Origin of the sequence: Rhizobacter sp. Root1221 (genome assembly GCF_001425785.1) — a bacterium.
In the GTDB taxonomy this organism is placed as follows: domain Bacteria; phylum Pseudomonadota; class Gammaproteobacteria; order Burkholderiales; family Burkholderiaceae_C; genus Rhizobacter.
Map to the genome: position 1 here is coordinate 1 of NZ_LMDI01000045.1, position 224413 is coordinate 224413.

The window sequence follows — 224413 nt, forward strand, 5'->3', positions numbered from 1 at the left end:
CGTAAGCTCCCCCGTCAAGTAGACAGCCCATTCCTGGAGTCTGCGACGGTGGTCAGCCTGGGCAGGAACTTGCGCGGTGGCAGCCCGCCCAGTGCGTCGTGAGGTCGGTGCTCGTTGTAGTCGAGCAGCCATTCCTCGGTGATGTGTTGAACCTGCTGGATCGAGTGGAACAGGTACGTGTCGAGCACTTCGGTCCGGTACGTGCGGTTGAATCGCTCGATATAGGCGTTCTGGTTCGGCTCGCCCGGTTCGATGAAGCGCAACGCGATGCCCTTGGCCGCGGCCCACTCGGTGAACTCATGCGAGGTCATCTCCGGCCCGTTGTCCAGGCGGATTGAATCGGGCCTGCCGTACCAGTCGATCAGGCGGCTGATCGTGCGGATCAAGCGCCGTGCTGGGATCGACGTGCCGACCTCGATGGCAAGGGCCTCGCGGTTCGCCTCGTCGATCACGTTGAGCGTGCGGAACCGGCGGCCGTCGTAGAGCGCGTCGTGCATGAAGTCCAGGGCCCAGCCCTGATTGACGAACTCGCCGGCCTGCAACGGCACCGGGTCGCGTTGAGGCACACGCTTCTTCGTTCGCCTCGGCAGGTTCAATCCCATTTCGCAGTACACGCGCCAGACCCTCTTGTGGTTCCACTGCCGCCCGTCCAGGCGCAGCCGATCAAAGCACTTCCAGAAGCCCCAACGGCTGCGTCGTTCGACCATCGCGTTCAGGGCCTCGATCACCTCGGCATCTCGCACCAGGCCATCCACTGGCCCGCGGTAGTACGCCGCCCGCGACAGGCCTGCAGCTGCGCAGGCCCGCTTGACTGGCACACGGTGCTCCTCGACCATGAGTTGCACCGCCTGCCGCCTCGCAGACGGCGTCACCACTTTCGGGAGACAACGTCCTTCAGCGCGGTGTTCTCCAGCGCCAGATCGGCGTACATGCGCTTGAGCTTGGCGTTCTCAGCCTCCAATTCGCGCATGCGCGTCAGGTCGCTCACCGAGACGCCCGCGTACTTGCTCTTCCACGCGTAGTACGTCGCCGCGCTGATGCCGTGCTTGCGGCACACCTCGGCAACGGCCAGCCCCGACTCGCCTTCCTTCAAGATCGCCACGATCTGGCTCTCGCTGAACTTGCTCTTTCTCATCGCGTCCTCGTCTTCCTTGTGAGGCCGCATTCTCCAGATTCAGGTGTCTACTGGTTGGGGGAGCTTACGNCTGGCTCTCGCTGAACTTGCTCTTTCTCATCGCGTCCTCGTCTTCCTTGTGAGGCCGCATTCTCCAGATTCAGGTGTCTACTGGTTGGGGGAGCTTACGCAACCACGTAGCAGTGCCCTGGTTTCTCAGCGGGGAATCCATATCGTCAACGTCCAGCTCATCGAACTGCGCCACTGGGACGTTGTCCACGCCGAACTTGGCCCCCTCCTCGCGCCATGAGGCTTCGATCCATCGCCTGGCATGCTCGATCAAGGTCTGCGTCATGGGCAGATGATAGGAGGAGTTGCGCACGGAATGACCGCCTAGGCTGCAAAGCGGACTTTTCAGGTCCCCGACCACACAGCGAGGTGAGCAGATGAACGCCGCGATCACACTTCCGGCGGCTCGTCCGATCGCCGGTCAAGGAGTTCCGTGAGCCGGTTTTTCACCGCGCGACAGTTGACCCTGCGCGCCCGACCATCGGGGCCACGCTCCAACGAACACACCGACACCTCGAGGTGCTGGTTCGCAAGGTGGTCCGCGAACGATTCGATGAACTCAGCATCTGGCTGGACCTCGCACAGGGTAATGAGTTCGACCCCAAGCGGTGACAGTTGAAACCCGTTCAAATCCACGGACTGTGTGCTCAGCGAGTCTCGTGCCCACCTCACCACGACGACATGTCCGCAGACACGAAATTCCACCTCTCGCTGCGCCCCCGGCGAGTATCGTCTGCCCATGCCGAGTCCCCCGACGCCAGACAAGAGTCCGAGGACTTGAAGGCGCATCAGTAAAGCGGCACTGATACCTCGCTTGTTGAGTAGCGTTCCGAAACCGCTTGGTACTGTGTCCTCCACGACGAATGGCGCAACCTTCGCGATTTCGTCCGCCTCGGATTTTGAAAGGGTTCGCAGAAAGTCGAGCGTTCGCAGTGAATAGGTGTTCGGGGCGGCGACCTCCCCGGCAAGGACGCGGCCCCATAGCCGTTGCATTTGCTCAGCCGAAGTTCGGCCAGCATTCGCGCGCCAAGCCGCGAGCCAATCGTCATCCACGGACGCGTCCGGAACTGGTGACACCTGTGTTTCGAGCCACGACTCCGCGTGAAATATCGCCTTCGTCTGGTTCACCTCCGCAGCGAGATAGTCGGCCGCGGCGAGGCCGAGCGCTCGCTCGGCAGCCCTTGGCAGGCTGAAGCTCGGCTCGATGCGACCTGTCGGTTCCGAGCGCTCACTTGTGTAGCAGACACGTAGGGTCGGGCCGGAATAATCCAGTCGCGCCTGTCCGGATTTCAATGCGGACGCTTCGGCCTCCGCTTGAGCTACAAAAAGAACTTCCTCTCGCCGGGCCATGGCAATCGCCCGACCCATCCTGCGCGCCTGCCACGGGCCGAGCAGCCCGCCCCCGCCCTTCTCGACTGTCTCCCACAGCTTGATCGATAGCGCTTCGCCGGGCGATTTCATGAAAGCTCCCTAAGAGCCCGAATTCTGCCGGATAGCGGAAAGCAAAACGCCCCCTGCAGGAGGGGGCGTTTTGCGGTGTGCGCGGCGAAAAAATTCGCCTGATTTGTTTGTAGTTTGTCTGCAGGCCCGGGGTGAATTCCGAAAGAACCTTTAGAAATCAACTACTTAAATGGCGGAGTCGGAGGGATTCGAACCCTCGATGCAGGTTTTGCCCACATACTCCCTTAGCAGGGGAGCACCTTCGGCCACTCGGTCACGACTCCAGCACAGCGCGCATTCTAACCCGGAAAACTCCGGTTCAGCCAGTGGGTTGGTCCAAATCGAACGCCTTGTGCAGTGCGCGCACCGCGAGTTCCATGTACTTCTCGTCGATCACGACGCTGGTCTTGATTTCGCTCGTGGTGATCATCTGGATGTTGATGCCCTCGTCGGCGAGCACGCGGAACATCTTGCTCGCCACGCCCACGTGCGACCGCATGCCGATGCCCACGATGCTGACCTTGCAGATCTTCGGGTCGCCCACCACGTTCGTGGCAGCCGTTTGGGGCACCACCTTCGTGTTCAGCAGCTCGATGGTGCGCGCGTAGTCGTTTCGGTGCACCGTGAACGAGAAGTCGGTCTTGCCGTCGTGCGAGACGTTCTGGATGATGACGTCGATGTCGATGTTGGCTTCGGCCACCGGACCCAGGATCTGGAACGCGATGCCGGGTTTGTCGGGCACGCCCAGCACGGTGATCTTCGCTTCATCGCGGTTGAAGGCGATGCCAGCCACAACTGCTTGTTCCATTTTTTCGTCTTCCTCAAAAGTGATCAGGGTGCCGGAACGTGCCTCTTCGGCGATGTCGATGTCCCAGGGGGTGAAGCTCGAGAGCACGCGCAGGGGCACGCGGTACTTGCCGGCGAATTCGACGGAACGGATCTGCAGCACCTTGGAACCCAGGCTCGCCATCTCGAGCATTTCCTCGAAGCTGACGGTGGCCAGGCGGCGCGCCTCGGGCACGATGCGCGGGTCGGTGGTGTAGACACCATCCACGTCGGTGTAGATGAGGCACTCGTGGGCCTTCATCGCGGCCGCCACGGCCACGGCCGAGGTGTCGGAACCACCACGTCCGAGCGTGGTGATGTTGTCGTTCTCGTCCAGGCCCTGGAAGCCCGCGATGATGACCACGCGGCCGGCGGCCAGGTCGGCGCGCACGCGGGCATCGTCGATGCTCTGGATGCGGGCCTTCGTGAACGAGCTGTCGGTGCGCACGGGCACTTGCCAGCCGGTGTAGCTCACGGCCTCCAGGCCTTCGGCCTGCAGCGCAATGGCCAGCAGGCCCACGGACACCTGTTCGCCGGTGGAGGCGATCATGTCGAGCTCGCGCAGCAGCGCCGGGGTGGTGGACGCCGGGGAGAGTTCCTTGGCCAGGCCGAGCAGGCGGTTGGTCTCGCCGCTCATGGCCGAGGGAACGACCACCATCTGGTGCCCGGCACGGGCCCATTTGGCGACCCGTTTGGCGACGTTGCGAATGCGCTCCGTGGAGCCCATGGAGGTGCCGCCGTATTTGTGAACGATGAGTGCCATGAAAAGGGTTCGCAGAGATGAAGGGATGCGCTGCGAAGCGCAACCTGGGATTTTAGCGGTTGCGGCGGGCGTTGGTCACGCTTCCGTCACGGGCAGGCGGTGCCAATGCAGCGCCAATTGGGCCTGACCGGGCAATCCGACCACCCTGGCGTCGATGCCGAGCCCCGGCACGAACAGCAATTGCCCGCCACTGAACACCAGCGGGCCATCGCGCTCCCATTCGGGCACGCCCGCCGCCTGGTACTGCTTCTTGAGGCTGCGCGCCGGCCGCTGGAGCCCCGCCTGGAACTGTTCACCCCCCCCGCGGGCGCGCAGGTCCAGGTGTGCGAGCCACGCGATCGGAACCCCCCCTTCGGCCACACGCGAGGCCACGAGCTCCCCGCCCCAGCCCGGCAAGCGGTACCGCCCTCCCCGCGTGATGCGCAGCCCCGTCTCGCGACGCAGAGACTCAACGTCGGCACGCGCGTGGTGGCAGGTCAGCCGGCCCCGGTACCGCCGCAGCGTGGCCTGGCCGAGTGGCCACTGCCCAGGGCCGGTACCGGCGAGTTCACCTTGGAGCCGCGCCACCAACGACGCCGGTGCTGCCGCCCCCACCTGGCCACGCAACCACAGGCGCAGCGCGTTGGCGCCGCGGTCCGGTCCCAGTGCCTGCCAGGCGGCCACCCGGAGCCCGCCCGCATCGGCGCACGACAGCAGGTCGGCCGCGGCCACGTCGTCAAGCACACGGCTCGCCTGCTGGGCCCAGCGCGCGGCCGCCCCGAGCGACACCTCGGCGTCGGGGAACGCACGGGTCAACGCCGGCCAGACGGCCAGGCGCAACCGGTTGCGGGCGAAACGCGGGTCGGTGTTGCTGCCGTCGTCGATGAAGCCGAGTCGGTGCTGCGCGAGGTACGCCTCGATGCTGTCGCGCGACCGGTCAAGCCACGGCCGCAGCCACACCAGCCCGTCGCGTTCGACACGGGCGGGCATGGCGGAGAGCCCGGCCACGCCAGCGCCCCGCAGGGCCTGCAACAGGAAGGTCTCGGCCTGGTCGCGGCGATGGTGGGCAAGGAGCACGGCGGTGGCGCCGCCGGCGCGGGCCAGGGCCGCGAGTGCCGTGTAGCGGGCCTCGCGGGCCCAGGCCTCGATGCTGTCGCCGCGGGCGGGCCGCCCGGTCAGCCGGTGGCCGGCAAACCGCACCGGCAAGCCGGCCACGGCCCAGCGTTCGCACTGCGTGCGCACGTGGTCGAACCACGCGTCGGCGTCGGGCTGCAGGCCATGATGGATGTGCAATGCCAGGACCTGGAGGTCCTGTGCCTGCGCCGCCACGGCGGTGGCGTGCAGGAGTGCGGTGGAGTCGCGGCCTCCACTGGTGGCGACCGCGACGATGCCCCGCACGGCGCGGATCAGCGCTCTTTGGTGTCGGAGAAACGACCGTAGGACTGCAGGCGCTCGTAGCGGCGGTCCAGCAGCTCCTTCGGCTTCAGGTCGTGGACCTGGCGCAGTGCGTCGTTGAGCGCGCGCTTGAGGTACGCCGCCATCTGCTTCGGATCGCGGTGGGCGCCACCGACCGGTTCGTTGACGATCTTGTCGACGAGGCCCAGGGCCTTCAGGCGGTGGGCCGTGATGCCCATGGCCTCGGCGGCCTCGGGTGCACGCTCCGACGTCTTCCAGAGGATGGACGCACAGCCTTCCGGCGAGATGACCGAATACACCGAATACTGCAGCATGAGCACCTGGTCGCCCACGCTGATGGCGAGCGCACCACCCGAGCCGCCTTCACCGATGATGGTGACGATGATGGGCACCTCGAGCTGCGCCATCTCGAAGATGTTGCGGCCGATGGCTTCCGACTGGCCGCGCTCTTCCGCGCCGATGCCGGGGTAGGCCCCGGGGGTGTCGACGAGCGTGAACACCGGCAGGCCGAACTTCTCGGCGAGTTTCATCAGGCGCAAGGCCTTGCGGTAGCCCTCGGGGCGCGACATGCCGAAGTTGCGCGCGGCGCGTTCCTTCGTGTCGCGGCCCTTCTGGTGGCCGATGACCATGCAGGCCTGGCCATTGAACCGCGCGAGACCGCCGACGATGGACTGGTCGTCCGCGAAGGAGCGGTCGCCCTTGAGTTCCTGGAAGTCGGTGAAGATCTCGTTGATGTAGTCAAGCGAGTACGGGCGCTGCGCATGGCGGGCGATCTGCGCCACTTGCCACGGGGTCAGCTGGGAATAGATGTCCTTCGTGAGCTGCTGGCTCTTCTGGCCGAGGCGGTCGATCTCGTCGGAGATGTCGACCGCGGATTCGCTCTGGACGTAACGCAGCTCTTCGATCTTCGTTTCGAGTTCGGCGATGGGCTGCTCGAATTCAAGGAAGTGACGTTTGCTCATCGGATGGGGGTCCTGCTGGTCTGGGAGCACCGCTGGTTGCGGGGCTCGACGTTGTTGCAACGCGACATTCGCGCTCGGCGCCAGATGCCGCGGCGCCTCGCTCAGTTTGGGACAGGCAGAGGTTCAAGGCTCCGCCAAATGTACCATGTGGCCACCGACCGGAATGGTGCCCAGGCGTCGCCCACTTCCCGGGCTTCGGCACGCGACACCGGCTCGCCGCTGAAGTAGTTCTGGCTGATGCCTTTCATGAGGCCCAGGTCGTCCAGGGGCAGCACGTTCGGGCGCAGCAGGTGGAAGATCAGGAACATCTCGGCGGTCCAGCGTCCGATCCCGCGGATGGCCACCAGTTCCTCGATGATGGCCTCGTCGTCCATCTGCTGCCACTGCTTCACGTGCACCATGCCGCTCTCGAAGTGGCGGGCCAGGTCGAGCACGTAGTCCACCTTGCGGGCCGACAGGCCCGCCTCGCGGATCTGCGCCGGCGCCAGGGCCAGCACGGCCGTGGGCTTGACCCGCTCGGCAGCGCCATCCACCGTGGCGGTGAACCGCTCCCACACCGACTGCGCGGCCTTCACGGAAATCTGCTGGCCCACGATGGACCGGGCGAGCGTGGTGAAGGCATCGCCCCGGCTCTGCAGCCGGGCGTCGCCGAACACGGGGATCAGCTTGCGCATGACGCGGTCGCGCTTCGACAGGTGCCGGCACGCCTCGTCCCAGAAATCAGGGGTGACTGTTCGGACCACGTCAGGCCTTCGTCCAGGTGGTGCCTTGCGGGGAATCCTGCAACACGATGCCGTCGGCCAGGAGTTCCTGGCGGATGCGGTCGGCGAGCGCGAAGTCACGGGCCTTCTTCGCCACGTTGCGCGCGTCGATCTTCGCCTGGATGGCAGGCTCGTCCGCGGCCGCCCCGCCCTGCAGGTAGGCCCGCGGGCTCTGCTGCAGCACGCCGAGCGCGCCGGCCAGGCCCTTCAGCAGCGCAGCCTGCGCCGTGGAGCCGGTGCGGTTGATGTCGCTGGCCAACTCGAACAGCACGGCCAGGGCCTCTGGCGTGTTGAAGTCCTCGTTCATCGCGTCGCGGAACCGCGCGGCCGGGCCGGTGGTCCAGTCGATCGGGGTGTCGGCCACGGGACCCACGGCGTCGAGTGCCGTGTAGAGGCGGCGCAGGCCGCTGCGGGCGTCGTCGACGTGGGCGTCGCTGAAGTTGAACGGGCTGCGGTAGTGCGTGCGCAGCATCAGGAAGCGGACGGTTTCCCCGTCGTAGCGCTTCAGCACGTCGCGGATCGTGAAGAAGTTGCCCAGGGACTTGGACATCTTCACGTTGTCGACGTTGACGAAGCCGTTGTGCATCCACACGTTCGCAAACGGTTTGCCGGAGGCGCCTTCGCTCTGGGCGATCTCGTTCTCGTGGTGCGGAAACTGCAGGTCGGCGCCACCGCAATGGATGTCGAAGTGTTCACCCAGCAGCGCGCAACCCATGGCCGAGCACTCGATATGCCAGCCCGGGCGGCCCGGGCCATACACGCTGTCCCACTTGGCGTCGGCCGGTTCGGTGGGCTTGGCGGCCTTCCACAGCACGAAGTCGAGGGGGTCTTCCTTGTCGCCCGCCACGGCCACGCGTTCGCCGGCCCGGAGCTGGTCGAGCGACTTGCCTGAGAGCTTGCCGTAGCCCGGAAACTTGCGCACGGCGTAGTTCACGTCGCCCGCCGCAGTGCGGTAGGCGAGGCCCTTGGCTTCGAGCGTGCCGATCATCTGGAGCATCTGCGGCACGTAGTCGGTGGCGCGGGGCTCGGCGTCGGGCGGCAACACACCGAGCGCGGCCGTGTCGTCGTGCATGGCCTGCGTCATCTCGCGCGTGAGGTCGCGGATGGAGATGTTGCGCTCGACCGCACGCTTGATGATCTTGTCTTCGATGTCCGTGACATTGCGCACGTACGTGACGCGGTACCCGGTTGCGCGCAACCAGCGTGCCACCACGTCGAACGCCACCATCATGCGGGCATGGCCCACGTGGCAGAGGTCGTACACCGTCATGCCGCACACGTACATGCGGACATGGTTGGGCTCGATGGGTGAAAAGGCCTCGGTCTGGCGGCTCAGGGTGTTGAAGATGCGCAGGCTCATCGGCAATACGAAAAATGGCAGGCGCGCGAACTGCCGGCACGCCCGCGGGGGGCACCGGCCGAACACAGCTGGGGACAGGGATGATCGGGATGCGAGCCGCGGCAGGGGCTGCGATACAATTTTCAGAGTATACCGGCTGCCCCGCTGCGGCCGTCCGAGCCCCCGGGCCTCCCGCTCCAAGGGCCATCCCTACCCGCCATCAGGATGTCGATGAATCGTCTACGCACGCGATGCCTGGGTCTGGCCGCCGCCGGTTTGCTGTTGACCCCAACCGCGGCGTTCGCCGACGACTTTGCCGATGTCGACCGGCTCTTTGCCGCGGGCCAGTTCGCCGATGCCGCGCATCGCGCGGATCAATCGCTCGCGGCACGCCCCCAGGACGCGCGCATGCGCTTCCTGAAGGGCCTGATCCTGTCCGAGCAAGGCAAGAACACCGAGGCCATCGAGGTGTTCAACAAGCTCGCCGCCGACCACCCGGATCTGCCGGAGCCTCAGAACAACCTCGCCGTGCTGTACAGCAAGCAGGGCCAGTACGACCAGGCCCGCCGCGCCCTCGAGGCCGCCATCCGCACCAACCCGAGCTATGCCACGGCCTACGAGAACCTCGGCGACGTGTACGCGAAGCTCGCGAGCCAGGCCTATTCGAAGGCCCTGCAGATCGACGGCACCAACAACACCAAGGTGGCACCCAAGCTGTCGATGATCCGCGGGCTGTTCTCGCCCCAGGCCACGGCCGGCCGCACCGTGGCGTCCGCCGCGCCCGCGCCTCGTCCACCGGCTGCTGCGCCCGCAACCGCGCCCGCACCCACACCTGCCCCGGCCCCGGTGCCGCCAGCCCCGCCCGCCGCCAAGCCCGCGCCCAAGCCGGTGGAGCCCCCGGCCCCAGCGCCTACGCCGAAGCCCGCCGCCACCGACACCCAGGGCCCGCAGGCCGCCGCCATCGCCTGGGCCAGCGCCTGGAGCCGCAAGGACCTCGACAGCTACTTCGCCGCCTACACCCGCGACTTCTCCGGCGGCAAGACGCGCAAGGCCTGGGAAGAGGAACGACGCGCCCGCATCCTCGGCAAGCGCAGCATCTCGGTGGCATTGACCAACTTCGACATCGAGGTCAAGGGCGAGCGGGCCACCGTCGAGTTCCACCAGGCCTACCGCGCCGACGCGCTCAAGGTGGCCAGCCGCAAGCGGCTCGACATGGTCCTCGTGTCCGGCCACTGGTTGATCCAGAAGGAAAGCAGCGGTTCGTGATCCGATCCTGGAATGTGCCGAGCCGCGGCTGGCTGGCCGCGGTCCTGCTGCTGCCGTTGCTGGCCTTTGCCGCGGCGCCGGCGCAGTCACCCGAAGCCCGGTTGATCGACGTGTACCGCCTGATCCAGGCGGGCCAGTCGCGCGTGGCGCTCGAGCGCGCCGAAGCGCTGGCCCGCGACGTGCCCAACTTCCAGCTCGCACAACTCCTCTACGCCGACCTGCTGCTCGTGCGCCAGGGCGCGTTCGCCGGCCTCGGTGGCCTGCCGGCATCGCTCCCGGCCGACGCCAAGGAACCACTCGCGCAGTTGCGGCGCGAAGCCTCGCTGCGGCTCGCCGCGCTGACCGAACGGCCGCCCACCGGCGCCCTGCCCCGCGAATTCATCGAACTGCCGGCCAGCAGCCGCCACGCCATCGCGGTGGACGCGAGCCGCTCGCGGCTCTACCTGTTCGAGAACACGCAACAAGGGTTCCGGCTCGTGGCGGATCACTACGTGTCGGTGGGACGCCTCGGCGTGGGCAAGCAGTCCCAGGGTGACCAGCGCACGCCGCTCGGTGTGTACTTCATCACCAGCCGGCTCGACCCGGGCCAGCTGCAGGACTTCTACGGCGCCGGCGCCTTGCCGCTCAACTACCCGAACGAGTACGACCGCCGCCAGGGCAAGACCGGCCATGGCATCTGGCTGCACGGGGTGCCGCAGCAGAACTTCGCGCGCACCCCGCAGAGCACCGACGGGTGCGTGGTGCTGGCCAACGACGACATGCAGCGCCTGCTGCACGACGTGGCCCCGCGCAGCACGCCGGTGCTCATCTCCCAGGCCATCCAGTGGGTCACGCCGGTGCAGGCCGGCGTGGCCCGCCAGGATGCCCGGCGGCTGCTGGAGAAGTGGCGCACGGCGCGGTCGTCGGGCAAGACAGAACTGCTGATGCCGTTCTATTCGGCCCGGTTCTCGAACGGCACGCCCGCCTGGGACCTGGCGCTCGCCAAGGAACTGCGTGCGGCCCAGGGCCGTGCCGCGGAACTCAAGGACGTGTCGATCCTCTCATGGCGGGACCAGAGCGATGTGCTGGTGGTGACGTTCGGGCTCGTCAACAAAGGTCAGCGCACCGGACAGGTCAAGCGCCAGTACTGGGGCAAGGAAGGTGGACAATGGAAGATATTCTTCGAAGGAGTGATTGGATGAACCTCAAGAAGTTCGTGGTCGTGGCCTGCATCGGCCTGGGTGCGGTCGCCTCGGCGCATGCACAAAAAGTGAAGTTCTCGACGAGCGCCGGCGACTTCGTCGTGCAACTCGATGCCGAAAAGGCGCCGAAGACGGTGGCCAACTTCGTGCAGTACGTGAAGGATGGCCAGTACACCGACACCATCTTCCACCGCGTGATCGGCAGCTTCATGATCCAGGGCGGCGGCTTCACGGCCGACATGAAGGAGAAACCCACCCGCGCGCCCATCCCGCTCGAAGCGCGCAACGGCCTGAAGAACGGCCGCGGCACCATCGCGATGGCCCGCACGCAAGACCCCAACTCCGCCACGGCGCAGTTTTTCATCAACGTCGTCGACAACAACATGCTCAACGCCGAAAACTCGCCCGACGGAAACGGCTATGCCGTGTTCGGCAAGGTCGTCGAGGGCATGGACGTCGTCGACAAGATCCGCGCGGTGAAGACCACCCGCAAATCCCCTCACTCGGACGTACCGGCCGAGCCCATCACCATCAAGAAGGCCACGCTGGAGAAATGACATGACCCAACACGTTGAACTGCAAACCAACCACGGCACCATCCGCATCGAGCTCGATGACGAGAAGGCCCCCAACACCGTGCGCAACTTCATCTCGTACGTCGAGAAGGGGCACTACGACGGCACCATCTTCCACCGTGTCATCAAGGGTTTCATGATCCAGGGCGGCGGCTTCGCCCCGGGCCTGAGCCAGAAGCCCACCGACGCCACCATCCAGAACGAGGCCAACAACGGCCTGAAGAACAACCACTACACGCTGGCGATGGCGCGCACGAGCGCACCGCACTCGGCCACGGCGCAGTTCTTCATCAACACCGCCAACAACGACTTCCTGAACTTCACGGCCGAAAGCGCGTCCGGCTGGGGTTATGCCGTGTTCGGCAAGGTCGTTGCCGGCACCGAGGTGGTCGATGCCATCGAAGGTGTCAAGGTGAGCAACAAGGGTGGTCACGAAAAGGTGCCCGTCGAGGACGTGGTGATCCAGAGCGCCAAGGTGGCCTGACCAGGTGACGCCCCGCCGTGAACACTGATCCCCGGCCGACCCCGGCCTTGACCATCCCCGCGGCGGCGGCCACCGAATGGGCCGTGCCGGCGCACTGGAAAGCGGTCGACTTCATCTCCGACCTGCACCTGGGCGACGACACGCCCCACACCTTCGAGGCGTGGAAGTCCCACCTGCAACACACCCCGGCCGATGCCGTCGTGATCCTCGGCGACTGGTTCGAGATGTGGGTCGGCGACGACCTGCGCACGCAAGGCCTTGCGGCGCAATGCGTCGAGGTGCTCGCCCAGGTGTCGCAGCAACGCACCGTGGCCTTCATGATCGGCAACCGTGATTTCCTGATCGGCGCCGACATGCTGGCCGCGTGCCACCTGAAGGGGCTCGACGATCCCACCGTGATGGTGGGGTTCGGCGAGCGGGTGCTCATCACCCACGGCGATGCGCTGTGCCTGTCCGACACCGCGTACCAGCAGTTCCGCGCCATGGTGCGCAACCCGGCCTGGCAGAAGCAGGCGCTGTCGCTGCCGCAAGCCGAACGGGTGCGCATCGGTGCGCAAATGCGCCACCAGAGCGAACAGAAGAAGGACGGCCGCTCGGCCCCCGCCGACTGGGCCGACGTGGACTTCCCCGCAGCCGTGGCCTGGCTCGAGGCCGCCCGGTCGGCCACGATGATCCACGGCCACACCCACCGGCCCGGCACGGAAACCATGGCACCCGGTTACGTGCGCCACGTGCTGTCCGACTGGGACCTGGACCACCCGCCCTACCGCGCCGAGGTGCTGCGGTGGTCCGCGGCCGGGCTGCACCGCGTGGCAGCGGCCGTTTCGCGCGCCTGATCCGATGACAAAGTGGTGGGCCAGCCTGCAGCGCTGGCGTGACCAGCGCACGCTGAACCGGCGCCCGATCCCCGACGCGCTGTGGGCCCTGACCCTGGCGCGCTTCCCGTTCCTCGCGCTGCCCGACACCGCCGACGCCGCGCGCCTGCGGGACCTCACCACGCTGTTCCTCGCCCGCAAGGAGTTCCACGGGGCCGAGGGCCTGGCCGTGACCGACCTGATGGCCGTGGCCATCGGCGCGCAAGCCTGCCTGCCCATCTTGAACCTGGGCCTCGACCACTACGACCGGTTTGTCGGCATCGTGGTCCATGCCGGCGAGGTGGTGGCGCGCCGTGAGGTGGTGGACGACGACGGCGTCGTGCACCACTACGACGAGCCGCTGAGCGGCGAGGCGATGGAAGGCGGCCCGGTGATGCTGTCGTGGCAGGACGTCGAGGAAGCGGGCGACACCGCGGAATGGGGCTACAACGTCGTGGTGCATGAGTTCGCCCACGTGCTCGACATGAACGACGGCCAGTCCGACGGCATCCCGCCGCTGCCGAACCGCGCGTTGCACGACACATGGCAACGGGTTTTCGCGGCCGAGTACGAGGCCTTCAGCGCCGACGTGGAGGCCGGCGTGGAAACCATGCTCGACCCCTACGCCGCCGAGGCCCCGGCAGAATTCTTCGCGGTGGCGTGCGAGGTGTTTTTCGTGGCACCGCACGACCTGCGCCACGTGCATCCGGATGTCTACGGGCTGCTGCGCGACTACTTCAAGCAGGATCCGGCCGAACGCCAGTGAAGGCAGCGAGAGCGGAGCGCGGGCCGAATCAAAAACGCCCGCACAAGGCGGGCGTCAAGCAAGCGAAGCGAAGCGAAGCGAAGCGCCAGATCAAGCCACCCGCGAGGACCGGCTTTGCCGGCCGACCCGGGGTCGCCCCCTGGGGGCAGGAGGCGCCAGCCGACTGGGGTTGTCGCTTTTTCGCGGCGGCTGGATGTCGAGCACCGTCTTGCCGTCGGCATCGACGTCCACCGTCAGGCGGCCGCCATCGACCAGGCTGCCGAACAGCAGTTCGTCGGCCAGCGCGCGCCGGATGGTGTCCTGGATCAGGCGCTGCATGGGGCGAGCGCCCATCAGCGGGTCGAACCCGTTCTTGGCGAGCAGCTTGCGCAGCGCGTCGGTGAACGTGACCTCGACCTTCTTCTCCGACAACTGGCTTTCGAGCTGCAGCAGGAACTTGTCGACCACGCGCATGATGATTTCCTGGTCAAGCGCACGGAAGCTGACGATGGCATCCAGGCGGTTGCGGAACTCCGGCGTGAACAGGCGCTTGATGTCGGCCATCTCGTCGCCCGACTCGCGGGCGTTCGTGAAGCCGATGGTGGCCTTGTTCATGGTCTCGGCGCCCGCGTTCGTCGTCATGATGATGATGACGTTGCGGAAGTCGGCCTTGCGCCCGTTGTTGTCGGTCAGCGAGCCGTGGTCCATGACCTGCAGCAGCACGTTGAAGACGTCCGGATGGGCCTTCTCGATTTCGTCGAGCAGCAGCACCGAATGCGGCTTCTTCGTGATGGCTTCGGTCAGCAGCCCACCCTGGTCGAACCCGACGTAGCCCGGAGGCGCACCGATCAGGCGGCTGACCGCGTGGCGCTCCATGTACTCGCTCATGTCGAAGCGGATCAGGTCGATGCCGAGGATGAAGGCCAGCTGCTTCGCGACTTCGGTCTTGCCAACGCCCGTGGGGCCGCTGAACAGGAACGAGCCGATCGGCTTGTCGGGCTTGCCCAGGCCGGACCGCGCCATCTTGATGGCAGCGGCCAGCGCGTCGATGGCCGGCTCCTGGCCGAACACGACACTCTTGAGGTCGCGGTCGAGCGTCTTGAGCTTGGAGCGGTCGTCGCTGGACACGCTCGCGGGCGGGATGCGGGCGATCTTCGCCACGATGTCCTCGACCTCGTTGCGCGTGATGGTCTTCTTCTGCTTGCTCTTGGGCAGGATACGCTGCGCGGCACCGGCCTCGTCGATCACGTCGATGGCCTTGTCGGGCAGATGGCGGTCGTTGATGAACTTGGCCGACAGCTCGGCTGCAGCCTGCAGCGCGCCCAGCGCGTACTTCACGCTGTGGTGTTCCTCGAAGCGCGACTTGAGGCCCTTCAGGATCTCGACGGTCTGCTCCACGGACGGCTCGACCACGTCGACCTTCTGGAAGCGCCGCGACAGGGCCGCGTCCTTCTCGAAGATGCCACGGTATTCGGTGAACGTGGTGGCGCCGATGCACTTCATGGCACCCGAACTCAGCGCGGGCTTCAGCAGGTTGCTGGCATCGAGCGTGCCGCCGGACGCCGCACCGGCGCCGATCAGCGTGTGGATCTCATCGATGAACAGCACCGCGTTGGGCTGGTCCTTCAGGTGCTTGAGCACGCTCTTGAGCCGTTGCTCGAAGTCGCCGCGGTACTTGGTGCCGGCCAGCAGCGCGCCCATGTCGAGTGAGTACACCTGCGCGTCGGCCAGGATTTCCGGCACGTCGTTCTGCGTGATGCGCCACGCGAGGCCCTCGGCGATGGCGGTCTTGCCCACGCCGGCTTCACCGACGAGCAGCGGGTTGTTCTTGCGGCGGCGGCACAGGATCTGGATCACACGCTCGACCTCGTGCTCGCGGCCGATCAACGGATCGATCTTGCCTTCGCGGGCGAGCTGGTTCAGGTTCTGCGTGAACTGGTCGAGCGGCGAACCCTTGGCTTCGCCCTCCTCCTTCTCGCCCTCCTGGCTGGCGCCATCGTTGGCCTTCGGCGTTTCCGGCGGATCGGACTTCTTGATGCCGTGGGCGATGAAGTTGACGACGTCCAGGCGCGTGACCCCCTGCTGGTGCAGGTAGTACACGGCATGCGAGTCCTTCTCGCCGAAGATGGCCACGAGCACGTTGGCCCCCGTCACTTCCTTCTTGCCACTGCCCGTGGACTGCACGTGCATGATGGCGCGCTGGATGACGCGCTGGAAACCGAGCGTGGGCTGGGTGTCCACCTCTTCGGCCCCCCCCACCGTAGGCGTGTTTTCCTTGATGAACTGGGCCAGGCTCTTGCGCAGTTCGTCGATGCTCGCAGAGCACGCGCGCAGCACTTCAGCGGCCGACGGGTTGTCCAACAGCGCCATCAGCAGGTGTTCCACCGTGATGAATTCGTGGCGCTGCTGGCGCGCCTCGACGAACGCCATGTGCAGACTGACTTCAAGCTCTTGCGCAATCATGCGGCCTCCATAATGCATTGCAAAGGGTGCCCGCCGCGGCGTGCGGCGGTTGCCACCAGTTCGACCTTCGTTGCTGCCACGTCCTTCGTGTACACACCGCACACGCCCCGGCCCTCCTTGTGGACCTTGAGCATGATCTGTGTGGCCGTCTCCAGATCTCGTTTGAAGTATTCCTGCAGGACCATCACGACGAACTCCATCGGCGTGTAGTCATCGTTGAGCAGCACCACCTGGTACATGCGAGGCGGCTCCGTCTTGGCGGCCTGACGCTCGGCGACGACAGCTCCCTGCCCTTCATCGGGCAATGCGGGCTTCGGCGTCTGTGGGGGGATCGGCTTTTCCTCTGGCATGGAATGATTCTATCGAGTCGGCACGCTATCGGTCACACGGATGGATATTGCGCCGATCTGCGCCTCGTCAAGCCCGGAAATGGGACTCCCCTGACATTTATTTTGGGGCACCCCGTTTCACCCTCCCACCCCCTACCGTGGTATTGACAAGTTGGCCTTTGCAAACCGAGAATTTGTGCACAACAAGGGATCGGGAGAACCCAGAATGACTGTAGGTACGGTGAAGTGGTTCAATGACGCCAAGGGATTTGGTTTCATCGAGCCCCAAGGTGGTGGCGACGACGTGTTCGCCCATTTTTCTGCCATCCAGATGGAAGGGTTTCGCACCCTCCAGCAAGGCGAGCAGGTGTCGTATGAGCTGGTCCAGGGCCCCAAGGGCCGCCTGGCACAGAACATCCGCCCACTGCGCACGCCCGCAGGTGTCTCGGACGACAGCGAATCCATCCCCCTCGACGACACGGCCGACGAGGCCCTGAACTCGGTATCGGGTGCGTTGGCCGCGTCGCCCTGACCTTCCTGCGCTGATCTGCCACACGGCTGAGGCCCGGCGCCACCCGGGCCGGCTTGAACACGCCCGTCGTTCGCGGTGGGCGGTTTCATGTCGTTTGGTCAGGCGGTTGGGGGCGCCGTGGCGAGCGCCCCATCCACCAGCCCGCCGGCCAAGTCGGCGGCGCGCCGGATGCTGCCGAACAGCCGGCCCTGTACTTCCACGCACTCCTCGCTGCTGAGCAGGTCGAGTTGCCGTTGCACGTCCACGCCCGACGCGGCGCTGGCAATGCCAAGCGTGTCGCACAGCGTCGTCAGCGCACGCACCATGGCGTCGCCCTCTTTGTCCAGGCCCACCTGGCGCACGAACGATTCCTCGATCTTGACCTTGTCGAACGGGAACCGGCCCAGCAGGCCAAGGGCCGAACGGCTCGAGCCGAAATGGTCGATCGCGATGCGCACCCCGAGGTCCTTCAGCCGGTGCAGCGCGGCCAGCAGCCGCTCGCCACCGCCCGACAACACGTGTTCACCCACCTCGAGCTCCAGCCGCCCCGCACCGAGCCCCGACCGCTGCAAGGCCTCGGCCACGACGCCAGGGAACGCGGGGTCCTCGAGCTGGCCCGCGTTGATGTCGACCGACAACCGCAGGTCATCGGACCAGCGTGCGGCGTCCTGGCAGGCCTGGCGCAGGATCCAGTCGCCAAGCGGACGCAGGACACCGATCTCGTCGGCCAGGCAATGCACCTCCTGCAGCTCGACCAGGCCGCGCCGGGGATGCCGCCAGTGCACCTTGGCCTCGTAGCCGCAGACCGTGCCGAACCGCACGTTGACCACCGGCTCGTAGCTGACCTCGAACTCGTGGCGCGCCAGCGCCTGCCCCAACTCGCGTTCGAGCTCGCGCCGCGCCTGCAGGCGCGCCTCCATGTCCGGTTCGAAAAACCGGTAGCGCCCGCGCCCGGCCTGCTTCGCGCCGTACAACGCCATGTCGGCACACGCGAGCAGGCGGTCCGGGTCGGCATCGCGGGACGCCGCCACCATGATGCCCACGCTCGCACCGATCCCCACCTGGTGCCCCTTCAACTCGTACGGGGCGCCGAGCGCCGACACGATGCGGCCGGCCAGGTGTTCCGCATCACGCGGGCTCGCCAGGCCCGACTGCACGATGGCGAACTCGTCGCCCCCGAGCCGCGCCACGAGGTCGCCCTCGCGCACCACGTGGGCCAGGCGCTGTGTCACCGCGAGCAGCAAGGCATCGCCCGCCGGATGGCCGAGCGTGTCGTTCACTTCCTTGAAGCGGTCGAGGTCGACATACAACACGGCCACGCCATCGCCATCGGTGACCCGCGTGAGCGCCTCGGCCAGCCGCGCGCGGAAACGGGTGCGGTTGGGCAAGGCCGTCAACGGGTCGTGCTGGGCCAGGTGGGCGACGTGGGCCTGCGCCCGGCGCCGTTCATCGATGTCCTCCAGCACACCCACCCATTCCGACCCGGACCGGCCGGGTTCATCGACCTGCACCCCGCGCACCCGCACCCAGCGCCAACTGCCGTCGCGCACCTTCAGGCGGAACTCCACATCCATCTCGCGCCGGCCGGCCGCGATTTCGCCGAGCATGGCGTTGACGGACGGCCGCTCGGCGTCGTGCACCTGCTCGATCCAGCCGAACCCGAGGGCTCGCGCTTCCGGCTGGCCGGTCACCGCCTCCCAGCCCGCCGCGGCGAACAGAAGGCCATCGGTGGTGCCGCGCCACAGCACGAGCGCCCCGGCCTGCGCCAGCGTCCGGTAGCGCCGCTCGCTGACGGCCAGCGCCTCGGCATTGCGGCGGGCGTCCTCGGCCCGCTGGTGCAGGGCGGCCTGCGAGCCCTCGATGCGCTCACGGAGTGCCTCGAATTCCTGGATCGCGATCGTGGTGGCCTCGTCCGGCGAGGCCGCGCTGCGCCGGCCCTCGGCAGCATGTTCCGCGTCGCGGGCCAGGCGCGCCACGGGGTGAAGCACCTGGCGCGCGAGCCACACCGCCATCAGCAACGCGAGCGACACCGCGACGGCCCCGCCCAGCAGCAGCTGGCGCCGCAGGTCCTGCCAGCCCGCATTGAAGGTATCGAGCGGTTCCCCCGCCACCACCACCCACCCCGGCGTGCCTGCCAGGCGCTGGAACGCGAACTTGATGGGCAGGCCCTCCGCGGTGCGCGCCTCGAACAGCCCGTGGGTTTCGGCGTGCGAACTCACCTTCACCCAGTCGGGCACCATCCGGCCGACCATGCTTGCGGCATCGCGTGAGCGCGCGAGGAGGCGCCCGTTGCCATCGGTCACCGCAACCAGCATGCTGGCCTGGGTGGCGCCGTCCTGCGGCGCAAGATCGACGAGTTGGTGCGGAGGCACCAGCACACCGACCAGCACCGGTTCCCCCCGGCGCACCTGGCGCGTGACGATGGCCAGCCGAGGCGGATCGACCAGCAGGTTGGACACGGCCGGGCGGCCGCTGACCGTCACGGCAGAGGCGGTGTCGGCCGGCAGGCCGGCCGCGGTGAGCAGCCCGGCGCCGTCACGCCCCGTGAGCGCCGAGGCCGGCTCGGACACCACGAGCGCCCCTGGCAACAGCCCGGCGCCATCCAGCCATTCCTGCAACCCGGCGATGCCGGCCGCACCGCCGGACGGTGCCGCCAGCGCTTGCACGAGCGCTGTCTTGCTGCCGAGGTTGCGCTCGATGGCGTGGGCCAACGTGCGGGCCGTGTCGGCGAGCCGGTTGCCCGAAGCCTCGCGGTAGGAATCGGCGGTGCGCCACAGCGCAAACGCACCGGCCACCAGCGTGGGCACGAGCGTGGCCAGCACGAGCGCCACCAGGTAGGTGCGCAGTCGGCGGCGGCCTCGGCCGCGAAGTCGGTACTGCAGGTCCTGCCAGTTCATGTTCCGTGGATCGCAGACATTCGGGCCAGGGGACGGCACCAGGCGCGGCATCGGGAAACCCGGCGCGCGAGGGCGTTGCGGTGCGAACCGCGAATCGTACACGGGTCGGTGCCGATTGCGTCACCGCGGAAACAAACCGGCCACATGATCGATACACGCGCCGGTCAGCATGTGGATTTTGTTGCACTGCGCTGCCGTGACCCGCTGCCTTCTCATCGACGACGACGAACAGATCCGCACCACCCTCTCCGATTACCTTCGGGGCTTCGGCATGGTGGTCGACGCCGCGCCGGACGGGGCCGGACTGCGCGAAGCGCTCCGGGCCCACACCTTCCAGCTCATCATCCTCGACGTGAGGCTGCCCGGCGAAAGCGGCCTCGACCTGTGCCGGTGGCTGCGCCAGCAGCAGCACACCACGCCCGTGATCATGCTCACCGCGCAGGGTGACCCGATCAGCCGCGTGCTCGGCCTGGAAATGGGCGCCGACGACTACCTGGGCAAGCCGTTCGAGCCACGCGAGCTGGTGGCCCGCATCCATGCCGTGCTGCGGCGAGTGCCCCGCGCCGGCCCGCCCCTACCCGAAGGCGGCCGGTACATCCACTTCGACGGCTGGGCGCTCGACAGCCTGCAGCGGTTGCTGACGTCCCCGTCGCACGTGATCGTGGCGCTGTCGAACGCCGAGTACCGCCTGCTGACTGCCTTCGTGTCGCGGCCGGGATGCGTGCTGACACGCGAACAGCTGGTCGACGCCACGGCGTCCGCCGGCGCCGAGGTGCAGGGCCGCAGCGTGGACCTCGCGGTGTCTCGCCTGCGTCAGAAACTCGGCAACAACCAGTCCGCGCAGGCGCTGATCCGCACCGTTCGCGGTGAAGGTTACTTGTTTGCCGGGAAGGTCACGCCATGAAGGGCTGGTGGACCGACACCCTCTTTCAATCGTCGCAATCCACCGGCGCCCGACCGGACCCCAACGCTTTCCACTCCCCCGATTCAGGGCGATAGAACTCCCGCCGCACATCATTTGGGCGCAGAATCGGTGTCGTGCTGAACGACGGCATATGGCCAGGCCGCGCAAGCACGTCGCCGTCGCCGTCCGCGAGCCGGGAGCTAGTCTATGTCCAAGCGCCTCGTGTCCATGATTGCCATCGGCGCCACCGCTCTGGCGGCTGCCACCCTGTTCTTCTTCAAATCGTACAAGCCGCAGCCCGACCTGCCGCCGGCCGCGCCCGTGGCCGCGGGCTTCCTGCACGGGCAGACGGTTCGCATGCTGATCGTCGGCGACCCGTTCTCCATCGCGCTGCGCGCGGGCGCGCGCGAGTTGGGCCGCCGCGCCGGGGGCAGCATCGAGATCGAAGTGGTCGGCTACAACGACGTGCGCCGGCTCACGCTGCTCAATGCGCAGGACCAGCACTCGGCCTACGACATCGTCAGCTTCGACAGCGTGTGGGCCGGCGAGTACGGCGCCGCGGGCGTGTTGCTGCCGCTGAACGACTGGATCAAGGCGTCGGCGGCGACGATCCGCCCCGACGACTTCCTCGAGATCGGCTACCGGCAGGGGCAGTTCAAGGGCCGACAGCTCGGCCTGCCGATCCAGCCCCACCCCGAGTTGCTGTGGATCCGCCGCGACCTGTTCGAGAAGGCCGGCCTTGCCGCGCCGCGAACCACGGACGAGTTGCTGGCGGTGGCGAAGCGCTTTACGCAACCGGCGCAGGGTCAGTTCGGGATTTGCTGGAACGGCCAACGCGGCCAGGCGCTCGGCCAGCAGATGGCGCATTTCTACGCGGCCTTCGGCCAGCCCTTGCTCGACGCCGGCGGGCGGCCGACCCTGAACACCGAGCGCGGCATCGCCGCGGCGCGCTTCGCGCAGAGCCTGTTGCCGTTTTCGCCACCCGACGTGCTGAACATGGCCTGGGACCAGCGGCCGGTGCGCTTCGCCAAGGGCGGCTGCGTGATGACCTACGAATGGGCGGCACGCAGCTACTTGGTCGAGGAAGACCCCGGCTCGCAGGTCGCCGGGCGGGTCGGCTACGAGGCAGCGCCGCACGCGCCGGGCGCCAAGCCGGTCACGTCGATCGGCACCTGGAGCCTGGGCATCCCCGCCAACATCGGCGCGCGGCGTGACATCGCCTGGCCGTTCCTCGCCTGGCTGACGGGCAGCGAGATCGAGCGCTGGCTGGCGCAGCAAGGCAACGGTGGCATGCCCCGCTACTCGGTGATGCGCGACCCCGCGCTTGCGCAGCGCTACCCGGCCTTCCAGGCCGTCGCGCGGCTGGGCAGCGCCGGCCAGCTCGACGACTGGATGCGCCCGGCGGTGCCGCAGTGGCCGGCGTTGGCCGACGTTCTGGGCAGCGTGTACCACGACATGCTGCGCGGAGAGTCGACGCCTGAGCAGGCTGCCGCACGCGCCCAGCAGCAGGCCGATGCGCTTTTCACGGCCCCGGCCAAGTGAGGGCTTGGCACGCATGAATGCGCCGCAGCGGGAGCCCGCGTGATGCCGCGTTGGTCGGGCCTGGGTCTGCGGCACCAGTTGATCGCCGCGTTCGTCGCCGTGATCCTGCTGCCCACCGCGATCATCTCCATCTACAGCCTCAGCCGCAGCAGCGAGCTGATCATCCAGATCGCCCGCGACGAGGGTCTGCGCGGCGCCGGCGTGCGCGCGGCGGCGGCCAATCGTCAGTTCACTGACATCGGCACCGATCTGCAAGTCATCGCCCAGGCGTCCGTCTTGCGCCGCTACCTGAATGCGGCACCGGGCGCCGAGCGCGCGAGCGTCGCGCGGGAGGTGGAGCGCTACTTCACCGCCTTGCTCAAGCGCTGGGGCGAGCGCTACAGCCGCCTGTGCCTGCTCGACAGCAGCGGCCACGAGGCGAGTTGCGCGCGCGTCGGGGCCGGCGCGCCGGCTGTGCTGCCGCCCAGCGAGTTGGCGGATCGCTCGTCCGAGCTTTATTTCGCGGGCGCGCTGCAGCTGCGAGCGATTCCCGGCCAAGAATCGACCTTCATCTCGGAGCTCGCGCTGCAGGCGCCGGGCGCCCACGATCCCGCCATGCCAGTGCTGCGCTATGCGACGGCGCTGCAGAGCGACAGCGGCCTGCTCGATGGCGTGGTCGTGCTGGACGCGCTGGTGGCGCCGGTTCTGGGCGCGCTCGAGGCGTCCGCCGCCCCCGCGGGCACCACGTACGTCGTCGACCGGCAGGGGCACTACCTGTTGCACCCCGATCCGGCACGCCGCTTCGCCCACCTGCGCGGCGACGGCGTGTCGCTGCGCAGCGAGCGTCCGCACGATGCGGCGGTGATCCTGGCCCAATCGGCCGGCACGCTGTACGCGTCCGCCGATCGGCCCGAGACCTTGCAGGTGTTCGCGCGCATCCGGCCGCCCGGGCAGAGCAGCGTGCTGTGGACACTGATCGACGAGCAGTCGCTCGATGCGATCCTCGTCGAGGTCGGCCACACGCGCAACGTCATCGTGATGGTGGCCGCGGTCGCCTTGCTGCTGGCAATCGCCGTCGCGCTGCGCGTGACGCACGGTATCGTGCGGCCGATCAGTGCCCTGGCGCGGGCGGCGGATGAGATCCGCCAAGGCGATCTCGACACGCCCCTGCCCGCGGCGGCGCGGCCCGACGAGGTCGGTGTGCTCACGCGCGCCTTCGCGCAGATGGCTGCACGGGTGCGCGAGCTAGTCGGCACCCTGCAGCAGCGCGTCGCCGATCTCGAACGCAGCGACGCGGCGCTGCGTTCGGGCCAGACGCGCCTGCAGCAGATGATCGATTCCAACCTCGCCGGCATCGTCTTTTTCGACCTGGAGGGCCGTGTCATCGAGGCCAATGATGCCTACCTGCGCATCGTCGGCTACGACCGCAACGATTTGCGCGAGGGGCGCATCCATCGCGCGACGCTGACACCGCCGGAATACCGTGACGCGACCGACCGGGCCATGGCGGAAGTTCGCGCGCTGGGTGCCTGCAGGCCCTACGAGAAGGAATACATTCGCAAGGACGGCAGCCGGGTGCCGGTCCTGGTCGGCGTTGCATCGCCCGAGCCCGGGTCGGAGCACGCCGTGGGCTTTGTGCTCGATCAGACCGCGAGCAAACAAGCCCGGATCGAGCGCGATGCGCGCGCGGCGGCGGAGCTTGCAAGCCTCGCCAAGAGCGAGTTCCTGACGCAAATGAGTCATGAGCTGCGCACGCCGCTGAACGGCATCCTGGGCTTCGCGCAGATCCTGCAACGTGACAAGACCTTGACCGAGCGGCAAGCCAGGGGGCTGAAGATCATCGACGAGAGCGGGCAGCACCTGCTCACGCTCATCAACGACATCCTCGATCTGTCGCGCATCGACGCGGCCAAGCTCGACCTGTACCCCACCGAGGTCAACCTCCCGGTGTTTCTGCAGGTGGTGGGCGACATCATCCGCGTCAAGGCGGAGGAGAAGAGTTTGCTATTCGTCTACCAGGCGACGCCGGATCTGCCAGCCACGATACGTGTCGACGAGAAGCGACTGCGCCAGGTGCTGCTCAACCTGCTCTCGAATGCGATCAAGTTCACCGACACCGGGCAGGTGACGCTGCGCGCAACGCGCTTGCAGTCACCGGGGACCGGCGCCGAGGCCGATGCGACGGCACGCCTGCGCTTCGAAGTGGAAGACGAAGGCATCGGCATGAGCGAGGCGCAACTGGCGCGCTTGTTCCGGCCCTTCGAGCAGGTGGCCGACGTCAAGCGACGCGAGGGCGGCGCCGGCCTGGGCCTGGCGATCAGCCGACAGCTGGTTCGCCTGATGGGCGGCGACATCCAGGTCCGCAGCCGGCCGAGCGAGGGCAGCGTCTTCGCGTTCGAGATCGAGGTACCGGCGATGCAGACCCAGGGTCAGGCGCTGACTGCGCGCGGCGTGCCGATCGGCTACGAAGGGGCGCGCCGCAAGATTCTCGTGGTCGACGACGTGCCGCAGGGGCGCGCGCTGCTGCTCGATGCCTTGGCCACGCTGGGCTTCGAGATGGCCGAGGCCGGCAATGGCGAAGAGGCGCTCGCCGCGGTGGCCAGGTTCCGGCCCGACCTCATCGTGATGAACCTCGTGATGCCGATGATGGACGGCTTCGAGGCGACCCGGAGGCTGCGGCTCTTGCCGGAAGGCGCCAAGCTGCCTGTCATTGCCGCGTCGGCCAACGCGAGTGCACAAACGCAGGCGCGCTGCCGCGCGGTGGGCGCGAATGCCTTCATCAGCAAACCCATCGAACTGAAGGCCCTTCTGGACGCGATCGCCGCCACGCTGGACCTGACGTGGCTCCGTGAGGAGCCGGCCGCCCCGACCGAAAGGGCGCCGCTGTCCGGTGCCCCCCGCGCGGCGCCCGGCCAGGCAGCGCGGCACGCCACGCGCAGCGCGCGGTCCGAGGAAGATCTTGCCGATCATTGGCCCAGCCTGCGCGGTGCGCGCATCCTGCTGGTCGAAGACAACGCCTTCAACAAGGAACTCGCGTTGGAGATACTGAGCCGCGCCGGCATCGTCGTCAGCGTCGCCTGCGATGGCCAGGTGGCGCTCGAGATGCTGCGCCGCGAGCGTTTCGACGGCGTGCTGATGGACTGCCAGATGCCGGTGATGGATGGCTATACCGCGACGCGCGCGCTGCGCCAGCAGGTGCAGTGGCGCGATCTGCCGGTCATCGCGATGACCGCCAACGCAATGGTCGGGGACCGCGACAAGGTGCTCGCGGCGGGAATGAACGACCAGATCACGAAGCCGATCAGGCTTGAGGAGATGTTCGCGACACTGGCCCGCTGGGTGCACCCTGCCGTGGCCGAATCGCGCGGCACCGCGAAGCCCATGTGACCTGCTGCGACTGCGCAAGACGGCCAACGTCAAGCGGCTGATCGAGCGGCTCTTCAAGCGCGAAGGCTGGACGCAGGCGAGCGAGGCGAGCGAGGCCAGCCAGGACGGCTTCGACGAACTGAGGCGACATGCACCGCAGCCAGAAGGGGGGTTGCGGGCCACGGTGTTCCTGCCAATGCGCAGGCAACGCGTTTAGACTCCCGGATCACGAACGGGAAGCGTTCGTGTTGTCCAGCCCGCCGCCCTTCCCCCGCCGCCAGGCGCCGGATGGGCGCAGGCACCTTCCGGAGATCCTCGATGACGTCACTTGCGTTCGCCCGCCCCACCCTCGTTGCCATCGCCGCCGCGATGTCCTGCTTCGCCGCGCAGGCGCAGGACAAGGTGCTGAACCTGTACAGCGCCCGCCACTACCAGACCGACGAGGCGCTTTACGCGAACTTCACCAAGGCCACCGGCATCAAGGTCAACCGCATCGATGCGGACGATGCCGGCATCCTGACCCGCCTGAAGTCGGAGGGCACCTCCAGCCCGGCGGATGTGGTGCTGCTGGTCGATGCCGCACGCTTGTGGAAGGCGGAAGAGGAAGGCCTGTTCCAGCCGGTGAAGTCCGGCGTGCTGCAGTCCCGCATTCCGGCCACGCTGCGCGGCCGCGACATGGGCCAGGGCTCGGCCTGGTTCGGCTTTTCCACCCGCGCCCGCGTCGTGGTCTACAACAAGGCCTCGGTGAACAAGGACGACGTCGACACCTACGCCGAACTGGGCGACCCCAAGAACAAGGGCCGGCTGTGCACCCGCTCCGGTTCGCACCCCTACAACCTGTCGCTGTTCGGGTCCATGCTGGAGCGCCAAGGCGCCGAGAAGACCGAAGCCTGGCTGCAAGGGCTGTCGAACAACATGGCCCGCGCGCCCAAGGGCGGCGACACCGACCAGATCAAGGCCGTGGCCACCGGTGAATGCCAGGTCGCGCTCACCAACAGCTACTACCTGGCGCGCCTGATGCGCAGCGACAAGGCGGAGGACCGCGCCGTGATGGACAAGGTGGCCATCGTCTTCCCCGACCAGCAAGGGGCAGGCACCCATGTCAACGTGGCCGGCGGCGCCGTGGCGGCACACGCCAAGAACCGCGCCGCGGCCGTGCAGTTCCTCGAGTATCTCGCGGGCGACGAGGCCCAGGCCTACTTCGCCAATGGCAACAACGAATGGCCCGCGGTGGCCGGCGTGAAGCCTGCCAACCCGGCCCTCGATGCCATGGGCACCTTCAAGCAGGAGGCGGTGCCGGTGGCCGCCGTGGGGGCCAACCAGGCCAAGGTGCAGCAGATGCTGGACCGGGTGGGCTACAAGTAACCGCCCCTCGTCAAGCCGTGGCGTTCGCCGCGCGCACCATCGTGCGCGCGAGCAGCACCACCGGCACCAACCCCACCGCGACGATGGCGAGCGACGGCAGCGACGCCTCGGCGAGCCGTTCGTCGCGGGCCAGGTTGTAGGCCACCACTGCCAGCGTGTCGCTGCCGAACGGTCGAAGCACAAGCGTGGCCGGAAGCTCCTTCATCGTGTCGACGAACACGAGCAGCACCGCCGCCAGCGCCGAACGATGCAGCAGCGGCAGGTGCACCCGACCGAACAGCCGCCACCGGCCCGCGCCGAGCATGCGCGACGTTTCGTCGATCGACAGCGGCACACGGGTGTACCCCGCCTCCACCGTTTGCAAGGCTACCGCGGAGAAACGCACCAGGTAGGCGAACAACACGCCGGCCACCGTGCCGGTGAACAAGGCCGACGCGCCCAGGCTGGGCCATCGGGCCTGCACCCACGCCACCGGCAGCAGGATGCCCACCGCCACCACGGCGCCGGGCAGCGCGTACCCGAGGGACAGCGTGCGGGCCCCCAGGGCCAGCACCGCGTCAAGGCGCGAGCCACGCTGGCGCAGTGCAAAGCCCAGCGCCAGGGCCAGCAGCGTGGCGGCCACGGCCGCCAGGCCCGCGAGCCGGAAGCTCGACCATGCCCACGCGCCAAAGCGCGCGAGTGGCAGGCCCATCTCGCTGGTGGTGGCTTCGCGCCACAGCATCACCCCGAGCCACCCCGCAGGCAACAGGAAACCCAGCAAGACTGGCACGGCGCACACCAGGGTGGCCACCGCGGCGGAAGCACCACGCAGCGCGACAGGTTGAGCCTCGCCCGCATGCAAGGCGCCGCTGCGCGTGGCGGCATACCGCATGCGGTTCTGCGCACGCCGCTCGAACGCGAGCAACACGGCCACCACCACCAGGAGGATCGAAGCCAGCTGGGCCGCGGCGTTGCTGTCGTTCATCGACAACCAGGCACGGTAGATGCCGGTGGTGAACGTGCCGAGCCCGAAGTAGGACCCGACGCCGTAGTCGGCCAGCGTCTCCATCAGCGCGAGCGCGACACCGGCCATCACCGCGGGGCGCGCCAGCGGCAGCGCCACAGTGCGCACGCGCCGCGGCAGGCTCGCTCCGAGCAGCCGTGCCGCCTCCATCATGTGCACGGCCCGCTCGCCGAGGGCTGCGCGGGTCAGCAGGTAGACGTACGGGTACAGGCACAGCACGAACAGCGCGATCGCACCCTGCAGGCTGCGCACGTCCGGCCACAGCGCCCCTTGCCAGCCGAAGGCCGCCCGCAATCCCACCTGCACCGGGCCACTGAATTGCAGCGCATCGGTGTACGCGTACGCGAGCACGTAGGCCGGCATGGCCAACGGCAGCAACAGCGCCCACTCCCACACGGTGCGCCCCGGGAACTGGAACAGCGCCACGGCAACCGCCGTGGCGACACCCAGCACCCCGACCCCCGCCGCCACCCCCAGCATCAGCCAGAGCGACTGGAGCGCGTAACCGGGCAGCACCGTCGCAGCCAGGTGCTGCAGCACCTGCAGCGCGGCGGCATCCATCACCAGCCAGGACCCGAGCACGCCGGCCACCGGCAGCGCGACCACGGCGCAACAGAGGATCAGCAGCCAGCGCATGGGACGCCGGGCTGCTCGGGTGCTCCAGGGGGAACGCGAATCATGGGAGTTCGTAAAGCCATCGGTATGATTGAACCATGTTTCTGCAACTTGACAGGGTGGGCGTGCGCTACGCCCGCAGCACGGCGACGCACCCGGCGGTAGAGGGCGTATCGCTCGAGATGGCCGCGGGCCAGGTAGGTGTGCTGGTAGGCCCGTCGGGCTGTGGCAAGACCTCGCTGCTGCGCGCCGTGGCTGGCCTGGAAAGCGTGGCCGCTGGCCGCATCACGATCGACGGACAGGTGTTGAGCGATGCCGCCGCCGGAACCCGGGTGCCGGCCGAGCACCGCCGCATCGGCATGGTCTTCCAGGACTACGCCCTGTTTCCGCACCTGAGCGTGGCCGACAACGTCGCCTACGGCTTGCATGGCCGGCCGCGCACCGAACAGCTGCAACGCGTGCAGGACATGCTGGTGCTGGTGGGCCTCGCGCACATGGGCGCCCGCGCGCCGCACGAACTCTCCGGCGGCCAGCAGCAGCGCATCGCGCTGGCCCGTGCGCTCGCGCCGGCACCTCGCCTGCTGCTGCTGGATGAACCCTTCTCGAGCCTCGACGTGGACCTGCGCGAACGCCTGGCCCACGACGTGCGCCAGATCCTGAAGGACAGCGGCACCACGGCGCTGGTGGTGACCCACGACCAGCTGGAAGCCTTTGCACTGGGCGACATGATCGGCGTGATGAACCAGGGCCGGCTCGAACAGTGGGACGACGCGTACTCGCTGTACCACCGGCCGGCGAGCCGGTTCGTCGCGCAGTTCATCGGCCACGGCGTGTTCGCGCCGGCGCGCATCGTCAGCCACGGTGACGGGGCCCGCGTGCATACCCCCCTCGGCCAGCTCGCCGACGCCACCGAGTGCCCGCTGCCCGGCGCGTACCCCGAAGGCGAATGTGACGTGCTGCTTCGCGCCGACGACGTGATCCACGACGACGACAGCCCGGTCAAGGCCCGCATCGAACGCAAGGCATTCCGCGGATCGGAGTTCCTCTACACCCTGCGCCTCGCCACCGGCGAACAGCTGCTGGCCCTCGTGCCGTCGCACCACGACCACCAGCTGGGCGAATGGATCGGCATCCGTCCGGCGGTCGACCATGTGGTGACCTTCGCTCGCACCGCGCACTGACCTGCCGGACATGAAAGAACCCGCGATGAACGGATTCATCCCACGGACAAGGAATGGGTCGAAGCAGTCTCGCTGCGCCAAAGCCTGAGCCCGCAGGTGGCGAACAGGGTTCGCATCCTCATGCGCTGATCATCAACAGGGACGCGGCCAACGCGTTTCTGCAAAGCAAGCAGTGGCCTGTGGTCGGCCATGGGTTGTTGAAATATCTGTCAGAGAACAGGGATTCCTTGAACCTGCGAGACGAGAAACTGGCGGTCCAGGATCCCAGCGTTGCCTATTACTCCCGCGACGAGCCGGCAGGCGAGACCATGGACAACATCGCCGCTGAAACCGTGGACAAGCAACGAAGGGCCCATGCGGCCATGGACCGGTTCAACAGCCGCTGAGTCAACGAGCGATGGCTCCAGCAGTCAGGCGAGGCTTCCGCCAGGCAACACCCTGCGACACGAACCAACAAAAAAGCCCCGCTCCTCATAGGCAGCGGGGCTTCGGATCAGATTCCGGGCAACGCCCGGAAACACGATCACATGTGGTCGATCATGACCTACCTCTTCCTATGACCACTACCTCATGACTAATGCTTGTGGCCCCATCTGTGGCCCCATAACGCTGCTGTTCATTCGCACAGCCCCTGATCGAATTTGTACAGGCGTGGTTCCCGGGACGGGTACCCGATTGTGAGCATTTACGCAGCCCTCCGGCCATCGCGCGGAATCCACGCAGAGAAGGTTGTGAGACCTCTCCCTCACTTTCGCTACTTGGTCGCGCGCATGGCGTTAGGTGGCTGCTCGTCTTGGGCGTGGCTCAGGGCGCGACCGGTAGCCGCGCCCTGGCACCAACAAAGTAAGCGCCACCCGCACACCAGCTGCAATGAAATCGACGGTATTGCGGTGCAACGCCAATTAGTAGGTCAAGCACCCGTGGCAACTTGGACCATCTCGTCATAGTGCTTCTTATCAACCTCTTCCATCCACTGAAAGATGCTGCCCACCACACTGTGACTTTCTCCCGCCAGATTCTCAGCAGACTCTTCAGTAATTTCAATTACGTCGCTGTGAGAATACTTGTTGATGAAACGATAAATTTTCTCTTTCAACTCAGGTGTCGTGATGACACATCCTTTCAAACCCACGTCCATAAGTTGACTTATGTCACTTCTACGCTTGGGAAATTTGAAAGAGAAAAATGACTCCATAAGCTTTCGCGCGAGATTGGCAGTCAGGAAGGCCTCATCACGATTCAGAGTGGTACGCGTCTTGTACTCGTAGAGCATCTTGAAGATGTAATGATACTCAGATCCGTAATTTTTTAGCGAATCGTCGGCGTCGACGAGCAGGGAATGTCGGGGCGAACCCGGCGGGGCATCCAGTCGGTAAAAGAAGCAATTCTCCGGCTTCTTGTCCGCCCTTCGATTCCTGTTCGTTCCGCTGAACCAATCGCGGACCAGTTTGAAGTAAGTGAAATTATGGGTGAGCACGAACAACTGCAACGCTTCCGAGCACTGAGTCCTCAAGAATGAGTAGGCGTGAAACAGGTGATTCGAATCAAAGCTTGAAACCGGATCGTCCACAACAACAATCGTATCTTTGATGTTGTTTCCATTTTCTTTCAGCTTTGTGATGAAGTAGACGAATGCAATGGCCGTCTTTTCGCCTTCGCTCAAGTTTCCATCATGCTCGCCCACCCCATTCCTGATGATCTCGTAACCTTTTTTATTCTGGTTAAAGCTAAGGCACAACTCGGAGCGACCGATGAAACGGTGCAAGACATCATTAAACTCCTTTGCGCCTACTGTTTCATTTGAAAGAAGCGCCTCTAGGCTCGAAACCTGTTGGTCAAGTTTCTCAATTTCCTTGTACTCATTCTTTGCCTCTAACTCAATGTCATTGCATCTCTTCTCACAACCCGAATAATCAAACTCCTGCATCTCGGCAGCTGCAAAGTGAAGCTCTAATGCAGCCTTGTTCTTCGAAGTTTCCGCCTTAAAGTTCGTAGTCTTATTGTTGTGTCGACCGACAACTTCAATCATGGCCTTCAATACTGCATTGAAGTCAGTCACGTTTTCCTCAGCGACATCCACGATCTGGATGTCCGTCCTTGCAGGGTCGGTGATCTTTGCCTTGAGAGCCTCGCGCCACCCTTCAATCGGCTGGTTAATTTTCTCCGCAATTGAAGAGTATTGCTTTTGCAATCGCTCGCAATCGGCGGAGTATTCTTTATAAAAACTTGTTGCAGCCGGCAAGTTATTTACCGGAGCGCCCTGTGTTTCAATCCAGCTCGCAGCATTTTGCAGCCGAGTTTGAAAGTCAGTGAACTCTCTGCTGAAATGGGCAGCCAGTGCTTCAGCCCGAAGCTGCGTGAACGTTGAACCGCAGAACTCGCAAGACCGGGAATCGTGTGTCTTGTGAATTTCCAAACCTGTTTGGACCCAAGCCCGGATATCAGGGTTATCGGCCAATCGCTGAACGGCCTGATTCACCGCTGTAGTACCAATAAGATCCCTGATGCGAGCCGCCGCCTTCTTATAGTAATCAGTCTCAATCGCCGTCGAAGTGAACACAAGACTTGGGAGCTGGTCGGGCTTCGCTGCGTTAGTTAAATCTATGACTTTGGCATCGGAAAGTACGGAGTCAGCATTCAACAGCGCTTCAGCGTTACTCTGAATAAAACCAGACAACTTGCGACGATCATAGTTCAAATAGTAACTATCGCTTGTATCAACCGCTTGAAGCCCGAGTTTCATTTTTTTTGCGGCGCCTGTCAGAAACTTATCGAGTGCTTCGCGTTGTTTCTTGGCATCATCGATCTTATCGCTGTAGGACTTCTTCTTTACAGAAACGTCCAGCTTGACTTTTTCTAGCTTCTGCAGGTCGGCAATCTTTTCTTTGGCTATAAGAAGAATGCTTTTAACCGACTTGTCCCAATTAATGTTTTCGTGAATGAAACGCTGATTGAAGACGTGAATCTTCAACGGAGACGTGGCAAGAGTGGCTTCCGTAATGGTGGAGCCGTTCTCCAAGGCGATGGAAAACTGTGCTGCGCTGAAGCGAGGAATCAGCGAGCGATGCTCCAAACAATAAAACACATTGGACAGCGTCGACTTCCCTGTCCCGTTCCAACCATAGACAAGGTTGTTCTTGCCAAACTTCTGAATCTTCGTCCCATTGAAGTCGGTGAAGATTCCGAATTGACGAAGACGATTGATGCACGTGATCATGACGATCCTCCTTGGCAGCCCATTCGACGTGGGCTTCACCGACTGTTATGGATGTTGCAGGTATACGCCACGTGCGATCAAACGTGTTGATTTTGCCACTAGCGTAAACCCTCGTCATACCCAAAGAATGCCGGCATTGCCCCGTCGCCCTGGGCCAAGGTGTCTGCTGAGAAAGCGGGCCTATGGATGCAAGCAGCGGAGCGCATCCGCGCCCGCCATGAGGCTGTACAAAATAACAGCATGCTCATTGAAGTTATCCACGGACTATGGCCTTGTCAGAAGCTCCCGCGTACGGACAACTTCAAACACCCGGTCGTCCAGCGCGACAACGAGATCGCCATCTTCCAGTTGGTGAACGGCCTTGCTTGTCGGCTCGACTTTGATGCGCTTCGCGGACACGATCTCTTCGAACTGCTGCAGCAAGCGCACTGTGTGTTTGCCGCCATCGCAATCGAAAACAACGAACCTCCCAGTCTCGCGCATGACCCTACGGCGCATCCGTGCTCTCCCCTGATAGATCGGGAAAATACTACCTCGTCCCGATTTCGGACTCTACGGCGTAGTCAGCGCGTCACGCTCTCGCTCGCAGGTTTCGCCGGCAAGCCCGCGGCGTCCAGCAAGGTCAGCCAGGTCTGCACCTCGCGCTTCCATCCGGCTGAGCACGTCGGCAAGCACCATTCCGGTGTCGAAGGTTGGCGCGCCGCCGCCGGCATCGGTGGAATCTGCGGCTCCGGCACAACGACGGGCGGCGCGGGTGGCAGCGGCGCGCAGCTGCTCACCAGCGCCGACAGCAGCAGCGTGGTCGGCAGCCAGGTTCTCCCTCTTCGTTCGTTCATCATCGAGTGCCTCTTGTGTAAGCCGGGCGCGGCGCTCGCCCTCCAGTAGTCGCGCCTTCAGAACGGAAATCGCCGCAGTCACAGCGGCCTCGCGTTGCCGAGCGGTCGTCGAGCGCAGCTCGGACAACTCGGTTTTGAGGTTGCCGATCCGCACCTCCTGGGCGGTGACAGTCGCAACAACAATCGCGGCAATGGCCCCGGCCAGCATCAGCCTTGGCGAGATGATCATGGTGAACCCAGCTCGAAGTGCGGACTGTCGCCCTCGCCTCGCTCACGCGGCTTGCCATCGGCATCCCAGTCGGCACCCCAACGGATCCGCACCGCCAACTCCGAAGCTGCATCGAACATCGCACGCGCGATCGCGTCGAAGTCTTTCGGGTCCGACCAGTCGACTCCACCGTTGCGGAGCGGCGCCAGGTCAACCGCGCGCCCGTCGATATGCTTCGATGCCAGGGTCCAGGTGACCACCTTTCCGGGCGCCGTCCTACCCTGCGCGTACAGCTGCGCCTGGCGCGCTGCCGTGCGGAGTCCCTCGACAACGAAGAGCTGGAACGGGACGCGCTCAGCAGCACGACGAACGACATCTACGAGCAGAGGGCTCACGCCGACCAGGCGCATCTCGCTGGTCGGATCAAGCCTTGGGGTGGCGGTCATCGCTGAGCCCCCCGTGCAGGCGTCTGCACGGCGCAGACGCTGATGGAAGCAGACGCCGTGGACAGTGCCACGACGCTGCCAAGATGTGATTTCATGAATGACCTTTCGTCGTTGAAGATTAGGGAGGCCCCAGCGGGGCCGCATCTGTGCGGGCGTATTCAGGAAGCCCCACTCGCCACTCGCGCGCACCGGAGACGAGGACCGCGAGGGTCCCTACGGCCAGGCCTACCTGCGTGTATCCCGGCCACTCACGGAACAGCAATGGGGCAAAGCCACTGGCGGTGGCCGCGGCGAACAACAGCGCGAAGTTCAGACGGACGTCCCATCGCGTGGTGGCGCTGCTCATGACTGCGAATCGGCAGACGCAGCACCACCCGAGCCCCGAGCACGCTGCGAAGTTCGCCAAGGACAGGAGGTACTGCTGTTCGAGGTAGTTCATCGATCACTCCCCGGAGGCGGTGGATTGGGTGGATCAAGCGGTGGAACGTCGGGCAGGCGCTTCAGGCGCAGCAGCCAACGGCCACACTTGCGCAGGCCGTCGGGGCCAAGCGCGCTGATCAGCACGGCCACGGGACCGAGCACGTAGTTGAACGGCAGGCCCTCCGAGTACCGCGTAGCAAGCTCAGCAGCCGGAACCGTGAGGAGCAATGCGAGGATCACGATGCCCGCCAGATACTTCAGCGTGCCCCACCGCCCGGACAGCTCGAGGCGGGACGAGGACCAAGCGCCACCGAGCAGCGCGCCAATGAAGATGACGGCGTAGGGGCCGACCACTCCCGCGATCTCGGGACTGAATGCAGCGGCCGCAATGGCCACCGCCACGGACACGATGTCAAGCGGCTGAACGGGTGCTGCCATAGCGTCCTTCAGAAAGAGAAAAGCCCGCTCGAGGCGGGCATGTGTGCGGTGTTGGGACGAGGTCAGGTCAACAGAAACTCCATCGTTCCGGGATCGAACCGTGGAGCCAAACCGCCCGTGGACATGGTCTTCGGCGTATCGAACGCCCGCCAGAACAGATAGCCGCCGGATCCGTCGAACACCTGGAAATGGGTGACATTGCCCTGGTTTGCCGTGGGGACGGGCCACACGATTTCCACGTTGTTCGAGATGAGCCCCGTCGTGCCAGCGTCGCTCGCACCGGTATCACCTGGTTCGACAGTGGAAGACAGCGTGGTGAAGTCCGGCGCAAACTCCGCGCGCACATAGCTGCCCGAACCGGGCTCGGTGCCTGGCGTCGAGTTCGTCGGCGCGTTGGTCGTGTAGCCGATCTCCCACGCCGCGGGAGGCGAGTACGGTTGAGCGCGGAACATCCGGTCAATCAGCTTGTTGGAGAAGAAGTTCGACAACCCCCCGGTGATCCCAAGCACAAGCTGGATCGCCCCCGCTGGCATGGCGAACTCATCGGTGTTGTTGATCACAACAGGAACGGCGATCGGCACCCAGAACCAGCAGTTGCCATCCGTCTCTGCGTCCATGAAACCAACGTAGGACGCGGTGCCCCACGCAGCACCGGCCGTGCCGAAATCCACCGGGTTGTTGTTCGATGTTGCGTGCGAGCTGCCAGAGCTGGGCAGCGTGCTGGCCGCGCCTTGAGTGCCGGCGAAGTTGGCCAGCGACGTCACGATCTCCTGCCGTGCATACCCGGCGCCACTCAACTCCGTGATTCCATCGATGTCGGCTGCCGAGGCCAGGGCCATCCACCAGGACTCGAGGCCTGTGAAGTCGCTTCCGCGGAAATAGTCGGCCAGCTTGTTTCTGCCGAAGTCTGTCATTGCCATGGTGCTTGCCTTAGCTTCCTGGTGTGGTGTTGTCCGCGTCGCCGCGGTAGTTGCCCGTTGCCTGGACGATGCCAGTCGCAACTTCTCGAATCTCGAAGATCCACCGACCGATGTAAAACATGGGGACGTTCTCCATCGGGTCCATGTCCGGCAGGAACACGGAGAACGTTCGCGCCTCAGTGATCGGATACCAAACCCCGGAGTTGGCGGATAGGGAAACGCTCGACTCCGGAGTTGCCCCGACGGTTGCGAACTCGGTTAGTGGCGTCCACCTGATTTCAAAGCGTGCGGCCTCGGTTGCCTCGACTGGTGGCCTCAGCATCCACTGATTTGCCTGCTGCCAGTAGGTGACAGTTGACCCTTGAATCGCAGGCACAACCAGCTTGATCCACAGCGTCCCGTCCGTTCTGAACTGGAATGCCTTTTCATGCAGGCGCGTGAAGAATGCCGGGTACTCGAACTGGCCAGTTAGGCGCGGGATGCTGGCCACCTGGCCGCCGCCGCCATCGTTCGGATCGTCGACCTCGTCGGACGGATCGACGGGATCTTGCACCTCACCAGGGCCAGGCAAGAGATCGTTGTCCGCCTCGTGCACCCGGTCGTCGTCGATGACCGCAGAGATCTGGTAGAGCTGCAGGCCATCGTCATTGAGGCCACCGTCGGCGATCGCGCTGATCTTCACCAACTCGTCGGTGGTGCCGATGACACCGAGGAGAAACTTGGTCCTCTCGCGAGAGCCGTCGTCGGTGAAGATCACCGCATCAGGTGCAGAGAGCAACACGACCTGGTCTGAGTTCACCCCAGAGGTCACAGGGATGGGGTCCGTGACCGTGCCGTCAGCGCGGACCAGCGAGATGGAAAGCGCGCCTGTGGAAAAATCCGGGGGCTCGGTCAACGTCATCGTCAGGGTGGCCGGATCCCATTCGGCGACGTCGCCAGTCTGCCCATAGCCCCCAACGTCGGGCATGAACCGAACCGGTGACATGAACGCCGGCAGCACACCCTCCATCTCAACCACGGCAGAGACGGTACGCGTACGCAAAGCCATCGAAGCCGCTTCGTACAGCCCTTCCCGTCGAGCATGCGTCGGTCCGGTGATCCCAGGCAGTCGGATACGTGCAGGCGTCTGCACACTCTCCGCGCCGGGGGCCGGGCATTCGACCGGCATCCACTCCCACGCTCTGTAGTCGAAGTACTCGACGATCACGCCGTCGGGCTCGCGCCCGGTGGGGTGCTGCTCGTGCAACTTCATCCCGGTGGCGTTGCGGTGGGTGAATGCTGTCGTGGGCAGGGCCTCGTACTGATCGCGCGCCAGCGTGAGGACACCGGCACGCCGGAAGGCGCGGCACCTCATGGTGCGGGCCACGAGTTGGAGGGCTGACCAGCCGTCGGTTGCCGCGTCCATGACGTAGTCGAATCGATCCTGCCGCTCGTCGGCAATGGCTGCATACGCAGCGATCGTGTCCAGGTCCACACGTTCATCGGGCAGCCCGAGCCCCCAGATCGGCGACGTTGCCAGTTCGGCGAACCACCACGCCGGATTGCGCGTCTCCACCTCCTCCGACCAACCATCTGCCTCGGACCACGTGCGCGTCATCGCCTTGACGATCAGGGACAGTCGGCCCTGGCTGATGTTCGACAGCTGCTCACTCGACCGCATCACCAGCTCGTAGTGCGCCACGTTCGGATTCAGCGGCGCCGCACCGTCGACGAACGCTCTCATGCTGGCGAACACCAGGTCGTTGCGAACACGCAAGTTCTCATCGCGCACGTCGGTTCGAACAATGCGCACCTCGGGCCGAATCGCGGCGTCCATCGTGATGGCGAACGTCCAACGTCGAGCCTTGCTCGTCGCGCCCTCCTTCGTGATCGTGTGGTACACGCTCCAAGGCGTGACCGCCACGCCGAACTCGTCGAGCTGACGCATCTCGACGCGCCATTGAACCGTGTGGTTGCCCAGTTCGCCCTCGTCGTTCGCTCGCCCGATGCCGGTCGGCATCAGGATGTCGTACTCCACACGCTTCGTGACCTTCCTCGGACCGCAGGCCGCGAATCCACCCACGTACAGCCCAGTCAAAAGGGCCTGCCCTGCGACCTCGGGTACCGTGATCACGTACGGGTTGACCGCCGTGGGCGCCACCCCGGGCGGAAGGTACCGGGCCGTGAGCACATCCTGGAAGTGCGAAACGGGCGTGTCGTCTATCAGAGCACGCTCAACAGCGTGGTCGCCAACGCCGACAGCGTACAACGCGTAGAACATCTGCTCGCCACCGATCTCGGTGTCATCGTCACCGATCCCGTAGGCCGTATATGCGGCGTACGGCATGGCCGCGTAGTTCGGGAACAGCTGATGTCGGCCCATGACCTTTGTGATCGGATCGAAGGGCCTTGCCTGGTTGCCCGACAGGCCGGTGTTGTAGACCTGTGAGGACTTTTGCTCAACCACCCGCGGAGGCTCGATGGGAATGAGCACGTTGATCGCCAGGCTGCCGGCAATCGCGATAGCCGCACCCGCCGGACCGCCGACGTACGCGGCCACGATGGTGACCACCACCTGCAGCACGGTGCGCAGGGCGGCCTTGTCCTGCGGCATCTCGTGCCACTCCAGGACGTCGCCATCGAAGAGAGGTCTCACGTAGTCGCTGGGCAGGAGCCAATCCCCATTCAGCCGCGGCACCAGCACGCCAAAGGCCTCCGGGCGGGTGTCGAGCAACATCGTGCCTGGCACCACCCGGCGCATTTCATCCGAGCGAAGGACATGCACAGGCGATGTCGAATGGCCAACGACAGCAGTCACAGGGAACGTCTCCAAAATTCATACCGGTGGTAGCCGTCGCGCGTCGCGTCGGCCAGGGGCTGAGCCACGACGCCGCCGCGGGGCCCTCGGTCGGACATGTGGCCGTCGTTGTGCAGCAGCCGCAGTCCCGCGGGCGTGCTGATGATCACGCCCACGTGCCGGCCGAACGGGCCCTGCATCAGCACGATGTCTCCGTCTTGTGCGGGTGCCGGACCGGGTCGCCAACCGGAGGCTTCAGCCGCGCCTTTGATCGCCCGGACGTTGTCATCAGTAGCCACGGCGACGTCCGGCATGGCGATGCCGTACCGCTGCGCGAAGACCAGGCGCACAAGCGCCCAGCAGTGGAAATCGGGGGTCCATGCGCGCCCAATTAGGACCGTGGCCCAATGGCGAACTGTCATCGGGCGGTCAAGCCGGGATACTCTTCCGGCTTGTAGGTGAGCCGGGGAACAGCGACGTTGACCGGGTCCCCATAGGAAGCGCGAAGCGTCGCGGAAGTGCCGTCGATGGTCGACTCCGTGAATGTGAGTCGCAGGACCGGGAGCATGGCAGGCCCACTCAGGTCATCGCTGGCGTACACGCGCTCGATCAGCTCCCAGGGGATGTTGGTTCCCCTCGCAATTCGCAACGCATCCGACAGCAGCCCCGAGACATTGTCGATCGTGACATTGACGGTCGGAGTGGCCGCGTCGTCGGACTCCTCGCTGCGCGAGGCCTCGACGTACGAGGCCATGAAGGTGACAACCTCACCGGCATCTCTGGGGGCCGTTGATTCCAGCATGGCCTCCAGCGGTGCCATGTCGTGAACAATACGCGCCGGCTCCGGCAGCGTGGGATGCCACAGTTCGTACGTCAGCAGCATGGCACGACGCACCGGCGCGTACACGGCCGCCTCCGCGTAGGCCTCGCTGAACGTGACGCCCTTTCTCGGGGGTAGGTATGTTGGCATGCTCAAAAATCTGGCTCGTGTTGGTGAGTTGGCTAAAAGCCTGCCGCGCGCGCCACGGCAGCATCTCTGGTTCTGCGTTTGAATTCATCTGCTCCGGAACGGCGGATGCACCAAGCCGTGCCGCGCGCCTGGGCCGCAACGATGCCGCTCGCGCGGTGCATGCCATTCATGCGGCGGTGCCAGTGGTAGCCCACACGCGGGACATAGGCCGCGCCCCCCTGGGCCACCTGCCAGTAAAGCGGGTGCTCGATCCACACATCACCAGACGGGATCAACCGCAGCGCCGACAGTGCAGCGGCGGTCTGCATCAGCGCCAGGTGATGCACCATCAACGGGGAGCCGGCATGCACGACGGGATCGTACGGTGCCGGCCTGCTGCGAAGCGGTGCCATGCCAGGCCGAACGGTCAGTTCGTCGGTGTAGGCGAGCGGCCGGCCGGCGGCCACGCACTCGTCGAGCACGTCGGCAATGTCGTGCGGCAGGCTGTCGTCACTGTCCAGGAAAAACACGTGCTCCGTCCGCACCCGGGCCAGCGCGCGGCGCCGGGCCGCATGGATACCGGCCGTGGTCGTGAAGGTCTCGCAGTGGTTCAGGGCCACCACCCCGGCGGGCAGCATCATCGTGACGGGCTCGCGGCTCAGGATCAGGGCGGTGATGCTCACGATGCCACCCACAACCATTCAATGTTCGCGTACCCGTTCCACTCTCCTTCGAAATACGTCGGGATGCACGTTGCCTGCAGGAGACCAGGGCACGCGACACCGCCCACGGTGGCGGAGACCTTGGCTACACCGCCAGAAATCGCGGTTATGAAGTTGAACTCCGGGTCTCGATGAAGGAACCATTCCAGATCAAACATCCCGAGAAACCCGGGGTCCGTTCGGTTGCCAACCTCCGGCGGGTCGTCGGCCTCGATGATCGGCACCCAACTGACCAGGGTGAACTCCACGTCGGCCAGCGCGCCAGCTCCGCCTACGATGCCGCCGCACAGCGCGTTGCCGCCGTTGTTCTCATCCGGTAGCGTGCCGGAGTTGGACTGCGCTGGCGTGGCCACATCCATTTCTTGCACCGGATCGCACCAGCCCATGGCAAAGTCGCCGCCACCTCCGCCGGTCACCTCCGGCGTGCCCAGGCCGCGCACCTCCAACACCGCAGTGACGTTCCAGCCGACCCCGGGCAGAAACTCGGACCAAGTCGGCGTACCCACAAACCGGCGGAACCGATATGCGCCCTCGGGAACGCCTTGCGGCAAAGGCCAGTGGGCTCCGAACCAGCACCCGCCAAAGACCAGCGTGTCTCGCCACCAGGATCGGAACACCTCGGCCTGCGCAAAGGTGAACAGGAATGCGGCCTGCTCGCGCTGCAAGAGATCTCGTTGCAGAACGCGAGACTTCAGCGGTCCGGCGGTCCCGCCCTCAGGAGAAAGAAGCCGGCGCTCCTTCGACTGGACCTCCGACATGCGTGGGCACGGCAAACCGGATGGGTAGATCAACGAATCGGCCATCAGGTTGCCTCGATGGTGATGCGGCCGGCGAACCGCCGATCGTGCTGAACCGGCACGGACCCGGACGCAGCCACGCTGACCCGCCCAGAGAAGGGCCGCCCGACCGATGGCATAGCGGTCCCGGTAGCCGGAATCGACACACGGCCGCCGAAACTGCTCCGACCGGGCCCGTCCAGGCTGGGCTCGCCCGTCAGCAGCAAACGCCCATTGAGCCGAAATCGCCCACGTGCGAGGGCCGACGTGGTGTAGGGCTCGAACCACATGGCCTCCCACCACATCGGCGCACCGCCCTCGGTCATGACGAACGCGGAGAATGGCCGCGAACCCGCGGCCGCGTCCTGCTCGAACCAATCGTGCAGCGCCTTCATCTCGTCCCCCTCAAGCAGCAGGGACACCGACTGAACGCGAGGTGCGATGGTGAACTTGCGACGCTTGCGGCTGTGACCCGTTGTGGGCGTCGAGTTGCCGAATACCTCGCGCACTTCGATCGCATGGCCGGACGCGAGAAAGTACGGCAGTCCGCCGGGCAGCTTCAGATCTGGAAGGGGCACCTCAGCCCCTCCGCTCGAGTTGACGGCTGAGCCCAAACGTCCGGCGCTGCGCCTGAGAGATGGGGCCACCGGCCGCAAGGTCGGACGTCATCTCCTCGCGCATCATGCCGCGCACGATGACCCGGAGGTTGCCGTCTGAACCCTTGCGTGTCTGGACATCCTGGCCGTGGTTCTCGACCGTGACGCTGCCCCCCCCTCCGCCGCCATTGGCCGGGTTGTACTTCGCTGGCACAACCGCCTCGCCCTTGTGCAGGGACGCCACAAAGCCGTCGTGCGGCACGAAGTTGGTTCCCGTAGCCAGCTCGGGCAGGAATTGCGTGCCCTCGCTGTAGCTGCCGTTCTGGTACGTGTCGCCCGAGTTGTATCCACCTCCGAAGGCCCCGCCGATCAGCTTCGCGAAGCCGTTCACCAGCGCGTCGGTGTTGCCGCCCCCCTTGCCTGTGAGAGAACCGATCAGGTCGGCGGCCAATGCCTGAGCGACCATGTTCTGGAGCAGGCTGACCCACCGTTTGCCGATGTCGTCGAAGTTTCCACCCAGCATCTCGCTCAGTTCGGCACCGAGCGTCTGCTGAATGCTGCGCTCGGCCTCTTTCGCGGCTTCAGTCGCCTGCTTGAACGCCTCCGAACCCTTCTCCGCAGCACCGTTCATCCGGTCGACAGCCTGCTGCCCTGCCCGACCGTACAAGTCGAGCGAGATGCGCCCGGCAGCGAACAGTTCGTCGAGCCGTTCGATGCGCGCGATGTACTCTTCCTGAGGTGTCCGCGTCTCGCTGTACATCGAAGCGACTTCATCCGCGAGCTGCTTTTGGACGGAGGCCAGCGCCTTCGTCGTCTCCAGCTCCGACTTCTTCTGGGCCGCAGCTGCCTTGTCCGCATCGAGCCGTGCAGCGGCCGCGAACGCCGCGCCTGCTTGGGCTGCATCGTCGAATCGGCGGCCAGCTGCGATGTCCGCGGCAACACGTTCCACCTCGGACAGATGCTCGGTCTTCTCGATCCTCTTTCGCAGGTTGTCGATGTAGGTCTCGGCCTCCTGATGGGCGCGTGCTGCGGCAGCGGTCCCCGCAGCGGATGCTCGCGCCGCTTCTGCAGCCGCCTTCTTCTCGGCCTCTTCGCGCTTCTTCGCCGCCTCGACCTGACCGGCAAGGTCCGGAAGCTTCTCCTGCGGCGCGGCCACAGCTGGGCCGGTGCCGTAGATGCCTTTGACCTCGTCGCTCGCCTTCGCCGCATTGCGCGAGAGCACCTCGACGTCCTTCGAGAGGCGAGCAATGCGGGATTGCTGTTCGGAGGTGGGACTGTCCACCTCGCGCAGCTTGATCAGTTCATCAGTGACCTTCGACAGGGACGCGGACAAAGCGCGCGCCCGCGCTTGAGCGGCATCGCCTCCGAAGCTGCCGGCTTCGATGTCGCCGCGGAAGTACTCGAACGCTTGGTTGAGCGCCGGGATCACTTCTGAGGTCAGCGCCCGGGCAAAGTTGGTGGCGTTCGCTTGGAGGTTGGCCAACTGCTTGTTGTACTTCTCTGCCTCGGCTGCCTGGTCGGACGTAGCCGTGGCCACCAACTCGCCCTTGTCGGCCACGTCCTGCAAGAACGGAGCAAGCTCCTTCATCGACTTGCCGAACAGCGCGCTGACCACGGCTGCCTTGTTGGCGTCCGTCTCGAAGCCGTTGAGCGCCACAGCGATCTGCACCAGGGCCTCGGCCGGGTCGAGCTTCTTCAGCGCCTCGACGTCCAGTCCGATCTCGCGGATGGCGATCCCCGCCGCGTCGTTCTTTCCAGCGTCCTGCAGTGCCTTGTTGAGTTTCACCAGCGAGGTTTCAACGGTCTCGAACGTTCCGCCAGCGCGCCGCGAGATGTCGTCAAGGGCGCTGATGTTCTCGACACTGGAGCCGGTCGCGTCGCGCAGATCGTTGAACGCGTCGAGGCCATCGATCGCCGCGCTGAACATGTTCGGCAGCGCCTGTGCCAGCTCGAGGGCGGCACCGGCCAGGCCGACACCCACAGCGGTTCCAATTGCCACAGCACGCGTGGTCATCTGCTGCTCGAAACGCCGAGCCTCCAGCTCGGCCTTCGTGAGCCCGTTCGAGAACTCCGCCGCATCGAGCGACACCCCGACGCTCAGGTTCGCGATCTTGCCGGTTGCCATCTACTTCACTCCTTTTTGACGTTCATGCCGCGGTCTGACGCGGTGCACCTTCAGCCCTCCGCCGGCGGCGCTGAAGACAGCGGCGGCCACCTCCGCCCCGCCCTTCCCCTCGTCTTCGGGCCACAGGCGCTTGAGACTGAACAGGTCAGCCTGGTCGAACTCGAAATCCTTGTTTCCGGTCGACCAGGCGATGAACGCCGTGATCTGCGCCAACAGCTTCTCGATGCGGCGGAACGCCAGCGGCTTGCGCCTTGCCACCCACGCCTGCATCTCGCCCTCGGTCATGACCCGTGACAACTCCTCCACCGTCATGCCGAGCTGCTCGGCCAGGTCGAAGAGGAACTCTTGCCGCGGGTCTAGGCGTTTCCCTCGTCGCCCGCCTTCGGGCCGTTGGCCTTGTTCGCGGCTTCGTAGATCCGTCGAACCACATCGGGCGTGAGGCTGGAGAGCGTGTGCGCGTCCGCCTCCGAATCGATGTCGAACAGCATCGCCCCCGCCTCGTCGCACAGGACCATCGACAGCGAACGCCCCACATCCAAGCCGTCGTCCTTGCGCAAGGCATCGAGTCGCTTGCGGTTTTGACTCGCCGTGTAGATGGTCTGTACGGCAACGAAAACCTCACCCAGCCCAGGAATCTCGACCTTGACCGGCGGCGGATTCGTCGCCGCGGCGACGGCGGCCCGAAGGCTCATGCGATCGAGCGCGCTCACGCCACACCGCTTTCGAAAACGTAGATCTCGCCGGTGAGGCGGATGGTGGCGGAGCCTTGCCACAGGCCGCCGTTTCCGCCGGTCAGGTTCTGCGACTGCACCGATCCCAGGGCAACGACGCGCCCGCCGTCCTTTGGGAACAGCAGATCGAAGGCCAGGATTTCACCCGATCGCTTGGCCGCCCGCATTGCCACCTGAATCGGAGAGTTCAACGCCGCCAGGTAGTCGAGCTGCATGGTGCCCGGATCCGACAACCCAATCTCGAACTCCTTGGCCTTCGAACAGATCGTCGTGGCTTCGTATTCGTCCGCAGCACCGTCCTGCTGGTTGAAGTTCTGCAGCTCGCAGAACGGGGACATGTCGGCAGGCGCGAGGGTGCCGCCCGAGATGTACGCCGTGTAGTCGGTCGAGTCCACGCCGATCAGGTCCAGGTCGTTCGCGGTGGCCCCCTCCTGCACGACGTACAGGTTGCCGTTCAGCTCGGTCATGCCGACGACGCCGGCGACCTTGACGGGAGTCCCGTCCTCGAGGCCGTGTGCCGCACTGGTGACGTTGGCCGGGTCATCGTTGGTGACGGCGGTGATCGCCTTCGTGGCCAGGAATCCGATCTGCACCCGGAACTGCGAGCCCGGGAACTTGTAGCGCTTTGCGGAGGGCATGTTGATCGCCTTTCGTTTGGATAAAAAAAGGGCCGCACTTGGCGGCCCCGATGGAGAATTGGTTCGCTCAGACGCTGGAGAGGTAGACGACGTAGTCGAGGGAGACCCGAGCGGTCTTGGTCGCGGCCTCGTCGAACTCGTTCTCGGCCGCCCAGATGAACTCCGGCCCGAGGGCGCGCATCGCGGTCAGCACCTGGGAGCGCAGTTGCGACAACTCGATCCCTCCCTTCGCAGCATCTGTGACCACGTCCAGCTGCAGGCGGTAGTCCGCCGTGTCCTCCCCGCCATCACCGCAGATGGATTCCGACGGCACCGCGTCGATGACGGTGATGCGGATGGCTGGCCAAGTGGGAGCGGCAGCGTTGATTGGCTGGGGGAACAGCCTGGCGTAGACGCGACCACCCACAAGCGGGGTCAGTGCCGCAACGACGGCGGCCAGCATGTCTTGGCGGTTCACGTTTCCAGATCCTTGATGGCCTTTTTGATCCGATCCCCGAATCGCTTGGACACCGCCGCGGCCGCCGGCTGAGCCGCGGCATCTGCACCGGGCCGGAAGAACGGCTGTGCCGGCGCGGTGACGGTACCGAACTCCTGCAGCACAGCCACCCGAGAGGCGTATCCGTACTTGCGTTTGCCTCGCATGACCACCAGGTGCTCCGACGTTGCAGACGTCTGCGATGGCTTCAAACGCTTCACCACGACGTTGCGTTCGAGGTTGCGCGGTTCGACCATCACGTCTTCGATCCTGTACGGCTCGTCCGCAACAGGAGCGCGTCTGGCGATCTCCTTCTTGAACACCGTGGCACCGGCTGACGTGGCGGACCGCGCAACGTTCTTTTGCACCTTTTCGTCGAGCTGTTTGAACTTCAGCCCCAGTTCGCGGAGGCCCTTGACGACGATCGAGCGGGCCATGCCTACTTCTCCACCATCTTGAGGAAGACCGATTGGTCCTCCACCTGACCGTCTGCCGCGGTGATCCGGCAGGTGACACGCAGCTGGCTGTTCAGCTTGATGGTCGCATCCGGTGCGACCCGAACACGGGCGATGACCACACCGGCCGCGACGCTCGTCTGAACCACTTCCAGGCCGTCAGCAGCGATCACCGCGTGTGAGGCGTACGCGGACTCGATGTCGGCCAGCCAAGACGTCCAGTCGAAAGGGATGTCTCGCACCGCGTCAAGGTCGAAGCGTGCCACTGGCTTGAACTTGTTCGAAAGATCCCACGCTGAGCCGGTCGTTGCCATTGTTTATCCCGGAAGTACTACGTAGGTGCCGCCAGACGCGGCGACGACAAAGCGCATGCCCTCCGCGCCCACCACAAACCTCATTCCCTGCCCCGGCACCACGAAGCGCCACGCTTCGGATTCGCCGGGACCGGTCTCGCTGAAGTGCCCCACGGCGAGATCCGCCGCTTGCGCCGCAGTGATCAGCGACGCAAACACGCCGAGTGCTGCCCCGCTTTGTGACGTCGAAGCCGAAACCTCGATCACGGCGGCCGCGGTCTGGCCCGTTGCTGTTGAAGCGTCCGTGCCATTCGATTCCTCAATGATCGAACCGGCGAACTGTCCTGGCGCCGCCACGACTGCCCCTGCTGTCTCGACCGCGGCCGCTGCCTCCGTGACCCCAGCGCCGGCCGCCAGCGTGTGCGCCTGGCTGTCGTTCGCCGCGACGGCCTCGGCAATGAACGGCACAGCACTGCCCGCACCGGCCACCGACTCAACAGGCGCAGCCACTTCGGTGGTCGCCACCTCGAACGCACCTGCGGCCAACCCGTTGCTGACCTCACTCGCCGCGGCGGGTTCGCTCCGCTCCCCGGATGCCGAAAGCCCCGCACTGCCGGCGTCGGAGCCAGAGGCGGCATCCACCAGACTTGCCACGTAGTCCCCAGTCGCGGCGGCACTTTCGCTCGCCGCGGTTGATTCCGCCATGGCGACACTGGCCACCAGAGCGATCGACTGGGTGTCTCCGGCCACACCGGCTTCGCTCACGCCGGCAAGCAGGCCAAGCGTGAAGGCCTGCGACTCGCTCGATCCGGTCGCTTCGATCAGCGCAGCAGCACCCGCAGCACTCGAAGCCTGCGCAGTGTCCGCCGCGCCGGCCTCCGCGACTGCTTGCTCGAGGGCTGCCGCGCCCCCCTGCGCCTCTGTTGCGGCGCCCGCGTCAGTCTGTGCAGCGATGAAGCTCCCATCGGACCCGGCGGCTGCGAGAACTACCATGACGGCCTCAACGTCATAGCCGCTCGGGTTCATGCTGCTGGTCGCTTGGCTGCCGGCCGCCGTCGCCACCATGTGCGAGGCAAGGTAACCCGTCGTTGTGGTGCTGTCCTGCTCCACATCATCCAGGGTGAATCCTGTCGGGTTGGCAAAGTTCAGCGGGTTTGCGCCTGCGTCGGCAACCATCCCCACCAGAACAAGGTCACCCACTTGCGTGCTGGTGCCGTCGCTGGAAACGCTGCTGATGCTCGAGGCCCCAGAGTCGCGCAGCGCGCTCGTGAGCACCACCCCGCTGAACTCCTGCAGAACACCTGAGAAGTAGTCGTTGTCGCCGCCAGGCAGCGCATCCACCGTCACCGTGGTGGTTCCGGCCGCGACGTTCAGCGCATACCAGATCTCAATGAAATTGTTGTCGCCGTCTCCGTTCACGCGGCCCTGCAACCAAGTGTTGCCCTGACTGTCGGTGATCGTGTCGATGCCGGCCGGGTAGTTGCCCACCTGCAGCGTGAGGCAGTTTCCAGCAGTGACTGCGCTCGGCAGCGCGTTGACGGCCTGCGCACCGGTGCTGTTGAGGGTGCGCCAGGGCGTCGAATTCTTCTGGACGAACAGGATTGCCATGCGCGCGCCTCAGTGGCGCCCCACCCGGACGGGCGGGGCTGTACGGATCACAGACTCGCGGTGTACGTGACCGTCAGCGTGTTGGTACTGACCACCGGTTGGTCGCCCCCGGTGAACAGACCTGCGCTGTAGAGGATCCCGCTCGTTGCATCCACGGCCGAGGCAGTGGTCAGGAAGCAGCCCTTCACGGTGCCGGACCCGGTGAAGGTGAACACCGCACCGGCCGACAACGACTTGCTACCAGAGGCGGCGGCCGACCAGGCGGCGGTCTTGCGGGCGCCGCTGTAGGTGGGCGCGTTCGTTGCACCGGCCTCCAACCATCCAGCGTGTGATGCAGCGGTGTCCCCCGCAACGGGGCCGGCGCCGTAGCTGGCCGAGCTGATCAGCCCAACGTAGAACGCTGCCGTGTACGCGGAGCCCGACAGGTACTTGTCGAGTGCGTCGTTCTTGCCCTGGGTCGTCACCAGGTTGGGAAACTCGCGGCGCGAGATCTCGTTGCCGTCCTTGTCGCGCAGGACAGCAGTGAACCGGCCTGCGGCCCGTGCAACCTCGGAGAAGCCGTTGCGGAACCCCATCGCACCCAAGGCCCGCGCCACAGCCGTAGCCTTCGCTGCCCCCTTCATGCTGCCACCTCTTCGACTTCGGACTGCAGGAACCACCGTTCGCCCGGCGTGCCGTCGCTGGTGACGAATACGACGAGGTACTCCATCTGTTCGGAGCCCTCGTTGAAGCGCCGCTCCACCACTTCGCCTTCGAGCTGCGGCACGACTTGCCGCACCCGTGCGCCTGTCTTGATCACCATGATCGTCCTTCCGAGAAGTGCCCTGTCGGGCGGGTAATACAAGGTGCTTGCTTCAGCCGGCGTTGACGCCGCTGCTGCACATCAGCTCAATCTCGCGCCGACCGAGACGGATCTCCGCTGGGGGGCGCACGATGCTGTAGATGCTGGTTCCGTGACGAATGCGCCACGACGAGGACACGGCCGACAGCGCTGGCGACCAGCGCACCCGAATGCGGGTGTCCATCTCGCCGAGCGGTTGATTTCCGAAGATCGCTTCACGGCCACCGATGGGCTCGATTGAGGCAAAGACCTCGGCCCTTCGAACCCAGCCGATCGCAACCCCACCGGTGGCATCGGAGATCTGGGTCGGCGCCTCGAACACCGCCCGCTGTTTGAGAGATCCGGCGCGCATCAGATCCTCGGGGACCAGCGGCAGAAGTCGAGCAGCATGGACGCACCCATCGGAACTTGTGTCGCAATGGTCCCGAGAACCACTTGCTCTCGGTTCTCGTACCAGTGGCCGATCATGAGCAGCATCGCCTGCTTGATGCTTGCCGGCACGGCGGCGGTGCTGTCGGAAGCGACGTACGGCGCCTGGAAGTTGATCCTGATGGCGCCTACGTCGTCACGCGCATCCGGCCAAGACGAGCCGTAGACGGGTCGAACACTTGGCGCGCCAGGGTCATCGTCCAGCCAGTAGGCCGCATCGTCCAGCAGCTGCTCGACGCCATCGGCATCGATGTACCGCAGGGAGGCGATGGAGCCAACCGGAGAGACCGGCAGCGGCAATGGATCGCAGAACGCGTCGACCCGCAGCTGATACACAGCGTCCGTGAGCACGAGGCCCGTGTGCGCTTCGGCGTGCTCGCGCGCCGCCTGGATGTACACGGGGAGGATGCCCGCCTCGAACTCCGGCGGGTCCTCGGGATCTCCGTCGATCCGGCAGTGCTGAAACACCTCGAGCATCGACACCGGCTCGAACGTCGGCGAGGTGACGATGCGCAGGTTCACAGCTTGGCCTTCGCCGCCGCGACGGCGTCGGGATGCAGGTCCAGCACGCCAGTGGCGGCGCCGGCCTTGGCGTCGGCTTCGCTCAGTTCCACCAGTTGGGATGCCTGCCCGAAGAGGCAATCGCAGAGCACGAACGCCTCGACCTTCACAACCTGGATCTCGGTCACTGGCGCGGCGGGAGCGCCTTCGGAGGCGGCACCAACGTCGACAACGGCAAGCGGGGTGGCATCGACCACGGATGCCGGTGCGGGACTCGGTGCAGACGTCTGCTCGGCGACAACCTTGATCTCGGTCCCTGGCGCGGCGGGAGCGCCTTCGGAGGCGGCGCCAACTTCGACAACGGCAAGCGGGGTGGCGTCGACCAGGGATGCCGGTGCGGGACTCAGTGCAGACGTCTGCTCGGTGTTTTGTCTCTTCGTCATGGAGTACTCCGATGGGGGCGGCCGCTGGCCGCCCAGGTTGTCAATGAAGGGATCAGGTGGCCGAATTGACGTACACCTTCACCGCGGCCGTGTCGAGCAGGTTGCCGCCCGTGCGCATCCAGCCGCAGAATCCCACCTGGCCGTTGAGCGCGAAAGCCGAGTCGTCGAACCGGCGCAGCGAGTAGCTGTTCGACACATCACGGATGACGTACTGTTGGAAGTCGCCGAACGCGATCGACCGGGCATTGGCGGCCATGGCTGCGACGTCGTCGTTCACCGTGTAGCCGTACCCGGCAAGCGAACCCGCCAGGCCGCTGGTGATGCCCTCGGCGTCACTCGGATTCCAGATCGGACGGCCGTTCGTGTCCTTGATCTTGCGCAGGACCTTCAGGCTGGAGTCCGCCAGCATGAAACGGGCATTCCTGCGGTAGGCACTGTTGACCGAGTGGATCAAGTCGATCACGTCGTCATAGATGACCGACAGGGTCTGGCCAGTCGTCCCGGTCTTACCCACGGTCGCGCGGGTGACCACGCCGAACGGCTGTGCCGTGCCGGTGCCCGTCGTGTAGTGCAGGTTGGTGATCCGGCCGAGACGAGTTGCCAGGCGGTTCAGCACGAACGCGATGATGTCGATCGCGCTGTCCTGGATCAGCTCGACCGGAAGTGCGATCTTCTTCGAGCTGTACTTGAACGGATTGACCGCCGCCGTGCCGAAGGTCATGTCCTGCCCCGTCGCAGCAGCGTTCTCGGCCACGATCTCGCCGACTTCCGCGGTGCCATCTGAGGTGGGCCAGTTCAGCGGGCTTCCGGAGTCGGTGGAGATCACCTGCGCAACGTCTCGCATGCCGCCGAAGGCCTTGAGTGCGTCCACGACCATGGCCGCGATCTCCGAGGGGACGGTGTACCCGCCCTCGGCCGGGGTCGTGGTCGACATGGCGTTGCGGATGGCCACGGCCTGCTCCGCGGTCACGTTGGCGCCATGCCGCAGGTAGATGGCCACGGCATCCTTCACCGTGATCTCGGCCGTGTCGTCCTTCTTCTTCGGATTGACGTTGAAGAAGCTGTCGGCCTCCAGCTCGCGCATGCGCTCCTGCGCACGGATCTGGCTCTGGGCCCGCTCGATCTCGTCGGCAAAGCCGTCGAACTTGGCTTGGTCTTCCTTGCTCCACACCTGTTCGCCCTTCTCGGCGAGCATGGCTTGGGCTTGAGTGGCGAGGTTCTGGATCTTCTCGCGCAGTTGTTGGATCGTCATCTCTGACCTTTCGTGATGTCGAGGGCGACCGGCCCCCTTCGGTTTGTCACGCGCGAGAGCGCTAAACAACTTGCAGCAGGCGCAGGCGGTTGGCGTTGGCCGGGCCCATCGACTTGCCCGGCGCCGGGAGCGCGGGCGGCTTGATCGGTTGTGCGAGGGCCTTCGGTGCCTTCGCGAATGCGGAGAGGTTCCAGTTGTTGCTAGTGGTGGTCGCCGTGGTCACCCGGTCGACGAAGCCGTGCTCGAGCGCCTCGGCCGCGTTGAACCAGGTCTCGGCATCCATCCACGCGATCACGTCGGCGGCATCCTTGCCGGTCTTCTTCGTGTAGTCGTCCACGATCGAACCCTCGACCTTCTCGAGGAGGTCGGCCGTCTCACGCATGTCGGTCTTGTCTCCCCACACGAGACCGCTGGCGTTGTGGATCATGAAGAACGCGCCGTCGGCCATCTCGACTTCGTTGCACGCCAGGGCGATGCTCGTCGCTGCACTGGCGCAGAGGCTGTCGATGTGCGCAACGGTGCGGCCGGAGAACCGGCGCAGCGCAGCCATGATCGCGCGGCCCTCGAAGACGTCTCCGCCCGGGCTGTTGATGTACACGTTGAGCAACTCGGCATCCGCGACCTGGGCCAGCGCCTCCACCACCGCAGTGGCGCTGACTCCCCACCATGGGTCGATCACGTCGTAGATGTATAGCGACGCCTCCGCGCCGTTGCGCACCAGGTTCGTTGGCCGCTTCTCGCGGGACGCGTTGTCACGCAGCAGCTGCAGGATCTTCATTGCTTTTCCCTGTGGTTTTGCGCGGGTCGAAGAGTTCGCCCGCGGTGCCCGGAAGCGGGGCCAGTCCCTTCGCCTTGCGGACTTCGTTCTGTGTCATCCAGCCTGGCCCGGTGCCAGGGCCGCCGAGGGCCGCGCGGTTGTATTCCGCTTGCGCCTTGCTGTCGCCCTCGATCAGCGCTTCACGGTCGAAGCGCACGAAGCGCCCGCTGTTCTTCGGAAACAGCTTCCGGTTCAGCTCTTGCTCGATGCGGACCAGGTGCGGCTGCAGCGTGTAGGTGACGAACGCGCGGCTCATAGCCTCGATCCCACTGCCCCAGCTCGTGGACGCGCTGGTCTCGCCGATCATGTGAGGCGGAACCCCGAACGCCCGGGCGATGTCGATGACCTGGAACTTGCGCGCCTCGAGCAGCTGCGCGTCCTCGGCGCTCAAGCTGATCTCCTTGGCCGTCATGCCTTCGGTGAGTACCAGCGGAATGCGGTGGGCGTTCTGCACGCCCGCGTACTTCGTGGCGAACGCGGTCTGCAGCGCGACGATGTGTTCGGGCTTCATGCCCTTGTCGGTCGACAGCACCATGGACGGATGCGCGCCGTTCGAGAAAAACCGTCCGCTGTACTCGTCCATCGCCAGGGCGTTCCCCGTGGCGTTGCGTGCAGCGTGCTTGATCACCGACATCGAACTCACGCCGTCGAACCCGAAGCCAGGGAAATGCAGCACCTCTGCAGGTTCGAGCCAGGTGGTGATTCCGTACTGGGCCAAGTTGACGTAGTACCGGACGGCCCCGTCTGGCTGTTGCACTGGGCTGACCCCGCCCCACGGCAGAGGAAGCAGCTCCCTGATGGTGTTGTTCACGCCACGCCGGATCCACGTGTAGCCGTCGCCGCGCAGCAACTGCGCAACGCTGACGCCCTCCCAGTGGCTGGCCGCGGTGTACTGCTCACTCGGCTGCTCGTTCAGCAGGTACCAGAGTGCGTCGCGGGGCGCTAGCGACTTCGTGTCGCCGTCCGTCGTGTACGCATGGATGGGCAGCGTGGAGATGCCGCCGGCGATGCGCTGAACGCACGCAAAAACGGCGGCCACCCGCATCGCCGACGCCGGGCTGACCACCATGCCGGCGGCGCCTGGCGTCACGCCGAAGGCTTCCATGACGTCGGCGCTGTAGGTGGCATTGGCCACCTGCTCCACCCCAGCTCGCGCCAGGGAGCCGTCGCGACCGGCCAGCCACGTCGCAAGCGTGCCGGTCTGGCGCAGCGCCAGGGCGCCGGTCATGCCGGCACCCCTGCAGACGTCTGCACAGGCGCCGCGCTCACGTCCACGAACCCAGTGGTGAAGGACGCTTCGCGGGTCGCCATGGCCCGACCGAGGGCGATGATCGCCGCCACCGGGCCGTCGATCTTGTTTTCATCCCGCTCCTTGCGCGGATAGATGTTGTCCTTCGCGTCCCGATGGCACACCACGTTGCTGATCATCCAGGTCATCGCGGGGTTTCCGTTGTGTTCCAACTTGCCTTGAAGCACGAGTGCCTCGAGTTCTTTCATCGGTTCGCTCATGGTCTGCACCGTCTGGCGGTACTCCACCATCGGGGCGCCGTCGTCGATCAGGTGGCTGATGAGCTGGGAGGCCTGCCAGGGGTCGGCCGCGGCCTCACGCAGATCCAGGTCCGCCAGGTCGTCGCGGACGGCCTGCTCGATCTGGTCGAAGTCGGTCACGTCGCCGTCGGTCACGTTGATGTGGCCCGCACGGCGCCACCCGTCGTATTGACTGTTGCGCCCTTGCTCCACCGCCCGCTCCGGGAGCCAGAACGTCGGGATCAGGTAGTACTTGTCCGCCGCCTCATCGATGAACAAGTTGACCTTCGCGGCCACGTCAACCTTGCTCGCCAGATCCAGCCCGGAAACGCAAGGGAGGTGGCGCACCTGGTCGACAGTCAGGCCGGGGTTCGCGCAGCGATCCCACGCGATCATGTCCATCCAGGCGCTGTCGGCGTTCACCCAGACGTTGAGGCGCTTCGTCAGAAAGTTTCCCTGTGCGCTTGGCGTCGCAAGCGCCTTGCGGCACGCGGCCTGCAGGTCATCGACCTTGACGCTCACGCCGAGGTTCGGATTGCTCTTGCGCCACACCGCCGGGTCGTGCCAGAGATCGCCCTCGTCGATCGTGAAGATCATGCCGAACCAGGTCTCGTCGATGATCGTGCGCTCGAGGACCTTGATCGTGTAGTCGCGCTGCTCGTAGCAGATGCCACTGCGGTCACTGCCGGCCGTCGTGATCATGATGATCAACGGCTGGCTTCGAGCCCCCGTCGCGCTGTCCAGCACGTCGAACAGGGCCCTGGTCTTGTGGGCGTGCAGCTCATCGACGACGGCCCCGTGGATGTTCAGCCCGTCAAGCGTGGTTCCCTCGGCGTTGAGCGGCTTCGCACCGCTTGCCGTGCTGGCGACAGTGATGTCGTGGCGGCCGACATCCACGCCGAACCTGTGTTTGAAGTCGGGCTTGCGGTCGGCCATGTTGCGCGCGACGTCGAACACCTCGCGTGCCTGGTCGCCGGTGGTCGCCGCGCTGTACACCTGCGCGCCTGGTTCACCATCGGCGGCGAGCAGCAAGAGCAGCACGGCAGCGGCCCATGTGGACTTGGCGTTCTTTCGCGCGACCTCTTCGTAGGCGCGGCGAAATCGGCGCAAGCCGGTGGTGGCATGCACCCAGCCGAACAGGTTGATCGTCTTGAACACTTGCCAGTCTTCCATGTTGAGCGTGGCGTACGCGAGCTGCCCGTCCTCATAGACCGGCCTCGCCCACTCGCCTTTGATGTGCGGCATCAGGTCGACGAAGCGGCACGCCCTGGCCCCGATCGCCTCGTCGAAGCGATAGGGGAAATCGTCGTGACCCTGGCGCAGTTCGTAGTCGTCGAGGAAGCGCTGACAGGCAAGCCTCTCCAGTCGACCCGCCGCCTCGTGCCCGAGGGTCACCCGCTCGGCGTAGGCCCGAGCGCGGTGGAGGTAAGTCGCCACGTCAGAAATCCGCGAAGCTGCGGGCGCCCGCCGGGTCTGGCTTCGCTGCCTCGCCGCCCTTGTTCACATCGAACAGAGGAAGCTGCGACCGAATGGCTGTGCTCACGCGGGCGCGTTGCGCGGGCGTCAGCCCGAACTCGGCCAGCCAGCTGCGCAGCTTCTCGGTCTCGCGGTTAAGCGCCTGGTACGTGGGCGACTGGATCCGCATGCCGTTCGGCGTGCTGACCTCGATGGCGGCGGCCGGGTCCTTGTTCTCGCTCAGCAGCAGCTCCTGCTTCGCGTTGATTGAGCGGCGCAGCACCTTCAGCAGGCCGATGATTTCGCAGAGGGTTTCGAGCGCGTCAGCGTCAACCTTCGACAGCAGGTTGTAGTGCAGCAGTTCCGGCACCAGGCGCTTCCACGCCTTCTTGCCCTCTCTGCTCAGATCGCGAGGCATCGGCGGCGCACCCACCTCGGGACGGAACATCGAGGTCAGGTCGATCGCGCGCCCGCCGCGGTTGCCCTCCAGCAACTTCAGTTCTGGCGGCTTGGCCGCTGGCCCACGTGCACCCACCTCAACCTCCTGAGTTTGACCCCCCACCCCCCAAAACCTGCGCGCGCAAAAATCTGCCTGGCGCGTCGGTCACCTGTTGAGGGGCCCTGGACTTTCCCCCTCCCCCCCGGCCTCGGCCGCGACCGCGCGCCGGACCAGCACGGCGGCACCCGTGGCACCAACTTGGGCCTCGGCCCTGGTCTTCAGGGCATGCCGAACCGCATTGATCGCCTGGAGGTTGCTCGGGTCATCGACCCCATCGAGCGTGCCGTGCAGCTGCAGCCAGAGCGCCTTGTTGATCTTGTGATCTACCTCGGTCGCGGGCTCCAGCCGACCCTCGGCCTTGGCCACCTGACACAGGTAGCCGTCACGCTCCAGCACCAGCTTGCGCAACTTCCTCCAGGCATGGCCGTACCCGCGTTGCGTGGTGTTGCCATCGCGACCATGACGCTTGGCCCACTGCACCAGCGGATGGAGTTCGCATCGGCTTCCACCCTGGACCAGCACGCCACATCCGGGCCACGTGCACGGCCGCTTTGCTGCCTTGGGCATGTTCAGACGCCTGCAAATGCAAACGCCCGGCGCGCTGATGAGGCGGCCGGGCGTTGCGTATGTCTTACCTACCGGGGCTACTCCCCAGCGTGCCTGAAATGTAGCGGTTTACTCTCGTCCGTAAAACCCCCCTCAAATTGGCCGGCGTCCCGTCACAAGGCCCTCCACGCGCTCGCGCTCGATCTTCCGCCTGTCTTGTCGTGCCGTGATGTGATCGGCCAGCAGGCGATGGGCCCGACCGATGCGGGCGTGCATCGTGGCCTCGGCGATGCACAGGCGCCGCATCTTCTCCCTCAGGGTGTTCGTGCCCAGGTACACCTCGTGGACGGTTGCCTTCAACTCGGAGGGCAATCGCTCGATGCCGTCGTCCAGTTCGCTGGCGTCGATGTCTGAAGTGGGGATCGGCACGTCGGCGTACGGTTCGCGCGGCATGTCAGCAGCCGCGAGGTTCACGCTGGCGTACCCCAGCACACCACGCCCGCTCATCAGCTTCCATCTCACCCAGTTCTGCAGACGCTGCTCGATCCACTCAATGCGCGCCATCGTTGCCTCCCGGATCTCGCATCACAAGCAGCGCCTGGGTAGACGTCACGCTCAAGGCCGCAAAGTTCGCCATCGCCGGCGTGTCCCACGGCGTGCCCACGCACAACGGTCCCTCCCGTGCGAAGAACCATCCCGGCTCAAGCTGAAGGACACCGCGGCGCCAGCACTCATTGACATGGGCGTCTCCGTGTTGGGCACGCTTCTCCCGCACCAGGCGGGCCACCACAGGCATCTCGACTGGCAGCCAGTCGTATCGCCGTTTCGCTCCACCTTCTTTCTTGTCCATCTTGTCCATGTCCTTTCGTAGAGGAATGAGTACATCCGAGCCCTCACGCGTGCGAGTGCGAGCGGGTGCATCCCCGCCCGCTGGCGCTTTGACCTGGACACCTGGACCGCTGGACATGGCTCCGCCCTCGGCCTCAGTTTCCGGAACAGTGCCGGGCTGAAGAATCGATGCGAGCACGTGGACAACGTGGACAGGTGATCCAGGGGCGCCTGGTCGCGTGCGACTACATGCGGTCGGCCTGGACTGGTTCGACCTTTTCCGCGTCGCCACGCGCTCGCTGGTCAGAACGGGCAGTCACTGAGGGCCCCTACTGTTGAATTGCCCTGCGTCGGGCTGTTGAAGGATTGGCTGCCGCCGGCCATCGGCTGCAGCTGCGGTGGGAGCGAGCGGGGACGGACGTACACCCGTGGCCGCCCCGGTTTGCTTGAACGCTGCACGGGCCAGCCAAGGCGGCGCATGGCCGATCCCGCCTGACGCATCACCACCGACGTCTGCTTGTCCGTCGTGTAGCCGATGCGCTTGAGCAGCTCGGTCATCGAGATCTCGTCGAGCAGCGCGCCGTTGGGAGAACCATGGGCCACGTGCTGCGTCTCGTCATAGAGGAATCGGGTGATCTCCGACTCGATCGCGTTCTCCACGGTGCGGGAAAGCTGCTGAGGGTCGAAGAGCTTGCGCTGCTCGTCCGCCGTCGGGTGGAACCGCTCGCCGGCGTCGACGTAGGTCAGCGCCTCGGCAAACATCTGGTCCAGGTTCTCCAGCACCCAGGCGATGTCGATCTCACGCGTCACGGCCACAGGCCAGAAGCGCCGGTTGCCGGTCGGGTCGGTGAGGTAGTGGTCCTCGTTGGTCGTACCGATGAACACGACCTGGCGCGGGTAATCCTTCGGTCGCCTGTCGAAGCTCGCGCGGAAGCGGTCTTTCTGGCTCGACACGAACTGCTTCACCCGGGTGACGTCTGCCTTGCTCAGGGAGTCCAGCTCGCCCCACTCGTACATCCAGATGCCCTGCAGGTTCTGGTAGCTGTCCTTGTCGCCCAGCACCAGGCCGGTGTCCGCGGAGTACTCCCAGCCGAGCACGGAGGCCAGCGTGCTCTTCCGAGCGCCCTGGGCGCCCTCGAAGATCACCATGTAGTCGAACTTCGTTCCCGGTCCGCAGATGACCCGGCTGCCGTCTTTCTTCTCGGGCAGCACGCGAGCGCACATGGCCATCAACAGCCAAGTCCCCACGCGGGCCAGGTACTGCTGTGTGGGCGCGTCGATCTCGTCCTCGCCCATGCATGCTCGACGCAACCAGCCAGCCAGGCGCTTCTCACCGTCCCAGGTACCACGCAGGCCTTCCAGGCGCTCGCGCACCGGGTGATACCGGTGCCGCTTCGAGACCATGAGCACGGCCTCCTCCAGGGTGCCGCGCGGCATGCTGGGGAGCCAGTGTTCTCGGGTGAGCCAGTTGCCCATCTCGAGCTCGTCCTCTTCCTCCCAGGCGCCAGCGCGTCCACCCCAGGGCGGCGCCTTGAGCTTGATCACGTTGTTCGTGAACTCGTTGAAGGCGATCACGCCCTGGACTTCGTCGATGCCAGGGATCCCGTCGGTCGGGATGCCATCGAGAGCCAGCACCAGGTTGTCGCGCACCGCCAGCGTCGCGCCCTTTTGCGTGGTGAGCAGCCGCGAGCGCCAACGGAGATCGGGGCCGTCGTCAGCAGCGGCCGCGCCCTCGCCTGTTGCTGCGCCAGCCAAAGAAGGGGTAGATCGGCCGGCGGCCTTCGCGCGGGCAGCATCGTCCGGCGGAACGAACTCACGCGCGCCCCGGATGAACGCGCGCACCTCTTCTGCACCCCAGCCACCGGCGATCGCATCGGCCAGATCCCAGCCGTCCTCGACGTTCCCTGGCTTCGGCACCGGGCACATCAGCACCGTGCAGCCCTCGTTGGCGACAAGCACCGAACCGATCTTCACCATGGCCTTCATGCCCGGTTGCACGGCTTCGTCCAGCAGCGGCTTCGACTCTGGCGCCAGGCCAGCCTCGCGTTCGTCCTTCGTAAGCTTGACCCGCTTGGCGTCGCAGTCGGGCCACAGGTAGACGGTTCGGCCCATGAGCCAACGCCAAGCCGCCTTGCCCCATGCGTTGGCTCCGCCGGGCCAACTCACGAAGTCGAACTCGTGGCCCAGCAACTGGTGGCCTGCCAATGCACACTTCTCGCCCTCGACCAGGACGACGGGCGTGTTGCGAGGATCGCCGCTCAGGAGCGTGGCTGGCACGTACAGCGGCCGAGGCTCGTCCCACTGCTTCCAGTGCCACCGCATCGTCCCGCGCCCGTCGCTCTCGTCGACGCACCAGGTATGCGGCAGGATCTCCTTGCCGCCGTCGCTCGTGGTGAAGCGGACGACATGGCCGTACAGCTGCCCCTCGAACTTGTACTCCCAGGACCCGGCGACATCCGTGTAGTGCCAGTGCTTGAAGTCGGCCGGCGGTGCATTGGCCGGCACAGGCGTCACGGCCCGCCAGACGCTTTTCCTCTTGCCGTCCTGCTTGGGCGACTCGTCTGCCGCCGCGGGCGGTTCTGGTCGCCGCTCGTGCTGAGCAGCCGGTGGCGCCTGGCGTGCAGACGTCTGCGATGCCACTTGGTGGCGGCTCCATCCCATCAGTTCAACCAGGCGGCGAGCAGCTTGGATCTGGCTGAGGTTCTGGATCGCGGCGTACAGGCTGATCAGGTCGCGGCCGGAATCGTCCCCGCTGAAGTCGGCCCACATGCCGGTGTTCAGGTTGATGCTGCAGCTGCCCCCTGCCCCGCCCGAGAGGTCCGCGCACACGTACTCGTGGCCCTTGACCGCCCCGCCCGGCAGCCATTCGGCCACCAACTGCTCGGCTCGACGCAACAAGGCGTCGGCCAACTCCGCGAAGTCAATTGGACGTTCAGCCATGGGCTGCCCCTCGTCCGCACGGGGTCACACCTGCGACTTGGCGCCGCATCGGTCGTGAAGGCATGTTCTTTTCGTTGTTGTGCGATCAAGCGGCCACTGGGGCCGCGATGGACTGCAGGGCATTCGCCAGCGCGGCAACGCCGCATGCATGCCCGGGCACGAATTCAGCCGGCGCGTAGAGACCCTCCCAGTGTTGCGAGCCTGCGCGCTTCACCGAGCTGATGCGCACGAGCTGGCCCGCGCGCACCATGTTCTCGACCGTGCGCCGGGCGGCGTCGAATCCGACCTGTGCGGCGGCTGCGGACTCCCGCACTGAAACACCGTCGACGGCAACGCCCTCGACCAGCAGGCCACGGTCGCTCAGCAGGCGAATGAACGCCTGCGCGAGTGCATCGCGGATCTCACCGCGCGGGCGCATCAGGTCCGCACCTGTTGAGCAAGGGGCGCGTGTCCCATACGAGTGGCGTCGAGAACGACAGGCCGAGATTGACGCTCGAACGGCTGACGCAGACGGACGACAACCAGATCGGCCCCGGCGCTGAAGGGCCAGCGAGCGCGTGCACTGATCAAGCCGTCCTTGTCGGTGCACGTCAGATCCAACGCTGCGGAGTTCCCAGTCGTGTCGTTCATGGCTTCTCCGGCCGGCTGCGATGGATGGCCGTGCCGACGAAGCCAGCTGCGATCAGCGCAACACACCCGAACGCACCGAACCACACGAGGACGGCCGCGACGGCAAGGGCAGCAGCACGCGCAGGCAGACGCGCCCACGCCCTCGCCTTGCTAAACCGGTCCTTCGGGTCCACCCGGGCACTCAGGAGCCCGAAGACGCCGAAGAACCAGAGCCAGGCCAGCAGCACGTTGCCCGCTCCATCGATACCGTTGACCTTCCATTCGATGGCGCCCCAGAGGGAAGCCGCCCACACCACTGTGTTGATGGCAAGGCCCCGGAATGGCACCGGTTTGGCCACGTCGTCAGGCTGCATGGCGCACCTCCATCGGATGGACGCGCTTGCCCTCGGCGTTCTTCGCAGCGAAATTGGAAAGCAGAGCCTGGCCGGCAGCCATCAGCTCGCCCCACTGGCGGTGAAGGTCCGACAGTTCGGTGTCGGTGATGACCCGATCGGCTGCGCCCACGGCAACCACCTGCAGCACGTCGCTGAACTCCTTCGCCACGTGTGCGAGGTGGCCCATCGTGTCCTCGTGAGCCACATCCAGCTGGGGCAACTGCAGCGCCATGAACCCCAGCTGCGCGTTCATCGCGTGGAGCGTGCGGAAGTCGCGCGAGATCTCCATGATCTTCAGCGCATCGACCAGGCCGGCCTTTGCGTTGCTGCCTGCTGGCGGACGCACCTCGTGGCAAAGCGAGGTGCCCCGCTTGCCGATGCGCGGCGCCAACGCCTCCGCGCCGCCGTCGAAGTCGTGCACCGTGTTGTACAGCGCGTCAAGAACGCTCATGCCCATAGCAAACCTCGCTCGTCGTTGTGATGGAACTGGTGTCGATTCGCTGCGAAACTGGCACGCCTCTGCCAGCCGCGCACTGCCTGGAGTCAAGCGGCATCGGGCTGCGGAACCGGAGGAGCACCCGGCGCAGCAACGAGTTCTGGCCAAACTCGATGCCAGTCGGCGGGCCGCATGTCCCAACGTCGGAACTGGAACCCGCACTCACGCTCCAGGACTGCGCAGTGCTCGGGGGGGAACCGGCGCCGCCCATCTCGCCAGAAGCACACGGCCTGGACGGAGACCCCAAAAAGAGTCGCAGCCTTCGAGGGCCCGATCAGCTCGATTGCTTTTCCGATTGCATCCATGTCGAAAGATTCTACATGTGTAGAACTACAAGCTCAACAAGTGTATTTGCGCCCGATTCAACAAGTGTTTAACTTCCCTCAGATGACCCTGGGGAAACAGATCCGGTACTACCGCGACAAGCTTCAACTCACGCTTGAGGAACTCTCTGAGAGGTCCGACGTTGACGTCGGCACCATTAGCGCTCTGGAAGTTCGCGGAAGCCAGCGATCCAAGTACGCCCCCGCAATTGCACGAGCCCTGGGGTTATCCCTTGAACAGTTGCTCGACAGTTCACGGGACTGGACAGACCAAGCTACCAAGCCAGTTGCCGGAGCGCCAATTCCAATCCGCGCGAACGACACCGCCCATCCGAGCAGTTGGCCACTTCCTGGTGTGACTCCCGAAGAGTTCTATAAGGTGTTGCACGAACAGGATCGCCGCGAGGTGGTGGCCTTCGTCCGCGGCCTGCTTTCAGTTCGTCAGGAGCCATTGGCGCGGAGGCGTACTAGTCGACGTTAGCCGTACGGGGCTCAACGTTCTCGCATTTCAACCACGGAGAAAGTGATGGGAAACAGCATTGGCGGAACGATCGGTTTGTTGCTCTTCGTACTTGGAGTGGTGCTCCTTGTGACATGGATCGTTCTACCGTTCATCATGATCAAGATGAACGGTCGAGTGCTTAAACAACTCGAAGAACAACAGATGACCAACCATCTGCTGACGGAACTGCTGGCCGCACACCGGGCAAGCAAGTAGGCGGCGACTGCGGGTGCGACAGAAGGCGCCCGCATTTTTTTGCGCCAGCCTTCTACACTTGTTGACATCACAAGTTCTACGTTTGTAGAATTCGCTCCGTTGACCAATTCCGGTCCTCGGGAGCGCAAATGCAAACCATCGCCAGCCGGCCCCCGGCACTCTCCAAGCCACGCCAGACCCCTCGGCGCCGCCTCCCCCCCATCGTCGGCTCGCGCATCGCGGGCCATCAATCGGGCACTGGAGTGGAGTCCGACCAGATCTACTTCGGCCCCACCTCCGCTCTCGGCGAGTTGGGGTCCGCGTTCTGGTATCGCATGCGCGAGGCCACCTCCTGGAGCCGCGCCGATGCGTGGCGCATTCGCCAGGAAATCTGCGGCACCAGCATCTATCTCGACGCCGTCATCGATGACTTCGGCAGCCTGGTGGTGGTGTCGCAATGAACATCGACATCCGGCTCACCGATCCACGACTTCCCGGTCGCATTGACATCGTCGTCACCGTCCATCGGGCCCCTGACAGCGCGTCGTCGCCCCTCCCCGGCCGACTCGCGGTCTCCATCACCACCGACAACGGTTCGCTGTGCGCATACCCGACGGCGAGCGAGGCGCGCGCGTTGGCAGCTGCGCTGAACTGCGCGGCCACTGAACTCGACGCCGTGACGGCCGACGATGAGGCCGCGTTCCAGCGCGCCGGCGAAGGCTATACAGCGCGGAGCCGCACATGAAGCCCGCCCGCCTCTTCTTGGCCAAGTACACCCTGCGCAACGGCGCCCGCGGCACGTTGCACGTGATCGCGACGTGTAGCTGCGATGCGGTGGTGGTAGCCATCGACACCTTCGGCGGAAATCTGCGCACCTGCAGCGTTTGCGCCCACCCCTCCCCCTGACCCGCCCTCTTCGCCCCGCGGGCGTGCAGACGCCTGCACAACCAGGAGCCCATATGGCCGACTTCGCCGCCACCGAGTTTCACGCCGACCCCGACCTGGCAGAGCGCCCGCCAGCGCTGGCCCACGTCAGGCCCGTTCGCAATCCGATCGCGTTCCCGGCCGAAGACGCGGCCCGGCGGCGGGCCGAGGCCGCGCGCCTGGCCGAAGAGGTGGCGATCAAGCGACACGAGCGGCTGCAGGCGCTCTTCGACAACGCCAAGCGGCAGGCACACGCCGCCGGCCGCGCGCAAGGCCGCGAAGAGCGGCAGTTGACGGTCTGGCTCTGGGGCGCCAGCACGGGCCTCCTGCTGGCCGCCACGCCCATCCTCTACGTCTTCACCAAGGCTGCTTGACGTGGGCGCCGTGCAAGCCAGCCCGCGCGTCGCGCCGGCTCCTTTGCAAGCCGAGTCAGCCTCGGTCGAATTCGGCCCGCTCAAGTGCTCCGTGGCGGGCTTCCTGCTCAAGCACTCGGAGGTGCGCATCAGCACCGACGGCGGCGGACACCTGATCGTCCAGGTGCTGCAACCTGGCGACGCGTTGCCCTTCGTGGCCGTGCAGCACGTGAAGGCAGACGAGCTGGAGAGCCTCAAGGAGCGCGCCGCACTTCTCCGCAAGCACTCTGCCGTCCTCATCCTCGGCAGCGGCATCGGCCTGTCCACCCACGACGGCAACGCCGTCCTCAAGCTGCGGCACGTGCGCGGCATTCAGCCGGTGAACTCCGGCGACTACTTCACCACCCTCGACTGGAAGGACCCCTCGTGACCCTGAACCGCCCCGATCACCACGAGTTCACCGTGGGCGCCCAACGCAGCGAGATCATGCTGCGTGATGGCTCTGCGGTGACCTTGCTCCCCGTGTTCCAACATGGCGAGCCCTGCCCGTACCACCGAGCGGTCAAGCTGAACGGTGCCGTGCGTGTGATCGACATCCGCCACCTGGTGCGCCAGCTCGGCGACGACATCGCCGCGGCCCCGTCGCGCGATGTGCCCGGCCTGGTGTTTTTCACCCTGCGTGCCGCATTCCCGTCCGCCGTGTGCCTGCTCGACCGGGTCAACACGCTGGGCGCACTGGTGCACCTCGAACCCGGGGTGCCGGCATGACCTGGATGCTCACCATCACCGGCGCCATCGTCGATCTCCGGTACATGGAGGCCGCAACCATCGACATCCTGGACATCGCCCAAGGTTTGTCCCAGATCAACCGATACACCGGCCAGGCCTCGCGCCCGTACTCGGTGGCCGAGCACAGCTTGCTCGTCGTTGAGCTGCTCGAACGGCAGGCCGGTGCGACGAACCCCAACGTGCTCCTGGCCGCACTGATGCACGACGCCCACGAGGCGTACTTCGGCGACATGTCCGCGCCCCTCAAGCAGACGCTGGACATGGCCACCGGTGGCGCGCTGCGCCGCGAGGAACAACGCGTGCAGTCCAGCGTCCTTCGCAAGTTCCGATTGATCACGCCGTTCTATTCATCCAGCCGCGAGATCCACTGGGCGGACATGACCGCACTGAGCACCGAGCGCGAGGCCCTCATGCCGAACCAGGGGCCCACCTGGGCGTGTACCAGGTCGTATCCGCCCGTCACGTGGAAGAACTTCGAAGCCGACGGTGACCGCGACTGGCAGCACTGGCGCGCGGCCTTCCTCATGAAGTTCGCCGAACTCGATGCGGCGCGGCAGGCCAAGGCCATCGCGCTCGCGTCCGCCCCCCTGTCCGCCGCGGCGGACGCATCCTCTTGAGATTCCCTCATGACCGACACCATCATCACCATCGGGATCGCCGACCTTCACGAGAGCCCGTTCAACCCTCGCAAGAACTTCGTCGACACGACGCTGCTGGAACTGGCCGCTGACATTCGGGCGCATGGCCGCATCCTCCAACCGCTGCTCGTTCGCCCACGTGTGCCGCCTCTCTTCGCAGGCGACGCTGACGCGACTGTCGGTCACGAGATCGTGTTCGGCCATCGCCGCTTCCGAGCTGCCCGTCTGGCCGGTTTGGTGGAGGTGCCAGTCATGGTGCGGCACATGACCGACGAGGAAGTGAAGCGGGCGCAGATCTCCGAGAACCTGCAGCGGGAAGACGTGCACCCGATCGAGGAGGCTGAAGGCTTCCAAGCGCTGATCGACGAGCACAACATGACGGCCGACTTGCTGGCTGAGCAGCACGGGAAGAGCCGCAGCTACGTCTACGGCCGACTGAAGCTTCTGGCCTTGTGCCCCGAAGTGCGCAAGGCCTGCCTGGCCGGCGAGATCGGCAGCGAAGTCGGCCTGTTGATCGCACGCGTGGGCGGCACGAAGCTGCAGCAGAAGGCGCTGTCCGACATCAAGGGGCGCAACGGCGATCCGACGGACGGCGGCAAGCGAAGCTTCCGCAGCATCCGCGATTTGCTGAACGAACGATTCACCCTCAAGCTCAAGGGCGCGATGTTCGACATCGAGGACGAGATGCTCGTGCCGGCGGCAGGCCATTGCGTGCGATGCACGAAACGCAGCGGTAACGCGCCTGAATTCGAGGATCTTCTGGACGACAAGGGGAGCCACCGCTGGTCACACACGAACACCGGTCCAGACGTTTGCACGGACCCGGACTGCTTCGACAGCAAGAAGAAGGCGCACCTGAAGCGCGAGGCCGCCAAGCTGCAAGAAGCCGGCAAGGTGGTCGTCGAAGGCACCAAGGCGCGCCAGGCGATCGACGCGTACGGCAAGCTCAAGGGCGGATTCATCGCTGTCACAGCGGTTCGCGCCGAACTGAAGAAGGTCGCCGGCGACAAGAAGCCTCAGGTGTTCACGATCCAAGATCAGCGCACCGGCCAGACGGTCGAGGCAGTGAAGGTCGCCGACATGCAGGCCGCGGGTATGAAGTCCACCGCGCCTGCCCCCTCGCCTCAACACGCCCTCGACTCCGAGGCCAGGCGGCGGCAAGCGAAGGAGGACGAGGCCAACGTCAAACGCGAGCACGAGCGCCGCCAAGGCCTGTTCAAGCGCGCACTCGAAGTCGTCCAGGGTCGTGAGCGCACCGAGTTCGACATGCGGTTGATCGCCCGCTACGTCGTTTCGCAGATGGACTACGACGACGACGAGACCCTGCTTGAGGCCTACGGTGCCTCCGACCGCAACGAACTGACCGAGCGCCTCGCGGCGATGTCGGCCTTCGAGATCGGCACGCTCATGCTCGCGGTCGCGATGTCGGTGAACGCCGAGTGCCACTACAAGAACGCCGCTCCTGCGGAGTACCTCGAAGCCGTGGCCACCGAGTACCGCATCGCCCTGGACGAACTCGTCGAAGGCGCTTCCACCCCTGCTTTGGCTGCGCGCGCGCCGGAGGAGAGCGAGCCGACCGGCGATGACCAGGTGCGCGATGCCGGGCCCGGTGCTTGGCCCTTCCCCCGCACCGGGGCCGAGACGAAGAAGCCGCGCAAGAGCAAGGCGAAGGCCACTGCGCCTTCGGCGCAAGAACAGAAGGACGAAGCCGGCTCCGCCGGCGCCGAGCCGGTGCTGCAAGCCGCATGGCCTTTCCCTCGCTCGATCACTACGGAGGCCGCATGACCCCAAGTCAGCTCGCCACGCTGGATGCGGCCGCGGAGTCCCTAGGGCTGAACGTCGGCGGCCAACTGGCCGCGGACGTCCGTGCGCTCGCAGCGGCAGCGCGCATCGACGCGGCACCCGTCGCCATGTTGAAGCGCGTGCGCAACGAGTTGCACGCCTGCCAGGCGGTGATCCACCTCGCTGGTGGATTCGACCCTCGCTACGTCGCCGATGCGAAAGCTGCTCTCAAGGAATTGGACGCGGCGATTGCGCTGAAGGAGCCGTCGTGAGCAAGGCTGCCTACGTGAAGTCCCAAGCCCAGACACGCCGGCATCACTGCCACTGGCCGGGCTGCGAGCGGCAGGTGCCGCCAGCGATGTGGGGTTGCCGGCCGCACTGGTGCGCCCTGCCACAAGAGCTGCGCGATCGCATCTGGCGGACGTTCCAGCTTGGCCAAGAAGTGAACGGCACGCCCAGCTGCGACTACGTCGAGGCCGCCCGTGCGGTCCAGGCCTGGATCGCTCAGCAGCCACGGCCGCCCGAACAGGGAGCGCTGCTGTGAAGCGCCGCACTCCGAGCCGCAGCGAGTTGCTCAACCGACTGCCGCGAGCGTTTCGCCCGAAACTCGTCCCAGACCAGGTGCGCGACTTGGCCCTAGCCCACGTCGTCAACCTCGACGCGATCGCCACCGGCCAGGCCGACGAGTCGATCCTCTGGCAGCAGGTTGGCGGAACGCTCACCTGGTGCCGCGTCGCCGAGCTCCTCGGCATGGGCGAACCGGAGATGGCCGAGCAGCTGCAGCTGCTTGAGCAGGTCGTTGCCCGCTACCGCAGCACTGGCCGCTTGGTGTTCGCCGGCCCCGAGTACCAGCTCGCGAAGAGGGGCCTGCAGGTGATGGACCAGCTGGCAGCGATCGTCGACCGGCCCACGGCCCTGCAGGCGGCCGAGTGGGGCGAGCAGCGAATGAACACGATGGCCCGAGGGGCCGAAAAGCAGGAGCAGCCGACATGAACGCCCACCGCTTGACTTACCCCGCCGGAGCCCTCGTGCGCGCCACCGAGATCTGCCGCAATACCAAGACCGGCCAGCCAGGGCTGCTGCCCATTAACCGAGCCACCTGGTACAAATGGCTGGCAGCCGGCAAGGTGCCGAAGGGGACGCACCTAGCGGGTAGCCGCACGGTGGTGTGGCCCATAGAGGTCGTACGCTCGTTGGGGCAGCCGGCCGCACAGGTCGCGCCAGAGAGCGCACCAGCAACCTGACGGGGTGCTTCACGCCCCGGCTTCTTGCTTGGCTTGCCGCTGCTGCATCCGCGTTTCGCGTTCGCTTTGGCGCTCGTTAAGGAACGCCAGTCTCTCCGCCATTCGGGATGCGCGCTCGCGACCGGCAGTCGCATCAATCTCGAGCGGGAGGTCTGCAGCCCGCCGCAACCGACGCACCAAATCGGCAGCGTAGATCGCGAGGGAGAGGTACTTGTACTGGCGGACCGCGAATTCATCGTAGTACTCCGGCCAGTCCCCGTACTCAAAGTGTCTATCGATCTCGACCGCCAATCCGTCGGCCTTGTATGGCAAATGCAGGATCTCGAACATGAGTTTGGACGGCAACGACTTCCAGTCGACGTCGAACGTCATGGGCTCGAACGTCGGGGCCTGCACCGTGATTTGGTGGAAGCCTTGCTCCCCTGCGGGTCTGCCCTCTGCCGTGCCATCGTCGAATGACACCGCCCAGCATCCGTCGACGAAGCGCTCCAAGTGACCACCCACGAGGATGGCCAAGTACGCAGCATCCTTCTCACGGTTCGTTCGGACCGTCACCCAGTCTTTAATCGCCCCGATGCACTGCCCCAGCACAACGCCGCTGATGGCCGCCACTGCACCCACAACGGCCGATCCAGTTGCTGCTTCCATACTCTCCCCCCTGTCGTTGTTGACGGTGAGTTTCGAAGTGATCAGCTCACGGCGCGAAGCGGGATAACCCTTGCGCCGGAGGCCGCGAGCTCTACGCGGTCTGCCAGAAACTGAAGCGCGGTTCGCCGTTCATCGGCCAGCTCGTGGTGCAGGTAAGCGGCCTTTGTCTTGTCCTTCTCCGCATGAGCCAGCAGCAATTCCACCACATCCTTCCGAACCTTGTGCTCGAGGAGTAGTGTCGCGGCCGTGCCGCGCGTTCCGTGCGGGCTGAAGCCTGAAACGCCGTACGCCATCCGACTGAACAGGTGATTGAGGGTGACGTCCCCCATCGGCACGCGGCGGCGAAAAACCGAGGGAAAGACCCAGTCACTGCCGGCACTGAAGTGGAACATTTGCCGCAACAGGTCGACGGCTTGGCGCGACAGGTACACCCGGTGCGCCTTCTTCATCTTCATGCGCTCCGCCGGGATGTCCCAGACCCCGGCATCGAGGTCGAACTCGGCATGCTGTGAACGCAGCAGCTCGCTCTTGCGAACCATCGTCAGGAACAGGAGTTTGGTCGCGATGATCGTCGCCGCGTGAGCACCAGCCTGCTGATCGAGGCACCGCAGGAACGCGCCGAGCTGTTTCTCGGTCAGGTGCTTGTGGTGGGTCGCCGGCGGCACCACCACCGCCCCCTTCAAGCCGAACGCCGGATTCGCCTTCACGACGAGCTTGCGCATGGCGAAGCTGAACACCTGCTGGATCACCCTGCGCACGCCGTCGGCCGTTGTCGGCTTGTCCAGCAGTCCGTCGAGGATCTCGAGGATGTGCCCGGCGCCGACGTCCGGCATGTCGAGGTCGCCAATCACCGGGTTGACGAACGTGTCGAGCCAGCGGTTGATCTGCGCGCGGTACGTCTCCGATCGGTAGAACAGCGTCTCGTCCACCCAGCGCGCACTGAAGGCTCTGAACGACACGGCCGCGGCCGCGGCGGCCTTCGCGGAGCGCACAGACGTCTGCTTGCCCTTGGCGGGACTGTGACCCTGGTCGACCTGCAGGCGCATCTCGTCGTGCTTCTCCCGCGCCTGCTTCACCGAGAGCGCCGGGTAGTTCCCGAGGGTCACCTTTTCACGCTTGCCGTTGAGGTGGTACTTGTACCGCCATGTCTTCGTGCCCGAGGGTAGGATCTCGACGAGCAGGCCGCCCCCGTCGGTCAGCGAATAGGGTTTATCGCGTGGCTTCGCGTTGTCGAGCGTGATGGGTTTGAGCGTGTAGTTGACGTGACGCACGGGGCAGTATCAGTAGCCATCCATGGCCCCATTATGGCCCCTGAAATGGCCCCGTTTTTTGGCGATGCAGGGCGACCAAAGGCGACAACGGGCAACAAAAAAGCCCCGCTCCTCATAGGCAGCGGGGCTTCGGATCAGATTCCGGGCGATGCCCGGAAACCCGATCACATGTGGTCGATCATCACTTGACCGAAGCCCGAGCACGACACTTGGGTCGCGCCTTCCATCAGGCGGGCGAAGTCGTACGTGACCTTCTTCGACGCGATGGACTTTTCCATCGAGCTGATGATCAGGTCGGCCGCTTCGGTCCAGCCCATGTGGCGCAGCATCATTTCGGCGGACAGGATCTCGGAACCCGGGTTCACGTAGTCCTTGCCAGCGTACTTCGGTGCGGTGCCGTGGGTGGCTTCGAACATGGCGACGGAGTCGCTCAGGTTCGCACCCGGGGCGATGCCGATGCCACCCACCTGGGCGGCCAGCGCGTCGGACACGTAGTCGCCGTTCAGGTTCAGCGTGGCGATCACCGAGTACTCGGCCGGGCGCAGCAGGATCTGCTGGAGGAACGCGTCGGCGATGGAGTCCTTGACCGTGATTTCACGACCCGTGACCGGGTTCTTGAACTTGCACCAAGGGCCGCCGTCGATCAGCTGGGCACCGAATTCCTTCTGGGCCAGGTTGTACGCCCAATCACGGAAGCCACCTTCGGTGTACTTCATGATGTTGCCCTTGTGCACGATCGTGACGCTCGACTTGTCGTTGTCGATGGCGTACTGGATCGCCTTGCGGACCAGGCGCTCGGTGCCTTCGCGCGAGACCGGCTTGATGCCGATGCCCGACGTTTCCGGGAAGCGGATCTTCTTGACGCCGAAGTCTTCCTGCAGCACCTTGATCAGGCGCTTGGCCTTTTCGCTTTCGGCTTCGAATTCGATGCCGGCGTAGATGTCTTCCGAGTTCTCGCGGAAGATGACCATGTTGGTCTTCTCGGGTTCCTTGACCGGCGACGGCACACCCTTGAAGTACTGGATGGGGCGCAGGCAGACGTACAGGTCGAGTTCCTGGCGCAGGGCCACGTTCAGCGAGCGTATGCCGCCACCGACCGGGGTGGTCAGCGGACCCTTGATCGACACGACGTAGTCGCGGAGCACTTGCAGCGTTTCTTCGGGCAGCCACACGTCGGGGCCGTACACCTTGGTGGACTTCTCGCCGGCGTAGATCTCCATCCACTGGATCTGCTTCTTGCCACCGTAGGCCTTGGCCACGGCCGCATCGACCACCTTGATCATCACGGGCGTGATGTCGGCACCGGTGCCGTCGCCTTCAATGAACGGGATGATGGGCTGATCCGGAACGTTCAATGAGAAATCGGCGTTGACGGTGATCTTCTGCCCGCTGGTGGGCACTTTGATGTGCTGATACATGAGATTGCTCCGGTCGATGCAATGGAAAATAGTGGAACTGGATAAGCCCTCTCCGATTCTATGCCACGCATGAGCCCCCTTGCGCCGGAGACCGCGCCCCCGAATGGGGCGCTCGACGCCATAATCGCCACAGCCCACCGCCCCCGCCCGTCCCGATGACCCTCCTTCGCACCCTCGCCTGCCTCCTCGCCACCTCGTGGGCCATCTCCTCTGCCCAGGCGCAGGCCCCACAGGACCTGCCCACCATCAAGCTCGGCGCGGGCATCTACAACATCCGTGCGCAGGTCGCCCAGACCGACGAGCAGCGCATGACCGGCCTGATGCACCGGCCCGCCATGCCCAACAACGACGGCATGCTGTTCGTGTTCAACGAGGCCACCCAGCAGTGCTTCTGGATGAAGAACACGCTGCTGCCCTTGTCGGCCGCGTTCATCGCCGACGACGGCACGGTCATCAACATCGAGGACATGAAGCCGCAGACGCTCGACTCGCATTGCTCGAAGAAGCCCGTGCGTTTCGTGCTCGAGATGAACGTGGGCTGGTTTGCCAAGCGGGGCATCAAGCCGGGCGCGCGCCTGACCGGCGAGCCATTCAAGCCCTGAGACACACGAACAGAAAAAAAGGGCCGGTCAGTGACCGGCCCTTTTTCCTTGCAAGGCGAGCGAAGCAAAGCCGCCCATCAAGCCACACGCGAGGACGGGTCCCCCGGCCGACCCGTGGCGCCCCTTGGGGGCAGGAGGCGCCAGCCGACTGGGGGGCCCCATCCTCAGGCGAAGTTCTTTTCAGCGAAGTCCCAGTTCGCGAGCGACGTCAGGAACGTCTCGACGAACTTCGGGCGCAGGTTGCGGTAGTCGATGTAGTAGGCGTGTTCCCACACGTCGATGGTCAGCAGCGCCTTGTCGGCGGTGGTCAGCGGCGTGCCGGCGGCGCCGGTGTTGACGATGTCGACCGAACCGTCGGGCTTCTTCACGAGCCACGTCCAGCCGGAACCGAAGTTGCCGACGGCGCTTTTCGTGAACGCTTCCTTGAACGCGGCGAAGCTGCCGAACTTGGCCTCGATGGCTGCAGCCAGCGCGCCCTTGGGCTCGCCGCCGCCGGCCGGCTTCATGCTGCTCCAGAAGAACGTGTGGTTCCAGATCTGGGCTGCGTTGTTGTAGATGCCGCCCGACGACTTCTTGATGATCTCTTCGAGGGACAGGCTCTCGAACTCCGTGCCCTTCTGGAGGTTGTTCAGGTTCGTGACGTAGGCGTTGTGGTGCTTGCCGTAGTGGTACTCGAGCGTTTCCTTGCTGAGGTGCGGAGCGAGCGCATCCTGGGCATACGGCAGCGGTGGCAGGGTGTGTTCCATGCTTGTTCCTTTCGGTGTTTCGAGGGGGTCTGACTCAGCGATTGTAGGCAGCGCGAACGCCCTTCGCCGGCACAGCGGTATCAGGGACTGGTCATGACCACCTGGGTGACCTCGGCCGACACTTCCCCATCGGCCAGCACGGCCCGCACGGCCTGGCCCGCACTCAGGCTGGCGGCCGACGTGACGGCCTGCCCGCCCGCATCCTCGAGCCAGGCGTAGCCCCGCGACAGCACGCGCTTCGGGTCGAGCCCCTCGAGCCGTGCCCCGAGCGCGGCGAGGCGCGCCTGGCGGCTGTCGTGGGCCACGCCCACCGCGCGCTGCAGCCGCGCGGCCAGCGCGTCCAGGCGTGCCGGCTGCGCCGCGTGCGACACGGTGGCTGCCCGCACGAGCCGTGCCGACAGCGCATCGTGCCGCTGCGACTGCGTGCGCACCACCTGGCGCGTGGACGCCCCGAGCCGCTGTGCGAGCAGCGTGAGGCGCTGCGCATGCCGGCGCACGCCGTCGGCCGGGCGCATCAGGCGCAGCGTGGCGCGGTCGAGGCGCTGGGCCTGTGTGTCGAGCACCTGGTGCACGCGGTTCGACATGGCCAACGCGAACCCGGCCAGGTCGTCGAGGCAGGCGTCGCGCGTGGGCGCCACGAGTTCGGCCGCGGCCGTGGGCGTGGGCGCGCGCACGTCGGCGGCCAGGTCGGACAAGGTGATGTCGGTCTCGTGGCCCACGCCACACACCACGGGAATCGCACAACCCGCGATGGCCCGCACCACCCGTTCGTCATTGAAGGACCACAGGTCCTCGAGGGAACCACCACCCCGGCACACGATGAGTGCATCCACCTCGGCGCGCTGCCCGGCGGACTCGATGGCCGCCACCAGCGAGGCCGGCGCGTCGGCCCCTTGCACGAGGCTCGGGTACAGCACGACCGCCACGTGTGGCGCACGCCGGCGCAGCGCCGTCAACACGTCGTGCAAGGCGGCGGCGCCGAGCGACGTGACCACCCCCACGGTGCGAGGGAACGGCGGCAGCGGGCGCTTCAGGTCGGCGTCGAACAGGCCTTCCGCCTCCAGCCGCGCCTTCAGGCGGAGGAACTGCTCGAAGAGCGCCCCCGCCCCCGCGGGCCGCATGGCCTCGACGACGAACTGCAGGTCGCCACGCGGTTCGTACACGGCCACGCGCCCGCGCACCTCGACGAGCTGGCCATCGGTGGGCACGAAGTCGAGCATGGCCGCCGTGCGGCGGAACATCGCACAGCGCAGCAGCGCGTTGCCGCCGTCGGCGTCCTTCAGGCTCAGGTAGCAGTGGCCGCTGCCGGCTTTCGTGAATCCCGACAGTTCCCCACGCACGGTGCAGGACGCGTAGCGGGCCGCGAGGGTGTCGGCCACAGCGTGAACCAGCGCCGCCACCCCCCACACCAGGCGCTCCCGCTGGGGGGTGCGGGGCTCAATCATGGGGAAAGCCAGCGCTGGCGCGGCCTGAGAACTCCACAAGCCCGGCCTGCGGGGCCTGGCGGGCCTTCGGCGCCGTCATCGCGCTTTCACAATCATGCAAGTGATTGATTTTCAACAGAATTTTCATGCCTAAACTTTGAGCAATTTGTTGGATGCCCTGATTTTTCGCGGCTTCCGGCACTTCCCAGCCCAGTTGCCCACAAAGTTATCCACAGTTGCGGTGGACGGTAGCGGTGGGCGGCGGCAATCGTTTGGGGGCATACCCCAATGGCAACTACGAAGCGTTGCACAAGGTCGCGAACTTGGCCCGCCTTCGGGCCATAATCGCCCGTCTCGCCCCGGCCCCCGGGGTGCATTTTCCCCGCGAACAACACTGCAAAGAGGACCGGATTGTTTTCGATCATACAAGCCGCTGGCTGGCCGATTTGGCCCTTGATTCTCTGTTCCGTCGTCGCCCTGACGCTCATCATCGAACGGCTCTCGAGCCTGCGCCCGTCCCGCGTGGCGCCGGCCAAGCTGCTGGATGAGGTGGTCTCGGTCACGCGCGCCCACCTGCCCGCCGCCGACGTGGTGAACAAGCTGGCCGACAACTCCGTCCTCGGCGCGGTGCTGGCCAATGGCCTGCGCGTCGTGATCGCCGACCCGCGCATCACGGAAGACGTGCTGCGCAACGCGTTCGAGAACGCCGGCCGCGCCGCGGTCCACAAGATGGAACGGTTCATGAACACGCTCGGCACCATCGCCTCGGCCGCGCCACTGCTGGGCCTGCTGGGCACCGTGATCGGCATGATCGAGATCTTCGGCTCGCAGGCCCCCACGGGCGGCACCAACCCCGGCATGCTCGCCCACGGCATCTCCATCGCGCTGTACAACACGGCCTTCGGCCTGATCATCGCGATCCCGTCGCTGATGTTCTACCGCTACTTCCGTGGCCAGATCGACGCCTACACGCTCGAGATGGAGCAGGCGTCGGAACGCATGGTGCCGCACCTGATGCGCTTCTCGGTGAAGAAGCCCGTCGCTGCCACCGCCGCGGCCTGAAGAACCAAAGGGCACCGCACCATGTCCATGAGGTTTCGCAAGCACCACCCCGAGGAGCCGGAGATCAACCTGATCCCGTTCATCGACGTGCTGCTCGTCGTACTGATCTTCCTGATGCTGTCCACCACGTACTCGAAGTTCACCGAACTGCAGGTCACCCTGCCGGTGGCTGACGCCGAACGCCCGCGCGACAACCCGCGCGAGGTGATCGTCGCGGTGTCCAGCGACGGCCGTTACGCCATCGACGGCCGGCCCATCGCCGCGCGCAGCGTCGAGGCACTGGCCAGTGAACTCCAATCCGCGTCCGGCGGCGCGAAGGACACCACGCTGATCGTGTCGGCCGATGCTGCGGCATCGCACCAGTCGGTCATCGCGGTGATGGATGCCGCCCGCCGTGCCGGCTTGCCCAAGCTGACCTTTGCCGCGCAAGGCTCGCAGTCCAACTGACAAGGTGTGAACGGCGTCGAGATGCGTTCACCAACCTTCGCCACGCGGCTTCAAGCCGCGTGGTTGCGCCGCGGCCCGCTGGCGGTGGTGTTGTGGCCGGTGTCGGTCGTCTACCGGGCCGTGTATGCCCTGCGCACGCTGGCGCACGCGGCCGGCTGGGTCCGCACCGAACGCCTGCCCGTGCCGGTGATCGTGGTGGGCAACCTCGTGGCCGGCGGCGCCGGCAAGACCCCCACCACGCTCGCACTCGTCGAGTTGCTTCGCCGCCACGGCTACACCCCGGGGCTCGTCTCGCGCGGTTTCGGCCGCACTGGCGGCGACGTGCGCCTCGTCACGGCCGAGTCGTCGCCCCGTGACGTGGGTGACGAACCCCTGCTGATGCACCTGCGGTCCCTCGCCCCGGTGGCCGTGGGACGCGACCGCGCCGCCGCCGGGCGCGCGCTGCTGGCGGCCCATCCAACCATCGACGTGCTGGTGAGCGATGACGGCCTGCAGCACGTTCGCCTCGGCCGCGACGTGCAGGTCATCGTGTTCGACGAGCGGGGCGCAGGCAACGGCTGGCTGCTGCCGGCCGGGCCGCTGCGTGAACCGTTCCGCCGCAATCCGCCCGCGCGCACCCTCGTGGTGTACAACGCGCCAGCCCCGTCCACACCGTGGCCTGGCCACGCCGCCACCCGCGGCCTGCGCGGCGTGGTGGACCTGACCAACTGGTGGCGCGGCGCACCCGCCACCCGCGCCCACCTCGCCGCGCTGTGCGGCCGGCCCGTGGTGGCCGCCGCCGGGGTGGCCCGGCCGGGCCGCTTCTTCGGCATGCTGCACGCCGCCGGGCTTGAAGTGAAGGAGTTGCCGCTGCCCGACCACCACGACTTCGCCACCATCCCCTGGCCCCACGGCACACCCGATGTTGTCGTGACCGAGAAGGATGCCGTGAAGCTGCGGCCTGCTGCGTGCGCCGGCACCCGCGTGCACGTCGCCACGCTAGACTTTGCCCTCGGCCCCGCCTTCGAGGCCGAACTCTTCCGCCTGCTGCCCCACCGGCCGCGGGCCTAGTGCACTAGATGACCATCGCACCGGAGACATCCATGGACACCCGATTGCTCGACCTGCTGGTGTGCCCGATCTGCAAGGGCCCGCTGGAACACCGCCGCCCGCCCACCGACGAGCGCCACGAACTCGTCTGCAACGCAGACCGCCTCGCATTCCCCGTGCGCGACGACATGCCGCTGATGCTCGAATCCGAAGCCCGGTCGCTCGATGCCGCGCCGGCCGCCACAGGAGCGGCCGCGTGACCTTCACCGTCCTCGTTCCCGCACGGCTGCAGTCCACCCGGTTGCCCCGCAAGCCATTGGCCGACATCGCCGGCCTGCCCATGGTGGTGCGTGTGGCGCAGCGTGCCGCGCTGTCCGGCGCGTCGCGTGTGGTGGTGGCGGCTGACGACGCCGAGATCGTCGCGGCGTGCCAGTCGCACGGCATCGCGTGCGTGGCCACGCGGCCCGACCATGCCACTGGCAGCGACCGCCTGGCCGAAGCCTGCACCCTCCTCGGCCTGGACGGCACCGACGTGGTCGTCAACGTGCAAGGCGACGAACCGCTGATCGACCCCGCGCTGATCGACGCCTGCGCGGCCCTGCTGGCGCAGCGCCCCGAATGCGTGATGGGCACTGCCGCGCACGCCATCGATGCGGTCGACGAATTCGTGAACCCGAACGTGGTGAAAGTGGTGCTCGACGGCGCCGGGCGTGCGTTGTATTTCTCCCGCGCGCCCATGCCGTGGTGGCGCGACGGCAATGCCGGCGGCGTGACGGCCCTGCCTTCACCGGCCCCGCTGCGCCACATCGGCCTCTACGCCTACCAGGCCGGGTTCCTGCGGCGGTTCCCCACGCTGCCCGCCTGCCCGCTTGAAGCGGTGGAGTCGCTCGAGCAACTGCGTGTGCTGTGGCACGGCGAGCGCATCGCGGTGCACGTCACGCCGAGCCGGCCCGGACCGGGCGTGGACACCCCCGAGGACCTCGCGCGCGTGCGTGCCCTGTTCGCCTGACCGGGTGCTGACGAACCCGTCCGATCCACGCGTCAACGCGGGCTTCCCTCGGGGAGGATCCGGCGGTGCCCATGCTATTCTCGTGTCAATCGGCGGGCCCTCGCTGCGAACCAGGCGCCCCACAAGCTTCCCCAAAAAACCGAGGTAATTTCATGAGACTGATCCTGCTGGGCGCGCCAGGCGCCGGAAAGGGCACGCAAGCGGCATTCATCTGCCAGAAGTACGGCATCCCTCAGATCTCCACAGGTGACATGCTGCGCGCGGCCGTGAAGGCAGGCTCTCCCCTCGGCGTGGCCGCCAAGAAGGTGATGGACGCAGGCGGTCTCGTGAGCGACGACATCATCATCGGCCTCGTGAAGGAACGCATCACGCAGGCCGACTGCGCGAACGGCTTCCTGTTCGACGGCTTCCCCCGCACCATCCCGCAGGCCGACGCCATGAAGGATGCCGGCGTGAGGCTCGACCTCGTGCTCGAGATCGACGTGCCCGACTCGGCCATCATCGAACGCATGAGCGGCCGCCGCGTGCACGTGGCCTCGGGCCGCACGTACCACGTCAAGTTCAACCCGCCGAAGGTGGCCGGCAAGGACGACGTGACCGGCGAAGAACTCATCCAGCGCGACGACGACAAGGAAGAGACCGTGCGCAAGCGCCTGGACGTGTACCAGAGCCAGACGCGCCCGCTCGTCGACTACTACTCGAGCTGGTCCGCCACCGGCGACGCTGACGCGCCCCGCTACCGCAAGATCTCGGGCACCGGCACGGTGGACGAGATCACGGCACGGGCGCTCGCCGCGCTCGCCTGACGCGCCCCGGCGCTGCCCACGACAAGCCGCTCATCGAGCGGCTTTTCTTTGCCTGGAGATCACCTGATGGACATCGCGAACCACGTTTTCCTCGTCACCGGCGGGGCCTCGGGCCTCGGCGAAGGCACCGCCCGCATGTTTGCCGCACACGGCGGGCGCGTGGTGATCGCCGACGTGCAGGATGCCGCCGGCCAGGCGCTGGCCGCCGAACTGGGCGGTGTGTTCGTGCACTGCGACGTGACCAGCGAAACCGACGCCCAGGCGGCGGTGGCGGCCGCCGCCCAGCTCGGCACGTTGCGCGGGCTCGTCAACTGCGCGGGCATCGCCCCGGCCTCCAAGACGGTGGGCAAGGACGGCGCCCACCCGCTCGCCGTCTTCGACCGCACCGTGCGCGTGAACCTGATCGGCACGTTCAACATGATCCGCCTGGCCGCCGAGGCGATGAGCACCCACGAACCGCTGCCCACCGGCGAACGCGGCGTGCTGATCTCCACCGCGAGCGTGGCGGCCACCGACGGCCAGGTGGGCCAGGCGGCCTACGCCGCGTCGAAGGCGGGTGTGGTGGGCATGACACTGCCCATCGCCCGCGACCTCGCGCGCGTGGGCATCCGCAACATGACCATCGCCCCGGGCCTCTTCGGCACCCCGATGCTGTTCGGCATGCCGCAGGCCGTGCAGGATGCATTGGCCGCCAGCGTGCCGTTCCCGAGCCGGCTCGGCACGCCCGACGACTACGCGAAACTCGTTCGCCACATCGTGGAGAACGACATGCTCAACGGCGAGGTGATCCGGCTCGACGGGGCCATCCGGCTGGCCCCGCGCTGAGCGTCTCAGTCACTCAGAGGAACTTGTACTCGAGCGACACGCGCACGGTGCGGCGGTACACGTCGGCCAGGTTCTGCGGGATGGCCGAGCCGCCCAGTTCGTAGAACGCCCGCTGGTCCACGGGCGGGCGGGTGTTGAGCAGGTTGCGGACGCTGAGCGAGATGGTCAGGTCCTGCACGCCGGTGTAGCCGAGCGCATAGTCAAGCGTGAACGAACGGCGCACGCGGCAGTCGCCCAGGCTCCAGCCGCTGTCCAGGCAATCCTGGTCGGACCAGCCCACGTCGTAGAAGTCGCCCTGCAGTTTCGTGCGGCCGGTGAAGTTCAGGCGCAGCGCGTGCTGGAACCCACCGGTGTCGAGCCCGGTGGTCAGGTGCGCACGCCAGCGCGGGTAGCCATAGCGGCCCGCGAGGTTGTCGCCCCAGCCGCCGCGGAACGTGCTGTATTGGTAGAAGTCGCTCAGGTACGAGGCCTGCAGCGACGTGGTGACCACGCCCCAGCCGGTGGGCATGCGGCTGCGCACGCCGAAGTCCACCCCGGCCGCCGCCGTCTTCGTGGTGTTTTCGTATTGGCTGTTGATGCCCGACAGCGCCCCGGCGGTGACACCGTAGGCGGCCTGTTCGTCGGCCGTGAACGACCGGTCGCCCAGCAACGGCAGGCGGGTCACGCGGCCCGCGGCCAGCGTGTCTTCGGCATTGACGAGGGATTGCCCGCTCGAGGAGCCGATCTCGTTGCGGCGCACGATGCGCCAGTAGTCGGCCTCCACCAGGAACCGCTCGCTCGGCGAAAACACCAGGCCCACGGTCTTGCCCAGCGACTTCTCGGGCTGCAGGCCCGGGTTGCTGTTGCGGATGGCCGGCACGCTGCCGGCACATTCCAGCGACTGCACCACCAGGGCCCGGGTGACCAGCGCCGCGCGGGCGGCGTCGGTGAGCGCCGGGTTCTCGGCCTGCGTGGCGAGGTCGCTCGCGAGGCGGGCGGCCTGCTCGCAGCGCTTCGGGTCCGACACCGGGGAGTCGAACGAGTACAGCGTGGTATTGGAACTCTCCACCAGGTTGGGCGCGCGGAAGCCCGACTCCACGTGCCCGCGCAACAGGAGTGCGCGCGACGCCTCGAAGCGCAGCCCGAGCTTCGGTGACACGTTGGCGCGGAACTGCTGGTACTTGTCCACCCGCGCGGCGGCCTGCAGTTCCAGGTGCTCCGCGAGCGGCACGTTGGCCTCGCTGAACACCGAGCCGAAGTTGCGGCTGCCCCGGGTCTGCGCCATGCCCCAGCCCACGATGTCGCCGTTGACCAGGTTGTCGGACGCCGCCACGTTGAGTGACTCGTGCCGGAAGTCGAAGCCCACCGCCACGTCGATGGGGCGGCCACGGAAGGTGCCCATGGGGCCGGACACGCGTCCGTCCAGGAAGGCCTGTTTCATGTGGCCGGTCTGGGTGTACCTGGGGAACAGCGTGTTCAGCACCTCGGCGCTGTTGCCGCCGCCGATGTGGTAGCCGCGGTTGAAGAACTGCGGGTCGTTGGCGAGGTTGTAGTCGCCGATCAGGCTCTTGAAGCCGCTGTCGCTGTAGCCGCCGCGGGCGCCGTAGCGCACGGTGCTGCCCGTCAGGCCCAGCGCGCCTTGCCAGTCGTAGCCGCGTTCGGTGCCCCGCAGGCCGGCGAGCGCGCGGTAGGCCACCGATTCCACGAGGATGTGCGAGTCGGCGTCGCTGAAGCGGTACGTGAGCGGCGCTTCATCCTGGCCGGTGAAGTTCAGCGGGTGCCCCGCGGGCAGGCCCCGGCCGCGGAAGAGCTTGAGCTGCCCGGTGGACGGGTCGTACCACGGGATCACCGTCTCGACGTCGTACGCCGGGTCGGGCAGGATGTACATCGTCTTCGAGCGGCCGTACAGCGCCTCGGCAAACCCCTCGACACCGGGCTGGATGGCCAGGCGCCCGGTGAGGAACAGGCTGCCGCGGTCGCTTGCCGGCTGGGCTTCCAGCCGCTGGTACTTGTCGTAGGTGCAGGTGGGGCCCTCGAGGGCCGACGGATCGCACCCCGCGAGCGCCACGCCGTTGATGTTGCCCGGGTTGCTCCAGCGCGAACGGGAACCCACCGCGAACCCGTACTTCGTGGACTCGGGATTGACGTCGTTCAGCACGTCGGCCCACGACACGGCGGACCGGCGGTAGAGCTCGACGTTGAGCATCACGTTGAAGCGGTCTTCCACCCAGTCGCCGACGCCGGCCGTCAGGCCCACGGTGGAGGTACGGAAGTCGCTCGAATTGGTGGAGCGCTCCTGGCTTGCGCGCAGCGTGGCGCCGCGGAAGTCCTTGCGCGTGATGATGTTGATGACCCCGGCGATGGCGTCCGAGCCGTAGATGGCCGACGCCCCGCTGCGCAGCACCTCGATGCGCTCCACCGCGTCGAGCGGCAGGGTGTTCAGGTCGGTGAACATGCCCGGGTCGTCGTGCATCGCAAATGACGACAACCGCCGCGAGTTCAGCAGCACGAGCGTGGCCTGTGGCCCCAGGTGGCGCAGCGACACCGCCGAACCGCCGGCGGCGTACGAGTAGGAGCCTGTCATGTCCGACACCGTGCGGTTCGAGCCGGTCTGCAGCTGGCTCGAACCCACCAGCGTATCGAGCACCTCCTTCACCGACGACAGGCCGGTGGCCTGGATCTCCTTGCGGGTGATGACGACGGTGGGGGCCGACGGCTCGGCCTCGATGCGGGGGATGTGGCTGCCCGTCACCTCGACCTTGGGCAGCTGGGTGGTTTCCTGGGCGTGTGCCACGTCCACGCCCGCGGACAAGGCAAACACGGCAAGGCTGATGGCGGATGGTTGCATGCGTACTTCTCGTTCTTGTCCCTGCGGGTGCGGCGCCCCCAAACCCGCCGCGCCGGCCCCGCCTCCTGCCGAATCAGGCGACCCTGGGCACGGCGGCAAGCAAGCGCCGCGTGTAGTCCGTACGCGGGTGTGCAAGCACCTCCTGTGCCGGACCTGTCTCCTCGATTCGTCCCTGCCGCATCACCGCGATGTGATCCGCGATGTATTCGACAACGCCGATATTGTGCGTGATGAACAAGTAAGAAACGCGAAGCTCGTGTTGCAGGTCTCTCAAGAGGTTCAGGATCTGGGCCTGCACTGACACGTCGAGGGCCGACGTGGGCTCGTCACACACGATCAGGCGGGGCGACACGGCCAGGGCGCGGGCGATGGCGATGCGCTGGCGCTGGCCGCCGGAGAACTCGTGCGGGTAGCGCCACAACGAGTCCGGCCGCAGGCCCACCCGCTCGAGCAGCTCGTCGATGCGCGCGCGCCGGGCCGCCGCGTCGAGTTCTGGACGCAATGCGATCAGCCCCTCCTCCAGCAAGTCCAGCACCCGCAGCCTCGGGTTCAGCGACGAAAACGGGTCCTGGAACACGATCTGGATGGCCCCGCGCACTTCCCGCAGCGCCGCCCCTTGCAGCTGGAACAGGTCGCGCCCGGCGAACGTGGCGCGGCCAGCCACCTCGGCCTGGCCGCGCAGCAACTGCACGATGGCCTTGCCGGTGGTGGTCTTGCCACTGCCGGACTCGCCCACCAGCGCCAGCGTGCGGCCCACGCCGATGGACAACGTCACGTCATCCACCACCGGAGCGGTCGGGACGGACCGGCGCAACCAGCCGCCGCGCGGCGCATAACGCACCGTGAGGCCACTCACCTCCAGCAGGGGTTCGGCCTCGGCGCGCGGTGGCGGCACCGGCGGCAGCGCGAGCGTGGGTGGCGGCAGCACCGCCGCGGCCCCGTCGCGAAACAGCAGGCAACGCACCTGGCGATCAGGTGGGAGCGGCAGCAGCACCGGCGCGACGTGGGCGCAGTCGGGCATCACGCGGTCGCAGCGCGGCGCGAAGCGACAGCCCGTGAAGGCGGCCGACAGCGCCGGCACCGTGCCGGGGATGGCCGCGAGCCGGCCGCCCCGCTTGCGTGCGTCGGGCAGCGCCCGCAGCAGCAGGTGGGCGTACGGGTGTTGCGGCGAGCGGAAGAAGTCGGCCGATTCGGCCACCTCCACGATCTGGCCGGCGTACATCAGTGCCACGCGGTGCGCCATGCCGGCCACCACCGCGAGGTCGTGAGTGATCAGCAGCAGCCCCATGCCCTGCTCTTCCTGCAGGCTGCGCAGCAAGTCGAGCACCTGGGCCTGGATGGTGACGTCGAGTGCGGTGGTGGGTTCGTCGGCCACCAGGAAGTCGGGCTCGGCCGCGAGTGTCATCGCGATCATCACCCGCTGCTTCTGGCCGCCGCTCAGCTGGAACGGGTAGTCGGCCGCGCGGCGCGCCGGCTCGGGAATGCCTACGCGGTGCAACCACGACACCGCCTTGGCCCGCGCGGCATCGCCGCGCAGCGGCGTGTGGGCCTCGATGCTTTCCACCACCTGGTCGCCGATGGTCATGACCGGGTTGAGGCTGGTGCCCGGCTCCTGGAAGATCATGCCGATGCGGCCGCCACGCACCGCCCGCATGCGCGATTCGGGCAACGACAGCAGTTCCGTACCACCCAGCGTCACGCTGCCCCGGGTCACCTGGCCGTTCTCGGGCAGCAGCCGCATCAACGCCAGGGCGGTCATGCTCTTGCCGCAGCCGGACTCCCCCACCAGTGCGAACGTCTCGCCCTGGCGCAGGCTCAGGTGCAGCGCCTCGATGGCCCGCACCAGGCCGGCGTCGCCATCGAGTTCGACGTGCAGGTCATCGACCTCGATGGCCATCAGGACACCTCCTTCGGTGGCGCCGGGCGGCGCACGCGAAACACCCGCGCCCGCGGGTCGAACGCGTCACGAACGCCGTCGGCGAACAGGTTGGCCACCAGCACCAGGCCCACCATGAACCCGAACGCCGCGGCGAACGACCACCACACCACCGGGTCGCGCGACATCTCGCTGCGCGCGAGGTTGATCATGCCGCCGAAGCTGTTCATCGTGGGGTCGACGCCGACGCCCACGTACGACAGCACCGCCTCGTACAGCACGAGGGCCGAGAAATCGAGCACGGTGGTGATGATGACGAGGTGCACGACGTTCGGGAACACGTGGCGCACCATGATGCGCCACGGGCCCACGCCGAACGCCGTGGCCGCCTGCACGTACTCGAGTTCGCGCAGCTTCAGCGTCTCGGCGCGCAGCAGCCGGCACAGCCCGGCCCAACCGGTGAGGCCGAGGATCACGCACAGCAGGAACAGCCGCACGTCGGCGCGTTCGGCGCCGGTCTCGAACAGGTCCGGGTGGGTGTCGATGAACACCTGCATCATCAGCACACACGCGGCGATCAGCAGCACGTTCGGGATCGACGAAAGCACGGTGTAGGTGTACTGCACCACGTCGTCCACCCAGCCCCGGAAGTAGCCAGCGACGATGCCCAGGCCCACGGCCAGCGGCAGCGTGGCGATGGTGGACAAGGTGCCGATCACGAACGCGGTGCGCACGCTCTTGAGCGACTGGAACAGCACATCGTTCCCGGTGCGGTCGGTGCCGAGCAGGTGGTAGTGCGGCGCGAGCGCGGTGACCAGGCCCACGAGTGCGCCGAGCCCCAGCACGGTCCACAGCGCGGCGCGCCACGGCACCTCGGTGTCGTGACGCCAGGCCGCCACGAGCCCCTGGCGGCCGCGCAACGCCGCAAACACGCCCAGCGAGAGCACCGCCGACACGGCCAGGCCGGCCACGAGGCCCGCCCCTGCCCGCCACGCCACGTCGGGCACCCGCTCGGTGGTGTCGTCGCCCAGGTGCACGCCACCGTGCAGCAGGCGCGGGAACACCCGCTCGGTGCCTTGCGCGGCCTTGGCGAACGCGCGCGCGGCCAGCGGGGCCGAGTACGTCACCTCGCGGCTGCGGGCCAGCGGCGCGAGCACCAGGTCGAGCACCGACTCCACCTGCGTGCCGTACGCCTGCACCGATCCCGCGCCGCCGGCCGCGGGAAGCGCGCGCCGGAAGTGAATGCTGTCGGCCACGGCCACCGCGAGGAACGCCCCCAGCACCACGGCCGAACACAGCGCCGCCGGCTGGCGGAACACCTTGAGCCAGTCACGGCGGCGGCTGGCGTGGGCCCGCACGCGCCACCCGTAGGCGATCAGCGCGACGGCCAGCAGCAGCACGACCCCATCGGACCACAGCAGCACGAACAACGGCCACGCGCCCGTCATGACAGCCTCACCCGCGGATCGACCCACGTGTACGCCACGTCGATGAGCACGTAGCTGGCCACGTAGAGCAGCGAGCCGATGAACACCATCGACCGCACGATGGCAAAGTCCTGGCCCGAGATGGCATCGATGACGTACGCACCCAGGCCCGGAATGCCGAAGAAGCTCTCGAACACGAGGCTGCCGAGGAACACGTAGGGCAGGTAGCTGCCGGCGCTGGTGATGATGGGGATCAGTGCATTGCGCAACACGTGGCGGCCCAGCACCACGGCCTCGCCCAGCCCCTTCGCGCGGGCGGTGCGCACGTAGTCACGGCCGATCTCCTCGAGGAACATGGCCCGGTACAGGCGCCCTTCCCCTCCCAGGCGCGACAGCAGCGACAAGACGACCGGCAGCACGAGGAACCGCGCCGCATCGAGCCCCGGGGCCCAGCCCGAGATGGGCACGAGCCGCATCACACGCGAGAAGAGGAACTGCCCGACGATGATGTAGAAGAGGCTGCTGACCGACAGCATCAGCACGCACAGCACCACGCCCCAGAAGTCGATGCGGCTGTTCTTGAAGAACACGAGCACGAGCGCGAACGCCACGCTGGCCACCACCTGCAGCACGAACAACGGCACCGCGAGCTGCAGGCTCACCACCATGCGCTCGCCGATCTCGTGGCCGATGTCGGTGGCGCCGCTTGCATCCGACCGGCCGAAGCGCAGCGCGAAGAGCGACACCGACCGTTCCCAGAACACCGTGTTCGTGACCTTCGCCGCCCCCTCGGCCCGGTCGTTCCAGTAGAGCGGCTTGTCGTAGCCGCGTTCGGCCTTCCACTTGGCGATCTGGTCCTGCGTGACCCGTTTGCCACCGATGTTCAGGCGGGCCATGTCGTCGGGGGTGTTGACGGTGAAGAACAGCGCGAAGGTGAGCAGGTTCACCCCGATGAGCACGAGCAGCCCGTACCAGGTGCGGCGAAGCAGGTAGCGGCCCATCGGTCAGCCCTTCCCGGCGAGCGCCACGGCGCCCTCGCGCCGGCGGTACGCCTGCCAGCCCAGCACCACGAGCACGAGGCCGGCGGCCGCACCGCCCCACAGCGGCCAGGTCACCGGCCGGTTCCATTCGGCCTGCCGCTGCGCGCGCAGGGCCGCGTCGATGCGGTGGTAGCGGATCACGTCGCGGCCCATCACCCCCGGTTTGCCGTTGTGCACCCAGGGGGCGTACGCGCCCGCGGCGAAGGGGTGGTAGCCGAAGATCCACGGCGCGTCGGCGCGGGCAATGGTGACCATCTCGTCGATGAGCCGCTGCTTCTCGGGCCCGTCGTCGAGCAACTGCATTTGCCGGAAGCGCTTGTCGAACCCGGCGCTTTCGTAGTTGGCCACGTTTTCGCCCTCGTGTTTTGATTTGGAGTTGGGGCCGTAGAGCAGGAACAGGAAGTTCTCGGCATCGGGGTAGTCGGCCACCCAGCCGCCGAAGAAGATCTGGTGCTTGCCCTTGAGGGTTTTCTCCTGGTACTGGTTGAAGTCGGTGGCACGGATCTCGAGCTGCACGCCCACCTTCGCGAACTGCTTGACCGTCCAGTCGAGTTCGGCCTTCAGCTCCGGGGTGGGGGCGCGCTGGAAATCGTAGTTCAGCACAAGTGGCCGGCCCGTTCGGGCGTCGCGCCCGTCCGGGTACCCGGCCTCGGCCAGCAGCCGGCGCGCCTCCTCGACCGGGCGCCGCAGCACCTTGCCGTCCACCACGTGGTGGGTGACCGGGTTGTGCCCTTCCACCGTGCCATGGCGCGAGCCGAAGATGCCCGCGGGCAGCGGGCCATGTGCCGCGTCGCCAGCCTTGTACAGGAAGATGCGGCCGTACCCTTCCTCCCAATCCATCGCGATGGACAGCGCCTGGCGCAGTTTGCGGTTTTTCGCCTCGCGCTCCGGCGTGTCGCCTTTGCCGACCACCGGGTCGAGCATGTTGAAGCCCATGTACCAAGTGGTGAGGTCCACCGTCTGAGGGAACCGGAAGCCACGTTCGTCGAAGCGGTCGCGGGTGGCGTCGGCGTCGTTCATGTCGGCCAGGAACTCCACGCCCCAATCCACCCGCTCGATCTCGGGCACGTCGATGTACCCCTGCGCGAACTTGGACTTCAGCGGCACGCGCTCCTTCTCGACATTGAACTCGACGCGGTCGATGAACGGCATGGGTTTGCCGCAGTCGGCCAGCAGGCCCGCGGCGCGGTCCACGTCGTCGCCCTCGCACGGGTACGGGTCGAGGTGGTACAGCGGGTTGCGCACCAGCACGTGGCGGCGGTCCTGTTCGTACTCGCGCAGCATGTAGGGGCCGGTGCCCACGGGCCAGCGCGACAGCGCCATGCCGTTGCGGGCCATGCCGGGCTGCGCATAGAACTTCTCGGCCTCCCACGGGATGGGCGCGGCGAACGTCATCGCGAGCCAGTACTTCCACTGCGGGTACTTGCCCTTGATGCGGATGCGCAGCGTGTGCGGGTCGAGCGCCTGCACCCCGTCGAGCGGCCAGCGCCGGAAATCAAGGAACGGCTTGTCGCGGTCGGCCGGGTCGAGGTTGGCCCGCAGCGCCTTGTCCTCGGCACGGATGCGCTCGCCGTAGGCCTTCAGCCCCACCACGTACTCCGCGAAGATGCCGAACACCGGCGCCTCGATGCGGGGCGTGGCGTGGCGCTTGAACGCGTAGACGAAGTCGTCGGCGACCAGCTCGCGGGTGCCGGTATGGGGGAAGTCGAACGGCGAACGCTTGCCCTCGGTGTCCTTCGCCGTCAGCGCGTGGTAGAGGTAGTGCCCTTGTTCGTCGCGGGCAAAGGCCGGGTGCGGCGCGTACATCACGCCGCGGCGGATGGGGATGTCGTACACGCTCTCGGCCACCCGGTCGCCAGGTGCGTCGTCGGGCAGTGGCTGGCCCTTGGCATCCAGGTAGTGCGGCTGCACGACCTCGGCGGCCGCCTTGGGCACCAGCGTGTACGGCCGCTTCAGGTAGTGGTACCCGTACAGCGGTTCGTGCACGTGGTAGACCACGGGGGTCTCGTTGTTGGCGTAGGACGCCGTGGGGTCCAGGTAACGCGGCGAGCGCTCCTGGAAGGCCATGAACAGCGTGTTGGTGCGCTCGCTCCCTTGCGGGTGCGGGCTGTTGTCACAGCCCGCCAGGCACACCAGCAAGACTGCCCACAGCCAGCGCGGGTTCATCGCGCCCGCTTGCCGTTTGAAGGAACGTGGCCGCAGCCATCGCCGCAGTCGGGGCCATGCGTGTCGTCGTGTCCGTGGTGCGCGTGGTCATGCGGCGTGCCCCAGCCGAGGAAGGCGTCGCGGCCCTGGACGGCGAGCGAGGCCTTGCGCCCCACCGGCAGGCACACCTTCGTGGCCACATGGCCGTACGGCAGCCCGGTGACGATGGGCGTGCGCGTGAGGGAACGCAGGTGCGCCACCACCGTCTTGAGCGAGTAGCCGCGGTCGAGCGGCGACTTCGTGAAGTCGGTGAACGACCCCAGCAGGATGGCCTTCTGCGCATCGAGCACCCCGGCCTGATGCAGCTGCAGCAGGTTGCGTTCGATGCGGTACGGGTGTTCGTTGACGTCCTCGAGGAACAGGATGCCACCCTTGACCTTGGGCCAGTGGGGTGTGCCGAGCAGCGAGTTCAGCACGCACAGGTTGCCGCCCCACAGCGTGCCCTTGGCCTCGACACCGTCGAAGCCGTCTTCGGTGCGAAAGCCCACGGCCTCCAGCGCGCCCGTCATGGCCTCGACGAAACAGTCGGGGGTGACTTCATCGAGCGTGTCACCGCCGAAGTCGCTCACGGCCAGCGGCCCGGCCCACGATTCGGCCTTGCCGTGCGCAAGCAGGCCCAGCTGCAACGCGGTCATGTCGCTGTAACCCACCCAGCGTGTGCCGTGTTCGGCCGCGTGCACGAGCTTCTTCCAGTCGAGGCGGTCGAGCAGGCGGCTGAGCCCGTACCCGCCGCGCGTGGCCAGCGCGACCGACGGAGCCTGCGCGGCCACGCGGTGCAGTGCGGCCAGGCGCAGGTCGTCGTCACCGGCAAAGCGCTGGTGTTTCGCCAGCGCCGATTCGTCGACGGACACGTCGAAGCCGAAGCCCTTGAGGCGTTTGGCGGCCAGCCGCAGCGGTGCCGCCTTGGCCACGACGCCGGACGGGGTGAACAGGGTCAACGAGGTCATGGGGAGCAGTCAGCTTCTCAGTAGGGCGGCAAGATCGCGTCGACCTCGATCACGTCGCCGGTGGGAATGTCGGGCACCGGCTCCGTGCCGGGCACGGTCTCCGGTTCGGGGGTGGGCACGGCGCGGCGCTGGCGGTACTGCTCGCGGCGCTCGGCAAAAAAATCGCGGAGCACCTGGCCGCACTCGTGCGCCAGCACACCGCCTTCGAGCCGAGTGTGGTGGTTGAGCCGCGGCTCGCCGAACAGGTCGACCACCGAACCGGCGGCGCCCGTCTTGGGGTCGGTGGCACCGAACACCACGCGCTTGAAGCGGGCGTGCATCAAGGCCATGGCACACATGGCACAGGGTTCGAGCGTCACGTACAGCTCGCACTCCGGCAGCCGGTAGTTGCCCAGCAACGTGGCCGCGTGGCGCAAAGCCACGATCTCGGCGTGGGCCGTGGGGTCGTGTTCGGTGATGGGGCGGTTGTAGCCGGTGGCGATCACCTGGCCTGCCCGCATGATCACGGCGCCCACCGGCACCTCGCCTACGAGCCAGGCGTTCTGGGCCTGGTCAAGCGCAATGCGCATGGCGTGTTCGTCGGCGGGGGAACTCATGCGTGCGGCGGGTGTCGGGGAGAAGAATGACCGATTTTATGCGACGGCCGCGCTGACACACCGAGGATCGGATGGAGATCGAACCCAGGAGCCGGGGTTGCGGCCTGACGGCACCCGGTCGAGGCGGGGAAAGCCGGCCGGGGTGTGGGTGCCGGCGGGTCGGGCACCGGTGGCGGCCGCGCTCGTCGTGCGGCGTGCCGGTCAATGAAGAACGCAAGCGAACCTGGGCCGCCACCGTCCCGGTGGGCCGAGGTCCGCTGGGGCAGAGACGGTCAGATCGTCAGTTCGCGCTCGACATCCTGCGCCTTGCGGCGAGCCATCGCCAAGTTCGACTTCGACTTGTCGAGCACGAAGTACACGAACACGCCCTCCTTGCGGGAGACCGGACGGATGATGTGGTACTGCTTGCCCAGCGTGATCAGGATGTCGTCGATCACATCGTTGATGCCCAGGGCGCGCATGGTCTTGAGTTTGGCGCGCACGACTTCCGTGTTGCCGGCCGCAGCCACTTCCATGTCGACGCCAGATCCCGCGGAGCCGAGCATCATGCCGCTCGTGGAGTCGACAACGGCTGCGCACATGGCGCCGTCGACCAGAAGGAGTTCATCGAGAGTTTGTCGGATGGTAGCCATGGTATTTCCTTGGGTGAGTGAAATGAAGACCGGGCACGGTTTCGGGTGATCCCGAAGCGGCCTGGTGACGAGGGAAAACAGGTTCTGCGTCAGGAGCGCCCGTGCAACTGCACGAACCGTCCGAACTCGCGCACGCGTTTTTGCCAGGCGAGCCAGTCCACACCCCGGTGCTCGCCGAGGGACACCATCAGGATGTCCGGATCGCTGCAGCAAGGCAGCACCGCGAGCACGCCGCGCTCGTGGTACATCACGGCGGCGCCGAGTGGCCCGAGCCCGGCGAACTCCGCATGCTGGCGGCGGTGGAGGCGCCAGTAGCTCACGGCGGCCTCCCAGATGCGGTCGTCAGGCACCTGGCCGCTGGACAACCAGATCAGGCCCGTGTCGGTGTCCACCAGTGCGCAACCGGTGATGCCGGGCTGATCCATCAGGTCGTTCAGTCGCCGGGCAACGGGTTCGGATTTCATGCGACAAGGAGAAGTCGTTCGGCGGATGCGAGCTGGTTCCAGACGAGGCCCAGCAAGACGGAACGATCGGTCAGCACGACGACAACCACCGCCTGGCCATGCGACTGCATGCAGCGCACGACCAGCCGCCCCTCGCTCGACTCGACCACGAGGCAGCGCGTGGCGCCGATGCCGGTTTCAACGCTGGCCGCGTCGCCGAGCGCCGCGATGGAACTCACCATCGCGGAGAGCCGCACGCGATTGACGGGCCGGCTGCCGGCCTCCGCCAGGTCGAAGCCGTCGATCGTGGCCACGACAACGACACCGTGCCCCTCCAGGCCCGCCAGCACGGCATCGGCGACACGCTGGGCGTCGGCCAGCAACCGGGCATCATGCATCGTGTGGGAGCTCATTCCCGGGCCTCCGCTTGTGCCAGCACCGTGTCCACCAGCATCAGCACGTCCTCGCGCCGGCGCACGTCGACGGGCAGCACCGGCAGCACGAGGCCGCGCGCGTCGAGCACGTCGGCGAAGTCGTCGAGCGTGGGAACAGGGCACTCCTGCACGCGGCCAACGCCGACGGCACAGTTCATGGTGGGCAACATGTCCTTGTACGCCTCGAGGTAAACGTTCAGGTCGGCCAGCGGATCCGGCCGGGAGTTGTCGATGAGGATCACGAGACCCAGGGCGTCGGTCGCCACGATGCGCCACATGAATTCGAACCGCTGCTGTCCGGGGGTCCCGAACAAGCGCACGCTGCACCCATCCCCGAGGTTGCACAGGCCGAAGTCCATGCCCACGGTGGTGAACTCTTTTCCAAGTGCGGCATCGGTGTTCCGCACATCGGTCGTGACCGGTGGTGTGTCACTCAGTGCGGCGATGGCGGTGGTCTTGCCCGCACCCGGTGTGCCGGTGAAGACGATCTTGTGCTGTTTCATTTATTTGGAAGCGTCCAGGCCAAGCCGGCGTCGCAGCTTGCCGAAGAGGCCGATCTCGGGCCGTTGCCCGGGGCACGGGGCGGCGGCCCGAGGCGGCGGTGACGGCAGCGACACCGGTGCCGGCACGACCTTGACGTCGAGCAGCCCCTCGGTACCCAGTGCCACGAGGAAAGACTGGCAGTCCGCGATGCTCACATTGCTCAGGCGGGCCAGTTCGTCGAGCCCCACATGGCGCACTGACATGAAACCGGAGAGGCGCGCGTGGTATCGGTGGCCCAGCAGCAGGCGGCTCGGTGGCCAACGGCGCAATCGGTAGGCGCCACGCGACTCCAGCATGAATGATGTCGCTTGGACTGCCACGGCTGGCGCCTTCACCGCGACGGGTGCGGCGACCGCGATGGGCGCCGCCACGGCGGCCACCGCGACAAGTGCCGCCACGGCAACCGGTGCGCGCGGCGGAACCGGCGTGGGCGCCATCTTGACGGCCGGCCCCATGATCTTGCCCTCCGCGGCCGCGAGCGCGTTCATGAAGTCCTCGAACTGCAACGGCCGCGCCAGCGCGTTCCGCTTCGCGGGCGTGTTCTCCGAGGCATCGACCAGGCGCAGTGTCGCCACCGGCTCGTCCAGCAGACCCGGTATGGTGTCGGGCCCGTCGCCGCCGTGCAGCAGCACGTCGACATCGCCGCTCGACACCAGCGCCCAGTCGCATTCCAGGCGATCGCTGCCCACCCGCAGGAAGGCCGCGGCCTTCGTGCGTTCGGTGTCGGGCACGTTCTGGATCAGCAGCGTCAATTCGGGCCGGGCACTGTCCGGCAAGCGCGTTGCGGAGTTCAAAGGAAAGACCTTTGCGGTTGAAGAGAACGACATCGAAGGCACTCCGTGACAGATCGATTGAGGTACGCCTTTCATTGAGCCTGATGCTAGGCACTCGCACCCTGTCCGTCATGATGGTTCGATGATGAAAACTGATTCATCCGTTACGCATCCGTTACGCACACGTTACCCGTTCGTTACGCGCTCATGAGGCACGCGCTGGAGCCGTTTCGGGAAGTCGCGCACGCCCACGCGCATCGCGCGTTGCCGCTGTTTCTGGTTGAAGAAGGCGCTCGCGCCGCCTACCGTGGTTCATCCCCGCGCAGGAGACCTGCCATGCCCTTCCTTCACCTCCCATGGCGCACGGTGTTGCTGGCCGTCGCCAGCGCATGCACGTGCTGGCCTGCCCAAGCCATCGTGCTGCGTGGCACATTCGCCGGCATCGCGTCGGCCGAACCCCTGCCGCTGAACTTTCCGCCGCCCCGCCCCATCGACGACTACGACGGCGCAACCATCACCGGCAGCTTCGAGGTGAACGTGCCGGATCCGGAATTCCACCTGAGCGGCGACGACGGTTCATTCGCCTACTTCCTCAACGGGCACGGCGGGTTCCTGTCGATGACCTTCCGGGTGCTTGGTGAGCAGTTCGACGTCCACCGGGCTTCCCCGCCTCCCGGCTCGAGCGACTTTCCGAGCCTCATCCTGCTGGGCGGCGGTGGGGCGGGCACCCAGACCGCGCAGTTCCTGACCGATTTCCGGCCGCGCTTCGGCGGTGGCATCCTGACGCTGACCGGCCCCACCGGCAGCCTGTTCACCGGCCTAGATGCGTCCACGCTGCACCTCGACCCGGACGCCCTGCCCAGCCTGCAGACGTACTTCGCCGATTCACGCGCCGGGATGACCATCAGCTTCGAGGCCACCTCGGTGACCTTCGACCTGGCCACCCCGGTGCCCGAGGCCCCCGCCGTGTGGATGGGCCTCGCCGGCTTGGCGCTGGTGGCCGCGGCGCGACGCCGCCGCTGACCCCTCACCACTTGCAGTCGCCGTCCTTGCTCAGCGCTGACTGGGCAAGTGGTATCACGGCCAGCACGCCCATGTCCGCGTGCGCCTTGCGGCAGTCCGGCTTGCCGGCCTTCTGGATGTCGTCGGCCAGCTTCGACTTGCGTTCGGGCGGCGGTGGCATCAGGTTCAGCGCCCCCCGCGAGCCCGGGTTCGACGGCAGGCCGTTGCCGCGCGCCGGATTCAGGTCAAGCTTCAGCGGTGGTGTGGTCATCACCGGGGCTGGCGATGGTGCCGCCGCCGGCCCGCCCGTAGGGCCGCCGCGCAGGTCGACACCTCCTGCCGCGGGGCCCCCGCTGGGCGCGGGCGCCCGCGATGGGGCGGGTGATGCCGGTGCCGGTGCCGGTGCCGGTGCCGATGCCGGTGTTGGCGCGGGCGCTGGCGTGGGTGCCGGTGGTGCCGGTGTGGGCGCAGGAGGCACCGGCGCAGCCGGTGGTGGTGCAGGCACCGGAGGCGGTGGCACCGGTGCAGGCGGTGGTGGTGCAGGCACCGGGGGCGGCGGCACAGGCACGGGCGGCGGTGGCGCAGGCACCGGGGGCGGTGGCTCGGGCACGGGCGGTGGCGGCGCAGGCACCGGAGGCGGCGGCACGGGCACAGGCGGTGGCGGCGCAGGCACCGGTGGCGCAGGCACCGGGGGCGGTGGCACGGGCACGGGCGGCGGTGGCGCAGGCACCGGGGGCGGCGGCACGGGCACGGGCGGCGGCGGCGCAGGCACCGGGGGCGGCGGCACGGGCACGGGCGGCGGTGGCGCAGGCACCGGGGGCGGCGGCACGGGCACGGGCGGCGGTGGCACTGGCACTGGCACTGGCACTGGCACTGGCACTGGCACTGGCACTGGCACTGGCACTGGCACTGGCACTGGCACTGGCACTGGTGCTGGTGCTGGTGCTGGTGCTGGTGCTGGCGGTGGCGGTGGCGGTGGCGGCGCAGGCACCGGAGGCGGCGGCACGGGCACCGGCTGCGACGCGGCAAACACCGGCGGCTGCGGTTCGCGGCGGGCGGGGTTCCGGTCCACGGGCGGGATGCGGGGCGCGGCCGGCAAGTCGCGGCGCGGCGGGAGGTGGATGACGTCCCGCGAGGTGGCGGGTCGCGGCGGCGGTGCCGCTTCCTCGAACGGCGCAGCGGGAACCGGGTCGTCTTCAGGCACCGGCTGGTCGGGCGGTGGCGGTGGGAGGGGTGGCGGGGGCGCGAGCGTCACCGTCAACGGGCCGAACACCGTGCCGGTACGACCCGGCGCGCGGGCGCCGTCACCGCTGGCACTGCCGAACCACACCACCACCAGCACGTGCAACAGCAGCGACAGTGCCGCGAACTTCGGCAGCGACGGCGGTTCGGCACCGGGCGCGGGCACGCCCGCCAGCACCGCCCTCACCCGCACGCCCTCCGGGCCGGGCTGGACGTGGCCCGGGCGAGGCGGCGATGGGGCGGGTGTCGGGTCATGTGGCGGTGGGGAATCGGTGCCCACTGTATCAACGACCGGTGTCCTTGCCTCTCCCATGCCGGGTTTGGCATGGCGCCGTGCGGGAATGTCATTGGGCAATCGGTGCCGAAGTTCGTACGATGCGGCTCCCGCGCCGTGAGCGCCCCTTGGAGAGCACCGTGGAATACCGTGAGTTGGGCCGCACCGGCTGGAAGATCTCGACCATCAGTTTCGGCGCATGGGCCATCGGCGGCACCTGGGGCCAGGTGGACGACACCGAGTCGATGGCGGCGCTCCACCGCGCGCTCGACCTCGGCGTGAACTTCTTCGACACCGCGGATGTGTATGGCGACGGCCACAGCGAGCGGCTCATCGCCCGCCTGCGCCGCGAGCGCACCGAGCCGTTCTACGTGGCCACGAAGGCCGGCCGCCGGCTGTCGCCCCACGTGGCCGGTGGCTACAACCGCGACAACCTCACCGCCTTCGTCGAACGCAGCCTCGGCAACCTGGGTGTCGAGGCGCTGGACCTGTTGCAGCTGCACTGCCCACCCACCGAGGTGTTCTACACCCCCGAGGTGTTCGGCGTGCTCGACGACCTGGTGCAGGCCGGCAAGCTGCGGCACTACGGTGTGTCGGTCGAGAAGGTCGAGGAGGCGCTGAAGGCCATCGAGTACCCCGGGGTGCAGTCGGTGCAGATCATCTACAACATCTTCCGCCAGCGTCCGGCCGAACTGCTGTTCGAGCAGACGCTCAAACGCCGCGTGGGCATCCTCGCGCGCCTGCCGCTGTCGTCGGGCCTGCTGTCGGGGCGCATGACCCGCACCACGCAGTTCAGCGCCGACGACCACCGCCAGTTCAACCGCGACGGCGCTGCGTTCGACAAGGGCGAGACCTTCTCGGGCCTCGATTACGAACGAGGCCTCGAGGCGGTGGAAGCACTGCGCCCGCTGGTGCCGGCGGGCATGTCGCTGCCGCAGTTCGCGTTGCGCTGGATCGCGATGAACCCGGCGGTGACCTGCGCCATTCCAGGCGGCCGACGGGCTTCGCAGGTGGAGGACAACCTTGCCGCGGCCGACCTCCCGCCACTGTCGCCGGCACAGATGGCCGGCGTCGAGGACATCTACCGCCGGTTCGCCAGGTCCGAGGTGCATCACCGCTGGTGAATGGCCGCGCGCGTGCGGCGGCCTGTTCAGGCATGCCGGGTTTCTCCACACCGGCTGACCCGTCGCCGCACGAGTTCGAGAGACTCCAGGCCTTTCAGCGCCGTCGCCGTCGGCACCCCGAAGTCGATCAGGCAGGCGAGTTCGTCGATGTCCATGGCGCGGAAGCGCTCGACCGCCTGCACGGCCCTTTCCACGCTGCCGAAGAGTCCCAGCGATTTGAAGTAGCGTTCGACGCTCAGGTCGATGACTTGCTGCCGCTGGGCTTCCGTCACCTCGCGGCCACCGGGGCGCGCCGGTGCGGTGTTGCCGGTGCTGAACAGGCTGAGCGAGCCGCGCACATACTCGCGCATCGGCTCGCGGATCTCGTCCAGCACGCCTTCATCGTGCCCCACGAAGGTATGGACCATCAGGGTGACATGGCCCCGCGCCCCCACGGCCGGGCCGTGGGGCACGAATGCCTCGCGGTACTCGGCAATGTTCGCCGCGAGCACATCGGCCCCCTGCTTGACGAGATGCGTCAGCAAACCCGTCCCCATGCGGCCGGCGGCCCGGAACGTGTCCGCCGAGCCCGCGCTGGTCAGCCAGATGGGAAGCTCCGGCTGGACCGGCGGCGGATACACCCGCACGGGAACGTCTGCGCCACTGCCGTTGATTCGCTGCACCGTCTCGCCGCGCCACAGTCGACGCACCGTGTCGATCGTGGCCTCGGTGATGGCATGCCGTTCGGCGTAGTGATCCGGGCGCAGCACGAAGTCATGTGGATGCCAGCCCGAACCGAACGACACGGCAGCCCGGCCATCGGAAAGGTTGTCGACCACCGACCACTCCTCCGCCAGGCGAAGCGGATCCTGCAGCGGCGCCACCACGCTGCCGGCCCGGATGCCGATGCGGCGCGTGACCGAAGCGATGGCCGCGCCGGTCACCGCCGGATTGGGGTAAAGCCCGCCGAATGGATGGAAATGCCGCTCGGGGGTCCAGACCGCGCTGAAGCCGTGTGCGTCGGCAAACCGGGCTGCCTCCATCAACAGCTGATAGCGGCCGCCCGTTTCGCCCCGCGGCAGGGTGCTGTCGTTCGCAAAGAAAAAGAGGCTCAATTCCATGCATCGGTCTCGTCAGGAGGTGTGAATGAATCCGGAGTGGCCGGTCGGGCCGTCACCGTCGGGTTCGGTCGAACCCACGTACACGGTGTCACCGCTGACCGCATCCGGGTCGTGGGAAGCGCGCGCCACGGCACGGGCAAACTCCTCGACGCTCAACAACGAGCCGAGGCGCGCCCGCCGCCGGGCGAAGAGTTCGGGGCGGGCCCGCTCCAGCAGGACGGCGGTCACCGTGCGTTCGATGACATCGCCGCTCACCACCACCAGACGGATGCCACGCGCGGCAAGTTCCGGCATGCGTTCACGCAAGGCGGTCTCGCCCGCACGCTTGGTGGCGGCGACCGCCTCATACTCACCGACGGTGCGCCGCTGCCCGTGGAAATGCGCGTGATGGCTGGTCACGAAGACGATCCGCCCCCCCTGCGGCATCATCGGCAAGGCCGCATCGACCGCACGCAACTGTGCGTCCACGTTGAGGCGCATCGCGTAGTCGGCAGGCTTGTCGATTTCAAGGCCGCCGCTGGCATTCAGCACCAACACGTCCAGCTTGCCGAAGCGCCGCGCGACGTCGCCGAACAGGCGGTGCGTGTCCTGTGGCACGGTCAGGTCCGCCCGCACGACCAGGGCCTGCGCGCCCAACCGGGTGATGCCTTCGGCCACCTTCCCGGCCAGCGGCGCGCGCTGCCGGCAGTGGATGACCAGGCGGGCACCCAGGCCTGCCAGCAAGGTTGCCACGCGGGCACCCACGCCGCGGGACGAACCGGTCACCAGGACGACCTTGTCCTTCATCAAGGCGCCCCGGTCCGGCCGGCCCCGGGATGAAGCGGGGTGCAGGCCAGGTCAAAGGAGACCGCGGCGCGATGACGGCCCACCAACTCCTCGTACAAGCATGAGCGAAGCGGGCCGGACATGCCGGCGGAACGCCGGCCCAGCCGCACCGCCAGCCGGCTGAGCGCCGCGATGATCCAGGCGGGGTTGCCCATGAAGTCGCCCGCACCGGACGGGTTGTGACGCCACACATTCACGCAGCAACTGGCGGCCAGCAGCACGGCATAGCGGTCCGCCAGCGCGTAGCTGCGCCGTGCCGCCTGGGGCGCGAGCTCCAGGGGGCGGAGTTCGGCGCAGGTGCGCTTCAACTCGAGCAACTCGTCGACGAAGATCTCGGTGAGGCGCCGGATCTCGCGCGACTCCTCACTGCCGACAGGCAGTTGCTCGAAGGTCTCCAGCAACGCCTCCATCAGCGGATCCGCTCCGCCTGCCGAGAGCGAGAGGCGGTCGAAGTGCAAGGCGGGCAGCGCTTCACCGAGACGGAAGACCTGCGGTGGTGCGCCCTCCCCCGCGCCCCACGACCGTTTGGCGAGTTGCGGCAACTGGGCCAGGATGGCCAGTTGGCAACTGGCTCGCGATGCATGGACGTAGCCCAGCGGCTGGATGTCCCGCACGAGCTTCTGCATCAGGGCATGCGGGCCACTGCGCAGGTAGAACTGCGCACCGATGACGCTGGACAAGGCCACGGTGGCGCCGACCAGCAGGCGGGGCACCAGTGACTTCACCGCCGACGCCGGCACGCTGGCCTGCCCCGGCAGGCAGTGCAAGGCCCGGGCCCCCACGGAAACCATGCAGTCACTGACCAGCAGGTCGACGAATGCGTCGACGAAAACGGCACGCGGGAGCGGCAGCTCCGCAACGGCGCGGCCGTACAGCGTGCGGTCCAGCGCGTAGCGCACGGTGGTGCGCAGGGCACTGTCCAGCACGCCGACGGTGATGCCGGACAGCGCGATGCGGGTGAGCTGGAATGCGCGCAAGGCGGTCTCGACCCCATGGCCGGGCGGCCCGATCACGGCGTCCTGCGGAACCGGGCAGTCCAGGAACTCGACGCCGCCGAGTTGCAGGCCGCGAACACCCGAGGTCGGCACCCGGGGCAACTGCCGGAAGCGCCCGGCAGGCAAGCCGGCCGGGTCGATCAGCAGGGGCGAGTGGCTGCGGCTGCCGACATGCTCGCCGGTGCGCGCGAACAGCACCATCGCCTTGGCCCGGCCGACGTTGCCGATGACCTCCTTGCGGCCATTGAGCAGCAGGCCGCCGCCGGCCGGCCTGGCGGCAAACTCGATACCGGCCATGTCGTTGCCGTGCGCAAGTTCGTGGTACGCGCAGGCCAGCTTGCCCTTGCCCAGCAGCAGCCCGGCCACGTACCGGCATTGTGGAGGGCTCCCGACGGTCCAGACATGCGCCGCGGCCATCAGCGAACTCATGCCGTAGCCAAAACCGAGGCAGGGGTCGCGGCGACAGGCTGCGCGGAGCAACTGGATCAGATGGTCCACGCGATGCAGGCCGCCACCGTGAACAGGCGGGACGAACGCCGCGGCGAGGTCGAATTCGTCGAGCAGCGCTTCCCCCGCATCCAGCACGTGGCCCCGCTCGTCGGCAGCAAGCACCGCCGAGACGCCAAGGGGGTTGCTTTCGTCCCAGGGGTCCCCCAGGCGCCGTTCGAACCGCGCCGCATCGGGATGGCCGATGCCACTTTCATTCATCGCATCGCGCCCGTTCATGGCTGCGTCTCCGGGTCGGTACCGCTCGCCAGCAGCGTCAGCGACTGGCCTTCGTTCAACGCCAACAGCACCTCGGCCACCTGCTCATACGCCGGTTCACCGTCCGCGGGCCTGCCCAGCAGCGTGAGCACATGCGCGAGGCATGCCGACACCCAGATGGCGTCGCGCCACAGCGCACCGCCGGATGTCGCATGGCGCCGGTCAGCCGGACGGTGCAACCACAGGCGCAGGCAAGCCGCCCCCGCAAAGCAGAGTTCATAGCGCCAGGCAAGTTCGAATGCCTCCGCCGGCACTTCGCGCGATGAGGGCCTGCAGGAGGCCAGTTCGGCCATGACATCGACGGTGGCCGCTTCGAAGGCCTGCGCCAGGTCCTCGATCAACGGTATGCCGGCATTCGCCTGCCGCAGTTCGCGCACCGCTTCCGGCACGCTCTGCACCAGGCTGCAGCCCTGGCGCGACAGCAGCGACAAGCGGGTCGCGTCCAGCGCCGGCAGGGGCCGGGATGGCGAAACTGCCACCTCGAGTCCGTCTGCGTTCCATCGGCCCTCGCCGTAGGCGCGGGCCAGGAGAGGAAACTGGTTGATCAGGCCATTGCGGTTGACGACGGTGCTGCCGTCGAAGATCCCGACAATGCGATGGTCGCGTTCGAGCTTCTGGAACATGCCGTCCGCGTACTCATCCACCAGCACGGCACGGGCGCCCAGCAACTCTCCGGCTTGCGCGATCACCTCGTCGGCCACGCTTGGCACGAAAGCCTTGGTGATGGCCGCCACGACACTCATTTCATCAGGCAAGGCGTGGATGCTGCGCGCCGCGACCAGGCTGACCGCCTCGCACAACAGCTGCCCCGTGGCCGCCCTGCCCAGGCACCAGCGAACGTTCGGCAGTTCGCTCAGGCGCCGTCCATGGGTACCGCGCCGCCGGATGAAACTCGCGGCAAGCCGCAAGGCGTGATCGCCCGCGCCGAGCGACAGCGAAACGCAGGCGGTACGTGTCAGCTGCATCGTCTTGAGCACCACCTCGATGCCGGAGCCCGCCGTCCCCACCACGGCGTCAGCTCGCAGTGGAGCGCCGTGGAAGGCAATGCCGCTGATATCGGCACCGCGAATGCCGTGCGTGCGCTCCTTGGGCAGGCAGGTGAAGCTGTCGGCAGTGAGCTGCCGCTTGTCCACCAGGAAGAGCGTGAAGCCCCGGGCGCCGCCCGCGACACGGGTGCGTGCCAGCAAACAGACCAGCGGCGCGCGCGTGGCATTGTTGATCAGCCATTTCTGCCCATCGAGCCGCCAGCCACCATGCGCCTCCGGCGCAGCGCTGAGTTCGCCGGCCATCAAGTCGCTGCCGTGGTGGCGTTCGGTCAGGGCCCAGGTCACCATCGTCGCAGCGCCAACTTGTCCTGCGAGCCACGCCGCCTGCTCGGGCCGGCCGGCCACCCAGACGGGTGCCGAACCGAGGAAGGTCTTGCCGTAGGCGATGGCCACGGTGAGGTCACGGCGGGCGACGACGCGCAACAGCTGCATCAGCTCGAACATGTCGTCGAGCCGGCCACCCAGCACGGCCGGCACGAAATACCGCGGCAGGCCAAAGTCGTCGAGCACACGACAGGCCTCGGCCGGAAAAGCCTCCAGGGCATCCAGCCTTGCGCTGCGGGCGGTGGAAAACGGGCCACCGTCGCGCGCAGCCTCGGCCAGCAGCGCGTCCAGTTCCACCGAAGGGGATTGCCGGTCCGTCATGTCGCCAGGCTCAGGTCGAGGTGCTGGTACAAGGGCGCGAGTGCACGGGCGAGGAACAGGTCGCGCATGCAGCCGCGCCGCACCTTGCCGCTGGTCGTGCGCAGCACGCTGTGTGACGGCAGCAGCAGCACGCCCACGGGATTGACGCCGAACTCCCGCGTCACCGTGGCCCGCATGGCCACGGCCATCTCCCTCAAGCGTTCCACGCTCCACGGTGCCCGGCGGATCTCGTGGCAGACGATGATGTCCTCCTGACCCTTGCCCGGAATCGAGAAGACCGCGCCGGCCAGCGTGGCCAGTTCTTCGTGCTGGTTGCGAAGTTCCTGCTCGATGTCCTGCGGATACAGGTTGCGGCCCTTGACGATGATGAGTTCCTTGATCCGCCCCGTCACGAACAACTCGCCCGCCAGGCAGGTGCCCAGGTCCCCGGTTCGCAGGAACGGTCCCTCCCCATCGATACAGCGTGCCTTGAAGATGTCGCGCGTCGCGGCCTCCTTGCGCCAGTAGCCTTGGGCAATGCCGCCGCCACGCAACCAGATTTCACCAATGCATCCCTCCGGGAGCGCCTGCCGTGTGCGTGGGTCCACGATGCGCAGGTCCACGCCGCAAGGCCGGCCGCTGCTGGCCATCGCCTGGCCCGGCACGTCATGCGCCACCGGCTGGAACTCGTGTGCCTCCCGCTTCACCGCGTCGATCACCCGAACCACGGGGGCTCGGCCTGAACTGCCCGAGACGAACAACGTGGCCTCGGCCATGCCGTAGCACGGAAAGAAGGATTCCGCCCGGAAGCCGGCATCGGCGAAGCGTGCCGCGAACGCCCGCAGCGTGCCGGGCTTGATCGGCTCCGATCCGTTGCAGGCGTATTTCCAGCGGGACAAGTCCAACCCGCCAATGGCCGCGTCGGCCGGCTGTTGCACGCAGCGCTCGTAGCCGAAGTTGGGCGACGCCGACAATTCGATGCCGTACTGGGCGATCAACTGGAGCCAGCGCAAAGGCTTGCGCAGGAAGGCGTCGGCACTCATCAGCACGCAGCCCCCGCCCAGGCACAAGCCAGTCAACAGGTGGCCCATCAGCCCCATGTCGTGGTACAGCGGTATCCAGCCGCCAACACGCAGCGGCCTGGTCAGGCCCAGCCCGGTGGCGATGCTTTGGATGTTGCACAACAAGTTGCCGTGCGTGACCATCACGCCCTTGGGGTCGCCGGTCGAGCCGGAGGTGTACTGCAGCAATGCCAATGTCTCCCGGGTGACGGCGGGCATCGTCCAGGCCTGCGAATCACCGAGGTCACCCGGCCCGGCAGCGTCGGTGACGAAATGCGGGAGGGGGTCCCAGCCTTCGGTGTTCGCCCAATCGGACACCGATGGCCATTCACTCTCCTCGGTCAGCACCGCGGCCACTTCGGCATCGGTGGCAATCGAGGTGACCCGGCGCCGTTGTTGCTGATAGGTTCCCGGAAGCGGCGCCGGCACGGCCACCATCGCCGCGTAGAGGCACCCCAGGAACGCCGAGGCGAATCGGGCGCCGGAGGCATAGAGCAGCAGAATCCGCGCCCCCTGCGGCGCCCGGGCCTGAAGCCACGACGCGATGCGCCGGGCTTCCTGGTCCAGCTGCTGGAAGGTCAGGAAGGTTTCGACCTGTCCTTGGCGGTGCGCTGCCGACAGCACCGCGATCTGGCCCGGCAGCTCCTCCGCGCGCAAACGCACCAGCGCGGGAATGCCTGCCGCCCGTTCCAGGGCAGCACTCATCGTGCTCGTCATGGGGCGGCCCCTCCTACAGATCCGCGACGTCGGCGACGACGCTCTCTTCCACGTCGCGGCTCATCGCGTGTGCAAGGCCCGGAGGCGGCGGCAGATGGCCGATCGACCTGAAGTAGTCGAGGTAGGTCTCCATCAAGGATTCGTCGATCGCCCGGCATTCGATCCCCGTGCCTGCCAGGGCAGCATCGAGGTTGCCTGTGGCGATGCGTGGTTCGTTGCCGTGCACCCCGATGTCGACACTCGGCGCGTTTTTCTCGAACAGGGCCATGTAGGGCCGCAAGGCATTGTTCGCGGCCTCCGGCGCCGACAGTTTCGCGTACCACTCGCCATAGGGAATGGTCCGTACCGGGTAACCGCATCCATTGACCATGTCGATGAACTTGCGCCAGGGAAGGCGGCGTGCGCCGGGCATGTTGAAGATCACCCCGTGCCGCCGGCCGCCCAGCCCGATGTGCGCGATGGCGGCGGCGCAGAAATCGACCGGAATCAACAGCATGTCGATCTTGAACTCCATCGCGCTTCCAGCCTGGATGCAGCCCTTGAGCAAGTCGTTGATGATCGAATCGGTCGTGCATACCCCCGTGGTCTGTGTCCCGGTGATGTTGCCGGGCCGGTACACGCAGACCGGCAAGCCACGCTGTCCAGCCAGGGTCACCAGCCGGTCCGCGACCCACTTCGACTGCCGGTAGCTGCCCATCACGCCGTCGGGCGCCAGCAGTTCCGTTTCATCGAAATGGTTCACCCCCGCGCGCTCCGGAAACACGCCCATCGACGAAACGAAGTGAACCGGCTTGATCCGGCGTCGGCAGGCCAACCTGAGCACTTCCTGGGTGCCCAGCACGTTGACCGACTTGAGCCGGGCATACGGCAGCACGAAGTTGACCGCCGCACCGTTGTGGAAGATGACATCGATGCGTTCGGCCAAGTCCGCATACGCGTCGTCCGGGAGGCCGAAGCCGGGAAGGCCGAGATCGCCGGGAACGATCACCAGCCGCGGCGCATCGGCTTCGCGCCAAAGGCCGTAGCGGCGCAGGTTGTCCCTCACACGATCGAGGCCGGCGCCGGTGTCAGGCGCTCGGACGAGAGCGAAGACCCGGGCCTCCGAACGATCCAGGATCTCTCGCAGCAAGAAGGCGCCGGCGAATCCGGTGGCGCCGGTGAGCAGGACATGGCGGTACGGTGCATCCGCGGCGGGAACGGCCGAGGGATCGGGATGGATGTCGTCAGGCAGTTGCGCCTCGGCGGCCAGGGCACCGGAAGGCAGGCTCCGCCCATGGCCCGCCGTCAGGTGGTCCCGGCCAGAGTCCGTTCGGGCGGCCAGAAGCTTGACGAGCACACCCGTCAGGGCATCGATGCTCGGGTAGTCCCAGATGATGGTCGGCTCCAGCGACAAACCCAGCTTCTCTTCGATGTCGGTGCATACCGTCAGCGAGTAGACCGAATCCAGTCCGTACTCCGAAAGCGATTCACCCGGCACGATGGCACTCGGTGCACATTCGAGATAGCCGGCAACCAATTCGACAAGCCAGGCACGCACGATGTCCGCATCGGGCGCCGATTCGATCTTTTCCATGGCGGAGAAATCCTTGTTTGAGTTGGGATCGTTGTGCAACGATCGACCGACTGGAGCGCGCCACGGTATCGCCCAATCTGTCCATCGCCGAGACCGGTGCGGGGCGTTCGTCTTCGCACGCCCCTGGTGAAACCACCGCTTCGACCGGCACCGCGCTGGACTGTCACACGGTTTGCCGGCGAACTCATCCTGTAAAGCCTTGCAGTGGTTTCATCATTTGCGCGGCCTGCGAAGCCGCGACAGCGAACCACGGCGCTTTGTGAATCGCTTCGGCGGTCGCGGTGCGTTTCGCGGCGCGTTCGCATGCGGAACAAGCCCGCCGGCCTCGAGGGCCCGTCGTCGCGGCACGAGTTCGCCCACGGGCGACAGTCCGATCGACCTGATCGGCCCCGCGCCCGGGATCGCCGCCGGGAAGGTCGCGACGGACCACGACCTCCGGACGGCACGCCGACCGCACTGCGGGCAGCCGGCGCGACAGAGAGCCCTGGCTCAGTGCGCCATGCGGCCGCGCATCCAGCCGTTGTAGTCCTTGTCGGTGGCCAGCGTCCACGCCGCCAGCACCAGCACCACCACGCCCGCCCCCACCGTCATCCGCATGATGTCCATGCGGTCGGCGAACCCGAGCACCCACGGCGAAACGACGAGCCACAGCCCGAGCGCCACTTCGGTCCATTCTTCCCAGGCCCGAGGCACCACCGTGGCCCCGATGGCCACCGCCATCAGCACGATGCCCACCAGCGCGGCGTTCGCGGCGGCGGTGGACTGGTTGGAGAAATCGAAGAGCCAGGGAGACAGGAACAGGCCCAACCCGATCAGCGCGTTGACCGGATCTTGCCAATGCTTGAAGAACTTCGTCATGGCGATAACCTCCTTCCGGCGACCCAATGGCCGGCTCCGGTTGGAGCCGGTTCGCAGGGGAGATGTTCCGTCAGCCGCCACCCGGCGTGAACCAGTGGTCCACGAGCAACAGTGCGAACAGGGCCGCGAGGTAGGCGATCGAGAAGCGGAACACCGGCATCGCCAGCCGGGTGTCCTGCCGCAGCCGCCACGCGAGCCACGTGAAGCGCCCGCCGAGCACGGCTGCTCCCACGAGGTACGGGAGGTGGGCCATCCCGATGGCCACCGGCAGCAGCGATACCGCCCACAGCAGCAGCGTGTAGCCGAGGATGCGCCGGCAAGTGAACGGCACGCCGTGTGTCACGGGCAGCATCGGCAGCGCAGCGCGGGCGTAGTCGTCTCGCCGATGGATCGCCAGGGCCCAGAAATGCGGCGGGGTCCACACCAGGATGATCAGGAACAGCACGATCCCGCCGGCGTCCAGGTGGCCGGTCACCGCCACCCAGCCGAGCAGTGGCGGCGCGGCGCCGGCCGCACCGCCGATCACGATGTTCTGCGGGGTGCTGCGTTTCAGGAACAGGCTGTAGACACCGGCATACCCCACCAGGGAGGCCAGCGTCAGCACCGCGCACAGGTTGTTCGTGAATGCCACCAGCAGCGCGGTGCCCCCGGCACCCAGCACGGCCGCGAACGCCGCGGCCTGCACGCTCTGCAGCGTGCCGCTCGGGAGCGGCCGGGCACGGGTGCGTGCCATGACCGCATCCACCCGCCGGTCGATCAGGTGGTTCAGCGCCGCGGCCGAACACGCGAGCATCGCGATGCCGGCGGTGCCGAACAATCCCACCCGCCACGGCACACCCTGCGGCGCGGCCAGCATCATGCCCACCGCGACGGTGAACACCATCAGCGCCACCACCCGCGGTTTGGTCAACTCGACGTACCGCCGCCAAGGGGCACGGGCAGCGGCAGTCCCGACGGCGTGGGCCATGGGCGGTGGTCAGCGAAAGAACAGTTGGCGGATCGCGTGCGTGTGGCCGGCCTCGATGGCCATCAGCGCCACGAGCACGAGCAGGCCGAACGTGGGCAGCAGGATGGCCGTGACAAGTGCCAGCCGCTCCCACGCGAGGTGCATGAACACCGCGACGATCAGCCCCGCCTTCAGCATCATGAACAACAGGATCAGCCCCCACCGCAGGTAGCCGCTGAGGTGGAAGTAGTCGACCATGTACGACAGCGTGCTCAGCACGAACAGCAGCAGCCAGATCTTCAGGTAGAGCCCGATGGGGTGTTGTTGACCGGTCTTGGTGCTCATGGATGGCCTCACCAGAGGTAGAAGAGCGCGAAGATGAAGACCCACACGAGGTCCACGAAGTGCCAGTAGAGGCCCACGATCTCCACAATCTGCTCGCTGCCAGCCGCGGCATAGTCACCCCGCAGCAGCTTGACCGCCACGACGAGGAGCAGGATGACCCCGCCCGTCACGTGCAGCCCGTGGAATCCGGTGACCATGAAGAAGATGGACCCGAACTGTGCCGCGCCCCACGGGTTCTCCCAGGGCCGCATGCCCTCCATGATCAGCTTCGACCATTCGAACGCCTGCATGGCCACGAACAGTTCGCCGAAGCCGGCCGTGACGATCATCAGCGTGGCCGCGTTGGCCCGGTCACCGCGGTAGGCGCAGTTGACCGCCATCGCCATCGTGCCGCTGCTGGTGATCAGCACGAACGTCATGATGGCGATCAGCAACAACGGCACCTCGACCCCGCCCACGTGCAGCGCGAACACCTCGCTCGGGTTGGGCCAGGCCGCGGTGATGGACGCGCGCACCGTCATGTAGCCGGTGAGGAACGAACCGAAGATGAAGGTGTCGCTCAGCAGGAACACCCACATCATCGCCTTGCCCCACGGCACGTGGAAAGCCTGGCGATCGGCCGACCAATCGGACACCAGGCCGCGGGCACCACTGCTGGTCACCGGCACCGCGCTCATGCCGTCACCCCGCAGATGGCGCGTGCCACGTCGGGCGTGATCCATGCGAACGCCGCGAACAGCACCACCCACAGCAACAGCAGGTAGTGCCAGTACCGCGCGCACAACGCGATGCGGCCTGGCGTGGGTTCGGCTTGCACGTTTGCCCAGGCCACGAGCCCCCCCGCCACGTGCAGGCCGTGCAACGCGGTGAGCAGGTAGAAGAAGCTCGCCGCCGGGTTGCCGGTGAGCACGACGTTGGCCGCCTGCAGCGCCTGCCAGGCCCACCACTGCACCACCAGGAATCCCAAGGCACACGCACCACCCGCGATCAACTGGCCCCGGTGCATCATCACGCTGCCGAGTGCCAGCACCGCGGTGCTGAGCCACAGCTGCCATGGCATCGGGATGGCGGTGGCATCCGGGCTGCTCAGCCGCATCACGTAAGCAGCCAGGAACAGCGAGAACAGGCTGGTGACCACCACCAGGAAAACCCACAACCCCGCGCTGAGCGCACGCTCACGCGCGGCCTCGCCGGGCTGTCCGAGGTGAAGCGCCGAGGTGTTCATGAGTAACCTCCGTTGGCAGGTTCCTGGCCGCCGTCCTTCGATGGAGCGTCCTGGGGAATGAAGTCGCGGCGGGCACCGGGCACGCTGTAGGCGTAGGCCCACCGGTTCACGACAGGCAGGTCACGGCCCCAGTTGCCGTGGGCTGGCGGGGTCTCGGGCGTGGCCCATTCGAGCGACGCCGCCTCCCACGGGTTCGGGTCGGCCTTGCGGCCACGGAACGCGCTCCACAGCAGGTTGAACACGAACACGAGTTGCACGGCGCCCACGATCAGCGCGAGCACCGTGATCCACGCGTTGAACGTGTGGGCCGAGGCTGGGATGAACTCGTAGCCGACGTAGTTGTGGTACCGGCGCGGCATGCCCAGCAGCCCCAGGTAGTGCATCGGGAAGAAGATCGCGTAGGTGCCGAGGAACGTCACCCAGAAGTGCAGGTGGCCGAGCCGGTCGTCGAGCATGCGGCCGGTGACCTTCGGGAACCAGTGGTAGATGCCACCGAACACCACCAGCAACGGCGCCACGCCCATCACCATGTGGAAGTGCGCCACGACGAAGTACGTTCCAGACAGCGGGATGTCCACGCTGACGTTGCCGAGGAACAGCCCCGTCAGCCCGCCCAGCAGGAAGGTCAGCATGAACGCGAGGGCGAACAGCATCGGCACCGACAGGTGGATGTCGCCGCGCCACAGCGTCAGCAGCCAGTTGTAGACCTTGATGGCGGTGGGCACCGCGATGATCAGCGTGCTGGTGGCGAAGAAGAAGCCGAAGTACGGGTTCATGCCACTCACGAACATGTGGTGCGCCCACACCACGAAGCTCAGGCCACCGATGGCCACGATGGCCCACACCATCGTGCGGTAGCCGAAGATGGCCTTGCGGGCGTGCACGCTGATCAGGTCCGACACGATGCCGAAGGCCGGCAGCGCCACGATGTACACCTCGGGGTGCCCGAAGAACCAGAACAGGTGCTGGAACAGCAGCGGGCTGCCGCCCTTGTGGGCCGACACCTGCCCCATCGACACCAGCGACGGCATGAAGAAGCTCGTGCCGAGGGTCTTGTCGAACAGCATCATCACGCCGCTCACGAACAGCGCCGGGAACGCCAGCAGCGCCAGGATGGTGGCCACGAAGATGCCCCACACCGACAGCGGCAAACGCAGCAGCGTCATGCCTTCGCAGCGCGCCTGCAGCACGGTGGTGACGTAGTTCAGGCCCCCCATCGTGGCCGCCACGATGAAGATCAGCAGCGACACCAGCATCACGATGATGCCCCAGTCGTGCCCCGGCGTGCCCGGCAGGATGGCCTGTGGCGGGTACAGCGTCCAGCCCGCGCCGGTGGGCCCGCCCGGCACGAAAAAGCTCGTCATCAGCACGATCACCGACAGGAAGTAGAACCAGAAGCTGAGCATGTTCAGGTACGGGAACACCATGTCCCGCGCCCCCACCATCAGCGGGATCAGGTAGTTGCCGAAACCGCCGAGGAACAACGCCGTGAGCAGGTAGATCACCATGATCATCCCGTGCATCGTGACGAACTGGTAGTACCGCTCGGCATTGATGAAGTCGAACACGCCGGGGAACCCGATCTGCAACCGCATCAGGTTCGACAGCGCGAGACCCACCAGCCCCACCGCGATGGCGACGCAGCTGTACTGCACCGCGATTACCTTGTGGTCCTGGCTCCACACGTAGCGCATCCAGAAGCTCTGGGGTGCGTGGTGCGGTTCGTCAGGGTGGCTCGGGATGACGTAGGCCATGTCGTGCCCTCATTGCGGCGCTTGCGCCTTGATGTACGCGACCAGCGCGTCAAGCTCGGGTTCGGTGAGTTCCACCTTGGGCATCACCGGCGGATAGCCCTTGACCGACCGGGCCGTGGGGTTGCGGATGAAGCCGCGCAGGAACTCCTCGTCGACCCTGGCGGTGGTGCCGTCGTCCATCGATTCCATCTTGCCGAAGAGGTCCTTCCACGTGGGACCCACCACCGCGCGGCCGTCGATGCTGTGGCATGCCAGGCAGCCCTTGGCGCCGGCCAGCGCCCGCCCCTGGTCCACGAGGGGTCCGCCGGCCACCGCCGACGCCTTGGCCTTCGCGGCTTCGGCCAGTGCGGTGGTGAACGTGCCCTGCTGCGCGAGCCACGCGTGGAACGCTGCCTCGGGTTCGACCACGACGATGCCGCGCATGTTGGGGTGCCCCACGCCACAGAGCTGCGCGCACATCGATTCGTAGCGGCCAGCCACCGTGGGCGTGAACCAGAAGCTGCTCACCTGGCCCGGCACGATGTTCATGCGCGCGCGAAACGGTGGCACGTAGAAATCGTGCAGCACGTCGTGCGACCGGGCCAGCACATGGATGGGCCGGTTGAGCGGCACGTGCACCTCGTTGCCGGACACGAGCACGTCGTCGAGGCCCCGGGTGTCCGCCGGGTCGAGGCCGAACCGGTTGTCGGGGGTCACGAACCGTGCGTCGGTGCCGCCCAGCCGCCCGTCGGGGCCCTCGAAGCGGAAACGCCATTGCCACTGCTCCCCCACCACCTCGAGCACCATCGCGTCGTTCGGCGGGCGCACGTAGTCGGCGTACACCACGAGTCCCGGCGCCAGCAGGCCCACGATGCCCACCGTGGTGACGCCGATCAGCCAGCGTTCGAGCCGGTGGTTCTCGGGTTCATAGGCCGCCGTGTGGCCGGGGCGGTGGCGGTAGCGCCACAGGATCCACACCAGCGCGAAGGAAATGATGGCAAAGAAGATGCCGGTGATCACGAAGGTGATCGACAGCGTCTGGTCCATCCGGCCCCAGTTGGACGCGAGCGGGGTTGTCCACCACGGGGTGAGCCAATGGAACAGCAGCGACCCGATGACAACGAGGAGCAGGACGACAGTGATTGCCATGGTGGGAGCCTGCTGTGCGGTCCCGCGCCCCGCCCGTCAGAAGAGCCGCTGCCGCGCGGGTGCGCTTCGCGCCAGTTTCCAGTACAGCAGCGCCGCCGTGAGGCCGAACACCACGTGTGCCGTGAACGTGGGCCAGCCCTGCAACTCGATGAACCACGGGAACCACCGCACCATCACGTGAAAGTTCACGACATACAGCAGCGCCCCGAAGGCCGCACCGATGCCCGCCATGGCGCTGGCATTGGACTCGTAGTGGAACCCCGTGGCCACGAACCCCAGCAGCAGCCCGAACGCGATGCCGAGCAGGTAGTGCGTGAACAGCGCCGCGACCACGAGCCCCGCGTCGAAACCCGGCGACGCGCTCCACATGGCCTCTGGCCCCAGCAGCAATGCCGCCACGAGGTGCGACGTGCGCCACGGGCCCGCGTCACCCAGCGACATGCCGGACCAGACCAGCTCGAGCACCATCAGCACGGCGCCGCCTGCGAAACCGGCCACCGCGGCGGCGGTCCAGTCAGGGGTGCGCCGCTCCCAGCGATGCAGGTGCAGGTGAAGGGGAAATTCCATGGTCGCCTCCGGCAACAACGGTCCGCCCGGGCGGGGCGGCGCGCCTCAAGGGAACGCGGGAATGTTGGGCTCCACGCCTTCGTGGCGGGCCTCGGGATGCAGGGCCTGCAACCGCGCTTCGATCTCGTCGATGCGGGAACGCGGCACATCGACCATCAGCAGGATCTGGCCCTTCTCGATGGCGGTCTCGAAACGTTTCAGCCGGTTGCTGGGGGTGGACACGCCGATCATGCTCGACGCCCACGCGCCCACCGCCGCCCCTGCCATGGCCAGCACCGCGGCGATGCCCCATTGGGGCTGGTCACCGACGATGGGGAAGAACACCGCGGCCAGCACCCCGGCCACGACCCCGCCACCGCCACCGATGACCAACCCGGCCTGGGCCGCGCGGATGACGTCGGAGGTCTGCAGGAGGTTGGCGGCGTGGAGGCCCGTCATGTCAGCGTCCTCCTTTGCCACGAAGTGGATGTGCTGCTCCGCGATGCGGGCGAGCAACAGGTCGTTCATCGTCCGCCGGGCACTGGCCAGGTCGGGCAGCAGCCAATAAATTCGTCTGCGCATGTGATGCTCCTTGATTCGCGATTTCAACGTGTGCGAATGAGCCGTTGGAAACCTTATACACCTCGGGAGGCCGCGGTTCAAGCCGCCGGGGTCGGGGACGCCGCGCGTGCGGGCACGGCGAAATACCGGCCTGGCGTGGTGCCGAGCGTGCGGCGGAACATCGCGATGAACGCGCTCACGTTGTCATAGCCGAGGTCGATCGCCACGGTGTTCACCGGCACGCCGGCCGCGAGCCACGCCATCGCCTGCATCAGGCGCGCGCGCTGGCGCCAGTCCGCGAGGCTGAAGCCGGTTTCCGAGGCAAAGCGCCGTGTCAGCGTGCGTGGCGCCATGGCCGCGGCGTCCGCCCAGTCTTCCAGGCCGCGCGAGTCCGCCAGATGGTCGAGGATCCCGGTCGCTATGGCCAGCAGCCGGGGGTCGCGCGGCATTTGCAGGCCGAACGGTTCGTGGGGCAACGCGCGGATCTCATCGAAGACGACTTCGGCGATGCGGCGCTGCGCGGAGTCCTTCGGGCCGCCCGCCCAATCCACTGCGCGCAACACCGCTTCGCGCAGCAGGCCCGAGGTGCGCACGACTCGCGGACTGTCCGGCAGCGTGCCGCAGGCGCCTTCCGCGATGTACACGCTGAAGCCCGAGAACGGGCCGTGCGGCCGCAAGCCATGCAACCGTTGGGGAGGCACCCAGATCGCGTGGCCGGGTGGCACCACCCACCGGCCGCCGTCCGCCTCCACCGACAGCACGCCCGCCCCCGTGCCCGACAGCAGCCCCCTGGGGCGGCCGCCGGGGGCAGTGATGCGGCAGACCTCGTCGCCCGATTGCACGAAGGCGCGGAGCACGGCGGTGTCCGACTCGGACAGGGGGAAAACAGGCGACATGGCTGGAAGAACACATTGAATGACCCCAATACCGTATCAGAGCCGGCCACGGCCGTCTGCGGGCCACCGCGGCGAAGTGGCACATCGAGCCGTTCGCGGCACTGGGTTCCCGGCCAGAGGTGACCGGGACGTCGCAGCGCCTGGACACGGTGGGTCCCGGCGTTCGCCGGGATGACCCGAGATTTTGCCCGGACAGCCGGGACTGCGCCGGTGCGACAGCAGGCGCGGGGGCGAGCGAGCGCAGCGAGCAAAGCCCCGAACCGCGCACGCCAGGAGAGCAAGCGAAGCGAAGCGCCAGATCAAGCTACCGCCGAGCCCGGGTCCCCCGGGCGACCGCGGGCGCCCCCCTCGGGGGGGCAGGAGCAAAGCGACGTGGGGCCAATGACTCCGTCAGATCAGCATTTCGAGATCATGCGGCGTGACGCGGAGTTCGTGCTGTATCGGGTGCTGACGCCGAACGCCACCGAACCGCGGTTGGCGAAGGCCGTGGCCGCCGAGTCCCCCGGGTCGACAGGCGCCCGGCGGCTCGTCCATGAGCATGCGTTGATGCTGGAACTCGATCCGAAGTGGGCGGTTCGTCCCCTTGAGTTCGTCCGCTGGAATGGCAGCCAGGTGCTGCTGCTCTCGGACCCCGGTGGGGAGCCTCTCGACGGCCTCGTCGGACACCCCATGGAGCCCACCCGGTTCCTGCACATCGCGTGCGCGCTGTCGGCCGCGCTCGCGCACCTCCACGATCGGGGCATCGTGCACAAGGACATCAAGCCAGCCAACGTGCTGGTCGACCCGGTGACCGGCCACGTTCATCTCATGGGTTTCGGCATCGCCACCCGCCAGCCGCGCGAGCGTCATGCGCCCGCGTCACCCGAGGACGTCGCGGGCACGCTCGCCTACATGGCACCGGAGCAAACCGGGCGGATGAACCGCTCGATCGATTCGCGAAGCGACCTCTACGCGCTCGGCGTCACGTTCTACGAAATGCTGACCGGCGTGCTGCCGTTCGACACGTCGGACCCGATCGAGCTGTTCCATTGCCACCTCGCCCGCCAGGCGACGACACCCGCGGCCCGCGTGCATGGCGTTCCCGAGATGCTCTCGGCAATCGTCATGAAGCTCTTGTCCAAGGCCGCCGAGGACCGCTACCAGACCGCCACCGGCCTCGAGGCCGACCTGCGCAGGTGCCTCACCCAATGGGAGACCCTGCAGCGAATCGACGCGTTCCCGCTGGCCTCGCGTGACGCGTCGGCCCAATTGCGCATCCCGGAGAAACTGTACGGGCGCGAGGCCGAGATCGACACCCTGGTCGAGGCCTTCGGCCGGGTCGCAGCCGATGGGGCACCGGAGTTCGTGCTGGTGTCCGGCTATGCCGGCATCGGCAAGTCGTCGGTGGTCAACGAACTGCACCGGGTGCTTGTCCCGCGTCGTGGCTTGTTCGCCGCGGGCAAGTTCGACCCGCACCGGCGGGACATCCCCTACGCCCCGCTGGCACAGGCCTTTCGTGCGCTCATCCGCCAGATCCTGGGCCAGAGCGAAGCGCAGGTGGCCCATTGGCGCGAGGCGCTGCGGGCGGCCCTGGGCACGAGCGGGCAACTCATCGTCACGCTCATTCCCGAGCTCGAGTTCATCGTCGGGCAGCAGCCCCCCGTCCCTGACGCCCAGGAGATGCCGCCCCAGGACACGCAGCATCGCTTCCAGCGGGTGTTCCAGCGATTCCTGGAGGTCTTCGCGCAGCCGGAGCACCCGCTCGTGCTGTTCCTGGACGATGTGCAGTGGATGGATTCGGCAACGCTGGCCCTGCTGGAACATGCGATCAGCGAGCCTGACCTGCGCCACCTCCTGCTGATCGCAGCCTACCGGGACAACGAGGTCGACGCCCTTCACCCTCTGTCGCGCACGCTGGAGGTGATCCGCCGTGCCGGGAAGGTGCCGGTCCACGAGGTCGTTCTCGCGCCCCTCGGGCTCGGCGACGTGGCACGGCTCCTCGTCGAGACCCTGCACTGCCCACCCGGGCACGTTCGAGGTCTGGCCGAACTGGTGCACCAGAAGACCGGCGGCAATCCCTTCTTCGCGAACCAGTTCATCCTCGCGCTGGCCGAGGAGCGCTTGCTCGTGTTCAACCCCGCCACCGCGGCCTGGACCTGGGACACCGCCAGGATCCGCGCGAAGCGGTTGACCGACAACGTCGTCGATCTCATGGTCGGCAAGCTCAACCGCCTGCCCGACGCCACGCAGGCCGCCATGAGGCTCCTGGCCTGCCTCGGCAGCGACGTGGAGGCCAGCCGCCTGGGCATGATTCAAGGGGTGCCGCCAGCGCAGACCCACGCCGCCCTGTGGGATGCGGTACGAACCGGGTTGGTCTCCCGCGCGGACGACACCTATTCATTCCCGCATGATCGCGTCCGGGAAGCCGCGTACTCGCTCCTCTCCGAGGGCGAGCGCGCGGCGGAGCACCTGCGCATCGGCCGGTTGCTGGCGTCGCGGATGGCCCCCGCCGAGATCGACGCCGAGATCTTCGAGATCGTGAACCAGTTCAACCGCAGCACCGAACTGATCACCCTGCCCGGCGAACGCGAACGGGTCGCCGAGCTCAATCTCGTGGCCGGCAGGCGCGCCAAGGCATCGACCGCCTATGCGGCGGCACTGAAGTATCTGGCGGCGGGCCTCACGATGCTGCCTCAGGACCGTTGGGAGCGCCGCCACGATCTCAGCTTCGCGCTCGAGTTCCATCGGGCCGAGTGTGAGTACCTGACCGGCGATCTGGTGCCGGCGGAAGAACGGCTGTCGATGCTGGCGGATCGCGCCACCGGCCTGGCCGAGCTGGCCGCCGTCACCTGCGCCCGGGTGAATCTCTACACGACGCTGGACCGCAGCGACCGTGGGGTCGAGGCGGGCCTGGCCTACCTGCGGCGGGTGAACGTGCAGTGGTCACCGCACCCGACGCGGGAGGATGTCCGGGATGAATTCGAACGCATGTTCCAGCTTCTCGGCGAACGCAAGATCGAGGAACTCATCGACTTGCCGATGATGAGCGACCCGGACGCCCGCGCAACGATGGACGTGCTCACCGCGATCCTGCCGCCCACGCTCTTCACGGACGAGAACCTCCTTGGCCTGGTCGTGGGGCGCATGGCCAACATCAGCCTGGCGCACGGGCACAGCGACGGTTCGTGCATCGGCTACGCATGGCTCGGCATGTTCCTCGGGCCCCGCTTCGGCAACTACCAGGACGGGTACCGCTTCGGCAGGCTGGGCCTGGCCCTGGTGGACCAGCGCGGACTGGGCCGCTACAAGGCACGCGTGTACTTGCACTTCGGGAATGTGGTCAACCCGTGGACACATCCCTTCCGCACCGGCCGTCCCTGGATACGGCGGGCGTTCGACGTGGCCAACGAAAGCGGCGACCTGACTTTCGCCGTCTACAGCGGCAACCACCAGGTCACCAACCTGCTCGCCAGCGAAGCGCCGCTCGAGGAGATCGAGCGCGAGGTGGAGGTCGGGCTCGCGTTTGCGTCCAGGGCGCGCTTCGGCCTGGTCGTCGACATCATGACCGGACAGCGGCAACTGGTCCGGACGTTGCGCGGCACGACGTCCGGGCCAGCCTTGTCCACCGATGCCCCATTCGACGAAGCCGCGTTCGAGCACCACCTGGACGAAGACCCCCGCCTCGCCATCGCCGCGTGCTGGTACTGGATCCGCAAGTTGCAGGCGCGCTTCCTGATGGACGATGGCGCGTCCGCGCTCCATGCGGCGTCCAGGGCGGAGCCGTTGCGCTGGACCTCGCCGTCACACATCGAGCTGGCCGAGTACCACTTCTTCGCCGCCCTGGCCCGGGCGGCGCGCTGCGGCGACGCCGGCCCCGACGAGCGCCAGCGGCATGCCGCCGCGCTGAGCGGCCACCATGAGCAACTGGCGGAGTGGGCCCGGAACTGTCCCGGGAACTTCCACGGCCGCGCCGCGCTGGTAGGCGCCGAAATCGCACGCCTCGAAAGCCGCGATCTCGACGCGATGCGCCTGTACGAACAAGCCATTCAATCTGCCCGCGACAACGGCTTCGGCGGCACGGAGGGGATCGCGCACGAGCTCGCGACGAAGTTCTATCTGGCACGCGGCGCCACGACCGCCGCCCGCGCACACCTGCTCGAGGCCCGAGGCTGTTTCGCGCATTGGGGGGCCCACGCCAAGGTCGGGCAGCTCGAGGCCCGTTACCCGCAACTGGGCGTCGCGGTGGCCCCCTCGGCGGCCACCACGGCAGCCGCGCACCCCGAGTCGCCCTTCCCCGCGTTCCCGGCCCGCAGCGTGGCCGAGGTGGACCTGTTGTCGGTGGTCAAGGCGTCGCAGGCCATCTCGGGGCGGATCGTGCTCGACGAGCTGGTCGACACCCTGATGCACATCGTGCTCGAGAATGCCGGCGCCGAGACCGGGGAACTGCTGCTGGTTCGCGGCGAGGGGCTGATGCGTGCCGCCGTGGCCATGGCGGCGCAAGATGGGGTCGAGGTGCAGCTGCTCCTCGGGGAGTCCTTGCAGGCGCCGGCCTTGCCGTCGAGCATCCTGAACTACGTCCGGCGCAGCCAGACGCCGGTGTTGCTGGCGGACGCGTCGCAGGCGAACCCCTTTTCCACCGATCCCTGCCTGGCCCTGCGCCAGTCGAGGTCGGTGCTTTGCCTGCCCATCACGCGCCAGGCCACGCTGATCGGCCTGCTCTACCTCGAGAACAACCTCGTCACGCACGCCTTCTCCGCGGAGCGCCTGACGGTGCTGGAACTGCTGGCCGGGCAAGCCGCCATCTCGCTGGAGAACGCGCTGCTGTATGCCGACCTCCAGCGGGAGAACATCGAGCGCCGGCGAGCCGAGGCCTCGCTGCGCGAGCGCGACAGCCGGGTCCGCCGGATCGTGGAATCCAACATCATCGGCATCTTCTTCTGGAACGTCGACGGTCACGTCACGGAGGCGAACGGGGCCTTCCTCGACCTGGTCGGCTACAGCGCGCAGGAGCTGCTGGCCGGCCCCGTGGGGTGGGTCAGCATGACGCCGGCCGAGTACCGCCCGGCAGATGCCCGCGCGGCGGCGGAACTCCGGCAAACCGGCACGTGCACGCTCTACGAGAAGGAGTTCATCCACCGGGATGGCCGGCGCGTCCCGGTCTTGCTCGGCGCGGCCTTCCTGGAAGGCTCCCAGGAGCACGGCGTGGCCTTCGTGCTGGACCTGACCGAACGCCGGCGGGCGGAGACCGAACGGGAAGCGCGGCAGGTGGCGGAGGCGGCGAACCAGGCCAAGAGCGAATTCCTGGCCAACATGAGCCACGAGATCCGAACGCCCATGAACGCGATCCTCGGCATGTCGTACCTCGCGCTGCAAAGCGGCCTCGATGCGCAGCAGCTCAACTATGTGCAGAAGGTGAACCAGGCGGCCGAGTCGCTGCTGGGCATCATCAACGACATCCTCGATTTCTCGAAGATCGAGGCCGGTCACCTGGACATCGAGCGCATCCCGTTCGAGTTCGGCGATGTCATGGACAGCCTGGCCAACCTGATCGGCATGCGGGCGGAGGAAAAGGGCCTGGAACTCGTGTTCGCACTGCCGCCGGACCTGCCCAGGGCACTGGTGGGGGACCCCTCCCGCCTCGGCCAGGTGCTGCTCAACCTGGGCTACAACGCGGTCAAGTTCACCGAGCGCGGCGAGGTGGTCGTCGGCGTCGAGGTGCTGGCGCACGATGCAGCCTCGGTGCAGCTGCGTTTCGAGGTGCGCGACACCGGCATCGGCATCACCCCGGAAGAGCAGGAGCGGCTCTTCACGCCGTTTTCACAGGGCGATTCGTCGACCAGCCGGCGGTTCGGCGGCACGGGCCTGGGCCTGGCGATCAGCCACCACCTGGTGCGCATGATGGGGGGCGAGCTCGGCGTGGACAGCATCCAGGGCCGGGGCAGCCGGTTCCACTTCAGCGCGGCCTTCGGTCGCGGGCAGGAGCGCGCCGCCCATGACGTGCTCACCACCCCGGCCAAGTTGCAGGGCGCCCGGGCGCTGATCGTCGATGACAACGATTGCGCCCGGGAAGTGCTGCTCCAGACGGCTCGCGCGCTCGGTCTCCAACCCTCGGCCGCGAACGACGGCGCCGCGGCGATCGAGGCGATCGCCGCGGCGGATGCGCGCCATGCGCCGTACGACCTGCTCTTGCTCGACTGGAAGATGCCCGGCATGGACGGCGTCGACTGCCTCAAACGCCTGGCGCAGATCGCCCTGCACCACCCGCCACCCACCGTCATGATGCTCACGGCATTCAGCCGCGACGACATGTCGCGGCGGATGGCCACCGAACAACTCGCCGCGGCCGCCACGCTGACCAAGCCGGTCTCGCCCTCCACGCTTCTCGACGCCTGCCTCCAGGCGATCGGCCAGCCCCAGGAGCGCATCACGCGCCGCGATTTGCACGAGGAGGCGCTGCGAAGCCACCGGGCCGGCCTCGCGGGCGCACGCATCCTGCTGGTCGAAGACAATCCGCTCAACCAGGAACTCGCACGCGACCTGCTGGGCCACGCCGAGATCATCGTGCGGGTCGCCAACGACGGCCGCGAGGCGCTGGACATGCTGGCGCGCGAGTCCTTCGACGGTGTCCTGATGGACTGCCAGATGCCGGTCATGGACGGCTATGCGGCGACCCGTGCGCTGCGCGCGCATCCGCGCTGGCAAACGCTCCCGGTCATCGCGATGACGGCCAATGCGATGGTCGGCGATCGCGAGAAGGTGCTGGCGGCGGGCATGAACGATCACATTGCCAAACCCATCAACGTCGCCGAGATGTTCGCGACACTCGCGCGCTGGATTCGGCCGTCCGCACCGCCGGGGCTCGCGGGGCTGTCCGGCATCGAGAGCCGGCTCGGGCTCGCGAACGTGATGGGCGACGAAGCCCTCTTCCGGCGCCTGCTTTGCATGTTCCGGGACGGCGAAGCCGGCTTTGCAGACCGCTTTCGCGACGCCTGCGCCGTGCACGACGTGCGGACGGCCCAGCGCCTGGCACACGACCTCAAGAGCGCGGCGGGCACCTTGGGCGCGCACGCCATCGAAGAAGCCGCCGGTGCGCTCGAGCACGCCTGCAGGAGGGGTGCCGGCACGGCCGAGACCGAGGCCCTGCTGACGACGGTGGTCCTGGCACTCGACCCCGTCATCGCGAGCCTGCGTTCGGTTGAGGCCCCCCCGCCATCCCATGGATCTGGTGTGTAGCCATGGCCGCACGCCGCGGGTACGATGGCCTTCCGAATGTGGACCAGGAAGGCACCCGATGCGCCCGCGCTTCTCCTCCGCCATGGCCATCCCCTTGTTCGTCGCCTGGAGCGCCGTGGCGGCGCCGCTATGCGAAAAATCGCAGATCCGGCTGGTCAATTCGATGCGCGAACTCGCGCAGCCCTACCACGCCAACCTCGACAAGGGTGGGCGCCTCTTTGCCCGGTGGGCCGGACTGGAACAGAACTACGTCCTGCAACTGAACCAGGGCGACTCCGACAAGCAGATCTCCCTGATGCGGGGGTTGTTGAGCACCAACCCGGCGTGCACGATCATCAATGTCGAGCCGAACGCCGATCTCGTCATCAAGCCCATGGTCGATGCGGCGAACCGGTCCGGCGCCTGGATCGTCAGCCACTGGGCTCACAACGAGGGGCTGCATCCGTTCAACGGCCATGACCAGTGGATCGCGCACGTGGCCGTGGACAGCCTGGAAGCCGGCGTTGCCATCTCCCGTCGCCTGGCCGACGCCATCGGCGGCAAGGGCGGCATCGTGGCGCTGCAGGGGCGGCTCGACACCGACCCGGCGCGCAAGCGCTTTGCCGGTTTGCAGCAGGTGCTCGGCAAACAGCCCGGGGTCAAGCTGCTCGACCAGCAGACCGCCAACTGGGACCGCACCGCCGCCTTCCCGGTCATGCAGACCTGGCTGGCGAAGTACGGTAACCAGATCAAGGCGGTATGGGCCGCCAACGACGACATGGCCCTTGGCGCGCTCGAAGCCCTGCGGGCCGCGGGCCTCGCCGGCAAGATCCCGGTGGTGGGCGTCGACGGCATTCCCGAGGCCATCGAGGCGATCCGCAAGGGCGAAATGGTCGCGACGGTGTCCAGCGATGCCTACTACCAGGGGAGCATCGGCCTGGCGATGGGGGTGTGCGTTCTCACCGGGCAGGCGCCTCAGCCGAAGACCTGGCCCAAGGAGAAGCGCGAGTTCTATCTCGCCCTCCAGGTGATCACGAAAGAAAACGCAGCCTCGTTCAGCGGCGAGCCACAGGTCTCGGCGTACGCCCGCGAATGGGATTGCGCCAATCTCTGGGGCCGAAGCACGGGCAAGGCATTTTGAGATTCGCCTCATTCCAGCAGTGGGGCCCTGGCGTCGCGCTGGTGGCCCTGTGCGTGGCATTCGGCCTGGCAGAGCCGCGCTTCGCGTCCGCGGAGAACCTGCGGGTGATCGCCGATCGTGCCGCCATCCCGTTGATCCTCGCGGTGGGGATGACCTTCGTCGTGCAGCAGGGAGCGATCGACCTGTCCACCGAAGGCGTGATGGCCGTCAGCTCGCTGACCATGGCGCTCCTGGTGCTGAACAGCCGGGCCAGTTTCGATCTGGGCGCCCTCGGCATGCTGCTGGCCATCCTGCCGGGCCTCGGGATCGGCCTGCTGAGCGGCATCGCCGTCACGCGGCTCGGCGTGCCGTCCTTCATGGCCACGCTCGGTGCCTGGTCCGCCGCCTTGGGACTGGCGATGTTGCTGTCGGGCGGACAGCCGCCCCTGATCCGCGACCCGATGGTCCGCGAATTCGGCCTCGGGCGCACGCTGGGCGCCTCGAACCTGACATGGGTCGCCATAGCCGTGGTGGCCCTCGGATGCGTGCTGCAGTACTACACCCGTTTCGGGCGCTACAGCCTCGCCATCGGAGGTGCCGAGCCCTTGGCCCGCGTCGCGGGCCTGCCCGTGGACCGGTACAAGGTGCTTGCGCTGGCGTTCTGCGGGCTGCTCGCGGGGCTGGGTGGGGTCCTGGGATCGGCGCGCATCGGGCTGGGCCATGTCGACATCGGACTCGGCCAGATGCTGGGAACCGTCACGGCCCTGGTCATCGGGGGCACGTCGCTCAGCGGGGGCCGCGGCGGCGTGCTGCCATCGGCCGTCGGCACCCTGATGCTGGCGGTGCTGGCCAACGGCATGATCTTCGTCGGGATCACGCCCGAATTGCAGAAGGCGGTCGAGGGCGCGATCATCCTCTCGGCCACGCTGCTCGCCACCTGGCACCTGCGCAGCCGGCTGCGCGTCATCACATGACCGAAGCCGTGCTGCGTGTCGAGGGGTTGAGCAAGGCCTTCGCCGGCCCGCGCGTGCTCGATGGCGTCAGCCTGGACGTGGGGGCGCGCGAGGTGGTGGGGCTGGTTGGCGAGAACGGCGCGGGCAAGTCGACATTGCTCAAGGTGCTGGCCGGCGTCTACCGGCCCGATGGCGGGCGCATCGTGCTGCACGGGCGGCCGATCCGCCCGCGCAGCGTCTCCGAGGCCACGCGTGCCGGCATCGGCATGGTCTTCCAGGAGCAGTCGCTGCTGCCGAACCTGAGCGTCGCCGAGAACATCCTGCTGGGCCACGAGGACGCCGCGCTGCGGGCCGGCCTGTACCACTGGAAAACGCTCGACGCCCTGGCCACGGTGCAGCTCGACAAGCTCGGCTCGCGCATCGCGCCGTCGTCCCGCACCGACACCTTGTCGTTCGCGGAGCGCCAGGAAGTCGAACTGGCCAAGGTGCTCGCGATCGAGGAGCGCACCCGCAAGGAACCCGTCATCCTGCTCGACGAACCGACCTCGATGCTCGATGCCTTGCAGATCGAGGCCGTGCTCGCGTTGATCGAGCGCTTGCGCGGCCGCGCCTCCGTGGTGTTCGTCTCGCACCGGTTCGACGAGATCCTGCGTGTCTGCGATCGCCTCTACGTGATGAACGGCGGCCGCTGCATCGCACAGCGCGCGTGCAACGACTGCGACGTCGCCGAAGTGCAGCGGCTCATGCTGGGCCACGAACCGGGCGCCGGGTTCGGCGGGCCGCCACCGCGGGCCCGGGCGGACCTGGCGGCACCGGCCCGATTGAGCGTGCGCGCGCTCGGCCGCGCCCGTGGCTACCGGTCGGTGAGCTTCGAACTGCACGCGGGCGAGGTGCTCGGGCTCGCCGGCGCCGGCAATTCCGGGCGAGAGAGCCTGTGCCGCGCGCTGTACGGCGCCGAACCGCCCGACCATGGAGAGATCGTGCTCGACGGCCGGCCCGTCCGTCCCGGCCAACCCGGCGACGCCGTTCGCCTGGGCATCGGTTATGTGCCGGCGGAGCGAGGGGCCGAGGGCATCGTGGCCGGCCTGAGCGTGCGCAAGAACATGACCCTGGCACGCCTGCGCGAACTGCGTCGCGGCCCGTTCATCGACCTGGCGCGCGAGCGCGGGATCGTGCGCCGCTGGATCGATCGGCTGCGGATCACGCCGCCGGCGCCCGAGACACCGGCACACCACCTCAGCGGCGGCAATCAACAAAAGCTCATGCTGGCCAAGTGGCTGGTCGCCCGCCCCCCGGACATCCTGATCCTCGACCACCCGCTGCGCGGGCTCGACGTAGGCGCCAAGGGCGAGATCGCCGCGCTGATCCGCGAACTCGCCGGCAACGGCATCGGCATCCTGCTGATCGCCGACACCGTGGAAGAACTCACCGCGTTGAGCGACAGCATCCTCGTCATGAAAGATGGTGAGGTGACAGGATGGTTCCCGGCCACGGCGGCCAGGCCGTCCGAGGCGCAGATTCTCGAACGGATGGTCTGACGTGGGCCTTCCGCCGGCCCCCTCCAGCGGCCGGGGCCAGCGCGCCCGGGCGGCCGTCGGGCAGGCGATCGGCGCCTTCGCGCCGTTCGCCGTGCTGACCGCCCTCCTGGTCACCCTGGGGCTTGCCCACGGCAGCTTCCTGTCCCTGGACAACCTCGGCATGCTGGCCGGGGAATCCAGCGTGATCCTGCTCTTCGCCACCGCGCAGACGCTCGTGATCCTGCTGGGCGGCATCGACCTCTCGATGGCCGCGCTCGCGGCACTGGCCTCCGTGTTGATCGCGCTGGTGCTGCCTGCGGCCGGGCTGCCCGGCGTGCTGGGGGTCCTGGCACTGACCGGTCTCCTCGGCGCATTCCAGGGTTTCGTTCATGCGCGGGGCCAGATCCCCTCGGTCGTGGTGACGCTCGCGGGGCTGGGGATCTGGTCGGGCCTGGCCCTGTCCATCGGACACACCACCATCCCGGTGGACGCCGGCCACCCGGCGCTCGCCTGGCTCGACGGCACGAGCCTCGGCGTGCCACACGCCTTCGCCTTCGCCGCCGCGGCATTGGCCGGCCTGGGCCTCTGCATGCACTGGCTGCCCTTCGGGCGCCACGTCCGCGCGATCGGGGCCAATCCGCGCGCCGCCTTGATGTCGGGCATCTTCGTGGACCGGGTCAAGATCCTGGCGTTCGCGCTGAGCGGGTTGTTCTCGGGATTTGCCGGCATGGCCATGGTGGCGCGCACCTCCAGCGGCAATCCCGCGATCGCCGACAGCCTGCTGCTGCCGAGCATCGCGGCCGTCCTGATCGGCGGCACGGCGATGACGGGCGGCACGGGCGGGCTCGCCCGCACGCTGATCGGCGTGCTCACGGTCACGGTGCTCCGGGTGGGCATTGCCGCCGTCGGCATCGACCCGGCCTACGAGCCCATCGCCTATGGCGTGCTGGTGGTGGTTGCGGCGTCGCTGACGGTCAACCGCGCGGGCCGCGGCTGGCGAGGATGAACGACGGCATTTCGCCGGAGGTACCGACGATCCAAGGAAGGCGCCTGCGACCCACCGATTCCTGCTCGCACGGAACTTGCTAAAAATGGACATGCGACTGGAGAACGCCCCATGATCAAGCATGACCACCTCTTCGGCATGGCCGTGCTGCTGGTTGCGCTGTGCGCGCTCCCGGCACTGCTGGCCTGACGACAAGACCCCGATGCCGGTGCAACGGCGTGGAAACTCGCCCGGCTTCAGCGCGTGGACGAAACAGGCGAATCCAGGCTGGCATCGATGCCGGATCCGGGCACACTGCTCGCCAACGGAGTTGCCATGTCCATCCGCTCGCAGTTTTTCCACCGGTCCGTCCTCTGCTCGATCGTCACCCCGGCCGCCGCCTTGGCGCAGGCCGATGTCGCCCAGCTCCCGCCGGTCGTGGTGACCGCCACGCGCACCGAGGCGCCCGCCGACGACATCCCCGCCTCGATCGACCGGCTCGACGGGGCCGAGGTCCGGGCCGGCCGCGCGCAGGTCAACATCTCGGAGTCCCTCGGCGCCGTGCCCGGCGTGCTGGCGCGCGACCGCCAGAACTACGCCCAGGACGTGCAGGTCTCCGTGCGCGGCTTCGGCGCGCGGTCCACGTTCGGCATCCGCGGCGTACGCCTGTACGTCGACGGCATCCCGGCCACGTTGCCCGACGGCCAGGGGCAGATCACGCACGTGGACATCGGCACCGTGGGCCACATCGAGGTGCTGCGCGGGCCGTTCTCGGCGCTGTACGGCAACTCGTCCGGTGGGGTGATCCAGGTGTTCACCGAAGACCCCGCCGGCCCGCCGCGCATCGGTTTCGGCGTCACGGCCGGCAGCGACGGCCTGCTGCGCCTGGCCACGCAGGCGAGTGGCACCGGCGGCGACTTCGGCTACGTGGTCGGCGCAAGCCGCTTCACCACCGACGGGTATCGCGACCACAGCGAGGCCCGGCGCAACCTGGGCAACGCGAAGCTCACCTGGCGGCCCGACACCGACAGCCGCGTCACGCTGGTGGCCAACAGCGTCGCACTGCCGAAGGCGCAGGACCCGCTGGGGCTGAACCGCGCGCAGTTCGACACCAATCCGCGCGGGGTGGACCCATCGGCCACCACGTTCGACACCCGCAAGCGCATGAACCAGACGCAGGGTGGCCTCGTGTACGAGCGCCGCATCACCGCGGAACACGACCTGCGGCTGATGGGCTACACGGGCCACCGCGGCACCGAGCAGTTCCAGTCCATCCCCACCGGCGCGCAAGGCAGTCCGCTGCACCCGGGTGGCGTGATCTCGCTGGCGCGCGACTACCGCGGGCTCGACGCCCGCTGGACCTGGAAGACCCGCCTGCTGGGCGGACCGCTCGACCTGGTCGGCGGGATCGCGTGGGACGACCTCGACGAACACCGCCAGGGCTACCAGAACTTCGACGGCACCACGCTCGGGGTGAAGGGGGCGTTGCGCCGCGACGAACACAACGCGGTCTCGAACAACGACCAGTACCTGCAAGCCGCGTGGCAATTCACACCGGCGTGGGGGTTGAATGCCGGCCTGCGGCACAGCCGCGTGCGGTTCCGCTCGGACGACGACTACATCGTGGGCACAAACCCCGACGACAGCGGCCAGTCCGCCTACGGCGCCACGCTGCCGGTGCTGGGCGTCATGTACACGCCCAACGAATCGCTGCACTGGTACGCCACCGCAGGCCGCGGTTTCGAGACCCCCACGCTGAACGAGCTCGCGTACCGCCCGGGTGGCCAGACCGGCATGAACTTCGGCCTGCAGGCCTCGCGCAGCCGAAGCGCCGAGGCCGGTGTCAAGGCGCGCATCGCCGGCTGGGGTGCGCTGACGGCCGCCGTGTTCCAGACCCGCACCGCCAACGAGATCGTCACCTTGGGCAACACCGGCGGGCGCGCCACGTTCCAGAATGCCGGCGCCACCCGGCGTACCGGGGTCGAGGTGGGCTGGTCCAACCAGTGGCAACGTCACCTGCAGGCGCAGGTGGCGGCGACGCTGCTCAACGCCCGCTACAAGGACGGCTTCACCACCTGCGCCGGCACGCCGTGCGCCACCCCGAACCTCACCATCCCGGCCGGCAACCGCATCCCGGGCCTTGCACGGGGCACGCTGTTCGCGTCCGTCGGCTGGTTGCCGCCGCTCGGCTGGCGTGGTGGCGTGGAGGCCCGCTACGTGACCGGTGTGTTCGTCAACGACGCCAACACGGATGCCGCCGCCGCCCATGTGGTGGCCGCCGCCCACGCCGGGCATGTGCTTCAGCTCGGGGCCTGGGCGCTGGGCGGCTTCGTGCGGGTCGACAACCTGTTCGACCGCCGCTACGCCGGCTCCGTGATCGTGAACGAGGGCAATGGGCGATTCTTCGAACCGGCCCCCGGACGCACCTGGCTCGCCAGCGTGTCGGCGTCGATGAAGTTCTGATCAGGCGCCTGTGGGGCATGCTGTGGGGCATGCATTAGCATGCATGCCGCCGTGACCCATCGCCTCAAACTCATCCTCCTCGCCGCCCTCGCCGTCGTGCTCACCGGCGGCTACCTGGCCGCCACCCGCGCCAACATCAACCCGTCCCACGCCGTGGGCGACACGCTGGACACCTTCAACGGTGTCGCCGTGTACTACAACGGCGGCATCAACGTCACGACGGGCCGGCGCACCACGCCCGACGGCTACAACCTGGGGCTGAAGTTCCAGTGCGTGGAGTTCGTGAAGCGCTACTACCATGCGCGGTTCGGCCACCGCATGCCGCAGTCGATGGGGCACGCGAAAAGCTTCTTCGCTCCGGGCGTGCCCGACGGCCAGATGAACCTTGAACGCCGCATGCTGCAGTTCCGCAATGGCGCGGGCGCCGTGCCGCAGCCCGAGGACCTCGTCGTCTTCGCACCCTGGGTGCTCAACCCGTACGGGCACGTCGCCATCGTCAGCTACGTGGGGCCGGACCACGTCGAAGTCATCCAGCAGAACCCCGGCCCGTTCGGGTCCACACGCGAGCGCTACCCGCTCGTGCGCGACGCCAGCGGGGTGCGCATCGCGCACGACCGCCTGCGGGGTTGGCTGCGCGTGCCGCCGCCGCTGGTGGCCGGCAACGGCCCATGACCACGCTGGTGTTGCTGCCCGGCATGGACGGCACGGGTATCGCGTTCCGGCCGTTCCTGGCGGCACTCGATCCCGCATTGAAGGTGGTGGTGGTGAGCTACCCGCCAGACCGGGCGCTTGGCTACGACGCGTTGCTCGCGGTTGCACGCCAGGCCCTGCCCGCCGACGACGACGTGGTGGTGCTCGGTGAATCGTTCTCGGGGCCCATCGCCATCGCGTTGGCAGCGGAAGGCCTGCCCCGGTTGCGTGGCCTCGTGCTGTGCGCCACGTTCGCGCGCAATCCCCGGCCCCGCGCGGCCGTGCTCGGCCGCATCATGGCCCACGTGCCAATGCCCTTGACCGCCCTGCCCGGCCTGAGCCGCGTGCTGTTGGGGCGGTTCGACAGCCCCGCGCTGCGCCGGCTGCTGGCCGAGTCACTGGCCTCCGTGTCACCGGCCGTGATGCGCTTTCGGGCACGCGCCGTGATGGCGGTCGACATGAGCGACCGGCTGCGGGCCGTCACCGTACCGACGCTGTACCTGCGCGGCCGCGAGGACCGCGTGGTGCCCGCGGCCGCAGCCTTATGGGTGCAGGCGCAGGCGCCACACACCAGCATGGCCCCGTTCGACGGCCCGCACGGCCTGCTGCAGTCGCTGCCGTTCGAGACCGCGGGCGTGATCGAGGCGTTCGTGGCGGGCTGCTGAAGGTCACTCCGCGGCCGACGCCCGGTCGGCTGCCGCCTTCGCCGCGGCATCGATGTCACGCCGGGCCTGGTCGATCGTGGCCTTGGCCTCGGCGGGCGTGGCGAGCGGCGACGGGACGGTCACGTCGCCCACCGTGCGGGCCGGGAACAGGTGTTTGCCGGCGAAGGCCAGCACGGCGAGGGTGGCCAGGAGGCCCCCGAGGCGGATGAAGGTGCGCATGTGTTTTTTCTCCCTGGGTCGATGCCCTTCCCCCCATTCTGCCTTGCGGCCAGCGCCACCGGCCCGGTCCGGTGGTACAAACGGGGTTGGCGTTCGCCCGAGGCGGGCGCCCCATTTCCACAACAAAGAGGTCGTTATGAGCGCTGACAAGGACCGCGGCATCCGCCGCGAAAAGCAAAAGCGGGCGAAGCAACTGAAGAAGGACGCCCGCCTGCAGCAACAGGCTGCCGTTGCAGCGGCCCAGCCGGCCGCCAAGTCGTCCAAGAAGGCCGCGTAAGCGGTGTTCCCGGTCACCCGCTTCGCGCGGGTGATTCGCCAAGGCCCCAGGCTGCGCCGGGCCTTGGCCGGCCCCTCCTCAACGGGGCGGCCAGTGGGCCACGTCCTCGTGCACGTGTTGCCCCACGTGGCTGTGCACCAGCACCAGTTCATTCACGCGCCAACCCACCGGGTCCACCGGCGTGGACGGCACCAGATGGCGCCGGTCGCCATACATCAGCGTGAGGTGCAGCGTGTATGACGGCACGTCGAACCCGGCTTGCTTCAGCGCATGCCGAAGCCCCTGCTGGTAGGAACGCAGCGCGCCGAGCCCGTCTCCACCGGTCAGCACCAGGGGACCGCCCGAGAAGCTCATGGCCTGGTCGAATGCCACCGAGAGATCCGGTGGCGACAGGCGCGATGCCACCTCGCACACCCGCGCCACGTCGGATGATCTCGCCTCGATGTCCAGAGGGCACAGCGTGACGTGAAGGCGATGCGCCTCCACCCCGGAACCCTTCAGCCCGTGGGCTGCGGCCAGTTGGCGGCGAACCGCGTCGATGCGCGCGGCCGTGGCCGCATCGGGCCGCACGGCGAAGAACACCTCGACCCGCCGCCGAAGCGGCTTGGGAGCGGCAGGCGCCGCGGGGCGTTCGGCGTCACCGAACAGCGAGAATTGTTCCGTGCCCATGCACCCCCCCGGTCATTCCCACGCCATGATTTCCGACGCCCACGAACCTGCATGCTTCCATTTTTTCCCCAGTTGGCGCAAGCCGGCGCCCGTCTGCGATATCACGGCGACTTCGACGGGCCCGGCGTGCAGGCAATTCTGCCAAGCTGTCAGACAGTTGGTCTGATCAGCCAGCGAGCTGGAACGCAGACGCCATTCGCTCCTGCTCTCGGGCACGAACTTTCAGGCTGTCGGCGATCTTGGGCCACTGCTTCACCACGGCCTGGCTGCGCGATACCACCTCGTCGGCCAGCTTCCTGGAGACCCGAAAGTATGGCGCCACCGAACGCGCCAGATCGAGATCCATCGCGTTGTCGGCCTCGCTGACGTTGAGCTTCAGGCCTTGCGATCCGGGCACGAGGATGAAGCCGTGGTTGCGCAGGTGATCGTCGGTGTTGGAGACCAGCATGTTGAACACGATGCGCGACCACAGCTCCCGCAATAATGATCGGGGTACGGCTGGCTGCAATGTTCCTCGGCAATGTCATCTCACTACTTCAAGCAATTTAGCCGCATGAATATCCATGGCATAGGGCCCGTTGGAAGTGAGTAGGCGGAGGCCAGGTTCCCAGACCATTTGCGCAGCGGCAGGATTGGTCGAAACCAGCACGTCGTAGCCAGACGCCCTCAGCACTTCGTCGAGGTAGTAAGGCAGCCGAGTTCTCTTGCCAGGGATCTTGGGATAGTTGGTTGTGAGTGCGATCAGCTCCCCGAGCTTCGACACCGTGGTCAGCTTCGCACCGAGGAACGGGTGGCCCGGGGTCGCTAGAGGATTGCCGTGTTCGTCAATGCGTAAAGCCGCAGAGGTCATCGCAATCGGTGCATGGCAGATCAGCGACAGTACGACCTTTTGCTCATAGGCGAGATTGATAATCTCTCCCAGCCATGGCGAATCCCGGAAGTCGACCATCGGCGCGTGACCGCCGGGGAAATGGATGAAGTCGAAATCTGCGAGCGAAAAGGTGTCGCCCGGATCTCGGTGACGCTCAACCACTCGTCGCGCCGACAGATAGTCCGCCTTCGCAGAACCGCGTAGAGCATTTTCGACCTCACCGCGAAACGCGGCCACTTCAGGGTCGGTATTCGGCAAGACCTGTGAAACTGGAAGTTCGCCCAGATAGCGCGCTGCGAGGCGGAGTTCCGCAGCCCTGCGGGCCACCAGATCCGGCCGGCGGCTCGCGAAGGACTTCGGCGCGAGCATCTGAGACACCATGGCGCCGGTGAAGCGGTCGGTCGCCATGAAAGGGAGTGACAGACCGTTGATGTCTAGTTGCGGCTCGGCACCATCCGGCGTGCAGAACACGAACTCGTGGCTGTCGCCGAATTCCTTTAACACCTGCGCCAGCTCGATCAAGAAGAAGCCGGTCGATATGGGGGCGTGGCCGGCGGGCTCGCTCAAGGGAAGCTCGTGCGCCGACGAAAGTATGACAAGTGCCTTTCGAGCGGGCGAATGCTTAGGGGTGTCGATCATGAGCAGTTCCTACTCTGTGGTGCGTGATAGGGGTCCCTGACGCAGGACTGCGTGCCAGCCCCGGAAGTCAGCGTCGTGGACCGCATGAATGAGAAGTTTGGCGGCCAGCCACGCGTGCCCAGGGCTCTCGCAAAATCGCTCTGCCCAGGTTTCAAGACCAGCGAGCACCTTTCGCCGCTTTGATATTCAACTCGGCCGAGTGGATGCGACGAGCCGCTGCCGGGTCAGCTTTAGCGATGCTGACGTCCAGGCAAGGTGATTGGAGCGCTCCTGGGCAACCGCCCATGGAGCGCAGATCTTTCAAGCATCGTTGGTGATGACAACCTTGCCAAACACGTTGCGCTTGCCGAAATGCTCGAATGCGGCCTTGCCGTCGTTGAAGGTGAAGCGGCTGTCAATCACGGGACGGATGCCGTTGTGCGCAACGGCCGCAATGACGTCTTCCAGATCCTGGCGATTACCCGTCGCGATCGTCTGGAACCGCGCGAAGGTGAGGAACATGTCGAGGTAGCCAGGCATTTCACCCTGCGCCAGCACGCCGACCATTGACACTTGACCACTGAGCGCGACTGCCTTGAGCGACTGCGCGAAGGTACCAGGGCCGCCGACCTCGACCACGCGATCAACGCCTCGCCCATTGGTCAGCGCCTTTGCCTGCTCGCCCCAGTTTGCGTTCTCGGCGTAATTGATGACATGGTCTGCGCCGAGTGCACGCAGTCGCTCCGCTTTTTCATTCGATGACGTCGTCGCGATCACTTGGGCGCCACGTGCCTTCGCGAACTGCAGCGCAAACAGCGACACGCCGCCGGTTCCCTGCGTCAGTACCCGGTGCTGCGGACCGACGCCTGCGACGGCGTTCCAGCCGGTGACTGCCGCGCAGGGCAAAGTCGCGGCATCCTCGAAACTGATCGAATCAGGGATTGCGACCAATTCGTTCTGGTCGACAGCGCGGTATTCAGCCATCCAGCCATCGGCCTGAGTGCCATATTGCGGCGCGAACTCGCGGAACGACCCTGCGTGCCAGCCCGGCATGAAGTTGTTCGCGACGCGGTCACCGACGGCGAAACGGGTGACGCCCGGGCCAACCGCCTCGACTACGCCAGCGGCGTCGGACAACTGCACGCGTCCTTCTTCAAGGGGAAATGGCGACCAGCCGTTGACGATCGTGAGATCACGGAAATTGAGCGAGGTCGCCTTGATGTGGACCAGGACTTCGCCCGGACCGGGGGTGGGCGTGGGCTCCTCGCGTAACTCCAGGCCGTCGATTGAGCCGATTTTCTGCAAACGGCAGATCTTCATAGGTAACTCCAGATTGGTGAAACGCATGTTCGCTGAGCTTGATCGGATCATCAATTACATGGAGTATTCGATTCATAACCAATCGTCCAGATCTGATATGCACCCCTTCGACTCCGTCCTTAGCGCCATGCACCTCGAAAGTTCGCTCTTCGTCCGGCTGCGCGCCCATGCACCTTGGGCGATGTCGTTCGACAGCGGCGGCCAGGCAAGGCTCGTGGTCATTGCCAAGGGTCAATGCTGGTTCACCCATGTCGGTCACCCGCCGGTGGTCGCTCAAGAGGGCGATTGCCTCATCATCAAACAGGGAGTCCTGGGCATACTGGGCGATGCGCCGGATCGGGTTGCAGTACCTTGCTGGCAGATTGCAGACCACGTAACCGGCGAGACAGTCTCCTTCGGCGGCGGCGGCGAGGCATGCGAGTTCTTTTCGACCTTGTTTTCGTTTGACCATGCAGCGGGCGAGCCCCTGTCGGCGCTGCTGCCCGATGTAGTCCATGTCTCGATGCCGGCATCCGATGCGGGACGGATGGTCTCGGTCCTCGAACAGATCGGAGCTGAAGAGGCGCAGGCATCGCTTGGCGGTTCCTATGTCGTTGGGCGGCTGCTCGACGTGCTGTTTATTCAAGCGATCCGAACCTGGGCCAGTTCAGAGGGCAATTTGCCGGAAGGCTGGCTCGCAGGGCTGACCCATCGACAGCTATCGCAAACGCTGCACCGGATCCATGCCGATCTGGTGCAGCCATGGACGTTGGAACAACTCGCCCGCGACGCCGGCATGTCGCGGTCGACTTTCGCGGCACTGTTCAAGTCGGTCATCGGCGTGCCGCCCTTGACGTACATCGCCACGTGGCGCATCTATCGAGCCAAGCTGATCCTTGCTGCCGGTCAGTCGATCGCGACTGCGGCAGAGCAGACGGGCTACGGCAGCGACATTGCGCTCAGCCGCGCGTTCAAAGCTGCGACCGGTGAGTCGCCTGGACAATGGCGGCGTAAGCGGCGAACGGCCGGTCCGGCAGGTCGTGGGCTGGAGCATGCAAGCGCACATGCAGGCCAGCCTGGTGACGGACGCGCTGCGGATGGCGTGGTTCCGGCGCCGACCGAAACCGGGCCAGTGCGCGGGTCACCCGCGTCAGCCGACTTCGCATGAATATGAGTACCGCCGTGGCAGCGAGGGCAGCAGCTCGGCGGCCACGCTCCAGCGCCGGCCGTAGACATCAATCCGCGTAAGCGCCCGCGGCTCGGATGACCTTGGCCCAGCGCGCGACCTCGCCTTCGACAAACTTCTTGTGCGCCGCCGGTTCGACGCGGGCGTCCGACACGACCGTGATCCCCAGCGCCTCCTGGCGCTTGATGAGTTCCGGATCCTTGAGTGCCCCGCGCAGCGCTTCGTTCAGCTTGCTCAGCACGGGCGCTGGCGTGTTGCGCGGCGCATAGAGCCCATGCCAGACCGTCACGCTGAAGTCGGCAAGGCCGCCTTCGGCCAGCGTCGGTACGCCGGCCAGTGCAGGCAGCTTCATGCGGTCCTTGCTGGTCACCGCGAACACCTTCACCTTGCCACCTTCGATTTGAGGCCTGAAGTCGTCGAGCCACGAAAGGTTCATGGTCATGGCGGTGCTTTCAAGGCATCAAAGACTAGATAAACGGCATTGGGCAAGCGCCGCGTTGCCGACGATCATTTCGACACCGCAACCCCAACCGACCCGCAGGAGACACCCGTGAAGAGCAGGACGAGATGAAGAGCTACATCGACCGCGGCTACAGGGTGGTCAAGAAGAAGATCGGCGGAGCGTCTCTCGACGAGGACCTGCGCCGCATAGACGCCATCATGGAAGTGCTGCAGGACGGTCAGAAGCTGTGCGTGGACGCCAACGGCCGCTTCGATCTGGAGACCGCCATCGCCTGGAGCCGGGCGACCCGCTGGACTTCGAGCTGCAGTCCACGCTGCGCCAGTACTACAAGAACCCGATGGCCACAGGCGAGGACCTGTTCTCGATGCAGGACGCGCGCAACCTGATCCGCTACGGCGGCATGCGGCCCGACCGCGACTGGCTGCAGTTCGACTGCGCGCTGAGCTATGGCCTGGTCGAGTACCTGCGCACGCTGGAGATGCTGAAAGAGCACGGCTGGTCACCCAGCCGCTGCATCCCGCACGGCGGCCACCAGATGTCGCTGAACATCGCGGCCGGCCTGGGCCTGGGCGGCAACGAGTCCTACCCCGACCTGTTCCAGCCCTTCGGCGGATTCCCCGACGGCGTGAAGGTCGACAACAGCTACGTCACACTGCCCGACCTGCCGGGCATCGGCTTCGAAGGCAAGGCCGACCTCTTCCGCGAGATGAAGGCATTGACCGAGTGACCGCCAAACCTCACGGAGAACGCTCATGAACATCGGAATCATCGGCTCAGGCAACATTGGCAGCACCCTTGCGCGGCACCTGGTGTCTCTCGGACATGAGGTATCGATCGGCAATTCCAGAGGTCCGCAGTCGCTGGCGGCGATCTCGGCTGACACCGGCGCCACGGCTGTCACGGCGGAAGAGGCCGCGAGATCTCGGGATCTCGTCATCATTGCCGTTCCTCAGGCCGCTGTTCCGCAACTGCCGCTCGAGACACTGCGGTCGAGTTCCGCCGTGGTCGTCGACACCGGCAACTACTATCCAACGCGCGATGGCGCCATCGTCGAGATCGACAACGGTTTGACCGACAGTCAGTGGGTGGCAACGGTGCTGGGCAGGCCGGTGATCAAGGCGTTCAACAGCATCCTCGCGGGCAGCTTGGCGCAGGGCGGCCTCCCTGCAGGAACGCCGGGCCGCATCTGTGTCCCGGTGGCCGGAGACGACCCCGAGTCCAAGACACTGGTGCAGGACGTCATCCGCGCGATGGGCTTCGACACCATCGATGCCGGATCGTTGGCCGGCTCGTGGCGGCAACAACCCGGAACATTCGCGTACTGCCGGGACCTGGACGCCACCTCGCTCGCGGCGGCGCTGGCACAGGCCGATGAGGATCAAATTGCCAGCTATCGAAAGAAGGCTGACGAAGAGGCAGCCCCATACTTCACCTCCGCGAAAACCTAGCGACCCACAACTTGCGCAAGTTGTGGGTCGACCTCATCTCGCGAATGCTGGCAGCGAGGCTGGAAGCTCACCCTCCACGTCGGCCCGCCGACCCGCCGACCCGTTCGGTCGTGAGACGCCAATACGCAGGCCGGCACGATCATTTAACTGCGCGGGTCTTTGATGGTCGAGAGCATGGCCAGCATGTTCCCGTACTCGCCGTTGGCCTCGGCGTAGCGCAGGAACTTGGCGCGCTCCACGACAATCTCTTTCGCCTTCGGATTGGCTTGGAGGAGCGTCATGGCCTCCGAGAGGAAGTCCTCCAGCGGCATGGCATTTTCGTCCTGCTCCTGGCCCAGGAGCGTTGTCCGAACGCCCGGCGGCGCGATCTCTGTCACCTGGACTGAGGTGTCGGCAAGCTGGACGCGCAAGCTCTCGGTGAACGAGTGAAGGGCGGCCTTCGTTGCGTTGTAGGTCGGCGTCGCGGGAAAGGGGACAAAGGCCAGCGCCGAGGTCACGTTGAGGATGGCTGCGTCGCCCTTCTTCAACAGGTGCGGCAAGAACCCGTACACCATGCGAATCGAACCGAGCAGGTTGGTCGTTATCGTGTCCTCGGCGATCTGGAGGCAGGTGGCGTCGCGGACATCTTCCCACTGCATGATGCCTGCGTTGTTGATCAGGACGTTCAGTTCCGGGTAGCGGGCGGCGATCGCTTCGCTTGCGCGGACGATCGAAGCGCCGTCTGCCACATCGAGCATGACCGCTTCGATTCCCGGGTTGTCGGTCGTGATGCGGTCGAGCAGTTCCTTGCGTCGGCCGGCGACAATCACCCTGTTGCCGGCCTCGTGGAAGCGCAGCGCCAATCCGAGTCCTATGCCTGAAGTGCCGCCGGTGATGAGGATGGTGTTGCCAGAGGTTTTCACAAAGAGCCTTTCAAGGTGTTCCGGTAAAATGGTTAAGCGGACAGCCATCCGCTTGCGCGAAGCATATCGGACAATTGTCCGTTTATCAAGTTGGGTTGACAGGAGGAGTGCCGGAGATGGACACACGCTTGCGTTCTGACGCGCTGGAGAACCGCGGGCGCATCCTGAAAGTTGCGGTGGCCGAGTTGACTCATTCCCCCGACGTGGCGCTCAGTGCCATTGCGAAGAAGGCGGGGGTCGGCCAGGCCACGTTCTACCGAAACTTCCCGAGCCGGGAGGCGCTCGTCATCGAGGTCTACCGCCACGAGATGGAACAGGTTGCCAATCTCGCGGGCGAACTGCTGCGCACGCGCCCACCGGAGCAAGCCCTGCGCCAGTGGATGGATGGTCTTGCCCAGTACGCGGCGACCAAGGCGGGCTTGCCCGACGCGATTGGCAAGGCCGCAAGTGCGCGCGCATGCGCGGGGACGTCCTCGGGCTACGCTTCCGTGCCAGCTGCGGCCCAACTCCTGCTGGACGCCAACCACCAAGCAGGAACGATCCGTCCCGGAGTCACCGTGGAGGACTTCTTTCTGGCCATCGCAGGCATTTGGCAGATCGATCCCCGCGGAGATTGGCAACCGCGTCTTGGCCGGCTCATGGACCTCGTCATGGACGGACTGCGCGTGGGCGCGCCCGGCCCCCTCCCGGGTGCCGAAATCCAATCCAGGCCGGAGCCACGCTGAACGGGCGCGATCGCTGCGTTATAGCGAGCGACGCCGGGACTGTTGAAGCTGGTGGTACTCGCCGTCCAGCCACGCTTTGTCCGTCCAAGCCAACCGCCCCTGGTTGGCCTGGTCTTTCTCGTGGTCGCTGCCCTCAGCGAAACACGTTCTTCACGCGCTCGCGCCCGCGAACTTCCCTGCACCCTGGGTGCCGTGAGGGGCCAGCCGGAACACCGACACCGCCTGCACCAACTGCTGCGCCTGGCCCTTCAGGCTCTCTGCAGCGGCAGCGCTCTCTTCCACCAGCGCGGCATTCTGCTGCGTAGCCTGGTCCATCTGGCTCACCGCTTCGCCCACCTGCCCGACGCCGGCACTCTGTTCCGTGCTGGCGGTGCTGATCTCGCCCACGATGTCGGCAACGCGCTTGATCGAACCCACCACTTCGGTCATCGTGGCTCCAGCTTGGTCGACGAGCATCGTGCCCCGCTCGACGCGTTCGACGCTGGCCGTGATCAGCGTCTTGATTTCCTTGGCCGCCTCGGCGCTGCGCTGGGCCAGGTTGCGCACTTCGGAAGCCACTACCGCGAAGCCACGGCCCTGTTCACCGGCGCGCGCGGCTTCTACCGCGGCGTTGAGCGCGAGGATGTTGGTCTGGAAGGCGATGCCATCGATGACGCTGAGGATGTCGGTGATCTTCTTGGAGCTGTCGTTGATGCCCTTCATGGTTTCGACCACCTGGCTCACGACCTCGCCGCCCTTGACGGCGATCGAGGAAGCGCTCAGCGCCAGTTGATTGGCCTGCCTGGCGTTGTCGGCGTTTTGCTTGGCGGTCGAGCCGAGTTGCTCCATCGACGCAGCGGTCTCTTCGAGCGCGCTGGCCTGCTCTTCGGTGCGCTGGCTCAGATCCACGTTGCCTTGCGCGATCTGAGAACTGGCGGTGGCCACGCTCTCGGAGTTCTGGCGCACGTCGCTGACCACGCGGACCAGGCTGGACTGCATGTCCTTCAACGCGAGCAGCAATTGAGCGGTTTCGTCCTGGCCCTGCACGTCGATGCTGATCATCAGATCGCCGTCGGCCACCGCGCGCGAAATCGCCAATGCTTGACCGAGCGGACGCGTGATGGTGCGGCAAAACAGCACGGCGCCGAACAAGGCCAGTGCGCAGACCATCAGCATGAGCGCCAGGCTGATCACCGTGGCGCGCTTGCCGGCCGCTTCGGCCTCGGCTGAAATGGCCGCGCTGCCGGCAGCGATCTTGTCGCCCGCCTCAGCCAGGAGCCGGATTGGCTCGCGGTCCATGCCTTGAACCGCCTGGTCACCCACGGCCGGGTCGAAGCCGGCCGCCTTGAAGGACTCGAAGGCCTTCTGGTAGCTCTGTCCCATCGCGGAGTGCGCGTCGCCGAACTTCTCCACAAGCGACTTCTCGCCACCAGCGGGTAGCGCCGTGGCCAGTTCCTTGATCTTTTCGCCCATTTCGCGCTCGATCTTGTTGAAGGCGCTCCAATGCGCCTCCAGCGCCTTCGGATCTTTGCCGCGCAACAGCGTATTTTTCCACTCTTGGACCTGCGTCTTGAACGAAACGGCCAGGTTGTTGACTGTGCTTTGGTTGTTGTGGCTTGCCTGCACCGTCGTGGCGTAGGTATTGAGCGACTGATTCAGGCTGTGGATGCCGTACAGCGCGGCGCAAAGAACCAGAAGTAAGGCCGCGGCAAAGGCCAGCGGGAGTTTCACGCCGAGTTTCATGAAGGGTGTCCTTGGGGGGAACTGCTGGAAGCTGCGCCACACCGAAGCGTTCTTCTGCCTCTCGTGTCTTTTTGGCGGGTGGTGCAGGTTCGGGGGAAGGAGGACACGTGCAATTGGCGACAAGGGGAGTTTCGGCGCCTGGCAAGATTCCTTGAGGGGCGATTTTGGCCAATCCTCCCCCTTGGATGCGCATCGGACTGGTGCCAGGGAGCGAGCCGCGCTGCCACGCGACCTCGTCGTGCGCGAGCGCCGGGGAGTCCCACTGCTCGGTGACCTTCACCTCCGCTCACGCGCGAGCCATGACCACGGGGTCTGAAAAGTCGGGCAGGTGCGGCGCGGCGACCGCGCGCTCCAGCTGCCTGCGCATCACGATGCGATGACGCAGCGGGATGGAATAGCCCGGACGCCAACGCCATGCTCAGGTCTTTCGGCAGGTTGTGGGGCGACCTTCTACCGGCCTTGCAGCGCACTGCCCGGTTGCCATGACTTCGGCGCCGGCCGCGCGTCGCCGGTCACCGGCCGGATGACACCCCCCGCAGCAGCCTGAGGGCGAACCGGCGCCACCACCGCGCGAGCGTTCACCCGCCGCCTTGTTCGCGGTCAAGCCTCGGGGCCTCGGCAACCCGGCCAGCGACAATTGGCGAATGCGGCTGGAGGCTCTTCCTACGACGGACTTGTACAGAGAACGCTGCGCGCCTCACTCCCACTCAATGGTCGCAGGCGGCTTGCTCGACACGTCGTAGGCCACCCGGTTGATGCCGCGCACCTCGTTGATGATGCGGCCCGACACCTTCTTGAGCAGGCTGTACGGCAACTCGGCCCAGTCGGCGGTCATGAAGTCGGTGGTCTGCACGGCACGCAGCGCAACGACGTAGTCGTAGGTGCGGCCGTCACCCATGACACCCACGCTCTTGACGGGCAGGAACACCACGAACGCCTGGCTCGTCAGCTCGTACCAGGTCTTGCCCGAAGCGGTGTCGCGGGTGTTGCGCAGTTCCTCGATGAAAATGGCGTCGGCACGGCGCAGCAGGTCGGCGTACTCGCGCTTGACCTCGCCGAGGATGCGCACGCCAAGGCCCGGGCCCGGGAACGGGTGGCGGTACACCATCTCGGGCGGCAGGCCCAGGGCCACGCCCAGTTCGCGCACTTCGTCCTTGAACAGCTCGCGCAGTGGCTCCAGCAGCTTCAGGCCCAGTGTCTCGGGCAGGCCACCCACGTTGTGGTGGCTCTTGATGGTGGCCTTCTTGCTCTTCGTACCACCCGACTCCACCACGTCGGGGTAGATGGTGCCTTGCGCCAGCCAGCGGGCGTTCGTGAGCTTCTTGGCCTCGGCCTGGAACACCTCGACGAACTCGCGGCCGATGATCTTGCGCTTCTTCTCGGGGTCGGTCACGCCGACCAGGTGGCCGAGGAACTGGTCGCTCGCGTCCACGTGGATGACCTTGGCGTGCAGCCGGCCCACGAACATGTCCATCACGAGCTGGCCTTCGTTCTGGCGCAACAGGCCGTGGTCGACGAAGACGCAGGTGAGCTGGTCGCCGATGGCGCGGTGGATCAGCGCGGCGGCCACGCTGGAATCGACCCCACCCGACAGGCCGAGGATGACCTCTTCGTCACCCACCTGCTCGCGGATGCGTTCCACGGCTTCGGTGATGTAGTCGCGCATGACCCAGTCGGGCTTGACCTTCGCGATGTCGAGCACGAAACGGCGCAGCAGCGCCTCGCCCTGCAGCGTGTGCGTGACCTCGGGGTGGAACTGCACGGCGTAGTAGCCCCGGGCCTCGTCGGCCATGCCGGCGATGGGGCAGCTGGGCGTGGACGCCATCAGCTTGAAACCCGGCGGCAGTTCGGTGACCTTGTCGCCGTGGCTCATCCACACCTTGAGCATGCCGTGGCCTTCGGCCGTGCTGAAGTCCTCGATGGCCTGCAGCAGCGCGGTGTGCCCGTGCGCCCGCACCTCGGCGTAGCCGAACTCGCGGTGGTCGCTCCACTCGACCTTGCCGCCAAGCTGGACCGCCATGGTCTGCATGCCATAGCAGATGCCCAGCACCGGCACGCCGGCATCCCACACGGCTTGCGGCGCGCGCAACTGGTGGTCTTCATACGTGCTGGCGTGACTGCCTGACAAGATGATGCCCTTGGGCGCGAATTCCCGGATGAAGTCGTCGCTGACGTCGTTCGGGTGGATCTCGCAGTAGACGTGGGCTTCGCGCACGCGGCGCGCGATGAGCTGGGTGACCTGGGAGCCGAAGTCGAGGATCAGGATCTTGTCGTGCATGCTGCTGCTGCGAGAGAGGGAATCAATGGGCGGCACCGGCAGCGGGCTCGAATCCAGGCCGCGGCTGGTGCCGGAAGTGACGGAACGCGAGCACGGTGGACACGCGTTCGACGCGCGTCACTCCATGCGGTAGTTGGGCGCTTCCTTGGTGATCTGCACGTCGTGGACATGGCTCTCGCGGATGCCGGCCGAAGTGATCTCGACGAACTCCGCCTTGTTGCGCATGTCCTCGATGCTCGCGGCACCGCAGTAACCCATCGACGCGCGCAGGCCTCCCGCCATCTGGAACACGATGCTGATCATCGAGCCCTTGTACGGCACGCGGCCTTCGATGCCTTCCGGCACCAGCTTGTCCGCGTTCGGGTTGGCGCCGGTGTTGTCCTGGAAGTAGCGGTCGGCACTGCCTTGCTGCATGGCCCCGATGGAGCCCATGCCGCGGTAGCTCTTGTAGCTGCGGCCCTGGAACAGCACGATCTCGCCCGGCGCCTCTTCGGTGCCGGCGAACATGCCACCCATCATCACGGTGTGCGCACCGGCCGCGATGGCCTTGGCGATGTCACCGGAGTAGCGGATGCCGCCGTCGGCGATCAGCGGCACGCCACTGCCCGCGAGCGCCTTGGCCACGTTGTCGATGGCAGTGATCTGGGGCACGCCCACGCCCGCGACGATGCGGGTGGTGCAGATGGAGCCTGGGCCGATGCCGACCTTCACGCCGTCGGCACCCGCCTCGGCGAGCGCCAGCGCAGCCGCGCCGGTGGCGATGTTGCCGCCGATGACGTCGACCTGCGGGTAGTTCTGCTTGACCCAGCGCACGCGCTCGATGACGCCGGCGCTGTGGCCGTGGGCCGTGTCGACCACGAGCACATCGGCCCCGGCCTTGACCAGCAGCTCGACACGTTCCTCTGTGCCCTCGCCCACCCCGACCGCGGCGCCGACGCGCAGCTTGCCGTGCGCGTCACGCGCGGCGTTGGGGAAGTTGGTCTGCTTCGTGATGTCCTTGACCGTGAACAGGCCGCGCAGCTCGTAGGCGTCGTTGATGACGAGCACCCGTTCGAGCCTGTGCTTGTGCATCAGCGCCTTGGCCTCCTCGAGCGTGGCACCTTCGCGCACGGTGATGAGGCGTTCGCGCGGGGTCATGATCTCGCGCACCGGGATCTGCATGCGGGTCTCGAACCGCAGGTCGCGGCCGGTGACGATGCCGACCACACGGCCGTCCTCGAGCACCGGGAAGCCGGAGATGCCGTGCTGGCGCGACAGGTTGATCACGTCGCTCACCGGCACGCCGGGCGAGATGGTGATCGGATCGCGGAGGAGCCCGGATTCGTAGCGCTTCACGCGCGCCACTTCGGCCGCCTGCTGCTTGGCGGTCAGGTTCTTGTGAACGATGCCGATGCCACCTTCCTGGGCGATGGCGATCGCCAGGCGGGCTTCGGTGACGGTGTCCATCGCGGCCGAAACCAGGGGCAGGTTCAGGCGGATGTTCCGGGACAGCTGGGTGGAAAGCGAAGTGTCGCGCGGCAACACTTGCGAGAACGCGGGCACCAACAACACGTCGTCGAAGGTGAGCGCTTTGCCAAGAAGGCGCATGAGGGAAGCTCCTGACGCAAAAGAGAATTATACGGACTCCGGAGCCTCCCTCGCTGCCCCGGGCCCTCCCCGACCGGGACAGGGCCACGGAACCTGGCCGGCGAGCCACGCTCAAACCGGCAATACTTCACGTTCGACAACCGGTCCTCGCCGCCCCACACAAACCGTGACAGTGAGGGGGGTCCGCACACCTCGGCGCGGCACTACACTTTCGCCCATGAAATTCAGCCCTTCCCGCCTCTCCCTGCAACTGGGCCTGTCGATGGTCGCCGCCGGCTTCGCCCTGGGGGTCTGCACCAGTGCCCAGGCCCAGTGGAAGTGGCGCGACACCAACAACCGCGTCCAATACAGCGACCTGCCCCCGCCCAGCACGGTGCCCGAATCGGCCATCCTGCAGCGCCCGGTGGGTGCCCGCCGCAGCGGCCCGCAATTCACGCCGGCGGCGCCGTCGGCCCCCGCTGCTGCCGAGGCGGCCAGCGGCCCGGCCCGCACGTCCGACCCGGAACTCGAAGCCAAGCGCAAGAAGGCCGAGCAGGACCAGGCCGCTGCCCGCAAGGCCGAGGAAGACAAGATCAACGCCGCCAAGGCCGAGAACTGCACCCGGGCCAAGTCGTACCTGAAGGCCATCGACGAAGGCCAGCGCATGGCCCGCACGAACGCCAACGGCGAACGCGAGGTGTACGACGACAAGATCCGCGCCGAGGAAAGCAAGCGCACCCGCGACATCATCGCGTCCGACTGCAAGTGATGCGGCGGCGTCAGCCCTTCGGGCGCTGACGCCCCTTCTGCCCGTGCCGCAGCCGCCGGGCCTCCTTCGGGTCCACCGTCAGGCCGCGGTACACCTCCACCCGGTCGGCATCTCGCAGCACATGACCGGGTTCGCAGGAGCGGCCCCACACGCCCAGCGCGGCATCCGCCAGCCCGGGAAACTCCGCCAGCAGCCCGCTGGCGGCCAGCGCCTGGGCGGCCGTGCTGCCCGCCGGCAGCACGAGTGCCACGCGGCGCACGTCGTGCGGCGCGGGGCCCCAGACCACCTCGACGCGCAGCTCAGCGGGGGCCATACACCTGTTCGGCGCGCTTGACGAACGAGTCCACGAACGTGTTGGCGATTCGGTCGAACACCGGGCTCAGCAGCATCTCGAACGCGAAGTTCGAGAACACGTACTTCATCTCGAACTCCACCTTGCACGCCTTCTGCTCGGTGCCGGCCGGTGCCGGCAGCGGTGTGAAGCGCCAGGTGCCGTGGAGTATCGAGAACGGCCCGTCGACCAACTCCACCGTGACGCTGGCGTCCGGCACGTGGGTGTTGCGGGTGGTGAATGCGTGGCGCGCCCCGGCGTATGAGAGGTGCAGGCGCGCGGTCATGCCGGTGGCGGTTTCCTCCAGCACGTCGGCCTTCTGGCACCAGGGCAGGAACTTCGGATACTCGCGCACGTCGGTCACCAGGCGGTACATCTCGGCAGGCGAATACCAAAGGAGGACGGACTTCTTGATGTGCTTCATACAATGCACGGATTGTATTGAGAGCGAGCGTCCCCACCTCACCGCCATGTCCATTGCCGAAAACCGAAGAGCCCGATACGACTACCACCTCGAAGAACAGCACGAGGCCGGGATGGTGCTGCAAGGCTGGGAGATCAAGGCCATCCGGGCGGGCCAGGTCCAGCTGACCGATGGCTACGTCGTCATCCGTGACGGCGAGCTGTACCTGATCGGCTGCCGCATCAACGCGTTGCGCAGCGCCTCCACCCACGTCAACCCCGAGGCCGACCGCACGAAAAAGCTCCTGCTGCACAAGGAGGAGATCAAGCGCCTGGTGGGCAAGGTGGAGCAAAAAGGCTTCACCCTCGTCCCCCTCGACCTGCACTACAAGGACGGCCGCGTGAAGGCGCAGATCGCCCTGGCGAAGGGCAAGGCCGAGCATGACAAGCGGAACTCCGTGAAGGAAAAGGACTGGGAGAGGGAAAAGGGGCGGCTGATGAGACATAAGGTCTCATCAGGTCCGAAGGACTGAGCGGCGAAGCCGGTCACCGGACCTTTCGCCGCAGGCAAAAGGGGCAGACATAAGGTCTCATCAGGTCCGAAGGACTGAGCGGCGAAGCCGGTCACCGGACCTTTCGCCGCAGGCAAAAGGGGCGGCTGATGAGACATAAGGTCTCATCAGGTCCGAAGGACTGAGCCCTCCCCCGTCACCCCGACGAAAGTCGGGGCCCATCGATTCTTCAGTGCGCCCTCGGGCGGTGGGTCCCGGCGTTCGCCGGGATGACCGCTTTGTCCGCTAGCGCCCCACCACCGTCAGCGCCTGCGCGCAGTCCGCGATCAGGTCATCCACCGCCTCGAGCCCCAGCGAGAACCGCACCACGGCCCCCTTCCACGTGGGCTTGGCCCGCATGGACGCGAGGCCGTACGGCACCACCAGGCTCACCGGGCCGGCCCACGAGAAGCCGATCTTGAACAGTTGCAGCGCATCGACGAAGGCATCCACCTGCGCCGCGCTGTAGCGCTCGTCGAACACCACCGAAAAGAGCCCTGCAGTGCGCCTGGACAACCGCTGCCAGTGGTCGTGGCCCGGGCTTTCCGGCAGCGCCGGGTGCAGCACGTGGGTCACCTCCGGCCGGGCCTCCCACCATTCGGCCAGGCGCCGGCCCGCCCAATCCTGGGCGTCGTAGCGCAGCGCCATGGTAGGCAGCGCCCGCAGCACCAGCTCGACGTCGTTGGCCCCCACGCCCCAACCAGTGCGCATGTGGCACAGCTTCAGGCGCAGGTGCAAGGCCTCGTCGCGGGTGGTCACCGAGCCCATCAGCACGTCAGCACCGCCCGACGCGTATTTGGTCAGCGCCTGGACCGAGATGTCCACGCCCACCGAACCGCCCTCGGCCAACGGCAGGTCGAACGCGTTGAATGCGAGGCCCGCGCCCCAGGTGTTGTCGAGGGCGGTCAGCACGCCGCGGTGTTTCGCGATGCGCACGAAGGCGGGCAGGTCCGGGAACTCCATGGTCACGGAGCCAGGGGCCTCCAGCCACACGAGCCGCGTGGCCGGGCCGATCATCGCGGCAAGGGCCGCGGGATCCATCGGGTCGAAGAAGCGGTGCGTGATGCCCCAGGCGGCCAGCTCGTGGCGGGCGAATTCCTTGTTGGGCCCGTACGCGTTGTCGGGGATCAGCACCTCGTCGCCGTGTTTCAGCAGCGCCATGTCGACCAGCGAAATGGCCGCCAGGCCACTGGGCACGAGCAAGGTCTGAAGGCCGCCCTCCAGCGAGGCGATGCGCGCCTCGAGCGTGAACGTGGTGGGTGTTCCGTGCAGCCCGTACGTGTAGCCGGTCTTGTCTTTCCAGGCCCGGGCGTGCAGCGCCGCAGTGTCCTTGAAGATCACGGTGGACGCCTTGAACACCCCCGGCGCCGGGGCGTCGAACCCCGCGGGCGGCTCGTAGGGGTGGTGGATGAGGCCGGTGCGGGGGTCCGTCATCGGTTCAGATCGGCTGGGCGATCAGGTCGTGGCCCTGGGCGCCGACGATGCGTGCCTTCGTGAACTCACCCACCTTCAACGTCTTCGAGGCCTTCTCGGGCGGCAGCAGCTTCACGCTGCCGTCGATCTCGGGGGCGTCCGCGTAGCTGCGCCCCACCCCACCCTTGCGGCCGAGCGCGGGGGCGGAGTCGACCAGCACCTGCATCGTGGCCCCGATGCGCCGGCGCAGCTTCTCGGTGGACACCTCCTCGGCCACGGCCATGAACCGGGCGCGGCGTTCCTCGCGCACCGCCGCGGGCAGCGCGCCGTCGAGGTCGTTGGCGGTGGCGCCTTCGACCGGCGAGTAGGCGAACGCCCCGGCCCGGTCGATCTGCGCTTCACGCACGAACGACAGCAGGTGCTCGAACTCGGCCTCGGTTTCGCCGGGGAAGCCGGCAATGAAGGTGCTGCGCACCACGAGTTCAGGGCAGATCTCGCGCCACTGCTGCAGGCGGTCGAGGTTCTTCTCGCCGTTGGCGGGGCGTTTCATGCGCTTGAGCACGTCCGGGTGGGAGTGCTGGAACGGCACGTCGAGGTACGGCAGGATCAGGCCCGAGGCCATCAGCGGCAGCACCGCATCCACGTGCGGGTACGGGTAGACGTAGTGCAGGCGCACCCAGGCGCCGTGTTTGGCAGCCAGCTCGCCCAGCTTCTCGCACAGGTCGAGCATGCGGGTCTTGACGGGCTTGCCGTCCCAGAAACCCATGCGGTACTTCACGTCGACGCCGTAGGCGCTGGTGTCCTGGCTGATCACCAGCAGTTCCTTGACGCCGGACTCGAACAGGCGGTCGGCCTCGCCCAGCACGTCGCCGATGGGGCGCGAGACCAGGTCGCCGCGCATGCTCGGGATGATGCAGAAGCTGCAGCGGTGGTTGCAGCCTTCGCTGATCTTCAGGTACGCGTAGTGGCGCGGTGTGAGCTTGACACCCTGCGCAGGCACCAGGTCGACGAACGGATCGTGGGGCTTCGGCACGTGGGTGTGCACGGCGTCCATCACCTCGTGGGTGGCGTGCGGGCCGGTCACGGCCAGCACGCTCGGGTGCATCTGGCGCACGAGGTTGCCGCCGCCCTCACCGGCCTTGGCGCCCAGGCAGCCGGTGACGATCACCTTGCCGTTCTCGGCCAGCGCCTCGCCGATGGTGTCGAGGCTCTCCCTGACGGCATCGTCGATGAACCCGCAGGTATTGACGATGACGAGGTCGGCCCCTGCAAACGTCTTGGAGGTGTCGTAACCCTCGGCGCGCAGCTGGGTGAGGATCAGTTCGGAGTCTGTCAGGGCCTTCGGGCACCCGAGGGAGACGAAGCCGATCTTGGGGGCCGGAACGGCGAGCGTGGAAGCAGTCATCCCGGGATTTTCGCCGATCCTGAGCCCGTTCGGGCCGCTCTTGGGCGGGAATGGCGCACAGGAGCGCCCAAAGATGGGTGGTACACCTACCGGAATCCGTTGATTTCCTTGCATTTTCGGGCGATGCAAGCAGGCCAGCACGGGCTTTTCCCGAGCCGGCCTGCCACTTGGCACCTCCCCGGGTCAGCCCTCGCCGCTGATCAGGCGATGACGCAGGCGGCGGGAATCACTGCCACGGCGCCACAGGCGCATCAGGAACCGTGCGGCCCGCGCCAACGCGTTGTCGAGCGCGGTTCGCCAGTCTTTCGCCACCGACGTGACGACCACCGACCCGGCGCCGTCAGTCCTGAGCTCCACCTGGCAGCGCTTGTCGATGCCACCCCGGGGGCCGTTCACATCCGACATCTGCACCTCGGCGCGCGGCACCAGCCAGCCCACGCGGCGAAGGACGAAGCGCACCCGGCGCTCAGTCAGGTCGCGCAGTTCAGTGGCTTGCGGATGGCGGGAATTGAAAAGCACTTGCATCGCGAATCTCCATCGATTGAGGGACAGACGCACTATGGGCGGATCGAGGTCACTGAAAAAGCAGCTTTGGAAGAACGCCAACATCGGAAAAACCTGAACGTCAGGACGCCGTCCTCGTGGGCCCGCCGCGTCGCGCTCGTTCAGGAATGCGCCGCCGCAATCACCTGCAGCACCAGCGGATGATGCTGCCCGCGCCGCGAGCAGATGGCGTGGATCTCTTCCTTGACCTCATCGCTCTGGCCGAGCAGACGCAATCCGCGCATCCAGCTCACGTCGCTGGCGCCGAGGCGGCTGATGGGGAACACACCCATCCCGCGCGCGGCAAACACCGCCAGCAGTGCGCTGTCTTCGAATTCGCCGACGATGCGCGGCCGCAGTCCCTGGGCGTCGAACCAGCGGTCCAGGGTCAGGCGCAGCGCCGAATGGCCGGTGGGCAGCAGCACGGGCAGCCGGTCCAGCGATTGCGGGAACTGATCCACGTCGGCCTTGCGCACCAGTGCGGCTGGCCCGTACCACTGCACGGGCGAATCGACCAGGCGTTCGCTGGTCAGGCGAAGGTTCGGATTGCGCGGCGCGGGCTGACCCGCGAGCACGAGGTCCAGGTGATGCAGGGCGAGTTCGGACAGGAGTTGCTCGAACTCGCCGTCGTGGCACACCAGCCGCAACGACGGCGTGGCGAGCACCGGCTCCAGCAGCGCGTGTGCGGCCAGCTTGGAAATGCCGTCCGACAGTCCGACCGCCAGTCGGGCCACCTTGCCACTGGCCGCCTCGCGCACTTCGTCGAGGATCACCTGGCCGATCTGGAAGATCTCCTCGGCGCGGGCAAACGCGGCCTTGCCCGCCTCGGTCATCGCCACGCCGCGCCCGGCCGGCTTGAGCAACTGGTGGCCGAGCGCCTTCTCGAGTTCCCGCACCTGGGCGCTGATGGTTTGCACCGCCATGTCCAGCCGTTCGGCCGCACGCGCAAAGCCTCCCTCCTTGGTCACGACCCAGAAGTAATACAGGTGGCGGTAGTTCAGCATGCCGGTCTCGTTCGGAAAAACCGAAGTCTAGCTCTGGCAGGAGCTGGTTTTTCCGAATCTGGCAAAGGCGAAGAATCGCGGCTCTGCATCCACGAGGGGAAACAACATGTTCTACGCCATCAGCTGGTTTCTGGTATTCGGCCTTCTCGCACTCTGGTCGCTTGGCGCCTGGGCCTTCCATTCGATCGCCACCTGGGCGTTCGCGAATGCAGGCATCCTGGCCGGCGGCTCGCCGACAGGCACCCTGCGCTTGCCGGACTGGATCGCACCGTGGGTTCCACCCGAACTCGCCCAGGCGCTCACGTCGACGCTGTCGGCGCTCACCCCTGCCATCCAGGGCCTGGTCGATTGGATGCCCACCTTGGGGAGCGGGCTGTCGGTGGTGGTCTGGGTGGTGTGGGGCTTCGGAAGCGCCCTGCTCATCGGGCTGGGCCTTGTGCTCAGCGGAGTGATCGCGGTGCTGCGCCGACGAGCCTCGGCCGGAAGCAGCCGGCGCCTGGCGGCAGGAACAGCCCGTTGATGCCACCGTAGCGCCATCGCCGTCACCGCTCAAACCACCATCCTCCGAGATTTCCATGGACGCCCTGATTCCCTTCCTGACCGCCGACTTCCTCGGCAAACCCGCCTGGGTCTGGCTCAGTTTCGCCGGCATCGTCGTCGCGCTGCTGGCCTTTGATCTTGGCGTCCTGCACAAGGACGACCACGAGATTGGCGTGCGCGAGAGCCTGATGCTGTCGGCCGGCTACATCAGCGTGGCGCTGCTCTTCGGTGCCTGGGTGTGGTGGTACCTGGGCGCGCAGAGCGGCATGGACTACTACACCGCCTTCATGATCGAGAAGTCGCTGTCGATGGACAACGTCTTCGTGATCGCCTTGATCTTCAGCTTCTTCGCCATCCCGCGGCAATACCAGCACCGGGTGCTGTTCTGGGGCATCCTGGGCGTGATCGTGCTGCGCGCGCTCATGATCGGTCTCGGCGCCACCTTGGTCAGCCAGTTCAGCTGGGTGCTCTACCTGTTCGGCGCGTTCCTGATCTTCACCGGCGTCAAGATGTGGATCATTGCCGACCACATGCCGGACATCGCCAGCAACCCCCTGCTGAAGTTCCTGAAGCGGCGCATGCGCGTGACCGATGGCCTGCGCGGAAACGCCTTCTGGGTGCGCGAGAACGACCCGGCCACGGGCAGGCTCGAACGCTACGCGACGCCCCTGTTGCTGGCGCTGGTGCTCGTGGAGTTCATCGACCTGGTCTTCGCGGTGGATTCCGTGCCGGCGATCTTCGCGATCACCACCGACCCGTTCATCGTCTACACGAGCAACATCTTCGCCATCCTGGGCCTGCGGGCGCTGTACTTCGCGCTGGCCGCCATGATCCATCGCTTCAAGTACCTGAAGTACGCGCTGGCCCTGGTACTGGTGTTCATCGGCTCGAAGATCTTCCTGGTCGGCATCATCGGCAAGATCCCGCCGGTGATCTCGCTGAGCGTGACCTTCGGTCTGATCGCCGGTGGTGTGCTGGTGTCGCTGTGGAAGACACGCGGGCAGCCTACCGCCGTCGTGCCGACATAACGGCGGTCATCGGCCTCCGGGCCGGAACGTCAGCGGGGAAGCAGTCATCCCGGGATGACTGCCGATCCGGTGCCCGGATGCCGGTTTTCAGCGTTTTGGCGGCGTGAAACTCGGGAACAAGGTCTCGGCCTGCTTGGCCATCTGCTCCTGCATCTGCTGGAACATCTGCCGGGATTGCTCCAGGTACGTGCCCATGACGCCCTGCACGCCCGGCACCTGGCCGTTCAGGAACTGAGTCCACAGTTCGGGGTTGATGACGGCCGGCTCCAGCATGCCCTTGCTCTGTTCCGCCAGGCGGGTCTGGATGTCGGTGAAGGTCTGCAGGTTCTTCTCGAGGTAGGAACCCATCATGCCCTGCATGGCCCCCCCGTAGAACCGGATGATCTGGGCGAGCATGGGGGCGGAGAACATGGGCACGCCGCCGGTCTCCTCCTCGAGGATGATCTGGAGCAGGATGCTGCGGGTCAGGTCTTCCGACGTCTTGGCGTCGCGCACCACGAACGGCTGGGCGGCCAGCACCATCTTTTTCACGTCGGCCAGCGTGATGTAGCTGCTGGTGTAGGTGTCGTAGAGGCGCCGGTTCGGGTACTTCTTCAGGACGCGCGGGCTGCTCGCGGTAGCCGCAGCGTCGGCGTCGGGCGCATCGGGACGGGGTGGTGCCATGTGGGGGCGAGCTCCTGGTGATTCTTGTGCACTTGCACAAAGATTCTAGGAGGGTGCCACAAGTCGCCCCGGAGGGGTTTTCCCGCCGTCAATTCCGATGCCGCCCGTGGGCGGCCCCCATCACGCTTTCAGCAGGTTGCCGGCTGGATCGAACGACGGCCAGAAGCCCTCGAGCCCCAGCGATTTCACCGCCTGGTCGGCATAGCGCCGGTCGATCCAGCTGTCGACGTCGAACTTGCGCCGGATCAGCTTGTACCGGTAGGCGTCCTCGACGGCCTGGCGGTCGCTGGCGACCACGAACGGATCGAACCGGGGCGACAACCGGTGCGCAAGCGGGATGCCGCGGTATTCGGCCTCGTAGGTGGCCGCGCTGATGCTGCCGGCCGACGCCCACAGCCGGATCACCTCGGCCCGGTTCGTGTCGAGCGAGGCCCAGTGGGCGGCGCGAACGAGCGCGGTGACGACCCGCTGGGTCAGCGCCGGGTGCGCGTCACCGAAGGCCTCGCGCACGAGGATGTGCCCGCCGCTCGTCGCCTTGGCGTTGTCGCGGGTGTCGTAGATGACCCGGGCGAGCCCCTTGTCCTGCATCGTGACGAGGTTCAGCGAGCCGAAGATCCCGTCGATGTCGCCGCTCGCGAACGCCGCGAGCGTGCTGGCGGGCTCGAGGTTGATGACCTTGAAGTCGCGCTCGGTCAGCCCGTTCTGCTCGAAGATGCGGTTGGCCACCAGCTGAGTGGCCGTGCCCTTGTGGAAGGCCACCCGCTTGCCGCGCAGGTCCTTGACCGAGCGTTCGGCCGCACCGGGCCGCACCGCCACGTAGGCGCTGGACCGCGCGTTGGTCACCAGCACGAGCCGCGTCTTGATGCCCACGGACCGGCCGATGATGGACGGCAGGTCGCCGAGGGTGGTGAAGTCGAGCTGGTCGTTGCTCAGCGCCTCGTTGACGGCCGGCCCCTGGCCCTTGAAGAACGTCCACTCCACGCGGATGTTGTCCTGCTTCAGCGCCTCCTCCACGTAGCCCTTGTTCTGCGCCACCGACAGCCAGCCCCCGGCCACGCGTGGCGGATCGCCAATGCCGGCGGTGGACACACCGAACCGCACGACGGCCGGCGCGGCGGCCCGCGATGGAAGGATCCAGGGGCCGAGCGATGCGGCCGCACCGGCACCGAGCATGGCGCGGCGGGAGAAGGAGGTGGTCATCGGGAAAGCTCCGGTTCAGGCAACAAGAAAGGCCTGCTGTTTGCAAACCGCGTTCCAACCGTCCGCCGTGAAAACAGGGCTGCGGCTGCGCGGATCGCAGCAGCGGGCGCTGCACACCCAACACGCGCCACCTCCGGCCCTGCTCCGTGCGCAGCAACCTGCGCCCGGGCGCCAGGTGTTCGCACCGGGCCACGCCCGGTGAGGGGGCTTTGGCATGCTCGCTGCTATTCCCGGGGCCATGACTGAACCGCGTCCCACGCCGCTGCGCAAGCTGCTGACCCTCCCCCACGCCGAATCCCTGCCCTTGTCGATCCGGGCCAAGGCGCTCGTGTTCAGCGACCCGCAGTCCGAGCGCCTGCTGTCCCAGGTGGAGCAGGTGGCGGCCAGCGAGGCCACGGTGCTGTTGATCGGCGAGACGGGCACCGGCAAGGAACTGGTCGCCCGCCACATCCACGCGTGCAGCGGCCGCACGGGCCCGTTCGTGGCGGTGAACTGCGGTGCGTTTGCCGAATCGCTGGTGGACGCGGAGCTGTTCGGCCACGAGGCCGGCGCCTTCACCGGCGCCAGCCACGCACGGGCCGGCTGGTTCGAGGCCGCCCACGGCGGCACGCTGTTCCTGGACGAGATCGGTGACATGCCGTTTGCGTTGCAGGTCAAGCTGCTGCGGGTGCTGCAGGAGCGGCAGGTGGTGCGCCTGGGCGCCCGCCAGCCGGTGCCGGTGGACGTGCGCCTCGTGGCCGCCACCAACGTGGACCTGGCCAAGGCCGTGCAGGCCGGCCGCTTCCGTGCCGACCTGTTCTACCGCCTCCACGTGGCCACGCTGCCGCTGCCGCCACTGCGCGAACGGCCCGGTGACATCCTGCCGCTGGCCCAGCACTTCGCCGAGATCTACCGCAAGAAGCTGGGTGCGGCGACGCTCGCGATGTCACCCGCGGTCGAGCGCGCGCTGCTCGCGTACGAGTGGCCGGGGAACATCCGCGAGCTGGAAAACGTGGTGCACTACGCGGTGATCGTGTCCCGGAACGGCCGCATCGAGCGCGAGGACCTGCGCCTGCCGCACGGCCTGTTGGCGGCGGCCAGCAGCGAGGCGGAGGCGCCCCCCGCACCCGAGGACGCCCTCGGGCAGCTGCGCCATTCGGTGCGGCTGCTGCTGGCCCAACAGCAGCCGCAGCTGTTCGAGACCATCGAGCAGCTGGTGGTGACCACCGCCTTCGAACGCTGCGGCGACAACCAGGTGCGCACCGCGCGCGAGCTGGGCATCTCTCGCAACGTGCTCCGCGCGCAACTCAAGCGTTTCGGCCTGCTGGGCGAGCGCTTCCTCGTCCCGGTCGACTGAGTTCCCTCCTCCCTACCCTCCTCCACTTCCAGGATTCGCGATGAAATACAGACCACTCGGCCGCACGGGCCTCCAGGTGAGCGTGATCGGCCTCGGCACCATGACGTGGGGCCAGCAGAACACCGAGGCAGACGCCCACGCGCAACTCGATGCGGCCATCGCCGCCGGCGTGAACCTCGTCGACACCGCCGAGATGTACCCCGTGCCGCCGCGCCCCGAGACGCAGGGCGCCACCGAACGGTTCATCGGCACCTGGCTGCGCCAGCGCGGCAGCCGCGACAAGATCGTGCTGGCCACCAAGGCCGCCGGCCCGTCGCGCACCGCACAGCGCCCCAGCCACATCCGCGGCGGTGCCACGAGCTTCACGCGCGCCAACCTCGAACATGCGGTGAACGACAGCCTGTCGCGGCTGCAGACCGACCACATCGACCTGTACCAGCTGCACTGGCCCGACCGCACCACCAACACCTTCGGCGCACGCGGCTACACGCACGTCGAGGACGAGGACACGGTGCCCATCCAGGAAACGCTGGAGGCGCTGCAGGCCCTGGTGCAGGCCGGCAAGATCCGCCACTTCGGCGTGTCGAACGAAACGCCCTGGGGCCTGAGCCGGTTCGTGCACCTGTCGGAGACCCGCGGGCTGCCGCGCGCGGCAAGCATCCAGAACTCATACAACCTCGTGAACCGTGGCTTCGAGACCGGCCTCGCCGAAATCTCGCTGCGCGAGCAGGTGGGGTTGCTCGCCTACTCGCCGCTGGCGATGGGCAGCCTGAGCGGCAAGTACCTCGCGGGCCAGCGCCCGCCCGGCGCACGCATCACGCTCTTCGACCGCTTCGGGCGCTACAAGGGCGAAGGTGTCGAACGCGCCACGTATGACCTCGTGACGCTGTTCCGCGAGCACGGCCTCGACCCGGCCCAGGCCGCGCTCGCCTTCGTCAACAGCCGGCCCTTCGTCACGAGCAACCTGATCGGCGCCACGTCGCTCGCGCAGCTCGAATCCAACCTGGCGAGCGTGGACCTGGCCTTGCCGGCCGAAGTGCTCGACGGCATCGAGGCCATCCAGTCCAAGTACCCGAATCCCGCGTCCTGACCCTTCCGATGACCACACAGACCCTTCGCGGCGCCGACCCGTTCGCCGACCTGACGCGGCTCGGCCGCATCGACGTGCGTGCGATCCCGCGCGTGCTGACCCGCCTCACCCGCCTGGCGATGCGTTACCCGTGGCGCTTTGCCGCCGCGGTGCTCTGCGCGCTGGGCGCGGCGGTGTCCAACCTCGTCACACCCATGCTGCTCGGCCGTGCCGTGGACCAGGCGAACCACCTGCTCGCCGCCGGACCGGGCAACGAGGTGCGCGGGGCGTTGTGGTGGACCGCGGTGGCCCTGGTGGCCGCGTGTGCCGTGCGCGGCACGCTCACGGGCCTGCAGGGGTACCTGGGCGAGAACCTCGCGCACCGGGTCGGCTACGACCTGCGCCTCGCGTTCTACGAGAAGCTGCAGCGCCTGGGCTTCGGCTACCACGACAAGGTGCATTCGGGCGACCTGATCGCCCGCGGCATGCTGGACCTGGAGGGGGTGCGCGTGTACCTCGAATCGGGCCTGCTGCGCATCGTCACGCTCGTGCTGCTGGTGGGCGCCGGTGCAGGGCGGCTGCTCGGCGTGGACGTTCTGCTCGGCTGCCTCGCCCTGGGTTTCGTGCCGTTTGTCGTGTGGCGGGCCGGCCGCATGGCGCTGCTGCTGCGGTTGAGCTGGGACAGGCTGCAATCGATGATGTCCGACCTGACGCTGCGGATGGAGGAGAACCTGCAGGGCGTGCGGGTGGTGCGTGCGTTTGCGTCGAAGGCATTCGAACTGGCGCGCTTCGACGCGCTGTCACAAGCCGCGCTCGCGCTGTCCAACCGCCGCATCACCTACCGCATGCAATCGGTGACGGCGATGAACGTGGCGTACCACGTGGCGATGGGGGCCGTGTTGTGGGTGGGCGGCCGCCGGGTCGCTGCCGGCACGCTGACCGTGGGGCAACTCACCGAGTTCCTGACGTTCATGACGCTGCTCCAGTTGCCGGTGCGCCAGGTGGGCATGATCGTCAACTCCAGCGCCCGCGCGGCCTCGTCGGGCGCGCGGCTGTTCGAGGTGCTCGACAGCGAACCCGAGATCCGGGACCGGCCCGGCGCTGCCAACCTCGCGCTCACCCAAGGGGTGCTGCGCTTCGAGTCGGTGGACTTCGCCTATGCCGGGCGCGAGACCCGCCCGGCGCTCACCGGCATCAGCTTCGAACTGCGGCCCGGCCGCACGGTGGGGATCGTGGGGGCCCCGGGCAGCGGCAAGTCCACCATCGCGCAGCTGATCCCGCGGTTCTACGACGTCACCGGCGGGCGCATCACGCTCGACGGACAGGATGTTCGCCAGGTGACGCTGCAGTCGCTGCGCGGTGCCGTGGCGCTGGTCCAGCAGGAGAGTTTCCTGTTCGACACCTCCGTCCACCACAACGTGGCCTATGCCGAACCAGCCGCGTCCGCGGACCGGGTGGTGGCCGCCGCCACCACCGCGCAAATCCACGACCATGTGGACCGCCTGCCCGCCCGATACGACACCCGGGTGGGCGAACGCGGCGTGGCCTTGTCCGGCGGGCAGCGGCAGCGCCTGTCGATCGCCCGGGGCCTCGTCGCCGACCCGGCGGTGCTGGTGTTCGACGATGCCACCTCGGCCATCGACGCCGCCACCGAGCAACACGTGCGCCACGGCCTGAAGCAGGCCGCGGCGGGCAAGGCCACGCTGATCATCGCGCACCGGCTGAGTTCGCTGCGGCACGCGGACGAGATCCTCGTGCTGGACGCCGGCCGCATCGTCGAACGCGGCACCCACGCCACGCTGCTGGCCCGCGGGGGGCACTACGCCGACCTCTGGGCGCTGCAGCATCGCCACAGCGCGCCCGTGCCGGCCGATGACGAGGTGGTGGCATGAGCACCGCCATCGCACACGACGAACACGGCGAACAGATCTTCAGCCGCTTCGACACCCGCGTGGTGTCGCGCCTGTGGTCGTTCGTGCGGCCCTACCGGCGGGTGCTGGTGGCAGCGGTGCTGTCGGTCGTCGCCTACACCGCGGTGCAGGTGGCCATCCCCGTCACCGTGCGCCATGCCATCGACAGCATGCTGGGCCACGCCGGCTCGCCGTTGTCTACGGTGATGGCCGCATTCGCCATGCTGGTCGCGCTCAACGGCGGGCTCAACTTCCTGCAGGAATGGGTGGCCGCACGCCTGGCCCAGCGGGTGATCTTCGACCTGCGCCGGGCGATGTTCGCGCACCTGCAGGACGTGTCGCTGTCCACGCTCGACCAGACCCAGGTGGGCCGGTTGATGTCCCGCCTGGCAGGCGACGTCAATGCACTGCAGGAGTTCCTCGAGACCTCGGTGTCGGCGGTGGGCGACCTGTTCCTGCTGGTGGGCATCGTGGCCGTGTTGTTGTGGATGGACCTGCGGCTCGGCGCCCTGACACTGGCCGCGCTGCCGGCCCTGCTGCTGGTGCGCCTGGTGTGGCTGCCGTGGGCACGCGACAAGTTCCGGCGCGCCCGGGAAGCCTCGTCGAGCGTCAACGCCTCGCTTGCCGAAAACATCAACGGCATCCGCACCGTGCAGGAGAACCGCCGGCAGGCGGTGAACTTCGCGCGCTACGACGTGAAGGCGCGCGAGAACCGGGAGGCCCAGATCGGCTCATCACGCGCGGCCCAGGTGATGGTGCCGCTCGTGGACACCCTGACGGGCATCGCGATGGCCGTGGTGGTGGTGGCCGGTGGCCAGGGCGTGCTCGACGGCACGCTCGGGGTGGGCGTGATGGTGGCGTTCATCTTCTACGTGCAGAAGTTCTTCGACCCCATCCGCACGCTGTCGATGCAGTACACCGTGATGCAGCGGGCCATGGCGGCCGGCCAGCGGATCTTCGAGGTGCTCGACGTGCCGCTGCACATCGTGGACCGGCCCGGAGCGATCGACCTGCCCGCCGATTTCGAACCCGGCATCGAGTTCCGTGGCGTGCAGTTCGGCTACCGGCCGGGGCAGCCCGTGTTGCACGACCTGAACCTCACCATCGCTCCGCACCAGACGGTGGCCCTCGTGGGCCCCACCGGATCGGGCAAGACCACCGTCACCGCACTGCTGCACCGCTTCTACGAGGTGAACGCCGGCGAGGTGCGTGTGGGTGGGCACGACGTGCGCGACCTCACGCTCGACTCGCTGGGCCGCCAGATCGGCATGGTGCTGCAGGAGCCGTTCCTCTTCAGCGGCACCATCCTCGACAACATCCGCTACGGCCTGCCCGGGGCCACGCGGGAGGACGCCATCGCCGCGGCGCAGTCGGTGCGTGCCCACGCGTTCATCGAGCGGCTGCCGCTCGGCTACGACACCCCGCTCGGCCAGCGCGGGCGCAACCTGTCGATCGGGCAGCGCCAGTTGCTGAGCTTCGCGCGGGCCCTGCTCGCCGACCCGAAGATCCTGGTGCTCGACGAGGCCACCGCCAACATCGACAGCTTCACCGAACTCGAGATCCAGCAGGCGCTCGCGCTGCTGCGCCGCGGCCGCACGACCATCGTGATCGCACATCGCCTGGCCACGGTGCGCGACGCCGACGTGATCGTGGTGCTGGAACACGGGCGCATCCGCGAGCAAGGGAACCACGCGGCGCTGCTGGCGTCGGGCGGGTTGTATGCGAAGCTGCATGCGAACAGCCGGGGGTCGTTCGATGATTGACGTGCCGGCGGGTGCCCACGCACGGCGCCCTCGATGGCCCGCCACGCGACGACCTGCGTCGCTCCTGGATCTGGCCCTGGTCCTTGGTGTTGCCCCGACCGGCGTCGTTACCGGTTCGAGCGTTGGCGACAACCGTGGCGGCGGGTGGGGACTTCTCAGCTTGCGGCCAGCAAGGTCGCGCCGCCCCATGCGACCAGCAGCACGCCCGCACCCCGGCCGATCCAGTGGCCGGCCGGACTGAGCTTCTCGACCAGGACGAACAAGGCGATGCCTGCGATCCAGGCGAAGTTCATGACGCCGCCGACGAACAGCAACAACATCAGCATCCAACAACAACCCACACAGACAGCGCCGTGACGCAAACCCATCAGGAGCGCACCGCGCGCGCCCGGGCGCCAGTGCGTCATGATGAAATCCAGAGGCGAGCGACAGTACCGCAGGCAAGCCTGCTTCAACGGCGTCCATTGGTAGATGCCGGCGGCGATCAGCACCGCACCGGCCAGCACGATGCTCGTGCTCTGCATCATCGGCGACAGCAGTGCGGCTTTCTCCAGCCCGAACTGCAGCGCCGTCGCCGCGAGGCTGAACGCAGCCCAGACTGCGAGGTAGCCAAAGGCGAAGGCGCCCGACGCGGTCGCCGGCTCGCCACGTTCGCTGCGGCGCCGCGCGATGGTGGCAAAGAGCAGGATCATCGGCGCGGCGCTCGGCAGCATCATGGCCGCCATCATGACGGCCCACATGATGAGCACGACCAGCGCATGACCAGGCGTCCACAGCTGAGCGCTCATCGGCATCAACATGTCGCCCATCGCTTGCATCATCCCGGCGCCGGCCAGCAAGTAGGCCCAGGACAAGACGACGACGAGCAGCAGGCTGAAGACGACGAGGAGGCGGTCGCGCCTCAACGCCCCCTCGATCAGCGAGCCGGCGGTCACGTCGACGCCTCCAACCGCGTGATCACCCCTGCGGCTGCAGGAACCTCATCAGGCTGCCACGCCCTGCGGCGTCTGAACGACATGCGCGAGGGTACTGTGGCTGCCCTGCGTCTCGAACTTGATGGCACCGCTACTGCGGATGTTGGCAGAGGCCACTTCGCCCTCGCGGTGCTCGAAGCCCTCGGGCATCACGACCTGGATGCGATGCGCAGCGCCGGTTACCGGGTTCTTGATCGGTTCGACCTCGGTCTCGAGCACACCAGGGATGACCAGGCGTGCGGTCCTGCCAGCCTTGTCGAAGTCGAACTTGATCGGAGCGAAGATCGGCTCATGCATCTTTGTCACGATGAGGCTGCAGATGTGGAACAGCGTCCCTTCCGCCGAGTTCTGCCCTGACATGATCTTGAACAAGGCTTCGCGCTGCTCCGGGCTGGCCCGCTCATCGATGATCGGCTGCAACTGGCCGTTGCCTTCGTGCAGAGCGCCAGGGAAGTGGACAACTGCAAAGAAGGTCAAGCCGTCCAGGCGCGTGCTTTCGAAGTGCCCCTTCGCAATGCGCATGCCCAAGAAGCCCTTGCAATAACCCTGAGTCGGCTTCGCGTTGAAATCGCAGGGGCAACCGTAGGCGCAGGTGCAGTTCTTGAGCCATTCGCCTTCGAGGCGCCAGTTCGCTAGTTGTGCCATGATCTCGTCTCCTGTCAGATGCGATGCTGCGATCGCGGCGGGCATTTCCGTGCCGCCCCGTGCCGCCGTTACATCCTGCCGCGCTCAGCCCGCAAGAATGCGAGACGCCAGCAACCAACTTGCTGCACGCTGGCGCATGCCTGATGGAGCCGCCCGAGATGTACCCGGTCGCTTGACTATCCGCCGATTGCAGGCCGTGCGCAACACCGATTGACACGATCAGCCAGGAGACCGGCCCTCGCCGTCCGATCAGCCGGACCCGGCTCCGGGCGAGAGGTTGCGCTCGGCCTGATCCGCCGTCACGACACTCACGGGCACACCGAACCGCTCGATGCGGTGGGCGAGATCGAGGTGCAGCCACCGGGAGATCCGCTCTGGCAGCGTCGAGACGATGACCTCGTCGTACTTCTCGCGCTCGAGCGTCTGGCGCACGGCCTCGTACGGGTCGGTGGCCCCGACGATCCCTTGCACATGCGAGCCCGCAGCTGCGTCAAGCAGCGGGATCGCGAGCTCGAGCGTGATGGCCGCCTCCTCGGTGTCCGGGTCCCAATACGGCCGGGGGACCAGGAGCGTGAATGCGCACGGCCCGCTTGCGGCCCGCGCGGCGACCGCGGCGAGCAACTTGGGCGAAGCCGCGGTCCGGTGCGCCACGATGAGGATACGCCTGTCACTCATGATGGGGTCCTTCTCGACGTACGTTGTCCCATCTTGGTGCTCTGCGGCCGATTTGGAATCAAGTGGACGGCATATCCCCGTGGCAAATTGTGGTCTCTCGACGAAGTTCAGTGCCCTTGCCCACGCCTGTGTGACTCGCCGCAGCGCCGGCTCGTTGAGATGCTGCCGCACAAGCTCGAGTTGCAAGGGGCGTCCGACGACAACAAGCGCCGCCGGGGTGATGCCTGCCCGCCCGGTCAGATCTCCGCCACGGAGCCGTCGAACCGCGTGAACCGGAAGCCCTGGAAGGCCTCGTGGAACGTGAACCGTTCGTCGCGCAACAACGCGATGCCCACTTCCTCGGCCTGCGGCAGCGACGACGCCGCGTCCGAACGCCAGTGGATGCCGGCCCAGTTGCGGCCAGTGCCGAGGTTGGTGGCGAGCTTGTTCAACTCGCCCCCCACCGTCAGCGGCGGGCCCACATAGGGGATCAGCTTCGCGGGGTCGGACGGGTCCGGCTGCACCGGGTCGGCGATCACGTGGTTCTCGTCGAAGAAGGCCTTGAGGATGGTGGCGCCCACCGCGGCGTTCGACGAAGCACCGCCCGGGTACGAGCTGTGGTTCGGCGCGCCTTCGGGGTACGCGCTCGACAGCAGGTACGTGCCGAACTTCGCGAAGCTTCGGGCGATGGCCTCGGATCCCAGCGCGTCCGCATGCAGCGGATAGGCCGACACGCCGTTCGCCAGGCGCTGGTGCACGAGCCCGCCGAACGCCTCGGGCCGCAGCGTGCGCTGCACGAACCACTTCTGCCAGTAGTTCGCGCGGATGTTGCGCGACGTCGCAGTGGTCAGCAGGCCCTGGATGTACCCGGTGCCCCACGAGGCCGCGGCGGACGCCGACGTCTTGAGGGTGAGGTACGGGTTGCGCGGGTTCAGCGCGGCGCCGAAGCCCCCCACCACGAGCGGGTTGCTGCTGCGGGCGGTCGACAGCAGTTGCAGTGCGCCCCAGAAGCCCGGCGCGCCACCACGCACGTATTCGGCGAGGTCGCGACCGGACTGGAGGTACCGCACCTGTGTGTCGAACTCGAGGCGGCGGGTGGCCGCCTTGCCGTCCTGGTTCGCCAGCCATTCGGCGGGGTCGGCCAGGAAGTCGCTGCCCGGCTTCTGGGGCCGCAGTTGGCCGGCGATGAACTGCGGGCCGTACGGGATGTCGCGGAGCAGGAACTGCGAGATGTACGGGCCGTCCAGCACGCCGGGCGGCACCACGTGGCGCGGGGTGGAACCGGAGCGGTCCGAGCGGTCCACGTAACGCGCGGTGCCGCGAAACAGCAGCGGGGGCGTGACCCGGCCGTTGGCATCACGCGGGCCGGTGTAGCCGCGAAGCGCATCGATCTCGCGTGCCGCTGCAAGCACCAGCGGATGCTGGGTATCGGCCTGGTATGCGTGGAACGGCACGTCGCGCAGCAGCGATTGCCAATAGGCCTCGACCGCCTCGGCGGCCCGCTCGGCGCCCGCCAGCACGGGGGGCGGCGGGATCAGGATCTGCGGCGGCGAAATGCCTTCCAGGTTCACCGCCAGCGTGCCGAGCGGGTTGACGAGCTTGCGGGTGCCGCCCAGCGGCACCCGCTCGAAGTCCGCCTGCTGGCGCGTGTCGATCGCCTGGCGCAGCAGGCCCCAGGCGGCGAGGTCCACCTCACCTCGTGTGTTGTGTGGCAGGCCGCGTGTGTCGCTGCCGATCTTGTTGGGGTAGCGGTCTTCGTCGCCGTTGGTCGGGTGGCGCGCGATGGGCTCGTCGTAGTTCGCCTTCGCGCGGTCCACCCGCACCTTCAGGGTCTTGCGGCGCAACTGCTGGTTCAGGTCGCCGCCGCGTTCGCGCAGCGGCGACAGGTCGGGGGCGCCGTCCGCCGCCCGGGGTTCGGCGGCGGCCGCCGAACCACCGACGGCCAGTGCGGCCGTGGCACCGAGGAACTGGCGGCGTGCGGGTTTCGGTTCATCGCCTGTCGGGAAATCAGCCATGGGGTCTCCAGGAAGGGGGTGGACCCGGCTTGGCGCAACTCCTGTTCCCGCAGGGGTGCATATCGATGTGCGAAAGGCGTTGCCCCGCGTCAGTACCCCCGCGCGCGATCGACCACGTTGCGCAGTGGCCGCCCCTCGCGCACCCGCAGCAGGTTGTCGAGCGTGATGTCGACAAGCCGGCGGGCGCTGTTGGGCGTGAGGCCCGCCGTGTGGCTCGTGATCACCACCTGCGGCAGGCGCCACAGCGGCGACGCGGGCGGCAGCGGTTCGGGGTCCGTGACGTCGAGGCCCGCGCCAGCGAGATGCCCCGACTGCAGCGCCGCCAGCAGCGCCCCCGTATCGACGATGCCACCACGGGCGATGTTGTACAGGTAAGCCCCGGGCCGGAGCCGCGCGAGGCGCTCGGCCCCGAACAGGCCGCGGGTTTCCGCGGTGAGCGGCAACGCGATGACCAGGTGATCGGCGTGCGGGAGTTCGTCGTCGAGCGCGTCGAGGCCCACGGTTCGCTCGACACCCGGCACACCGTCGCCGTGCGGATCCCGGCGCACGGCGGTCACCTTCAGGCCGAGGGCCGCGGCCTTGCGCGCCACGGCTCCACCGATGGCACCGAGCCCCACCACCAGCAGCGTCTGGCCTTCGGCCTCGAAGAGGCCTGGCAGCGGCGGTGTGGCCCAGGCCTGCCGGTGTTGCGCATCACGCAGTGCGGGCAGCTGGCGTGTAAAACCCAGCAGAAGGGCCAGCACGTGTTCGGCGATGTTGACGGCGTGCACGCCGCTCGCGTTGGTGACCACCACCGGGCTCGCCCGCAGCCGCGGGGTCAGCACGCGGTCGACACCGGCCGAGGCGGTCTGGATCCAGCGCAGGCCGGGCGCCGCGCCGAGCAGGTCGTCGATGGTCACGCCCTGGTGGCCCAGCAGCACGGCGTCGGCGTGGGCCACGGCACCGGTCCAGTCGGCGGCGGTGTCGGCGCGCACGAAACGCACCTCGGGCACCGCGGCGTGGAGCCGCGCGTACTCGGCGTCGGGCAGCGGGTGGAGAAGGGTCAGCTGGCGGATCGGGGTGAGGGTCTGGGACATGGCGGCTGCGGGTGGGCAAATGAAGGTGGGTCGGTCACCTGTTCCAGCAAGTCGCGTTCCTCGTCGGCCTGGACGGACTCGAGCCAGCGCTCGATCTCCTCGACACTCTTCTTGCCGAGGTTGCGCACCGTGCGCAACCGGCCCGTGTGCAGCGCCTCGGCAACCGTGTCCACGGTGAGCAGCTGTTTGCGAACGTAGAGGAACTCGGCCTTCAGCCCATTGGCCGTGCGCGCGCTCAGCCGCAAGAAGGGATCGTCGCTGACCTGGCGCAGCCGCTCCGCGCGGGCCGAGGCGAGCAACTGCCGCACACGCTGGCGCGTCACGTGGAGTTCGGCCGCGATGTCGGCTACCGAACGGCCGCTGGCCCGCAGGTCTTCCGCACGCGAACATTTTTCGCTGAGCATCGGCACTCCTCTCCTCAGGCCACATGGTTCATCGGGCCGTTCGAGCAATCCGCGTACCACGCCATCGACCACGTGCGCGCGTCGCTTTTTCTGCATGACCCGGCAGCGAGGGTGAAAACTGGCCGAACGCCCCCACGCATGAGGGGGCCGGGACGAGGCATCGTCCTACACCACCGCCCGGCAGCGTGCGGATACTGGAACCATCGGGAGGCCAGGCGGCCACCGACGCACAGGGGAGTTCAACATGCACCGCCCAGGCAACAAGCCCGAAGGTGCGGAGGTCCGACCGGACATGGCAGCGCACAACGAGCGCGTGCAGACCCTGCACGACTCGTACCTGCGCACGGTGGCCGACGCCGCCGAGGCCCTTCCACTGACCGACGCAGACCGCTACCGATGGATCCGCGCCAACCGCGGCAGCACCTTGATCAGCGACGCCCTGCTGAGCGCAGACTTCGACAGCGATTTCGACGCCCAGATCGACGCTGCCGTGAGGGCGCACCAGGCGGGCCGGCACCTGCCGCTGCCGCCGCCGCTCAAGTCGGCCAGGCCCGTCTACGGCCGGCGCCGAACCGACTGACGCCTGGTCAGCCTTCGAACGCGAAGGTACCTTCCGCCACCAGCTCGGCCAGCGGCCGACGCTGGTTGGGGGCTTCGCGCGCCTGCAGGGCTTCGGGCAGCACTGACTTGTCCCCGAGCTTGCCGACGGCCACCACGGCCTCGAGGGCGTGGTCGGCCGGCACCTGCAGGCGGGCACGCAGCAGGTCCTTGTCGAACCCGCCGATGCCATGGGCATGCCAGCCCGACAGCGTGGCCTGGAACGCCAGGCTCGCCCAGGCGGCGCCGGCGTCGAATGAGTGGGAGGCGACCGGCTGCAACTCCGTCTTGCCCGGCGGCAGCCACACGGTGCGCGACAGCACCACCACCAGCGCGGATGCGCGGGCGGCCCAGCCCTGGTTGTAGGTGGACAGGGTCTCGAAGATCGGTGCCCACGCCGGCGTGTCGCGCCGCGCGAACACGAAGCGCCACGGCTGCGCGTTGAAGCCCGACGGCGCCCAGCGTGCGGCCTCGAAAAACGTGTTCAGCGTGGGCACGTCGATGACCGCGTCCGAAAAGGCGCGAGGCGACCAGCGGGTGGTGAAGAGGGGGTCGATGGGGTGGGTGGTTTCGCGGGCAAGGGACTGGGTCATGGCAACGGATCGGTGATCGCGCGGGATGCGCCCTCCAATCGTAGCGATTCCCGTGCCATGACCGCACCGCGCCTGCTGCGAAACGCGCAGTGCGGCCGGAGCAAGGTGCCGGGGATCCAACACCACCGGTGCACCGCTGCTGGCCAACCCACAGCCGGGGCCCGGCCGCGTTGGTACGGCGCTTGCGCGACCCGGGTCACCTCACTGCCATCGGACCCGCCCATGACCACCCGCCCTGCCCGCCTGCTGTCCCTGTTCGCCCTCACCGCCACCCTCCTGCTCGGCACCGCCACCGCCTCGGCGGCCGACCTCGCCGCCGTGCTCGACGGCCCCCAGCGCGGCGCGGCGAACCGCACGCGCGACGCCGCACGCCACCCGTTGCAGACCCTCACGTTCTTCGGCCTGGCGCCCGGCCAGACGGTGATCGAGGTGGCCCCCGGGGCCGGCTGGTACACCGAGATCCTCGCGCCTTACCTGCGCGACCAGGGCCACCTGTACGCGGCGCACTATCCCGCGGACGATCCGCGTGAAGAAGCGCGCACGGCGCGGGCGCGTTTCGCCGCGAAGCTGGCCGCCGCGCCGGCCACGTACGACCGCGTCGTGCTGGGCACCCTGCCGGTCAAGGCGTTCACCGACATCAGCCCCCCGGGCGGCGCGGACCTCGTGCTGACCTTCCGCAACGTGCACAACTGGATCGAGGCGGGCCACCTCGACGACACGCTGAAGGCCTTCCACGCGGTGCTCAAGCCCGGCGGCGTGCTGGGCGTGGAAGAGCACCGTGCGCCGCCCGGCACGCCGCTCGCCCGCGTGATCGCCAGCGGCTACGTGCCGGAGGAGCTGGTCATCGCCCACGCGCGCGCCGCGGGCTTCGAGTTCGTGGGCCGCAGCGACGTGAACGCGAATCCGCTGGACACCCACGACCACCCGAACGGCGTGTGGTCGCTGCCCCCCACGCTGCGTGGGGGCGACACCGGCCGCGAGCGGTTCCTCGCGATCGGCGAGAGCGATCGCATGACGCTCAAGTTCCGCAAGCCGGCCAACGCGGCCCGGTGAACGCGCTGCTGCGGAGACAGCGGACCACCGCGCCGCTGTCGGCCGCGCAACAGACATTGCTTCTCCCGCAACACCAGGGAGCCGCGCAAGGGCTGTTCGCATTGGCACACCGCTTGCGCTGAAGGAATGCGCGTCCAGCGCCATCCATCCCCCACGGAGAGACAGACATGAGCAAACGGCAACTGCGCCTCGGCGCATTCATCATGGCCACCGGCCACCACATCGCCGCCTGGCGGCACCCCGGCTCGCAGATCGATTCCGGCGTCAACATCGACCACTACATCGAGGTCGCGAAGATCGCCGAGCGCGGCCTGTTCGACCAGGTGTTCGTGGCCGACAGCCCGGGGGTCGCCCACCGCGGTGACCGCGATTCGTTCAGCCGCCAGGGCCGCGTCTCGTACTTCGAACCCGTCACGCTCTGGTCTGCCCTCGCGGCGGTCACGAAACACATCGGCTTCGTGGCCACAGCATCCACCACGTATGAAGACCCGTTCCTGCTGGCCCGCAAGTTCGCGTCGCTCGACCACATCAGCAAGGGCCGCGCGGCGTGGAACGTGGTCACCACCGGGTCCGACCGGGTCTACGGCAACTTCGGCCTCGAGGCCCACCCCGACCCCGAGCAACGCTACGAGCGCGCCCACGAGTTCATCGACGTGGTCAAGGGCCTGTGGGACAGCTTCGAGGACGACGCGTTCGCCCGGGACCCGCAGAGCGGCGTCTACTTCGACCCGGACAAGCTGCATGCCGTGAACCACCAGGGCAAGCACTTCAAGGTGTCGGGACCGCTGAACCTGGAGCGCCCGCCGCAGGGCTACCCGGTGATCGTGCAGGCAGGTTCATCCGAGCCCGGACGCGAGCTGGCAGCAGCCACCGCCGAGGCCATCTTCACCGCGTGGACGAGTCTCGCCGAAGCGCAGGCGTTCTACAAGGACGTGAAGGGCCGCCTCGCGAAGTACGGCCGCCGGCCGGACCAGTTGCTGATCCTGCCCGGCATCTCGCCCGTGATCGGCCGCACCGAGGAGGAAGCGCAGGCCAAGTGGGCCGACCTGCAGAAGCTGATCCACCCATCGGTGGGCCTCAACACCATCTCGCACTTCTGGCCCGACGACGACCTGACGAAGTGGGACCTCGACGCCCCGCCGCCCTACTACCCCGAGCCGCCCAAAGGCCGCAACAGCCGCCAGCAGGTGGTGATCGAACTCGCACGCCGCGAGCGGTTCACGGTGCGCCAGCTGTACGAGTACCTGGCCGGCGCCCGCGGCCACTGGGTGGTGGTGGGCACGCCGCAGAAGATCGCCGATGAAATCCAGTCGTGGTTCGAGAACGGCGCGGCCGACGGCTTCAACGTGATGCCGCCGGTGCTGCCCGAGTCGCTCAACGATTTCGTGGACCTGGTGGTGCCGGAACTGCAGCGCCGCGGCCTGTTCCGGACCGCCTACGAGGGCAAGACGTTGCGCGAGAACCTGGGCCTCGACCGACCGGAAAACCAGTTCACGCTGGCCCGCCGCACCAGGGCCGCCTGAATCACACACCCGGCGAAAGCCGGGGCCCCTGCCCCGAGGAGCCGCGGCTGTGGCCATCGTGTGCGCTACCAGACTTTGCCCACATCCCGACATGCTGTTCCTTAAACAACATGCCCTCCTCCGGCAGGTGCTGCCACCGCAGCAGACCCGACCCCAGATCGCCCGCAAACCCGCGCCAATCCACGGTTTTTGCGTGGCACGCGATCTGCAATCAAGGAGACGACACCCCCACCCGATCCCAGGAGTTTCCCCGGTGCCCGCAAACAAGAAGACAGCCCTGACAGGCGCCCTCGTGCTCGCGTTGTCGAGCCCGGCGGTCCACGCCCAGTCGGCCCGACAACTGAAGCGAGAGATCGACGAGCTGCGCAAGCAGGTCCAGCAGCTCATCGAGTTGACGAAGGCCCAGGCGGCCGCCAAGGCCGAGCCCGAGCCGGCACCAGCAGCGGCACCCGCACCCACACCGGTCACCGCCGCCGCCACACCGCCCGCACCCGCGCCCGAACAGGACCAGGCCACCCGCGACGCCAACACCCCCGCGACGCAAGCCGACGTGCTGGGGCTTCGCACCGACCTCGAGAACTACAAGTACGAACAGTCGCGCACCGCCGAGCGCAACCGTGCCAGTGTCACGCGCAACACGCGGATCGGCGGCACCGTGCAACTGCGCGGCAACTGGTTCAATCCCGGCGTGGCCGCGGGCCAGGCCAACGGCGCCACCGGCGGCAACACGACGCCGCAGGCCACCGGCCGCCACACGAGCTTCGACGTGCCCGCCGTGACGCTGTCGTTCACCGGCAACCTGTACCGCGACTACGCCGAGGGCAAGAACCTCACGTACCAGCTCGGATTCACCACCGCGAGCAACTTCGCGGGCAGCCCCAGCACCGCCACCAGTGCCTCGCGCACGCTCGGAACAAGTTCGTCGGGCGGCACGCAGTTCAACCTGACGAACGCGAACATCGCCTACAGCTTCGAGCCCACCAACGGCGGCTCCGAAGACCGCAAGGGCACGCTGACGTTCGGCCAGCAGCAGGTGCCGTTCGGCCTCGAGGCGCAGACCACCGAGGAGATCCGGCCCGTCATCACGTCCGCGCTGTTCACGTCGGCACTGAGTGGCATCAACCAGCGGCAGATCGGCCTGATCTACCGCGGCGACGCATTCGTCGATGTGGACTGGACCAACAACTACCGCGTCGCGCTGCTGGAGTACGCCGCCGGCATCGTCAACGGCTCGGGCCCCAACAAGTCGGACAACAACGGCCGCAAGGACTTCCTGGGCCGCGCCGCCTTCACCGTGCCGGCCGACTACAACAGCTGGTTGCGCGAGCTGAAGTTCGGCGTGTCGGTCTACGAGGGGTTCAACAACCTCGTCAACACCACGTCGAACGCCGTGGTGCAGGTGGGCAAGTCGCGCCGAACCGGCTTCGACATCAACTACACGCACCTGCCCTACTCCATCGCCTACGAGTTCGCGCAGGGCGAGGACGAGACCTTCACCACGCCCGCCGCCACCGCGTCCGACACCACGCCCACGTTCCGGAAGAAGTCGCGCGGCCAGTACGTCAACTTCGGCTACACGTGGGGCGAGCAATTCCTGGCGAGCGAAAAGACGCTTGCCAAGTACGACGACTACTGGCCCAAGTCGTACCAGGCCTTCCTGCGCTTCGACGAGTTCGATGCGGACACCCGGGCCGAGATCGTGGGCGACAGGACCCGCATCACCACGCTGGGCCTGAACGCCTTCTTCGCCGAGACCACGAAGCTGCAGGCGAACTACCTCATCCAGCGCAACGACCTGCCCGCCACCGGTGCGACGGCCGACCGGCCCGCGAAGCAGCACGGCATCCAGGTGCAGCTGCAGTACGGCTTCTGATCCCCACCTTCCTCACGAGATCCCCATGAAACGTCGCACCTTCTCCGCCGCCGTCGGCGCGCTCGCCTTCGCGTCGCGCCCATCGTTCGCCCAGGACAAACCCCCGGTGATCCGCATCGGGTTTCCCGGCGCCGGCACCGGTGGCCGCCCGCTGATCGGCGGCTCGTACATCGCCAACACCCACCACCTCCGCGCCATCGACGAGGAGTTCAAGGCCGACGGCATCCGCATCGAGTGGAAGTTCTTCCCCGGCGCCGGCCCCGCGTTGAACGAGTCGCTGGCCAACGGCCTGGTCGACTTCGGCTTCGGCCACGGCGACCTGCCGGTGCTCGTGGGCCGGTCCACCGGCCTGAAGCACAAGGTGATCGCATCGTCGGGCCGCGGGGGCGACAGCTACTTCGTGGTGCCGGCCGCGTCGAGTGCGAAGACCCTCGCCGAGCTCAAGGGCAAGCGCATCGCCACGTTCAAGGGCACCGCTGCCCAGCTCACGCTGAACCGCTGGTTCGAGAAGTTCGGGCTGTCGGACAAGGACTTCCGTGTCATCAGCCTCGATGGCGATTCGACGCTGGCCGCGCTGTCCACCGGCGACATCGACGGCACCGTGCGCGCGCCGTTCGACCTGGAGGCACGCGGCGTGGCGCGCCGCATCCACGAGATCGTCGACGACCCGAACATCACGCGCCCCGGCACGGTGTGGGTCGCCGACGCGTTCGAGGGCAAGTACCCGCAACTCGTGCAGCGGCTGGTGACACGCCTCGTGAAGGTGGCGCACTGGAGTTCGCAGGAAGCCAACCGCGAACGCCAGTACCAGCTGTGGGCCACGTCCGGCACGGCCTACCTCGACTACAAGGCCGCATGGGACAAGACCCGCGACCTGCGCGACCGCCAGAACCCGCTGCTCGACGAGTACTACGTGTCCAGCATCCAGAAGTCCATCGAGGAGGTGAAGCGCTACAAGCTCGTTCGCCGCGACGTGTCGATCGACGGCTGGATCGAGCCCAAGTACCTCCAGAACGCACTGAAGGAACTGAAGCTCGAAGACTTCTGGCCGCAGGAAGACGCGAACGGCCAGGTCAAGGTGCCGGGCCGCAAGCTCGCCTGACCCCATGCAGGCCACCACCACGTCCTCGTCCGTTCCGGCGCTGCCGCGCTGGCCCGGGCGCCTCGCGTCCGGCGAGGTGCTGCAACGGATCGGCCACGTCGCCTCGGGCGCGATCCTGCCGGCCCTGCTGTTCGCGCTGTGGGTCACTGCCGTGCAGCGGCAGTGGCTGCCCGAGCAGATCCTGCCGCCGCCGTCGCTCGTGTGGCAATCGCTCACCGAGTTGTGGGCGTCCGGCGAACTGCAGGACCACCTGGCCATCAGCGCGTCGCGGGTGGCGTGGAGCCTGCTGATCGGCGGCTCGGCCGGGCTGCTGCTCGGGTTCGCCATGGGGCTGTCGCGCACGGTGCGGGCGTACGTGCGCCCCACGTTCGACGTGGTCTCGCAGTTCCCGGTGCTCGGCTGGATCCCGCTCTTGATCATCTTTGCCGGCATCGACGAGGCGCTGAAGATTTCGGCCGTGTCGATCGCGGTGGTGGTGCCGGTGGCGGTCAACACGCTGAAGGGCATCGCGAACATCCCGCACACGCTGCTGGAGGTGGCCAGGGTGTACCAGTTCAGCCTGCCGCAGGTGGTGCACCGCGTGGTGCTGCCGGCGGCCGCGCCCAGCCTCTTCAACGGGCTGCGCCAGGCGGTGATGCAGGCGTGGCTCACGCTGGTGTTCGTCGAGCTGCTCGCATCGAGCGAAGGCATCGGCTACCTGATGGTGTGGGGCCGCCAGCTTGCCCAGCTCGACCTCGTGGTGGTGGGCATGCTGCTGATCGGCGCGGTGGGCGTGGTGCTCGACCTGCTGCTGCGCTGGGCCGAGGCGGCGTTGCAGACCTGGCGCCGCGCCGCATTCTGAGAAGTGCCCATGACCGAACCGACCCGCTCCCTCGACCCGCGTGGCCTCGTGCTGCCCGCGGTGCTGATCGCCGCGTGGACACTGGCCACGTCGCTGCACTGGGTGGACACCCGCCTGGTCGTGCCGCCGGCCGGTGTGTTGCGCACCGCGATCACCACCGTCGCCGACCCGTCCTTCTGGCAAGGCGTGCTCTTCAGCCTCGCGCGTGACCTGTCCGGCTTCGCGCTGGGCGGCGCCGGCGGCGTGGCGCTCGGCACGCTGCTCGGGGTGTCGCGCCGCGCCGACCGGCTGATCGGGCCCACGTTCCACACGGTGCGGCAGATCTCGCTGTTCGCATGGTTGCCGCTGCTGTCCACGTGGCTCGGCTATGGCGAGCTGTCAAAGCTCGTGTTCATCTCGCTGTCGGCGCTGTACCCGGTGGCCTTGGGCACCTTCGAGGGTGTGCGCGGCGTGACCGCGGCGCAGGCCGAGGTGGCGCGGGTGTACGGCTTCAACCGGCGCCAGGTGCTGTTCAGGCTGGTGCTGCCCGCCGCATCGCCACAGATCGCCACGGGCCTGACGCTCGGGCTCGTCTACGCCTGGGTGGCCACCATCGGGTCGGAGTTCCTGCTGGCGAACTGGGGGCACGGGCTGGGCAACATCGTCATCAAGGGGCGCGCGGCCTTCAACGTCGAGCTGATCGTGTTCGGCATGCTCGCCATCGGCGCCGTGGGCACGGTGCTCAACCGCGTGGCACGCCGGCTCGAAGCCCGCGCGCTGCACTGGCGCCGCGCCGCCCACTGACCCGCCGGAGTTCACCACCATGTCCCCTCCCGCCTCCACGGCCGCGTTGCCGCTCCCCGCGGCCCGCCCCGACACCCCGGCCCCTACCGCACGCCGCCCGGCCTGGCGCCAGCGTGGCATCGACCTGCTGCTGTCATGGCCGTTCCCGCTGGCCGTGCTGCTGCTGTGGCAGGTGGGCGCGCAGTTCGAACTGATCCCGCCGCAGATCCTGCCCGCACCGCTGGTGGTGGCGCAGACCTTCGCCGACCTGTGGGGCACCGGCGAGCTGCAGGACCACCTGCTCATCAGCCTCGGGCGTGTGCTGTACGGCTTCTCGCTCGGCACCAGCCTCGGCCTGTTGCTCGGCGTGTCGATGGGCCTGTCACCCGCCGTGCGTGACTACCTGTACCCCACGTTCCGGCTGTTCGCCCAGGTGCCGTCCCTGGGCTGGCTGCCGCTGCTGATGATGGTCGTGGGCATCGACGAGGCGCTGAAGATCATCCTGATCTCGAAGGCGGCCTTCGTGCCCGTCACGGTCAACACGTACAACGGCCTGCGCAACGTGCCCACGAGCCTGATCGAGGTGTCGCGGGTGTTCCGCTTCACACGGTGGCAGCTGTTGCGCCGCGTGGTGTTTCCTTCGGCCTTCCCGACCCTCTGGAACGGCATCCGCTACGGCCTCACGCACGCGTGGCTCGCGCTGGTGGCGGTTGAACTGCTGGCGTCGAGCGAGGGTCTCGGGTTCCTGATCGTGTATGGCCGGCAGCTCTTCCAGCTCGACGTGGTGCTGGCTGCCGTCGTCGTGGTGGGTGCCATCGGGTTCGCGCTCGACAAGGTGCTCTCCGTCATCGAAACCCGGCTGCTGCGCTGGCGCCGCGAATCCTTCTGAGGTCACGTCATGAAACCCTCCCGACTCCGCACGTGGCTGCGTGGCGCCACGCTCCCGGCACTGCTGCTCGGCACCTGGTGGGCCGCTTTCCGGTTCGGCTGGACCGACACGCAGCTGTTCGTGCCCATCGGCACCGTGTGGGACACGGCTGTCAGGCTGACCGCCAACGGCTACCTGTGGGACTCGCTGCAGGCCAGCCTCGGGCGTTTCCTCGCCGGGTTCGTGATCGGTGCCACCGCGGGCCTCGTGGTGGGCACCGCGCTGGGCCTGTCGCGCCTGTTCGAGAAGATCGTGGGGCCGTCCATCCACACCATCAAGCAGGTATCGCTGCTCGCGTGGATCCCGCTGATCTCGGTGTGGTTCGGCCTCGGTGACCCGGCGAAGATCGCCTTCCTGTCGCTCGCGGCGTTTTTCCCGGTGATGCTGAACACGTTCGAAGGCATCCGCAGCGTGCCCCGCGAGCTGGTGGAGGTGGCCCGGGCATTCGCGTTCTCGCGCACGCAGCTGCTGCGCCACGTGGTGCTGCGCGCAGCGCTGCCGTCCATCTTCACGGGCATCTACCTCGGCCTGCTGTACGCCTGGCTCGCCACGCTGGGCGCCGAGTACCTGCTCACGTCGGGCAAGGGCATCGGCAACCTGCTCACCGATGGCCGCGAGCACTTCTGGATGGACCAGGTGCTGCTCGGGGTGTTGATCGTGGGCGTCGTGGGCTTCGTGCTCAACCTGATCGCCGCGCGGCTCGAAGCGCATTCGCTGACCTGGCGCGGCAACTCGGCCGCGCAGTACTGAAACCCGTTCGACCAAGGAATCGTCACCATGGCCCATGCCGGCACCCTCGAGATCAAGAACCTCCACAAGCAGTACCAGGTCAAGGGCGAACCCCTGCCCGTGCTGCAGGACATCTCGCTCACCATCCGCCCCGGCGAGTTCGTCAGCATCGTGGGCACGAGCGGCTGCGGCAAGTCGACGCTGCTGCGCCTCGTGATCGGCCTCGAGGCCGACTACAAGGGCGAGATCCTGCTCGACGGCAAGCGCATCGTGGGCACGAGCCTCGACCGCGGCATCGTGTTCCAGGAGCACCGGCTGTTCCCGTGGCTCAACGTGCGGCAGAACGTTGCCATCGGGCTGCTCAATGCCCCCGGCAGCGAGAGCAGCAAGGCCAAGTCCGTGCAGGAGCACATCGGCCTGGTGGGCCTGGCCGGGTTCGAGACGGCCTACCCGCACCAGCTGTCGGGGGGCATGGCCCAGCGCGTGGCCATCGCGCGCGCGCTCGTGAACCGGCCCGAGGTGCTGCTGCTCGATGAACCGTTCGGCGCCCTCGACGCGTTGACCCGCGGGCACCTGCAGGCCGAACTGGAGCGCATCTGGCGCGCCGAGGGCATCACGGCGATCCTCGTCACCCACGACGTCGAGGAAGCCGTGTACCTGGGCGACCGCATCGTCGTGATGCAGCCGCGCCCGGGCCGCATCAAGCGCATCGTCGACGTGCCGCTCCCGCGGTCCCGCGACCGGGGTACCGCCGAGTTCGCCGCCATCAAGGAGGACGTGCTCAGCGAGTTCGGCGACACCCCCCGCCCGGCCCTCGTGGTCCCCGCGGCGCCCCGGCGTGAACTCGCCGACTGGCACTTTTCCTGGTGAGACCCTCATGACCGCACGCGACATCGCCCTCGGCGCACACGGCATCGGGCTGCGCTGACCCATGGCGCTGGAATTCCACTGGACCCTGCCCACCGAAGGCGACTTGCAGGGCCGGGACCCGGGTGACCCCACCGCGCGGCCCGGCCACTGGGTCACGGTGGCGCGAGCCGCCGAGCGGGCGGGCTTTCACGCGCTGATGGTGCCGAGCGGGCGGCACCGCCCCGATGCCTGGCTCGTGGCTGCACGCCTCGCCCGCGAAACGCGGCGGCTCAAGTTCCTCGTGGCCTTCCGGCCCGGGTTCGTGCTGCCCGCCGCGGCCGCGCAGGCCGCCGCGAGCCTGCAGCAGCTCACCGGCCAGCGCCTGCTGGTCGGGGTGCTGGCCGGCGGCGACATCGCGGAACACCGCGCGCACGGTGACCTCATCCCCCACGACGATCGTTTCGCGCGGGCCGCCGAGTTCCTGTCGGTGGTGCGGCAGGTGTGGCGCGGCCGCCCGGGCGGCATCGGCCTGCGCCACGAGGGCGTGCACTACCGGCTGCAGAACGGTGGCCTGGTGCGCCCGTTGCGGCAACCGCCTCCCGTGCATGTGGGCGGGCCGTCGCCGGCCGCGGAGCGGGTGGCGGCCGAACACGCCGACGTGTACACGCTGTGGGCGGACAGCCCGGACCGCTTCGCCGGGCGGGTGCGGCGCGTGCAGGCCCTCGCCGCCGGCCGCGGGCGCACGCTGCGGTTCGCATGCCGCGTGCACGTGGTGGCCCGCGACACCGAGGCCGCGGCCTGGGCCGCTGTCGAGCATCACGTGGGCGGGCCCGTGCGCGACCGGCCCGCCGACGGCATCTGGACCGGCTATGGCGCGTGGCGCACACCGGGCACGCCGCGTGCTGGCACGGCGCTCGTGGGGTCGCTCCGGCAGGTGGCCGCACAGCTCGCCGAGTTCCACCGGCTCGGGGCCGACAGCCTGGTGCTGTCCGGTGACCGCGGCCTCGAAGAGGCCTGCCGCATCGGCGAAGAGGTCCTGCCGCTCGTGAAGGTGCGTGTGCCCGCAGCCGAGGAGGCCTTGTGAACAACCCGTGCGACTACCTGTGGTTCATCCCGTCCGGCGGCGACGGCCACCACCTCGTGAACAGCGGCGTGCGCAGCGTACGGGGCTCGGCGCGCACGCCGGACATCGACTACCTGGCACTCGTGGCCCGCGTGGCCGAGCAGGCGGGGTTCGACGGGGCGATGCTGCCCACCGGCCTCACCACCGAGGATGCGTGGCTCGTGGCCTCGATGCTCACCGCGGACACCCGGCGCCTCGTGCTGCTGGTCTCCGCCCGGCCCGGCCTGGAGCTGCCCACCACCTTCGCGCAGAAGGCCGCCACGCTGCAGCGCCTGAGCGACGGACGGCTCGCGGTGCACATCGTCAACGGCGGCAACTCCGATGAACAACGGGGCTACGGCGACTTCCTCGACCACGACCAGCGGTACGCGCGGTCCGGCGAGTTCCTCGACGTGGTGCGCCGCGTGTGGGCCGGTGGCCCGCTTCGGCACGCCGGTGCGCACTACCTCGTCGACAGCCCGGGCCTGCCCGCGGGCCTCACCGAGGCGCCGCCGGTGTGGATCGGCGGCGCCTCGGACGCCGCGCTGCGGGTCAGTGCCGCCCACGCCGACGTGCACACGCTGTGGGGCGAGACGCCGCCCATGGTGGCCGAGCGCCTTGCCGCGCTGCGTGCCCACACGGCCCGGCCCCTCGACACCGCGCTGCGCATCCACGTGATCGCCCGCGCCACCGAGGCGGCCGCGTGGGACGAGGCCGAACGCCTGCTTCGCGCCGTGCCCCAAAGCCTCATCGACGTGGCGCAACGGCAGCTGGCGCGGTCCGAATCCGTGGGCCAGCAGCGCATGCGCGGCCTGCACCGCGGGCGCACCGTGCGCCGCGTGCGGGACCTGGAGGTGCACCCCAACATCTGGTCGGGCGTGGGCCTCGTGCGCGGCGGTGCGGGCACCGCGCTCGTGGGCTCGCACGCGCAGGTGGCCGAGCGAATGTCAGAGTACCGCGCTGTGGGTGTGAATCGCTTTATCCTGTCCGGGTACCCCAACCTGGAGGAAGCGAGGGAAGTCGGCGAACACGTGCTGCCGCGCGTGCGTGGGGAACGCCTCGCCGCGTGACGACCCTGCCCCCTGACCAAGGAGTCCCTGACGATGCCCGTACTGCCGGATGCCACGCTGGTTCCCCATGACGTTCCGAGCCCCATCGACCTTCGCGAACCCGGCGACGCCCAGGCCTGGGCCCGCGACGCGAGTACCAAACGGCCTTGGCGCCGCGCGTATTTCCTGCGGTTCGCTGCCGAACTGAAGGCCCTCGGGCGCCCCTTCCCGCGGGTGCTCGAACTCGGTTCGGGGCCCGGCGAGCTCGCAGACACCGTGTTGCACGAAGTGCCCGGCCTGCGGCTCGTGGCCCTCGATTTTTCCGACGCCATGCACGACCTCGCCCGCGCGCGCCTCGCCAACAAGGAAGGCCGCATGACCTTCGTGACCCGCAACTTCCTCGACACCGGCTGGGCCGACGGGCTGGGCCGTTTCGACGCCGTGATCACGAACCAGACCGTCCACGAACTGCGCCACAAGCGGCGCGCGGCGGCGCTCTACACGCAGGTGCGATCCCTCCTGCTGCCCGACGGCATCTTCCTGCTGTGCGACCACGTTGCCGGCGACGGCGGCATGCAGGACACCGCCTTGTACATGACCCCGGACGAACAGCACGAGGCCCTCGGCGAGGCCGGCTGGTCGTCCACCCAGACGCTGCGGCACGACCACGGCCTCCTTCTCCTGAAAGCACGACCATGACCATCCCCACCCCCGCCTCGTTCGCCACCGCGGTGCAGCCCGTCGTGGCCGGCACCCTCGTCATCACCCCGGACACCGGCCTGCGTCACGGCGACATCACCATTGGTGGGTTGCCCGCGTATTTCGCTTCGCCCGAGGGCACTGGCCCGTTCCCCATCGTGCTCGTCGTGCAGGAGATCTTCGGCGTGCACGAGCACATCCGCGACGTGGTCCGGCGTTTCGCGAAGGCCGGTTACCTGGCCGTTGCCCCGGAGCTGTACCACCGCCTGGGCCGCGCGCAGGACGCCGCGTCCGTCGACGAACTCCGAGCCAACTTCGTCGCCAAGGCCCCCGACGCCACGGTGTTGTCCGACCTCGACGCCACCCTGGCCTGGGCCGAGGGGGCCGGCGGAGACCCCACCCGCGCCGCCATCACCGGCTTCTGCTGGGGCGGCCGCATCACGTGGCTGTACGCGGCCCACCAGCCGAAACTCCGTGCCGCCGTCGCCTGGTACGGCCGCCTGGCCGGCCCCACCGACGCGCTGCACCCGCGCAACCCCATCGAACTCGCCGCCGACCTCAAGGCCCCCGTGCTCGGCCTCTACGGCGCCGAAGACCCTGGCATCCCGCTGCCCGACGTGGACCGCCTGAACGCGGCCCTGAAAGAAGCCGGCACCCCGTCCACCATCCACGTCTACCCTGCCGCCCCCCACGCCTTCTTCGCCGACTACCGTCCCAGCTACCGCCCCGAAGCCGCGCAGGACGGCTGGCGAAGGGCCCTGGCGTGGTTCCGCCAGCACGGCGTCTGACAACAAGCGAGCCCCGGTGCGCCGGGATGACGGAACAAGAGGACCCAACATCGCCGCGACCGGCAACGTTGGAGGTCCCGGCCTCCGCCGGGACGACCGCAGGCGCGGGGGCGAGCGACGCGCAGCGAGCAAAGCCCCGACCCGCGAACGAAGRCGAGCAAGCGAAGCGAMGCGACAGACCAAGCCACCCGCGAGCCCGGGRTGACGGAACAAGAGGACCCAACATCGCCGCGACCGGCAACGTTGGAGGTCCCGGCCTCCGCCGGGACGACCGCAGGCGCGGGGGCAAGCGACGCGCAGCGAGCAAAGCCCCGAAACGCGAACGCCAGGCGAGCAAGCGAAGCGACAGATCAAGCCACCCGCGAGCCCGGGTCCCCCGGGCGACCCGGGGCGCCCCCCTCGGGGGGGCAGGAGCGAAGCGACGTGGGGGGCCAACATAAGCTTTGTTGGAATTGTTCGTTGGCCCAACCCGCCGTGCTGACTATCGTGATCCCTGAGCGCTGCAACACAGGTGCTCCGAATTCACCACCGACCGATCCACATCCAGGGAAAGCGATCCATGACCATCAGCGCCATCAACGTCCGCAACCAGTTCCGCGGCAAAGTGAAGGAAATCATCGAAGGGCCCGTGGTGTCCGAGGTGGACGTGGAAACCCCGTCGGGGCTGATCGTCACGTCGGTGATCACCACCCGATCGGTCAAGGAGCTCGACCTCAAGCCCGGACGCGACGTCGTGGCGCTCGTGAAGTCCACGGAAGTGTCGATCGCGACGCTGTGACCTGACGGACACACCGACGCCATGCACGCCTTCGCCCCAACCGCCCCCGAACCCGTGTTGACCCTGCCGCCGTCGGCGGCCGGGGTGCTGTCGATCCGCGCGAAGGCGTTGCTGTTCCATGACCCGCGCTCGGTCGAACTCCTCGATCACGTCGAGCGCATCGCCCGCAGCGAGGCGTCGGTCCTCATCATCGGCGACACCGGCACCGGCAAGGAGCTGATCGCCCGCCACCTGCACACCCGAAGCGGCCGCCGCGGCCCGTTCGTCGCCGTCAACTGCGGTGCGTTCAGCGAAAACCTGATCGACGCCGAGCTGTTCGGCCACGAATCGGGCGCCTTCACCGGCGCCTCCCAATCACGGGCCGGCTGGTTCGAGGCGGCCAACGGAGGCACGCTGTTCCTCGACGAGATCGGCGACCTCCCGCTCGCACTGCAGGTGAAACTGCTGCGTGTGCTGCAGGAGCGCCAGGTGGTGCGGCTCGGCTCGCGCAAGCCCATCTCGCTCGACGTGCGGCTGGTGGCCGCCACCAACGTGGACCTGCGCCAGGCGGTCGAGGCCCAGCGCTTCCGCGCCGACCTGTACTACCGGCTCAACGTGGCCCCGGTCACGCTGCCCCCGCTGCGCGAGCGGCCAGGCGACATCCTGCCGCTGGCCCGCCACTTCATCGGGGTGTACGCCCCCCGCCTCGCGCTCGACCACGTCACGCTGGCGCCCGAGACGGAAGCGGCGCTGCTGGCCTACTTCTGGCCGGGCAACATCCGCGAGCTGGAGAACGTGGTGCACTTCGCGCTCGTGATCTGCCGCGACGGCGTGGTGCAGCCCGGCGACCTGCGCCTCGTGGCCCACCCCGTGGCCACGCCCACGGTGCCGATCGTGGCTGCTGCGGAACCCGAGGCCCTGTCACCACCGGTGCCCGTGCGCGGCCCGTACGACGACCTGCACGACACGCTGGTCCAGCTGATCGAGGCCGGCGACCGCAACCTCTTCCATGCGGTCAGCGAAACCCTGGTGCGCACCGCGTTCCACCACAGTCACGACAACCAGGTGCGCGCAGCGCGGACGCTGGGCATCACCCGCAACACGCTGCGCACCTTCCTGAAACGCTACGGCATGCTCGCCGACCCGGCTCGCCGGAGCGACGAGGCCGACGACGAGCCCTTCACCGGCAACAACACCGTGCCGTTCCCCGACCGGGAGCGCCTGCGGGCGTGAGCAACCTCAGCGGGGGGATGCCTCGGGGTCGGACGGCTCGGCTTCGGCCTCGTCCTCCTCCGCATACGACTTGAGGCGGTTGTAGAGCGTCTTCAGGCTCACGCCCAGCGCTGCGGCGGTGCGTTCCTTGTGGTTGTCGAAGTGCTGCATGGTGGCCAGGATCAGCTTGCGCTCGGCCTCCGCCATCGACGTGCCGAGCTTCACCGAAATCTCCGGGTCGGGTTCATCTTCCGGTTCGGGCGGGTTCCGCGGCAACCAGTCGTCGCCGATGACCGGCCCCGGGGTCATCACGTACACCCGCTGCACGACGTTGCGCAACTCCCGCACGTTGCCCGGCCACCGGTAGGCGCCGAGCCGTTCGAGCGCCTCGGGCGCGAACCGCTTGACTTCGCCCTCGCGCCGCGCGATGTCGTTCAGGAAATGCTGCGCCAGCAGCACGACATCGGTGGCCCGCTCGCGCAGCGGCGGCAGGTCGACCGGGAACACGTTCAGGCGGTACAGCAGGTCTTCACGCAGGCGGCCGCTGGCCACCGCATCGAGCGGGCGCCGGTTGGTGGCAGCGATGACCCGCACGTCGGCATGCTGGCTTTCGGAGGACCCCACGCGCGCGAAACTGCCGCTTTCGAGCACCCGCAGCAGCTTGACCTGCAGCTCCTGCGGCATCTCGGTGATCTCGTCGAGGAACAGCGTGCCGCCATGCGCGCGCTCGAAGAACCCCTGGTGCAGGCGCTCGGCGCCGGTGAAGCTGCCTTTCTCGTGGCCGAAGATCTCGCTTTCCATCAGGTTCGGCGACACCGCCCCGCAGTTGACCGCGAGGAACGGCGAGTGCCGGCGGCGGCTCAGGTCGTGCACGGTCTGCGCCACCACCTCCTTGCCAGTGCCGCTTTCGCCGGTGATGAACACGGTGGCGGCGGTGCCGGACACCCGGGCGAGCTGGTCGTAGATTCGGCGCATGGCGTCGGAGCGACCCCACAATGCCCCGAAGTGCCCCTCGCGCTCAAGCGCCTCGGTCATGGCCGACAGCTCGGCCTGCAACGCATCGGGTTTCATGAACCGCGACAGGATGCCCTCCAGTTGCACCGCCCCCACCGGCTTGATCAGGTAGTCGGCCGCGCCGAGCCGCAAGGCCTGGATGGACGTGTCGAGGCTCGCATGCCCGGTGATGAGCACCACCTGGACATTGACGGTGAACTCCGGGTTATCGAACAAGGCCATGCCGCTGCCGTCGGGCAGCTGCAGGTCCAGCAGGACGAGGTCGGGCCTCTGCAGTTCGATCTGCAGGCACGCTTCCCGCAGCGACCCGGCGGTGGCCACGGTGTAGGGCCCCATCGTGCCGATCAGCGCGGCCATCATGCGAGCCGAATCGGCATCATCCTCGACGATCAATACATGGTTCATGGACAACAGAATGATTTTCGAACAACTCTAGAGGAAGCCAATCGCATTACCAATCGGCGCGGTGTTTTATCCCTGTCAATCGCATATCCCGCTCGCCGTCATGGCACGCGCAACAGCTGCTTCAACTGCGCCGGCACCACCGGCTTGACCAGGTGGGCATCGAACCCGGCCACCAGGGCCCGGCGCACGTCGCCGCCTTGTCCGTAGCCCGACAGCGCGATCAGGCGCCCGGGGTACCCGGCAGCCCGCGCGCGGGTGGCCACGGCGTAGCCATCGAGCAGCGGCAAGCCGATGTCGACCACCGCTGCGTCGGGCCGCTGGGCCAGCAGCGCGCCGAGGCCGGCTTCACCATCCACGGCGGCCGAGACGCTGTGGCCATCGAGTTCAAGCATGGACCGCAGCGACACGAGCGCATCGACGTTGTCGTCCACCACCAGCACACGCAGGGGGCGGGCCGACGACGGCGCCCGGCGTTCAGGCTCGGGCGCAGGCGCCTCGATGCGCCGCAGGCGCACGGTGAAGACGCTGCCTTGCGGCGAACTGTCGGCCGTCACCTCGCCGTCGTGCAGCTCGACGAGGCGGCGCACCAAGGTCAGCCCGATGCCCAGGCCGCCGGCGCGGCGGTCCAGCGTGCGCTCGCCTTGCACGAACAGTTCGAACACCCGCGGCAGCAGCGAAGGCGAGATGCCGAGGCCATTGTCGGTCACCCGGAGCACGGCGTGGTCCCCGTCCACGTTCGCCGTCAGGCCAATGGTGCCGCCGGGCGGGGTGTACTTGATGGCGTTGGTCAGCAGGTTGTGGATGACCTGCTCGATGCGCGTGGGGTCGGCGTCCACCCAGGCCTCCTCCGCGGTGACGGTGACCGTGTGCTGGGCGCCCTCGCCTGTCACCCGCAGCGTGTCGGCCACCCGCTGCACCAGCGCACCCAGGTCGACACTCTGGCGCGAGAGCAGCACCTTGCCGGAAATCACGCGGGCCACGTCGAGCAGGTCGTCCATCATGTGGGCGAGGTGGCCGGTCTGGCGCGAAATCACGGTGCGCGCCGTGGCCGCCAGTTCGGAATCCGAGTCGACACGCTCCAGCACGTCCACCGCGGACGCCATGGCGCTCAGCGGGTTTCGCAGCTCGTGGCCCAGCATGGCGAGGAACTCGTCCTTCGCGCGGTTGGCGGCCTCGGCCTCCAGGCGGGCCGACTGTTCGAGTGTCATCAGCGCCGCACGCGACTGCTCGGCCTGCTTGCGCGCGCTGATGTCCACCATGGCCCCGATGGCCCCCCGCGGCAACCCGGCGGGTGTGCGCAGCGGCGCCGCGTTGGCGATGACGAACACCGACGGACGTCCTTCCGAACAGAGCTCCAGTTCAACAGGACCCACGGCCTGGCCGCTCGCCGCCGCCCGCTGCAAGGGCTGGCGCTCCGGTGGCAGCGGTTCGCCACGCCGCATCACCGTGCGTTCGGCGCTGCCCGGCGTGTCGCCCCGGCCCAGCAGTTCGAGCATTGCGGGGTTGTGCATCACCTCGGCACAGTCGCGGTCCTGAGCGAACGCGAGGCCGATGGGGCTGCTGTTGAACAACGTCTCGAATTCGTCGGCCTTGCGCTGAAGACCCTCGCGCGCCGCCTGGTCCTGGAGGCGAGCCGCGAGCAGCGCGTCGCGCAGCCCCGAGATCTCGCGCACGTGGATGCGCGATGTGGGGAAGGCCGCGCCCGGCGTGGCCAGTGCATGCAGCGGGCCGGTGACACGCCGCGCGATGAACAACGCCAACACCACCCCCAGCAACAGGCAGGCGCCCGCCGTGGCCAGCGCGGCGGCCATCGCCTCGCGCTGCGCCACGCGCACCGGACGCGCGGGGATGCCCACCGCCACCCCCCAGCCGAGGCTCGGGATGCGCTGCCACGCCGTGTAGGTGGACCCGCCGCCGAGCAGGTCGGTCAGCTGTGCGCCTTGTGGCGGGTCGCGGGTCAGGTCCAGCGCGGTAGGCGGCAGCGGCTCGCCGACAAAGCGCTCGGGCAACAGCGTGCGGGCGACGACGACGTTGCGGCCGTCGAACACCGTGTTGAAGCCGTCCAGTGGCGGGCCGGCCTGCTGGATGAGGTCCTGCCAGACCGACACCGGGATCCACACCCCGAGCACGTAGCGGAACTCGGACCCGACGTGCACCGGCACGGACACCACCGTCGCATACCGCGAGTGCAGGCCATCGACCACGAGGTTCGACACGAACGGCCGCTGCAGTGACAGCATTTGCCGCACTTCCTCGGCACTGGGGCCGCGAGCGGCCGACACCCTCAGCCGCGACGTGTTGAACACCACGCGCCCGTGAGCGCCGGCATCGAGCAGGAACGCGCTGCTCCAGCTGGTGCGCAACACTGGACTGCGGTTCAGGAAATTCTCGAACTGCACCACGTCGCCCCGCTGCAGCGAATCACTCTGGGCGAGGATGGCCAGCGCGTCCATCGACGACGCGATCTCGCGCTCCACCGTCTGGGCGAGCGAGTTGGCATTGCGGCGCAACTCCTCCTTCATCCGCGACTCCTGTGCAGCGACGTTCGCGAAGATCTGGTAGCACACCAGCACGGCACTGGGCACCGTGGCCAGCAGCAGCAACAGGACCAGATACGTGCGCAGCGACGCCGTGGGCCACGAGGGGCGCCATCGGTCTGACCAGCGTCGAGCCGCGTGCATGAATCTCCTTGTGAAAGGCCGTGATCGGAAAAAGCGAAAGGATTTGCGGCAAAAACCATTCGCCGATCCGGCACGAACTGCCGCTTTCTTGGAAGCCGGATGCAGGCGCACCCGGTAAGCAGCATCCGGGCCCGGTCGGCACGGGCATTGCAAACGAAGCGCGCGTCCACCGCCATCCCTCGCTTCAAAGGACCCCATGACCGCGTTGCATGCCCGCCTCGAACAGCACCAGACCCAGAAGCTGTCGCCGCGCCTGCAACAGGCAGTGCGGCTGCTGCAGCTGTCGTCGCTGGAGTTCATGCAGCAGGTGCACGCGATGCTCGACTCCAACCCGTTCCTCGAAACCCCGGACACCGAGCCCGCCCGCGACGAAACCGATGCCGACCGCGAGCCCTGGCACGCCGATGCCCGCGCGCCAGGCGCGAGCCGCGTGAACACCGACGGCGGTGACACATCGGCGATGAACCTCGTGGCAGCCATGCCGTCGCTCACCGACCACCTGCACGGCCAGCTCAACGTGCTGCCGCTGCCCCTGCGCGACCGCGTGCTCGCGAAGGCCATCGTCGAATCCCTCGATGACGACGGTTACCTCCGCACCCCCCTCGACGAACTCGCCACCCTGGCCGAGCTCGACCCGCCCGCGAGCGACGAGGAGATGCGCATCGCGTTGTGCCGCGTGCAGTCGCTGGAGCCGTCGGGCGTGGCGGCGCGCAGCGTCGCGGAATGCCTGCTGCTGCAGGTGCCCGAGTTCGTGCCGCCCGACCAGCGCCACCTGGCTCGCCGCATCGTCACCGGGCACCTCGACGCCCTCGCCGCCTCGCGCGACCCCGGCCCGCTGGCCCGCAGGCTGGGCCTGCCGGTGGACGACGTGGCCCCGGTGTGCGACCAGATCCGCCGGTTCGACCCGCACCCGGGCTGGCGCTACGGCCAGGCACAGGTGCAGTACATCACGCCCGACGTCATCGTGAAGAAGGTGCGCGGCGAGTGGCTGGCCTCGCTCAACCCGGCGGTGTTTCCCAAGGTGCGCCTGAACCAGCTCTACGCCGACCTGTACCACCACGCGCGCGATGCCCACAGCGGCGCACTCGCCACGCAGTTGCGCGACGCCCGCTGGACGGTGCGCAACGTGCAGCAGCGCTTCTCCACCATCCTCGACGTGGCGCAGGCCATCGTGCGCCGCCAGGGGGCCTTCTTCGAACTCGGCGCCATGGCGATGAAACCGCTCGCGCTGCGCGAGATCGCCGACGAGGTGGGCGTGCACGAATCCACCGTCTCCCGCGTCACGAACAACAAGTACATGGCCACGCGCCATGGTGTGTACGAGCTGAAGCACTTCTTCTCGCGTGCCATGAAAGCACGCAGCGGCGCGGAATTTTCCGGCACGGCCGTGCGCGGCCTGGTGGCCGAGATGATCGAGGCGGAATCGCCGCAGGCCCCCCTGTCGGATGCCGAGATCGCACGCATCCTCGCGCAGCAGGGCCTCGCGGTGGCACGCCGCACGGTCACCAAGTACCGCCAGCAGCTGCGCGTGGAGCCGGTGGAGCGCAGGCGGCGCTCGGCCGCCTGAAACACGGAGGCCGTCAGCCGCGCCGCTGCATGCGGTGCGCCAGCAGGCCGATCAAGAGGCCCGCACCCACCGCCACCGCGGTGGTGGACAGGGCCTTGCCCTTCGCCGCTCTCTGCCGGTAGCCCCCGTCGATGCCGGCGCCCACGGAAGGCGCGAACAGGTTGCCATCGGTGCGTGGCGCCGATTCCGCCTTGCTCAGGTACCGCTCGAAGCCCGAAGCCCCGAGCCAGCCGGTGAGCGCGGGCGACACCCAATGGGCCACCCGCAACGCGGTGGCGGCCGCGCCCACGGTGACCGAATCGCGCGGAGCGCGGGCCAGCGACACCACCGCCGAGGCCGCCAGGCGCGGATCGTAGAGCGGTGCCGCGGGCTGCAGCTTGCGGCCGGTGTAGTTCGCCGCATGCGACACGCCCGGGGTGTCCATGAACGACGGGTACACGTCGCACACATGGATGTTCGACCACTCGCGCAGTTCGCCGCGCAGCGCCTCGGTGAACCCGCGCAGCCCGAACTTGCTGGCCGAATAGGCCGTGGCATAGGGCGCCGCGGCCCAGGCGCCGAGCGAGATCATGTTGATGAGGACACCCGACTTGCGGGCGATGAAATGGGGCAGGACCGCGTGCGCCCCGTTGATGTGGCCGATCAGGTTGGCCTCGATGACCCGGTGGTGCGATTTGAGCGGGGTCTGCACGAAACTGCCCACCGCCCCCACCCCGACGTTGTTGACCCACACGTCGATGCCGCCGAACCGGGCCACGGCCGCGCTGGCCAGCGCCCGCACGGCGCGCTCGTCGGTCACGTCGGTGGGCACCACCAGCACCTGGGCGCCAAGCGCCTGGCACTGCGCCGCCACTTCGTCGAGCACCGTCTCGCGCCGCGCGGCGAGCACCAGGTCGGCCCCCGCTCGCGCGAACTGCACGGCCGTGGCCCGGCCGATGCCACTCGTGGCACCGGTCAGCACGACACATTGACCCACCAGGTTGCGGTTTTTGTCGGTCATGCGCCCTCCTCTGCCGTGCGGTGGAAGATCAGTTCGGAGCCGAGGCCGGCGGCGTGGACACTGGCGGTTGGCTGGCCGCATCCATCGGGGCGGAGGCGTCGGGCAGCGGTGGCGGCGGCACGGTGGCCGGCGCGGGCGCCGGGGCCGGAGCCGTGCTGGTGGTGCCAGGCGCAGGCGGAGGAACGTCCTCGCGCTTGCTGCACGCGGCCGACAGCACCGAAAGGGTCAGGATCGCGGCGAGGGAAAGGGCTTTGGACTGTTGCATGGGACAGGTCTCCTAGTGGAATCCGGCGGAACATGCCGCCACCCCGTCATGGGCAATCAGCGTGCCCGGGACGCGGTTTCCCCCGACGCCGGCTCGCGTGTGACGAGCCAGATCCCTCCGCAAACGAGCACCAGGGCGATCAGGTTCTTCCACGCCAGGATGGCCTCGTCGAGGAACAGCGCCGACAGCGCCGCGCCGAAGATCGGCACCAGGAAGTTGAACGCGGCCACCGTGCTGACCCGGTTGGCCCGAAGCAGCAGGCTCCACAGCGTGAACGCGAGCGCCGACAGCAGCACCATGTAGCCCAGCAGCGCCACCGAGCCCACCGTGAACCCGCTCAGGTGCCCGCCGAACGCGAAGCCGGCGGCCAGCAGCGCGGCGCCACCGATGGCGAGCTGGTACCCGGTCATCACGACCGAATCGAGGTGCTGCGACACCCGCTTGCCGTAGATCGACGCGGCCGAGAGCACGAACGCGGCGATGACGACAAACCCTTCTCCAAGCAGCGTGAAGTCGAAGTCGAGCAGGTCCGGCGTGAAGTTCACCACCATGACCCCTGCAAAGCCCACGATGCAACCCCACACCTTGTGGTGGCTCAGGCGGTCGTTGTGGTAGATCAGGTGGGCCAGCAGCACGCTGAAGAACGTGCCGGTGGCATTCATGATCGAGCCCTTGACGCCGGTGGTGTACGCGAGGCCCACGTAGAAGAAGATGTATTGCAGCAGCGTCTGCGTGAGGCCCAGCAGCGTGACCTGGCCCCACGTGCGTGCGTCGAGCCGCATCGCCGCGCGGCGTCCGGTGAACCACGCGAACACCGCCAGCAGCAGCCCGGCAAAGAGGAAGCGGTAGCCGGCGAACACGAGCTTCGACGGCACGTCGGCCGCCGCGATGTGGAACATCGCGTAACCCGCCTTGATCGCCGGATAGGCGCTCCCCCACAGCAGGCAGCAGAACGTGGCGACGAGGAACAGGACCTTGCGGTCGGCGAACAGAGAGCGATTCAAAGGGAAATCCTGCCAGGCGCAGCGGGCGCGCAAAAGCGGCGGATTATGGGCGCGGTAACGATACCGCGCTGGCACGGGGACTTGGGCCCCTCAGCTGCTGCCCCGGGTCACCAGTTCGTACCCCACGTCCACGTTGTGAGGTACCCCCGACTCGCCCCGCATCAGTGACAGCAGCATCGCGGCCGCCTGCGCGCCGATCTGCGCACGCGGCGTGCGCACCGTGGTCAGCGGCGGCAGCATCTGGTCGCTGCCCTCCAGGTCGTTGAACCCGGCAACGGCCACCTGCTCGGGCACCCGCACGCCCAGGCGCAGCGCGGCCAGCAGCCCGCCTTGCGCGATGTCGTCGTTGCAGAAGAAGATGGCATCCACGTCGGGCCGGGCAGCGAGCACCGCGGCGAACAACTCCCCCCCGAGCGCGATGGATGAGCGCCGCGGGTCGAGCCATTCGAGTTGCGGGTCGTGCAGGCCTGCGTCGCGCAGGCAGCGCCGGTATCCCTCGGCCCGCTGCAGCACGCGCGCATCGAGTTGCGCGCCCACGAAGGCGATGCGCTTGCGGCCGCGCGACACCAGGTGTTCGGTGATGGCATACCCCGCGTCGTGCTGCGAAAATCCCACGCAGAACACGCCGGGTGCGGTGCTGGTTTCCATCACATGCACACACGGCAGGCCGCTCGATGCCACCAGCCGGCTCCCCGCCTCGCTCCGTTCAAAGCCCGTCACGATGAGGCCGGCCGGGCGGTGGGCCATGTAGCTGCGCAGCAGCAGTTCCTCCTCGTGGGTGTCGTAGTGCGTGACACCGATCAGGCTCTGGTAGCCCGCCGGCAGCAGCACGCTTTGCACGGCCTCCAGCAGGTCCACGAACAAGCGGTTGGTCAGCAGCGGCACGAGCACCGCGACGTGGCTGCTGCGGCTCGATGCCAACGCCCGCGCCGCAGGGTCGGGCACGTACCCGAGGGTGTCGGCCGCGGCCTGCACCTTGGCCACCAGGGCCTCGCCCACGCCACGGTCGCGCCGCAACGCGCGGGACGCCGTGATGGGACTGACTCCCGCGGCCTTGGCCACGTCCGCCAGGGTGATGCGCCCGGAGGATCGGCGCCGGCGTTCGGCGGGCGGGTCGGCGGGGGCGTCAGATGTCACGGGTTTTCCCTAGGCTGCATTGTTCGAATGTGAGGACTAGGATAGCGCTATCCAACCACGGATGGCAAGCCAGAAGCATGCAATCGGCGGTCGGGTCACCGGGCGCGTGTCACCACGCGCTTTTCTTGGCCCCTTCTGGACAGCGCTGTCCAAACCCAAAACAATGACCTCCCTCGTATTCATGGGTGTCGCCGGTTGCGGCAAATCTTCCCTCGGTGCCGCGGTTGCGCACGCGCTCGCCGCGCCGTTGATCGAAGGCGACGACTTCCATTCCGAAAAGAGCAAGCGCCTGATGCGCAGTGGCGTGCCACTCACCGACGAGCTCCGGGCCGGCTGGCTCGAAATGCTCGGCGGGGAACTGGCCGCCCGCCCGGCGGGCGCCGTGCTCACGTGTTCGGCCCTGAAGCGCACCTACCGCGAGGTGCTGCGCCGGCATGTGCCGGGGCTGCGGTTCGTGTTCCTCGAGATCTCGCACGAGGAGGCCTTGCGCCGCGTCGCCTCGCGGGCCGGTGCCCACCTGTTCCCGACGAGCCTCGTCGACAGCCAGTTCGCCACGCTCGAATCGCCCGTTGGCGAACCCGGCGTGCTGCCCGTGGACGCCACGCGCCCGCTCCCAGACCTCGTGGCCCAGGTCGCCGCGTGGGTGACCAAGGACTTCCCATGACCCTCCCCGACTCCCCTCCCCGCCGCCCGTTGTGGCAGCGCAGCGCCGAAACGGCGATGGGCCTGTGCCTCGCCGTGATGGCCGTCGTCGTGTTCCTCAACGTGGTGCTGCGCTACGGCTTCGGCACCGGCGTGGCCGCCAGCGAAGAGCTGTCGCGCCTGCTGTTCGTGTGGATGGTGTTCATCGGCGCCACCGCCGCCTACCCGCTGGGCGAACACATGGCGTTCACGACGCTGCTGCGCCCGCTCGAGCACCGCAGCCCCCGCCTGCTGTCACTGATGAGCCGCCTGATCCATCTGCTGGTGGTGGCGAGCTGCGTGATGATCGCCTGGGGATCGTGGCAGCAGATCGTCGTCGGCATGGACAGCCCGAGTGTCGTCATCGGCTACCCGATGGCGCTGCTCCCACTGCCGGCCTTCCTGTGCGCCACCGCGATCGCCGTGATGGCCCTGATCGACGTCGTCCGAAACAAACCCATCGATTTCGGCCACGAAGCCGACATCGAATGAACCGCCCACGAGGAACCTCGTCATGAACCAAGGTCTTGTGGCCCTGATCTTCCTGTTCGGCATGCTCTTTTTCATGGGCATCGGCGTGCCGCTCGCGTTTTCGCTGGTGCTCACCGGCGCGGGCATGGCCTACGCGCTGGACTTCTGGGACACCCAGCTCTTCGCGCAGAACCTCGTGGCCGGCGTCGACAGCTTCCCGCTGCTGGCCGTGCCCTTTTTCATCCTGGCCGGCGAACTGATGAACACCGGCGGCATCAGCCGGCGCATCATCGACATGGCCCAGGCCTGGGTGGGGCACATCCGCGGCGGGCTCGGCTACGTGACCATCGGCGCGGCCGTGCTGCTGTCGGCCATGTCCGGCTCGGCGCTGGCCGATGCGGCGGCCATGACCTCGATCCTGCTGCCCATGATGCGGCAGAACAACTACCCGGTCACGGCCTCCGCCGGGCTGATCGCCGCGGGCAGTGTCATCGGGCCCATCATCCCCCCGTCGATGGCGTTCGTGATCTACGGTGTCACCACGAACACGTCCATCTCCGCCTTGTTCGTCTCGGGCATCGCACCAGGGCTCATCATGGGCGGGGCGCTCGTGGTGGCCTGGCGCCTGATGCTGCGCCGCATGGACCTGCCGGCCGGCAAGCCCGAACCGATGGCGGCGCGCCTGCGTGCCACGGGCCATGCCTTCTGGGCACTGCTGATGCCCGTCATCATCATTGGCGGCATGAAAAGCGGCTACTTCACGCCCACGGAGGCGGCCGTGGTGGCCGCGTTCTATGCGCTGGCGATCTCGCTGTTCGTGCACCGCGAGATGCGCTTCGCCGAACTGCACGGCGTGCTGCTGCGTGCCGCCAAGACCACTGCCGTGGTGATGTTCCTGTGCGCCGGCGCGGCCGTGGCCAGCTACATGATCACGCTGGCCGACCTGCCTTCCACGCTCACCGAATGGCTGGGCCCGATGGTGGACAACCCCCGCCTGCTGATGGCCGTGATGATGATCGCGCTGGTGGCGATCGGCACCGCCCTCGACCTGACGCCCACCATCCTGATCTTCGCCCCGGTGATGCTGCCGATCGCCGTCAAGGCCGGCATCGACCCGGTGTACTTCGGCCTGATGTTCGTGCTGAACGGCTCCATCGGCCTCGTCACGCCCCCGGTGGGCACGGTGCTCAACGTGGTGGCCGGCGTGGGCCGGTTGCCGCTCACGCAGGTGATCAAGGGGGTCAACCCGTTCCTGGTCACCTACACGCTGATCCTGGTCCTGTTCGTGATCTTCCCGCAGCTCGTCACCGCGCCGGTCGCGTGGATGCGCTGATCCTTTCGTTCCGTTTTTCCCCAAGGAGTACTTTCATGAACCTGCTTCGCCGCACCCTGGTCGCCGTGGCCGCCACGGCCGCCCTTGCCAGCCCCTTCGCCGCGCTGGCCCAGGACATCAAACCTCGCCTGATCCGCTTCGGCTACGGCCTCAACGAACAATCCAACCAGGGCCGCGCGGTCAAGGTGTTCCAGCAGGAGGTCGAGAAACTCTCCGGCGGCAAGATGAAGGTGCGCGCGTTCGGCGCCGCCAGCCTCGGCCCCGACGTGCAGATGCAGCAGGCGCTGATCGGCGGGGCCCAGGAAATGATGGTGGGCTCCACCGCCACGCTCGTGGGCATCACGAAGGAGATGGCACTGTGGGACACGCCGTTCCTCTTCAACAACGTCAAGGAAGCCGACACGGTGCTCGACGGCCCCGTAGGCGAGAAGATCAAGGCCAAGCTCGCCGAGAAGGGCCTCGTGGGCCTCGTCTACTGGGAAAACGGCTTCCGCAACCTGACCAACAGCAAGCGTTCGGTGACGAAGCTCGAGGACCTGAACGGCGTGAAGTTGCGCGTGATGCAGAACGCGGTGTTCCTCGACAGCTTCAAGGCCCTCGGTGCCAACGTGGTGCCGCTGCCCTTCTCCGAGCTGTTCCCGGCACTGGAGACCGGCGCGGTCGACGGCCAGGAGAACCCGTACAACACGATCCTGTCGAGCAAGTTCTACGAGGTGCAGAAGTACCTGAGCGTGACGAACCACGTCTACAGCCCGTGGATCGTCACCGTCAGCAAGAAGTTCTGGGATGGCCTGAGCAAGGACGAGCAGAAGGTGCTGATGGATGCCGCCAGGAAGAGCCGCGACTTCGAACGCAAGGACACGCGTGACGAAGCCGCCAAGGCGCTGGCCGAACTCAAGACCAAGGGCATGGTGATCAACGAGATCTCCCCCGCCGAGACCGCCCGCATGCGCGACAAGCTCACCCGCGTCAACGCGAGCGTGGCCAGCAGCGTGGGCATGGACCTGTGGAAGGAAACCCAGGACGAGCTGGCCAAGCTGCGCAAGTGAGGCCGCGCCGCCGCGGTCTTGCCACTTCGCCACGGCCGCGTCATTCGCGGCCGTGGCGTGCCCTCAGTGCCAGGCGCGAGGTGACTCGGACGCCACCGGCTGGGCCGCGGCCACCCCCACCGAGTGGGGTTCGGGCGTGCCCGCGGGCTCGACGCGGGCCGGTGGCATGGCCTCGGCGCCAGTGGTGCGATATCGGTCCCAGGCCCGCTTGGCGAGGCCCGCGGTGACGGCGAGGAAAAGCAGCTTGCGCAACATGGTGGACTCCCGATGGAACAACGGATCGTCCAAGGTTAGGCGCCCGGGCCACGCAACGGCATCGGGCACGCGCGCACCCGGGCGTAGGCAGCGCCCTACGGCGCGCGCTCGGTGACGGCCGCGCGTGCGGGCAGCCGCGACACCAGGTACTCCGACAAGCGCACGTTCTGACTCGTCGCCACGTTGAAGCGGATGTGCGGGTCGTTTTTGGCGCCGTCCGCCCGGAAGTTGCCTCCGGGCGCCAGCACGATCTGCTGGCCATAGGCGGTCTTCACGAGCGCCTGCACGTCAACGCCGTCGGGCAGCCGCCCCCACAGGAAGATGCCCGCGTCGCCCATCGCGTCGAACTCGATGCCCGCCTGGCGCAGGCTGCGTGCCGCGGCCACCCGGGCCGTGCCAATCCGCTGCTGCATGCGTTCGGTGTGTTTTCGGAAGCGGCCGGTGGACAGCAGTTCGAGCAGCACCAGTTCGTTCAGCGTGGGGGTGGTCAGCACCGAATAGATCTTCTGGCGCAGCAGCACCTTCAAGAGCGCCGGTGCCGCGGCGATGTGCCCCATGCGCAGCGCCGGGCTCAGCACCTTGCAGAAGCTCGAGTAATAGATGACCCCCTCGAGGCCCGACAGCTGCGCGAGCCGAGTGGGCTGGCCGGGGTGGAAGTGCCCGTGCACGTCGTCCTCGGCGATCAGCACGCCGTGGCGTTCGGCCGTCTGCAGCACCCGGTGCAGGTTCGCGGGTGTGCTGCTCCACCCCGTCGGGTTGTGCAACACGGGCTGCAGGAACATCAGTTTCGGGTGGTGTTCGGCACAGGCGGTCTCCAGCTCGGCGAGGTCCACCCCGTCGGCCCGGCGCGTGACCGGCACCGTTCGAACGCCCGCCTGCCGCAGGCGTTCGAACAGCAGGAAATAGCCCGGGTCCTCGACGATCACCGCGTCGCCCGGCTTCAGGAAGGATCGGGCGATCAGGTCGATGGCATGGGTGCTGCCGTAGGTGGTCATCACACGGCTCGCGTCTACCCCGATGCCCTGGGAACGCATCTGCATGGCAAGCCGCTCGCGGAGTGCACTCATGCCTTGCGGCGGGCAGCGCGATGCCATGCCGAGGCCGCTGTGGCTCAGCGCCCGCTGCACGATCGACGTGGGAATGGCGTCTTCCAGCCAGGCCATGGGCAGCGCACCGCCACTCGCCTGCAGGATGCCCGGCCGCAGGTCATTCGCCTGCTGGGCGAGCCACACGGGTTCGTGGGCTTCACCCGCTTCGAGCGGCGCGGCGTCGATCACGGCGCCCGCCGCCTCGGCGACGAAATAACCCGCCGTGCCCCGGGAGAATACGAGGCCGTCGGCCACGAGCCGGTCGTACGCGGCCACCACCGTGTTCGGGCTCACCTGCAGTTGCAACGCCAGCTGGCGGATGGAGGTGAGCCGGGCGCCAGGCAGCAGCCGGCGTTCGGAGATCATCGCCCGCAGGCGGATGTCGATCTGCTCGGACAGGGGGACGGTGGAATCGCGATCGAGCGCAAACATGGGCCCCATTGTGGCGGATCAGCGCGGGGGCAGCCCGTGGCGTTCGAGTTGCTTGAGGCGGTCCTCGAGGTCCTCGAGGTTGACGGCCTCGGCCAGGAACCGATCCTCGTCGGAACGGCCGAGCTGGCCGCGCAGTGCGTTGAACCAGGCTACCGCCGGACGCCAGTACCGGGCCGGCAACGTAGCGGTGGGAGCGAAGGGGGTCTTGAGCGTGTCCATGGGTTGAACGATAGGGCCGGACGCCTCGCCGTCCAAGGCACAAGCCCCGGCGATACAGCGTGGTGCTGTATCAGTGCCACCGACCACACAGCGGCGTTATGCTTCGAGCCCAGGGGCCCCCGCGGCCCCGGTCGACTGGAGGTCCGCGATGAATTTCCGGCACATCCTCGTGGCGCTCGGCGACGACCCGCCGGCGGCGGCGCGCGTGCACCTGGCCGCCCGGCTGGCGATCGCCCACGGGGCACACCTGACCGGCATCGCGCCCACGGGCCACCTGGTGATCGCCGACAACAGCGCCTCCGCTGCCTTCGCCATCGACGCCGCCGACCACGCACTGGCCAACGCCTGGCAATGTGCCGACGACCGCGCCCGGCGCTTCCGGCACACCGCGCTGGCCGAAGGGGTGGTGTCGGTCGACGCCCAAGCCGCGGAAGGCGACGCCGCGACGGTGCTGCTGCACCACGCAGTGTGCAGCGACCTCATGGTGGTGAGCTCGCCCGAACCCTCCAGCATGGCCTGGCGCAGCGGCATCCACTTCGTCGAGGACGTGCTGGCACGCAACCCGAAACCCACGCTCGTGGTACCCGGCGAAGGCCGCTTCGAACATGCCGGCCGGCGCATCCTGCTCGCGTGGGACGACAGCCCCGCCGCCGTGCGCGCCGCCATGGACGCCCTGCCCGCGCTGCGCCAGGCGGAGCAGGTGATGTTGTGCGCATGGCGCCGGACCACCGAAGGGCCGGACAACGGGGTGGGCCTGCGCCTCGCCGAGGTGGCCGGCTGGCTGCAGCGGCACGGGGTGCACACCGAAACCCGGATCTCGCGCACGCGCAGCGCCATCGGCGACGCCCTGCTGTCCGACGCCCTGGCCCTCGGCGTGGACCTCATCGTGATGGGCACGTATGGCCACGCCCGCTGGGTGGAGCGCCTGACCGGCGGTGTCACCCACACCGCGCTGCGCCACGCGCCGGTGCCGCTGCTGATGTCGCACTGAACGCGCCCGGGCAAGGTGTGCGGCAAGTGTTGCAGCCGGGGTGAGCTTCTGCCGGTTTGCCGCCATCTGTCCGGCTGTGCCGCCCGGCACGATCCCTGCTAAACCGGCGCATCGCAGCATGCGGCCCCGCGCCGGATTCACCATGATCCATCCTTCCGCGCCCCTCTCCGGCCACCGGCCCCGCCACAAGGTGCTCGTGGTCGACGACCACGCCGATGCCGCCGACTCCCTCGTGCTGCTGCTCGAACAGCTCGGCTGTGAAACGTCGGTGGCCTACACCGCCCTCGAAGCGGTGCGCCAGGCCACCACGTTCCTGCCCGCGCTCGTGCTGCTCGACCTGCACATGCCGCAGATCAGCGGCCTCGACGCGGCGCGGGCCATCCGCTCGTGCCGCCTCGAATCGAAACCGGTGCTCGTGGCCGTCTCGGCGGACACGCGCCAGCACATGTTGCAAGCGTCACTTGACGCCGGCTTCGACTTCCACCTCAGCAAGCCCACCCCCGCGGGCCAGATCGAGCGCATGTTGCGCGAGACCCTCGAACACGCTTGACAGCCCGGCGGCGCCCTTCGCCATACATGCGCCGCGCTGCAACAGCCTCGTCAACCACTGGTTCGCAGACGTTGCCGAGGCCCGTGCGTGCCTCGCGGCCGCACCAGGCCACGTGCTGCTGCCGTACCGGCGGCAGTTCGTCGTGGTGAGCCGGCACTACCTCGACGAACTGGGCGTGCCCGCCGACCTGCCGGACTGGCCGGCCACCGGCCACGACCTCGTGGCCGCATACGCCAGCCCGCCCTGGTTGCGGCTGTGTGCCATGCGCCTGCGCGCGCCGCTGGCCACCTGGTTCGCCACGGCCGCCTGATTCCTTCTTCGCCTGCAGCGGGCCACCTGACCCGGCGCCGGCCGTTCGGCACAATGGCGGCCCAGCACCACACGGCCCCGACATGAACGCCTCCCACCCGACGGACACGCCCGGCTTTGCCGGGCGCATCCCCGTGAGCCAGACGGGGGGCGAGGTCCAGCTGTTCGCCATGCTCGGGTTCTCGATACTCGCCGCCGCCCCGTTTTTTGCCGGGGCCGTGTGGTGCATGGACGACAACGCCACCGGCTGGCGGGCCGGGCTGCTGGTGGCCGGAGGGCTGGTGATGATCGTGCTCGCCGTCGTGGCGATGTTGGCCGGGTTCGTCGGCTGGATGGTGGTCGAGGCCTGGTGGCAGCGGTGGCGCGGCCACCCCGAGCCGTTCAACCAGACCACGGCGGTCGACATCGGCCCGCACGGGTTGTCGGTCGAAGGCCTCGGCCACGCCAGCTGGCGTGACGTGCTGGCCATCGAAGGTGTGCCCGACAGCGACAGCCACCTAATCGTGCATACCCGGCCGTTCGGCAAGCTGCTGCTACAAGCGCCGGTCGACGTGCTGGCGCCCGTGTTCGATCGCCACCTCGCGCGACCGCCGACCGCTGATGGCAACGAGCCGGCGCTGCGGGCGATCGTGTTCCACTGGCCCGGATTTCTCGCGTGGATCTGGGCCGGGTATGCGCTCGCCGCCGGGGTCGCGGTGGCCATGCTCATCGGCAACCCCGGGGCCGGCACCTTCAAGACGCTGGTGGCGCTCGGCCTGCTGACACCGCTCACGGCATGGCTCGTGTGGTGGATCCCGTTCGGCCAGCTGGGCGCGTTTTCCGCGAAACGTGTGCGCGCCTTCGAACTCGGCGGCACAGTGCTGCGTTGCACGGACGGCCACTGGACCGTGGATCTGCGACAGCACCCCGCCACCCACCACCACGTGCGGGGCCTCGGCTACGAGATCGAATTCCTGACGCTGCGGCCACGCGAGGGCGGCCGGTTCGACCTGGTCCTGGGTGCGGACCCGTCGCACCACGCCCTCCTCGCCACGCTGGACGAGCGGGGGCTGTTGACCGGCCACGAACGCCGGCCCGTCATCGACTGACCGGTGCCCCCGTCAGGGGCACCGGTAGGCGCGCCCCTCGGCCGAGATGCTGAGATAACTCATGCGCCGTTCACCCGGCACCACGTGTGTCGCGCCCAGTTCGCGCGCGGCCGACAGCACGGCCTCCGCCGCTCGCTGCAGGTCCGCGGCCGGCGACCCGCTGTCGCGCAAGGTCACCCGCTGCACTTCAGCGACGAAGGTGCAGCCCTGCACCGTGTCGGCGGTGACGGACTGAACCAGCGCCCCTGGCGTGGCCACGCAACCCGCCACGGCCAGCAGCAGCGAGGCGTTCAGCGCGCGCACCGGTACGCCTCCGCGATGGCCGATGCGGGGTCATTGCGCCGGCAATGGTGGAACAATCGGCTGCCCCGGCCCGGCGCACGCGAGGCGCGCGGCAAGCCGGCGAAACCTTGACCTTGCAAGCCAGTCATGGGCAAGGAATGACATTGAAACCCGCTGTACAAGAAACGGCCATCGACATGAACGCACAAGAACGCGCTGGGTTGCTCGACGCCCTGAAGTCTCGGTTCGAGAAGAACATGCATCGCCACGAAGGGATCGCATGGGCTGCTGTGGCGGCGCGGCTTGAACGCCATCCGGAGGCGCTGAAGCCGCTGGGCCTGATGGAAGCCACGGGCGGCGAGCCCGACGTGGTGGGCCATGACCAGGAGGCCGGCCACATCGTGTTCTGCGATTGCGCGCCGGAGAGCCCGGTGGGTCGTCGAAGCCTCTGCTACGACACCGCGGCGCTGGACGCGAGGAAAGAGAACAAGCCGCAGGGCAGTGCGATGGATGTGGCCGGCGAGATGGGCATCCACCTCCTGACCGAGGACCAGTACCGGGCGCTGCAGAAGCTCGGCGAGTTCGACACGAAGACCTCGAGCTGGGTGGCCTCGCCACCGGACGTTCGATCGCTGGGTGGCGCGCTCTTCTGCGATCGCCGCTACGGCCGCGTGTTCGTGTATCACAACGGGGCCCAGTCGTACTATGCCAGCAGGGGCTTCCGCGGCTCGCTTGCCGTGTGAGATGCCATGGCTGGCCTGTGTTCGCATCGCCCTCGCCGGTCAATCGAAGATGTCACTCAACCATGACTTCTTGCGATAGCCGCCGCTTCGATCGTGCTTGCCGAAATCGGAATCGCGGAAATCCCGGGGGGCGCTTCTGCCCGCGGGGCTCCGGGGCACGTCCACCGGCACCTCTTGGCGGCCCGACAGCTGAATGAGCTTGTCGAGTTCGCCCCGGTCGAGCCAGACGCCGCGACAGTTGGGACAGTAGTCGATCTCGACACCTTGCCTGTCGGACATGAGAAGGGTCGCTTCGGGGCACACCGGGCACTTCATTTGTACACTCCTTGAGGTTGAGTCGAGACATCGGCGTACGAGCCTCCGACGGGTGATGTGAGTCGAGGGGGAGCGGAGAGTTCCGGTGAATGCGGCCGGTTTTGCTGCGCGCCATCGATCGCTGCCCTTTAACGTCACGCCCAAGGCAATGCACTGAAATGCCGCATACCCACCTTCATCACGCCCTTCGGCTCGAATTCGGCGCAGACAGCCTGGCCTCGATCAACCTCTCGGGCGCAGCGTTCAGCGGCGATTGGTTGTGGCTGGTCGGAGACGAGTCTGCCGCCGTGGAACTGCTTCAGCGTCGAGAGCCTGTCGGCGGCGAAATCCTTCGCTATGTCCAGACGCACTCGTTCCCGTTGTCCACCGTGCTGGATCTCGCGGGCGGGCCGGATGACGAAGCCGACCTGGAAGGCATGGCCGTTTGCGATGGCTGGCTGTGGCTCGTCGGCTCCCACGGGCTGAAGCGCAAGAACGCAAAAGCGGAGAAGGACGACATCGCCAACGCGAAGCGGCTGACCCGGATCGAACTGGACGGCAACCGGCGCCTCCTCGCGCGCGTTCCTATCGAGACGGGCAGCGATGGCACCCCGCGCCTTGTTCGCGAGGCCGCCGATGGGCGCCACGCGCTGCGCCTGAAAGGTGGTGTTGAACGCAATGCGTTGATGGATCTCCTTGCGGACGATCCCCACGTCGCACCGTTCCTGGCCATACCCGGCAAGGACAATGGCTTCGACATCGAGGGACTCGCCGTCGACGGCCATCGGCTCCTGCTGGGCCTGCGCGGCCCCGTGCTGCGGGGGTGGACGTTGTTGCTCGAGATTGCCGTCGAACCGCAGGGCCAGTGGTTGCGCCTGGCCCCGCTGGACGATGAAGGCACCCTGCTGAAGAAGCACTTCCTGCAACTCGGCGGCTTAGGCGTGCGCGACCTCCATTTCGACGGCGGCGACTTGTTCATCCTGGCGGGCCCGACGATGGTGCTGGACGGGGACATCAGGCTGTTTCGCTGGACCGACGCTCGCCGCACGCTGAAGAACAACCGGCAGGCCGTGCGGTTCGAGCATGGGTTCGTCGATCCGGTCGACCTTCCCCACACACCCGGACATGATCGCGCCGAGGCATTCTGCGAAGTGCCGGCCGGGCTTGCGCCCGGCCTGTCCAACTGGCTGGTGCTATACGATGCGCCCGGGTCGCAGCGCCGTCCTGCCGAGCATGTGGTGCTTGGCGATCTCCTGCGCCGTGATTGACCCAGGACTGAACCGCAGCACGCTGCAGGAGCAGGATCAGACGGGCTTCGGGGTCGCCTGGCTGGAGGCCTCCGGCGCCTCGCCCAGGCGCGCGGCCAGGAAATCGAGGAAGCTGCTCAATCAGTCAGGAGACTGGACCGGCGCAAGGGCAGCAAGGAAACGCCGCTGAAGTGTGTCGCTGGAGGCCAACTCGTCGCGCAGCGACTTGGCGATCTCGACGTGTACAAATGGAAGTTTGCGTTCGCGGCAGGCACGCGCTTCGACATTCCTCAACGCACCGAGCATGTTGATCTCCTCGGGAAAGACGCGCACGCCATCATGTACGACTTGGCGCAAGGCGCCGATGTCAATTCGCCCATTCGTTCCTGACGAGCTGACGATCACGGATGCCTGCGGCGCTTTCTCGTCCCTGAATCCGTGCAGCTGAAGCGTGGCGCCCCCGTCGGCAATGAGCGCCTCGTGCGCTGCGAGAAAGAACGTTGGCGTTGCGTTGGCAGCGTCAGAGGGGGAGACGACACCGGGAGCGGGACTGGTGCCGACGCCATCTTGCATCAAGGCGCGATTCCTGTGGACGGTGTTGATGAGCAGTGCCCGCGCGTCGAGTACTTCAAGAGCGCGGATACCCAAGTCCATCGTGCCGCGATCGAAGAACACGTGAGGCGTCTCGAGGAGTAACGAGGGGCCGTCCCCAAGCCGAAAGATGACCGCGCCCGCGCCCCTTCTGTGATCTGGATGCTCATGCGCAATCCAGTACCTGGAAGAGAACGGCTCCAAGACAAAACCTTCGGGTGGCGTTGCGGTAGGGTGCTGCCCGCTTCCAGCTGCGGTTGCCGTATCGGAAATCCATGTTCGGTATGCCTGCACCTCTTCCGGCATGGGTGGAACATAGTTGACCGCTGTCTTCCCACCATCACAGAACGCGGCACACCGGGCTCGCAACTGCGCAAAAGGAAAAGGCTGAATCCCCGAGACGCTTGTCCCGTGCGTGTCATTGTCAGCCGCACCCATGCGTGACGACAGACGGGTTCGCGGTGCCATGACAGCTTTCGCAGCCGCCGGCTCCATCGGAGGCCTCGACCTCAGTGGAGACAGGGCGGAGGAATCAGCTTGCTGTGTCGCCGACGGCGAGTGAGTCGCGCGCGACGGGTTGCCGGACAAACTCGGAACTTGTGAACTGCCGTCGCTGAGCGGCCGGGCCTCCCGCCCGCTCAACGCCTTGCTCGGAAAACACCCCATCTGTCGTCTCCATTTATGCAGTGTCGCGGTGTGGTGAATTGCGGCACGAGCCGCAAGTTCATGGACTCGCTCTCTCTCTGGTCAAGGCGGCGTCGGTTCGACCTTCGGGTCCTCGATCAACACGCCGGCCGGGGGGCCTCTTTTCGGGACGGTCAGTTGGGCTCCGGTCGGAGCCCTTCCACGATATAGACCCGGGACTTGGCGGACCGGTGGCGGATGGGCTGAATCGCGCGGTAGGCCGGAGAGTCGTACCACCCCTGCGCCTGTTCGAAACTCGGGAAGGCGATGATCACCACGCGCTTGGTCGCGTCGCCTTCAAGAGACTTGGCTTGTCCGCCGCGCACCACGTATCTCCCACCGAATGGCGTGAACGTCGACTCGACGGCCGCGCTGTACGGCTTGATGCCCTCGGCGTCGGTCAGTTCGAATTCGGAGATGTAGTACGCCGGAGCGGTGGCCGTCGGTGACGGCTGCGGGTGCGCGACTCGCATCGGCACGACCAGCGCGGCGAAGGCCGCAATCCACAGTGTTCCCTTGGGCTTCATCGGATTCCTCTACCCGGGCATTCAGCGGGGTTTGGTGGCCACGATCAGCACGGTCGCCTCCACGAGCTTGCGTCCGGTGATCATCGGCTGGGTGACTTCCAGGTATTTCTTGAAGTGCGGCGTTTCGCGGTGCAACAGATAGGCGTTCTCATCGGCATAGATTTCGATGAAACGGATCTGATGGGGGGCATCCTTCAGGGCCATCGCGTAGATCGCACCGACCCCCGGCTCGACGCGAATCGAAGCCTCGATCTCTTCAGACACCGCCGCCTTGTAGGCGTCGAGTCGGGCTGGATCGATCTCCAGATCGGCCGTGCGAACGACCGGGTTCGGCGGCAGCGACGACTTCGTGCCCAGCAGCACGGGCACCGTGTCGAACAGCGCGCGGGCAGTCGTCATCGCTTCGGTCGTGGCGCGGAACTGCTGGAAGTGCGGCGTGCGCCGATGTTCCTCATAGGCCGCCGCATCCACATACATCTCGAAGACGCGGATCTTCGCGGGGTTGCCATTTTCTGCAATCACATGCAACGCGAGTACGCCGGGCTCGTGCCGCAGAGAGGCCTCGGCATGCCCGATTGCCGCGCGCTTGAATGCGTCGAACTGGGCCGGATCGATTTGAAGGTCCGCGAGACGCACGAATGGCATGCGCTTCTCCTGGGCCGGCGAGGCGGGATGGAAGAACAAGCCGAGCATCAGCGCGCCCAGCGGAAGGAGTGTGTGGAGCTTCATTGCCATGCGTGACGTCGATGCCAGGGATTCTGTGACGCGCGGCAGCCTCGTGGATAGAGCGATGCAATCGAAACCTTGCCTGATCCTCCTGCGTCTGCAGTCTCTGTGCTGGCAACGCTCGCCCAGCGCATCGCCACTTGGACGGTCGGCGTCGAACAGTTCAAGACCGGCGTCAATTTCAAGAGAAGGCCGGGGTTATCATCCTGCGCACCCATGAGCCCGTCGCGCGAGAAGTCCCCTCCCCTCGACCAGTCCCGCCTGGCCCACACGCTGGGCTACGCCATCGCACGGGCGGCCGTCACCACGAACCAGCTGTTCAGCCAAGGGGTGGGTGAGCCGTTGGTCGTGCGGCCGGTGGAGTTCACGCTGCTGCAGTTGATCTTCTCCAACCGCAACACCACGCAGAAGCGCCTGTGCGATCTGCTGCGGGTGCCGGCGCCGCAGATGACGCTGATCCTCGACCGCCTGCAGGAGCGCGGCTGGGTTGTGCGCGAACGTGACGCCAACGACCGCCGCGCGCTGCACCTGCAACTCACGCCCGACGGCGAGCGCCTCGCCGAGCAAAGCCTCGCGGCGTTGCGGGAGGCCGAGCAAGCGCTCGACCGTTCCCTGACCGAGGGCGAACGACTGCTGCTGCAGGAGCTGCTGGCCAAGGTCGCGCGCTGAGCGCGTTCCGGCCGCGGCTACGCTGAACAGCCCGGGCCAGAACAGTTTTCTTTGGGAACCATTTCTTCCTCGCACCACGACAACGCGGAATCGTTGCCCTGGTGCGCTGTCGCATGGGTAAATCCATCCGATGAACATGGTAAATCCACGAACCCGAGGCCCACACGATCCGTGTAAACCCTAGGGTTCGATCCTCCAATTTAGTTAATACTGTTAATCATTAAAGGCCCATCAAACTCAAGCAAACCCCACCATGCCCGACTTCTCAGCCCGCTTCGACGACCACTGGCTTCTCGGCGGCGCGCGCACGCCGCTGGTGGACTACTGCGGCGCGCTCGCCGAGGTCTCGCCCATCGACCTCGGCATCAAGTCTGCCCGCGCCGCGCTCGAGCGCACCGGCGTGCCGGGCAGCGCCATCGACTCGGTCGTCACGGCCTCCATGGCCCAGGCTTCCTTCGACGCCTACATGCTGCCCCGCCACGTCGGCCTGTATGCGGGCGTGCCCATCGACGTGCCGGCCATCCTGGTGCAGCGCATCTGCGGCAGCGGCTTCGAGATCATTCGCCAGGCGGCCGACCAGATCACGCTCGGCTACGCCAGCCTCGCGCTCGTGGTGGGCGCGGAGTCGATGTCGCGCAACCCGATCTGCGCCTACACCCACCGCGGTGGCTTCAAGCTCGGCGCGCCGGTCGAGTTCAAGGACTTCCTCTGGGAGGCGCTCGACGACCCCGCCGCCAAGGTCTCCATGATCCAGACGGCCGAGAACCTCGCGAAGAAGTACGGCATCACCCGCGCCGAGGTGGATGCCTACGCCGCGGCCTCCTTCGAGCGCGCCCTGCGCGCACAGGCCGAGGGTTTCTTCGCAGACGAGATCGTGCCGGTGACGACCGAGCGCTTCGAACTCGCGGGCTACGAGCCGCGCGGCATCAAGCTGCCCCGCAAGGTGGCCACGGCCGATCGCGACACCCATCCGCGCCCCTCGCCCCTCGACACGCTGGCTGCATTGCGCACGGTCTATGAAGGCGGCGTGCAGACGGCGGGCAACTCCGCAGCCCTCGTCGACGGCGCGGCCGCCGTGGTCGTGGCCTCGGGTGCGCAGGTGCGTGACCGCGGGCTGCAACCGCTGGCACGGCTGCGCGGCGCGGCGGCGGCGGGCGTGCCGCCGGAGATCATGGGCATCGGCCCGGCACCGGCCATCCGCGCGCTGCTGGCGCGCTGCGAGCTGAAGCTCTCCGACATCGACCTTTTCGAGATCAACGAGGCCCAAGGTGCCCAGACCCTGGCCTGCGTGAAGGAACTGGGGCTGGACCTGAACCGGCTCAACGTCAACGGCGGCGCCATCGCGCTGGGCCACCCGCTCGCCGCCACCGGCGTCCGCCTCACGCTGACGGCCGCGCGCGAGCTGCAGCGCCGCGGCGGCCGCTACGCGGTCGTCTCTGCCTGCGTGGGCGGCGGCCAAGGCATGGCATTGCTCATCGAGAACACCCAAGCATGAAAATCATCACTGCCGACCAGGTCGGCCCCCTCGTCAAGGACGGTGCCACCCTCTTCCTCGGCGGCCTGGCCATGATGGGCCTGGCCGAGGAAGTGCTGCAGGGGCTGGAGCGCCACTTCCTCGCCACCGGCCATCCGAGCCAGCTCACCACCTGGGCCTGCGGCGCCATCGGCAACGCTGGCAGCGGCGGCATGGCCCACCTGGCCCACCCGGGCATGGTCAAGCGTGTCGTCGCCGGGCACTTCGGGCAGACCGGCAAGGCCATGATGGCCATGGTCCACGCCGGCGAGATCGAGGCCTACAACTTCCCGCAGGGCTCGCTGTGCAGCCTCACCCGCCACATCGCCAGCCGCTCGCCGGGCCTGCTGACCAAGGTGGGCCTGGGCACCTTCGTGGACCCGCGCCTGGAAGGCGGCAAGCTCAACACCGCCTCGCGCGAAGACCTGGTGCGCCTGGTCGAGTTCGACGGTGAGGAGTGGCTCTTCCATCCCACGCCCCACATCGACGTCGCCTTCATCCGTGCGACCTATGCCGACGAGCGCGGCAACCTCAGCATGGACAAGGAAGGCATCCTGCTGGACCAGCTCGCCGTGGCCCAGGCTGCGCGGGCCTGCGGCGGCATCGTCGTGGCCCAGGTGGAGGCCGTCGTGGCCGCAGGCAGCCTGCACCCCAAGAGCGTCAAGGTGCCCGGCCTGGTGGTGGACTACGTCGTCGTCGCCAAGCCTGAGAACCACCTGCAGACGATCACCACCGCCTTCAACCCGGCGTTCAGCGGTGACGTGCGCGTGCCGCTGGGCAGCGTGCCGGCCCTGCCGCTGGACGAGCGCAAGGTCATCGCCCGCCGCGCCGCCATGGAGCTGCAACCCGGCGCCGTCACCAACCTCGGCATCGGCATTCCGGCCGGCATCCCGGGCGTGGCCGCCGAGGAAGGCGTGGCCGGGCTGCTCAGCCTCAGCGTGGAGTGCGGCGTGAACGGCGGCGTGCCGGCCCAGGGCGGCGACTTCGGCCTGGCCTACAACGCCGAGTCCATCATCGAGCAGTCCTCGCAGTTCGACTTCTATGACGGCGGCGGGCTGGACTGCAGCTTCCTCGGCCTGGCCCAGACCGACCGCCACGGCAATGTCAACGTCAGCAAGTTCAACGGCCGGCCCGTCGGCTGCGGCGGTTTCATCAACATCACGGCCACCACGCCGCGGCTGGTGTTCTGCGGCAGCTTCACGGCCGGCGGCGTGGACCTCGCCGTCGCCGACGGCCAGCTGAACATCCGCCAGGAAGGCCGCTCCCGCAAGTTCGTCGAGCAGGTCGAGCAGATCACCTTCAACGGCCGCGACGCCGCACGCCGTGGCCAGGAGGTGCTCTTCGTCACCGAACGCGCCGTGTTCGCGCTGCGCCCGGATGGCCTGGAGCTGACCGAGATCGCGCCCGGCATCGACCTCGAACGTGACGTGCTGGCCCAGATGGAGTTCCGCCCGCTGATGCGCGACGTGAAAACCATGGACGCCGGCCTCTTCCGCGAACACTGGGGCGGCCTGGCCGCCGCTCTCTCTACCCCGACCCACGCATGAACGCCACCACCGACTTCCTCCCCGCCACCGGCCTGCTGGCCGAACTCAAGCTGCTGCGCATCGAGCATGCCGCCGCCGTCACGCATCTGCGCCTGAACCGCCCGGCCAAGCGCAATGCCATCAACGAAGATTTGATGCGGCAGCTCCACACCGCCCTGCTCAACCTGCCGGCGTCGACCACGGCCTTGGTCATCAGCGGCGAAGGGGATCACTTCTGCGCCGGCCTGGACCTGTCGGACCTGTGCGAGCGCAGCGTGGCCGAGGGCGTGCTGCACTCGCGTGGTTGGCACGTCGTCATGGACGCCATCCAGTTCTGCCGCGCGCCGGTCGTCGTCGCGCTGCACGGCGCCGTCGTGGGCGGCGGCCTGGAGCTGGCGGCCGCGGCCCACATCCGCGTGGCCGACGACACCGCCTACTTTGGCCTGCCCGAGGGCCAGCGCGGCATCTTCGTGGGCGGCGGCGGCTCGGCCCGCATCCCGCGCCTGGCCGGCGTGGCCTGCATGACCGACATGATGCTGACCGGCCGCGTGCTGGACGCCCAGGAAGGCGTGCAGCGCGGCCTGGTGCAGTACACGGTGCCGGCCGGGCAGGCCGTCGCCAAGGCCATCGAGCTGGCCGCGCGCATCGCGCAGAACGCGCCGCTGTCCAACTTCGCCGTGACGCAGGCCTTGCCGCGCATCGCCGACCTGTCGCAGGCCGACGGCCTCTTCATGGAGTCGCTGATGGCGGCCATCGCCCAGGGCGACGACGTGGCCAAGCAGAGGCTGCAGGACTTCCTGCAAAAACGCACGCCCAAAGTCGTCAAAGCATGAAACCGCGCTACCGCCAAGTCGCCATCGGCGGCTGCCTGAACAATGCCAGCGTCGAGCACCGCGCCGACGGCGGATTCGTGCTGCGCTCGGCCGAGGCGCTGGCGGCCTATCCCCCGCAACTGGGCGAGCGCCTGGCGCACTGGGCCCAGGCCGCGCCGCACCGGCTGCTGGCGGCCCAGCGCGGTGCGGATGGCGGCTGGCGTCGCATCAGCTATGCCGAGATGATGGCGCGCGCGCGCTCCCTCGGCCAGGCCTTGCTGGATCGTGGCCTGGGCGTCGAGCGGCCCCTGGTCATCCTCTCCGACAACGACCTCGAGCACCTGAGCCTGATGCTGGGCGCGATGTGGGCGGGCATTCCCAGCGTCAGCATCTCGCCGGCCTACTCGCTGATCTCGACCGACTTCGACCGCCTGCGCCACATCCTCGCCAAGGTCACGCCGGGCGCGGTTTATGCGGCAGACTCGAGCTATGCAGCCGCCATCGACGCCGCCGTCGACGCCGACACCCGCGTCATCCTGGGCGCGGGCGGGCGCGAAGGCCGCGCCACGGAGCGCTTCGCCGACCTGCTCGACACGGCGCCCGGGCCGGCGCTGGATGACGCGCACGCCCGAGTCGGCCCCGACACCATCGTCAAGCTGATGTTCACGTCGGGCTCGACCAAGGCGCCCAAGGGCGTGGTCATGACCCAGCGCATGTGGTGCGCCAACCAGCAGATGACGCTGCAGGCCATGCCCTTCCTGGCCGAGCAGCCCCCCGTGGTGCTGGACTGGCTGCCGTGGAACCACACCTTCGGCGGCAACCACAACCTCGGCATCGTGCTCTACAACGGCGGCAGCCTCTACATCGACGATGGCAAGCCCGTTCCGGGCCGCTTCGAGGCCACGCTGCGCAACCTGCGCGAGGTCGCGCCCACGATCTTCTTCAACGTGCCCAAGGGCTTCGACGAGCTCATCGCCGCCCTGCAAGCCGACGCCGCACTGCGCGACCACTTCTTCAGCCGGCTGCAGTTGGCCGAATGCGGCGGCGCGGGGCTCTCGCAGAAGTCGCTGGACGCCTTCAACCAGCTCGCCGAAGCCGCCGGCGGTGAACGCATCCGCCTCGCGGCCGGCCTCGGCATGACCGAGACCGCCCCCACCTGCACCTTCGCCATCCCCGAGGAAGCCCGCGCCGGCTTCATCGGCTGGCCCGTGCCCGGCGTGGACGTCAAGCTCGTGCCCGCGGGCGACAAGGCCGAGGTGCGCTTTCGCGGTCCCAACGTGATGCCCGGCTACTGGCGCGAGCCCGAGCTGACGCAGGAGGCCTTCGACGACGAGGGCTACTACTGCACCGGAGACGCCGTCCGGCCCACCGACCCGGCCGACCCCACCCAGGGCCTGATGTTCGACGGCCGCATTGCCGAGGACTTCAAGCTCTCCACCGGCACCTTCGTCAGCGTGGGCCCGCTGCGCGCCCGCGTGGTCGCGCTGGGTTTCCCCTGCGTGCACGACGCCGTCGTCACCGGCCTCGGACGCGACGAGATCGGCTTGCTGATCGTGCCGCGCCTGAACGAAACCTGCCGCCTGGCCGGCCTGCCCGACGGCGCCAGCGCCGCCGAGATCCTGGCGCACGGCGCCGTGCGCGACTTCTTCCAGGCGCTGGCCAACCAGCTCTGGGCGCAGGGCACCGGCAGCGCCAACCGCCCGGCCCGGCTGCTGCTGCTCGCCGAGCCGCCGTCCATCAACGGCGGCGAGATCACCGACAAAGGCTCGATCAACCAGCGCGCCGTGCTGAGCCGCCGCGCGGCCCTGGTCGAACTGCTGCACGAGGCCCCCGCGGGCCATCCCGACGTCATCACCCCGCACCGCAGACCATCATGAACATCTCTGGACAAACCGCCCTCGTCACCGGCGCCGGTTCCGGCCTCGGCGAAGCCGTCGCACGCGCCCTCGCCGCGCAAGGCGCACGCGTCGCCCTGCTCGACATCAACGAAGCCGGCGCCCAGCGCGTGGCCGCCGACATCGGCGCCGACCGCGCGCTGGCGCTGCGCTGCGACATCACCGACGCCGCCTCCGTCACGGCCGCGCTGGATGCAGCCTCGGCCGCCCACGGCCCGGCCCGCATCCTGATGAACATCGCCGGCATCGGCGGCGCCAAGCGCATCGTGCAGCGCGACGGCTCGCCCGCCCCGCTGGAGGACTTCGAGCGCGTCGTGCGCATCAACCTCATCGGCACCTACAACGTCACGCGCCTGGCGGCCAGCCGCATGGTGGCGCTGGCCCCGCTGGCCGACGGCGAGCGCGGCGTCATCGTCAACACCGCCTCGGTCGCCGCCTTCGACGGCCAGGTCGGCCAGGAGGCCTACTCGGCCTCCAAGAGCGGCATCGTCGGCATGACCCTGCCCCTGGCGCGCGACCTCGCGCAGTTCGGCGTGCGCGTCTGCACCATCGCGCCGGGCCTCTTCGCCACCCCGCTGATGAAGGAGCTTCCCGAGGAGGTACAGCAGTCCCTCGCCGCCTCCATCCCCTTCCCCAAGCGCCTCGGCTTGCCGGAGGAGTTCGCGGCGCTCGCGGCTCACATCGTCAACAACGGCCACCTCAACGGTGAAGTCATCCGCCTCGACGGCGCGCTGCGCATGGCACCGCGCTGACCCTCAAAGGACTCGATCCCATGTTCATCTCCAACGCCTGGTACGTGGCCGCCCGCAGCGACGAGGTCGGCACCGAAAAACCCCTGGGCCGCAAGGTCTGCAACCACGCGATGGCCTTCTATCGCAACAGCGCCGGCCGCGTCAGCGCGGTGGAGGACTTCTGCCCCCATCGCGGCGCGCCGCTGTCACTCGGCCGCGTCTCCGGCGACACCCTGGTCTGCGGCTATCACGGCCTGGCCATGGGCTGCGACGGCAAGACCGTCTCCATGCCCTGCCAGCGTGTGCGCGGCTTCCCCGCCATCCGCAGCTTCCCCGTCCATGAGGCCCACGGTTTCATCTGGGTCTGGCCGGGTGAAGCCGCGCAGGCCGACGTGGCCAAGCTGCCGGCCTTTGAATGGCTGGGCAACCCCGCCTTCGGCTACGGCGGCGGGCTCTACCACATTGCCTGCGACTACCGGCTGATGGTAGACAACCTGATGGACCTCACGCACGAGACCTACGTGCACTCGGGCAGCATCGGCCAGAAGGAGATCGACGAGATCCCCTGCAGCACGCGGGTCGAAGGCGACCACGTCATCACCGAGCGCTACATGCAAGGCATCGAGGCGCCGCCGTTCTGGAAGATGGCCCTGCGCATGAACGGCCTGCCCGACGACCAACCCGTGGACCGCTGGCAGATCTGCCACTTCACGCCGCCCAGCCACATCATGATCGAGGTGGGCGTGGCGCTGGCGGGCCAAGGCGGCTACGAGGCACCCGACGCCGTCAAGGCGGCGAGCTGGGTGGTGGACTTCATCACGCCCGAGACTGACACGTCCATCCACTACTTCTGGGGCATGGCGCGCAAGTTCAAGCCGCAGGACGAGGCGCTGACGGCCCAGATCCGCGAGGGCCAGGGCAAGATCTTTGCCGAGGACCAGGAGATGCTGGAGCGCCAGCAGCAGAACCTGCTGGCCTGGCCGCAACGCCAGTTGCTGTTGCTCAACATCGACGGCGGCGGCGTGCAGTCGCGCAAGGTGATCGAGCGCGTGATGGCGGCCCAGGCATGAACGAGCTGCTCACCGTTCGCATCGCGGCCAAGGAGTCCGCCACGCGGGACATCTGCGCCCTCACCCTGGTGGCCGCCGACGGCGGCGCCCTGCCCGACTTCTCGGCCGGCGCCCATCTCGATGTCCACCTGCCCGGCGGCCTCGTCCGCCAATACTCGATCAGCAACGATCCTGCCGAGACCCACCGCTACGTGCTCGGCGTGCTGCTCGACGCCAAGTCGCGCGGCGGTTCGCGGGCGGTGCATGAGCAACTGGCACCGGGGCAGGTGCTGCAAGTCAGCGCACCGAAGAATCACTTCCCGCTCGCGGCGCACGCGGGCCGCAGCCTGCTGATCGCCGGCGGCATCGGCATCACCCCGATCCTGGCGATGGCCCGCCAGCTCGCTCGCGACGGGAGCGATTTCGAATTGCACTATGCGGCGAGCAGCGTGGAGCGCATGGCTTTCCGCGCGGAGATCGAGGCGAGCACCTGGGCCCACGCGGTCTATTTCCACGTCGGCGACACCCGCCTGGACGTGGAGCGATTGCTGGCTGCGCAGTACGCCGGCGTCCATGTCCACGTTTGCGGCCCCAAGCGCCTGATTGACGCGGTGACCGACGCGGCGAAACGCCAGGGCTGGCCCAACGAGCAGATTCACCACGAGTTCTTCGCCGGCGCCGAGCCGCCCGCAGCGGGCGAGAACCGCGCCTTCGAGATCGAACTTGCACGCTCCGGTCGCGTGATCCCCGTGCTGGCAGACCAGACTGCCGCCGAAGCCCTCATCGCCGCCGGGGTGCCCCTGCTCACGTCCTGCGAGCAAGGCGTTTGCGGCACTTGCCTGACGCGAGTGCTGGCCGGTGCCCCTGAGCACCGCGACCTGTACCTGACACCTGAAGAACAGGCCGCGAACGATCAATTCACGCCCTGCTGCTCGCGCTCGTGCAGTGAAAGGCTTGTGCTGGACCTGGCATGACCGCATGAGATATCGCGCCGCCGTCATCGAGCACGGCGGCCGGGACAGCACGACACAGGGCGACGCACCGGAGTGGCGTCGTCGACCAGCGCTCGGGTGCATGCGATCTGGTCGGTCACGCCATGCCTGACCCGTGGGGCTCCACTCAGGAAATCAATTCCTCTGTTCGGACAACCGGGGCCACCCCATATGCAGTACAGCGCCGCCTCCCCGTTCCTCGCCCGCGCGCACGCGCCGATTGCCGTGCTGGCCGTCACATCCGCCGGCCCGGCCTCCGCCCATGTCAAGTGGTTTTCGCGTGATGCGGACTGCGCCATTCCGCCGCTGTCGCCACTTCAGGTGATCTCGTCGGCCGACTTCCTGTTGCTCGGCGCGATCAGCCTGCTGGTGATGGCCGCCGCGGCGCTGCTCGACAGTCGCCTGTCCCGCACCGGCTCGCAGGCCCTCGCGTTCGCCGATGCGCTGGATGCGCGCAGCGCCGCCTCGCTGCCGCGCCTGCTGCGGTTCGGGCTGGCGGCATTCTTCTGCATTGCCGTGCTGTACTTCGGCGCCACCCCGGTGTTCCTGACACCCGAGCTGCACGCCCTGCGGCCCTGGGTGCCGATGTTGCAGCTGGGCATTGCGGTGACGCTGATGTGGCGGCCCTCGGCCTGGCTCGGCGCTATCGGCATCTTCGTGCTGTACGGTTCGGCGATGGCGGCCTACGGATGGTTCCACCTGCTCGACTATCCGGTGTTCCTGGCCGCGGCGGCGTATGTCGCGATCGACTCGCTGGGCCGCGGCCGATACAACAAGCTCGCGCTCGCGGCGCTGCGCGTCGGCACAGGCATCACGCTGATGTGGGCCGGTGCTGAGAAGTGGCTCTACCCTTGGTGGAGCGATGAGGTGCTGAACCAGCAGCTGCGCGGCGCGCGCGGCGAGTTCTCGCCGGCCTTCTTCATGGCCGCGGCCGGCTGGGTGGAGTTCTGCGCGGCGTATGCCTTGGTCTTCGGCCGCCTCGGCGCGCAGCTTTCCGCCTGGGTGCTGCTCGTCCCCTTCCTGGCCGCGATCCCGGTCTTCGGCGTGCTCGACGCGATCGGCCATGCGCCCATCGTCGTCGTGCTGGTGATGCTCGGCCTCACACGCACCCGGCTGCCGACGGCCATGCAAGGCGCGGCAGATCGCGCCAGCGCGCTGCGGCGCGGCGCAACCTGCACCCTGGCGGGTCTGGCCGCGGTAGGTGTGTATTGGGGCCTGCAGGCGCTGGCCTACCGCCGGTTCGACACCATTGAGCCGGGGCTGACGGCAGTGGCGGTGCTGCTCGCGTTGCCGCTGCTGATGTGGTGCCTGCCGCGGCTAAGCCGGTCGACCTGTCGACACCCGGCTCCGTGGTACCGCGCCGCGCCCTGACGACCCTGGGCTCACGCTCCGCGGCGATCAGTGCCCAAGGCAGCCAACGAGGCCGGAGGTCAATTCTCCGCGTTGTATGCGACCAGAAACGCGTCGGAGGCTACCTGATCGGCCAGAGCCCTCAAGCTCGCGGCCGACGCAGGGCCCAGAACAGCCTCCACCCTGTCGTTCGCTGCGGCCCAGCGCACCATTGCTTCTGAAAGCCGGGTCTTGCCAAGCGGCGTGAGAACGCCGTGTTTGGTCCGCCGGTCCTGGGCGTCGTGGCGCAACTCGACGATGCCATCGCGCACCAGCGGCCTGAGCGCATGGGTCAGGGCCGAAAGCTGGATGGCGAGCCGGCTCGCCAGATCCTGCAGCGCCGGTCCTTGCTGATCGGCTCCCGTGAGCTGGTGTATTTCGATGATCAGCGCGAGCTGCGTGGCCTTGAGGCCCAGCGGCGCCAGCGCTTCGTCGTACAGCTGGCCAAGCCTGCGCGCCGCGAGGCGCAGCGCTGAGTTCGTGCAGACCCGTCCGCCCAAGAGGTCCTGCTCAGATGCGGCCGGTCCAGCCGGGCTGCTTTTCGCATCAACGCGTTTTGTGGTAATTCCCATGATCAAAAAATGGTTGAGTACCGCACGATCGACCACCCTCGGGGAATCGACCTTACATTTGAGCCCTCAACCTTTTTAGTTGAGCACTCAATTTTAACGGAAACCAGCAAATGACAAGTCCCACTTCCAAGAAAGTCGCCGTTGTCACCGGGGCTTCGTCCGGCATCGGCGCCGTCTATGCGGATCGCCTCGCTGCACGTGGATACGATCTCATCCTTGTCGCCCGGCGCGCTGATCGCCTCGAAGCGCTCTGCACGCAGCTCGCGAAGGCCCACGGTATCAACGCCGAACCGATGGTCGCAGATCTGAGCCAAGACGACGACCTGGCACGCGTCGAGACGATCTTGTCCACTCGCGAAGATGTGCATGTCCTGGTGAACAACGCCGGCATCGCGCGCCTGGGAACGATTGCCCAGAGGTCTGCAGATGACGCACTTTCGCAGATCGCACTCAACATCACCGCGTTGACGCGTCTGACCCAGGCCGTGGTGCCTGCGTTCATCAAGAGAAACCACGGCGTGATCATCAACATCGCGTCCGTCCTGGCGGTCCATGCCCTGCCCATCAGCGCCGTCTACAGCGGCACCAAGGCCTTCGTCTTGCAGTACAGCAGAGGCCTGCAGCAAGAACTTGCCGAAACCGGGGTGAAGGTTCAATTGGTCTTGCCCGCGTCCACTGCCACCGAACTCTGGGATCTGTCGGGCGTTCCGCTGGCTGCCCTCAACAAGAGTGCCCTGATGACGACCGAGCACATGGTCGATGCAGCGCTCGCGGGCTTGGACCAGGGCGAAGCTGTCACATGGCCATCGGTCGCCGATGCAACGCTGTGGGAGAAGTACGAGGCCGCTCGCACCGAGCTGTTCGCCAGCACCCAGGCAGGAACGCCGGCTCCTCGCTACAACATCGGTTGATGCCTGCGGCTGAACGTCGCGCCTCTTCCCGTTTCTCCAGTTTCCATTTCCCTCCAAGGACAGCCATGCTTTTCGAAGCCTTCTCCCTGCGTGCCACCAAGCTCAGCAACCGCACCGTGATGTCGCCGCTCACGCGCCACCGTGCGGTCGACAACAACACGCCCAACAGCCTGATGGCCACCTACTACGCCCAGCGTGCGAGCGCGGGCCTCATCATCACGGAAGGAACCTCACCGTCGCCCAACGGGTTGGGCTACCCCCGCATCCCAGGCCTGTTCAATGACGCCCAGGTGCAAGGCTGGAAGCTCGTGACCGACGCAGTCCATGCCAAGGGCGGCAAGATCGTCGTGCAGCTGATGCATACCGGCCGTGTGTCCCACAAGGACAACCTGCCGGCCGGCGCCGAAGTGCTGAGCGCTTCATCGGACGTATGCCCGGGCGAGATCAGGACAGACACGCAAGGCAACCAGCCGCACACCCCACCGCGCGCCATGACCGAGGCCGACATCCAGGCCGTGATCGGCGAGTACACAACGGCTGCGCGCCTTGCCATCGAAGCCGGCTTCGACGGCATCGAATTGCACGCGGCCAACGGCTACTTTCTCGAGCAATTCCTGAACGCCAACATCAACCGACGCACCGATGGCTACGGCGGCACGGCCGAGGGGCGCAACCGGCTGGTGCTCGAGGTCGCCCGTGCTGCCGTGAAGGAGATCGGTGCCGAGCGCGTGGGCATCCGCTTGTCGCCCCACGGCGTGATCAATGCCGCCGGCGCATTCGACGGCGTGGATGAACAGTACCTGGCGCTGGTCAAGCAACTCTCCGCGCTGGGCCTCATGTACGTTCACGTCCTGGACCATTCGGCCATGGGCACCCCGCCGGTCCCGGCAAAGCTGAAGGCCGATTTGAGGGCGGCGTTCGACGGCCCTTTCATCCTCGCCGGAGGACTCGACAAAGCCAGCGCACAACAGGCGTTGAGCGAAGGCCGCGCTGACTTGACAGCCATGGGCAGGGCTTTCATCGCCAACCCTGACCTGGTCGAGCGCATGCGCCAGGACGCGCCGTTGAACGCCCCTGCCCCGGACACGTTCTACACGCCCGGTGCCGAGGGCTACACGGACTATCCGACGCTCGCAGGTTGAGCGTCCCCATCCTGGTCAGCAACCTGACTGAGCCCCACGAATGAAGCGCCTGTCGTGGGGCTTCGTGACCGCGGCGACCGGCACGATCCGCCGCAGGGTCGAACAACGCGCTCGGCCCCTGCGCAGCGATCGCTCGGAGCCCGACGATCGCCGGCATCTACTCTTGCTGCGCGTCATCCTTGCGGCCCAGGCGCTGCACGACATGCTGGAGATAGAGGTTCTTGTTGCCGAGTTGCATTGCCTCGCGCCGGGCCATCGTGGTTTCGAAATCCTCGAGCCAAGCCTTGGCGAAGGCCTTGTAGGCTGCTGCATCCAACTGCTCACCGGTGTCAGGTCGCCGCAACACTGCGCCCTTGGCAAGCGCGTGTCGCAGCGTCGGCACTTCGACCTTCTTGTCGCCCACATTCGCCGACGCGGAAGACTTCGTCCCGTGGACCAGCGCGCGGAGCGCTTCGACGTAGAGTCGGTTCTGTGCGTAACGCAGTACCTGGGGCGGCGGCAGAAAGAAGTGCTGGTCCGATGCTGGCAGATCCACCAGCAGGCTGCGGTGCTTCAGCAGGCTGGCGTCGTCCTTGAACAACTCCTTCACATAGGCCAGGCCGAGCGCAGCGCAACTGCGGCGATCGACCTGCGGCCCGCCTACTTCACTGGTGCCCAGAATACGCGACGGGATGATCTCCGATTGATAGGTCGTGTCGCCGAGCGGGTAAGGCAAGCCGCGGGTCGCCCCCAACCAGTTGTAGCCACTGGGGACCGCGAGGATGACCTCTCCCCGAGGCGTCAGGACGATGGGTTCGGCATGCGGCCTTGCGTGTTCATCGGCCATATCGGCCACCAGATGGCATGCAAAGCCTTCGCGCAATTGGCCTTCAGCCTCATGCAGTGGGTTGCCATCGAGGCCATCGTCAACAACCAGATCGACGCCCAACTCCTGCGCGTAACTGGCGGCAACGCGCCGGATGAGGCCGAGACTGATTTGCTCGTCCGCACGGACCTGCCAAGCGTCAGCGTGGTTGGCGGACCTGACCGCGTCGAGGTGTGCAGCCTTGCCGGCCGAAAGATGCGCACGCGGCCCGACAGATTGGGCACCGGGTTGGCTTCGCGATCGCAGCCCATCCGGGGCCGCGGCGTGGGCTTGGCGCGCGTTGCTGGCAGAAGTTGTTCTGTCGGCCGACCCACTGGCAGCCGCCGGCTGGTGGCTCATATACCCCTGCGGTGACGACGGCCGGCTTCGCCCGTCAGTGCTCATGCATCCACCCATGCGTTCCTCCTCAATGCAAAAGAGCGCTAGCGTGACCGGTTCCTGGCACGCTGCGTGCGATATTGCGAAATCAGGGCTGGAATTGCGAGAATTCTGCCGGCACGAGGGGGAGTTTCGCCCGGCGCGAGTCTTTGCTGCCGCGCCCGACACGCGGTGAAGCATGACGGTCCTGTCGCAACAAGGGCGAGAGGCGGCGCAAGCGGAGGCGCCGATGAGCGGAGGCGCTGCTTCGTGCCGCAGCACGCACCCTAATATGTCTGCACACCGCCGTGCATGGAGCGTGTACGGTGCATGGAGCACGAGGGTGTGATCCGCGGGTACCACGCCCACGTCGCCCCCCGCCAACTCGAATGCCACCTCGTTTCCGGCGCGTTCGACTACCTCGTGAAAATGCGTGTGCGAGAAATGGAAGCGTACCGCCGCCTGCTCGGCGACATCCTCCGTGACCTGCTCGAGGCCGCCGAATCGCACAGCCACTCGATGATGGAAGAGACCAAGGAAGGGCTCGTGATCGCGGTGGCCCGCTGACCGACCCCGCGCTGTCGCAGCGGCCCACTCGCCGCGCGACTCGGCGCAATCACCGTCGATCCTGTCCTCGATCGGTCACACGTGCATCACACGCCCCCTTGTTCACGGGGGCAGACACTCACACACGCCACGCAATTGCGGATGATGTGAGCGATTCTGACGCGCGTCGAAGGGTCCGCCACCCGCGGACCTCTCGTGGGCATCGCGTGCAACACGTGTGTGAATCACGAACCCTTGAACCCGATGGAACAGGCTGCGACCAGACCAGTGCCGCCCCTCCGTCACCGGATCCCTGGCGTGAGATCGACACGCGAGCCAGCCTGGTTCAGGCCGCCCTCAGATGCAAAGCGATATGTCGATTCACGACACATGCCGCTTCGATCACTGCCTTGAGGAGCCTCTTGTCTTGAAACACTCGTCTGTCAAAACTTACTGGTTGACGCACGTTCGATGGGCACGTTACTGTCGTTGCACTGAACTCAGGAAGTCGATGGACCCTATGGGAGAACCAGCGATCGGCGCAACGGAGTCCGCCAGGCCATCGAGTGTTCCTGCGAATCTGTCGTCGCCATCCTCTGCCGTTCATCGCCCCGTGAAAGACGATGCGCCTCACACCGACCAGGCCGACAGCAACCGTCGATTGCAGACGCTCGCGTTCGAGCTCACCGTGGCCGCGGCCCGCGAGCGCCAACGCATCGCGCACGCCCTGCACGACGACCTGGGCCAGCTGCTCGCGATGGCGCAGTTCAAGCTGAGCGAGCTGATCAGCCGGCTGGCCCGCGATGCGGCGGAGCCCGATCCACTCGAAGAAGTGCGACTGCTGCTTTGCCAGGCGGCACAGGCCACTCGCGCGGCCACCTTCGAGTTGTACTCGCCCGTGCTGCAACAGCTGGGGCTGCTCCCGGCCGTCGAAGGGTTGGCGCAGCAGCTGCAGAGAGACTCGCGGATGCGCGTGCACCTGACGGCCCGCGTGGACGACCTTCCGCTGAGCGACGCGGTGCTGTCCGTGCTGTTTCGCATCGTCCGCGAGCTCGCGCTGAACGCACAGAAACACGCCAAAGCCAGCAACCTCTGGATCTCGCTCGAACAGGACAAGCAAGACCTGCGCATCGCCCTCGCGGACGACGGTGTCGGGTTCGACGCCGACGCCGCCCTCCGCCGCTTCAGCCCCCAGGGTGGCTTCGGCCTGCTCAGCGCCGAGGCGCAGATGCAGGCGATCGGCGGGCGGTTGTGCATCGAATCCGTCCCTGGCGGCGGCACCATCGCCACCCTTCACCTCGGCTTCGACGTGGCGGCCTCCTTGCCACCCTCGGCCAAGTCCATCCCAACGATGTCCCACCCGACGAGCCACCTATGACGATCCGCATTGTTCTCGCAGACGACCACCGCATGATGCGCGATGGACTCAGCGCCCTGCTCAACAAGGACTCCGGCTTCGACGTGGTGGGGGTGGCCGAGGACGGCCTGGGCGCCATCCGGCTCGCGCGCGAGCTGTTGCCCGACGTGCTCGTCACCGACCTCGCGATGCCGGGCATGAACGGCATCGAGGCCATTCGCCGGGTTCGCGCCGAAACGCCCTCGGTCCATGTGCTGTGTCTCTCGGTGCACACCGAGGACCGGATGGTGCTGGCCGGCATCGACGCAGGCGCCGCCGGCTACGTGCTCAAGGACTCGTCGTTCGAGGACCTCGCACTCGCCATCCGCAAGGTCATGGCGCGGCAGATCTACCTCAGCCCCGGCCTCGTGGGTGTGTTCGTCGAAGGCTACCGGACCCGCGGCTCGGCCGTGGTCGGCAGCGCCTTCTCGCAACTCACGCCGCGTGAACGCGAGATCGTCCAGCTGTTTTCGGAAGGCCACTCCACGGGCCAGATCGCCGAGCAACTCCACCTGAGCGCGAAGACGGTGGCCACCCACCGCGAGAACGTGCTGCACAAGCTGCGCATCGAGAGCATCGCCGAGCTCACCCGCTATGCGATCCGCGAGGGACTGAGTTCGCTCGAAGCGCCCTGCCGCAACACGCTCGCTGCCACTTCGACGAGCAAGTCCGCGAAACTCGGAAAGGGCGTTTCTCCTTGACCGTCGCCGCAACGAAGGTGCCGGCGTCGCTCGGACGCCGACTCCGCATCCCAGCGCCGTCCCTGTAAGCGCTTGCCTACGGTGCTTTCAGCGTTTTCCGGATGTCCGTGCCATGTTGGCACGGCCACCATTGCCGACTACCCAAGCGGTGAAGCGCCATGACCCTACGCATCGTTCTCGCGGATGACCATGCGCCGTTTCGCAACTGCCTGAAGACGCTGCTCGATCGGCAGCCTGGCCTGTCGGTTGTCACGGACGTGGGCAGTGGGCACGCTGTCGTCGCCGCGTTGCAGGTCCTCGGTTCCTCCCTCGAGGTTGACCGGGCCGACGTCGTCGTCCTCGACATGGACCTGCGCGACATGAGCGGCCTGACCGCTGCGGGCCACATCCTGCAGATGCACCCCGACGTCCGCATCCTCATGCTGTCCTGGCACGACGACCTGCCCTTCCTGCGTGCGGCGCTCGAGCTGGGCGTGCTGGGCTACATGCTGAAGGACGATCCCCTGGCCGAGCTGGTGCACGCCGTGCGCGAGGTCGCCGAAGGGCGCCTGGGAGTCAGTCGCCGACTGCAACACGCACTCAGGATTCCGGTGGTGCAATCTCCGCATTCTGCTGATTAACTCAGCCAGACAGCGCGGCTATCGTGTCCTTGCCAAGCCTGTGAAGCTTGGTCTTCAAGGCGGAGCAGCACAGCATGAATCTGGTCAAGGTCAACGGATCGATGGAAAGGTCACTCCCGTGATCGCCACCGCCATTGCTGGCATCGCCAGCCAGTTGAACCAGTCGCTCAGGCGCACCTTTCGCGTGGGCGAAGACCTGGTGGTGGTCTCCAACCTCAGCGAGCATGACGGCAACCTGGTGGCCCAGGTGTCGAACAAGCTGGTGCTGTTTCTCGTCAACATCGAGAAGGACTCGATGCCCTACCGGCCCTCGGCCCTGAGCCACACGGCCGTCGGCCGCGCCGGCGTGCAGCAGGCGCCCGTGCACCTGAACTTGATGCTGATGTTCGCGGCCACGTTCAGCGGCGCCAACTACCCCGAGGCCTTGAAGTTCATCTCGCACACCATCGGCTTCTTCCAGAGCCGACCGGTGTTCGATCACCAGAACACGCCGGATCTCGACGCCCGCATCAGCAAGCTGATGCTGGACATCGAGAACCTCGCCATCTCCGATCTCAGCAACCTCTGGGGCATTCTCGGCGGCAAGTACATGCCCTCGGTGCTCTACCGGATGCGGGTCATCGCCATCGACGCCGCCCAGCTCAGCGGCCAGGCACCACATGTGTCCCAGTCACAGGCCGGCGTGTCCGCCTAGGCGCAACAACATGGGCCCGTTCCTTCCACTCTTCTCCGTCGAGGTCGAGCACGCCTACTTCCCGGGCGGGCTCTGCCACGGCCTGCACCTTGTTGCGTCAAGCCACACGGTGCGCCGGATCGAACGCAGCGCCTGCCTCCTGCGCCACACCGACCGTGGGCTGATGGTCGCCTTCGATGCCTCCGCGGCCAACGCGCTGCGCCTGCACGCCGGCGACGTGGACGAACCGCTGCGCTTCGACTTCCTGGCGCGGGTGGCGGACGGCAGCTTTGCCAACTACACCGAAGGACACATCGGCTCCGACCAGGCCGTGCTGCTGCTCGACAACCGCAACGCCGTGCCCGACGACGCCTCAGGGCTCCTGCGCCTGCATGCCGGAACCAGCGTGGGCGTGGATGACGCGAAACCCCTCGCGTCGGCGGCGGTGACCCAGGTGCTGTCGGCGCGCGACCGGCGTGCCCCTCCGCACTTCGCGCTGTCGGTCAGCGTCGACGCCGCGCACGTCACAGAGGCCGAGAACCACGCGCCCAGGCGCTACCTCTGCCGCCTGCAGGCGCGGGCCACGGTATGGAAGTACCTCCTCTTCGGCGAGTTCACCGAGGCGCAGGAGGACGTGCGGATCGTCGACCTCGGCGAGGCCTGCGAATTCGATGAGCCGGTGGGCGAACGCCTGCCTGATGGACGAAGCGTGATGGCGGTGCGCTCGCTCACGCCCATCACGCTGCAACAACGGTCGGAGCGGCGCTTTCAGTTGCGTCGCCGAGGCTCGGGCACCGACAAGGTGCTCATCAAGCGCTTGCCGGTGGCGTCGCCATCGCTGATCAGCCGCGAGACCCTCCATGGTGTCCCCATGTTGGTCTCGGAAATCTATGTGCACCGCTAACCACAGGAGGCCGTCA

Annotated in this window: 226 protein-coding genes, 1 tRNA gene and 6 pseudogenes (1 of these 233 cut by a window edge); 105 read left to right on the top strand and 128 right to left on the bottom strand. The window is 67.5% G+C overall.

Features of this window, described 5'->3' with window-relative positions:
* Nucleotides 1-14 precede the first annotated feature (14 nt).
* The 8 genes from ASC87_RS24150 to cysS form a co-directional block, all read right to left on the bottom strand.
* A protein-coding gene (locus tag ASC87_RS24150; protein WP_369820789.1) for an IS3 family transposase occupies nt 15-1135 on the bottom strand; the annotation gives its coding sequence in 2 pieces (ribosomal slippage) (nt 15-871 and nt 871-1135; 1122 coding nt in all).
* A 438-nt stretch (nt 1136-1573) separates the two neighbouring features.
* On the bottom strand, nt 1574-2644 hold the full coding sequence (locus ASC87_RS24165; protein WP_056668782.1) for a DUF2806 domain-containing protein: 1071 nt from the start codon (nt 2642-2644) through the stop codon (nt 1574-1576).
* Between the two features lie 170 nt (nt 2645-2814).
* Nucleotides 2815-2907, bottom strand: a tRNA-Ser gene (locus ASC87_RS24170).
* A gap of 35 nt (nt 2908-2942) precedes the next feature.
* Nucleotides 2943-4211, bottom strand: coding sequence for an aspartate kinase (locus ASC87_RS24175; RefSeq protein ID WP_056668785.1), 1269 nt, complete (start codon nt 4209-4211; stop codon nt 2943-2945).
* A gap of 75 nt (nt 4212-4286) precedes the next feature.
* Complete coding sequence (gene tilS / locus ASC87_RS24180) at nt 4287-5588, bottom strand: tRNA lysidine(34) synthetase TilS (RefSeq protein ID WP_056668788.1); 1302 nt, start codon at nt 5586-5588, stop codon at nt 4287-4289.
* Nucleotides 5589-5596: 8 nt separating this feature from the next.
* The gene (locus ASC87_RS24185; RefSeq protein ID WP_056668791.1) at nt 5597-6568 is read right to left on the bottom strand and encodes an acetyl-CoA carboxylase carboxyltransferase subunit alpha; all 972 of its coding nucleotides are present in this window, start codon (nt 6566-6568) and stop codon (nt 5597-5599) included.
* 101 nt (nt 6569-6669) lie between these two features.
* On the bottom strand, nt 6670-7347 hold the full coding sequence (locus ASC87_RS24190; RefSeq protein ID WP_056669538.1) for a DNA-3-methyladenine glycosylase: 678 nt from the start codon (nt 7345-7347) through the stop codon (nt 6670-6672).
* The gene (cysS, locus tag ASC87_RS24195) at nt 7313-8689 is read right to left on the bottom strand and encodes a cysteine--tRNA ligase (protein WP_056668794.1); all 1377 of its coding nucleotides are present in this window, start codon (nt 8687-8689) and stop codon (nt 7313-7315) included. The genes ASC87_RS24190 and cysS overlap by 35 nt, the downstream gene beginning before the upstream one ends.
* A 210-nt stretch (nt 8690-8899) precedes the next feature.
* Here cysS and ASC87_RS24200 point away from each other — a divergent pair, with 210 nt between their 5' ends.
* From ASC87_RS24200 to ASC87_RS24225, 6 genes are read left to right on the top strand one after another with little or no spacing between them, the layout of a single operon-like run.
* Nucleotides 8900-9934, top strand: a complete 1035-nt coding sequence (locus tag ASC87_RS24200) for a tetratricopeptide repeat protein (protein ID WP_200954508.1) — start codon at nt 8900-8902, stop codon at nt 9932-9934.
* On the top strand, nt 9931-11115 hold the full coding sequence (locus ASC87_RS24205; RefSeq protein ID WP_056668800.1) for a murein L,D-transpeptidase family protein: 1185 nt from the start codon (nt 9931-9933) through the stop codon (nt 11113-11115). Before ASC87_RS24200 ends, ASC87_RS24205 begins: the two co-directional genes overlap by 4 nt.
* Nucleotides 11112-11672 carry a peptidylprolyl isomerase gene (locus ASC87_RS24210; protein WP_056668803.1) on the top strand — a complete coding sequence of 187 codons (561 nt, stop codon included), beginning with the start codon at nt 11112-11114 and terminating at the stop codon, nt 11670-11672. The genes ASC87_RS24205 and ASC87_RS24210 overlap by 4 nt, the downstream gene beginning before the upstream one ends.
* Nucleotide 11673: 1 nt before the next feature.
* A complete protein-coding gene (locus ASC87_RS24215; protein ID WP_056668806.1) occupies nt 11674-12174 on the top strand; it encodes a peptidylprolyl isomerase in 501 nt (166 codons plus the stop codon).
* A 17-nt stretch (nt 12175-12191) separates the two neighbouring features.
* Nucleotides 12192-13010 carry a UDP-2,3-diacylglucosamine diphosphatase gene (locus ASC87_RS24220; protein ID WP_235582272.1) on the top strand — a complete coding sequence of 273 codons (819 nt, stop codon included), beginning with the start codon at nt 12192-12194 and terminating at the stop codon, nt 13008-13010.
* 4 nt (nt 13011-13014) lie between these two features.
* Nucleotides 13015-13794 carry a zinc-dependent peptidase gene (locus tag ASC87_RS24225; protein ID WP_056668810.1) on the top strand — a complete coding sequence of 260 codons (780 nt, stop codon included), beginning with the start codon at nt 13015-13017 and terminating at the stop codon, nt 13792-13794.
* Nucleotides 13795-13884: 90 nt separating this feature from the next.
* Here the strand turns inward: ASC87_RS24225 and clpA are convergent, their stop codons facing one another.
* Nucleotides 13885-16236, bottom strand: a complete 2352-nt coding sequence (gene clpA / locus ASC87_RS24230) for an ATP-dependent Clp protease ATP-binding subunit ClpA (protein WP_056668813.1) — start codon at nt 16234-16236, stop codon at nt 13885-13887.
* Nucleotides 16233-16586: an ATP-dependent Clp protease adapter ClpS gene (clpS, locus tag ASC87_RS24235; protein WP_056668816.1), complete on the bottom strand. Its 354-nt coding sequence runs from the start codon at nt 16584-16586 to the stop codon at nt 16233-16235. The genes clpA and clpS overlap by 4 nt, the downstream gene beginning before the upstream one ends.
* 205 nt (nt 16587-16791) lie before the next feature.
* Here clpS and ASC87_RS31080 point away from each other — a divergent pair.
* A pseudogene (locus tag ASC87_RS31080) lies at nt 16792-16986 on the top strand (cold-shock protein); the annotation flags it as partial.
* A gap of 209 nt (nt 16987-17195) precedes the next feature.
* On the opposite strand, the gene ASC87_RS24245 reads toward ASC87_RS31080, so the two are convergent.
* A complete protein-coding gene (locus tag ASC87_RS24245) occupies nt 17196-19973 on the bottom strand; it encodes an EAL domain-containing protein (RefSeq protein ID WP_056668819.1) in 2778 nt (925 codons plus the stop codon).
* Nucleotides 19974-20169: 196 nt separating this feature from the next.
* On the opposite strand from ASC87_RS24245, the gene ASC87_RS24250 reads away from it, so the two are divergent.
* From ASC87_RS24250 to ASC87_RS24265, 4 genes are all read left to right on the top strand, one after another.
* Nucleotides 20170-20877: a response regulator transcription factor gene (locus tag ASC87_RS24250; RefSeq protein ID WP_304440702.1), complete on the top strand. Its 708-nt coding sequence runs from the start codon at nt 20170-20172 to the stop codon at nt 20875-20877.
* Nucleotides 20878-21084: 207 nt separating this feature from the next.
* Complete coding sequence (locus ASC87_RS24255; protein WP_056668825.1) at nt 21085-22419, top strand: ABC transporter substrate-binding protein; 1335 nt, start codon at nt 21085-21087, stop codon at nt 22417-22419.
* A gap of 42 nt (nt 22420-22461) precedes the next feature.
* The gene (locus tag ASC87_RS24260; protein ID WP_056668828.1) at nt 22462-25785 is read left to right on the top strand and encodes a response regulator; all 3324 of its coding nucleotides are present in this window, start codon (nt 22462-22464) and stop codon (nt 25783-25785) included.
* Nucleotides 25786-26082: 297 nt separating this feature from the next.
* The gene (locus ASC87_RS24265; protein ID WP_056668832.1) at nt 26083-27129 is read left to right on the top strand and encodes an extracellular solute-binding protein; all 1047 of its coding nucleotides are present in this window, start codon (nt 26083-26085) and stop codon (nt 27127-27129) included.
* A 10-nt stretch (nt 27130-27139) separates the two neighbouring features.
* Here ASC87_RS24265 and ASC87_RS24270 read toward each other — a convergent pair whose 3' ends face one another.
* The gene (locus ASC87_RS24270) at nt 27140-28768 is read right to left on the bottom strand and encodes an iron ABC transporter permease (protein WP_056668835.1); all 1629 of its coding nucleotides are present in this window, start codon (nt 28766-28768) and stop codon (nt 27140-27142) included.
* A 77-nt stretch (nt 28769-28845) separates the two neighbouring features.
* Here ASC87_RS24270 and ASC87_RS24275 point away from each other — a divergent pair, with 77 nt between their 5' ends.
* Both ASC87_RS24275 and ASC87_RS24280 read left to right on the top strand, forming a co-directional pair.
* A complete protein-coding gene (locus tag ASC87_RS24275) occupies nt 28846-29928 on the top strand; it encodes an ABC transporter ATP-binding protein (protein ID WP_056668839.1) in 1083 nt (360 codons plus the stop codon).
* Between the two features lie 53 nt (nt 29929-29981).
* Entirely contained in the window at nt 29982-30314 is a 333-nt protein-coding gene (locus ASC87_RS24280) for a hypothetical protein (RefSeq protein ID WP_056668842.1), read from the top strand.
* Nucleotides 30315-30838: 524 nt separating this feature from the next.
* Here the strand turns inward: ASC87_RS24280 and ASC87_RS24285 are convergent.
* From ASC87_RS24285 to ASC87_RS33895, 40 genes are all read right to left on the bottom strand, one after another.
* Entirely contained in the window at nt 30839-33145 is a 2307-nt protein-coding gene (locus ASC87_RS24285; RefSeq protein WP_056668844.1) for an AAA family ATPase, read from the bottom strand.
* Between the two features lie 264 nt (nt 33146-33409).
* Nucleotides 33410-33643 (bottom strand): hypothetical protein, encoded by a 234-nt coding sequence (locus ASC87_RS24290; RefSeq protein WP_157604301.1) that lies wholly within the window; start codon nt 33641-33643, stop codon nt 33410-33412.
* A gap of 54 nt (nt 33644-33697) precedes the next feature.
* A complete protein-coding gene (locus tag ASC87_RS24295; RefSeq protein ID WP_082568906.1) occupies nt 33698-34210 on the bottom strand; it encodes a DUF2514 family protein in 513 nt (170 codons plus the stop codon).
* The gene (locus ASC87_RS24300) at nt 34207-34635 is read right to left on the bottom strand and encodes a M15 family metallopeptidase (protein ID WP_056668852.1); all 429 of its coding nucleotides are present in this window, start codon (nt 34633-34635) and stop codon (nt 34207-34209) included. Before ASC87_RS24300 ends, ASC87_RS24295 begins: the two co-directional genes overlap by 4 nt.
* Before the next feature lie 118 nt (nt 34636-34753).
* Nucleotides 34754-35074: a hypothetical protein gene (locus ASC87_RS24305; protein WP_056668855.1), complete on the bottom strand. Its 321-nt coding sequence runs from the start codon at nt 35072-35074 to the stop codon at nt 34754-34756.
* Complete coding sequence (locus tag ASC87_RS24310; protein WP_056668859.1) at nt 35071-35493, bottom strand: hypothetical protein; 423 nt, start codon at nt 35491-35493, stop codon at nt 35071-35073. The genes ASC87_RS24305 and ASC87_RS24310 overlap by 4 nt, the downstream gene beginning before the upstream one ends.
* Nucleotides 35494-35555: 62 nt before the next feature.
* Nucleotides 35556-36413: a hypothetical protein gene (locus ASC87_RS24315; RefSeq protein WP_157604303.1), complete on the bottom strand. Its 858-nt coding sequence runs from the start codon at nt 36411-36413 to the stop codon at nt 35556-35558.
* 10 nt (nt 36414-36423) lie between these two features.
* Complete coding sequence (locus ASC87_RS24320; RefSeq protein WP_056668865.1) at nt 36424-39129, bottom strand: host specificity factor TipJ family phage tail protein; 2706 nt, start codon at nt 39127-39129, stop codon at nt 36424-36426.
* A gap of 77 nt (nt 39130-39206) precedes the next feature.
* A complete protein-coding gene (locus tag ASC87_RS24325) occupies nt 39207-39611 on the bottom strand; it encodes an NlpC/P60 family protein (protein ID WP_082568907.1) in 405 nt (134 codons plus the stop codon).
* Nucleotides 39608-40072, bottom strand: a complete 465-nt coding sequence (locus ASC87_RS24330; protein ID WP_162255203.1) for a DUF1833 family protein — start codon at nt 40070-40072, stop codon at nt 39608-39610. The genes ASC87_RS24325 and ASC87_RS24330 overlap by 4 nt, the downstream gene beginning before the upstream one ends.
* 119 nt (nt 40073-40191) lie before the next feature.
* Nucleotides 40192-40821, bottom strand: coding sequence for a hypothetical protein (locus ASC87_RS24335; RefSeq protein ID WP_157604305.1), 630 nt, complete (start codon nt 40819-40821; stop codon nt 40192-40194).
* Nucleotides 40818-41663 (bottom strand): hypothetical protein, encoded by an 846-nt coding sequence (locus ASC87_RS24340; protein WP_157604307.1) that lies wholly within the window; start codon nt 41661-41663, stop codon nt 40818-40820. Before ASC87_RS24340 ends, ASC87_RS24335 begins: the two co-directional genes overlap by 4 nt.
* Nucleotides 41663-42214 carry a hypothetical protein gene (locus tag ASC87_RS24345; RefSeq protein ID WP_056668880.1) on the bottom strand — a complete coding sequence of 184 codons (552 nt, stop codon included), beginning with the start codon at nt 42212-42214 and terminating at the stop codon, nt 41663-41665. The genes ASC87_RS24340 and ASC87_RS24345 overlap by 1 nt, the downstream gene beginning before the upstream one ends.
* Before the next feature lies 1 nt (nt 42215).
* A complete protein-coding gene (locus tag ASC87_RS24350) occupies nt 42216-44357 on the bottom strand; it encodes a hypothetical protein (RefSeq protein ID WP_056668882.1) in 2142 nt (713 codons plus the stop codon).
* The gene (locus tag ASC87_RS24355; RefSeq protein WP_056668885.1) at nt 44358-44642 is read right to left on the bottom strand and encodes a hypothetical protein; all 285 of its coding nucleotides are present in this window, start codon (nt 44640-44642) and stop codon (nt 44358-44360) included.
* A gap of 71 nt (nt 44643-44713) precedes the next feature.
* Nucleotides 44714-45067, bottom strand: coding sequence for a hypothetical protein (locus ASC87_RS24360; protein ID WP_157604311.1), 354 nt, complete (start codon nt 45065-45067; stop codon nt 44714-44716).
* Nucleotides 45064-45726 carry a ubiquitin-activating E1 FCCH domain-containing protein gene (locus ASC87_RS24365; protein WP_056668891.1) on the bottom strand — a complete coding sequence of 221 codons (663 nt, stop codon included), beginning with the start codon at nt 45724-45726 and terminating at the stop codon, nt 45064-45066. The genes ASC87_RS24360 and ASC87_RS24365 overlap by 4 nt, the downstream gene beginning before the upstream one ends.
* A gap of 67 nt (nt 45727-45793) precedes the next feature.
* Nucleotides 45794-46183 carry a DUF3168 domain-containing protein gene (locus ASC87_RS24370; RefSeq protein ID WP_056668894.1) on the bottom strand — a complete coding sequence of 130 codons (390 nt, stop codon included), beginning with the start codon at nt 46181-46183 and terminating at the stop codon, nt 45794-45796.
* Nucleotides 46180-46638 (bottom strand): HK97-gp10 family putative phage morphogenesis protein, encoded by a 459-nt coding sequence (locus tag ASC87_RS24375; RefSeq protein WP_056668897.1) that lies wholly within the window; start codon nt 46636-46638, stop codon nt 46180-46182. Before ASC87_RS24375 ends, ASC87_RS24370 begins: the two co-directional genes overlap by 4 nt.
* 2 nt (nt 46639-46640) lie before the next feature.
* The gene (locus tag ASC87_RS24380) at nt 46641-46970 is read right to left on the bottom strand and encodes a hypothetical protein (RefSeq protein WP_056668900.1); all 330 of its coding nucleotides are present in this window, start codon (nt 46968-46970) and stop codon (nt 46641-46643) included.
* A 3-nt stretch (nt 46971-46973) separates the two neighbouring features.
* Entirely contained in the window at nt 46974-48557 is a 1584-nt protein-coding gene (locus ASC87_RS24385; protein WP_056668904.1) for a hypothetical protein, read from the bottom strand.
* A gap of 47 nt (nt 48558-48604) precedes the next feature.
* On the bottom strand, nt 48605-49180 hold the full coding sequence (locus tag ASC87_RS24390) for a hypothetical protein (RefSeq protein WP_157604313.1): 576 nt from the start codon (nt 49178-49180) through the stop codon (nt 48605-48607).
* Entirely contained in the window at nt 49177-49359 is a 183-nt protein-coding gene (locus tag ASC87_RS24395; RefSeq protein ID WP_056668910.1) for a hypothetical protein, read from the bottom strand. The genes ASC87_RS24390 and ASC87_RS24395 overlap by 4 nt, the downstream gene beginning before the upstream one ends.
* A gap of 52 nt (nt 49360-49411) precedes the next feature.
* Nucleotides 49412-49750 carry a head-tail adaptor protein gene (locus ASC87_RS24400; protein ID WP_056668912.1) on the bottom strand — a complete coding sequence of 113 codons (339 nt, stop codon included), beginning with the start codon at nt 49748-49750 and terminating at the stop codon, nt 49412-49414.
* Entirely contained in the window at nt 49750-50349 is a 600-nt protein-coding gene (locus ASC87_RS24405; RefSeq protein WP_056668915.1) for a head-tail connector protein, read from the bottom strand. The genes ASC87_RS24400 and ASC87_RS24405 overlap by 1 nt, the downstream gene beginning before the upstream one ends.
* Nucleotides 50346-50771 (bottom strand): hypothetical protein, encoded by a 426-nt coding sequence (locus ASC87_RS32135; protein WP_157604315.1) that lies wholly within the window; start codon nt 50769-50771, stop codon nt 50346-50348. Before ASC87_RS32135 ends, ASC87_RS24405 begins: the two co-directional genes overlap by 4 nt.
* Before the next feature lie 52 nt (nt 50772-50823).
* A complete protein-coding gene (locus ASC87_RS24415; RefSeq protein WP_056668921.1) occupies nt 50824-52023 on the bottom strand; it encodes a phage major capsid protein in 1200 nt (399 codons plus the stop codon).
* Between the two features lie 61 nt (nt 52024-52084).
* A complete protein-coding gene (locus tag ASC87_RS24420; RefSeq protein WP_082568908.1) occupies nt 52085-52801 on the bottom strand; it encodes a head maturation protease, ClpP-related in 717 nt (238 codons plus the stop codon).
* Entirely contained in the window at nt 52776-54068 is a 1293-nt protein-coding gene (locus ASC87_RS24425) for a phage portal protein (RefSeq protein WP_056668924.1), read from the bottom strand. Before ASC87_RS24425 ends, ASC87_RS24420 begins: the two co-directional genes overlap by 26 nt.
* Nucleotides 54065-55762: a terminase large subunit gene (locus tag ASC87_RS24430; protein ID WP_235582273.1), complete on the bottom strand. Its 1698-nt coding sequence runs from the start codon at nt 55760-55762 to the stop codon at nt 54065-54067. Before ASC87_RS24430 ends, ASC87_RS24425 begins: the two co-directional genes overlap by 4 nt.
* Nucleotides 55763-55805: 43 nt before the next feature.
* Nucleotides 55806-56315 (bottom strand): phage terminase small subunit P27 family, encoded by a 510-nt coding sequence (locus ASC87_RS24435; protein WP_200954510.1) that lies wholly within the window; start codon nt 56313-56315, stop codon nt 55806-55808.
* A gap of 111 nt (nt 56316-56426) precedes the next feature.
* Nucleotides 56427-56843 carry an HNH endonuclease gene (locus ASC87_RS24440; protein WP_056668930.1) on the bottom strand — a complete coding sequence of 139 codons (417 nt, stop codon included), beginning with the start codon at nt 56841-56843 and terminating at the stop codon, nt 56427-56429.
* Between the two features lie 177 nt (nt 56844-57020).
* Entirely contained in the window at nt 57021-57431 is a 411-nt protein-coding gene (locus tag ASC87_RS24445) for a hypothetical protein (RefSeq protein ID WP_056668933.1), read from the bottom strand.
* Nucleotides 57418-57726 (bottom strand): hypothetical protein, encoded by a 309-nt coding sequence (locus ASC87_RS24450; RefSeq protein ID WP_056668936.1) that lies wholly within the window; start codon nt 57724-57726, stop codon nt 57418-57420. The genes ASC87_RS24445 and ASC87_RS24450 overlap by 14 nt, the downstream gene beginning before the upstream one ends.
* 272 nt (nt 57727-57998) lie before the next feature.
* Nucleotides 57999-60464, bottom strand: coding sequence for a VapE domain-containing protein (locus ASC87_RS24455; protein ID WP_235582274.1), 2466 nt, complete (start codon nt 60462-60464; stop codon nt 57999-58001).
* 256 nt (nt 60465-60720) lie between these two features.
* On the bottom strand, nt 60721-61053 hold the full coding sequence (locus ASC87_RS24460; RefSeq protein WP_056668942.1) for a hypothetical protein: 333 nt from the start codon (nt 61051-61053) through the stop codon (nt 60721-60723).
* Nucleotides 61053-61265, bottom strand: a complete 213-nt coding sequence (locus tag ASC87_RS32140) for a hypothetical protein (protein ID WP_157604316.1) — start codon at nt 61263-61265, stop codon at nt 61053-61055. Before ASC87_RS32140 ends, ASC87_RS24460 begins: the two co-directional genes overlap by 1 nt.
* Nucleotides 61262-61618 (bottom strand): hypothetical protein, encoded by a 357-nt coding sequence (locus ASC87_RS24465; protein ID WP_056668945.1) that lies wholly within the window; start codon nt 61616-61618, stop codon nt 61262-61264. Before ASC87_RS24465 ends, ASC87_RS32140 begins: the two co-directional genes overlap by 4 nt.
* Nucleotides 61608-62090 carry a phage regulatory CII family protein gene (locus ASC87_RS24470; protein WP_157604318.1) on the bottom strand — a complete coding sequence of 161 codons (483 nt, stop codon included), beginning with the start codon at nt 62088-62090 and terminating at the stop codon, nt 61608-61610. Before ASC87_RS24470 ends, ASC87_RS24465 begins: the two co-directional genes overlap by 11 nt.
* A gap of 92 nt (nt 62091-62182) precedes the next feature.
* Nucleotides 62183-62440 (bottom strand): YdaS family helix-turn-helix protein, encoded by a 258-nt coding sequence (locus ASC87_RS33895; protein WP_082568911.1) that lies wholly within the window; start codon nt 62438-62440, stop codon nt 62183-62185.
* Here ASC87_RS33895 and ASC87_RS31090 point away from each other — a divergent pair.
* The 14 genes from ASC87_RS31090 (at nt 62439) to ASC87_RS32155 (ending at nt 68885) form a co-directional block, all read left to right on the top strand.
* The gene (locus ASC87_RS31090) at nt 62439-62939 is read left to right on the top strand and encodes a helix-turn-helix domain-containing protein (protein ID WP_235582275.1); all 501 of its coding nucleotides are present in this window, start codon (nt 62439-62441) and stop codon (nt 62937-62939) included. The two genes, ASC87_RS33895 and ASC87_RS31090, sit on opposite strands and share 2 nt — an antisense overlap.
* Before the next feature lie 45 nt (nt 62940-62984).
* A complete protein-coding gene (locus tag ASC87_RS24475) occupies nt 62985-63176 on the top strand; it encodes a hypothetical protein (RefSeq protein ID WP_056668951.1) in 192 nt (63 codons plus the stop codon).
* A 128-nt stretch (nt 63177-63304) separates the two neighbouring features.
* On the top strand, nt 63305-63616 hold the full coding sequence (locus tag ASC87_RS32145; protein WP_157604320.1) for a hypothetical protein: 312 nt from the start codon (nt 63305-63307) through the stop codon (nt 63614-63616).
* On the top strand, nt 63613-63900 hold the full coding sequence (locus ASC87_RS24485; RefSeq protein WP_056668957.1) for a hypothetical protein: 288 nt from the start codon (nt 63613-63615) through the stop codon (nt 63898-63900). The genes ASC87_RS32145 and ASC87_RS24485 overlap by 4 nt, the downstream gene beginning before the upstream one ends.
* Nucleotides 63897-64061 carry a hypothetical protein gene (locus ASC87_RS32150; RefSeq protein ID WP_157604322.1) on the top strand — a complete coding sequence of 55 codons (165 nt, stop codon included), beginning with the start codon at nt 63897-63899 and terminating at the stop codon, nt 64059-64061. The genes ASC87_RS24485 and ASC87_RS32150 overlap by 4 nt, the downstream gene beginning before the upstream one ends.
* Before the next feature lie 53 nt (nt 64062-64114).
* Nucleotides 64115-64453, top strand: a complete 339-nt coding sequence (locus ASC87_RS24490; RefSeq protein WP_056668960.1) for a hypothetical protein — start codon at nt 64115-64117, stop codon at nt 64451-64453.
* Between the two features lies 1 nt (nt 64454).
* Entirely contained in the window at nt 64455-64862 is a 408-nt protein-coding gene (locus ASC87_RS24495; RefSeq protein WP_056668963.1) for a hypothetical protein, read from the top strand.
* Entirely contained in the window at nt 64859-65200 is a 342-nt protein-coding gene (locus ASC87_RS24500) for a hypothetical protein (protein WP_056668966.1), read from the top strand. The genes ASC87_RS24495 and ASC87_RS24500 overlap by 4 nt, the downstream gene beginning before the upstream one ends.
* The gene (locus tag ASC87_RS24505; RefSeq protein WP_056668969.1) at nt 65197-65838 is read left to right on the top strand and encodes an HD domain-containing protein; all 642 of its coding nucleotides are present in this window, start codon (nt 65197-65199) and stop codon (nt 65836-65838) included. The genes ASC87_RS24500 and ASC87_RS24505 overlap by 4 nt, the downstream gene beginning before the upstream one ends.
* Before the next feature lie 9 nt (nt 65839-65847).
* Nucleotides 65848-67644 carry a ParB/RepB/Spo0J family partition protein gene (locus tag ASC87_RS24510; RefSeq protein ID WP_056668971.1) on the top strand — a complete coding sequence of 599 codons (1797 nt, stop codon included), beginning with the start codon at nt 65848-65850 and terminating at the stop codon, nt 67642-67644.
* The gene (locus ASC87_RS24515) at nt 67641-67913 is read left to right on the top strand and encodes a hypothetical protein (protein ID WP_056668974.1); all 273 of its coding nucleotides are present in this window, start codon (nt 67641-67643) and stop codon (nt 67911-67913) included. The genes ASC87_RS24510 and ASC87_RS24515 overlap by 4 nt, the downstream gene beginning before the upstream one ends.
* A complete protein-coding gene (locus ASC87_RS24520) occupies nt 67910-68185 on the top strand; it encodes a hypothetical protein (RefSeq protein WP_056668977.1) in 276 nt (91 codons plus the stop codon). Before ASC87_RS24515 ends, ASC87_RS24520 begins: the two co-directional genes overlap by 4 nt.
* An 86-nt stretch (nt 68186-68271) precedes the next feature.
* The gene (locus tag ASC87_RS24525; protein ID WP_235582276.1) at nt 68272-68634 is read left to right on the top strand and encodes a hypothetical protein; all 363 of its coding nucleotides are present in this window, start codon (nt 68272-68274) and stop codon (nt 68632-68634) included.
* Nucleotides 68631-68885 (top strand): AlpA family transcriptional regulator, encoded by a 255-nt coding sequence (locus tag ASC87_RS32155; protein ID WP_157604326.1) that lies wholly within the window; start codon nt 68631-68633, stop codon nt 68883-68885. Before ASC87_RS24525 ends, ASC87_RS32155 begins: the two co-directional genes overlap by 4 nt.
* A 9-nt stretch (nt 68886-68894) precedes the next feature.
* Here the strand turns inward: ASC87_RS32155 and ASC87_RS24530 are convergent, their stop codons facing one another.
* The 3 genes from ASC87_RS24530 to icd all read right to left on the bottom strand — a co-directional run bounded on the left by ASC87_RS24530 (nt 68895) and on the right by icd (nt 72222).
* On the bottom strand, nt 68895-69533 hold the full coding sequence (locus tag ASC87_RS24530; RefSeq protein ID WP_157604328.1) for a hypothetical protein: 639 nt from the start codon (nt 69531-69533) through the stop codon (nt 68895-68897).
* A gap of 41 nt (nt 69534-69574) precedes the next feature.
* Complete coding sequence (locus ASC87_RS24535; RefSeq protein WP_056668987.1) at nt 69575-70804, bottom strand: site-specific integrase; 1230 nt, start codon at nt 70802-70804, stop codon at nt 69575-69577.
* A gap of 164 nt (nt 70805-70968) precedes the next feature.
* Nucleotides 70969-72222 (bottom strand): NADP-dependent isocitrate dehydrogenase, encoded by a 1254-nt coding sequence (gene icd / locus ASC87_RS24540; RefSeq protein ID WP_056668990.1) that lies wholly within the window; start codon nt 72220-72222, stop codon nt 70969-70971.
* A 155-nt stretch (nt 72223-72377) separates the two neighbouring features.
* Here icd and ASC87_RS24545 point away from each other — a divergent pair, with 155 nt between their 5' ends.
* Nucleotides 72378-72824: a DUF192 domain-containing protein gene (locus tag ASC87_RS24545; protein ID WP_056668993.1), complete on the top strand. Its 447-nt coding sequence runs from the start codon at nt 72378-72380 to the stop codon at nt 72822-72824.
* Between the two features lie 164 nt (nt 72825-72988).
* On the opposite strand, the gene ASC87_RS24550 is transcribed toward ASC87_RS24545, so the two are convergent.
* The 3 genes from ASC87_RS24550 to ASC87_RS33530 all read right to left on the bottom strand — a co-directional run bounded on the left by ASC87_RS24550 (nt 72989) and on the right by ASC87_RS33530 (nt 75142).
* On the bottom strand, nt 72989-73570 hold the full coding sequence (locus ASC87_RS24550) for a superoxide dismutase (RefSeq protein WP_056668996.1): 582 nt from the start codon (nt 73568-73570) through the stop codon (nt 72989-72991).
* An 80-nt stretch (nt 73571-73650) separates the two neighbouring features.
* On the bottom strand, nt 73651-75015 hold the full coding sequence (xseA, locus tag ASC87_RS24555) for an exodeoxyribonuclease VII large subunit (protein WP_056668999.1): 1365 nt from the start codon (nt 75013-75015) through the stop codon (nt 73651-73653).
* Nucleotides 75008-75142, bottom strand: a complete 135-nt coding sequence (locus tag ASC87_RS33530) for a hypothetical protein (RefSeq protein WP_255359235.1) — start codon at nt 75140-75142, stop codon at nt 75008-75010. Before ASC87_RS33530 ends, xseA begins: the two co-directional genes overlap by 8 nt.
* 263 nt (nt 75143-75405) lie before the next feature.
* Here ASC87_RS33530 and ASC87_RS24560 point away from each other — a divergent pair, with 263 nt between their 5' ends.
* The 7 genes from ASC87_RS24560 to ASC87_RS24590 all read left to right on the top strand — a co-directional run bounded on the left by ASC87_RS24560 (nt 75406) and on the right by ASC87_RS24590 (nt 80172).
* A complete protein-coding gene (locus ASC87_RS24560; RefSeq protein ID WP_056669002.1) occupies nt 75406-76056 on the top strand; it encodes a MotA/TolQ/ExbB proton channel family protein in 651 nt (216 codons plus the stop codon).
* A gap of 27 nt (nt 76057-76083) precedes the next feature.
* On the top strand, nt 76084-76503 hold the full coding sequence (locus ASC87_RS24565; protein ID WP_056669547.1) for a biopolymer transporter ExbD: 420 nt from the start codon (nt 76084-76086) through the stop codon (nt 76501-76503).
* Between the two features lie 21 nt (nt 76504-76524).
* On the top strand, nt 76525-77553 hold the full coding sequence (lpxK, locus tag ASC87_RS24570; RefSeq protein WP_056669550.1) for a tetraacyldisaccharide 4'-kinase: 1029 nt from the start codon (nt 76525-76527) through the stop codon (nt 77551-77553).
* A 32-nt stretch (nt 77554-77585) separates the two neighbouring features.
* Nucleotides 77586-77792 carry a Trm112 family protein gene (locus ASC87_RS24575; RefSeq protein WP_056669005.1) on the top strand — a complete coding sequence of 69 codons (207 nt, stop codon included), beginning with the start codon at nt 77586-77588 and terminating at the stop codon, nt 77790-77792.
* Entirely contained in the window at nt 77789-78541 is a 753-nt protein-coding gene (gene kdsB / locus ASC87_RS24580; protein WP_056669008.1) for a 3-deoxy-manno-octulosonate cytidylyltransferase, read from the top strand. Before ASC87_RS24575 ends, kdsB begins: the two co-directional genes overlap by 4 nt.
* Before the next feature lie 152 nt (nt 78542-78693).
* Nucleotides 78694-79347 carry an adenylate kinase gene (adk, locus tag ASC87_RS24585; RefSeq protein WP_056669011.1) on the top strand — a complete coding sequence of 218 codons (654 nt, stop codon included), beginning with the start codon at nt 78694-78696 and terminating at the stop codon, nt 79345-79347.
* A gap of 66 nt (nt 79348-79413) precedes the next feature.
* Nucleotides 79414-80172, top strand: coding sequence for a 3-hydroxyacyl-CoA dehydrogenase (locus ASC87_RS24590; RefSeq protein WP_056669014.1), 759 nt, complete (start codon nt 79414-79416; stop codon nt 80170-80172).
* Between the two features lie 13 nt (nt 80173-80185).
* On the opposite strand, the gene ASC87_RS24595 is transcribed toward ASC87_RS24590, so the two are convergent.
* The 12 genes from ASC87_RS24595 to ASC87_RS24650 form a co-directional block, all read right to left on the bottom strand.
* A complete protein-coding gene (locus ASC87_RS24595) occupies nt 80186-82999 on the bottom strand; it encodes a TonB-dependent receptor domain-containing protein (protein ID WP_056669017.1) in 2814 nt (937 codons plus the stop codon).
* Nucleotides 83000-83072: 73 nt separating this feature from the next.
* Nucleotides 83073-84896, bottom strand: coding sequence for an ABC transporter ATP-binding protein (locus ASC87_RS24600; RefSeq protein WP_056669020.1), 1824 nt, complete (start codon nt 84894-84896; stop codon nt 83073-83075).
* A complete protein-coding gene (locus ASC87_RS24605; protein ID WP_056669022.1) occupies nt 84896-86323 on the bottom strand; it encodes an ABC transporter permease in 1428 nt (475 codons plus the stop codon). Before ASC87_RS24605 ends, ASC87_RS24600 begins: the two co-directional genes overlap by 1 nt.
* The gene (locus ASC87_RS24610) at nt 86320-87303 is read right to left on the bottom strand and encodes an ABC transporter permease (RefSeq protein WP_056669025.1); all 984 of its coding nucleotides are present in this window, start codon (nt 87301-87303) and stop codon (nt 86320-86322) included. The genes ASC87_RS24605 and ASC87_RS24610 overlap by 4 nt, the downstream gene beginning before the upstream one ends.
* 3 nt (nt 87304-87306) lie before the next feature.
* Nucleotides 87307-89508: an ABC transporter substrate-binding protein gene (locus ASC87_RS24615; protein ID WP_056669028.1), complete on the bottom strand. Its 2202-nt coding sequence runs from the start codon at nt 89506-89508 to the stop codon at nt 87307-87309.
* Nucleotides 89505-90494, bottom strand: coding sequence for an LD-carboxypeptidase (locus ASC87_RS24620; protein ID WP_056669031.1), 990 nt, complete (start codon nt 90492-90494; stop codon nt 89505-89507). The genes ASC87_RS24615 and ASC87_RS24620 overlap by 4 nt, the downstream gene beginning before the upstream one ends.
* 17 nt (nt 90495-90511) lie before the next feature.
* Nucleotides 90512-91090, bottom strand: coding sequence for a tRNA adenosine(34) deaminase TadA (gene tadA, locus ASC87_RS24625; protein WP_056669034.1), 579 nt, complete (start codon nt 91088-91090; stop codon nt 90512-90514).
* 272 nt (nt 91091-91362) lie between these two features.
* Entirely contained in the window at nt 91363-91722 is a 360-nt protein-coding gene (locus tag ASC87_RS24630; RefSeq protein WP_056669037.1) for a hypothetical protein, read from the bottom strand.
* A gap of 89 nt (nt 91723-91811) precedes the next feature.
* Nucleotides 91812-92186: a hypothetical protein gene (locus ASC87_RS24635; protein ID WP_056669040.1), complete on the bottom strand. Its 375-nt coding sequence runs from the start codon at nt 92184-92186 to the stop codon at nt 91812-91814.
* The gene (locus tag ASC87_RS24640; protein ID WP_157604330.1) at nt 92183-92578 is read right to left on the bottom strand and encodes a roadblock/LC7 domain-containing protein; all 396 of its coding nucleotides are present in this window, start codon (nt 92576-92578) and stop codon (nt 92183-92185) included. Before ASC87_RS24640 ends, ASC87_RS24635 begins: the two co-directional genes overlap by 4 nt.
* Entirely contained in the window at nt 92575-93102 is a 528-nt protein-coding gene (locus ASC87_RS24645; protein ID WP_056669047.1) for an ATP/GTP-binding protein, read from the bottom strand. The genes ASC87_RS24640 and ASC87_RS24645 overlap by 4 nt, the downstream gene beginning before the upstream one ends.
* Entirely contained in the window at nt 93103-93918 is an 816-nt protein-coding gene (locus ASC87_RS24650; RefSeq protein WP_235582277.1) for a hypothetical protein, read from the bottom strand.
* 333 nt (nt 93919-94251) lie between these two features.
* Here ASC87_RS24650 and ASC87_RS24655 point away from each other — a divergent pair, with 333 nt between their 5' ends.
* Nucleotides 94252-94938 carry a hypothetical protein gene (locus ASC87_RS24655; RefSeq protein ID WP_056669052.1) on the top strand — a complete coding sequence of 229 codons (687 nt, stop codon included), beginning with the start codon at nt 94252-94254 and terminating at the stop codon, nt 94936-94938.
* Between the two features lie 4 nt (nt 94939-94942).
* Here ASC87_RS24655 and ASC87_RS24660 read toward each other — a convergent pair whose 3' ends face one another.
* On the bottom strand, nt 94943-95188 hold the full coding sequence (locus ASC87_RS24660; protein WP_056669055.1) for a hypothetical protein: 246 nt from the start codon (nt 95186-95188) through the stop codon (nt 94943-94945).
* A gap of 113 nt (nt 95189-95301) precedes the next feature.
* Here ASC87_RS24660 and ASC87_RS24665 point away from each other — a divergent pair, with 113 nt between their 5' ends.
* Nucleotides 95302-96042, top strand: coding sequence for a hypothetical protein (locus tag ASC87_RS24665; RefSeq protein WP_056669058.1), 741 nt, complete (start codon nt 95302-95304; stop codon nt 96040-96042).
* Nucleotides 96043-96573: 531 nt separating this feature from the next.
* Nucleotides 96574-97557: an aldo/keto reductase gene (locus ASC87_RS24670; RefSeq protein ID WP_056669553.1), complete on the top strand. Its 984-nt coding sequence runs from the start codon at nt 96574-96576 to the stop codon at nt 97555-97557.
* Between the two features lie 26 nt (nt 97558-97583).
* Here ASC87_RS24670 and ASC87_RS24675 read toward each other — a convergent pair whose 3' ends face one another.
* The 16 genes from ASC87_RS24675 to ASC87_RS24750 form a co-directional block, all read right to left on the bottom strand.
* A complete protein-coding gene (locus ASC87_RS24675; protein ID WP_056669061.1) occupies nt 97584-98657 on the bottom strand; it encodes a MupA/Atu3671 family FMN-dependent luciferase-like monooxygenase in 1074 nt (357 codons plus the stop codon).
* Between the two features lie 12 nt (nt 98658-98669).
* Nucleotides 98670-99443: an SDR family oxidoreductase gene (locus tag ASC87_RS24680; RefSeq protein WP_056669064.1), complete on the bottom strand. Its 774-nt coding sequence runs from the start codon at nt 99441-99443 to the stop codon at nt 98670-98672.
* On the bottom strand, nt 99443-101203 hold the full coding sequence (locus tag ASC87_RS24685) for an acyl-CoA dehydrogenase (protein ID WP_082568913.1): 1761 nt from the start codon (nt 101201-101203) through the stop codon (nt 99443-99445). The genes ASC87_RS24680 and ASC87_RS24685 overlap by 1 nt, the downstream gene beginning before the upstream one ends.
* Nucleotides 101200-102933 (bottom strand): acyl-CoA dehydrogenase family protein, encoded by a 1734-nt coding sequence (locus tag ASC87_RS24690; protein WP_082568914.1) that lies wholly within the window; start codon nt 102931-102933, stop codon nt 101200-101202. The genes ASC87_RS24685 and ASC87_RS24690 overlap by 4 nt, the downstream gene beginning before the upstream one ends.
* The gene (locus tag ASC87_RS24695) at nt 102930-104678 is read right to left on the bottom strand and encodes a fatty acyl-AMP ligase (RefSeq protein ID WP_082568915.1); all 1749 of its coding nucleotides are present in this window, start codon (nt 104676-104678) and stop codon (nt 102930-102932) included. Before ASC87_RS24695 ends, ASC87_RS24690 begins: the two co-directional genes overlap by 4 nt.
* Before the next feature lie 25 nt (nt 104679-104703).
* Nucleotides 104704-106263 (bottom strand): thioester reductase domain-containing protein, encoded by a 1560-nt coding sequence (locus tag ASC87_RS24700; RefSeq protein WP_056669070.1) that lies wholly within the window; start codon nt 106261-106263, stop codon nt 104704-104706.
* A 489-nt stretch (nt 106264-106752) separates the two neighbouring features.
* On the bottom strand, nt 106753-107121 hold the full coding sequence (locus ASC87_RS24705) for an SPW repeat protein (RefSeq protein ID WP_056669073.1): 369 nt from the start codon (nt 107119-107121) through the stop codon (nt 106753-106755).
* Nucleotides 107122-107191: 70 nt separating this feature from the next.
* A complete protein-coding gene (gene cyoE / locus ASC87_RS24710) occupies nt 107192-108088 on the bottom strand; it encodes a heme o synthase (protein ID WP_056669077.1) in 897 nt (298 codons plus the stop codon).
* A gap of 9 nt (nt 108089-108097) precedes the next feature.
* The gene (locus tag ASC87_RS24715; protein WP_056669081.1) at nt 108098-108412 is read right to left on the bottom strand and encodes a cytochrome C oxidase subunit IV family protein; all 315 of its coding nucleotides are present in this window, start codon (nt 108410-108412) and stop codon (nt 108098-108100) included.
* An 8-nt stretch (nt 108413-108420) separates the two neighbouring features.
* Nucleotides 108421-109089: a cytochrome c oxidase subunit 3 gene (locus ASC87_RS24720; RefSeq protein ID WP_157604336.1), complete on the bottom strand. Its 669-nt coding sequence runs from the start codon at nt 109087-109089 to the stop codon at nt 108421-108423.
* Entirely contained in the window at nt 109086-109637 is a 552-nt protein-coding gene (locus tag ASC87_RS24725; RefSeq protein WP_056669087.1) for a hypothetical protein, read from the bottom strand. Before ASC87_RS24725 ends, ASC87_RS24720 begins: the two co-directional genes overlap by 4 nt.
* Nucleotides 109634-111391, bottom strand: a complete 1758-nt coding sequence (locus tag ASC87_RS24730) for a cbb3-type cytochrome c oxidase subunit I (protein ID WP_056669090.1) — start codon at nt 111389-111391, stop codon at nt 109634-109636. Before ASC87_RS24730 ends, ASC87_RS24725 begins: the two co-directional genes overlap by 4 nt.
* Before the next feature lie 9 nt (nt 111392-111400).
* On the bottom strand, nt 111401-112519 hold the full coding sequence (locus tag ASC87_RS24735; RefSeq protein WP_056669093.1) for a cytochrome c oxidase subunit II: 1119 nt from the start codon (nt 112517-112519) through the stop codon (nt 111401-111403).
* Between the two features lie 36 nt (nt 112520-112555).
* Nucleotides 112556-113086: a hypothetical protein gene (locus tag ASC87_RS24740; RefSeq protein ID WP_056669095.1), complete on the bottom strand. Its 531-nt coding sequence runs from the start codon at nt 113084-113086 to the stop codon at nt 112556-112558.
* 45 nt (nt 113087-113131) lie between these two features.
* Nucleotides 113132-113647, bottom strand: a complete 516-nt coding sequence (locus ASC87_RS24745; protein ID WP_056669098.1) for a DUF1269 domain-containing protein — start codon at nt 113645-113647, stop codon at nt 113132-113134.
* 77 nt (nt 113648-113724) lie between these two features.
* Complete coding sequence (locus ASC87_RS24750; RefSeq protein WP_056669101.1) at nt 113725-114522, bottom strand: helix-turn-helix domain-containing protein; 798 nt, start codon at nt 114520-114522, stop codon at nt 113725-113727.
* 381 nt (nt 114523-114903) lie between these two features.
* Between ASC87_RS24750 and ASC87_RS24755 the strand changes: the two genes are divergently transcribed.
* The 8 genes from ASC87_RS24755 to ASC87_RS24790 all read left to right on the top strand — a co-directional run bounded on the left by ASC87_RS24755 (nt 114904) and on the right by ASC87_RS24790 (nt 130106).
* Complete coding sequence (locus ASC87_RS24755; protein ID WP_056669104.1) at nt 114904-121734, top strand: response regulator; 6831 nt, start codon at nt 114904-114906, stop codon at nt 121732-121734.
* 58 nt (nt 121735-121792) lie between these two features.
* Entirely contained in the window at nt 121793-122854 is a 1062-nt protein-coding gene (locus tag ASC87_RS24760) for a sugar ABC transporter substrate-binding protein (protein ID WP_056669106.1), read from the top strand.
* Between the two features lie 53 nt (nt 122855-122907).
* A complete protein-coding gene (locus tag ASC87_RS24765; RefSeq protein ID WP_162255204.1) occupies nt 122908-123807 on the top strand; it encodes an ABC transporter permease in 900 nt (299 codons plus the stop codon).
* Nucleotides 123804-125324, top strand: coding sequence for a sugar ABC transporter ATP-binding protein (locus tag ASC87_RS24770; protein WP_056669112.1), 1521 nt, complete (start codon nt 123804-123806; stop codon nt 125322-125324). Before ASC87_RS24765 ends, ASC87_RS24770 begins: the two co-directional genes overlap by 4 nt.
* 1 nt (nt 125325) lies before the next feature.
* Complete coding sequence (locus tag ASC87_RS24775; RefSeq protein WP_056669115.1) at nt 125326-126309, top strand: ABC transporter permease; 984 nt, start codon at nt 125326-125328, stop codon at nt 126307-126309.
* A 315-nt stretch (nt 126310-126624) separates the two neighbouring features.
* Entirely contained in the window at nt 126625-128751 is a 2127-nt protein-coding gene (locus tag ASC87_RS24780; protein WP_056669555.1) for a TonB-dependent receptor, read from the top strand.
* Nucleotides 128752-128802: 51 nt separating this feature from the next.
* Nucleotides 128803-129423 carry a CHAP domain-containing protein gene (locus tag ASC87_RS24785; RefSeq protein ID WP_200954512.1) on the top strand — a complete coding sequence of 207 codons (621 nt, stop codon included), beginning with the start codon at nt 128803-128805 and terminating at the stop codon, nt 129421-129423.
* Complete coding sequence (locus tag ASC87_RS24790; RefSeq protein ID WP_056669121.1) at nt 129420-130106, top strand: alpha/beta fold hydrolase; 687 nt, start codon at nt 129420-129422, stop codon at nt 130104-130106. The genes ASC87_RS24785 and ASC87_RS24790 overlap by 4 nt, the downstream gene beginning before the upstream one ends.
* Nucleotides 130107-130109: 3 nt before the next feature.
* Here the strand turns inward: ASC87_RS24790 and ASC87_RS24795 are convergent, their stop codons facing one another.
* Entirely contained in the window at nt 130110-130325 is a 216-nt protein-coding gene (locus ASC87_RS24795; protein ID WP_056669124.1) for a hypothetical protein, read from the bottom strand.
* 136 nt (nt 130326-130461) lie between these two features.
* Here ASC87_RS24795 and ASC87_RS32160 point away from each other — a divergent pair, with 136 nt between their 5' ends.
* Nucleotides 130462-130602 carry a hypothetical protein gene (locus tag ASC87_RS32160; RefSeq protein WP_157604340.1) on the top strand — a complete coding sequence of 47 codons (141 nt, stop codon included), beginning with the start codon at nt 130462-130464 and terminating at the stop codon, nt 130600-130602.
* Nucleotides 130603-130680: 78 nt separating this feature from the next.
* Here the strand turns inward: ASC87_RS32160 and ASC87_RS24800 are convergent, their stop codons facing one another.
* A complete protein-coding gene (locus tag ASC87_RS24800; RefSeq protein ID WP_056669127.1) occupies nt 130681-131271 on the bottom strand; it encodes a 2'-5' RNA ligase family protein in 591 nt (196 codons plus the stop codon).
* A 51-nt stretch (nt 131272-131322) separates the two neighbouring features.
* Here ASC87_RS24800 and ASC87_RS33900 point away from each other — a divergent pair, with 51 nt between their 5' ends.
* Nucleotides 131323-131637, top strand: a complete 315-nt coding sequence (locus ASC87_RS33900; RefSeq protein ID WP_369820790.1) for a DUF2399 domain-containing protein — start codon at nt 131323-131325, stop codon at nt 131635-131637.
* Between the two features lie 28 nt (nt 131638-131665).
* On the opposite strand, the pseudogene ASC87_RS33905 reads toward ASC87_RS33900, so the two are convergent.
* From ASC87_RS33905 to ASC87_RS24815, 3 genes and pseudogenes are all read right to left on the bottom strand, one after another.
* Nucleotides 131666-131779, bottom strand: a pseudogene (locus ASC87_RS33905) (HipA domain-containing protein); the annotation flags it as partial.
* 15 nt (nt 131780-131794) lie between these two features.
* Nucleotides 131795-132781 (bottom strand): hypothetical protein, encoded by a 987-nt coding sequence (locus ASC87_RS24810; protein ID WP_056669131.1) that lies wholly within the window; start codon nt 132779-132781, stop codon nt 131795-131797.
* Nucleotides 132782-133081: 300 nt separating this feature from the next.
* On the bottom strand, nt 133082-134107 hold the full coding sequence (locus ASC87_RS24815; protein ID WP_235582278.1) for an NAD(P)-dependent alcohol dehydrogenase: 1026 nt from the start codon (nt 134105-134107) through the stop codon (nt 133082-133084).
* Nucleotides 134108-134177: 70 nt separating this feature from the next.
* On the opposite strand from ASC87_RS24815, the pseudogene ASC87_RS24820 reads away from it, so the two are divergent.
* Nucleotides 134178-135059: pseudogene (locus ASC87_RS24820) on the top strand (AraC family transcriptional regulator); the annotation flags it as partial.
* 235 nt (nt 135060-135294) lie between these two features.
* Here the strand turns inward: ASC87_RS24820 and ASC87_RS24825 are convergent.
* Nucleotides 135295-135687 carry a tripartite tricarboxylate transporter substrate-binding protein gene (locus ASC87_RS24825; protein WP_056669137.1) on the bottom strand — a complete coding sequence of 131 codons (393 nt, stop codon included), beginning with the start codon at nt 135685-135687 and terminating at the stop codon, nt 135295-135297.
* A gap of 116 nt (nt 135688-135803) precedes the next feature.
* Between ASC87_RS24825 and ASC87_RS24830 the strand changes: the two are divergent.
* A pseudogene (locus ASC87_RS24830) lies at nt 135804-136435 on the top strand (enolase C-terminal domain-like protein); the annotation flags it as partial.
* Nucleotides 136436-136457: 22 nt separating this feature from the next.
* Nucleotides 136458-137156: pseudogene (locus ASC87_RS24835) on the top strand (NADPH-dependent F420 reductase); the annotation flags it as partial.
* Between the two features lie 143 nt (nt 137157-137299).
* On the opposite strand, the gene ASC87_RS24840 reads toward ASC87_RS24835, so the two are convergent.
* Nucleotides 137300-138058, bottom strand: a complete 759-nt coding sequence (locus tag ASC87_RS24840) for an SDR family oxidoreductase (protein WP_056669144.1) — start codon at nt 138056-138058, stop codon at nt 137300-137302.
* Nucleotides 138059-138174: 116 nt separating this feature from the next.
* Here ASC87_RS24840 and ASC87_RS24845 point away from each other — a divergent pair, with 116 nt between their 5' ends.
* Nucleotides 138175-138783 (top strand): TetR/AcrR family transcriptional regulator, encoded by a 609-nt coding sequence (locus tag ASC87_RS24845; RefSeq protein ID WP_056669146.1) that lies wholly within the window; start codon nt 138175-138177, stop codon nt 138781-138783.
* Nucleotides 138784-138933: 150 nt separating this feature from the next.
* Here the strand turns inward: ASC87_RS24845 and ASC87_RS24850 are convergent, their stop codons facing one another.
* The 3 genes from ASC87_RS24850 to guaB all read right to left on the bottom strand — a co-directional run bounded on the left by ASC87_RS24850 (nt 138934) and on the right by guaB (nt 144370).
* Nucleotides 138934-140505: a methyl-accepting chemotaxis protein gene (locus ASC87_RS24850; protein WP_056669149.1), complete on the bottom strand. Its 1572-nt coding sequence runs from the start codon at nt 140503-140505 to the stop codon at nt 138934-138936.
* 697 nt (nt 140506-141202) lie between these two features.
* Nucleotides 141203-142783 (bottom strand): glutamine-hydrolyzing GMP synthase, encoded by a 1581-nt coding sequence (guaA, locus tag ASC87_RS24855; RefSeq protein WP_056669152.1) that lies wholly within the window; start codon nt 142781-142783, stop codon nt 141203-141205.
* 117 nt (nt 142784-142900) lie between these two features.
* Nucleotides 142901-144370 carry an IMP dehydrogenase gene (gene guaB / locus ASC87_RS24860; RefSeq protein ID WP_056669155.1) on the bottom strand — a complete coding sequence of 490 codons (1470 nt, stop codon included), beginning with the start codon at nt 144368-144370 and terminating at the stop codon, nt 142901-142903.
* A 217-nt stretch (nt 144371-144587) separates the two neighbouring features.
* Between guaB and ASC87_RS24865 the strand changes: the two genes are divergently transcribed.
* Nucleotides 144588-145118: a DUF4124 domain-containing protein gene (locus ASC87_RS24865; protein WP_235582279.1), complete on the top strand. Its 531-nt coding sequence runs from the start codon at nt 144588-144590 to the stop codon at nt 145116-145118.
* Nucleotides 145119-145128: 10 nt separating this feature from the next.
* On the opposite strand, the gene ASC87_RS24870 is transcribed toward ASC87_RS24865, so the two are convergent.
* Complete coding sequence (locus tag ASC87_RS24870; protein ID WP_056669158.1) at nt 145129-145431, bottom strand: RnfH family protein; 303 nt, start codon at nt 145429-145431, stop codon at nt 145129-145131.
* On the bottom strand, nt 145418-145873 hold the full coding sequence (locus tag ASC87_RS24875; protein ID WP_056669161.1) for a type II toxin-antitoxin system RatA family toxin: 456 nt from the start codon (nt 145871-145873) through the stop codon (nt 145418-145420). The genes ASC87_RS24870 and ASC87_RS24875 overlap by 14 nt, the downstream gene beginning before the upstream one ends.
* Before the next feature lie 46 nt (nt 145874-145919).
* Between ASC87_RS24875 and smpB the strand changes: the two genes are divergently transcribed.
* Nucleotides 145920-146384, top strand: coding sequence for an SsrA-binding protein SmpB (gene smpB, locus ASC87_RS24880; protein WP_082568920.1), 465 nt, complete (start codon nt 145920-145922; stop codon nt 146382-146384).
* Nucleotides 146385-146648: 264 nt separating this feature from the next.
* On the opposite strand, the gene ASC87_RS24885 is transcribed toward smpB, so the two are convergent.
* From ASC87_RS24885 to ASC87_RS24900, 4 genes are all read right to left on the bottom strand, one after another.
* The gene (locus ASC87_RS24885; RefSeq protein WP_056669164.1) at nt 146649-147836 is read right to left on the bottom strand and encodes a cystathionine beta-lyase; all 1188 of its coding nucleotides are present in this window, start codon (nt 147834-147836) and stop codon (nt 146649-146651) included.
* Between the two features lie 4 nt (nt 147837-147840).
* Nucleotides 147841-149220 (bottom strand): 30S ribosomal protein S12 methylthiotransferase RimO, encoded by a 1380-nt coding sequence (gene rimO / locus ASC87_RS24890; protein WP_056669167.1) that lies wholly within the window; start codon nt 149218-149220, stop codon nt 147841-147843.
* A gap of 183 nt (nt 149221-149403) precedes the next feature.
* Nucleotides 149404-149745 (bottom strand): HPF/RaiA family ribosome-associated protein, encoded by a 342-nt coding sequence (locus ASC87_RS24895; protein ID WP_056669170.1) that lies wholly within the window; start codon nt 149743-149745, stop codon nt 149404-149406.
* 140 nt (nt 149746-149885) lie between these two features.
* The gene (locus ASC87_RS24900; RefSeq protein WP_056669174.1) at nt 149886-150767 is read right to left on the bottom strand and encodes a LysR family transcriptional regulator; all 882 of its coding nucleotides are present in this window, start codon (nt 150765-150767) and stop codon (nt 149886-149888) included.
* Nucleotides 150768-150873: 106 nt separating this feature from the next.
* On the opposite strand from ASC87_RS24900, the gene ASC87_RS24905 reads away from it, so the two are divergent.
* Nucleotides 150874-151287 (top strand): hypothetical protein, encoded by a 414-nt coding sequence (locus ASC87_RS24905; RefSeq protein ID WP_056669176.1) that lies wholly within the window; start codon nt 150874-150876, stop codon nt 151285-151287.
* Between the two features lie 55 nt (nt 151288-151342).
* Nucleotides 151343-152335: a TerC family protein gene (locus ASC87_RS24910; RefSeq protein WP_056669179.1), complete on the top strand. Its 993-nt coding sequence runs from the start codon at nt 151343-151345 to the stop codon at nt 152333-152335.
* Between the two features lie 87 nt (nt 152336-152422).
* Here the strand turns inward: ASC87_RS24910 and phaR are convergent, their stop codons facing one another.
* Both phaR and ASC87_RS24920 read right to left on the bottom strand, forming a co-directional pair.
* Entirely contained in the window at nt 152423-152998 is a 576-nt protein-coding gene (gene phaR / locus ASC87_RS24915) for a polyhydroxyalkanoate synthesis repressor PhaR (protein ID WP_056669181.1), read from the bottom strand.
* 120 nt (nt 152999-153118) lie between these two features.
* On the bottom strand, nt 153119-154198 hold the full coding sequence (locus ASC87_RS24920) for an ABC transporter substrate-binding protein (protein ID WP_056669184.1): 1080 nt from the start codon (nt 154196-154198) through the stop codon (nt 153119-153121).
* Nucleotides 154199-154436: 238 nt separating this feature from the next.
* Between ASC87_RS24920 and ASC87_RS24925 the strand changes: the two genes are divergently transcribed.
* The 4 genes from ASC87_RS24925 to ASC87_RS24940 are packed head-to-tail and all read left to right on the top strand — an operon-like array spanning nt 154437 to nt 160276.
* Nucleotides 154437-155534, top strand: coding sequence for a sigma-54-dependent Fis family transcriptional regulator (locus tag ASC87_RS24925; RefSeq protein WP_056669186.1), 1098 nt, complete (start codon nt 154437-154439; stop codon nt 155532-155534).
* Nucleotides 155535-155574: 40 nt separating this feature from the next.
* On the top strand, nt 155575-156624 hold the full coding sequence (locus ASC87_RS24930; protein ID WP_056669189.1) for an NADP(H)-dependent aldo-keto reductase: 1050 nt from the start codon (nt 155575-155577) through the stop codon (nt 156622-156624).
* A gap of 8 nt (nt 156625-156632) precedes the next feature.
* Nucleotides 156633-158495: an ABC transporter ATP-binding protein gene (locus ASC87_RS24935; protein ID WP_056669191.1), complete on the top strand. Its 1863-nt coding sequence runs from the start codon at nt 156633-156635 to the stop codon at nt 158493-158495.
* Nucleotides 158492-160276 carry an ABC transporter ATP-binding protein gene (locus ASC87_RS24940; protein ID WP_056669193.1) on the top strand — a complete coding sequence of 595 codons (1785 nt, stop codon included), beginning with the start codon at nt 158492-158494 and terminating at the stop codon, nt 160274-160276. The genes ASC87_RS24935 and ASC87_RS24940 overlap by 4 nt, the downstream gene beginning before the upstream one ends.
* Nucleotides 160277-160431: 155 nt before the next feature.
* Here ASC87_RS24940 and ASC87_RS24945 read toward each other — a convergent pair whose 3' ends face one another.
* From ASC87_RS24945 to ASC87_RS32165, 6 genes are all read right to left on the bottom strand, one after another.
* Nucleotides 160432-161211 (bottom strand): DUF2182 domain-containing protein, encoded by a 780-nt coding sequence (locus ASC87_RS24945; RefSeq protein ID WP_056669196.1) that lies wholly within the window; start codon nt 161209-161211, stop codon nt 160432-160434.
* Between the two features lie 48 nt (nt 161212-161259).
* The gene (locus tag ASC87_RS24950) at nt 161260-161940 is read right to left on the bottom strand and encodes a DUF1326 domain-containing protein (RefSeq protein WP_235582280.1); all 681 of its coding nucleotides are present in this window, start codon (nt 161938-161940) and stop codon (nt 161260-161262) included.
* A 204-nt stretch (nt 161941-162144) separates the two neighbouring features.
* A complete protein-coding gene (locus ASC87_RS24955; RefSeq protein WP_056669201.1) occupies nt 162145-162570 on the bottom strand; it encodes a hypothetical protein in 426 nt (141 codons plus the stop codon).
* Nucleotides 162571-162806: 236 nt separating this feature from the next.
* The gene (locus ASC87_RS24960; RefSeq protein ID WP_056669205.1) at nt 162807-164564 is read right to left on the bottom strand and encodes a twin-arginine translocation pathway signal protein; all 1758 of its coding nucleotides are present in this window, start codon (nt 164562-164564) and stop codon (nt 162807-162809) included.
* Nucleotides 164565-164653: 89 nt separating this feature from the next.
* Nucleotides 164654-165640 carry a D-2-hydroxyacid dehydrogenase gene (locus tag ASC87_RS24965; protein WP_056669207.1) on the bottom strand — a complete coding sequence of 329 codons (987 nt, stop codon included), beginning with the start codon at nt 165638-165640 and terminating at the stop codon, nt 164654-164656.
* Entirely contained in the window at nt 165607-166044 is a 438-nt protein-coding gene (locus ASC87_RS32165; protein WP_056669215.1) for a DNA-directed RNA polymerase subunit alpha C-terminal domain-containing protein, read from the bottom strand. Before ASC87_RS32165 ends, ASC87_RS24965 begins: the two co-directional genes overlap by 34 nt.
* Before the next feature lie 292 nt (nt 166045-166336).
* On the opposite strand from ASC87_RS32165, the gene ASC87_RS24975 reads away from it, so the two are divergent.
* Nucleotides 166337-166624: a hypothetical protein gene (locus tag ASC87_RS24975; protein WP_056669219.1), complete on the top strand. Its 288-nt coding sequence runs from the start codon at nt 166337-166339 to the stop codon at nt 166622-166624.
* 7 nt (nt 166625-166631) lie between these two features.
* Here ASC87_RS24975 and ASC87_RS24980 read toward each other — a convergent pair whose 3' ends face one another.
* Nucleotides 166632-167234 carry a nitroreductase family protein gene (locus ASC87_RS24980; protein ID WP_056669224.1) on the bottom strand — a complete coding sequence of 201 codons (603 nt, stop codon included), beginning with the start codon at nt 167232-167234 and terminating at the stop codon, nt 166632-166634.
* 222 nt (nt 167235-167456) lie between these two features.
* Here ASC87_RS24980 and ASC87_RS24985 point away from each other — a divergent pair, with 222 nt between their 5' ends.
* The 15 genes from ASC87_RS24985 (at nt 167457) to ASC87_RS25055 (ending at nt 182522) form a co-directional block, all read left to right on the top strand.
* Nucleotides 167457-168287: a class I SAM-dependent methyltransferase gene (locus ASC87_RS24985; protein ID WP_157604343.1), complete on the top strand. Its 831-nt coding sequence runs from the start codon at nt 167457-167459 to the stop codon at nt 168285-168287.
* A 167-nt stretch (nt 168288-168454) separates the two neighbouring features.
* A complete protein-coding gene (locus tag ASC87_RS24990) occupies nt 168455-169810 on the top strand; it encodes an LLM class flavin-dependent oxidoreductase (protein ID WP_056669230.1) in 1356 nt (451 codons plus the stop codon).
* Nucleotides 169811-170063: 253 nt separating this feature from the next.
* Entirely contained in the window at nt 170064-171683 is a 1620-nt protein-coding gene (locus tag ASC87_RS24995; protein ID WP_056669235.1) for a porin, read from the top strand.
* A 25-nt stretch (nt 171684-171708) separates the two neighbouring features.
* Nucleotides 171709-172785 (top strand): ABC transporter substrate-binding protein, encoded by a 1077-nt coding sequence (locus ASC87_RS25000; protein WP_056669242.1) that lies wholly within the window; start codon nt 171709-171711, stop codon nt 172783-172785.
* Nucleotides 172786-172789: 4 nt separating this feature from the next.
* A complete protein-coding gene (locus tag ASC87_RS25005) occupies nt 172790-173626 on the top strand; it encodes an ABC transporter permease (RefSeq protein ID WP_056669248.1) in 837 nt (278 codons plus the stop codon).
* 9 nt (nt 173627-173635) lie between these two features.
* The gene (locus ASC87_RS25010; protein ID WP_056669251.1) at nt 173636-174409 is read left to right on the top strand and encodes an ABC transporter permease; all 774 of its coding nucleotides are present in this window, start codon (nt 173636-173638) and stop codon (nt 174407-174409) included.
* 19 nt (nt 174410-174428) lie between these two features.
* Nucleotides 174429-175277: an ABC transporter permease gene (locus ASC87_RS25015; protein WP_056669256.1), complete on the top strand. Its 849-nt coding sequence runs from the start codon at nt 174429-174431 to the stop codon at nt 175275-175277.
* Nucleotides 175278-175286: 9 nt separating this feature from the next.
* Nucleotides 175287-176066 carry an ABC transporter permease gene (locus tag ASC87_RS25020; protein ID WP_056669258.1) on the top strand — a complete coding sequence of 260 codons (780 nt, stop codon included), beginning with the start codon at nt 175287-175289 and terminating at the stop codon, nt 176064-176066.
* A gap of 27 nt (nt 176067-176093) precedes the next feature.
* Nucleotides 176094-176915 carry an ABC transporter ATP-binding protein gene (locus tag ASC87_RS25025; RefSeq protein WP_056669262.1) on the top strand — a complete coding sequence of 274 codons (822 nt, stop codon included), beginning with the start codon at nt 176094-176096 and terminating at the stop codon, nt 176913-176915.
* A gap of 61 nt (nt 176916-176976) precedes the next feature.
* Nucleotides 176977-177978 (top strand): LLM class flavin-dependent oxidoreductase, encoded by a 1002-nt coding sequence (locus ASC87_RS25030; protein WP_056669264.1) that lies wholly within the window; start codon nt 176977-176979, stop codon nt 177976-177978.
* On the top strand, nt 177975-179066 hold the full coding sequence (locus ASC87_RS25035) for an LLM class flavin-dependent oxidoreductase (RefSeq protein WP_157604344.1): 1092 nt from the start codon (nt 177975-177977) through the stop codon (nt 179064-179066). Before ASC87_RS25030 ends, ASC87_RS25035 begins: the two co-directional genes overlap by 4 nt.
* Nucleotides 179067-179099: 33 nt before the next feature.
* Complete coding sequence (locus ASC87_RS25040) at nt 179100-179744, top strand: class I SAM-dependent methyltransferase (RefSeq protein ID WP_056669269.1); 645 nt, start codon at nt 179100-179102, stop codon at nt 179742-179744.
* A complete protein-coding gene (locus ASC87_RS25045; RefSeq protein WP_056669271.1) occupies nt 179741-180532 on the top strand; it encodes a dienelactone hydrolase family protein in 792 nt (263 codons plus the stop codon). Before ASC87_RS25040 ends, ASC87_RS25045 begins: the two co-directional genes overlap by 4 nt.
* A 559-nt stretch (nt 180533-181091) precedes the next feature.
* Nucleotides 181092-181310, top strand: coding sequence for a molybdopterin-binding protein (locus ASC87_RS25050; protein ID WP_056669274.1), 219 nt, complete (start codon nt 181092-181094; stop codon nt 181308-181310).
* Between the two features lie 21 nt (nt 181311-181331).
* Complete coding sequence (locus ASC87_RS25055; RefSeq protein WP_056669276.1) at nt 181332-182522, top strand: sigma-54-dependent Fis family transcriptional regulator; 1191 nt, start codon at nt 181332-181334, stop codon at nt 182520-182522.
* A gap of 6 nt (nt 182523-182528) precedes the next feature.
* Here the strand turns inward: ASC87_RS25055 and ASC87_RS25060 are convergent, their stop codons facing one another.
* Together ASC87_RS25060 and ASC87_RS25065 are read right to left on the bottom strand one after the other, a co-directional pair.
* A complete protein-coding gene (locus ASC87_RS25060; protein ID WP_056669279.1) occupies nt 182529-183920 on the bottom strand; it encodes a sigma-54 dependent transcriptional regulator in 1392 nt (463 codons plus the stop codon).
* Between the two features lie 98 nt (nt 183921-184018).
* Nucleotides 184019-186601, bottom strand: coding sequence for an ATP-binding protein (locus ASC87_RS25065; protein ID WP_056669284.1), 2583 nt, complete (start codon nt 186599-186601; stop codon nt 184019-184021).
* 196 nt (nt 186602-186797) lie between these two features.
* Between ASC87_RS25065 and rpoN the strand changes: the two genes are divergently transcribed.
* Nucleotides 186798-188168 carry an RNA polymerase factor sigma-54 gene (gene rpoN / locus ASC87_RS25070; RefSeq protein ID WP_056669286.1) on the top strand — a complete coding sequence of 457 codons (1371 nt, stop codon included), beginning with the start codon at nt 186798-186800 and terminating at the stop codon, nt 188166-188168.
* Nucleotides 188169-188181: 13 nt separating this feature from the next.
* Here rpoN and ASC87_RS25075 read toward each other — a convergent pair whose 3' ends face one another.
* The 4 genes from ASC87_RS25075 to ASC87_RS25090 form a co-directional block, all read right to left on the bottom strand.
* Nucleotides 188182-189168 (bottom strand): SDR family oxidoreductase, encoded by a 987-nt coding sequence (locus tag ASC87_RS25075; protein WP_056669290.1) that lies wholly within the window; start codon nt 189166-189168, stop codon nt 188182-188184.
* 28 nt (nt 189169-189196) lie between these two features.
* Nucleotides 189197-189433: a hypothetical protein gene (locus ASC87_RS25080; protein ID WP_056669293.1), complete on the bottom strand. Its 237-nt coding sequence runs from the start codon at nt 189431-189433 to the stop codon at nt 189197-189199.
* Between the two features lie 56 nt (nt 189434-189489).
* A complete protein-coding gene (locus tag ASC87_RS25085) occupies nt 189490-190437 on the bottom strand; it encodes a DMT family transporter (RefSeq protein WP_056669296.1) in 948 nt (315 codons plus the stop codon).
* 90 nt (nt 190438-190527) lie between these two features.
* On the bottom strand, nt 190528-191574 hold the full coding sequence (locus ASC87_RS25090) for a LacI family DNA-binding transcriptional regulator (protein WP_056669298.1): 1047 nt from the start codon (nt 191572-191574) through the stop codon (nt 190528-190530).
* A gap of 163 nt (nt 191575-191737) precedes the next feature.
* Between ASC87_RS25090 and ASC87_RS25095 the strand changes: the two genes are divergently transcribed.
* From ASC87_RS25095 to ASC87_RS25110, 4 genes are read left to right on the top strand one after another with little or no spacing between them, the layout of a single operon-like run.
* Nucleotides 191738-192238 (top strand): gluconokinase, encoded by a 501-nt coding sequence (locus tag ASC87_RS25095; RefSeq protein ID WP_235582281.1) that lies wholly within the window; start codon nt 191738-191740, stop codon nt 192236-192238.
* Nucleotides 192235-192747 carry a TRAP transporter small permease gene (locus tag ASC87_RS25100; RefSeq protein ID WP_056669304.1) on the top strand — a complete coding sequence of 171 codons (513 nt, stop codon included), beginning with the start codon at nt 192235-192237 and terminating at the stop codon, nt 192745-192747. The genes ASC87_RS25095 and ASC87_RS25100 overlap by 4 nt, the downstream gene beginning before the upstream one ends.
* Nucleotides 192748-192769: 22 nt before the next feature.
* On the top strand, nt 192770-194059 hold the full coding sequence (locus ASC87_RS25105; RefSeq protein ID WP_056669306.1) for a TRAP transporter large permease: 1290 nt from the start codon (nt 192770-192772) through the stop codon (nt 194057-194059).
* 35 nt (nt 194060-194094) lie between these two features.
* Nucleotides 194095-195108: a TRAP transporter substrate-binding protein gene (locus ASC87_RS25110; protein WP_056669310.1), complete on the top strand. Its 1014-nt coding sequence runs from the start codon at nt 194095-194097 to the stop codon at nt 195106-195108.
* A gap of 63 nt (nt 195109-195171) precedes the next feature.
* On the opposite strand, the gene ASC87_RS25115 is transcribed toward ASC87_RS25110, so the two are convergent.
* From ASC87_RS25115 to ASC87_RS25125, 3 genes are all read right to left on the bottom strand, one after another.
* Nucleotides 195172-195363, bottom strand: coding sequence for a hypothetical protein (locus ASC87_RS25115; RefSeq protein ID WP_056669313.1), 192 nt, complete (start codon nt 195361-195363; stop codon nt 195172-195174).
* Between the two features lie 95 nt (nt 195364-195458).
* On the bottom strand, nt 195459-196883 hold the full coding sequence (locus ASC87_RS25120; protein WP_056669569.1) for a PLP-dependent aminotransferase family protein: 1425 nt from the start codon (nt 196881-196883) through the stop codon (nt 195459-195461).
* 18 nt (nt 196884-196901) lie between these two features.
* The gene (locus tag ASC87_RS25125; RefSeq protein ID WP_056669314.1) at nt 196902-197102 is read right to left on the bottom strand and encodes a hypothetical protein; all 201 of its coding nucleotides are present in this window, start codon (nt 197100-197102) and stop codon (nt 196902-196904) included.
* Nucleotides 197103-197250: 148 nt separating this feature from the next.
* Here ASC87_RS25125 and ASC87_RS25130 point away from each other — a divergent pair, with 148 nt between their 5' ends.
* The 4 genes from ASC87_RS25130 (at nt 197251) to ASC87_RS25145 (ending at nt 200040) form a co-directional block, all read left to right on the top strand.
* Nucleotides 197251-198093 (top strand): universal stress protein, encoded by an 843-nt coding sequence (locus tag ASC87_RS25130; RefSeq protein WP_056669316.1) that lies wholly within the window; start codon nt 197251-197253, stop codon nt 198091-198093.
* A 142-nt stretch (nt 198094-198235) separates the two neighbouring features.
* The gene (locus tag ASC87_RS25135) at nt 198236-198643 is read left to right on the top strand and encodes a response regulator (protein WP_162255206.1); all 408 of its coding nucleotides are present in this window, start codon (nt 198236-198238) and stop codon (nt 198641-198643) included.
* 112 nt (nt 198644-198755) lie between these two features.
* Complete coding sequence (locus ASC87_RS25140) at nt 198756-198953, top strand: hypothetical protein (protein ID WP_056669322.1); 198 nt, start codon at nt 198756-198758, stop codon at nt 198951-198953.
* Nucleotides 198954-199035: 82 nt separating this feature from the next.
* A complete protein-coding gene (locus ASC87_RS25145) occupies nt 199036-200040 on the top strand; it encodes a hypothetical protein (RefSeq protein ID WP_056669326.1) in 1005 nt (334 codons plus the stop codon).
* 12 nt (nt 200041-200052) lie between these two features.
* On the opposite strand, the gene ASC87_RS25150 is transcribed toward ASC87_RS25145, so the two are convergent.
* The gene (locus tag ASC87_RS25150) at nt 200053-200343 is read right to left on the bottom strand and encodes a hypothetical protein (RefSeq protein ID WP_056669329.1); all 291 of its coding nucleotides are present in this window, start codon (nt 200341-200343) and stop codon (nt 200053-200055) included.
* 176 nt (nt 200344-200519) lie between these two features.
* On the opposite strand from ASC87_RS25150, the gene ASC87_RS25155 reads away from it, so the two are divergent.
* Nucleotides 200520-201065 (top strand): DUF4256 domain-containing protein, encoded by a 546-nt coding sequence (locus ASC87_RS25155; RefSeq protein WP_056669333.1) that lies wholly within the window; start codon nt 200520-200522, stop codon nt 201063-201065.
* A 39-nt stretch (nt 201066-201104) separates the two neighbouring features.
* On the opposite strand, the gene ASC87_RS25160 is transcribed toward ASC87_RS25155, so the two are convergent.
* Nucleotides 201105-201380, bottom strand: a complete 276-nt coding sequence (locus ASC87_RS25160; RefSeq protein WP_056669336.1) for a zf-TFIIB domain-containing protein — start codon at nt 201378-201380, stop codon at nt 201105-201107.
* 158 nt (nt 201381-201538) lie between these two features.
* Here ASC87_RS25160 and ASC87_RS25165 point away from each other — a divergent pair, with 158 nt between their 5' ends.
* The gene (locus ASC87_RS25165; RefSeq protein ID WP_056669339.1) at nt 201539-202627 is read left to right on the top strand and encodes a DUF3616 domain-containing protein; all 1089 of its coding nucleotides are present in this window, start codon (nt 201539-201541) and stop codon (nt 202625-202627) included.
* A 120-nt stretch (nt 202628-202747) separates the two neighbouring features.
* Here the strand turns inward: ASC87_RS25165 and ASC87_RS25170 are convergent, their stop codons facing one another.
* The 3 genes from ASC87_RS25170 to ASC87_RS25180 all read right to left on the bottom strand — a co-directional run bounded on the left by ASC87_RS25170 (nt 202748) and on the right by ASC87_RS25180 (nt 205143).
* Nucleotides 202748-203281 (bottom strand): hypothetical protein, encoded by a 534-nt coding sequence (locus ASC87_RS25170; protein WP_157604346.1) that lies wholly within the window; start codon nt 203279-203281, stop codon nt 202748-202750.
* A gap of 734 nt (nt 203282-204015) precedes the next feature.
* Entirely contained in the window at nt 204016-204408 is a 393-nt protein-coding gene (locus ASC87_RS25175) for a DUF1330 domain-containing protein (protein ID WP_056669345.1), read from the bottom strand.
* A gap of 21 nt (nt 204409-204429) precedes the next feature.
* Complete coding sequence (locus ASC87_RS25180; protein ID WP_082568923.1) at nt 204430-205143, bottom strand: putative quinol monooxygenase; 714 nt, start codon at nt 205141-205143, stop codon at nt 204430-204432.
* 207 nt (nt 205144-205350) lie between these two features.
* On the opposite strand from ASC87_RS25180, the gene ASC87_RS25185 reads away from it, so the two are divergent.
* The 9 genes from ASC87_RS25185 (at nt 205351) to ASC87_RS25225 (ending at nt 215692) form a co-directional block, all read left to right on the top strand.
* Entirely contained in the window at nt 205351-205803 is a 453-nt protein-coding gene (locus tag ASC87_RS25185; RefSeq protein ID WP_056669350.1) for a MarR family winged helix-turn-helix transcriptional regulator, read from the top strand.
* Between the two features lie 253 nt (nt 205804-206056).
* On the top strand, nt 206057-207298 hold the full coding sequence (locus ASC87_RS25190) for a thiolase family protein (RefSeq protein ID WP_056669352.1): 1242 nt from the start codon (nt 206057-206059) through the stop codon (nt 207296-207298).
* Nucleotides 207295-208863, top strand: a complete 1569-nt coding sequence (locus ASC87_RS25195) for an acyl CoA:acetate/3-ketoacid CoA transferase (RefSeq protein ID WP_056669354.1) — start codon at nt 207295-207297, stop codon at nt 208861-208863. The genes ASC87_RS25190 and ASC87_RS25195 overlap by 4 nt, the downstream gene beginning before the upstream one ends.
* The gene (locus tag ASC87_RS25200) at nt 208860-209675 is read left to right on the top strand and encodes a crotonase/enoyl-CoA hydratase family protein (protein WP_056669356.1); all 816 of its coding nucleotides are present in this window, start codon (nt 208860-208862) and stop codon (nt 209673-209675) included. The genes ASC87_RS25195 and ASC87_RS25200 overlap by 4 nt, the downstream gene beginning before the upstream one ends.
* Complete coding sequence (locus tag ASC87_RS25205) at nt 209672-211531, top strand: feruloyl-CoA synthase (RefSeq protein WP_056669359.1); 1860 nt, start codon at nt 209672-209674, stop codon at nt 211529-211531. Before ASC87_RS25200 ends, ASC87_RS25205 begins: the two co-directional genes overlap by 4 nt.
* A complete protein-coding gene (locus tag ASC87_RS25210; protein ID WP_056669362.1) occupies nt 211528-212301 on the top strand; it encodes an SDR family NAD(P)-dependent oxidoreductase in 774 nt (257 codons plus the stop codon). The genes ASC87_RS25205 and ASC87_RS25210 overlap by 4 nt, the downstream gene beginning before the upstream one ends.
* A gap of 20 nt (nt 212302-212321) precedes the next feature.
* Nucleotides 212322-213350, top strand: a complete 1029-nt coding sequence (locus ASC87_RS25215; protein WP_056669364.1) for an aromatic ring-hydroxylating dioxygenase subunit alpha — start codon at nt 212322-212324, stop codon at nt 213348-213350.
* Nucleotides 213347-214303 carry a PDR/VanB family oxidoreductase gene (locus tag ASC87_RS25220; protein WP_056669368.1) on the top strand — a complete coding sequence of 319 codons (957 nt, stop codon included), beginning with the start codon at nt 213347-213349 and terminating at the stop codon, nt 214301-214303. The genes ASC87_RS25215 and ASC87_RS25220 overlap by 4 nt, the downstream gene beginning before the upstream one ends.
* Nucleotides 214304-214492: 189 nt before the next feature.
* Nucleotides 214493-215692 carry a hypothetical protein gene (locus tag ASC87_RS25225; RefSeq protein ID WP_056669371.1) on the top strand — a complete coding sequence of 400 codons (1200 nt, stop codon included), beginning with the start codon at nt 214493-214495 and terminating at the stop codon, nt 215690-215692.
* A 59-nt stretch (nt 215693-215751) separates the two neighbouring features.
* Here ASC87_RS25225 and ASC87_RS25230 read toward each other — a convergent pair whose 3' ends face one another.
* Nucleotides 215752-216318 carry a MarR family winged helix-turn-helix transcriptional regulator gene (locus ASC87_RS25230; protein WP_235582282.1) on the bottom strand — a complete coding sequence of 189 codons (567 nt, stop codon included), beginning with the start codon at nt 216316-216318 and terminating at the stop codon, nt 215752-215754.
* Between the two features lie 74 nt (nt 216319-216392).
* Here ASC87_RS25230 and ASC87_RS25235 point away from each other — a divergent pair, with 74 nt between their 5' ends.
* Together ASC87_RS25235 and ASC87_RS25240 are read left to right on the top strand one after the other, a co-directional pair.
* Nucleotides 216393-217193 carry an SDR family oxidoreductase gene (locus ASC87_RS25235; RefSeq protein WP_056669373.1) on the top strand — a complete coding sequence of 267 codons (801 nt, stop codon included), beginning with the start codon at nt 216393-216395 and terminating at the stop codon, nt 217191-217193.
* 65 nt (nt 217194-217258) lie between these two features.
* Nucleotides 217259-218335 (top strand): alkene reductase, encoded by a 1077-nt coding sequence (locus tag ASC87_RS25240; protein ID WP_056669376.1) that lies wholly within the window; start codon nt 217259-217261, stop codon nt 218333-218335.
* A gap of 157 nt (nt 218336-218492) precedes the next feature.
* Here ASC87_RS25240 and ASC87_RS32170 read toward each other — a convergent pair whose 3' ends face one another.
* The gene (locus ASC87_RS32170; RefSeq protein WP_157604347.1) at nt 218493-219539 is read right to left on the bottom strand and encodes a hypothetical protein; all 1047 of its coding nucleotides are present in this window, start codon (nt 219537-219539) and stop codon (nt 218493-218495) included.
* 324 nt (nt 219540-219863) lie between these two features.
* Here ASC87_RS32170 and ASC87_RS25255 point away from each other — a divergent pair.
* The 7 genes and pseudogenes from ASC87_RS25255 to ASC87_RS25285 all read left to right on the top strand — a co-directional run.
* Nucleotides 219864-220124 (top strand): annotated as a pseudogene (locus tag ASC87_RS25255) (Lrp/AsnC ligand binding domain-containing protein); the annotation flags it as partial.
* Nucleotides 220125-220716: 592 nt separating this feature from the next.
* A complete protein-coding gene (locus tag ASC87_RS25260; RefSeq protein WP_056669389.1) occupies nt 220717-221481 on the top strand; it encodes a sensor histidine kinase in 765 nt (254 codons plus the stop codon).
* Nucleotides 221478-222200 carry a response regulator transcription factor gene (locus ASC87_RS25265; RefSeq protein ID WP_082568926.1) on the top strand — a complete coding sequence of 241 codons (723 nt, stop codon included), beginning with the start codon at nt 221478-221480 and terminating at the stop codon, nt 222198-222200. The genes ASC87_RS25260 and ASC87_RS25265 overlap by 4 nt, the downstream gene beginning before the upstream one ends.
* Nucleotides 222201-222358: 158 nt before the next feature.
* A complete protein-coding gene (locus ASC87_RS25270; protein WP_056669390.1) occupies nt 222359-222820 on the top strand; it encodes a response regulator transcription factor in 462 nt (153 codons plus the stop codon).
* Nucleotides 222821-222938: 118 nt separating this feature from the next.
* On the top strand, nt 222939-223514 hold the full coding sequence (locus ASC87_RS25275) for a DUF4255 domain-containing protein (RefSeq protein ID WP_056669393.1): 576 nt from the start codon (nt 222939-222941) through the stop codon (nt 223512-223514).
* A 10-nt stretch (nt 223515-223524) separates the two neighbouring features.
* Nucleotides 223525-224397, top strand: coding sequence for a hypothetical protein (locus ASC87_RS25280; protein ID WP_056669396.1), 873 nt, complete (start codon nt 223525-223527; stop codon nt 224395-224397).
* Between the two features lie 15 nt (nt 224398-224412).
* Nucleotide 224413 carries a 1-nt sliver of a phage tail sheath C-terminal domain-containing protein gene (locus ASC87_RS25285; protein WP_056669399.1) on the top strand. It continues 1568 nt past the right edge of the window, so only 1 of the gene's 1569 nt is visible here; its start codon straddles the right edge of the window (only 1 of its three bases is visible, at nt 224413); its stop codon lies beyond the right edge, outside the window.

Bases quoted from the DNA above. Each gene is read 5' to 3' on its own strand.
- ASC87_RS24165 (WP_056668782.1), bottom strand. From the start codon at position 2,644: ATGAAATCGCCCGGCGAAGCGCTATCGATCAAGCTGTGGGAGACAGTC.
- ASC87_RS24175 (WP_056668785.1), bottom strand. From the start codon at position 4,211: ATGGCACTCATCGTTCACAAATACGGCGGCACCTCCATGGGCTCCACG.
- ASC87_RS24185 (WP_056668791.1), bottom strand. From the start codon at position 6,568: ATGAGCAAACGTCACTTCCTTGAATTCGAGCAGCCCATCGCCGAACTC.
- cysS (WP_056668794.1), bottom strand. From the start codon at position 8,689: ATGAGCCTGCGCATCTTCAACACCCTGAGCCGCCAGACCGAGGCCTTT.
- ASC87_RS24200 (WP_200954508.1), top strand. From the start codon at position 8,900: ATGAATCGTCTACGCACGCGATGCCTGGGTCTGGCCGCCGCCGGTTTG.
- ASC87_RS24210 (WP_056668803.1), top strand. From the start codon at position 11,112: ATGAACCTCAAGAAGTTCGTGGTCGTGGCCTGCATCGGCCTGGGTGCG.
- ASC87_RS24215 (WP_056668806.1), top strand. From the start codon at position 11,674: ATGACCCAACACGTTGAACTGCAAACCAACCACGGCACCATCCGCATC.
- ASC87_RS24225 (WP_056668810.1), top strand. From the start codon at position 13,015: ATGACAAAGTGGTGGGCCAGCCTGCAGCGCTGGCGTGACCAGCGCACG.
- clpA (WP_056668813.1), bottom strand. From the start codon at position 16,236: ATGATTGCGCAAGAGCTTGAAGTCAGTCTGCACATGGCGTTCGTCGAG.
- clpS (WP_056668816.1), bottom strand. From the start codon at position 16,586: ATGCCAGAGGAAAAGCCGATCCCCCCACAGACGCCGAAGCCCGCATTG.
- ASC87_RS24245 (WP_056668819.1), bottom strand. From the start codon at position 19,973: ATGAACTGGCAGGACCTGCAGTACCGACTTCGCGGCCGAGGCCGCCGC.
- ASC87_RS24255 (WP_056668825.1), top strand. From the start codon at position 21,085: ATGTCCAAGCGCCTCGTGTCCATGATTGCCATCGGCGCCACCGCTCTG.
- ASC87_RS24260 (WP_056668828.1), top strand. From the start codon at position 22,462: ATGCCGCGTTGGTCGGGCCTGGGTCTGCGGCACCAGTTGATCGCCGCG.
- ASC87_RS24265 (WP_056668832.1), top strand. From the start codon at position 26,083: ATGACGTCACTTGCGTTCGCCCGCCCCACCCTCGTTGCCATCGCCGCC.
- ASC87_RS24270 (WP_056668835.1), bottom strand. From the start codon at position 28,768: ATGCGCTGGCTGCTGATCCTCTGTTGCGCCGTGGTCGCGCTGCCGGTG.
- ASC87_RS24275 (WP_056668839.1), top strand. From the start codon at position 28,846: ATGTTTCTGCAACTTGACAGGGTGGGCGTGCGCTACGCCCGCAGCACG.
- ASC87_RS24280 (WP_056668842.1), top strand. From the start codon at position 29,982: ATGGGTCGAAGCAGTCTCGCTGCGCCAAAGCCTGAGCCCGCAGGTGGC.
- ASC87_RS24285 (WP_056668844.1), bottom strand. From the start codon at position 33,145: ATGATCACGTGCATCAATCGTCTTCGTCAATTCGGAATCTTCACCGAC.
- ASC87_RS24290 (WP_157604301.1), bottom strand. From the start codon at position 33,643: ATGCGCCGTAGGGTCATGCGCGAGACTGGGAGGTTCGTTGTTTTCGAT.
- ASC87_RS24295 (WP_082568906.1), bottom strand. From the start codon at position 34,210: ATGATCATCTCGCCAAGGCTGATGCTGGCCGGGGCCATTGCCGCGATT.
- ASC87_RS24300 (WP_056668852.1), bottom strand. From the start codon at position 34,635: ATGACCGCCACCCCAAGGCTTGATCCGACCAGCGAGATGCGCCTGGTC.
- ASC87_RS24305 (WP_056668855.1), bottom strand. From the start codon at position 35,074: ATGAACTACCTCGAACAGCAGTACCTCCTGTCCTTGGCGAACTTCGCA.
- ASC87_RS24310 (WP_056668859.1), bottom strand. From the start codon at position 35,493: ATGGCAGCACCCGTTCAGCCGCTTGACATCGTGTCCGTGGCGGTGGCC.
- ASC87_RS24315 (WP_157604303.1), bottom strand. From the start codon at position 36,413: ATGGCAATGACAGACTTCGGCAGAAACAAGCTGGCCGACTATTTCCGC.
- ASC87_RS24320 (WP_056668865.1), bottom strand. From the start codon at position 39,129: ATGTTGCTCGACACCCGCCCGGAGGCCTTTGGCGTGCTGGTGCCGCGG.
- ASC87_RS24325 (WP_082568907.1), bottom strand. From the start codon at position 39,611: ATGACAGTTCGCCATTGGGCCACGGTCCTAATTGGGCGCGCATGGACC.
- ASC87_RS24330 (WP_162255203.1), bottom strand. From the start codon at position 40,072: ATGCTGCTGACGTACGAACTGTGGCATCCCACGCTGCCGGAGCCGGCG.
- ASC87_RS24340 (WP_157604307.1), bottom strand. From the start codon at position 41,663: ATGGCCGATTCGTTGATCTACCCATCCGGTTTGCCGTGCCCACGCATG.
- ASC87_RS24350 (WP_056668882.1), bottom strand. From the start codon at position 44,357: ATGGCAACCGGCAAGATCGCGAACCTGAGCGTCGGGGTGTCGCTCGAT.
- ASC87_RS24355 (WP_056668885.1), bottom strand. From the start codon at position 44,642: ATGACCGAGGGCGAGATGCAGGCGTGGGTGGCAAGGCGCAAGCCGCTG.
- ASC87_RS24365 (WP_056668891.1), bottom strand. From the start codon at position 45,726: ATGCCCTCCGCAAAGCGCTACAAGTTCCCGGGCTCGCAGTTCCGGGTG.
- ASC87_RS24375 (WP_056668897.1), bottom strand. From the start codon at position 46,638: ATGGCCCGCTCGATCGTCGTCAAGGGCCTCCGCGAACTGGGGCTGAAG.
- ASC87_RS24380 (WP_056668900.1), bottom strand. From the start codon at position 46,970: ATGGCAACGACCGGCTCAGCGTGGGATCTTTCGAACAAGTTCAAGCCA.
- ASC87_RS24385 (WP_056668904.1), bottom strand. From the start codon at position 48,557: ATGGCAATCCTGTTCGTCCAGAAGAATTCGACGCCCTGGCGCACCCTC.
- ASC87_RS24390 (WP_157604313.1), bottom strand. From the start codon at position 49,180: ATGAAGGGGGCAGCGAAGGCTACGGCTGTGGCGCGGGCCTTGGGTGCG.
- ASC87_RS24395 (WP_056668910.1), bottom strand. From the start codon at position 49,359: ATGGTGATCAAGACAGGCGCACGGGTGCGGCAAGTCGTGCCGCAGCTC.
- ASC87_RS24400 (WP_056668912.1), bottom strand. From the start codon at position 49,750: ATGCGCGCCGGATCTCTCAAACAGCGGGCGGTGTTCGAGGCGCCGACC.
- ASC87_RS32135 (WP_157604315.1), bottom strand. From the start codon at position 50,771: ATGACGAAGAGACAAAACACCGAGCAGACGTCTGCACTGAGTCCCGCA.
- ASC87_RS24415 (WP_056668921.1), bottom strand. From the start codon at position 52,023: ATGACGATCCAACAACTGCGCGAGAAGATCCAGAACCTCGCCACTCAA.
- ASC87_RS24420 (WP_082568908.1), bottom strand. From the start codon at position 52,801: ATGAAGATCCTGCAGCTGCTGCGTGACAACGCGTCCCGCGAGAAGCGG.
- ASC87_RS24425 (WP_056668924.1), bottom strand. From the start codon at position 54,068: ATGACCGGCGCCCTGGCGCTGCGCCAGACCGGCACGCTTGCGACGTGG.
- ASC87_RS24445 (WP_056668933.1), bottom strand. From the start codon at position 57,431: ATGGCGCGCATTGAGTGGATCGAGCAGCGTCTGCAGAACTGGGTGAGA.
- ASC87_RS24450 (WP_056668936.1), bottom strand. From the start codon at position 57,726: ATGGACAAGATGGACAAGAAAGAAGGTGGAGCGAAACGGCGATACGAC.
- ASC87_RS24455 (WP_235582274.1), bottom strand. From the start codon at position 60,464: ATGTGGGCCGACTTCAGCGGGGACGATTCCGGCCGCGACCTGATCAGC.
- ASC87_RS24460 (WP_056668942.1), bottom strand. From the start codon at position 61,053: ATGCGCCCGCGCGGTGAGATCCGCGATGCACTCGCGCAGGCGTTCATT.
- ASC87_RS32140 (WP_157604316.1), bottom strand. From the start codon at position 61,265: ATGAACGACACGACTGGGAACTCCGCAGCGTTGGATCTGACGTGCACC.
- ASC87_RS24465 (WP_056668945.1), bottom strand. From the start codon at position 61,618: ATGCAGCCTGACGACGTGGCCAAACCGGTGCCATTCCGGGGCCTTGCC.
- ASC87_RS24470 (WP_157604318.1), bottom strand. From the start codon at position 62,090: ATGAGCGTTCTTGACGCGCTGTACAACACGGTGCACGACTTCGACGGC.
- ASC87_RS31090 (WP_235582275.1), top strand. From the start codon at position 62,439: ATGTCGAAAGATTCTACATGTGTAGAACTACAAGCTCAACAAGTGTAT.
- ASC87_RS33895 (WP_082568911.1), bottom strand. From the start codon at position 62,440: ATGGATGCAATCGGAAAAGCAATCGAGCTGATCGGGCCCTCGAAGGCT.
- ASC87_RS24475 (WP_056668951.1), top strand. From the start codon at position 62,985: ATGGGAAACAGCATTGGCGGAACGATCGGTTTGTTGCTCTTCGTACTT.
- ASC87_RS32145 (WP_157604320.1), top strand. From the start codon at position 63,305: ATGCAAACCATCGCCAGCCGGCCCCCGGCACTCTCCAAGCCACGCCAG.
- ASC87_RS24485 (WP_056668957.1), top strand. From the start codon at position 63,613: ATGAACATCGACATCCGGCTCACCGATCCACGACTTCCCGGTCGCATT.
- ASC87_RS32150 (WP_157604322.1), top strand. From the start codon at position 63,897: ATGAAGCCCGCCCGCCTCTTCTTGGCCAAGTACACCCTGCGCAACGGC.
- ASC87_RS24490 (WP_056668960.1), top strand. From the start codon at position 64,115: ATGGCCGACTTCGCCGCCACCGAGTTTCACGCCGACCCCGACCTGGCA.
- ASC87_RS24505 (WP_056668969.1), top strand. From the start codon at position 65,197: ATGACCTGGATGCTCACCATCACCGGCGCCATCGTCGATCTCCGGTAC.
- ASC87_RS24510 (WP_056668971.1), top strand. From the start codon at position 65,848: ATGACCGACACCATCATCACCATCGGGATCGCCGACCTTCACGAGAGC.
- ASC87_RS24515 (WP_056668974.1), top strand. From the start codon at position 67,641: ATGACCCCAAGTCAGCTCGCCACGCTGGATGCGGCCGCGGAGTCCCTA.
- ASC87_RS32155 (WP_157604326.1), top strand. From the start codon at position 68,631: ATGAACGCCCACCGCTTGACTTACCCCGCCGGAGCCCTCGTGCGCGCC.
- ASC87_RS24530 (WP_157604328.1), bottom strand. From the start codon at position 69,533: ATGGAAGCAGCAACTGGATCGGCCGTTGTGGGTGCAGTGGCGGCCATC.
- icd (WP_056668990.1), bottom strand. From the start codon at position 72,222: ATGTATCAGCACATCAAAGTGCCCACCAGCGGGCAGAAGATCACCGTC.
- ASC87_RS24545 (WP_056668993.1), top strand. From the start codon at position 72,378: ATGACCCTCCTTCGCACCCTCGCCTGCCTCCTCGCCACCTCGTGGGCC.
- ASC87_RS24550 (WP_056668996.1), bottom strand. From the start codon at position 73,570: ATGGAACACACCCTGCCACCGCTGCCGTATGCCCAGGATGCGCTCGCT.
- xseA (WP_056668999.1), bottom strand. From the start codon at position 75,015: ATGATTGAGCCCCGCACCCCCCAGCGGGAGCGCCTGGTGTGGGGGGTG.
- ASC87_RS33530 (WP_255359235.1), bottom strand. From the start codon at position 75,142: ATGAAAATTCTGTTGAAAATCAATCACTTGCATGATTGTGAAAGCGCG.
- ASC87_RS24565 (WP_056669547.1), top strand. From the start codon at position 76,084: ATGAGGTTTCGCAAGCACCACCCCGAGGAGCCGGAGATCAACCTGATC.
- lpxK (WP_056669550.1), top strand. From the start codon at position 76,525: ATGCGTTCACCAACCTTCGCCACGCGGCTTCAAGCCGCGTGGTTGCGC.
- ASC87_RS24575 (WP_056669005.1), top strand. From the start codon at position 77,586: ATGGACACCCGATTGCTCGACCTGCTGGTGTGCCCGATCTGCAAGGGC.
- adk (WP_056669011.1), top strand. From the start codon at position 78,694: ATGAGACTGATCCTGCTGGGCGCGCCAGGCGCCGGAAAGGGCACGCAA.
- ASC87_RS24590 (WP_056669014.1), top strand. From the start codon at position 79,414: ATGGACATCGCGAACCACGTTTTCCTCGTCACCGGCGGGGCCTCGGGC.
- ASC87_RS24595 (WP_056669017.1), bottom strand. From the start codon at position 82,999: ATGCAACCATCCGCCATCAGCCTTGCCGTGTTTGCCTTGTCCGCGGGC.
- ASC87_RS24600 (WP_056669020.1), bottom strand. From the start codon at position 84,896: ATGGCCATCGAGGTCGATGACCTGCACGTCGAACTCGATGGCGACGCC.
- ASC87_RS24605 (WP_056669022.1), bottom strand. From the start codon at position 86,323: ATGACGGGCGCGTGGCCGTTGTTCGTGCTGCTGTGGTCCGATGGGGTC.
- ASC87_RS24610 (WP_056669025.1), bottom strand. From the start codon at position 87,303: ATGGGCCGCTACCTGCTTCGCCGCACCTGGTACGGGCTGCTCGTGCTC.
- ASC87_RS24615 (WP_056669028.1), bottom strand. From the start codon at position 89,508: ATGAACCCGCGCTGGCTGTGGGCAGTCTTGCTGGTGTGCCTGGCGGGC.
- ASC87_RS24620 (WP_056669031.1), bottom strand. From the start codon at position 90,494: ATGACCTCGTTGACCCTGTTCACCCCGTCCGGCGTCGTGGCCAAGGCG.
- tadA (WP_056669034.1), bottom strand. From the start codon at position 91,090: ATGAGTTCCCCCGCCGACGAACACGCCATGCGCATTGCGCTTGACCAG.
- ASC87_RS24630 (WP_056669037.1), bottom strand. From the start codon at position 91,722: ATGGCTACCATCCGACAAACTCTCGATGAACTCCTTCTGGTCGACGGC.
- ASC87_RS24635 (WP_056669040.1), bottom strand. From the start codon at position 92,186: ATGAAATCCGAACCCGTTGCCCGGCGACTGAACGACCTGATGGATCAG.
- ASC87_RS24640 (WP_157604330.1), bottom strand. From the start codon at position 92,578: ATGAGCTCCCACACGATGCATGATGCCCGGTTGCTGGCCGACGCCCAG.
- ASC87_RS24645 (WP_056669047.1), bottom strand. From the start codon at position 93,102: ATGAAACAGCACAAGATCGTCTTCACCGGCACACCGGGTGCGGGCAAG.
- ASC87_RS24655 (WP_056669052.1), top strand. From the start codon at position 94,252: ATGCCCTTCCTTCACCTCCCATGGCGCACGGTGTTGCTGGCCGTCGCC.
- ASC87_RS24660 (WP_056669055.1), bottom strand. From the start codon at position 95,188: ATGACCACACCACCGCTGAAGCTTGACCTGAATCCGGCGCGCGGCAAC.
- ASC87_RS24665 (WP_056669058.1), top strand. From the start codon at position 95,302: ATGCCGGTGCCGGTGCCGGTGCCGGTGCCGATGCCGGTGTTGGCGCGG.
- ASC87_RS24675 (WP_056669061.1), bottom strand. From the start codon at position 98,657: ATGGAATTGAGCCTCTTTTTCTTTGCGAACGACAGCACCCTGCCGCGG.
- ASC87_RS24680 (WP_056669064.1), bottom strand. From the start codon at position 99,443: ATGAAGGACAAGGTCGTCCTGGTGACCGGTTCGTCCCGCGGCGTGGGT.
- ASC87_RS24685 (WP_082568913.1), bottom strand. From the start codon at position 101,203: ATGAACGGGCGCGATGCGATGAATGAAAGTGGCATCGGCCATCCCGAT.
- ASC87_RS24690 (WP_082568914.1), bottom strand. From the start codon at position 102,933: ATGACGGACCGGCAATCCCCTTCGGTGGAACTGGACGCGCTGCTGGCC.
- ASC87_RS24695 (WP_082568915.1), bottom strand. From the start codon at position 104,678: ATGAGTGCTGCCCTGGAACGGGCGGCAGGCATTCCCGCGCTGGTGCGT.
- ASC87_RS24700 (WP_056669070.1), bottom strand. From the start codon at position 106,263: ATGGAAAAGATCGAATCGGCGCCCGATGCGGACATCGTGCGTGCCTGG.
- ASC87_RS24705 (WP_056669073.1), bottom strand. From the start codon at position 107,121: ATGACGAAGTTCTTCAAGCATTGGCAAGATCCGGTCAACGCGCTGATC.
- cyoE (WP_056669077.1), bottom strand. From the start codon at position 108,088: ATGGCCCACGCCGTCGGGACTGCCGCTGCCCGTGCCCCTTGGCGGCGG.
- ASC87_RS24715 (WP_056669081.1), bottom strand. From the start codon at position 108,412: ATGAGCACCAAGACCGGTCAACAACACCCCATCGGGCTCTACCTGAAG.
- ASC87_RS24720 (WP_157604336.1), bottom strand. From the start codon at position 109,089: ATGAGCGCGGTGCCGGTGACCAGCAGTGGTGCCCGCGGCCTGGTGTCC.
- ASC87_RS24725 (WP_056669087.1), bottom strand. From the start codon at position 109,637: ATGAACACCTCGGCGCTTCACCTCGGACAGCCCGGCGAGGCCGCGCGT.
- ASC87_RS24730 (WP_056669090.1), bottom strand. From the start codon at position 111,391: ATGGCCTACGTCATCCCGAGCCACCCTGACGAACCGCACCACGCACCC.
- ASC87_RS24735 (WP_056669093.1), bottom strand. From the start codon at position 112,519: ATGGCAATCACTGTCGTCCTGCTCCTCGTTGTCATCGGGTCGCTGCTG.
- ASC87_RS24740 (WP_056669095.1), bottom strand. From the start codon at position 113,086: ATGGAATTTCCCCTTCACCTGCACCTGCATCGCTGGGAGCGGCGCACC.
- ASC87_RS24745 (WP_056669098.1), bottom strand. From the start codon at position 113,647: ATGCGCAGACGAATTTATTGGCTGCTGCCCGACCTGGCCAGTGCCCGG.
- ASC87_RS24750 (WP_056669101.1), bottom strand. From the start codon at position 114,522: ATGTCGCCTGTTTTCCCCCTGTCCGAGTCGGACACCGCCGTGCTCCGC.
- ASC87_RS24755 (WP_056669104.1), top strand. From the start codon at position 114,904: ATGACTCCGTCAGATCAGCATTTCGAGATCATGCGGCGTGACGCGGAG.
- ASC87_RS24760 (WP_056669106.1), top strand. From the start codon at position 121,793: ATGCGCCCGCGCTTCTCCTCCGCCATGGCCATCCCCTTGTTCGTCGCC.
- ASC87_RS24770 (WP_056669112.1), top strand. From the start codon at position 123,804: ATGACCGAAGCCGTGCTGCGTGTCGAGGGGTTGAGCAAGGCCTTCGCC.
- ASC87_RS24780 (WP_056669555.1), top strand. From the start codon at position 126,625: ATGTCCATCCGCTCGCAGTTTTTCCACCGGTCCGTCCTCTGCTCGATC.
- ASC87_RS24790 (WP_056669121.1), top strand. From the start codon at position 129,420: ATGACCACGCTGGTGTTGCTGCCCGGCATGGACGGCACGGGTATCGCG.
- ASC87_RS24795 (WP_056669124.1), bottom strand. From the start codon at position 130,325: ATGCGCACCTTCATCCGCCTCGGGGGCCTCCTGGCCACCCTCGCCGTG.
- ASC87_RS32160 (WP_157604340.1), top strand. From the start codon at position 130,462: ATGAGCGCTGACAAGGACCGCGGCATCCGCCGCGAAAAGCAAAAGCGG.
- ASC87_RS24800 (WP_056669127.1), bottom strand. From the start codon at position 131,271: ATGGGCACGGAACAATTCTCGCTGTTCGGTGACGCCGAACGCCCCGCG.
- ASC87_RS33900 (WP_369820790.1), top strand. From the start codon at position 131,323: ATGCTTCCATTTTTTCCCCAGTTGGCGCAAGCCGGCGCCCGTCTGCGA.
- ASC87_RS24810 (WP_056669131.1), bottom strand. From the start codon at position 132,781: ATGATCGACACCCCTAAGCATTCGCCCGCTCGAAAGGCACTTGTCATA.
- ASC87_RS24815 (WP_235582278.1), bottom strand. From the start codon at position 134,107: ATGCGTTTCACCAATCTGGAGTTACCTATGAAGATCTGCCGTTTGCAG.
- ASC87_RS24825 (WP_056669137.1), bottom strand. From the start codon at position 135,687: ATGACCATGAACCTTTCGTGGCTCGACGACTTCAGGCCTCAAATCGAA.
- ASC87_RS24845 (WP_056669146.1), top strand. From the start codon at position 138,175: ATGGACACACGCTTGCGTTCTGACGCGCTGGAGAACCGCGGGCGCATC.
- ASC87_RS24850 (WP_056669149.1), bottom strand. From the start codon at position 140,505: ATGAAACTCGGCGTGAAACTCCCGCTGGCCTTTGCCGCGGCCTTACTT.
- guaA (WP_056669152.1), bottom strand. From the start codon at position 142,783: ATGCACGACAAGATCCTGATCCTCGACTTCGGCTCCCAGGTCACCCAG.
- guaB (WP_056669155.1), bottom strand. From the start codon at position 144,370: ATGCGCCTTCTTGGCAAAGCGCTCACCTTCGACGACGTGTTGTTGGTG.
- ASC87_RS24865 (WP_235582279.1), top strand. From the start codon at position 144,588: ATGAAATTCAGCCCTTCCCGCCTCTCCCTGCAACTGGGCCTGTCGATG.
- ASC87_RS24870 (WP_056669158.1), bottom strand. From the start codon at position 145,431: ATGGCCCCCGCTGAGCTGCGCGTCGAGGTGGTCTGGGGCCCCGCGCCG.
- ASC87_RS24875 (WP_056669161.1), bottom strand. From the start codon at position 145,873: ATGAAGCACATCAAGAAGTCCGTCCTCCTTTGGTATTCGCCTGCCGAG.
- smpB (WP_082568920.1), top strand. From the start codon at position 145,920: ATGTCCATTGCCGAAAACCGAAGAGCCCGATACGACTACCACCTCGAA.
- ASC87_RS24885 (WP_056669164.1), bottom strand. From the start codon at position 147,836: ATGACGGACCCCCGCACCGGCCTCATCCACCACCCCTACGAGCCGCCC.
- rimO (WP_056669167.1), bottom strand. From the start codon at position 149,220: ATGACTGCTTCCACGCTCGCCGTTCCGGCCCCCAAGATCGGCTTCGTC.
- ASC87_RS24895 (WP_056669170.1), bottom strand. From the start codon at position 149,745: ATGCAAGTGCTTTTCAATTCCCGCCATCCGCAAGCCACTGAACTGCGC.
- ASC87_RS24900 (WP_056669174.1), bottom strand. From the start codon at position 150,767: ATGCTGAACTACCGCCACCTGTATTACTTCTGGGTCGTGACCAAGGAG.
- ASC87_RS24905 (WP_056669176.1), top strand. From the start codon at position 150,874: ATGTTCTACGCCATCAGCTGGTTTCTGGTATTCGGCCTTCTCGCACTC.
- ASC87_RS24910 (WP_056669179.1), top strand. From the start codon at position 151,343: ATGGACGCCCTGATTCCCTTCCTGACCGCCGACTTCCTCGGCAAACCC.
- phaR (WP_056669181.1), bottom strand. From the start codon at position 152,998: ATGGCACCACCCCGTCCCGATGCGCCCGACGCCGACGCTGCGGCTACC.
- ASC87_RS24920 (WP_056669184.1), bottom strand. From the start codon at position 154,198: ATGACCACCTCCTTCTCCCGCCGCGCCATGCTCGGTGCCGGTGCGGCC.
- ASC87_RS24925 (WP_056669186.1), top strand. From the start codon at position 154,437: ATGACTGAACCGCGTCCCACGCCGCTGCGCAAGCTGCTGACCCTCCCC.
- ASC87_RS24930 (WP_056669189.1), top strand. From the start codon at position 155,575: ATGAAATACAGACCACTCGGCCGCACGGGCCTCCAGGTGAGCGTGATC.
- ASC87_RS24935 (WP_056669191.1), top strand. From the start codon at position 156,633: ATGACCACACAGACCCTTCGCGGCGCCGACCCGTTCGCCGACCTGACG.
- ASC87_RS24940 (WP_056669193.1), top strand. From the start codon at position 158,492: ATGAGCACCGCCATCGCACACGACGAACACGGCGAACAGATCTTCAGC.
- ASC87_RS24950 (WP_235582280.1), bottom strand. From the start codon at position 161,940: ATGCCCGCCGCGATCGCAGCATCGCATCTGACAGGAGACGAGATCATG.
- ASC87_RS24955 (WP_056669201.1), bottom strand. From the start codon at position 162,570: ATGAGTGACAGGCGTATCCTCATCGTGGCGCACCGGACCGCGGCTTCG.
- ASC87_RS24960 (WP_056669205.1), bottom strand. From the start codon at position 164,564: ATGGCTGATTTCCCGACAGGCGATGAACCGAAACCCGCACGCCGCCAG.
- ASC87_RS24965 (WP_056669207.1), bottom strand. From the start codon at position 165,640: ATGTCCCAGACCCTCACCCCGATCCGCCAGCTGACCCTTCTCCACCCG.
- ASC87_RS32165 (WP_056669215.1), bottom strand. From the start codon at position 166,044: ATGCTCAGCGAAAAATGTTCGCGTGCGGAAGACCTGCGGGCCAGCGGC.
- ASC87_RS24975 (WP_056669219.1), top strand. From the start codon at position 166,337: ATGGCAGCGCACAACGAGCGCGTGCAGACCCTGCACGACTCGTACCTG.
- ASC87_RS24980 (WP_056669224.1), bottom strand. From the start codon at position 167,234: ATGACCCAGTCCCTTGCCCGCGAAACCACCCACCCCATCGACCCCCTC.
- ASC87_RS24985 (WP_157604343.1), top strand. From the start codon at position 167,457: ATGACCACCCGCCCTGCCCGCCTGCTGTCCCTGTTCGCCCTCACCGCC.
- ASC87_RS24990 (WP_056669230.1), top strand. From the start codon at position 168,455: ATGAGCAAACGGCAACTGCGCCTCGGCGCATTCATCATGGCCACCGGC.
- ASC87_RS25000 (WP_056669242.1), top strand. From the start codon at position 171,709: ATGAAACGTCGCACCTTCTCCGCCGCCGTCGGCGCGCTCGCCTTCGCG.
- ASC87_RS25005 (WP_056669248.1), top strand. From the start codon at position 172,790: ATGCAGGCCACCACCACGTCCTCGTCCGTTCCGGCGCTGCCGCGCTGG.
- ASC87_RS25010 (WP_056669251.1), top strand. From the start codon at position 173,636: ATGACCGAACCGACCCGCTCCCTCGACCCGCGTGGCCTCGTGCTGCCC.
- ASC87_RS25015 (WP_056669256.1), top strand. From the start codon at position 174,429: ATGTCCCCTCCCGCCTCCACGGCCGCGTTGCCGCTCCCCGCGGCCCGC.
- ASC87_RS25020 (WP_056669258.1), top strand. From the start codon at position 175,287: ATGAAACCCTCCCGACTCCGCACGTGGCTGCGTGGCGCCACGCTCCCG.
- ASC87_RS25025 (WP_056669262.1), top strand. From the start codon at position 176,094: ATGGCCCATGCCGGCACCCTCGAGATCAAGAACCTCCACAAGCAGTAC.
- ASC87_RS25030 (WP_056669264.1), top strand. From the start codon at position 176,977: ATGGCGCTGGAATTCCACTGGACCCTGCCCACCGAAGGCGACTTGCAG.
- ASC87_RS25040 (WP_056669269.1), top strand. From the start codon at position 179,100: ATGCCCGTACTGCCGGATGCCACGCTGGTTCCCCATGACGTTCCGAGC.
- ASC87_RS25045 (WP_056669271.1), top strand. From the start codon at position 179,741: ATGACCATCCCCACCCCCGCCTCGTTCGCCACCGCGGTGCAGCCCGTC.
- ASC87_RS25050 (WP_056669274.1), top strand. From the start codon at position 181,092: ATGACCATCAGCGCCATCAACGTCCGCAACCAGTTCCGCGGCAAAGTG.
- ASC87_RS25055 (WP_056669276.1), top strand. From the start codon at position 181,332: ATGCACGCCTTCGCCCCAACCGCCCCCGAACCCGTGTTGACCCTGCCG.
- ASC87_RS25060 (WP_056669279.1), bottom strand. From the start codon at position 183,920: ATGAACCATGTATTGATCGTCGAGGATGATGCCGATTCGGCTCGCATG.
- ASC87_RS25065 (WP_056669284.1), bottom strand. From the start codon at position 186,601: ATGCACGCGGCTCGACGCTGGTCAGACCGATGGCGCCCCTCGTGGCCC.
- rpoN (WP_056669286.1), top strand. From the start codon at position 186,798: ATGACCGCGTTGCATGCCCGCCTCGAACAGCACCAGACCCAGAAGCTG.
- ASC87_RS25075 (WP_056669290.1), bottom strand. From the start codon at position 189,168: ATGACCGACAAAAACCGCAACCTGGTGGGTCAATGTGTCGTGCTGACC.
- ASC87_RS25080 (WP_056669293.1), bottom strand. From the start codon at position 189,433: ATGCAACAGTCCAAAGCCCTTTCCCTCGCCGCGATCCTGACCCTTTCG.
- ASC87_RS25095 (WP_235582281.1), top strand. From the start codon at position 191,738: ATGACCTCCCTCGTATTCATGGGTGTCGCCGGTTGCGGCAAATCTTCC.
- ASC87_RS25100 (WP_056669304.1), top strand. From the start codon at position 192,235: ATGACCCTCCCCGACTCCCCTCCCCGCCGCCCGTTGTGGCAGCGCAGC.
- ASC87_RS25105 (WP_056669306.1), top strand. From the start codon at position 192,770: ATGAACCAAGGTCTTGTGGCCCTGATCTTCCTGTTCGGCATGCTCTTT.
- ASC87_RS25110 (WP_056669310.1), top strand. From the start codon at position 194,095: ATGAACCTGCTTCGCCGCACCCTGGTCGCCGTGGCCGCCACGGCCGCC.
- ASC87_RS25115 (WP_056669313.1), bottom strand. From the start codon at position 195,363: ATGTTGCGCAAGCTGCTTTTCCTCGCCGTCACCGCGGGCCTCGCCAAG.
- ASC87_RS25120 (WP_056669569.1), bottom strand. From the start codon at position 196,883: ATGTTTGCGCTCGATCGCGATTCCACCGTCCCCCTGTCCGAGCAGATC.
- ASC87_RS25125 (WP_056669314.1), bottom strand. From the start codon at position 197,102: ATGGACACGCTCAAGACCCCCTTCGCTCCCACCGCTACGTTGCCGGCC.
- ASC87_RS25130 (WP_056669316.1), top strand. From the start codon at position 197,251: ATGAATTTCCGGCACATCCTCGTGGCGCTCGGCGACGACCCGCCGGCG.
- ASC87_RS25135 (WP_162255206.1), top strand. From the start codon at position 198,236: ATGATCCATCCTTCCGCGCCCCTCTCCGGCCACCGGCCCCGCCACAAG.
- ASC87_RS25145 (WP_056669326.1), top strand. From the start codon at position 199,036: ATGAACGCCTCCCACCCGACGGACACGCCCGGCTTTGCCGGGCGCATC.
- ASC87_RS25155 (WP_056669333.1), top strand. From the start codon at position 200,520: ATGAACGCACAAGAACGCGCTGGGTTGCTCGACGCCCTGAAGTCTCGG.
- ASC87_RS25160 (WP_056669336.1), bottom strand. From the start codon at position 201,380: ATGAAGTGCCCGGTGTGCCCCGAAGCGACCCTTCTCATGTCCGACAGG.
- ASC87_RS25165 (WP_056669339.1), top strand. From the start codon at position 201,539: ATGCCGCATACCCACCTTCATCACGCCCTTCGGCTCGAATTCGGCGCA.
- ASC87_RS25175 (WP_056669345.1), bottom strand. From the start codon at position 204,408: ATGAAGCCCAAGGGAACACTGTGGATTGCGGCCTTCGCCGCGCTGGTC.
- ASC87_RS25180 (WP_082568923.1), bottom strand. From the start codon at position 205,143: ATGGCAATGAAGCTCCACACACTCCTTCCGCTGGGCGCGCTGATGCTC.
- ASC87_RS25185 (WP_056669350.1), top strand. From the start codon at position 205,351: ATGAGCCCGTCGCGCGAGAAGTCCCCTCCCCTCGACCAGTCCCGCCTG.
- ASC87_RS25190 (WP_056669352.1), top strand. From the start codon at position 206,057: ATGCCCGACTTCTCAGCCCGCTTCGACGACCACTGGCTTCTCGGCGGC.
- ASC87_RS25195 (WP_056669354.1), top strand. From the start codon at position 207,295: ATGAAAATCATCACTGCCGACCAGGTCGGCCCCCTCGTCAAGGACGGT.
- ASC87_RS25200 (WP_056669356.1), top strand. From the start codon at position 208,860: ATGAACGCCACCACCGACTTCCTCCCCGCCACCGGCCTGCTGGCCGAA.
- ASC87_RS25205 (WP_056669359.1), top strand. From the start codon at position 209,672: ATGAAACCGCGCTACCGCCAAGTCGCCATCGGCGGCTGCCTGAACAAT.
- ASC87_RS25210 (WP_056669362.1), top strand. From the start codon at position 211,528: ATGAACATCTCTGGACAAACCGCCCTCGTCACCGGCGCCGGTTCCGGC.
- ASC87_RS25215 (WP_056669364.1), top strand. From the start codon at position 212,322: ATGTTCATCTCCAACGCCTGGTACGTGGCCGCCCGCAGCGACGAGGTC.
- ASC87_RS25220 (WP_056669368.1), top strand. From the start codon at position 213,347: ATGAACGAGCTGCTCACCGTTCGCATCGCGGCCAAGGAGTCCGCCACG.
- ASC87_RS25225 (WP_056669371.1), top strand. From the start codon at position 214,493: ATGCAGTACAGCGCCGCCTCCCCGTTCCTCGCCCGCGCGCACGCGCCG.
- ASC87_RS25235 (WP_056669373.1), top strand. From the start codon at position 216,393: ATGACAAGTCCCACTTCCAAGAAAGTCGCCGTTGTCACCGGGGCTTCG.
- ASC87_RS25240 (WP_056669376.1), top strand. From the start codon at position 217,259: ATGCTTTTCGAAGCCTTCTCCCTGCGTGCCACCAAGCTCAGCAACCGC.
- ASC87_RS32170 (WP_157604347.1), bottom strand. From the start codon at position 219,539: ATGAGCCACCAGCCGGCGGCTGCCAGTGGGTCGGCCGACAGAACAACT.
- ASC87_RS25265 (WP_082568926.1), top strand. From the start codon at position 221,478: ATGACGATCCGCATTGTTCTCGCAGACGACCACCGCATGATGCGCGAT.
- ASC87_RS25270 (WP_056669390.1), top strand. From the start codon at position 222,359: ATGACCCTACGCATCGTTCTCGCGGATGACCATGCGCCGTTTCGCAAC.
- ASC87_RS25280 (WP_056669396.1), top strand. From the start codon at position 223,525: ATGGGCCCGTTCCTTCCACTCTTCTCCGTCGAGGTCGAGCACGCCTAC.